Source organism: Streptomyces sp. Y20 (assembly GCF_043195475.1).
GTDB lineage: Bacteria > Actinomycetota > Actinomycetes > Streptomycetales > Streptomycetaceae > Streptomyces.
Map to the genome: position 1 here is coordinate 1 of NZ_JBIDDP010000004.1, position 227,378 is coordinate 227,378.

General features: G+C 71.8%; 203 protein-coding genes and 5 pseudogenes (1 of these 208 running past the window's edge). 96 read left to right on the forward strand and 112 right to left on the reverse strand.

Translation table 11 applies throughout. The annotated features are described in order from the left end of the window. Nucleotides 1–239 precede the first annotated feature (239 nt). The 7 genes from ACGFT1_RS11375 to ACGFT1_RS11405 form a co-directional block, all read right to left on the reverse strand. Complete coding sequence (locus tag ACGFT1_RS11375) at nt 240–1,850, reverse strand: dipeptide ABC transporter ATP-binding protein (RefSeq protein ID WP_373908771.1); 1,611 nt, start codon at nt 1,848–1,850, stop codon at nt 240–242. Beyond that, entirely contained in the window at nt 1,847–2,845 is a 999-nt protein-coding gene (locus ACGFT1_RS11380; RefSeq protein WP_373908772.1) for an ABC transporter permease, read from the reverse strand. Before ACGFT1_RS11380 ends, ACGFT1_RS11375 begins: the two co-directional genes overlap by 4 nt. Beyond that, nucleotides 2,842–3,966 carry an ABC transporter permease gene (locus ACGFT1_RS11385; RefSeq protein ID WP_373908773.1) on the reverse strand — a complete coding sequence of 375 codons (1,125 nt, stop codon included), beginning with the start codon at nt 3,964–3,966 and terminating at the stop codon, nt 2,842–2,844. Before ACGFT1_RS11385 ends, ACGFT1_RS11380 begins: the two co-directional genes overlap by 4 nt. A gap of 4 nt (nt 3,967–3,970) precedes the next feature. Next, entirely contained in the window at nt 3,971–5,689 is a 1,719-nt protein-coding gene (locus tag ACGFT1_RS11390; protein WP_373908774.1) for an ABC transporter substrate-binding protein, read from the reverse strand. Between the two features lie 184 nt (nt 5,690–5,873). Next, nucleotides 5,874–5,969 (reverse strand): Ms4533A family Cys-rich leader peptide, encoded by a 96-nt coding sequence (locus tag ACGFT1_RS11395; protein ID WP_356825865.1) that lies wholly within the window; start codon nt 5,967–5,969, stop codon nt 5,874–5,876. A 56-nt stretch (nt 5,970–6,025) separates the two neighbouring features. Then, nucleotides 6,026–7,252 (reverse strand): DUF3152 domain-containing protein, encoded by a 1,227-nt coding sequence (locus tag ACGFT1_RS11400; protein WP_373908775.1) that lies wholly within the window; start codon nt 7,250–7,252, stop codon nt 6,026–6,028. Nucleotides 7,253–8,052: 800 nt separating this feature from the next. Further along, complete coding sequence (locus ACGFT1_RS11405) at nt 8,053–9,102, reverse strand: alpha/beta fold hydrolase (RefSeq protein ID WP_373908776.1); 1,050 nt, start codon at nt 9,100–9,102, stop codon at nt 8,053–8,055. A 197-nt stretch (nt 9,103–9,299) separates the two neighbouring features. On the opposite strand from ACGFT1_RS11405, the gene ACGFT1_RS11410 reads away from it, so the two are divergent. From ACGFT1_RS11410 to ACGFT1_RS11425, 4 genes are all read left to right on the forward strand, one after another. Next, nucleotides 9,300–9,524 (forward strand): hypothetical protein, encoded by a 225-nt coding sequence (locus ACGFT1_RS11410; RefSeq protein WP_373908777.1) that lies wholly within the window; start codon nt 9,300–9,302, stop codon nt 9,522–9,524. A gap of 156 nt (nt 9,525–9,680) precedes the next feature. Continuing rightward, nucleotides 9,681–10,322, forward strand: a complete 642-nt coding sequence (locus ACGFT1_RS11415) for a TetR/AcrR family transcriptional regulator (protein ID WP_373908778.1) — start codon at nt 9,681–9,683, stop codon at nt 10,320–10,322. A 160-nt stretch (nt 10,323–10,482) separates the two neighbouring features. Then, nucleotides 10,483–10,710, forward strand: coding sequence for a DUF3107 domain-containing protein (locus ACGFT1_RS11420; protein ID WP_373908779.1), 228 nt, complete (start codon nt 10,483–10,485; stop codon nt 10,708–10,710). A gap of 168 nt (nt 10,711–10,878) precedes the next feature. Then, complete coding sequence (locus ACGFT1_RS11425) at nt 10,879–11,148, forward strand: hypothetical protein (RefSeq protein WP_373908780.1); 270 nt, start codon at nt 10,879–10,881, stop codon at nt 11,146–11,148. A 98-nt stretch (nt 11,149–11,246) separates the two neighbouring features. On the opposite strand, the gene ACGFT1_RS11430 is transcribed toward ACGFT1_RS11425, so the two are convergent. Further along, entirely contained in the window at nt 11,247–11,993 is a 747-nt protein-coding gene (locus ACGFT1_RS11430) for a ferritin-like fold-containing protein (protein ID WP_356944756.1), read from the reverse strand. Nucleotides 11,994–12,495: 502 nt separating this feature from the next. Between ACGFT1_RS11430 and ACGFT1_RS11435 the strand changes: the two genes are divergently transcribed. Both ACGFT1_RS11435 and ACGFT1_RS11440 read left to right on the forward strand, forming a co-directional pair. Further along, nucleotides 12,496–15,030 carry a DEAD/DEAH box helicase gene (locus ACGFT1_RS11435; protein WP_373908781.1) on the forward strand — a complete coding sequence of 845 codons (2,535 nt, stop codon included), beginning with the start codon at nt 12,496–12,498 and terminating at the stop codon, nt 15,028–15,030. A 142-nt stretch (nt 15,031–15,172) separates the two neighbouring features. Then, nucleotides 15,173–16,063, forward strand: coding sequence for an alpha/beta fold hydrolase (locus ACGFT1_RS11440; RefSeq protein ID WP_373908782.1), 891 nt, complete (start codon nt 15,173–15,175; stop codon nt 16,061–16,063). Nucleotides 16,064–16,100: 37 nt separating this feature from the next. Here ACGFT1_RS11440 and ACGFT1_RS11445 read toward each other — a convergent pair whose 3' ends face one another. Next, a complete protein-coding gene (locus ACGFT1_RS11445; protein ID WP_373908783.1) occupies nt 16,101–16,997 on the reverse strand; it encodes an NYN domain-containing protein in 897 nt (298 codons plus the stop codon). A 218-nt stretch (nt 16,998–17,215) separates the two neighbouring features. Between ACGFT1_RS11445 and ACGFT1_RS11450 the strand changes: the two genes are divergently transcribed. Then, on the forward strand, nt 17,216–17,368 hold the full coding sequence (locus tag ACGFT1_RS11450; RefSeq protein WP_194294011.1) for a hypothetical protein: 153 nt from the start codon (nt 17,216–17,218) through the stop codon (nt 17,366–17,368). 76 nt (nt 17,369–17,444) lie between these two features. Here ACGFT1_RS11450 and ACGFT1_RS11455 read toward each other — a convergent pair whose 3' ends face one another. The 3 genes from ACGFT1_RS11455 to ACGFT1_RS11465 all read right to left on the reverse strand — a co-directional run bounded on the left by ACGFT1_RS11455 (nt 17,445) and on the right by ACGFT1_RS11465 (nt 19,834). Beyond that, nucleotides 17,445–18,050 (reverse strand): MarC family protein, encoded by a 606-nt coding sequence (locus ACGFT1_RS11455; RefSeq protein ID WP_356825843.1) that lies wholly within the window; start codon nt 18,048–18,050, stop codon nt 17,445–17,447. A gap of 70 nt (nt 18,051–18,120) precedes the next feature. Beyond that, nucleotides 18,121–18,978 (reverse strand): PHP domain-containing protein, encoded by an 858-nt coding sequence (locus ACGFT1_RS11460; RefSeq protein ID WP_373908784.1) that lies wholly within the window; start codon nt 18,976–18,978, stop codon nt 18,121–18,123. Between the two features lie 214 nt (nt 18,979–19,192). Continuing rightward, nucleotides 19,193–19,834 (reverse strand): DUF6758 family protein, encoded by a 642-nt coding sequence (locus ACGFT1_RS11465; RefSeq protein WP_373908785.1) that lies wholly within the window; start codon nt 19,832–19,834, stop codon nt 19,193–19,195. A gap of 155 nt (nt 19,835–19,989) precedes the next feature. On the opposite strand from ACGFT1_RS11465, the pseudogene ACGFT1_RS11470 reads away from it, so the two are divergent. After that, nucleotides 19,990–20,259: pseudogene (locus ACGFT1_RS11470) on the forward strand (LPXTG cell wall anchor domain-containing protein); the annotation flags it as partial. 41 nt (nt 20,260–20,300) lie between these two features. Here the strand turns inward: ACGFT1_RS11470 and ACGFT1_RS11475 are convergent. Then, the gene (locus ACGFT1_RS11475; protein ID WP_373908786.1) at nt 20,301–20,885 is read right to left on the reverse strand and encodes a suppressor of fused domain protein; all 585 of its coding nucleotides are present in this window, start codon (nt 20,883–20,885) and stop codon (nt 20,301–20,303) included. Between the two features lie 490 nt (nt 20,886–21,375). Here ACGFT1_RS11475 and ACGFT1_RS11480 point away from each other — a divergent pair, with 490 nt between their 5' ends. Beyond that, complete coding sequence (locus tag ACGFT1_RS11480; RefSeq protein WP_373908787.1) at nt 21,376–22,500, forward strand: magnesium and cobalt transport protein CorA; 1,125 nt, start codon at nt 21,376–21,378, stop codon at nt 22,498–22,500. A 32-nt stretch (nt 22,501–22,532) separates the two neighbouring features. Next, on the forward strand, nt 22,533–23,048 hold the full coding sequence (locus tag ACGFT1_RS11485; RefSeq protein WP_373908788.1) for a hypothetical protein: 516 nt from the start codon (nt 22,533–22,535) through the stop codon (nt 23,046–23,048). Nucleotides 23,049–23,322: 274 nt separating this feature from the next. Here ACGFT1_RS11485 and ACGFT1_RS11490 read toward each other — a convergent pair whose 3' ends face one another. Next, nucleotides 23,323–24,072 carry a hypothetical protein gene (locus tag ACGFT1_RS11490; RefSeq protein WP_373908789.1) on the reverse strand — a complete coding sequence of 250 codons (750 nt, stop codon included), beginning with the start codon at nt 24,070–24,072 and terminating at the stop codon, nt 23,323–23,325. A 208-nt stretch (nt 24,073–24,280) separates the two neighbouring features. On the opposite strand from ACGFT1_RS11490, the gene ACGFT1_RS11495 reads away from it, so the two are divergent. From ACGFT1_RS11495 to ACGFT1_RS11505, 3 genes are read left to right on the forward strand one after another with little or no spacing between them, the layout of a single operon-like run. Beyond that, on the forward strand, nt 24,281–25,570 hold the full coding sequence (locus tag ACGFT1_RS11495; protein ID WP_373908790.1) for a magnesium transporter MgtE N-terminal domain-containing protein: 1,290 nt from the start codon (nt 24,281–24,283) through the stop codon (nt 25,568–25,570). Beyond that, nucleotides 25,560–26,165 carry a DUF1003 domain-containing protein gene (locus ACGFT1_RS11500; protein ID WP_373908791.1) on the forward strand — a complete coding sequence of 202 codons (606 nt, stop codon included), beginning with the start codon at nt 25,560–25,562 and terminating at the stop codon, nt 26,163–26,165. Before ACGFT1_RS11495 ends, ACGFT1_RS11500 begins: the two co-directional genes overlap by 11 nt. 43 nt (nt 26,166–26,208) lie before the next feature. After that, the gene (locus tag ACGFT1_RS11505) at nt 26,209–27,342 is read left to right on the forward strand and encodes an Mrp/NBP35 family ATP-binding protein (protein ID WP_373908792.1); all 1,134 of its coding nucleotides are present in this window, start codon (nt 26,209–26,211) and stop codon (nt 27,340–27,342) included. Nucleotides 27,343–27,419: 77 nt separating this feature from the next. On the opposite strand, the gene ACGFT1_RS11510 is transcribed toward ACGFT1_RS11505, so the two are convergent. From ACGFT1_RS11510 to sigE, 4 genes are all read right to left on the reverse strand, one after another. Continuing rightward, a complete protein-coding gene (locus ACGFT1_RS11510) occupies nt 27,420–28,085 on the reverse strand; it encodes a hypothetical protein (protein WP_373908793.1) in 666 nt (221 codons plus the stop codon). A 241-nt stretch (nt 28,086–28,326) separates the two neighbouring features. Then, nucleotides 28,327–28,779 carry a sec-independent translocase gene (locus ACGFT1_RS11515; RefSeq protein WP_373908794.1) on the reverse strand — a complete coding sequence of 151 codons (453 nt, stop codon included), beginning with the start codon at nt 28,777–28,779 and terminating at the stop codon, nt 28,327–28,329. A gap of 113 nt (nt 28,780–28,892) precedes the next feature. Beyond that, nucleotides 28,893–29,939, reverse strand: coding sequence for a zf-HC2 domain-containing protein (locus ACGFT1_RS11520; protein WP_373908795.1), 1,047 nt, complete (start codon nt 29,937–29,939; stop codon nt 28,893–28,895). Beyond that, entirely contained in the window at nt 29,936–30,646 is a 711-nt protein-coding gene (gene sigE, locus ACGFT1_RS11525; RefSeq protein WP_361988464.1) for an RNA polymerase sigma factor SigE, read from the reverse strand. The genes ACGFT1_RS11520 and sigE overlap by 4 nt, the downstream gene beginning before the upstream one ends. Nucleotides 30,647–30,881: 235 nt before the next feature. On the opposite strand from sigE, the gene ACGFT1_RS11530 reads away from it, so the two are divergent. Continuing rightward, entirely contained in the window at nt 30,882–31,577 is a 696-nt protein-coding gene (locus ACGFT1_RS11530; protein WP_373909208.1) for an O-methyltransferase, read from the forward strand. Between the two features lie 148 nt (nt 31,578–31,725). Here ACGFT1_RS11530 and ACGFT1_RS11535 read toward each other — a convergent pair whose 3' ends face one another. Further along, complete coding sequence (locus tag ACGFT1_RS11535) at nt 31,726–31,893, reverse strand: DUF3117 domain-containing protein (protein ID WP_018544333.1); 168 nt, start codon at nt 31,891–31,893, stop codon at nt 31,726–31,728. 374 nt (nt 31,894–32,267) lie between these two features. Between ACGFT1_RS11535 and ACGFT1_RS11540 the strand changes: the two genes are divergently transcribed. Further along, nucleotides 32,268–33,071, forward strand: coding sequence for an enoyl-CoA hydratase/isomerase family protein (locus ACGFT1_RS11540; RefSeq protein ID WP_373908796.1), 804 nt, complete (start codon nt 32,268–32,270; stop codon nt 33,069–33,071). 21 nt (nt 33,072–33,092) lie between these two features. Here ACGFT1_RS11540 and ACGFT1_RS11545 read toward each other — a convergent pair whose 3' ends face one another. Then, on the reverse strand, nt 33,093–33,680 hold the full coding sequence (locus tag ACGFT1_RS11545) for a DNA-3-methyladenine glycosylase I (RefSeq protein ID WP_373908797.1): 588 nt from the start codon (nt 33,678–33,680) through the stop codon (nt 33,093–33,095). Beyond that, on the reverse strand, nt 33,677–34,033 hold the full coding sequence (locus tag ACGFT1_RS11550) for a DivIVA domain-containing protein (RefSeq protein WP_373908798.1): 357 nt from the start codon (nt 34,031–34,033) through the stop codon (nt 33,677–33,679). The genes ACGFT1_RS11545 and ACGFT1_RS11550 overlap by 4 nt, the downstream gene beginning before the upstream one ends. 137 nt (nt 34,034–34,170) lie before the next feature. On the opposite strand from ACGFT1_RS11550, the gene folP reads away from it, so the two are divergent. Further along, nucleotides 34,171–35,031: a dihydropteroate synthase gene (gene folP, locus ACGFT1_RS11555; protein WP_373908799.1), complete on the forward strand. Its 861-nt coding sequence runs from the start codon at nt 34,171–34,173 to the stop codon at nt 35,029–35,031. A 77-nt stretch (nt 35,032–35,108) separates the two neighbouring features. On the opposite strand, the gene ACGFT1_RS11560 is transcribed toward folP, so the two are convergent. Both ACGFT1_RS11560 and dapE read right to left on the reverse strand, forming a co-directional pair. Continuing rightward, nucleotides 35,109–35,867 (reverse strand): TIGR00730 family Rossman fold protein, encoded by a 759-nt coding sequence (locus ACGFT1_RS11560; RefSeq protein WP_373908800.1) that lies wholly within the window; start codon nt 35,865–35,867, stop codon nt 35,109–35,111. Between the two features lie 93 nt (nt 35,868–35,960). Beyond that, nucleotides 35,961–37,040 (reverse strand): succinyl-diaminopimelate desuccinylase, encoded by a 1,080-nt coding sequence (gene dapE / locus ACGFT1_RS11565; protein WP_373908801.1) that lies wholly within the window; start codon nt 37,038–37,040, stop codon nt 35,961–35,963. Nucleotides 37,041–37,133: 93 nt separating this feature from the next. Here dapE and ACGFT1_RS11570 point away from each other — a divergent pair, with 93 nt between their 5' ends. Together ACGFT1_RS11570 and ACGFT1_RS11575 are read left to right on the forward strand one after the other, a co-directional pair. Beyond that, nucleotides 37,134–38,123 carry a heavy metal transporter gene (locus ACGFT1_RS11570; protein ID WP_373908802.1) on the forward strand — a complete coding sequence of 330 codons (990 nt, stop codon included), beginning with the start codon at nt 37,134–37,136 and terminating at the stop codon, nt 38,121–38,123. A 287-nt stretch (nt 38,124–38,410) separates the two neighbouring features. Then, nucleotides 38,411–38,920, forward strand: coding sequence for an ATP-binding protein (locus ACGFT1_RS11575; protein ID WP_373908803.1), 510 nt, complete (start codon nt 38,411–38,413; stop codon nt 38,918–38,920). A 93-nt stretch (nt 38,921–39,013) separates the two neighbouring features. Here the strand turns inward: ACGFT1_RS11575 and ACGFT1_RS11580 are convergent, their stop codons facing one another. Both ACGFT1_RS11580 and fdxA read right to left on the reverse strand, forming a co-directional pair. After that, on the reverse strand, nt 39,014–40,111 hold the full coding sequence (locus ACGFT1_RS11580) for a bifunctional succinyldiaminopimelate transaminase/glutamate-prephenate aminotransferase (protein WP_373908804.1): 1,098 nt from the start codon (nt 40,109–40,111) through the stop codon (nt 39,014–39,016). A 68-nt stretch (nt 40,112–40,179) separates the two neighbouring features. Then, on the reverse strand, nt 40,180–40,500 hold the full coding sequence (gene fdxA, locus ACGFT1_RS11585; RefSeq protein WP_121787075.1) for a ferredoxin: 321 nt from the start codon (nt 40,498–40,500) through the stop codon (nt 40,180–40,182). Nucleotides 40,501–40,640: 140 nt separating this feature from the next. Between fdxA and ACGFT1_RS11590 the strand changes: the two genes are divergently transcribed. After that, entirely contained in the window at nt 40,641–41,753 is a 1,113-nt protein-coding gene (locus ACGFT1_RS11590; RefSeq protein WP_373908805.1) for a GNAT family N-acetyltransferase, read from the forward strand. A 54-nt stretch (nt 41,754–41,807) separates the two neighbouring features. Beyond that, the gene (locus tag ACGFT1_RS11595; protein WP_373908806.1) at nt 41,808–42,674 is read left to right on the forward strand and encodes a tetratricopeptide repeat protein; all 867 of its coding nucleotides are present in this window, start codon (nt 41,808–41,810) and stop codon (nt 42,672–42,674) included. A 35-nt stretch (nt 42,675–42,709) separates the two neighbouring features. On the opposite strand, the gene ACGFT1_RS11600 is transcribed toward ACGFT1_RS11595, so the two are convergent. From ACGFT1_RS11600 to ACGFT1_RS11635, 8 genes are all read right to left on the reverse strand, one after another. Then, entirely contained in the window at nt 42,710–43,324 is a 615-nt protein-coding gene (locus tag ACGFT1_RS11600; RefSeq protein WP_373908807.1) for a response regulator, read from the reverse strand. Then, nucleotides 43,321–44,514 (reverse strand): sensor histidine kinase, encoded by a 1,194-nt coding sequence (locus ACGFT1_RS11605; protein ID WP_373908808.1) that lies wholly within the window; start codon nt 44,512–44,514, stop codon nt 43,321–43,323. Before ACGFT1_RS11605 ends, ACGFT1_RS11600 begins: the two co-directional genes overlap by 4 nt. Then, nucleotides 44,511–45,251 (reverse strand): ABC transporter permease, encoded by a 741-nt coding sequence (locus ACGFT1_RS11610; RefSeq protein ID WP_373908809.1) that lies wholly within the window; start codon nt 45,249–45,251, stop codon nt 44,511–44,513. The genes ACGFT1_RS11605 and ACGFT1_RS11610 overlap by 4 nt, the downstream gene beginning before the upstream one ends. Further along, entirely contained in the window at nt 45,248–46,177 is a 930-nt protein-coding gene (locus ACGFT1_RS11615; protein ID WP_373908810.1) for an ABC transporter ATP-binding protein, read from the reverse strand. Before ACGFT1_RS11615 ends, ACGFT1_RS11610 begins: the two co-directional genes overlap by 4 nt. Before the next feature lie 132 nt (nt 46,178–46,309). Then, on the reverse strand, nt 46,310–48,823 hold the full coding sequence (locus ACGFT1_RS11620) for a hypothetical protein (protein ID WP_373908811.1): 2,514 nt from the start codon (nt 48,821–48,823) through the stop codon (nt 46,310–46,312). 198 nt (nt 48,824–49,021) lie between these two features. Next, the gene (locus ACGFT1_RS11625) at nt 49,022–49,438 is read right to left on the reverse strand and encodes a DUF6113 family protein (protein ID WP_373908812.1); all 417 of its coding nucleotides are present in this window, start codon (nt 49,436–49,438) and stop codon (nt 49,022–49,024) included. Beyond that, nucleotides 49,435–50,289 (reverse strand): N-acetyl-1-D-myo-inositol-2-amino-2-deoxy-alpha-D-glucopyranoside deacetylase, encoded by an 855-nt coding sequence (gene mshB / locus ACGFT1_RS11630; protein WP_373908813.1) that lies wholly within the window; start codon nt 50,287–50,289, stop codon nt 49,435–49,437. The genes ACGFT1_RS11625 and mshB overlap by 4 nt, the downstream gene beginning before the upstream one ends. Before the next feature lie 46 nt (nt 50,290–50,335). Beyond that, the gene (locus tag ACGFT1_RS11635) at nt 50,336–50,530 is read right to left on the reverse strand and encodes a hypothetical protein (protein ID WP_361447744.1); all 195 of its coding nucleotides are present in this window, start codon (nt 50,528–50,530) and stop codon (nt 50,336–50,338) included. A gap of 166 nt (nt 50,531–50,696) precedes the next feature. Between ACGFT1_RS11635 and ACGFT1_RS11640 the strand changes: the two genes are divergently transcribed. Next, complete coding sequence (locus ACGFT1_RS11640) at nt 50,697–52,829, forward strand: prolyl oligopeptidase family serine peptidase (protein ID WP_373908814.1); 2,133 nt, start codon at nt 50,697–50,699, stop codon at nt 52,827–52,829. A 110-nt stretch (nt 52,830–52,939) separates the two neighbouring features. Here the strand turns inward: ACGFT1_RS11640 and ACGFT1_RS11645 are convergent, their stop codons facing one another. Genes ACGFT1_RS11645 through ACGFT1_RS11665 form a run of 5 tightly spaced genes read right to left on the reverse strand, consistent with a single transcriptional unit; the run spans nt 52,940 to nt 58,540 of the window. Beyond that, nucleotides 52,940–54,016, reverse strand: coding sequence for an ABC transporter ATP-binding protein (locus ACGFT1_RS11645; protein WP_373908815.1), 1,077 nt, complete (start codon nt 54,014–54,016; stop codon nt 52,940–52,942). Then, on the reverse strand, nt 54,009–54,983 hold the full coding sequence (locus ACGFT1_RS11650) for an ABC transporter ATP-binding protein (RefSeq protein WP_373908816.1): 975 nt from the start codon (nt 54,981–54,983) through the stop codon (nt 54,009–54,011). Before ACGFT1_RS11650 ends, ACGFT1_RS11645 begins: the two co-directional genes overlap by 8 nt. Before the next feature lie 7 nt (nt 54,984–54,990). Next, entirely contained in the window at nt 54,991–55,983 is a 993-nt protein-coding gene (locus ACGFT1_RS11655) for an ABC transporter permease (protein ID WP_373908817.1), read from the reverse strand. After that, nucleotides 55,976–56,902, reverse strand: coding sequence for an ABC transporter permease (locus tag ACGFT1_RS11660; protein WP_373908818.1), 927 nt, complete (start codon nt 56,900–56,902; stop codon nt 55,976–55,978). Before ACGFT1_RS11660 ends, ACGFT1_RS11655 begins: the two co-directional genes overlap by 8 nt. 6 nt (nt 56,903–56,908) lie before the next feature. Beyond that, entirely contained in the window at nt 56,909–58,540 is a 1,632-nt protein-coding gene (locus tag ACGFT1_RS11665) for an ABC transporter substrate-binding protein (protein ID WP_373908819.1), read from the reverse strand. A 512-nt stretch (nt 58,541–59,052) separates the two neighbouring features. Here ACGFT1_RS11665 and ACGFT1_RS11670 point away from each other — a divergent pair. The 7 genes from ACGFT1_RS11670 (at nt 59,053) to ACGFT1_RS11700 (ending at nt 66,777) form a co-directional block, all read left to right on the forward strand. Beyond that, nucleotides 59,053–60,042, forward strand: coding sequence for an ABC transporter permease (locus tag ACGFT1_RS11670; RefSeq protein WP_373908820.1), 990 nt, complete (start codon nt 59,053–59,055; stop codon nt 60,040–60,042). Nucleotides 60,043–60,122: 80 nt separating this feature from the next. Further along, a complete protein-coding gene (locus ACGFT1_RS11675) occupies nt 60,123–61,883 on the forward strand; it encodes an ABC transporter substrate-binding protein (RefSeq protein WP_373908821.1) in 1,761 nt (586 codons plus the stop codon). Between the two features lie 96 nt (nt 61,884–61,979). Continuing rightward, nucleotides 61,980–62,960: an ABC transporter permease gene (locus tag ACGFT1_RS11680; RefSeq protein ID WP_373908822.1), complete on the forward strand. Its 981-nt coding sequence runs from the start codon at nt 61,980–61,982 to the stop codon at nt 62,958–62,960. 69 nt (nt 62,961–63,029) lie between these two features. Beyond that, nucleotides 63,030–64,067 carry an ABC transporter ATP-binding protein gene (locus ACGFT1_RS11685; RefSeq protein ID WP_373908823.1) on the forward strand — a complete coding sequence of 346 codons (1,038 nt, stop codon included), beginning with the start codon at nt 63,030–63,032 and terminating at the stop codon, nt 64,065–64,067. A gap of 26 nt (nt 64,068–64,093) precedes the next feature. Beyond that, nucleotides 64,094–65,137 carry an ABC transporter ATP-binding protein gene (locus ACGFT1_RS11690; RefSeq protein WP_373908824.1) on the forward strand — a complete coding sequence of 348 codons (1,044 nt, stop codon included), beginning with the start codon at nt 64,094–64,096 and terminating at the stop codon, nt 65,135–65,137. Nucleotides 65,138–65,395: 258 nt separating this feature from the next. Next, nucleotides 65,396–65,875 (forward strand): hypothetical protein, encoded by a 480-nt coding sequence (locus tag ACGFT1_RS11695; protein ID WP_361988549.1) that lies wholly within the window; start codon nt 65,396–65,398, stop codon nt 65,873–65,875. Nucleotides 65,876–66,036: 161 nt separating this feature from the next. Then, nucleotides 66,037–66,777, forward strand: a complete 741-nt coding sequence (locus tag ACGFT1_RS11700) for a trans-aconitate 2-methyltransferase (RefSeq protein WP_373908825.1) — start codon at nt 66,037–66,039, stop codon at nt 66,775–66,777. Nucleotides 66,778–66,857: 80 nt separating this feature from the next. On the opposite strand, the gene ACGFT1_RS11705 is transcribed toward ACGFT1_RS11700, so the two are convergent. The 7 genes from ACGFT1_RS11705 to ACGFT1_RS11735 all read right to left on the reverse strand — a co-directional run bounded on the left by ACGFT1_RS11705 (nt 66,858) and on the right by ACGFT1_RS11735 (nt 77,902). Beyond that, entirely contained in the window at nt 66,858–67,985 is a 1,128-nt protein-coding gene (locus ACGFT1_RS11705) for an ABC transporter ATP-binding protein (RefSeq protein ID WP_373908826.1), read from the reverse strand. 29 nt (nt 67,986–68,014) lie between these two features. Next, the gene (locus tag ACGFT1_RS11710) at nt 68,015–69,079 is read right to left on the reverse strand and encodes an ABC transporter ATP-binding protein (protein ID WP_373908827.1); all 1,065 of its coding nucleotides are present in this window, start codon (nt 69,077–69,079) and stop codon (nt 68,015–68,017) included. A gap of 10 nt (nt 69,080–69,089) precedes the next feature. After that, a complete protein-coding gene (locus ACGFT1_RS11715; protein ID WP_373908828.1) occupies nt 69,090–70,070 on the reverse strand; it encodes an ABC transporter permease in 981 nt (326 codons plus the stop codon). An 85-nt stretch (nt 70,071–70,155) separates the two neighbouring features. After that, nucleotides 70,156–71,964: an ABC transporter substrate-binding protein gene (locus tag ACGFT1_RS11720; protein ID WP_373909209.1), complete on the reverse strand. Its 1,809-nt coding sequence runs from the start codon at nt 71,962–71,964 to the stop codon at nt 70,156–70,158. A 75-nt stretch (nt 71,965–72,039) separates the two neighbouring features. After that, on the reverse strand, nt 72,040–73,074 hold the full coding sequence (locus tag ACGFT1_RS11725; protein ID WP_373908829.1) for an ABC transporter permease: 1,035 nt from the start codon (nt 73,072–73,074) through the stop codon (nt 72,040–72,042). A 564-nt stretch (nt 73,075–73,638) separates the two neighbouring features. Continuing rightward, nucleotides 73,639–75,546: a translational GTPase TypA gene (gene typA / locus ACGFT1_RS11730; RefSeq protein WP_373908830.1), complete on the reverse strand. Its 1,908-nt coding sequence runs from the start codon at nt 75,544–75,546 to the stop codon at nt 73,639–73,641. A 193-nt stretch (nt 75,547–75,739) separates the two neighbouring features. Further along, on the reverse strand, nt 75,740–77,902 hold the full coding sequence (locus ACGFT1_RS11735; protein ID WP_373908831.1) for an ABC transporter family substrate-binding protein: 2,163 nt from the start codon (nt 77,900–77,902) through the stop codon (nt 75,740–75,742). Between the two features lie 313 nt (nt 77,903–78,215). Between ACGFT1_RS11735 and ACGFT1_RS11740 the strand changes: the two genes are divergently transcribed. Genes ACGFT1_RS11740 through ACGFT1_RS11755 form a run of 4 tightly spaced genes read left to right on the forward strand, consistent with a single transcriptional unit; the run spans nt 78,216 to nt 82,086 of the window. Beyond that, the gene (locus ACGFT1_RS11740) at nt 78,216–78,506 is read left to right on the forward strand and encodes a hypothetical protein (protein ID WP_356818236.1); all 291 of its coding nucleotides are present in this window, start codon (nt 78,216–78,218) and stop codon (nt 78,504–78,506) included. Between the two features lie 28 nt (nt 78,507–78,534). After that, the gene (locus ACGFT1_RS11745) at nt 78,535–79,362 is read left to right on the forward strand and encodes a hypothetical protein (RefSeq protein ID WP_373908832.1); all 828 of its coding nucleotides are present in this window, start codon (nt 78,535–78,537) and stop codon (nt 79,360–79,362) included. Nucleotides 79,363–79,387: 25 nt separating this feature from the next. Next, nucleotides 79,388–81,319 carry a fumarate reductase/succinate dehydrogenase flavoprotein subunit gene (locus ACGFT1_RS11750; protein ID WP_373908833.1) on the forward strand — a complete coding sequence of 644 codons (1,932 nt, stop codon included), beginning with the start codon at nt 79,388–79,390 and terminating at the stop codon, nt 81,317–81,319. Then, the gene (locus tag ACGFT1_RS11755) at nt 81,316–82,086 is read left to right on the forward strand and encodes a succinate dehydrogenase/fumarate reductase iron-sulfur subunit (RefSeq protein ID WP_373908834.1); all 771 of its coding nucleotides are present in this window, start codon (nt 81,316–81,318) and stop codon (nt 82,084–82,086) included. Before ACGFT1_RS11750 ends, ACGFT1_RS11755 begins: the two co-directional genes overlap by 4 nt. Nucleotides 82,087–82,114: 28 nt before the next feature. Here ACGFT1_RS11755 and ACGFT1_RS11760 read toward each other — a convergent pair whose 3' ends face one another. Then, entirely contained in the window at nt 82,115–83,350 is a 1,236-nt protein-coding gene (locus ACGFT1_RS11760) for a hypothetical protein (protein WP_373908835.1), read from the reverse strand. Nucleotides 83,351–83,430: 80 nt separating this feature from the next. Between ACGFT1_RS11760 and ACGFT1_RS11765 the strand changes: the two genes are divergently transcribed. Next, nucleotides 83,431–85,053, forward strand: a complete 1,623-nt coding sequence (locus ACGFT1_RS11765; protein WP_373908836.1) for a hypothetical protein — start codon at nt 83,431–83,433, stop codon at nt 85,051–85,053. 257 nt (nt 85,054–85,310) lie between these two features. Here ACGFT1_RS11765 and ACGFT1_RS11770 read toward each other — a convergent pair whose 3' ends face one another. The 5 genes and pseudogenes from ACGFT1_RS11770 to ACGFT1_RS11790 all read right to left on the reverse strand — a co-directional run bounded on the left by ACGFT1_RS11770 (nt 85,311) and on the right by ACGFT1_RS11790 (nt 91,059). Then, nucleotides 85,311–87,899, reverse strand: a complete 2,589-nt coding sequence (locus tag ACGFT1_RS11770; RefSeq protein ID WP_373908837.1) for a SpoIIE family protein phosphatase — start codon at nt 87,897–87,899, stop codon at nt 85,311–85,313. A 267-nt stretch (nt 87,900–88,166) separates the two neighbouring features. Next, complete coding sequence (locus ACGFT1_RS11775) at nt 88,167–88,574, reverse strand: ATP-binding protein (protein ID WP_373909210.1); 408 nt, start codon at nt 88,572–88,574, stop codon at nt 88,167–88,169. 594 nt (nt 88,575–89,168) lie between these two features. Further along, nucleotides 89,169–89,603: pseudogene (locus ACGFT1_RS11780) on the reverse strand ((deoxy)nucleoside triphosphate pyrophosphohydrolase); the annotation flags it as partial. 30 nt (nt 89,604–89,633) lie between these two features. Beyond that, nucleotides 89,634–89,825 carry an SPOR domain-containing protein gene (locus ACGFT1_RS11785; protein WP_373908838.1) on the reverse strand — a complete coding sequence of 64 codons (192 nt, stop codon included), beginning with the start codon at nt 89,823–89,825 and terminating at the stop codon, nt 89,634–89,636. Between the two features lie 481 nt (nt 89,826–90,306). Further along, the gene (locus ACGFT1_RS11790; RefSeq protein ID WP_373908839.1) at nt 90,307–91,059 is read right to left on the reverse strand and encodes a GntR family transcriptional regulator; all 753 of its coding nucleotides are present in this window, start codon (nt 91,057–91,059) and stop codon (nt 90,307–90,309) included. Nucleotides 91,060–91,532: 473 nt separating this feature from the next. On the opposite strand from ACGFT1_RS11790, the gene ACGFT1_RS11795 reads away from it, so the two are divergent. Both ACGFT1_RS11795 and ACGFT1_RS11800 read left to right on the forward strand, forming a co-directional pair. After that, nucleotides 91,533–92,783: a serpin family protein gene (locus ACGFT1_RS11795; RefSeq protein WP_373909211.1), complete on the forward strand. Its 1,251-nt coding sequence runs from the start codon at nt 91,533–91,535 to the stop codon at nt 92,781–92,783. Continuing rightward, a pseudogene (locus tag ACGFT1_RS11800) lies at nt 92,756–93,037 on the forward strand (Uma2 family endonuclease); the annotation flags it as partial. The gene ACGFT1_RS11795 and the pseudogene ACGFT1_RS11800, both read left to right, overlap by 28 nt. A gap of 296 nt (nt 93,038–93,333) precedes the next feature. On the opposite strand, the gene ACGFT1_RS11805 reads toward ACGFT1_RS11800, so the two are convergent. Further along, nucleotides 93,334–93,591: a coenzyme F420-0:L-glutamate ligase gene (locus tag ACGFT1_RS11805; protein ID WP_373909212.1), complete on the reverse strand. Its 258-nt coding sequence runs from the start codon at nt 93,589–93,591 to the stop codon at nt 93,334–93,336. 175 nt (nt 93,592–93,766) lie between these two features. On the opposite strand from ACGFT1_RS11805, the gene ACGFT1_RS11810 reads away from it, so the two are divergent. Further along, on the forward strand, nt 93,767–98,254 hold the full coding sequence (locus ACGFT1_RS11810; RefSeq protein WP_373908840.1) for a hypothetical protein: 4,488 nt from the start codon (nt 93,767–93,769) through the stop codon (nt 98,252–98,254). Continuing rightward, nucleotides 98,251–99,117, forward strand: coding sequence for a serine peptidase (locus ACGFT1_RS11815; protein ID WP_373908841.1), 867 nt, complete (start codon nt 98,251–98,253; stop codon nt 99,115–99,117). The genes ACGFT1_RS11810 and ACGFT1_RS11815 overlap by 4 nt, the downstream gene beginning before the upstream one ends. 333 nt (nt 99,118–99,450) lie before the next feature. Here the strand turns inward: ACGFT1_RS11815 and ACGFT1_RS11820 are convergent, their stop codons facing one another. Continuing rightward, nucleotides 99,451–102,819 (reverse strand): NACHT domain-containing protein, encoded by a 3,369-nt coding sequence (locus ACGFT1_RS11820; RefSeq protein ID WP_373908842.1) that lies wholly within the window; start codon nt 102,817–102,819, stop codon nt 99,451–99,453. A gap of 279 nt (nt 102,820–103,098) precedes the next feature. On the opposite strand from ACGFT1_RS11820, the gene ACGFT1_RS11825 reads away from it, so the two are divergent. Next, nucleotides 103,099–103,338 carry a hypothetical protein gene (locus ACGFT1_RS11825; protein WP_373908843.1) on the forward strand — a complete coding sequence of 80 codons (240 nt, stop codon included), beginning with the start codon at nt 103,099–103,101 and terminating at the stop codon, nt 103,336–103,338. Nucleotides 103,339–103,624: 286 nt separating this feature from the next. Here ACGFT1_RS11825 and ychF read toward each other — a convergent pair whose 3' ends face one another. Beyond that, the gene (gene ychF / locus ACGFT1_RS11830; RefSeq protein ID WP_373908844.1) at nt 103,625–104,713 is read right to left on the reverse strand and encodes a redox-regulated ATPase YchF; all 1,089 of its coding nucleotides are present in this window, start codon (nt 104,711–104,713) and stop codon (nt 103,625–103,627) included. 377 nt (nt 104,714–105,090) lie between these two features. On the opposite strand from ychF, the gene ACGFT1_RS11835 reads away from it, so the two are divergent. After that, entirely contained in the window at nt 105,091–105,462 is a 372-nt protein-coding gene (locus ACGFT1_RS11835) for a DUF6542 domain-containing protein (RefSeq protein ID WP_373908845.1), read from the forward strand. Between the two features lie 43 nt (nt 105,463–105,505). Here the strand turns inward: ACGFT1_RS11835 and ppgK are convergent, their stop codons facing one another. Both ppgK and ACGFT1_RS11845 read right to left on the reverse strand, forming a co-directional pair. Then, nucleotides 105,506–106,252 carry a polyphosphate--glucose phosphotransferase gene (ppgK, locus tag ACGFT1_RS11840; RefSeq protein ID WP_373908846.1) on the reverse strand — a complete coding sequence of 249 codons (747 nt, stop codon included), beginning with the start codon at nt 106,250–106,252 and terminating at the stop codon, nt 105,506–105,508. Nucleotides 106,253–106,281: 29 nt separating this feature from the next. After that, nucleotides 106,282–107,298, reverse strand: coding sequence for a 4-hydroxy-3-methylbut-2-enyl diphosphate reductase (locus tag ACGFT1_RS11845; RefSeq protein ID WP_373908847.1), 1,017 nt, complete (start codon nt 107,296–107,298; stop codon nt 106,282–106,284). Between the two features lie 237 nt (nt 107,299–107,535). Between ACGFT1_RS11845 and xseA the strand changes: the two genes are divergently transcribed. From xseA to ACGFT1_RS11860, 3 genes are all read left to right on the forward strand, one after another. Next, nucleotides 107,536–108,744, forward strand: a complete 1,209-nt coding sequence (gene xseA / locus ACGFT1_RS11850; protein ID WP_373908848.1) for an exodeoxyribonuclease VII large subunit — start codon at nt 107,536–107,538, stop codon at nt 108,742–108,744. After that, entirely contained in the window at nt 108,741–108,983 is a 243-nt protein-coding gene (locus tag ACGFT1_RS11855; protein ID WP_373908849.1) for an exodeoxyribonuclease VII small subunit, read from the forward strand. Before xseA ends, ACGFT1_RS11855 begins: the two co-directional genes overlap by 4 nt. Before the next feature lie 231 nt (nt 108,984–109,214). Continuing rightward, the gene (locus tag ACGFT1_RS11860; RefSeq protein ID WP_373908850.1) at nt 109,215–109,805 is read left to right on the forward strand and encodes a malonic semialdehyde reductase; all 591 of its coding nucleotides are present in this window, start codon (nt 109,215–109,217) and stop codon (nt 109,803–109,805) included. Nucleotides 109,806–109,870: 65 nt separating this feature from the next. On the opposite strand, the gene ACGFT1_RS11865 is transcribed toward ACGFT1_RS11860, so the two are convergent. Beyond that, entirely contained in the window at nt 109,871–110,401 is a 531-nt protein-coding gene (locus ACGFT1_RS11865; protein WP_373908851.1) for a DUF4245 domain-containing protein, read from the reverse strand. Between the two features lie 128 nt (nt 110,402–110,529). Here ACGFT1_RS11865 and glpX point away from each other — a divergent pair, with 128 nt between their 5' ends. Then, a complete protein-coding gene (gene glpX, locus ACGFT1_RS11870; protein ID WP_356818298.1) occupies nt 110,530–111,564 on the forward strand; it encodes a class II fructose-bisphosphatase in 1,035 nt (344 codons plus the stop codon). Nucleotides 111,565–112,239: 675 nt separating this feature from the next. Here the strand turns inward: glpX and ACGFT1_RS11875 are convergent. Then, nucleotides 112,240–112,614, reverse strand: coding sequence for a WhiB family transcriptional regulator (locus ACGFT1_RS11875; RefSeq protein WP_356818300.1), 375 nt, complete (start codon nt 112,612–112,614; stop codon nt 112,240–112,242). A gap of 123 nt (nt 112,615–112,737) precedes the next feature. Continuing rightward, nucleotides 112,738–113,436, reverse strand: a complete 699-nt coding sequence (locus ACGFT1_RS11880) for a DUF1707 domain-containing protein (RefSeq protein ID WP_373908852.1) — start codon at nt 113,434–113,436, stop codon at nt 112,738–112,740. Nucleotides 113,437–113,649: 213 nt separating this feature from the next. Here ACGFT1_RS11880 and ACGFT1_RS11885 point away from each other — a divergent pair, with 213 nt between their 5' ends. The 4 genes from ACGFT1_RS11885 to ACGFT1_RS11900 all read left to right on the forward strand — a co-directional run bounded on the left by ACGFT1_RS11885 (nt 113,650) and on the right by ACGFT1_RS11900 (nt 120,056). Then, entirely contained in the window at nt 113,650–115,320 is a 1,671-nt protein-coding gene (locus ACGFT1_RS11885; protein WP_373908853.1) for a fumarate hydratase, read from the forward strand. Nucleotides 115,321–115,483: 163 nt separating this feature from the next. Then, complete coding sequence (locus ACGFT1_RS11890) at nt 115,484–116,881, forward strand: class II fumarate hydratase (protein ID WP_373908854.1); 1,398 nt, start codon at nt 115,484–115,486, stop codon at nt 116,879–116,881. An 84-nt stretch (nt 116,882–116,965) separates the two neighbouring features. Further along, entirely contained in the window at nt 116,966–117,655 is a 690-nt protein-coding gene (locus ACGFT1_RS11895; protein ID WP_373908855.1) for a DUF402 domain-containing protein, read from the forward strand. A gap of 307 nt (nt 117,656–117,962) precedes the next feature. Beyond that, complete coding sequence (locus ACGFT1_RS11900; protein WP_373908856.1) at nt 117,963–120,056, forward strand: SpoIIE family protein phosphatase; 2,094 nt, start codon at nt 117,963–117,965, stop codon at nt 120,054–120,056. Between the two features lie 77 nt (nt 120,057–120,133). On the opposite strand, the gene ACGFT1_RS11905 is transcribed toward ACGFT1_RS11900, so the two are convergent. Next, nucleotides 120,134–122,479, reverse strand: a complete 2,346-nt coding sequence (locus tag ACGFT1_RS11905) for a transglycosylase domain-containing protein (protein ID WP_373908857.1) — start codon at nt 122,477–122,479, stop codon at nt 120,134–120,136. 274 nt (nt 122,480–122,753) lie between these two features. Here ACGFT1_RS11905 and ACGFT1_RS11910 point away from each other — a divergent pair, with 274 nt between their 5' ends. The 5 genes from ACGFT1_RS11910 (at nt 122,754) to ACGFT1_RS11930 (ending at nt 127,545) form a co-directional block, all read left to right on the forward strand. Next, nucleotides 122,754–123,647: an SPFH domain-containing protein gene (locus tag ACGFT1_RS11910; protein WP_373909213.1), complete on the forward strand. Its 894-nt coding sequence runs from the start codon at nt 122,754–122,756 to the stop codon at nt 123,645–123,647. Beyond that, nucleotides 123,644–123,910 (forward strand): hypothetical protein, encoded by a 267-nt coding sequence (locus ACGFT1_RS11915; protein ID WP_373908858.1) that lies wholly within the window; start codon nt 123,644–123,646, stop codon nt 123,908–123,910. Before ACGFT1_RS11910 ends, ACGFT1_RS11915 begins: the two co-directional genes overlap by 4 nt. Nucleotides 123,911–124,004: 94 nt before the next feature. Beyond that, the gene (locus ACGFT1_RS11920; protein ID WP_373908859.1) at nt 124,005–124,529 is read left to right on the forward strand and encodes a PadR family transcriptional regulator; all 525 of its coding nucleotides are present in this window, start codon (nt 124,005–124,007) and stop codon (nt 124,527–124,529) included. Next, nucleotides 124,526–125,215, forward strand: coding sequence for an ABC transporter ATP-binding protein (locus ACGFT1_RS11925; RefSeq protein ID WP_373908860.1), 690 nt, complete (start codon nt 124,526–124,528; stop codon nt 125,213–125,215). The genes ACGFT1_RS11920 and ACGFT1_RS11925 overlap by 4 nt, the downstream gene beginning before the upstream one ends. Continuing rightward, the gene (locus ACGFT1_RS11930) at nt 125,212–127,545 is read left to right on the forward strand and encodes an ABC transporter permease (protein ID WP_373908861.1); all 2,334 of its coding nucleotides are present in this window, start codon (nt 125,212–125,214) and stop codon (nt 127,543–127,545) included. The genes ACGFT1_RS11925 and ACGFT1_RS11930 overlap by 4 nt, the downstream gene beginning before the upstream one ends. A 67-nt stretch (nt 127,546–127,612) precedes the next feature. Here ACGFT1_RS11930 and ACGFT1_RS11935 read toward each other — a convergent pair whose 3' ends face one another. Then, nucleotides 127,613–128,569 (reverse strand): LysR substrate-binding domain-containing protein, encoded by a 957-nt coding sequence (locus ACGFT1_RS11935; RefSeq protein ID WP_373908862.1) that lies wholly within the window; start codon nt 128,567–128,569, stop codon nt 127,613–127,615. A gap of 132 nt (nt 128,570–128,701) precedes the next feature. Here ACGFT1_RS11935 and ACGFT1_RS11940 point away from each other — a divergent pair, with 132 nt between their 5' ends. After that, nucleotides 128,702–129,256 (forward strand): peroxiredoxin, encoded by a 555-nt coding sequence (locus tag ACGFT1_RS11940; protein ID WP_356818320.1) that lies wholly within the window; start codon nt 128,702–128,704, stop codon nt 129,254–129,256. A gap of 3 nt (nt 129,257–129,259) precedes the next feature. Next, nucleotides 129,260–129,793 (forward strand): alkyl hydroperoxide reductase, encoded by a 534-nt coding sequence (locus ACGFT1_RS11945; protein ID WP_356818321.1) that lies wholly within the window; start codon nt 129,260–129,262, stop codon nt 129,791–129,793. Between the two features lie 24 nt (nt 129,794–129,817). On the opposite strand, the gene ACGFT1_RS11950 is transcribed toward ACGFT1_RS11945, so the two are convergent. From ACGFT1_RS11950 to ACGFT1_RS11980, 7 genes are all read right to left on the reverse strand, one after another. Then, complete coding sequence (locus ACGFT1_RS11950; RefSeq protein WP_373908863.1) at nt 129,818–131,194, reverse strand: AI-2E family transporter; 1,377 nt, start codon at nt 131,192–131,194, stop codon at nt 129,818–129,820. Between the two features lie 138 nt (nt 131,195–131,332). After that, complete coding sequence (locus ACGFT1_RS11955; RefSeq protein ID WP_373908864.1) at nt 131,333–132,043, reverse strand: transglycosylase SLT domain-containing protein; 711 nt, start codon at nt 132,041–132,043, stop codon at nt 131,333–131,335. Between the two features lie 396 nt (nt 132,044–132,439). Further along, a complete protein-coding gene (locus tag ACGFT1_RS11960; RefSeq protein WP_373908865.1) occupies nt 132,440–133,765 on the reverse strand; it encodes a PhoH family protein in 1,326 nt (441 codons plus the stop codon). 402 nt (nt 133,766–134,167) lie between these two features. Then, nucleotides 134,168–134,941, reverse strand: coding sequence for an isoprenyl transferase (locus ACGFT1_RS11965; protein WP_361988674.1), 774 nt, complete (start codon nt 134,939–134,941; stop codon nt 134,168–134,170). Nucleotides 134,942–135,502: 561 nt separating this feature from the next. Continuing rightward, nucleotides 135,503–136,291 (reverse strand): methyltransferase domain-containing protein, encoded by a 789-nt coding sequence (locus ACGFT1_RS11970; RefSeq protein WP_373908866.1) that lies wholly within the window; start codon nt 136,289–136,291, stop codon nt 135,503–135,505. 77 nt (nt 136,292–136,368) lie between these two features. Next, nucleotides 136,369–136,848 carry a GNAT family N-acetyltransferase gene (locus ACGFT1_RS11975; RefSeq protein ID WP_373908867.1) on the reverse strand — a complete coding sequence of 160 codons (480 nt, stop codon included), beginning with the start codon at nt 136,846–136,848 and terminating at the stop codon, nt 136,369–136,371. Nucleotides 136,849–136,888: 40 nt separating this feature from the next. Next, on the reverse strand, nt 136,889–137,761 hold the full coding sequence (locus ACGFT1_RS11980; protein ID WP_373908868.1) for an LLM class flavin-dependent oxidoreductase: 873 nt from the start codon (nt 137,759–137,761) through the stop codon (nt 136,889–136,891). Between the two features lie 90 nt (nt 137,762–137,851). Between ACGFT1_RS11980 and ACGFT1_RS11985 the strand changes: the two genes are divergently transcribed. Next, complete coding sequence (locus ACGFT1_RS11985) at nt 137,852–138,325, forward strand: DUF192 domain-containing protein (protein ID WP_373908869.1); 474 nt, start codon at nt 137,852–137,854, stop codon at nt 138,323–138,325. A gap of 13 nt (nt 138,326–138,338) precedes the next feature. Here the strand turns inward: ACGFT1_RS11985 and ACGFT1_RS11990 are convergent, their stop codons facing one another. The 14 genes from ACGFT1_RS11990 to ACGFT1_RS12055 form a co-directional block, all read right to left on the reverse strand. Next, a complete protein-coding gene (locus ACGFT1_RS11990) occupies nt 138,339–138,962 on the reverse strand; it encodes an OmpA family protein (RefSeq protein ID WP_373908870.1) in 624 nt (207 codons plus the stop codon). A gap of 7 nt (nt 138,963–138,969) precedes the next feature. Continuing rightward, entirely contained in the window at nt 138,970–139,551 is a 582-nt protein-coding gene (locus ACGFT1_RS11995; RefSeq protein WP_373908871.1) for a hypothetical protein, read from the reverse strand. A 20-nt stretch (nt 139,552–139,571) separates the two neighbouring features. Beyond that, complete coding sequence (locus tag ACGFT1_RS12000) at nt 139,572–140,177, reverse strand: pilus assembly protein TadG-related protein (protein WP_373909214.1); 606 nt, start codon at nt 140,175–140,177, stop codon at nt 139,572–139,574. Next, entirely contained in the window at nt 140,174–140,371 is a 198-nt protein-coding gene (locus ACGFT1_RS12005; RefSeq protein WP_361988692.1) for a hypothetical protein, read from the reverse strand. Before ACGFT1_RS12005 ends, ACGFT1_RS12000 begins: the two co-directional genes overlap by 4 nt. Before the next feature lie 125 nt (nt 140,372–140,496). Beyond that, a complete protein-coding gene (locus ACGFT1_RS12010; RefSeq protein WP_373908872.1) occupies nt 140,497–141,267 on the reverse strand; it encodes a response regulator in 771 nt (256 codons plus the stop codon). A gap of 11 nt (nt 141,268–141,278) precedes the next feature. Continuing rightward, complete coding sequence (locus ACGFT1_RS12015; protein ID WP_373908873.1) at nt 141,279–142,820, reverse strand: sensor histidine kinase; 1,542 nt, start codon at nt 142,818–142,820, stop codon at nt 141,279–141,281. Nucleotides 142,821–143,143: 323 nt separating this feature from the next. Then, complete coding sequence (locus ACGFT1_RS12020; protein WP_373908874.1) at nt 143,144–144,031, reverse strand: DUF5936 domain-containing protein; 888 nt, start codon at nt 144,029–144,031, stop codon at nt 143,144–143,146. Nucleotides 144,032–144,041: 10 nt separating this feature from the next. Then, the gene (locus ACGFT1_RS12025; protein ID WP_373908875.1) at nt 144,042–144,986 is read right to left on the reverse strand and encodes a type II secretion system F family protein; all 945 of its coding nucleotides are present in this window, start codon (nt 144,984–144,986) and stop codon (nt 144,042–144,044) included. A gap of 5 nt (nt 144,987–144,991) precedes the next feature. Further along, nucleotides 144,992–146,329 (reverse strand): CpaF family protein, encoded by a 1,338-nt coding sequence (locus tag ACGFT1_RS12030; protein WP_373908876.1) that lies wholly within the window; start codon nt 146,327–146,329, stop codon nt 144,992–144,994. Continuing rightward, nucleotides 146,326–146,700, reverse strand: a complete 375-nt coding sequence (locus ACGFT1_RS12035; protein ID WP_373908877.1) for a TadE/TadG family type IV pilus assembly protein — start codon at nt 146,698–146,700, stop codon at nt 146,326–146,328. Before ACGFT1_RS12035 ends, ACGFT1_RS12030 begins: the two co-directional genes overlap by 4 nt. 1 nt (nt 146,701) lies before the next feature. Next, nucleotides 146,702–147,124 (reverse strand): TadE/TadG family type IV pilus assembly protein, encoded by a 423-nt coding sequence (locus tag ACGFT1_RS12040; RefSeq protein ID WP_373908878.1) that lies wholly within the window; start codon nt 147,122–147,124, stop codon nt 146,702–146,704. Nucleotides 147,125–147,131: 7 nt separating this feature from the next. After that, nucleotides 147,132–148,364, reverse strand: coding sequence for a CpaE family protein (locus ACGFT1_RS12045; protein ID WP_373908879.1), 1,233 nt, complete (start codon nt 148,362–148,364; stop codon nt 147,132–147,134). A gap of 9 nt (nt 148,365–148,373) precedes the next feature. Then, nucleotides 148,374–149,078 carry a Flp pilus assembly protein CpaB gene (cpaB, locus tag ACGFT1_RS12050; protein ID WP_373908880.1) on the reverse strand — a complete coding sequence of 235 codons (705 nt, stop codon included), beginning with the start codon at nt 149,076–149,078 and terminating at the stop codon, nt 148,374–148,376. 62 nt (nt 149,079–149,140) lie between these two features. Beyond that, the gene (locus ACGFT1_RS12055; protein WP_373908881.1) at nt 149,141–150,016 is read right to left on the reverse strand and encodes a hypothetical protein; all 876 of its coding nucleotides are present in this window, start codon (nt 150,014–150,016) and stop codon (nt 149,141–149,143) included. Nucleotides 150,017–150,299: 283 nt separating this feature from the next. On the opposite strand from ACGFT1_RS12055, the gene ACGFT1_RS12060 reads away from it, so the two are divergent. The 7 genes from ACGFT1_RS12060 to ACGFT1_RS12090 all read left to right on the forward strand — a co-directional run bounded on the left by ACGFT1_RS12060 (nt 150,300) and on the right by ACGFT1_RS12090 (nt 161,769). Further along, nucleotides 150,300–152,021, forward strand: coding sequence for a chitinase (locus tag ACGFT1_RS12060; RefSeq protein WP_373908882.1), 1,722 nt, complete (start codon nt 150,300–150,302; stop codon nt 152,019–152,021). Between the two features lie 140 nt (nt 152,022–152,161). Further along, nucleotides 152,162–152,677: a hypothetical protein gene (locus tag ACGFT1_RS12065; RefSeq protein WP_373908883.1), complete on the forward strand. Its 516-nt coding sequence runs from the start codon at nt 152,162–152,164 to the stop codon at nt 152,675–152,677. After that, complete coding sequence (locus ACGFT1_RS12070) at nt 152,674–153,333, forward strand: hypothetical protein (protein WP_373908884.1); 660 nt, start codon at nt 152,674–152,676, stop codon at nt 153,331–153,333. Before ACGFT1_RS12065 ends, ACGFT1_RS12070 begins: the two co-directional genes overlap by 4 nt. Then, nucleotides 153,333–158,084, forward strand: a complete 4,752-nt coding sequence (locus tag ACGFT1_RS12075; protein WP_373908885.1) for a putative T7SS-secreted protein — start codon at nt 153,333–153,335, stop codon at nt 158,082–158,084. Before ACGFT1_RS12070 ends, ACGFT1_RS12075 begins: the two co-directional genes overlap by 1 nt. Nucleotides 158,085–158,096: 12 nt before the next feature. Next, the gene (locus ACGFT1_RS12080) at nt 158,097–158,528 is read left to right on the forward strand and encodes a hypothetical protein (protein ID WP_373908886.1); all 432 of its coding nucleotides are present in this window, start codon (nt 158,097–158,099) and stop codon (nt 158,526–158,528) included. A gap of 860 nt (nt 158,529–159,388) precedes the next feature. Next, nucleotides 159,389–159,973: a lamin tail domain-containing protein gene (locus ACGFT1_RS12085; RefSeq protein ID WP_373908887.1), complete on the forward strand. Its 585-nt coding sequence runs from the start codon at nt 159,389–159,391 to the stop codon at nt 159,971–159,973. A gap of 455 nt (nt 159,974–160,428) precedes the next feature. Continuing rightward, entirely contained in the window at nt 160,429–161,769 is a 1,341-nt protein-coding gene (locus ACGFT1_RS12090) for a M14 family metallopeptidase (protein ID WP_373908888.1), read from the forward strand. 3 nt (nt 161,770–161,772) lie between these two features. On the opposite strand, the gene ACGFT1_RS12095 is transcribed toward ACGFT1_RS12090, so the two are convergent. The 5 genes from ACGFT1_RS12095 to ACGFT1_RS12115 all read right to left on the reverse strand — a co-directional run bounded on the left by ACGFT1_RS12095 (nt 161,773) and on the right by ACGFT1_RS12115 (nt 166,170). Next, on the reverse strand, nt 161,773–162,303 hold the full coding sequence (locus ACGFT1_RS12095) for a hypothetical protein (RefSeq protein ID WP_373909215.1): 531 nt from the start codon (nt 162,301–162,303) through the stop codon (nt 161,773–161,775). 85 nt (nt 162,304–162,388) lie between these two features. Then, entirely contained in the window at nt 162,389–163,867 is a 1,479-nt protein-coding gene (locus ACGFT1_RS12100) for a GntP family permease (RefSeq protein WP_373908889.1), read from the reverse strand. 142 nt (nt 163,868–164,009) lie between these two features. Next, on the reverse strand, nt 164,010–164,420 hold the full coding sequence (locus ACGFT1_RS12105; RefSeq protein WP_373908890.1) for a RidA family protein: 411 nt from the start codon (nt 164,418–164,420) through the stop codon (nt 164,010–164,012). Next, nucleotides 164,417–165,181, reverse strand: coding sequence for an IclR family transcriptional regulator (locus ACGFT1_RS12110; protein WP_373908891.1), 765 nt, complete (start codon nt 165,179–165,181; stop codon nt 164,417–164,419). The genes ACGFT1_RS12105 and ACGFT1_RS12110 overlap by 4 nt, the downstream gene beginning before the upstream one ends. After that, nucleotides 165,178–166,170 (reverse strand): sugar kinase, encoded by a 993-nt coding sequence (locus tag ACGFT1_RS12115; protein WP_373908892.1) that lies wholly within the window; start codon nt 166,168–166,170, stop codon nt 165,178–165,180. Before ACGFT1_RS12115 ends, ACGFT1_RS12110 begins: the two co-directional genes overlap by 4 nt. A gap of 188 nt (nt 166,171–166,358) precedes the next feature. Between ACGFT1_RS12115 and ACGFT1_RS12120 the strand changes: the two genes are divergently transcribed. Continuing rightward, nucleotides 166,359–167,654 (forward strand): alanine racemase, encoded by a 1,296-nt coding sequence (locus tag ACGFT1_RS12120; protein WP_373908893.1) that lies wholly within the window; start codon nt 166,359–166,361, stop codon nt 167,652–167,654. A gap of 9 nt (nt 167,655–167,663) precedes the next feature. Then, nucleotides 167,664–169,274 (forward strand): amidohydrolase family protein, encoded by a 1,611-nt coding sequence (locus ACGFT1_RS12125; protein ID WP_373908894.1) that lies wholly within the window; start codon nt 167,664–167,666, stop codon nt 169,272–169,274. Between the two features lie 17 nt (nt 169,275–169,291). Here the strand turns inward: ACGFT1_RS12125 and ACGFT1_RS12130 are convergent, their stop codons facing one another. Continuing rightward, the gene (locus ACGFT1_RS12130) at nt 169,292–170,170 is read right to left on the reverse strand and encodes a serine protease (protein ID WP_373908895.1); all 879 of its coding nucleotides are present in this window, start codon (nt 170,168–170,170) and stop codon (nt 169,292–169,294) included. 222 nt (nt 170,171–170,392) lie between these two features. Further along, on the reverse strand, nt 170,393–171,100 hold the full coding sequence (locus ACGFT1_RS12135; RefSeq protein WP_373908896.1) for a hypothetical protein: 708 nt from the start codon (nt 171,098–171,100) through the stop codon (nt 170,393–170,395). Nucleotides 171,101–171,225: 125 nt separating this feature from the next. On the opposite strand from ACGFT1_RS12135, the gene ACGFT1_RS12140 reads away from it, so the two are divergent. Then, entirely contained in the window at nt 171,226–172,437 is a 1,212-nt protein-coding gene (locus ACGFT1_RS12140; protein ID WP_373908897.1) for a pyridoxal phosphate-dependent aminotransferase, read from the forward strand. Nucleotides 172,438–172,553: 116 nt separating this feature from the next. Continuing rightward, nucleotides 172,554–172,973, forward strand: coding sequence for a hypothetical protein (locus ACGFT1_RS12145; protein ID WP_373908898.1), 420 nt, complete (start codon nt 172,554–172,556; stop codon nt 172,971–172,973). A gap of 232 nt (nt 172,974–173,205) precedes the next feature. Here ACGFT1_RS12145 and ACGFT1_RS12150 read toward each other — a convergent pair whose 3' ends face one another. Next, nucleotides 173,206–175,029: a phosphoenolpyruvate carboxykinase (GTP) gene (locus ACGFT1_RS12150; RefSeq protein ID WP_373908899.1), complete on the reverse strand. Its 1,824-nt coding sequence runs from the start codon at nt 175,027–175,029 to the stop codon at nt 173,206–173,208. Nucleotides 175,030–175,309: 280 nt separating this feature from the next. On the opposite strand from ACGFT1_RS12150, the gene ACGFT1_RS12155 reads away from it, so the two are divergent. From ACGFT1_RS12155 to ACGFT1_RS12165, 3 genes are read left to right on the forward strand one after another with little or no spacing between them, the layout of a single operon-like run. Next, entirely contained in the window at nt 175,310–176,023 is a 714-nt protein-coding gene (locus ACGFT1_RS12155) for a hemolysin III family protein (protein WP_373908900.1), read from the forward strand. A gap of 46 nt (nt 176,024–176,069) precedes the next feature. Next, a complete protein-coding gene (locus ACGFT1_RS12160; RefSeq protein ID WP_373908901.1) occupies nt 176,070–176,714 on the forward strand; it encodes a TetR/AcrR family transcriptional regulator in 645 nt (214 codons plus the stop codon). Between the two features lie 33 nt (nt 176,715–176,747). Beyond that, the gene (locus ACGFT1_RS12165; protein WP_373908902.1) at nt 176,748–177,479 is read left to right on the forward strand and encodes a Mut7-C RNAse domain-containing protein; all 732 of its coding nucleotides are present in this window, start codon (nt 176,748–176,750) and stop codon (nt 177,477–177,479) included. Nucleotides 177,480–177,523: 44 nt separating this feature from the next. Here ACGFT1_RS12165 and ACGFT1_RS12170 read toward each other — a convergent pair whose 3' ends face one another. Next, the gene (locus ACGFT1_RS12170) at nt 177,524–179,557 is read right to left on the reverse strand and encodes a thioredoxin domain-containing protein (protein ID WP_373908903.1); all 2,034 of its coding nucleotides are present in this window, start codon (nt 179,555–179,557) and stop codon (nt 177,524–177,526) included. Between the two features lie 226 nt (nt 179,558–179,783). Here ACGFT1_RS12170 and ACGFT1_RS12175 point away from each other — a divergent pair. Continuing rightward, nucleotides 179,784–180,117: pseudogene (locus ACGFT1_RS12175) on the forward strand (hypothetical protein). A gap of 59 nt (nt 180,118–180,176) precedes the next feature. Here the strand turns inward: ACGFT1_RS12175 and ACGFT1_RS12180 are convergent. The 3 genes and pseudogenes from ACGFT1_RS12180 to mca form a co-directional block, all read right to left on the reverse strand. Next, nucleotides 180,177–180,331: pseudogene (locus ACGFT1_RS12180) on the reverse strand (DUF255 domain-containing protein); the annotation flags it as partial. Nucleotides 180,332–180,478: 147 nt separating this feature from the next. Then, a complete protein-coding gene (locus tag ACGFT1_RS12185) occupies nt 180,479–180,727 on the reverse strand; it encodes a hypothetical protein (protein WP_373908904.1) in 249 nt (82 codons plus the stop codon). Further along, entirely contained in the window at nt 180,720–181,601 is an 882-nt protein-coding gene (gene mca / locus ACGFT1_RS12190) for a mycothiol conjugate amidase Mca (protein WP_373908905.1), read from the reverse strand. Before mca ends, ACGFT1_RS12185 begins: the two co-directional genes overlap by 8 nt. A gap of 101 nt (nt 181,602–181,702) precedes the next feature. Here mca and ACGFT1_RS12195 point away from each other — a divergent pair, with 101 nt between their 5' ends. Next, the gene (locus ACGFT1_RS12195) at nt 181,703–182,101 is read left to right on the forward strand and encodes a DUF4307 domain-containing protein (RefSeq protein WP_373908906.1); all 399 of its coding nucleotides are present in this window, start codon (nt 181,703–181,705) and stop codon (nt 182,099–182,101) included. 188 nt (nt 182,102–182,289) lie between these two features. Then, nucleotides 182,290–182,787 (forward strand): transcription elongation factor GreA, encoded by a 498-nt coding sequence (gene greA / locus ACGFT1_RS12200; protein ID WP_373908907.1) that lies wholly within the window; start codon nt 182,290–182,292, stop codon nt 182,785–182,787. A 113-nt stretch (nt 182,788–182,900) separates the two neighbouring features. Here greA and ilvA read toward each other — a convergent pair whose 3' ends face one another. Further along, the gene (ilvA, locus tag ACGFT1_RS12205; RefSeq protein ID WP_373908908.1) at nt 182,901–184,130 is read right to left on the reverse strand and encodes a threonine ammonia-lyase; all 1,230 of its coding nucleotides are present in this window, start codon (nt 184,128–184,130) and stop codon (nt 182,901–182,903) included. 162 nt (nt 184,131–184,292) lie between these two features. Here ilvA and ACGFT1_RS12210 point away from each other — a divergent pair, with 162 nt between their 5' ends. From ACGFT1_RS12210 to ACGFT1_RS12220, 3 genes are all read left to right on the forward strand, one after another. After that, a complete protein-coding gene (locus tag ACGFT1_RS12210) occupies nt 184,293–184,799 on the forward strand; it encodes a MarR family winged helix-turn-helix transcriptional regulator (protein WP_373909216.1) in 507 nt (168 codons plus the stop codon). A gap of 149 nt (nt 184,800–184,948) precedes the next feature. Beyond that, on the forward strand, nt 184,949–185,449 hold the full coding sequence (locus ACGFT1_RS12215; RefSeq protein ID WP_373908909.1) for a sigma factor-like helix-turn-helix DNA-binding protein: 501 nt from the start codon (nt 184,949–184,951) through the stop codon (nt 185,447–185,449). A gap of 25 nt (nt 185,450–185,474) precedes the next feature. After that, on the forward strand, nt 185,475–185,723 hold the full coding sequence (locus tag ACGFT1_RS12220) for a hypothetical protein (RefSeq protein ID WP_373908910.1): 249 nt from the start codon (nt 185,475–185,477) through the stop codon (nt 185,721–185,723). A gap of 9 nt (nt 185,724–185,732) precedes the next feature. Here the strand turns inward: ACGFT1_RS12220 and ACGFT1_RS12225 are convergent, their stop codons facing one another. Further along, a complete protein-coding gene (locus ACGFT1_RS12225; protein ID WP_373908911.1) occupies nt 185,733–186,887 on the reverse strand; it encodes a cystathionine gamma-synthase in 1,155 nt (384 codons plus the stop codon). A gap of 185 nt (nt 186,888–187,072) precedes the next feature. On the opposite strand from ACGFT1_RS12225, the gene ACGFT1_RS12230 reads away from it, so the two are divergent. After that, the gene (locus ACGFT1_RS12230; RefSeq protein ID WP_373908912.1) at nt 187,073–188,191 is read left to right on the forward strand and encodes a hypothetical protein; all 1,119 of its coding nucleotides are present in this window, start codon (nt 187,073–187,075) and stop codon (nt 188,189–188,191) included. A 92-nt stretch (nt 188,192–188,283) separates the two neighbouring features. Here ACGFT1_RS12230 and msrA read toward each other — a convergent pair whose 3' ends face one another. Continuing rightward, entirely contained in the window at nt 188,284–188,796 is a 513-nt protein-coding gene (gene msrA, locus ACGFT1_RS12235) for a peptide-methionine (S)-S-oxide reductase MsrA (RefSeq protein ID WP_373908913.1), read from the reverse strand. A gap of 355 nt (nt 188,797–189,151) precedes the next feature. Next, nucleotides 189,152–190,192 (reverse strand): NAD(P)-dependent alcohol dehydrogenase, encoded by a 1,041-nt coding sequence (locus ACGFT1_RS12240; RefSeq protein WP_373908914.1) that lies wholly within the window; start codon nt 190,190–190,192, stop codon nt 189,152–189,154. Between the two features lie 169 nt (nt 190,193–190,361). Between ACGFT1_RS12240 and ACGFT1_RS12245 the strand changes: the two genes are divergently transcribed. After that, nucleotides 190,362–191,273 (forward strand): helix-turn-helix domain-containing protein, encoded by a 912-nt coding sequence (locus ACGFT1_RS12245; RefSeq protein ID WP_373908915.1) that lies wholly within the window; start codon nt 190,362–190,364, stop codon nt 191,271–191,273. A gap of 84 nt (nt 191,274–191,357) precedes the next feature. Here ACGFT1_RS12245 and ACGFT1_RS12250 read toward each other — a convergent pair whose 3' ends face one another. The 3 genes from ACGFT1_RS12250 to ACGFT1_RS12260 form a co-directional block, all read right to left on the reverse strand. Further along, complete coding sequence (locus ACGFT1_RS12250) at nt 191,358–194,666, reverse strand: S8 family serine peptidase (RefSeq protein WP_373909217.1); 3,309 nt, start codon at nt 194,664–194,666, stop codon at nt 191,358–191,360. Between the two features lie 329 nt (nt 194,667–194,995). Further along, nucleotides 194,996–196,246, reverse strand: a complete 1,251-nt coding sequence (locus ACGFT1_RS12255; protein WP_373908917.1) for an Ig-like domain-containing protein — start codon at nt 196,244–196,246, stop codon at nt 194,996–194,998. Nucleotides 196,247–196,472: 226 nt separating this feature from the next. Further along, a complete protein-coding gene (locus ACGFT1_RS12260; protein ID WP_356818426.1) occupies nt 196,473–196,817 on the reverse strand; it encodes a hypothetical protein in 345 nt (114 codons plus the stop codon). Nucleotides 196,818–196,926: 109 nt separating this feature from the next. Between ACGFT1_RS12260 and ACGFT1_RS12265 the strand changes: the two genes are divergently transcribed. Next, on the forward strand, nt 196,927–197,286 hold the full coding sequence (locus ACGFT1_RS12265) for an LAETG motif-containing sortase-dependent surface protein (protein ID WP_373908918.1): 360 nt from the start codon (nt 196,927–196,929) through the stop codon (nt 197,284–197,286). Between the two features lie 42 nt (nt 197,287–197,328). Beyond that, a complete protein-coding gene (locus tag ACGFT1_RS12270) occupies nt 197,329–198,120 on the forward strand; it encodes a hypothetical protein (protein ID WP_373908919.1) in 792 nt (263 codons plus the stop codon). Nucleotides 198,121–198,198: 78 nt separating this feature from the next. Here ACGFT1_RS12270 and hutH read toward each other — a convergent pair whose 3' ends face one another. The 3 genes from hutH to ACGFT1_RS12285 form a co-directional block, all read right to left on the reverse strand. After that, nucleotides 198,199–199,737 (reverse strand): histidine ammonia-lyase, encoded by a 1,539-nt coding sequence (gene hutH, locus ACGFT1_RS12275; protein WP_373909218.1) that lies wholly within the window; start codon nt 199,735–199,737, stop codon nt 198,199–198,201. 88 nt (nt 199,738–199,825) lie between these two features. Continuing rightward, nucleotides 199,826–200,968 (reverse strand): diguanylate cyclase domain-containing protein, encoded by a 1,143-nt coding sequence (locus ACGFT1_RS12280; RefSeq protein WP_373908920.1) that lies wholly within the window; start codon nt 200,966–200,968, stop codon nt 199,826–199,828. A gap of 145 nt (nt 200,969–201,113) precedes the next feature. Beyond that, complete coding sequence (locus ACGFT1_RS12285) at nt 201,114–201,908, reverse strand: enoyl-CoA hydratase/isomerase family protein (RefSeq protein WP_373908921.1); 795 nt, start codon at nt 201,906–201,908, stop codon at nt 201,114–201,116. A gap of 191 nt (nt 201,909–202,099) precedes the next feature. On the opposite strand from ACGFT1_RS12285, the gene ACGFT1_RS12290 reads away from it, so the two are divergent. Then, complete coding sequence (locus ACGFT1_RS12290; RefSeq protein ID WP_373908922.1) at nt 202,100–202,801, forward strand: hypothetical protein; 702 nt, start codon at nt 202,100–202,102, stop codon at nt 202,799–202,801. A 28-nt stretch (nt 202,802–202,829) separates the two neighbouring features. On the opposite strand, the gene ACGFT1_RS12295 is transcribed toward ACGFT1_RS12290, so the two are convergent. Both ACGFT1_RS12295 and ACGFT1_RS12300 read right to left on the reverse strand, forming a co-directional pair. Further along, nucleotides 202,830–203,954, reverse strand: a complete 1,125-nt coding sequence (locus ACGFT1_RS12295) for an adenylate/guanylate cyclase domain-containing protein (RefSeq protein ID WP_373908923.1) — start codon at nt 203,952–203,954, stop codon at nt 202,830–202,832. Nucleotides 203,955–204,321: 367 nt separating this feature from the next. Next, the gene (locus ACGFT1_RS12300) at nt 204,322–205,182 is read right to left on the reverse strand and encodes a biotin--[acetyl-CoA-carboxylase] ligase (RefSeq protein WP_373908924.1); all 861 of its coding nucleotides are present in this window, start codon (nt 205,180–205,182) and stop codon (nt 204,322–204,324) included. Nucleotides 205,183–205,292: 110 nt separating this feature from the next. Here ACGFT1_RS12300 and ACGFT1_RS12305 point away from each other — a divergent pair, with 110 nt between their 5' ends. The 4 genes from ACGFT1_RS12305 (at nt 205,293) to ACGFT1_RS12320 (ending at nt 207,991) form a co-directional block, all read left to right on the forward strand. Next, a complete protein-coding gene (locus tag ACGFT1_RS12305; protein ID WP_373908925.1) occupies nt 205,293–206,906 on the forward strand; it encodes an acyl-CoA carboxylase subunit beta in 1,614 nt (537 codons plus the stop codon). 24 nt (nt 206,907–206,930) lie between these two features. Next, complete coding sequence (locus ACGFT1_RS12310) at nt 206,931–207,143, forward strand: acyl-CoA carboxylase epsilon subunit (RefSeq protein WP_356818441.1); 213 nt, start codon at nt 206,931–206,933, stop codon at nt 207,141–207,143. 69 nt (nt 207,144–207,212) lie between these two features. Continuing rightward, a complete protein-coding gene (gene mmpB / locus ACGFT1_RS12315; RefSeq protein WP_356818443.1) occupies nt 207,213–207,341 on the forward strand; it encodes a morphogenic membrane protein MmpB in 129 nt (42 codons plus the stop codon). A gap of 32 nt (nt 207,342–207,373) precedes the next feature. Further along, nucleotides 207,374–207,991, forward strand: a complete 618-nt coding sequence (locus ACGFT1_RS12320) for a nucleoside triphosphate pyrophosphatase (protein ID WP_373908926.1) — start codon at nt 207,374–207,376, stop codon at nt 207,989–207,991. Here ACGFT1_RS12320 and ACGFT1_RS12325 read toward each other — a convergent pair. Further along, nucleotides 207,963–208,550, reverse strand: coding sequence for a hypothetical protein (locus ACGFT1_RS12325; RefSeq protein WP_393733239.1), 588 nt, complete (start codon nt 208,548–208,550; stop codon nt 207,963–207,965). The two genes, ACGFT1_RS12320 and ACGFT1_RS12325, sit on opposite strands and share 29 nt — an antisense overlap. Before the next feature lie 364 nt (nt 208,551–208,914). On the opposite strand from ACGFT1_RS12325, the gene ACGFT1_RS12330 reads away from it, so the two are divergent. Further along, entirely contained in the window at nt 208,915–210,687 is a 1,773-nt protein-coding gene (locus ACGFT1_RS12330) for a biotin carboxylase N-terminal domain-containing protein (RefSeq protein WP_373908928.1), read from the forward strand. Between the two features lie 199 nt (nt 210,688–210,886). Here the strand turns inward: ACGFT1_RS12330 and ACGFT1_RS12335 are convergent, their stop codons facing one another. Continuing rightward, entirely contained in the window at nt 210,887–211,819 is a 933-nt protein-coding gene (locus tag ACGFT1_RS12335) for a DeoR/GlpR family DNA-binding transcription regulator (RefSeq protein ID WP_373908929.1), read from the reverse strand. Between the two features lie 167 nt (nt 211,820–211,986). Next, nucleotides 211,987–213,435 carry an NAD(P)H-quinone dehydrogenase gene (locus ACGFT1_RS12340; protein ID WP_373908930.1) on the reverse strand — a complete coding sequence of 483 codons (1,449 nt, stop codon included), beginning with the start codon at nt 213,433–213,435 and terminating at the stop codon, nt 211,987–211,989. A 96-nt stretch (nt 213,436–213,531) separates the two neighbouring features. Between ACGFT1_RS12340 and ACGFT1_RS12345 the strand changes: the two genes are divergently transcribed. The 3 genes from ACGFT1_RS12345 to ACGFT1_RS12355 all read left to right on the forward strand — a co-directional run bounded on the left by ACGFT1_RS12345 (nt 213,532) and on the right by ACGFT1_RS12355 (nt 216,863). Beyond that, nucleotides 213,532–213,969, forward strand: coding sequence for a gamma-glutamylcyclotransferase (locus ACGFT1_RS12345; RefSeq protein WP_361988859.1), 438 nt, complete (start codon nt 213,532–213,534; stop codon nt 213,967–213,969). Nucleotides 213,970–214,138: 169 nt separating this feature from the next. Further along, nucleotides 214,139–214,963, forward strand: coding sequence for a purine-nucleoside phosphorylase (locus ACGFT1_RS12350; RefSeq protein WP_373908931.1), 825 nt, complete (start codon nt 214,139–214,141; stop codon nt 214,961–214,963). A gap of 253 nt (nt 214,964–215,216) precedes the next feature. Next, entirely contained in the window at nt 215,217–216,863 is a 1,647-nt protein-coding gene (locus ACGFT1_RS12355; RefSeq protein WP_373908932.1) for a phospho-sugar mutase, read from the forward strand. A gap of 489 nt (nt 216,864–217,352) precedes the next feature. Here ACGFT1_RS12355 and ACGFT1_RS12360 read toward each other — a convergent pair whose 3' ends face one another. After that, the gene (locus ACGFT1_RS12360; protein WP_373908933.1) at nt 217,353–218,063 is read right to left on the reverse strand and encodes a PH domain-containing protein; all 711 of its coding nucleotides are present in this window, start codon (nt 218,061–218,063) and stop codon (nt 217,353–217,355) included. Nucleotides 218,064–218,237: 174 nt separating this feature from the next. On the opposite strand from ACGFT1_RS12360, the gene deoC reads away from it, so the two are divergent. The 3 genes from deoC to ACGFT1_RS12375 are packed head-to-tail and all read left to right on the forward strand — an operon-like array spanning nt 218,238 to nt 221,567. After that, nucleotides 218,238–219,227: a deoxyribose-phosphate aldolase gene (gene deoC, locus ACGFT1_RS12365; RefSeq protein WP_373909219.1), complete on the forward strand. Its 990-nt coding sequence runs from the start codon at nt 218,238–218,240 to the stop codon at nt 219,225–219,227. Between the two features lie 5 nt (nt 219,228–219,232). Beyond that, on the forward strand, nt 219,233–220,684 hold the full coding sequence (locus tag ACGFT1_RS12370) for an aldehyde dehydrogenase family protein (protein WP_373908934.1): 1,452 nt from the start codon (nt 219,233–219,235) through the stop codon (nt 220,682–220,684). Then, on the forward strand, nt 220,677–221,567 hold the full coding sequence (locus ACGFT1_RS12375) for an aldehyde dehydrogenase (RefSeq protein WP_373908935.1): 891 nt from the start codon (nt 220,677–220,679) through the stop codon (nt 221,565–221,567). The genes ACGFT1_RS12370 and ACGFT1_RS12375 overlap by 8 nt, the downstream gene beginning before the upstream one ends. Before the next feature lie 127 nt (nt 221,568–221,694). Here the strand turns inward: ACGFT1_RS12375 and ACGFT1_RS12380 are convergent, their stop codons facing one another. Continuing rightward, nucleotides 221,695–222,096, reverse strand: coding sequence for a hypothetical protein (locus tag ACGFT1_RS12380; protein WP_373908936.1), 402 nt, complete (start codon nt 222,094–222,096; stop codon nt 221,695–221,697). Nucleotides 222,097–222,256: 160 nt separating this feature from the next. On the opposite strand from ACGFT1_RS12380, the gene ACGFT1_RS12385 reads away from it, so the two are divergent. Beyond that, nucleotides 222,257–222,859 (forward strand): uridine kinase, encoded by a 603-nt coding sequence (locus tag ACGFT1_RS12385; RefSeq protein WP_373909220.1) that lies wholly within the window; start codon nt 222,257–222,259, stop codon nt 222,857–222,859. Between the two features lie 148 nt (nt 222,860–223,007). Here ACGFT1_RS12385 and ACGFT1_RS12390 read toward each other — a convergent pair whose 3' ends face one another. Beyond that, nucleotides 223,008–223,787 carry a SigE family RNA polymerase sigma factor gene (locus ACGFT1_RS12390; protein WP_373908937.1) on the reverse strand — a complete coding sequence of 260 codons (780 nt, stop codon included), beginning with the start codon at nt 223,785–223,787 and terminating at the stop codon, nt 223,008–223,010. A gap of 241 nt (nt 223,788–224,028) precedes the next feature. On the opposite strand from ACGFT1_RS12390, the gene afsQ1 reads away from it, so the two are divergent. The 4 genes from afsQ1 to ACGFT1_RS12410 all read left to right on the forward strand — a co-directional run. Next, nucleotides 224,029–224,706: a two-component system response regulator AfsQ1 gene (gene afsQ1, locus ACGFT1_RS12395; RefSeq protein ID WP_373908938.1), complete on the forward strand. Its 678-nt coding sequence runs from the start codon at nt 224,029–224,031 to the stop codon at nt 224,704–224,706. Continuing rightward, nucleotides 224,703–226,292 carry an ATP-binding protein gene (locus ACGFT1_RS12400; RefSeq protein ID WP_373908939.1) on the forward strand — a complete coding sequence of 530 codons (1,590 nt, stop codon included), beginning with the start codon at nt 224,703–224,705 and terminating at the stop codon, nt 226,290–226,292. Before afsQ1 ends, ACGFT1_RS12400 begins: the two co-directional genes overlap by 4 nt. Further along, nucleotides 226,289–226,891, forward strand: coding sequence for a hypothetical protein (locus ACGFT1_RS12405; protein ID WP_373908940.1), 603 nt, complete (start codon nt 226,289–226,291; stop codon nt 226,889–226,891). The genes ACGFT1_RS12400 and ACGFT1_RS12405 overlap by 4 nt, the downstream gene beginning before the upstream one ends. 305 nt (nt 226,892–227,196) lie before the next feature. Next, a protein-coding gene (locus ACGFT1_RS12410; RefSeq protein ID WP_373908941.1) for a VanZ family protein crosses the window boundary here: on the forward strand, nt 227,197–227,378 show its start. The gene runs 382 nt beyond the window's last position; 182 of the gene's 564 nt are visible here — the first part of the coding sequence; the start codon lies at nt 227,197–227,199; the stop codon falls past the right edge of the window.

The window sequence follows — 227,378 nt, forward strand, 5'->3', positions numbered from 1 at the left end:
TCCCACCGCTCCTGCCGGGACTCCTGCCCGATCTGGGCATCGAGAGAACGACAACGCCGGCTAGCCGCTCCGCGGCCACGGGGGGGGGGGCGCCCCCCCCCCCCCCCCCCCCCCACCACCAGAAGGGGTGAACGGTCGTGGCTTTCGCGTGCAGGTCGCGTTACGTCGCGCTAAGGAAGCACCATGCGATCACCCGGTGACGCCCGGTGGTCCCCGATGAGCGGCCGAGCGGGCCGGCGCTACGCCACCGCCGGTTCGCGCCGGGCCGCGCGGCGCCGGGCCGCGAGTGCGGGGTCGAGCGCGGGTACGGCGGCCAGGAGCTGCCTGGTGTACGGCTCGCGCGGGGCGTCGTACACCTCGTCGGCGGGCCCGTACTCGATGAGCCGGCCGCGCCGCATCACCGCGACCCGGTCGCTCACCTGGCGGACCACGGCGAGGTCGTGCGCGATGAAGACCAGGGCGAGCCCCAGTTCCCGCTGGAGTTCGCCGAGGAGGGCGACCACCTGGGCCTGCGTGGTGACGTCCAGCGCGGAGACCGGTTCGTCGCAGACGATGACGCGCGGCTCGGCGGCGAGTGCCCGGGCGATACCGATGCGCTGGCGCTGTCCGCCGCTGAACTCGTGCGGGTAGCGGTCGTAGTGCGCCCCTTCGAGGCCCACGCGCTCCAGGAGTTCCGCCACCCGCCCCCGGATGCGGGCCTCGTCCCCCGCCTGTCCCCGGCCGCCCGCCCCGCGCGCCCGAAGCGGATCGGCGATGGACTCGCCCACGCTGCGGCGGGGGTTGAGGGAGGAGACGGGGTCCTGGAAGACCATCTGGACGGACGGGTTCACGCCGGTGTGCGGGCGCCCTTCGTAGCGGATCGTGCCGGCGGTCGGCTCCAGCAGCCCGACGAGCATGCGGCCGAGCGTGGTCTTGCCGCTGCCGCTCTCGCCGACGACGCCGAGGGTCTCCCCGCGGCGCACGGTCAGCGAGACGTCGTCGACGGCCGCGAGCGCGCGCTTGCCGCGCCCGAACTCGCGCCGCACGCCGGTGGCCTCCAGCACGACCTCGTCGGTGGCCGGGGAGCCGGTCCGGCGGGCGTCCACGCGCGGGACGGCGTCGAGCAGCGCGCGGGTGTACGCCTGGGCGGGTGCCGCGAGGACCGCGCCGACGGGTCCGTGCTCGACCGTCCTGCCGTGCCGCATGACGAGGACGTCGTCCACGCTCTCGGCGGCGACGCCGACGTCGTGGGTGACGAGCAGCAGGCCCATGCCGGTCTCCTCGCGCAGCGTGTGCAGCAGGTCGAGGATCTGGGCCTGGACGGTGACGTCGAGGGCGGTGGTCGGCTCGTCGGCGATCAGCAGGCTCGGCTCGCAGGCGAGGGCCATGGCGATGAGGGCGCGCTGGCGCATGCCGCCGCTGAACTCGTGCGGGCGGGACCGGGACCGGCGGGCCGCGTCCGGGATGCCCACCCGGTCCAGTACCTCGACGGCACGCGCGCGTGCGGCGCGGCGCGACACGCGCGCGTGGACGCGGTACACCTCGGCGATCTGGTCGCCGACGGCGTAGTACGGGTCGAGCGAGGACAGCGGGTCCTGGAAGACCATGGCGGCCTTGGCGCCGCGCAGCCGCCGCAGCGCCTCGTCGGAGGTGGCCTGTACGTCGGTGCCGGCCACCCGGATCGAGCCGCCGACGCGCGCCCCGGTGTCCCGGTGCAGGCCCAGCAGGGCGCCCGCGACCGTGGACTTGCCGGAGCCGGACTCGCCGACGAGGGCCAGGGCGGCGCCCTCGGCCAGGCTGAAGGAGAGCCCGTCGACGGCTCGCAGGGAGCCGAAGTCCACGGTCAGGTCCCTGACGTCCACCAGGCTCATGCGAGCACCACCCGTCGGTCGGCCACCGCGTACAGCACGTCCGCGACGGCATTGGCGAGGATCACGAAGAAGCCGGTGACCAGCACCATGCCGACGACCACCGGCAGGTCGACGACCTTCACCGCGTGCACCAGCTCCTGGCCGATACCCGGCAGACCGAAGAGCGTCTCGGTGAGTACCGCGCCGCCGACGGCGGAGCCGAAGGTGACCGCGTTGAGCGCGATGACGGACGCCGTCGCCCCGCGCAGGGCGTGCCGGGTGATCACCGCCCGCTCGCTCACGCCGTAGGCGCGGAACGTGCGGATGTGGTCCTCGGCCAGTGTCTCCAGCATCGACGCCCGGGTCAGCCGGGCGAAGTTGGCGGCTTCGACGAGGGCGAGGGAGAACCAGGGCAGCAGCAGGTTCCAGGCCCACTGTTCGGGGTCGTCGGTGAAGTGCACGTACTGCGGGAAGGGCAGCAGTTGCAGCTCGCCGCAGACGACGATCATCAGGACGAGGCCGATGACGAAGACGGGGGTGGCCGTGCCCGCCAGGGTGAGCGCGGTCAGGACGCGCTCGGAGAGCCGGCCGCGCCGCCAGGCGGACAGCACGCCGGTGCCTACGCCGAGCAGCAGCCAGATCACCATCGCGCCGAGCACGAGCGAGAAGCTCACGGGCAGCTTGGTCAGGATGATGCCGGTGACCTGCTGGCCGGTCTGGTACGACTGGCCGAGGCAGGGCGCCGGGCAGTGCTCCACGGAGGTGCCCGTGGAGAAGTCCTGGCCCGCGAGGAGTCCTTGCAGGAAGTGCCAGTAGCGCACGTACAGCGGATCGTCGAGGTGGAGTTGCTCGGCGACCTGGTGGACCTGGGCCGGGGAGCAGCGCGGGCCGCAGGTGATCTGGGCGACGTTGCCGGGGGTGACGTAGAAGACGATGTAGATGATCACCGAGAGCACGAACAGGGTGACCAGTGCGCCGACGGCCCGGCGCAGGACGAAGCCGGCGAGGCCGTTCACGCGCGCTCCTCCTTCCTCGGTGCGGGACTCGGTGCGGCGTCCGGGGGTGTGCCCGGGGCAGGGACCGCAGCGGCGCCCGGGGCGGGGACCGCAGCGGCGCCCGATACGGCGCCCGGTGCGGTCGTCTGCGCGCGGGCCTCCCGCTTGCGGCCGGTGCCGACGCGCAGGCGCGAGGCCGCGCGCGGGTCGAGGGCCACGCGGACACCGTCGCCGAGGACGGTCATCGCGAACACGGTCACGAACAGGGCGAGGGCCGGCAGCAGCAGGTACTGCGGGGCCGCCTGGTACCAGACGTCGGCGGAGGTGAGCATCTGCCCCCAGGACGGGGTGGGCGGCTTCACGCCGACGCCGAGGAAGGACAGGGCGGCCTCGGCACTGATGTTCTGCGGGATCAGCAGCGCGGCGTACGTGATGACCGGTGCGGCGAGGCCCGGGAGGAGTTCGCGTACGGCGGTCCGCCCGATGCTCCAGCCGCTGAGCCGGGACGCGGCGACGTAGTCGAGGTTCTTCAGGGTGAGCGTCTGCGCGCGCACCATCTTCGCCGTGGTGCTCCAGCCGGAGACCAGGGCGATGATCAACGCGACGAGGACGGGCCGCGGGAAGCCGCTGGGCACGACGGCCAGCAGTGCGAGCGCCATGACCATCAGCGGCAGCGAGACGAAGATGTCGGTGATGCGGCTCAGGACGGCGTCGACCCAGCGGTTGCCGAGCCCGGCGGCCACGCCCATGGCGACGCCGAGGGCCAGCTGCACCGCCGTGGCCCCCAGCGACACGCCGAGCGACACCCGCGCCCCGTACACGAGCCGGGCGAACATGTCGCGCCCGGTCTGCGGTTCGACGCCCAGCCAGTGGCCGGCACCGGCGCCGCCGAAGGAGCCGAGGGGCACGCCTCCGCGCGCGGAGTCGACCAGGGAGGGGTGGTACGTGTCGGGGTCCTGGCCCTCCAGAGCGGTGAGCAGGGGCGCGGCGAGCGCCACCAGGACGAGCAGCGCGACGACGGCCGCGGCGACCAGGGCGGCGCGCTGCGCCCGCAGCCGCCGCCAGAACTGATGGGCCCCCGGGGCCGCCGGGACGGAGGTGTCCGTCCCGGCGGCCGCGACGGCGGCAAGTGCCTCGCTCACGGTGCTACTTCACCGCGACCTGGGAGATGTCCAGGACGCCGGTCCAGTCGCTGATGACGATGTTCTTGACGTCCGAGCCGTACAGACGCTTGTAGACCGGGTGGAACAGCGGCACGACGAGGGCCTTCCCGCCGATCTTCTTGTCGAGAGCGCCCCACCGCGCGGCGGCGGCGGTGAGATCGGTCAGCTTGTTGATCCGGTCGATCTCGGCATTGACCGACTTGTCGTCGAGCAGGCCCGTGTTGAAGTTCGCTCCGTCCTCGACGATCTGCCGGCCGTCGAAGATCGGGGCGAGGAACGGGCCGCCGGAGGGCCAGTCGGCACCCCAGTGGGCGAGGAAGAACCCGGGCTCGGTCTTCACGCTGTGGATCTTGTCCCGGTAGTCGTTGTCCTCCAGGCCCCGCAGCGTGACCGTGATGCCGGCCTTCTTGAGCGCGTCCTGGAGGGCGGTGGCGATCTCCGGGCTGGTCTCGAAGTCCTTGTTGTTGGAGTGGGTGAGGGTGACCGTGAGCCCGTTCTTGTGACCCGCCTGCGCGAGCAGCTGCCTGGCCTTGCCCGGATCGCCGGTCCGGCCGGCCGGGAACGGGTCGTAGGGCGTGTAGCCGAAGGACTTCTGGTTCGGCAGGAAGGTGGTGGCGGGCTCGGCGAGGGCGCTGCCGCCGGCCGCGTTGACCACCGACGACCGGTCGACGGCGTACGAGATCGCCTGGCGCACCTTGGGGTCGTCGAACGGCTTCACCCTCGGGTTGAACGCGATGTAGTCGGTGTAGCCGAAGTGGCCGGTGCCCACGCGCGCGGCCAGCTTCTTGTCACCGGTCACCTTGGCGAGTTCGGCCGGGCCGAGGTTGGTGTCGGTGGTGACGGCGGCGGAGTCCGTCCCCTGGGACGCGGACAGCCGCTGGTTGATCACCGAGGAGTCGAGGCCGGAGCGGACGTCGATCCGGTCCGGGTAGGCCTTGCGCTCGGGGTCCGTCGCCGCCGACCAGTTGGTGTTGCGCGCAAGGACGAGGTGCTCGCCGTCGTTCTCGTTGCGGACCACCTTGTAGGGGCCGGAGGAGACGGGGTGCGACTCGTACTTGGTGCCCGTGTCCTTGCCCTTGGGCACGGGGGTGAACTGCGTCTGCGTGGCGAGGTACGGGAACTCGCCCTCGGGCTTGTTCAGGTGGAAGACGATGGTCCGGGAGTCCGGCGTCCCGATCGCGGACAGGCCCTTCTTGTCCTTGTACGGGCCCTGGTAGTCGGCGGCGCCGACGAGCCAGTCGCGCAGGTAGGGCGCTCCGCCGGAGAGTTCGGGGGCGAAGGAGCGCTCGACGCCGTACTTGATGTCGGCCGAGGTGATCGGCGTGCCGTCCTCGTAGCGCAGGCCCTTCTTCAAGGTGTACGTCCACACGGTCGCGTCCTTGTTGGGGCGCCCGGTGTCGGTGGCGAGGTCCGGGACGACCTTGGCGCCGGCCGCGCCGTTCTCGCGGTTGCGCGTGGTCAGCGTGCGGAAGACGAGCGAGGGGACGTTGCCGCCACCGGAGGTGTACAGGCGCGCGGGGTCGAAGTCGGTCTGCGGCTGGGAGTTCAGCACCGTGAGCGTGCCGCCCTTGTGGGGCGTGGAGTCGCCGCCGGAGCCCTTGGCATCGCTGTCCTTCGGGCCGCAGGCGGCGGCGCCCGCTGCCACGACCAGGCTGACGGATGCCGCTGCCACGCGGCGCGCTATGACGGACGGTTGATGCATCGGAATGACGACCTCTCGGGAACTGATCGAGGATTTCTCGAAGAGTGAGACATACGGACGAGGAATGAGACGGCTGCGGACAGTCGTCAGCCCCGGCGCCGGGTCGTCGAAACGTCCGTGACACGGTCACGGTCACGGACGAAAGGGGAAGAAGAGTCGCGACGCGAGCGCCAGGGAGGCGGCGTCAGCGACAGTCGATGTCGGCCACGCAGAGCGCGGTCACGCCGATCAGCGCCAGCTCGATGGCGGCGCTGTGAGAGACGGCATGACGGGACCACATGGGCAGAAATATGAACGAACTTACGACTCATGTCAATGTGACATAAGTGAGTGGAGTCAACTCCTGGGATAGGGCCACGGGTTGGGCCGGCAGTGGATCCCGTCGTGGTCCAGGAACTTGGTCTGCTGCTGCATGACCGGCGCCAACTCGTTGTTCCTCTGGCAGCTCACGTGCCCGTGGCCGAGCCGGTGGCCGACTTCGTGGTTGATCAGCATCTGCCGGTACGCGTGGATGGCGGAACTGCCGTACGTCCGGCTTCCCTGAGCCCAGCGGTAGGCGTTGATCATCACTCGTTCGGTGGAGGCAGAGTCGCAGGAGACGTTGTCCTCCGTGGTGTCCAGGCCGGACTTGGCGCACCAGGTGGCGGTGGTGCCGGGGCTGGCCAGTGTGATCACGAAGTCGGGCTTGCCCGAGGACACGCGCTCGAAGGTACGGGCACCGCCGTGGGCCCAGCTGCGGTCGTCGTTCAGGGTCTTCTGCACCGCCTCGGCGAACAGCTCGCCGTCCAGCCCCAGTCCCCGCTCCACATCCACTCGGTACCGGTATTTCCGGCCGACACCGGGTGCCTTGGCGGACCCGGGCACGGCGTCGAACTTCCCGGGGCCCTTCAGCTCGGCGCCGAGCGGGTACGTCCGGTTCATCTTCTGGTCGTACGACAGCGCCGTCACGTCCGGCGCGGTGGACGGCGCGGGCTCGCCGGAGGCGTTCGCCCCGGCGGCCCGCCCGGCGGAGGGGGACTTCACGGCGTCGCCGTCCCGGCCCCTGGCGACCTGCCCGGCGACGACGACCGCGAGCACGGTGGTGACGGCCGCCGCCGCGATGCCGGTGAAGGCCCGTCCCCTGCTCCCGCCGCGCTGGACGGGCACCGCGACGCCGTCGCCCGTGGGGGCGACGGCCTGCGCCTCGTCGGCCGGCTGCCGCGGGCCCCAACGGCGGGTCCGTCCCGCGCGCACGGCGGAGCCGTCTTCGCCCTCCGCATCTCCGGTGGCTCCGGTGACTCCGGCCTGTCTCTCGAAGGCCTGGAGGTACTCCTGGCGGGGCCCGGGGCCGCGCCCGGGGCCGTCCGGTCCCGCCTGGCGCTGCCGCGGCAGCACCACGCCGGGCCCGCCGGCACCGGCCGGCCGGCCCCCGAACTCGCCCCAGCCACCCCCGGCTTCCCGCTGCTCGGGATGCCCGCCCCGCGCGGACGCGCCCTCCCGCGACCGGGGCACACCGCGCGCGGGGGTGCCGTCGGGCAGCCGGGGCCCGCCCTGCGCGGCGGCGCCGTCCCGGAGTCGTGGCATCCCCTGCGCCGGGGCGCCGTCGGCGGAGCGCGGCCTGCCGCGCTCCTCACCACCGCCCGCTCGTCCCGGCACGCCCCGCGCGGAAGCGGCGTCCGGGCGCCGGGGCACACCGCGCGCGGGCGTGCCGTCGGGGGGACCCGACGCATCCCGTGCGGGCGCTCCGGCCCGGGGCCGCGGCGCATCGCCCCGGCGGCCGTCCCCGTGTACGTTCCCGCGACCGCCGGCAGGCGCGTCCGGCTGCGTACTCCGCCGGTCGTCGGAGCGTTCGCCCCGGCGGTCGCCGGAGCGCACGTCCCTCCGGTTGTCGGAATGCCCGTCCCGGCGGTCGTCGGAGCGCACGTCCCGGCGGTCGTCGGAGCGCCCGTCCCTCCGGTTGTCGGAGCGCCCGTCCCGCCGGCTGTCGGAATGCCCGTCACGGCGGTCGCCGGAGTTCGCATCCCGCCGGTCGCCGGAGTATCCGTCCCGGCCGCCGTCGGAATGCACGTCCCTCCGGTTGTCGGAATGCCCGTCACGGCGGTCGCCGGAGTTCGCATCCCGCCGGTCGCCGGAGTATCCGTCCCGGCCGCCGTCGGAATGCACGCCCCGCCGGTTGTCGGAATGCCCGTCCCGGCGGTCGCCGGAGCGCGTATCCCGCCGGTCGCCGGCGTCCGGGGCACGCCGGCCGTCGGGACGTGCGTCCCCGCCGTCGTCGGGGTCCCGGTCCAGGCGGTCGTTCTGCCGGGGCTCCGGCCGGGCGGCTATGTCCGCGGACTCGTCCCTCGGGACCGGTCCGCGGCGGCTGTGGCGTCCCACCCTGGCCCTCAGCTCCTCGCGTCCACGGCGGCGGTAGCGCCGCCGTCGGTGTTGCCCGCGTCGCCGGTGCCGCCGCGCGGGGCCGGGCCGGCGGCTCCGGCGGACGCGCCCGTGTCCGCCAGGAGGTCACGGAAGGCGCCGGCGACGATGTCCGGGTACTCCATCATCGCGACATGGCCGGCCTCGGGCAGGGTCAGCAGACGCGAGTCGCGGAAGGCGCGGGCGGCCTTGCGGGCCATGCGGAAGCCGACCAGCTGGTCCCGGGCGCCGTAGACCAGCAGCGTCGGGGCGAGCACCCTCTCGGCCTGCCGCCACAGCCCGTGCTGCCCGCCGAGCGTGTAGGCGTTGACGATCCCGCGCGCGGAACGGGCCATCGCGTCCCAGAAGTACGGCAGCCGCTGCCGCCGCTCCAGCTCCTCGACGGCCAGCTGGAACGCCTCGGGCGCGACCCGCCCGGGGTCGCCGTAGCAGAGGGCCATGACCCCGCGCACCCGCTGCTCGGCCGTCCACTCCTGGGTGAGCCGGGTGAAGAGGGCGGCGACGCCGGGCACGCCGAGGAGCCCCGTCGGCACCGCCGAGCGCTGCACGCGCAGCTCGGGCAGGGCGGGCGAGACGAGGGTGAGCGTGCGGACGAGGTCGGGCCGCACGGCGGCCACGCGCGTGGCGACCGCGCCGCCGAGCGAGTTGCCGAAGAGGTGGACCGGGCCGCGGCCGGCAGCGTCCAGATGGCGGATCACCGCGCGCGCGTGCCCGGTGACGGAGTAGTCGCCGTCGTCCGGGGGCGGGGAGTCGCCGAAGCCCGGCAGGTCCACCGCCTCGCTGTCGACGACACCGTCCAGCTCGGCCATGAGGGACGACCAGTTCTGCGAGGAACCGCCGAGCCCGTGGACGTACAGCGCGGGTGCCAGGCCTTCCCGCGTGGCGGGCCGGGAACGGACCGTCAGAGTGACGCCCGGCAGACACACGGACCGCAGCCGCTCGCCTTCGCCGACCCGGACGGGCGCCACCCTCGGAAGCACACTGGCGGCCGATACGGTCGGCGATTCGGTCGAAGACATGCGGCAATGTTACGAGGTGATCACGCCGGGATCCGTGTGTTCGCCGTCACAGCGTGAACCACGGGCGGCCGGAGAACCGGACAGCGGGCCGGCCTGATGGCATGGCGTCCCCATCAGGTGTCTCCTAGGCTCGTACAGAGGGCACCCTCGTGTGGCCCCTGCATTTTCCAGGGACGTTCGTAGGAAGGGAGCCCACCATGGCCTATGACCCCACCGAACCCGACGCGCTCGAGGACCTGGAAGCCGACGCCGGGCCGGAGATCGATGTCGAGGCGCCCGAAGTGGACGCCGTCGAGCAGCGCGCCCCCGTCAGGCCGGACCGCGACGACCCGCTGACGGCGCTCGACCCGGACCGTGCGAACGAGGCCGATCTGGTCGAACAGGCGCGCGTGGTCACGCTCGACGAGGACGACTACCGCTGACCTGACGGGATCCGCCGGGCCGCTCCGGGGGTGCCGCACGGCTTTCGCCGTCGTCCGGTACGTGAAATTCTGCGCTCGCACCGCGCACACCAGGGTTACCGAAAAGTACGATGGCCGCGCGGCCGACACCGCATGTGGACGACTTTGGGAGGCGGCGTGACAGCCATCGAGCAAACTGAGGCGGTACGCCCGCGTGGCACCCGTCTGCCGCGCCGCGCCCGGCGGAACCAGTTGCTGGGCGCCGCCCAGGAGGTTTTCGTCGCGCAGGGGTACCACGCGGCGGCGATGGACGACATCGCCGAGCGGGCCGGCGTGAGCAAGCCGGTGCTCTACCAGCACTTTCCCGGCAAGCTGGACCTCTACCTCGCCCTGCTGGACCAGCACTGCGAGTCGCTGATCCGGTCCGTGCGCGGCGCGCTGGCGTCGACGAGCGACAACAAGCAGCGCGTCCGGGCGACCATGGACGCCTACTTCGCGTACGTGGAGGACGACGGCGGCGCGTTCCGGCTGGTCTTCGAGTCGGACCTGACGAACGAGCCCGCGGTGCGCGAGCGAGTCGACAAGGTCACCAACGAGTGCGCCGAGGCCATCTGCGACGTCATCGCCGAGGACACGGGCCTCTCGCGCGCGGAGTCGATGCTGCTCGCCTCGGGCCTCGGCGGGCTGGCCCAGGTGGTGGCCCGGTCCTGGCTGCACAGCGACCGCAGCGTCCCGCGCGACCAAGCGGTGCAGCTGCTGGCCTCGCTGGCCTGGCGGGGCATCGCCGGTTTCCCGCTGCACGGTATCGATCACCACTGACACCACTGCCCACCGCTGCCCTGCTGATGCCGGTCTGTTCCCGTTCGGTGTTCGCTCCTGGCGTTCCGGCCCGCAGCGTGTACGTCCCCTCACCGGGCTAATGTGTGCTGGGTACGGCGCGGAAGATCGCGCAATCACTGACCGTCGGAGGGACATAGCCGTGGAGGTCAAGATCGGCGTGCAGCACGCGCCCCGCGAGATCGTTCTGGAGAGCGGTCAGAGCGTCGAGGAGGTCGAGCGTCTCGTGAATGACGCGCTGTCCGGGAAGACGCAGCTGCTGAGCCTCCAGGACGAGAAGGGCCGCAAGGTCCTGGTGCCGACGGAACGCCTGGCGTACGTGGAGATCGGCGAGCCCACCGTGCGCAAGGTGGGGTTCGGCACGCTGTAGGCCGAAGTCGTGAGGAGGGCCCGGCGGCCGTGTGCCGCCGGGCCCTTTTCCTTGCGGTGCGCACAGCGGGGGCACACGTCCGCCACAGGTGATGATTGCCATCCGCAGGTCAGGGGTATGACGGGCTAGGACCGTCGAGCCAGACCGGCCGTGGGAGGGACCCCCGACATGATCCTGGAAGCACTCGGCGCCGCCGCACTCGGTCTGATCCTCGCCTGGGCGGCGGCCCACCGCCTCGCCCACCGGCTGCCGAGCCGCCCGCTGGTGTACTCGACAGGCGTGGCCGGCGCCCTCTTCGGCGACTTCGTCACCCACACCGCCCTGGGCCCGGGCACCGGCCCGCTCAGCCTCCTGGGCGCCGCGATCATCGCGGTGGCGTCGCTGTCCCTGCTGCTGCGCCCCGCGGGCCGTCTCGGCCGGCGCTCGGCACCGGCGTAAGGGAGGTCGCGCGGCCGGGCCGGCAGGGGCGCGGGAGCCGCGCGAGCGACACATCGCACGCGCGGCCACGGGACAGCGGGCACCACGCCCACGCAGTGCTACGCGGCCAGCCCCAGCGCGGCCATCCGCTTCGTGTGCGCCTCCGTGATCCGCGAGAACATCCGCCCGACCTCGGCGAGATCGAACCCGTCGGCCACCCCGCCCACGAGCATCGTGGACAGCGCGTCCCGGTCGGCGACGACCCGCTGGGACTGCGACAGCGCCTCCCCCATCAGCCGCCGCGCCCACAGCGCCAGCCGCCCGCCGACGCGCGGGTCGGCGTCGATGGCGGCGCGCACCTTCTCCACCGCGAACCCGGCGTGCCCCGTGTCGTCGAGGACGGCGAGCACCAGCTCACGGGTGTCGGAGTCGAGCCGGGCCGCGACCTCGCGGTAGAAGTCACTCGCGATCGAGTCGCCGACGTACGCCTTGACCAGGCCTTCCAGCCAGTCCGACGGCGCGGTCTGCCGGTGGAAGCCGTCCAGCGCGGCGACGAACGGGTCCATGGCGGCCGTCGGCTCCTCGCCGACCTCGGTCAGCCGGTTCCGCAGCCGCTCGAAGTGGTGGAACTCGGCCGACGCCATCTTCGCCAGCTCCGCCTTGTCCGCGAGGGTCGGCGCCAGCTTGGCGTCCTCAGCGAGGCGTTCGAACGCCGCCAGCTCCCCGTACGCGAGGGCGCCGAGCAGGTCCACGACCGCGGCGCGGTACTGGGGGTCGGCGGACGCCTGCGCCCAGTCCTGGGCGGCGACACCGGTGGGTCCGGCGGGTGCGGCGGACGCGTTCTCAGGCTTGTCAGAGCTAGTCATGAGGCGCACAATAGCCCGCTCGTCGCGGCCCTCGAGCCCTGGTCGATCACGGTGGCCGCAACTCCGTGACCGAATCGGCCATCGCATGTGCGGCAATCCGGGGTATGGTGGTAATGCGCCTGCTGAGTGCGTCGACGGTGCTCGACGTGTCCCGACAGGCCGCACGCATGAGGATGCCCGGTCGGTGGCCCGATCGGCTCCGACCCGACAGCCCTCCCTGGCCGTACGGCAGTGATCGTACGACGACAGGAGGGACACCCTCAGCGGTACGAGCGCTAGAGCGTCGGCAGAGGTCCCGTGTCTTACGGCTTGCCCGAGTGGTTCGCCCGTACGGCGGCCGACGTCCCCGGCACGGTCAGACATGACTCCCGCGCTCGCCTCGCACCGCGCACACAGAAGAGGCATAACCCTGACTACGACCTTCCGAGATCTCGGAATCCTTCCCGAGACCGCCGAGGCCCTCGAAGCCGTCGGTATCATCACCCCCTTCCCCATCCAGGAGATGACGCTCCCCGTAGCCATGACCGGCACGGACGTCATCGGCCAGGCCAAGACGGGCACCGGCAAGACGCTGGGCTTCGGTCTGCCGCTCCTCGACCGCGTCACCGTCCCCGCCGACGTGGAGGCCGGACGCGCCACCCCCGCCGCCCTCACCGACGCCCCCCAGGCCCTCGTCGTCGTCCCCACGCGCGAGCTGTGCACGCAGGTCACCAACGACCTGCTGACGGCCGGCAAGGTCCGCAACGTGCGCGTCCTGGCGATCTACGGCGGCCGGGCGTACGAGCCCCAGGTGGAGGCCCTGAAGAAGGGCGTCGACGTCATCGTCGGCACCCCGGGCCGGCTGCTGGACCTCGCGGGCCAGAAGAAGCTGGACCTGGGCCACATCAAGAGCCTGGTGCTCGACGAGGCCGACGAGATGCTCGACCTGGGCTTCCTGCCCGACGTCGAGAAGATCATCAAGCTGCTGCCGGCCAAGCGCCAGACCATGCTGTTCTCCGCGACCATGCCCGGCGCGGTCATCGGCCTCGCGCGCCGCTACATGACGCAGCCCACGCACATCCGCGCCACCTCGCCGGACGACGAGGGCGTGACCGTCGCGAACATCAAGCAGTTCGTCTACCGCGCGCACTCCATGGACAAGCCGGAGATGATCGCCCGCATCCTCCAGGCCGATGGCCGCGGGCTGGCGATGATCTTCTGTCGTACGAAGCGCACGGCCGCCGACATCGCCGAGCAGCTCCAGCGCCGCGGGTTCGCCTCCGGCGCGGTCCACGGCGACCTCGGCCAGGGCGCGCGCGAGCAGGCCCTGCGGGCCTTCCGCAACGGCAAGGTCGACGTCCTCGTCTGCACCGACGTCGCCGCGCGCGGCATCGACGTCGAGGGCGTCACCCACGTCATCAACTACCAGTCCCCCGAGGACGAGAAGACGTACCTGCACCGCGTCGGCCGCACGGGCCGCGCGGGCGCCAAGGGTACGGCGATCACGTTCGTCGACTGGGACGACATCCCGCGCTGGCAGCTGATCAACAAGGCGCTGGAGCTGGACTTCAACGACCCGGTGGAGACGTACTCCAGCTCCCCGCACCTGTTCGCGGAGCTCGGTATCCCCGCGGGCACGAAGGGCACCCTCCCGCGCTCGGAGCGGACCCGTGCCGGTCTGGGAGCGGAGGTCCTGGAGGACCTGGGCGAGACCGGCGGGCGGGGCGCGCGCGGCCGTGGCCGTACCGACCGCCCCGACCGCGGCGGCCGTACCGAGTCGGCCCCGGCCGAGCGCGAGCGTCCGGCCCGTACGCCGCGTCGTCGCCGCCGCACCCGCAACGGCGCGCCGCTGGACACCGCCCAGGGCGCCCCGAGCACCCCGGTGACCGAGCCGACGGCCACGCCCGCGGCCGCACCCGCGGCCACGGCCGGGCCCGCGGAGGAGATTCCGGCGGAGGCCCGCACCCCGCGCCGCCGTCGCCGTACCCGCGGCGGAGCGGCGCCGGAGCCGGTGACGTCCGCCGCGGCGTCCGCGTCGCCCGCCGAGGCCGCTGACGTGGCCGGCACCGCCGACGTCGTCGCCGGGACGGTGGCCGTCACGGAGGGCACCGCCGTCCTGGACACCCCGGCGGCCGCGGACAAGCCGCGCCGCCGCCGCACCCGCAAGTCGGCGGCGCCGGAAGCGGTGACGTCCGAGTCGGTGACCGAGCCGGCACCGGCCACCGCCGACGCGGCCGCGCCGGTGACCGAGCCCGTGGTCACCGTCAGCCCGGTGGCGGAGCCGACGCCCGAGGCCGCTCCGGCCGCGGAGACCAAGCCGCGCCGCCGCACCCGCAAGACGGCCGAGCCGGCCGCCGGGACGGAGCCGACGCAGACCACCGCGGAGCCCGTCGAGGCGAAGCCCCGCCGGACCCGCAAGAGCGCGGTGGCCGCCGAAACATCCGCCGACACGGCCGTCGAGACCGCCGAAGCCAAGCCCCGCCGCACCCGCAAGGCCGCGACCGCCGCGGTCGCCGCGGAGACCGTGGCGGACGCGGCCGAGGCCACCGAGGCCAAGCCGCGCCGCCGGACCCGCAAGGCAGCGGAGCCGGTCGTCACGCCGGACGCCCCTGAGGCCGAGGCCGTCGCTCCCAAGGCCCGCCGGACCCGCAAGGCCGCGGTCGCCGCCGAGAGCGCCGTCGACACCGCCGAAGCCACCGAGGCCAAGCCGCGCCGGACCCGCAAGACCGCCGCAGCCGCACCGGAAACGCCTCAGGCCGAAACCGGGGCCGAGCCCAAGCCGCGCCGCACCCGCAAGACGGCAGCCACTGCCGCCGACGCGACCGCCGACACGGCCGAAGCCACCGCCCCGAAGGCCCGCCGCACCCGCAAGGCCGTTGCCGAGGCGGCAGCTCCGGAGATTCCGGCGCAGGCCACCGAGGAGCCGGAGGTCAAGCCGCGCCGGACCCGCAAGACCGCGGCGTCCGCTGCCGAGGCGGCCGGTGAGAGCGTCGGTACGACGCCCAAGCCCCGCCGGACCCGCAAGACCGCGGCGTCCGTGGAGGCCCCCGGGGCCTGACCCGGGTGCCGCGTCCCCAGCGGCAGCGTCAGCCGGTCCGATGGCCGGGTCCACCATGGCGGTGGACCCGGCCATCGGCGTTCCCGCCCGATCGCCCGGGCCCGCCGCCCCACCGCGCCGGCGTTCCGCATAACCTCTCCCCATGAGCAGGCCTCCCTCCTTCGTGCCGCCTGCCGGGGCACGCGCGTACTCGCTTCGCACGGCTCGTGGTGACTTCGCCGTGGTGGACGCGCCCGTGGCCGACGGTGCCGAGCCCAGGGGCGTGGCGCTGCTGCTGCCGGGGTTCACCGGCAGCAAGGAGGACTTCAACCCGCTGCACGTGCCGCTCGCCGCGCGCGGGTACCGGACCGTCGCCGTGGACGGGCGGGGCCAGTTCGAGTCGGACGGCCCCGAGACGGACGAGTCCGCCTACGCGCAGGAGGAGTTGGCGCGGGACGTGCTGGCGCAGGCGGAGGCGATCGGGGGCCCGGTGCATCTGCTGGGGCACTCCCTCGGCGGCCAGATCGCGCGCGCGGCCGTTCTGCTCGACCACACGCCCTTCCTGTCGCTGACCCTGATGGCCTCCGGCCCGGCGCAGATCTCGACCGCCCAGCAGGACCGGGTGAAGCTGCTGCGGGACGCGCTGGCCGTGCTGGGCATGCCGGAGGTGTGGCAGGCGATCCAGGGGATGGAACCGCCGGAGGAGACCGGGACGCCCTCGCTCGACGGCGGGCTGGACGACCGGGACGACCTGCGGCGCCGCTGGCTGGGCACCAAGCCGGCCCAACTGATCGCCACGGGCCGCCAGTTGTGCACGGAGCCGGACCGGGTCGCGGAACTCGCGGCCGTCGGGCTGCCGTTCCACGTCCTGTCGGGTTCGCGGGACGACACCTGGCCGCTGCCGCTCCTCGACGACATGGCGGTGCGGCTGGGGGCCCGCCGCACGGTCGTCGAGGGCGCCGAGCACTCCCCCAACACCGACCGTCCGCGGGAGACGGCCCGCGCGATCGCCGGTTTCTGGGACGGCACCGCGAGCGCGCGCCGGCCGCGGTAGGACCCGCGCGCTCCGGCGGCGGCAGGGCCGCGCGGGGTCAGTACTGTCCCTGGAGGTGGTCCCAGAAGCCGTCCCGCAGGGCGCGGCGGAGATCGGACTGGCCGCGCAGCGAGTACTGGAGCAGCGCCTCGGCCTCGACCAGCAGGTCCTGGTCGACGGAGCCCGGCAGGTAGGGATGGCCGGGGAACAGCTCGACCAGTGCTTCGCGGCCCCGGGAGACGAGCCACTTGGCCGCGATCTGGGCGCCGACGAAGCGGACGTCCTCGCGGGTGGGGCGGGCGCCGGCGGTGGCGTCGTAGGCGGCGGCCGTGCGCCGGGAGACGTACGGCTTGAAGAACTCCAGGTCGAACGTGCGCTGGCTGTCGACCTCCCAGAGCAGCGGCTCGGCCTGGTTGCGTCCTTCGGGGGCCTCGACGCCCCACAGGTGCACGCGGGCGCCGTAGCCCTGGGCCGCCTCGACCGCCGAGACCAGGTCCTCGTCGCCGCCGAGGAGGGCCGCGTCGCTGATCGCGCGGTGCCGGGCCAGTGACTCCAGGTCCGTGCGGATCAGGGAGTCGACGCCCTTCTGCTGGTTGTTGGCGTTGAGGTTGCCGAGCCGGATCTTGACGTCGGGCAGCTCGGCGATGGTCTGCTGCTCGGCGGTGTGGATGCGGCGGCGGGCGCCGTCGTACCAGTACACGCGGAGCAATCGGCTGTCCGCGAAGATCGTGCGGGCCTTGTCGATCAGCGCGTCGATCAGGCCCTGGGCGTCCACGTCGAAGGCCCGGCGGTCCTCGGTGCCGGCGACCAGCCGGCCGGCGGCGGCGTACAGATAGCCGGCGTCCACGAAGATCGCGTGGGTGGAGGGGGTCTTGGCCACTTCGGCGAGCATGCGTTCCAGCAGCTCGTTCGTGCGGTTGATGCGGGCGCCGAGGGCGGCCAGGTCGTCGTTCATCGACACCCATTGTCCCGGTGGTCACGCTGCGGACACAACCGGTCCCGGTCGGTCCCATGTGTGCCGCTTACCGGTCAGTAATTAGTTGTTCGAAAAATTTCTTTAGCGTAGGGAATGTTTGTAACACGCAGCACGTTGACTCCGTACGAGACCGGATACACGTCCGGTGCTCTCAAGTAGTTCTCCGCAGGAGGATGACCAGACGAAGGGAGAAGCCCATGCGCTTCGAAATCATGCGTCTCGACGAGGTCGACGGCACCACCGTGGACAGCACCGTCGTGGACGCCGCCTCCGTCAACCGGATCGTGCAGCAGGCCGCCGCCATCGGGCAGCGCCTGTGGATCCGCCCGGCCGACACCCAGGCCTCGTAGCCCGGGCGCCGGCGTTCGCCAGGATCGGCGGGCGTTCGCCACTCAAGCTTTCCGGGGGAGCCGAGCCGACGACGGCTCAGCTCCCCCGGATCACCTGAGTGACCCCGTTGATGATCTGCTGCACGGCGATCGCGGACAGCATCATGCCGGCGAGGCGCGTCACGAGGACCACACCGCCGTCCTTGATGACCCGGATGATCAGCAGCGAGTAACGCATCACCAGCCACAGCACGACGTGGATCGCGAGGATCGCGGACCACACCGACACCTGCGTGGCCACACTGCCGGCCTTCTGCACGGCCAGGATCACGGACACGATGGCACCTGGCCCCGCCAGCAGCGGCATGCCCAGCGGTACGAGCGCGACGTTCACGTCCTTGGTCTGCTTCGGCTCGTCGGTCTTGCCGGTGAGCAGGTCCAGCGCGATCAGCAGGAGCAGCAGCCCGCCCGCGATCATCAGCGCCGGGACGGAGACGTGCAGGTAGTTCAGGATCTGATGGCCGAGGACGCCGAAGACGGCGATGACCCCGCCCGCCACGCAGACGGCCTGGAAGGCCATCCGCTTCTGCACCTTGGCCGGCCGGCCGGCGGTCAGGGCGAGGAAGATCGGGGTGATCCCAGGGGGATCCATGATGACAAATAGGGTCAGGAACAGGGAGCCGAAGACGGCGATGTCGAACATGGGGGAAGTACAGGCCTTGCGGGAAGAGGAAGTACGGGCGTGAGGTGGTGCGGGCGGCCCCTTCGGGCCGTCAGGCTCCGCCGGTGCCCGGCACCGGGAAGGCGCCCGTCGCCCGCCGGGTGATCTCCCCGTACACCTCGGGGTCGGTCGTGTACGCGCCGAGCGTCACGGTCTTGCGGCTGCCGTGGTAGTCCGAGGAGCCCGTGACCAGCAGTCCCAGATCCTTGGCGAGGTCCCGCAGCCGGGCCCGGGTGTCCGGATCGTGGTCCATGTGGTCGACCTCGAGGCCGTCCAGACCGGCCTCGGCCAGCTCCGCGATGCGGGCCTCCGGCACGGTACGGCCGCGCTTGGCGGCGGCCGGGTGCGCGAACACGCAGACCCCGCCCGCGGCCTTGACGAGCCGGATCGCCTCGAAAGGGTCGGTCTCGTGCTTCGCCACGAACGCCCGCCCGCCGTCGGCCAGCCACTCCTCGGTGAACGCGTCGCTCACCGTCGGCACAACTCCCAGCTCCACCAGCGCGGACGCCACGTGCGGACGGCCCACCGAGCCGCCGGCGGCGATCCGCTCGACGTGTTCCCAGGTGACCGGCACGCCCAGCGCGTTCAGCTTGGCGACCATGCCCTGCGCGCGCGGCACCCGGTCGTCCCGGACCAGCTCGCGCTCGGCGAGCAGGGCGGGCTCGTCGGGGTCGAAGAGGTAGGCCAGCAGGTGCATCGAGACGCCGTCGATCCGGCAGGACAGCTCGGCGCCGGTGACCAGGGTGAGCCCCTCGGGCAGCGCGGCGATCGCCTCGCCGTACCCGCGCGTGGTGTCGTGATCGGTCAGCGCGACGACGTCGAGACCGGCCGCGGCGGCGCCCCGCACCAGCTCGGCCGGCGTGTCCGTGCCGTCGGAGGCCGTGGAGTGACAGTGCAGATCGATGCGCACGGCGACTCCAGGCAGGTGACGGAAGGGAACGGGACGCCTAAGGATAGCCGGGTTTCCGGGCCCGCCTGTCACACCCGCAGGGCCGCAGTGCCCCCTACGGCATCCCCCTCAGGGGCGCCGCACCGACGCACCGAGGGGCGGGAACCCGCGCGACCGGCCCGCCACGGACCGGCAGCCGCCACCGGGCCGGAAACCCGCCCCGGACCGGCGGACGCTACGGCTGGAGCAAGCGCGGCGACAACGCTCCGCACGGCACCAGGTCGATCTCCGCCCCCGCGTCCCGCAGATCGGTCAGCACCAGTTCGTCGTACATGAGCAGGCCCGACTGCTCGGGCCACATCACCGCCCACAGCCACATCCCGAGCGCCTCGCCGGCGAAGACGGCACGGTCGTCCGGGGTGCGGAAGACATGCCAGAGGGGCGTGGGGCGGCCCGCCGCCAGGACCTTGGCCTGGGGCGGCTTCTCCACGTTCATGTACGACCCCGGGTCCGGGCCGTCGATGCCGGCGTAGCGCGCGCCGAGGCCGACGCCGAGCTCCTCGGCGATCAGGATCATCTCGCCCGGGCCGCCGAGCGGGCCGGGTCCCGAGCAGGCCACGGCGGTCGCACGGCCGCCACTGCGGTCGTCCCCGGCATACGTGACGCCGGTGAACAGCCATCCGACCGGCAGCGGCCACGGCATCCAGACCGGCACCTGGGTGCGATGCACCACGACGTCGAGCGCCTCGACGCTGGGCGGGATCACGGGCTGTAGCGGATGGACCGTGCCGTGCACGTCGCACTGCCACGAATCGGCGAAGAGGCCGGGAGCCCTGACCCGGCCACCACACCTCGGGCAACTGGGTTCGCCCCTCATAGGGCTCCACGCTCCTACCCCTGCCCGCCCGCGTCAAGGACGATCACCCGTCCGGACGGAAGTGCCGGCCGCGGCCCGGCCAGGAGGATATAGATGTATCTTACATTAATTAGCCAGCCTAACTTACTGTGTGCATACACCAATCACCTGCGCCCGAACTGGCCCTCGGGGTGCCGGACGCGCCACGCCCGGTGGCGAGCGCGGGCTACAACTTCGTGCGCTGGTTCGCCGCCGCCGCGGCGCCCTATTTCGCGCCGAAGATCGAGGAGTGGAGCGACGTCCGCATGCCGTTCACCGCCGCGGCGGTCACCGCGGTGCTGGGCGCGCTCGTGGTCCTCGTACGGCGCCGGGCCCTCACCCGCGAGGCCGCGGAACTGGTGCCGGAGCACGCCACCGAGGACGGCGTCACCGCCTTCGCCGACTGACCGGATCCGCCCTCGCGCCGGCGGGAGCTGTGCACGCGGCGTCAGTCGAGCGGGACGGACCGGCGGGCGGGGTCCCTCAGGTCCGTCCCGTGCGTGAGCCAGCGCTCCTGGAGAGCCTGGGCGCCGTGCACCCGCTTCCAGGCGGCCTCGTTCGGGGTCATCGGCAGCAGCGGCAGGAACCGGACGGGATCCATCGGGGCATCCAGCTCCAGGTCCTCGACCAGCCCGCCGGACTCGCCCACCAGCACCGAGGTGAAGGGGGCGCCGGGCCACAGCGGCCCGCCCACGTCCAGCGAGGCGCCCGGCGCCACCACCAGGCCCTCCACCTGGGGGGAGGCGGCCAGCACGGCGAGCGGGCGGAGCACCTTGTCGGTGTCGGCACGGCCCGCGCGGACGGACAGGACCAGCTCGGCGCGGGGCCCCGCGACCGGGTCGGCGAGCATCACCGTGGGATCCGTCATGGGGTGCGCGGACATGCCACAGGTGGCGTACCGGACGACGTCCCCCTCGTGGAAGCGGAGCACCTCGATGCGGTCCGTGCCGAGGAAGGTGACCGCGGCGCGGGCGTCCGGCTCGCCCAGCGCGCTGCTCAACCGGGCCTCGACCAGAGGAAGAACGTCAGCCATGTGCCGAGCATAGAACTCGTCAGCTGCGGGCAAAGCGGCGCCTTGACAGTACGGGCGGCTGGTACTCTGAGCCGGTGGTTCGGGGCAGCACGCCGTCAGGAGTGCCCCAAGCCCTCCAGGCGCCGGCGGACTCGCTGTCGAGTCCCGGCGCCGTTGAGACTCCCTTACGAGGGACCGGCCGGAGGAGGTGGGGCTGTCATGGATCGAAGTCGACCGTGCAGTACCACTCGCTCTTCCGGCTGCTGATCTGATTACCGGCTGGCCGTCGCCTTCCCTTTCGCGTCGTCGTTCGGAAGAGCACTTCGTCTCGCTTTGCCTGATCTGTCTGACCTGAAATCAGTTCTGCATCAGTAGCGAAGCCGCCACCGCGACGGTGCGGTGCTCCCCGCTTTGTGGACGTGCCAAACATCCGCAGTCAGGACGTCCCCATTCCGGGTAGTTCCACCCGTCGCCGCGCGCTTTCGCTGCCCGCCTGCGAAGGAGCCCGCCCATGTCGATGATCCGCGACCTGCGCGCCGTGGTCCGCCCGTCGTCCCGTGTCTCGCTGCGCAAGGACGCGGGCACCTCGTACGACACGACGCGCGACCCGGGCACGCCCTCGGCCGTGGTCGACTGCGCGGTCTACCGCGACGGCGCCCGCGTGCCGACCCCCGCGCCGCTGACCCCGCACGAGGCGATGCGGCTGGTGCGGCGTGACGGCGGCTTCGTCTGGATCGGCCTGCACGAGCCGACCGAGGCCGAATTCGCGGGTATCGCGGGCGAGTTCGGGCTGCACCCGCTGGCCGTCGAGGACGCCGTGCAGGCCCACCAGCGGCCCAAGCTGGAGCGCTACGACGACTCGCTGTTCACCGTCTTCAAGACCATCCACTACGTCGAGCACGACCGGCTCACCGCCAACAGCGAGGTCGTCGAGACCGGCGAGGTCATGTGCTTCACCGGCCGGGACTTCTTCATCACCGTCCGGCACGGCGGCCAGGGCTCCCTGCGGGCCCTGCGGCACCGGCTCCAGGACGACCCCGAACTGCTCGCCAAAGGCCCGTCGGCCGTGCTGCACGCCATCGCCGACCATGTCGTGGACGGTTACATCGCCGTCGCCGACGCGGTGCAGGACGACATCGACGAGGTCGAGACCGAGGTCTTCTCACCGGGCCGCAAGGGCGGGGTCTCGCGCGGTGTGGACTCGGCGCGGATCTACCAACTCAAGCGCGAGGTGCTGGAGTTCAAGCGCGCGGTGGCGCCGCTGCTGCGGCCGATGCAGCTGCTGAGCGAGCGGCCCATGCGGCTGATCGACCCGGACATCCAGAAGTACTTCCGGGACGTCGCCGACCACCTGGCCCGGGTCCAGGAGCAGGTCGTGGGCTTCGACGAACTCCTCAACTCCATCCTCCAGGCCAACCTCGCCCAGGCGTCCGTCGCGCAGAACGAGGACATGCGCAAGATCACCGCGTGGGCGGCCATCATCGCCGTGCCGACGATGGTGTGCGGGGTCTACGGCATGAACTTCGACCACATGCCCGAGCTGCACTGGAAGTACGGCTACCCGGTGATCATGGGCGTCACGGTCGTCCTGTGTCTGGGCATCCACCGCACCCTGAAGCGCAACGGCTGGCTGTGAGCGGGTCCGGGCGGCCTGGATAGGCTGGGCGCATGACTAGTGAGCTGCTCGACCGGGCCCTCATCGAGGAGGCCGTGAAGAAGTCCGGCCTCGTCTGGGTCAGGGGCGCCGGTGCGCCGGCCGCGCGAGCGCTGTGGCATGTGTGGCACGAGGGCGCCGTGTGCCTGGTCGGCGACGGGCCCGGTGAGCAGCCGCTGGAGGCGCTGGCCGACGGCGGCTCCGCCGAGGTGACCGTACGCAGCAAGGACAAGGGCGGCCGGCTCGTGACGTTCCCGGCGGCCGTGGCCGAACTGGCGTCCGGGTCCCCGGAGTGGGAGGCGGCCGTCACCGAGCTGAAGGGCAAGCGGCTGAACGCCGCCGACGGTGAGCGGATGCCGGCCCGCTGGGCCCGCGAATGCCGGGTGCTGCGCCTGGTGCCGGCGGGGGCCGGGGAGCCGTTGCCCTCCGGCAGTCTGGCGGAGCGTCCGGTCCCGAGCCCGGCGACGACCCGCAGACCGGTCCCGGCGGGCCTGCCGAAGCTGCTGCTCAAGCGACGGAAGAGGAAATGAGGCGCGGGCTGCGGCCCGTGCCCGCCGCGAGCCCGGGCGGGTCCGGCACCGCGGGTACGTGCGGCCGGTGCCACGCCGGGGGCCGTTCTCGCGGACCGGGCCGGATCCGGTCGGCCGCGCCAGGGGGCCCGGCAGGCTCCGGGCAACGGGTCCCAGGTGCGCCGCTGCTCGGCCCGGGCCCGCCCGGGCGGGGCGGCCGGGAACCGCGGGGCGTCGGTGGCCGCCGGTGCCGCGGGGCCTCGCCCGGCCGGGGCACGGGACCGGGGCCGCTCGTTCAGGACGCCGGCAGCTGCTTGCCGTAGTCCACCGTGTCCGACGTGGCCGGCTCGGTGAGGGCGAAGTTCCTGCCCCAGTCGGAGAAGCGGAGCGTGCCCGCGCCGCCGGCCCGGACCAGGCGCAGCGGGTACGGCGTGCCCTGGAGGGACACGTCGAGCGTGCCGCCGGAGCCCTTGTCGCCGGTGACGCGGATCGTGGGGACGCCCGCCTGGTCGTGGTGGCCCTCCGTCGCCAGCTTGCCGTGCAGCGTCAGCAGACCGTCGAGGAGGACGTCCTTGTCCGTGAAGCCGCTGAACTTCCTGTACGCGGGGTCCGCCCGCGGCACCTTCACGTACTTGCCGTCGAGCTTGCCGACCGCGCCGGCGCCGCCGTTGCCGTCGGCGTGGTCCCAGAAGTCCGCGCCGGCCTTCAGATACAGCTCCTGCCCGATCCGCAGCAGCCGGAAGGCCACCCCCTGCGAGGTCACCGACCCGGTTCCGCCGTCGGCCTTGAGCCGCATGTCCAGCCGGTACGTACGGCCGCTGGTCACCACGGTCCCCGACAGCCGTACCGCCGCCGCCCCGTCCGCCGCGGCCCGCGTCCTGGACTCGATCCGGCCGGCGGGCAGCTTGCCCACCCCGTTGGTCCCCGCGTCCGGATCGTCAGCGCCACCGCATCCCGTCAGCGCCACCGCCCCGGTCACGGCCAGGGCACAGGTCGCGGTCACCAGCGCGGTGCGGCGGGTACGGCCCCGGGGAATCGCAGTCACAGGTGGAGCTGCCTTTCTGACGGTTCCTGAGCGGCGTACGGCAGCGTACCGGTGCCCCGTCCACCCCACGGAGCCGGACCGTCCGGACCGCCCACCAGGGCGTATCCAACCGGTAGGAGCTAGCCTGAAGCGCACCCGAGCGGGTGGATCCGAGCAGATCACACCCCCAGCAGTCCCCCCGCGACTCCCAGGCAAAGGAAGCAGAGCCATGGCAGCCGGCGCCCCCCGGATCTTCGTCTCGCACATCGCCGGGGTCCCCGTCTTCGATCCGGCCGGCGACCAGGTGGGCCGCGTCCGCGACCTGGTCGTCATGCTGCGCGTCGGCAGACGGCCCCCGCGCGTCCTCGGGCTGGTCGTCGAGCTGTCCACCCGGCGCCGCATCTTCCTGCCCATGACCCGGATCACCGGCGTCGAGTCCGGTCAGGTCATCACCACCGGCGTGCTCAACGTCCGCCGCTTCGAGCAGCGGCCCACCGAGCGGCTGGTCTTCGGCGAGCTGCTGGACCGGCGCGTGACCCTGGTGGAGACCGGTGAGGAGGTCACCGTCCTGGACGTGTCCGTGCAGCAGCTGCCCGCCCGCCGGGACTGGGAGGTCGACCGGGTCTTCGTGCGCAAGGGACGCAAGGCCGGGGCGTTCCGGCGGGCCAAGGGCGAGACGCTGACCGCCGAGTGGTCGGCCGTCACCGGGTTCTCCCTGGAGGAGCACGGGCAGGGCGCCGAGAGCCTGCTCGCCACCTTCGAGCAGTTGCGCCCCGCCGACCTCGCCAACGTCCTGCACCACCTGTCCTCGAAGCGGCGCGCCGAGGTCGCGGCCGCCCTGGACGACGACCGGCTCGCCGACGTCCTGGAGGAGCTGCCCGAGGACGACCAGATCGAGATCCTCGGCAAGCTGAAGGAGGAGCGCGCGGCGGACGTGCTGGAGGCGATGGACCCCGACGACGCGGCCGACCTGCTCTCGGAACTGCCCGAGGAGGACAAGGAACGGCTGCTGAGCCTGATGAAGCCCGCCGACGCGGCCGACGTGCGGCGCCTGATGTCGTACGAGGAGCACACGGCCGGTGGTCTGATGACCACCGAACCGATCGTGCTGCGCCCGGACGCCACCGTCGCCGACGCGCTCGCCCGGGTCCGCAACCCGGACCTCTCCCCCGCCCTCGCCGCCCAGGTCTACGTCTGCCGCCCGCCGGACGAGACCCCGACCGGCAAGTACCTGGGTACGGTGCACTTCCAGCGGCTGCTGCGCGACCCCCCGTACACGCTGGTCAGCTCGCTGGTCGACGACGACCTCCAGCCGCTGGCCCCGGGGGCCGCGCTGCCGGTCATCGCCGGGTTCTTCGCCACGTACGACATGGTGGCCGCGCCCGTCGTGGACGAGTCCGGCTCGCTGCTCGGCGCGGTGACCGTCGACGACGTACTGGACCACATGCTGCCCGACGACTGGCGGGAGACGGAGTTCCACCTGGACGAGGGAGAGGAGGCGCCCACGCATGGCTCCTGAGCGCGAGACCGGGACCCGCGAGCGTCATCCGGCGGGCGCCACGGCCGCCGGCCGGCCCCGCGGTGCCCGGCTGGACCAGCCGCGCACGCCGCGCCACCGGATGCTGCCCGAGTGGGACCCGGAGGCCTTCGGCCGGCTGTCGGAGCGGATCGCCCGGTTCCTGGGCACGGGACGCTTCATCGTCTGGATGACGATCGTCATCATCGCGTGGGTCGTGTGGAACATCTCCGCGCCCGCCCATCTGCGTTTCGACAACTACCCGTTCATCTTCCTGACGCTGATGCTGTCGCTCCAGGCGTCGTACGCGGCCCCGCTGATCCTGCTGGCGCAGAACAGGCAGGACGACCGCGACCGGGTCAACCTGGAGCAGGACCGCAAGCAGAACGAGCGGTCCATCGCCGACACCGAGTACCTGACCCGGGAGGTGGCCGCGCTGCGCATGGGACTCGGCGAGGTCGCCACCCGGGACTGGATCCGCTCGGAGCTCCAGGACCTGGTGAAGGAGCTGGAGGAGCGCAGACGCCACGACAGTCATGTCGTATTCCCGGCAGAGCGGGCGGAACGGTCGCCGGGACGTGACGCAGACGACCGCTGAGGGGCTACCCGCTGGCCCCTCGGCGCGCCGTACCATCGTCCTTATGGCTACGGAAGACGCGGTGCGCGAGGCACTGGCGACGGTGAACGACCCCGAGATCAACCGCCCGATCACCGAACTGGGGATGGTCAAGTCGGTGGAGATCGGCGCGGACGGAGCGGTCGCGGTCACCGTGTACCTGACCGTGTCCGGCTGCCCGATGCGCGAGACCATCACGCAGCGCGTCACCGAGGCGGTCTCCCGGGTCGAAGGGGTCACGCGCGTCGGCGTCACCCTCGACGTGATGAGCGACGAGCAGCGCAAGGAGCTGGCGAACGCCCTGCGCGGCGGCCAGACCGAGCGGGAGGTGCCCTTCGCCAAGCCGGGCAGCCTCACCCGGGTCTACGCGGTCGCCTCCGGCAAGGGCGGCGTCGGCAAGTCCTCCGTGACGGTCAACCTGGCGGCGGCGATGGCGGCCGACGGCCTCAAGGTGGGTGTGGTCGACGCCGACATCTACGGCCACAGCGTGCCGCGCATGCTGGGCGCCGACGGCCGTCCCACCCAGGTCGAGAACATGATCATGCCGCCGTCGGCGAACGGCGTGAAGGTCATCTCGATCGGCATGTTCACCCCGGGCAACGCCCCCGTCGTCTGGCGCGGCCCGATGCTGCACCGCGCGCTCCAGCAGTTCCTCGCGGACGTCTACTGGGGCGACCTCGACGTGCTCCTGCTCGACCTCCCGCCGGGCACCGGTGACATCGCGATCTCCGTTGCGCAGCTGGTCCCCAATGCCGAGATCCTGGTGGTGACGACCCCGCAGCAGGCGGCGGCCGAGGTGGCCGAGCGCGCGGGCTCCATCGCCGTGCAGACCCACCAGAAGATCGTCGGCGTGGTCGAGAACATGTCCGGCCTGCCCTGCCCGCACTGCGGCGAGATGGTCGACGTCTTCGGCACGGGCGGCGGCCAGCGGGTCGCCGACGGCCTCACCCGGACGACGGGCACGGCCGTGCCCGTCCTCGGCAGCATCCCGATCGACGTCCGCCTCCGCGAGGGCGGCGACGAGGGCAAGCCGGTGGTCCTGACCGACCCCGCCTCGCCGGCGGGCAGCGCGCTGCGGGCCATCGCCGGGAAGCTGGGCGGCAGGCAGCGCGGGTTGTCGGGCCTCTCCCTGGGCATCACGCCGAAGAACAAGTTCTGACGGCTCCCGCCGGCGGACGGCGGGCTTCCATGTGCTCCACGGCGTGAGGGGCGCCGGTTCCGGCCGGCGCCCCTTCGTCATGCGTAGGCGCCGATGTCCTTCACCGCCGCGAAGCCGAGTCCGTACGCGCTCATCCCCCGCCCGTACGCGCCCAGATGGACGCCCGCGCCGGTCGTGCCGGCCAGCACCCAGCCGAACTCCGACTCCCGGTAGCAGAACGAGGCCGCGACCCCGTCCACCGGCAGGGAGAGTCTGGACCACTCCGGTCCGTCGATGTCGTCTGCCAGAGCCCACGCGGTCTCGGTCTGCTGGTCCAGCCAGTCGTCCCGCAGGGTGTGGTCCATCTGCCCGGGCCAGGTGAAGGACAGCAGCCCCACCCCGGCCAGCCACGCCGCCGAGGACACCGACGTGGCCTCCAGCAGCCCCGTGCCGTCGGCGCTGCGCCGGGAGGGCTGCGCGGCGACGGTCACCACGACCGCGAACTTCTCCCGCATGTCACCGGCTGAACCGGAATCACCGCGCACGGACGGCTCGTCGCCGTGCCCGATCGAACCGTGCTCGACGGCGCCGTCGGCCGCCGTGCCGACCTGCATCAGCCAGCGCGGTCCCGTGAACGCCTCGTCGAGGCCGTACCACGGGAAGGGCGCCCGCAGGTAGCCGTCGACCGTACGCCAGGCGGAGGGGAGCTGCTGTCCGCCCTCCGCGGCCGGCGGCTGCGCGCCCACCCGACTCGTCATCTCCATCTGCCCGGACGCCTCCTCGCTCTCGTCGGACCGGGGTCGCCCGCCCCCCTTCGGGCGTACGCGTCCGGTCCGCACAACAACTCGGCAGCATATCCACACCGCTGACGGCGACAGGGCAGGCGCCGGTCGCGTGGGTCGCGTGGACGGCCTGTTCAGGCCGTGTGCGACGGGTGTGCTTTATGAAACGCGTCACGTGCGCGGGATGCCTCCGCATGCGCGTGTCGGCGCGGGGAGGCGGTCGTCAGGTGGCGTCCGCGTCGAAGACCGGGCGTTCGTCCGCGCCGGCCACCTCGGGCTTCTTGGTCATGTCGATGCGCCCACCGGACGACCCGGAGGAGGACGACGGGGACGGCGTGGTGGACGAGCTGCTGTCGTGGCCGTTCACCGCGTCCGTGACCTCGGCCATCTCCTTCTTCAGGTCGAAGCCGTTGCGGATCTCCTTCAGCCCCAGGTCCTCGTTGTCCAGCTGCTTGCGGAGGTAGGTCTTGGGGTTGAGGTCCTCGAACTCGAAGTCCTTGAACTCGGGGCCCAGTTCCTGTCGGATGTCGTGCTTGGCACTCTCCGAGAACTCGCGGATCTTCCGGATCGTGCGCGTCACGTCCTGGATGACCTTGGGGAGCTTGTCCGGACCGAAGACGAGCACGGCGAGCACGATGATCGTGACCAGCTCGAGTGGTCCTATGTCATTGAACACCTGACGCTCCTTGCGATGTCCTCGGTCGCTCAACGGTACCCGGCGTTCCTGCCGGACCGGTACCGCTGCGAGGTGAGACTTCGGTCAGTTCCGTGCCGGGGCACGAGGACCGGTCAGGGCGAGGGGCGGGGCCCGACGGGGAAGGCGGACGGCGTGGCGGGAGTCGCGGAAGCGGTGTCGGGAGCGTCGGCGTCGGCGGTGGACAGCGGGCCGGAGCCCGTGGCCCCGAGCGGAGCCGACCGGTCGACGAGCGGGAGGCCGGGAAAGCCCGTGGTCCGGTCCAGCGGGCGTATCAGCGGGGACACGGCGGCCGCGCCGGCCAGCACCGGCGCCGTCAGATTCCCCGCCGTACCGGTCCTGGCCCGCGCCGGACCGGGGGTCGGCAGTCCGGGCAGCAGCGGCGCGGACAGGGAGGTCGGGGCCGCCGGGGCCGGTGCGAGCAGGGCACCGCTCTGGGCGAAGAGCGGTCCCAGCGGGCGGCGGCGCTGGCTGTCCGGCGTGGCCGCGCCCGCACCCGCACCGGTGCCCGCCGAGCGGGCCGGGGTCACGCTGCCGGTGCCGGGGCCGCCGCGGGCGTCCGTGGTCAGGTCGCCGGGGACGGCGGTGGTCACGCCACCGAGGGCGACGGCGGCGAGCGACACCGCGCCGGCGGCGGCGAACGCGAACCGCAGCCCGCGCGAGGCCGGGCGGCCGTCGTCGGGGCGGCCGACGGGATGGACGCGGAAGCCGCGGTCCACGGGGGCGGCGACGCGGTCCTCGGGGGCGGGCGGCCGGCCGTGGGGGCGGGCGGGGGCGTACCCGAACGGGAGGTGCTCGCCGCGCCTCACACCGAAGGCTCCGGCGCCGGGGCCCGCTCCGTGGCGTCCGCCCCCGGGGGACGGCATGCCGCCGCCGTCCCCGTCACCTCCCCCGGGGAGGCCCTGGAGCCGGGCCAGGAAGCTCGCCGAGGGCGGGGGCGGGGCCGCCTGCGCGAACACGTTCTTCAGGGCGCGCTGGGCGTCCGCCTCCGCCTTGCACCGGGCGCAGGTGGCCAGGTGGGCGAGGACCCGCTCACGCGTCTCATGACCCAGCTCGCCGTCCACCAGGGCGGAGAGCCGGTCTCCCAAATGCTGCTCTGCGAGGTGCGGCTCCCCGACAGGCTTCGGCCGAGATCCACTCACGCGGTCGCGCCCCCTCCTCCCAGAGCGGGGACCCGGGCCCGGAACGAGCGCCGCTCGGCCGCGCGGGCCTCCGGGGAGCGGTGCGCGAGGGCCTTGCGGAGCTGGGACCGGCCGCGGTGGATACGGGAGCGGACCGTGCCGAGCTTGACGCCCAGGGTGGCGGCGATCTCCTCGTAGGACAGCCCCTCGATGTCGCACAGGACGACGGCGGCCCGGAACTCGGGTGCGAGGGTGTCCAGGGCCTGCTGGACGTCGGCGTCGAAGTGGGCGTCGTTGAAGAGCTGCTGCGGGTTGGGCTCGCGGCTGGCCAGGCGCTCGGCCGCGTCCTCGCCGAGGGCGTCGAAGCGGATGCGCTGCTTGCGCCGCACCATGTCCAGGAAGAGGTTGGTGGTGATGCGGTGCAGCCAGCCCTCGAAGGTGCCCGGCGAGTACGTCGACAGGGAGCGGAAGACGCGGACGAAGACCTCCTGGGTGAGGTCCTCGGCGTCGTGCTGATTACCCGTCAGGCGGTAGGCCAGCCGGTAGACGCGGCCGCTGTGCGTGCTGACGATCTCGTCCCACGTGGGCGGGGTCCACGCCTGCCCGTCCGCGTCGGTGGCGAAGGTGGCGGTCTGGGTCCTGCCCGCGGCGGGACCGGAGGCGTGGCTGTCAGCGGTGTCGGTCACGGATTTCGGCCTGCCCGCCGACCCTAGGAAGCGCCGCAGCACTCCGGCCCGGTCCCCGGGTGCGGCCGCACCTCCCCTGTCGGCTCTGGTGGTGTCCAGTGGAGCCCCTACCATAGCCACCTCGCCCGTTAGCTCCGGATAAGCGGTTTTACGAGAATTTGATACACGCTGATACGGCTCATACTGCTGCGTCAGCAGTTGCTCGGCCTCCTGCGCCATCTCTGCCCCCCGTCACATCCCCGGCCACCGTCTCCTCCCTGTAAACGCCCGGTCCCATCTGCGGGTTCCCGACGCCAACGGATACAGTCACGCCCAGGCAACCAGGGGACAGGAGAGGGTCATTACCGGCAACCGGCAGACGAGCTGGGCGTTCGCCGACGCCTTTGTCGCCGAGGACGAAGCGCTGCGCTGGGCCCGTGACCGGGCCCGCGAGGCAGGGCTGCGCTCGGTGTCGCCGGCCACGGGCGCCGCGCTCGGACTGCTCGCCGCCTCGGTGGACGCGAAGGCGGTCGCGGAGATCGGCACGGGCTGCGGAGTGTCCGGACTGCACCTGCTGCACGGGATGCGGCCGGACGGGGTGCTCACGACGGTGGATCCGGAGCCGGAGCACCAGCAGTTCGCGCGGCAGGCCTTCCGCATCTGCGGTTTCGCCAGCAACCGGGCCCGCTTCATCCCCGGGCCCGCCCTGGACGTCCTGCCGCGCCTCGCGGACGCCGGCTACGACCTGGTCTTCTGCGACGGGGACCGGCTGGAGTATCTGGACTATCTCGCTGAATCGTTGCGTCTGCTGCGCCCCGGCGGCCTGGTGGTCTTCGAGGGCGTCTTCGCCAACGGCCGCACCGTCGACTCGGGGCCGCAGCCGACCGAGGTGCTGCGGCTGCGGGAACTGCTGCGCGCGGTGCGGGAGAGCACGGAGCTGATCCCCTCGCTGCTGCCGGTGGGCGACGGACTGCTCTGCGCGGTCAAGCGGTGAGCGGCACGGCCCGGCTCCTGAGCCCTCCCCGCGTAAGGCGCCGCCGCGGCCGCCCCGGGCGGTGGACCGCAGGTGGAAGCCCCGGAACGCGGCTGCCCCGACACCGCGTACGATGCCGGGGCAGCCGGAAGGACTGATCGCTGGGACCTCAGACGACGACCTTCTTGAGGGCGTCTCCGAGCGCCTCGGCTTCGTCAGGGGTCAGCTCGACGACGAGTCGACCGCCGCCTTCGAGCGGAACGCGCATGACGATGCCCCGCCCCTCCTTGGTCACCTCGAGCGGGCCATCACCCGTCCGCGGCTTCATGGCCGCCATGCTCGTTCCCCTTCCTGAAACCAGCTCATCGTCTGCCGGTGCCTCCCGGAGGGAGGCACCCGCCGTCCGGAACGGACACGCGACACCGGCATCGAACACATTGCTTCCAGGCCATTATCCCGCATGGCAGGACCCGATGACCAACATCGGTCGGCATCGCTTGGGCAACGCGCGCGAGCAAAACCACTCAATTCGGCGATGTGACTGCGATACTGCGCCATCGCACGGACCTCCGCCGGCCGGCTCCGCCCTGTTTTTCTTTGACGCAGGTCACACGTCCGGTCCGGCGCCCGGGCGGCGATCTCCGTCATGCTGTCCTCATACGCGGGCGTACTGAGCGGTACGTCACCAGCCGCGACACCGGAGGGGACCCCATGGCCGACACCGTGCTCTACGAGGTGAGCGACGGACTCGCGACGATCACGCTGAACCGCCCGGAGGCGATGAACGCGCTGAACATCGCGACGAAGACCGCCCTCAGGGAGGCGGCGGAATCCGCGGCCTCGGACACGGCCGTACGGGCGATCCTGCTGACCGCCGCCGGGGATCGGGCGTTCTGCGTGGGCCAGGACCTCAAGGAGCACATCGGGCTGCTGGCCAGTGACCGGGAGACCGGGGCGGGGCAGACGATGAGCACGGTCAGGGAGCACTACAACCCGATCGTGCGGGCCCTGACCGGGGCACCGAAGCCGGTGGTCGCGGCGGTGAACGGCGTCGCGGCCGGCGCCGGGTTCGGTTTCGCGCTCGCCGCGGACCACCGGGTGGTGGCCGACACGGCCGCGTTCAACACGTCGTTCGCCGGCGTGGCGCTGACCGCCGACTCCGGGATCTCCTGGACGCTGCCCCGGGTGATCGGCCCGAGCCGCGCCGCCGACCTGCTGCTCTTCCCGCGCAGCATCAGCGCCCAGGAGGCGCTGGAGCTGGGCATCGCCAACCGGGTCGTCCCCGCCGCCGAGCTGCGCGCCGAGGCGGAGCGGACGGCGCGGGCGCTGGCCGGGGGGCCGACGGTGGCGTACGCGGCGATCAAGGAGGCGGTGGCGTACGGGCTGACGCATTCGCTGGCCGAGACGCTGGAGAAGGAGGACGAGCTCCAGACCCGGGCCGGCCGCTCCGAGGACCACGCCATCGCCGTACAGGCCTTCGTGAACAAGGAGCGCCCGAAGTACCTCGGCCGGTAGCCGGCGGCGGTCCCGCGCCCCTCAGCGGGCGCCCCTGGCCACGCACGTCTCCAGGTGGTCGTCGACCAGGCCGCACGCCTGCATCAGGGCGTACGCCGTCGTCGGGCCGACGAACCTGAGGCCGCGCTTCTTCAGCGCCTTGGACAGGGCCGTGGACTCCGGGGTGATCGCGGGGACGTCGGCGAGGGTCCTGGGGGCCGGGCGGTCGGCCGGGTCGGGGGCGTGGGACCACACGAGGTCGTCCAGCTCGCCCTCCGGCCAGTCGGCGAGGACGCGCGCGTTGGCGAGGGTCGCGTCGACCTTGGCACGGTTGCGGATGATGCCGGGGTCGGCCAGCAGCCGCGCGCGGTCCTCGTCGGTGAAGGCGGCGACCTTCTCGATGCCGAAGTCGGCGAAGGCCGCGCGGAACCCCGGGCGGCGGCGCAGGATCGTGATCCAGGACAGGCCCGACTGGAAGGCCTCCAGGCTGATCCGCTCGAAGAGGGCGTCGTCGCCGTGGACCGGGCGGCCCCACTCCTCGTCGTGGTAGGAGACGTAGTCCTCGGTGGACAGGGCCCACGGGCAGCGCAGCGCGCCGTCCGGCCCGGCCAGGGCGGCTCCGGCGGTCATCGCTGCTCCTCCCCCTCGCCGTTGCTGTCGGTGCGGGCGTGCGCGGCGGCGGCTCTCGCGCCGGCCAGCGCGGACTCCAGGTCGGCGATACGGGCGTCCCGCTCGGCCAGTTCGGCGGCGAGGCGGCCGAGCGCGTCGTCGACGTCCGCCATGCGGTAGCCGCGCGGGGTGACCGGGAAGCGCAGGGTCTCCACGTCCGCGCGGCCCACCGGGCGGTCCGCGGGCAGCGGGTCGCACAGCCGCTCCGGCGCCGCCTCGGGCAGCGGGCCGCTCTCTCCGCCGCCCACCACGGCCAGGGACACCGCGGCGACCACGACGGCCAGCGCGACGACCAGGAACAAGAACATCACCATCGCGAGGGGTCCCCACGCTCGTTACCGGACGCTGTGCCGGAAGCTGAATGTGTCAGGGTCCGATCGTGCCATGCGCGCCCGGCGGTTAGGGTCGCAGGCGGCCGTACTGCGGGACGTACTAGGAGAGGGCACAGCGGATGCTCAGGCTGGGCAGGCGGGAATTCGGACCGCACGAGCCGGTGATCATGGCGATCGTGAACCGGACACCGGATTCCTTCTACGACCGCGGAGCCACCTTCCGCGACGAACCGGCCCTCGCGCGCGTGGAGCAGGCGGTGGCCGAGGGCGCCGCGATCATCGACATCGGCGGGGTCAAGGCGGGGCCCGGCGAGGAGGTCACGGCCGAGGAGGAGGCGCGGCGCACGGTCGGTTTCGTGGCGGAGGTACGGCGCCGCTTCCCGGACGTGGTCATCAGCGTCGACACCTGGCGGGCCGAGGTCGGCGAGGCGGTGTGCGAGGCGGGCGCCGATCTGCTCAACGACGCGTGGGGCGGGGTCGACCCGGGGCTCGCGGAGGTGGCGGCGCGCTACGGGGCCGGGCTGGTGTGCACGCACGCGGGCGGGGCGGAGCCGCGCACGCGTCCGCACCGGGTGACCTACGACGACGTCGTGGCCGACATCCTGGCGGTGACGCTGGGGCTGGCCGAGCGGGCGGTGGCGCTGGGGGTGCCGCGGGAGTCGGTGCTGATCGATCCCGGGCACGACTTCGGCAAGAACACGCGGCACAGTCTGGAGGCGACGCGGCGGCTGGACGAGATGGTCGCCACGGGGTGGCCGGTGCTGGTGTCGCTGTCCAACAAGGACTTCGTCGGCGAGTCGCTGGACCGGCCGGTGAAGGAGCGGCTGATCGGCACGCTGGCGACGACCGCGGTGTCCGCGTGGCTCGGGGCGCAGGTGTACCGGGTCCACGAGGTCGCCGAGACGCGTCAGGTACTGGACATGGTGGCATCCATCGCCGGCCACCGGCCACCGGCGGTGGCCCGCCGGGGCCTGGCGTAGCCCCACGGGCACCGCCCCGCCCCCGGGCCCGCCCGGAAGAGCGGGCCCGGAGCGGGGCGCCGGCCGGGGGGCCGCCCTCAGCGACCCGCCTCCTTCGAGACGAGGCCCACCGCCTCCTCCACGTCGTCCGTCACGTGGAACAGCATCAGGTCCTTCTCCGCGGCCTTCCCCTGGGCGACCAGGGTGTTGTTCAGCCAGTCGAGCAGGCCGCCCCAGTACGCGCTGCCGAAGAGGACGATCGGGAAGCGGGTGACCTTCTGGGTCTGGACCAGGGTGAGGGCCTCGAAGAGTTCGTCGAGGGTGCCCAGGCCGCCGGGGAGGACCACGAAGCCCTGCGCGTACTTCACGAACATCATCTTGCGGACGAAGAAGTAGCGGAAGTTCAGGCCGATGTCGACATAGGGGTTCAGCCCCTGCTCGAAGGGGAGTTCGATGCCGAGGCCGACCGAGACGCCGCCCGCCTCGCACGCGCCCTTGTTGGCCGCCTCCATAGCGCCCGGGCCGCCGCCGGTGATGACCGCCCAGCCGGCCTCCACCAGCCCTCGGCCGAGCCGGACGCCCGCCTCGTACTCCGGCGAGTCCACCGCCGTCCGCGCCGAGCCGAACACGCTGATGGCGGGCGGGAGTTCGGCGAGGGTACCGAAGCCCTCGATGAACTCCGACTGGATGCGCAGCACGCGCCAGGGGTCGGTGTGCACCCAGTCCGTCGGAGCGCGCTCGTCCAGCAGGCGCTGGTCGGTCGTGCTGGCCGTCACCTGTCCGCGCCGGCGGAGGACCGGTCCGAGCCGCTGCTCGTCCGGCGGCACCTTCTTCCCCTCGGGGTTACCGGTAGGCATGTGGGCTCCCTCCGCTTGCGGGTAGTTCGGTCCCAGCGTAGATCCACACCGGTTACGACGGGGGGACATGCGCATGTCCGGCACGCGTGCCTGCTACGCGGTGAGCCAGTTCCGCAGCCGTTCCTCACCCGCGAGGATCTTGGCCGTCTCGACCCGCTCGTCCCGCTTGTGCGCCAAGTGGGGGTTCCCGGGGCCGTAGTTGACCGCGGGGATGCCGAGCGCGGAGAAGCGGGACACGTCCGTCCAGCCGTACTTGGGCCGCGGGAGGCCGCCCACCGCCTCGATGAAGGCCGCCGCGGCCGGGTGGGACAGGCCGGGCAGCGCGCCGCCGCTGTGGTCGTCCACCACGAACTCCGCGACCCCGCAGTCCGCGAACACCTCGTGGACGTGCGCGATCGCCTCCTCCTCGGTGCGGTCGGGGGCGTAGCGGAAGTTGACGGTGACCACGCACTCGTCGGGGATGACGTTGCCGGCCACTCCCCCGCTGATCCCCACCGCGTTCAGTCCCTCGCGGTACTCCAGGCCGTCGATCACCGGCCGGCGGGGCTCGTAGGACGCCAGCCGGGCCAGGACGGGGGCCGCCGCGTGGACGGCGTTGGAGCCCATCCAGCCGCGCGCCGAGTGCGCCCGCTCGCCCGTGGTCCTCAGCAGCATCCGCAGTGTGCCCTGGCAGCCGCCCTCGACCTCCCCGTCGGAGGGCTCCAGCAGGACCGCGAAGTCGCCCTGGAGCCACTCGGGACGGGCCTCGGCGACGTGCTTGAGGCCGTTGAGGTCGGCGGCGACCTCCTCGTTGTCGTAGAAGACGAAGGTCAGGTCGCGGTTGGGGGCGGGGACCGTGGCCGCGATGCGCAGCTGGACCGCCACGCCCGACTTCATGTCGCAGGTGCCGCAGCCCCACAGCACGCCGTCCTCGTCGAGCCGCGAGGGCACGTTGCCGGCGATCGGGACGGTGTCGATGTGGCCGGCCAGGATGACACGCTCGGCCCGGCCCAGGTCCGTACGGGCGATCACGTTGTTGCCGTGGCGGTCGACCGTCAGGTGCGGCAGCGCGCGCAGGGCGGCCTCGATCGCGTCCGCGAGCGGCTTCTCGGTGCCGCTCTCCGAGGGGAGGTCCACGAGCCGCGCGGTGAGCGCGGCGGCGTCCAGCGTGAGGTCAAGTGAGGTGTCGGCCATGGCCACGACCCTAGCGCGCCGGTCGCCCGGCCGGCCGGAGGCGTGGAGCCGACCACTGATCAGGCCGGTGGCGGGCTCCAGTACCTTGTACGCGTGCCAGAGCCGTCCCCCACCCGTCCGCAGCGTCGCGGCCGCCTCCTGCGTCTCGCGGCGGCCCTGTTGGTCCTGTGCGGCGTCGCCGCGTACCTCGTCGTGCAGTACGTCACCGGCGGCGGGGCGCGCGGCTGCGAGGTGGTCCGGGCCGGGGGTGACGGGGCGTCGTACCAGTTCACTCCGGAGCAGGCGGTGAACGCGGCGACGATCGCCGCCGTCGGCACCGGGCGCGGGATGCCCGAGCGGGCCGTGACGATCGCGCTGGCGACCGCCCTCCAGGAGTCGGGGCTGCGCAACATCGGGCACGGCGACCGGGATTCGCTGGGCCTGTTCCAGCAGCGGCCCTCGCAGGGCTGGGGGACCGAGCGGCAGATCATGGACCCCGCGTACGCGGCGGGCATCTTCTACGCGCACCTGGCGAAGGTGCCGGACTACACCGGCCTGCCGCTGACGGTGGCCGCACAGCGGGTGCAGCGCAGCGGCTACCCGGAGGCGTACGCCAAGCACGAGTCGGACGCCGCGCTGCTGGCGGCGGCCCTGACCGGCCGGGCGGCGGCCACGCTGACCTGTGACGGGCGCCCGGAGCGCACGGCGTCGGCGACCGGACCGGACGCGGTGCGGGCGGCGCTGGTACGGGACTTCGGGCGCGACGCGCTCCAGGAGACCGGGGCGGAGGTGGGCGGGACGCCGGTGCCGCCGCCGTCCCCCTCGCCGAGCGTGACGGCGAGCGCGCACGGCCGGACGGTGACCGTCCCGGTGCCGCGGGGCGCGAAGCGGGACGCGAACGGGCGCGGTGAGCTGGCGCGGGGCTGGCAGCTGGCGCAATGGGCGGTCGCCAACTCCTCGGCGCTGCACATCCGGCGGGTGTCCTACGCGGGGCGGGTGTGGACCGCGGGGAGCGGCGGCGACGCGTGGGGCGGGGCCCGCTCCGGCGGGGCCGGCGGCGCGGAGCGGTCCGTGGGGGCTGTGCGGATCGAGACCGCACAGTAGTACGGCGGGTCACCCCGGCGGGTTGTGCGGTGCCGGGCCGCCCGATGGGCCGACCAGGGGGTGCACGGGGCGAGCGAACCCTTGGGACGCAAGGGGCGGAAGGATTCTGCGCGCCATGCGACCCACACTGTTTGCCCGTTTTTATCCACACCTGATAATGCGATGCGTTATCCATTCTTTACCCGGGCCGTCCGCAACCTTCGCGGCCCTCGAGCGGTAGTCACGGCGTCCGGACCCGGGCACATCCGTCCCGGACACACCGTTTTCCTCCCGTCGAATGGAGCATCATGTCCCTCCCCCTGACCCGCCGGATCGCCCGTGTCGCGCTGCTCGTCGCAGCGGGAGCGGCTGCCGGGGTCGGTGCGGCCGGCTCCGCCGGTGCGGCCACGGACCTGCCGGCCACCCCGAACCTGGGCGGCCTGACCGCCGTGGACGGGGCGCACGCCGGCAAGACCGTCGACGGTGCCGCACAGGGCGCCACCTCGCTCGTGAGCGAGTCCGGCGCCAGGACCGTCGAGCAGGCGATGCCGGGCGCGGGCCGGACCGGCGGCGGTCCCCTGAAGGAGGCGGCGCCCGCGGTGCAGCAGGCCGCGGGGGGCGTGACCGGGAGCGCGGGCGGTGTCCTCGGGAACGCCTCGTCCGGCGCGACGAAGGGCGGACTGCCGACCGGGTCCCTCGCCACGGGCGGAGCGCCGACCTCGTCCCTGCCGATGTCTTCCCTGCCGATGTCGTCCCTGCCGACCAAGGGCGGACTGCCGACCTCGTCCCTGCCGGCCAAGGGCCTGCCGCTCGGCTGAGCGTCCGGCTCGGCGCCGAAGGGGTCCAGGGTCCCTCCTGGGCCCCTTCGGCCTGTGCGGCGGCTGTGGCGGCGGCTGTGGCGGCTGTGGCGGTTACGCCGTCAGGCGGGTCGCCGCCGCCTGGACGCGTTCGTCCGTCGCCGTCAGGGCCACGCGGACGAAGTTCCCGCCCGCCGCGCCGTAGAAGTCGCCCGGGGCCACCAGGATGCCGAGGTCGGCCAGACGGGACACGGTGGCCCAGCAGGACTCGTCCCGGGTGGCCCAGAGGTAGAGGCTCGCCTCGCTGTGTTCGATGCGGAAGCCGTGGGACAGCAGGGCCGCCCGGAGAACCTCGCGGCGGGCAGCGTAGCGGGCGCGCTGCTCCTGGACGTGGGTGTCGTCCCCGAGGGCGGCCACGACCGCCGCCTGCGTCGGCGCGGAGGTCATCATGCCGCCGTGCTTGCGGATCTCCAGCAGCGGGCCGAGCACGGCCGGGTCGCCGGCGACGAACGCCGCGCGGTAGCCCGCCAGGTTGGAGCGCTTGGACAGGGAGTGGACGGCGAGGATCCCGTCGTAGGAGCCGCCGTTGACGTCGGGGTGCAGCACCGAGACCGGGTCGGCCTCCCAGCCCAGTTCCAGGTAGCACTCGTCCGCGACCAGCAGGACCCCGTGCTCGCGGGCCCAGGCGACGATCCGGGCCAGCTCCTGGCGGGGGATGACCTTGCCGGTGGGGTTGGACGGGGAATTGAGCCACAGCAGCCGCAACCGCGACGGGTCCAGCTCGGTCGGGTCGTCGTAGACCTCGTGGTCCGCGCGGGCCAGGCGGGCACCGACCTCGTAGGTCGGGTAGGCCAGGCGCGGGTGACCGACCGTGTCGCCGGGGCCCAGACCGAGCTGGGTGGGCAGCCAGGCGACCAGTTCCTTGGAGCCGACGACCGGCAGCACATGGCGGTGGGTGATGCCGCGGGCGCCCAGGCGGCGCTCCAGCCAGCCGGTGATCGCGTCCCGCAGCGCGGGGGTGCCCCAGACCGTCGGATAGCCCGGGGAGTCGGCCGCGTCGACGAGGGCCTTCTGGATCAGCTCGGGGACCGGGTCGACGGGGGTGCCGACGGAGAGGTCGACGATGCCGTCCGGGTGGGCCGCGGCCGTCTGCTTGTACGGGGCCAGCCGGTCCCACGGGAAGTCGGGGAGGCGGTCGGTGACTGCGGACACGATGGGTGGCTCACTTTCGTCGGGGCGGCGCCACGGGGTCCCCCGATGGCCGCCAGGCGCTCAGACGGTCACTCGCCCTGCGGCGGCAGCGCGGCGACGAAGGGGTGGTCGCGCTCGATCAGCCCCAGCTTGCTGGCACCACCGGGCGAGCCCAGGTCGTCGAAGAACTCGACGTTCGCCTTGTAGTAGTCCTTCCACTCCTCCGGAGTGTCGTCCTCGTAGAAGATCGCCTCGACCGGGCAGACCGGCTCACAGGCACCACAGTCGACGCATTCGTCCGGGTGGATGTACAAGGACCGTTGGCCCTCGTAGATGCAGTCGACCGGGCACTCCTCGATGCACGCCTTGTCCTTGACGTCGACACAAGGCTGCGCGATGACGTAGGTCACGCTGTCGTTCCTCCTCGATAGGGCGCCGGCGGGCCTCCTCAGGCTCCGCCGCCTGGCGCGCGGGAGCGCGGCGTCGTCGATGCCCGCCCCTAGTATCTCCGTTCCGGAGCATGATCCGAACAGGAGGGGTGAACTGACCAGTGGAAATCTCGGCGAGTGGACGCCTCGAAGTCCGTATCACCCCAGCTGACGTGGGAAAACGAGTCTCCGTCAGGCGCCTGGGCGAGCCCGGTGCGGCGCCCGAGAAGTTCACCGACACGGTCGGTGTTCTCACATCATGGGACGATGGCGTGCTCATGATCACACGGCGGGACGGGGAACGGGTCAGAATCCCGCAATCCGCGCTGGTGGCGGGGAAGGTCGTCCCGGCCGCGCCGGCGCGCCGCCGGGGACCCGCCGCCTCTTACCCGGAGCTGGCACACGTCGCCGCGCGCGCGTGGCGGCCGGTGGAGAGCGAGCGGCTCGGCGAGTGGGAGCTGCGGGCGGCGGCGGACGACGTGCCGGGCGGCCCGGGCCCGGCGCCCGGGCCGCGGACGGGCTTCACCCGGCGGGCCAACAGCGTGCTGCCGCTCGGTGATCCCGGCCTCCCGCTCGACGACGCCCTGGACGCCGTACGACGCTGGTACGGCGAGCGCGGCCTGCCCGCCTACGTGCAGACCGCGACCGGCGCCGAGGGCACGCAGGAGCTGCTGAGCGCCGAGCTGGAGCGGCGCGGCTGGACCCGGGAGGTGACCGCCGAGCTGTGGACCGCCGCCCTGGCTCCCGTCGCGGACCGGGCCGAGGGGGCGGGTGTGGTGCTGTCCCGGACGGCGGACGAGGCGTGGCTCGCGCGGTACGGGCGCGCGGGGGCGGGCGAGGTGGCCCTGCGGGTGCTGGGGTCGGGGTCCCCACGCGCGGGCGGAACCGAGCGTGGAGGAGAGCCGTCGGTGTGGTTCGCCTCCGTCCCCGGCACAGCGGCCGGTGAGCCCCCGGCGGCGATCGGGCGGTGTGCCGTGGACGGGCGGTGGGCCGGGTTCGCCGCGGTCGAGGTGGCCCCCGGCCGGCGGCGGCAGGGGCTGGCCACCGAGGTGATGGCCGCGCTGGCCCGGCGCGCGCTGGACGAGGGCGCGTCGGCGGCCTGGCTCCAGGTCGAGACGGACAACGAGGGCGCGCGGGCGCTGTACGCCGCGCTCGGTTTCACACCGCACCACGCGTACCACCACTACCGGGCGCCGTCGGAGCCCCGGTCGCCCTCCGGTCCCGGGCGGCCCTGAAACCGCCGTGCGAAAACGCTCGTAGAACCACCGTGGGAAGGGCATGAGCCTGCCATGCATCACCCGTACCTGCCGCCCCCGTACCCACCGCCACCGGAACGCTCCGCCGAACTGCGGCAGCGGTTCACCGAGGAGGCCCGGTCCGAGCGGCCGGACCTGTCCGCCCTGTGCCTGCTGATCGGCGCGGAGGCGGACGGCTCCCTGGACGAGGCCGGCATCGACGCCGCGCAGGCGGAGCTGGACCGGCTGGCGGGCGAGCTGCCGTACCGGCCGGGCGGCCCGCGCGCGTGGGCTCAGGCCGTGCAACGGCTGCTCGGTGCCCGCCACGGGTTCCACGGGACGCCCGGCGACTACCAGCGCCTGGAGTCCTCACTGCTGCACGAGGTGCTGCGGCGGCGGCGCGGCCTGCCCATCCTGCTGTCGGTGGTGTGGCTGGAGGTCGCGCGCCGGGCCGGGGCCCCGGTGTACGGCGTCGCGCTGCCGGGGCATTTCGTGGTCGGCTTCGGGGCGGCGGGAGAGCAGGTGCTGGCCGATCCGTTCGACGAGGGCCGGGTGCTGACCGGGGCGGACGCGGAGCTGCTGGTGGCGGGCGCCACGGGGGCGTCGCTGCAGCCGTCCGCGCTGGAGCCGGCGGCGCCCCTGGAGGTCGTGCAGCGCGTCCTGAACAACATCAGGGCGTGGGCCGCGGCCCGGCCGGAACGCTCGGACGTCGCCCTGCGGGCCGTGGAACTGGGGCTGCTCATCCCCGCGCATCCGGCGCGACTGCGCTACGAACGCGGACAACTGCTGGTGCAGCGCGGCCAGTTCACGGCGGGCGCCGACGAACTGGACACCTACGCCGATCTGATCGAGGTGGTCGACGAGCCGGCCGCCGAGAAGGTACGGCAGGAGGCGCGCATCGCGCGGTCCAAGCTCAACTGAGGCCGGCCCGTACGGCCGTCACCCGGAGGGGGCCCTCACAGCCAGCCCTTCTCCCGGGCGATGCGCACGGCCTCCGCGCGGTTGCGCACCGCCAGCTTCTGTATGGCGGTGGAGAGGTAGTTGCGGACCGTGCCCTGGGACAGGTGCAGGGCGCGCGCCAGTTCGGCGTTGGTGGAGCCGTCGGCCGCCGCGCGGAGCACCTCGCGTTCCCGCTCGGTGAGCGGGTTGGCGCCGTCGGCGAGCGCGGCGGCGGCCAGCGTCGGGTCGATCACCCGTTCCCCGGCCAGCACCCGGCGGACCGCCTCGGCGAGCTGGGCGGCCGGGGCGTCCTTGACGAGGAAGGCGTCGGCGCCCGCCTCCATGGCGCTGCGCAGATAGCCGGGCCGGCCGAAGGTGGTCAGGACGACCAGCTTCACCCGCGGATACGCGCGGCGGACCTGGGCGGCGGCCTCGATGCCGGTGCAGCCGGGCATCTCGATGTCGAGCAGGGCGACGTCCACGCCGTGCGCGCCGACGGCCGCGAGCACCTCGTCGCCGCGCGCGGCCTGGGCGACGACCTCGATGTCGTCCTCCAGGCCGAGCAGTGCCGCCAGCGCCTCGCGGACCATCGACTGGTCCTCCGCCAGCAGGACTCTGATCTTGCTCGTCATGCCCCGGATCCTACGTCCGCCGCGGCGGCCGTGGGCACGCGGGCGACGAGCCGGAACCCGTGCCGGACCCGGCCCGCCTCCAGGCTGCCGCCGGCCTTCTCCAGACGCTCGGTCAGGCCGGCCAGGCCGTTGCCGGGGCCCGCGCCGGAACCACCCGTCCCGTTGTCCTCGACGGAGAGTTCGAGCACCGCCCCGTCCAGGGTCTCGCGGCGCAGCAGCCGGACGGCGCAGCGGTCGGCACCGCTGTGCCGGACCACGTTGGTGACCGCTTCGCGCAGCGCCCAGGCCAGCGCGGACTCGGCCTCCTCGGCAACCGCGGTGAGGTCGGGTTCGGCGGGCAGGTCGGCGGTGACTCCGGCGGCGGTCAGCGCGACCTGGACCCCGGCGAGTTCGGCGGCGAGCCGGGGCCGCCGGTAGCCGGTGACGGCCTCACGGACGTCGGCCAGGGCCTGCCGGCTGACCTGTTCGATGTCGGCGACCTGCTGGGCCGCCTGATCGGGCCGGCCGGGCAGCATCCGGCCGGCCAGCTCGCTCTTCAGCGTGATCAGCGACAGCGAGTGGCCGAGCAGGTCGTGCAGATCGCGGGCGAGGCGCAGGCGCTCCTCGTTCGCGGCCAGCTGGGCGACGGTCGCCCGGGCCTTGCGCAACTCGACGGTGGTGCGCACCAGCTGGCTGACGCCGGTCATCGCGAACCCGATGAGCAGCACCAGCAGGAGCAGCCCCCGCGCCTCCTTCTCGTCGGAGCGCACGCCGATCAGGTACATCACCAGCGCGGAGGCCGGGATGGCCCAGTAGGCCGCCCGCAGCGGCAGGGTGGCCCCCCAGGCGACCGACAGGTAGACGAACAGCCCCAGCCAGGCCCCGCCCAGGGTGAGGGCCAGCACGGGGGCGAGGACACCGAGGATGCCGCCCAGCGTGAGCACGACGCGCGGGGTGAACGGGCGGCCGATGTTGCGGAAGACCAGCGCCAGGTAGATCCCGACGAACGCGGTGAGGCCCAGGGAGCCGGCCACCCTGGCGCCGGTGGTGTGGCCGCCGTGGACCAGGTCGCCGACCGGGGAGCTGAGGAAGACCAGCCAGACGCCGATCCAGAGCGTCTTGACCATCAACTCCCGCCGGTTGCGGGGCGGCCAGCCCACGGGGGCGGGCCGCGCGGTTCCTGCCTGCCGGTCTTCCGTCATGGTGCTCACGCCTTCAGCGTGTCCTTCCGGTACAGCCAGGCCGCGCCGCCCGCGAAGACCGCGAAGGAGACGGCGAGGACGGCGATGTCGCGGGCGTGCGGGGCCTGGCTCTGTTCGATCGCCCGCCCGAGGGAAGCGTACGCGTGCGTGGGCAGCCACTCGGCGATGTCCTGGAGCCACTGCGGGAAGGTGGTCGTCGGCATCCAGAGACCGCCCAGCATGGACAGCCCGAAGTAGGTGATCATGGTGATCGGGCGGACCGCGTCCCCGCTGGCGAGGTAGCCGATGGCGACGCCGAGCGCGGCGAAGACCAGGCTGCCGGCCCAGATGGCGCCGCTCAGCGCCAGCCACTGCCAGGCGTCGAGGCGTACGTCCTTCACCGCCGCGGCGACCACGAACACGATCACGATGGACGGCAGGCTGACCACGGCCGCGCCGGCGGTCTTGGCGAGGACGTACCCCCGCCCGGGCAGGGTGGTCAGCCGCAGCTGCCGCACCCACCCGTTCTCGCGTTCCTTGGCGATGCGCTCGCTGTTGCCCATCAGGACGGCCGTCAGCGCGCCGAAGGAGGCCATCGAGACCATCATGTACGTCGGCAGGGTCAGGCCCGTGCCGTCGATCTTGGTGTGGCTGTCGGCGTTGCCCGCGATGAGCAGGAACAGACCCGAGGGGTAGATCACGGAGAAGAACAGGAACTTGCGGTTGCGCAGGGCGCGGGTGAGTTCCAGTCTGATCAGGCTGTTCACGACTGCTTCGCCTCCTCGGCGGCGGTGATGGCGACGAAGGCCTGCTCCAGGCCGAGCCCGGCGACTTCGAGGTTGCGGGGGTACAGGCCGAGGCCGTACAGGGCGTGGACGGTCGCGTCGGCGTCGGCGGACTGGATGCGGACGGTCTGCCCCGACACGTCCAGGGACGTCAGGTGCGGCAGGGCACGCAGGGCGCTTGCGTCGATGTCTCCCGTCAGGTCGAAGGAGACACGGCGGGCACCGGCCCTGGCCTTGATCTCGGCGGCGGTCCCGTCGGCGAGGAGCCGGCCCCGGTGCAGCACCAGCACCCGGTCGGCGATGGCGTCGGCCTCTTCGAGGTAGTGGGTGGCGAAGAGGACCGTACGGCCCTGGTCGGCCTGCTCGCGCATGGTGGCCCAGAACGCCTGCCGGGCGGAGACGTCCATGCCGGTGGTCGGCTCGTCCAGCACGATCAGGTCGCTGTCGCCGGCGGTGGCGAGGGCGAACCGGACGCGCTGGGCCTGGCCGCCGGAGAGCTTGTCGACCTTGCGGCCGGCGATCTGCGTGACGCCCGCCCGGGCGAGCACGTCGGCCACCGGGTACGGCCTCGGGTGCAGGGAGCAGGCCAGCTTCACCAGCTCGGCGACGGTGACCTCGTCCATCAGCCCGCCGCTCTGGAGCATGGCCCCCACCCGTCCCGCGACGATCGCCTCGCGCGGGCTCGTGCCGAACAGGCGCACCGCGCCGGTGTCGGCCTGCTTGAGGCCCAGGAGGAGGTCCAGGGTGGTGGACTTGCCGGCCCCGTTCGGGCCGAGGAGGGCGACGGTCTCGCCCGGGTACAGCCGCAGCGAGAGGCCGTCGACGGCCCGCACGCTCCCGTAAGTCTTGGTCACCTGGTCGAACCCGACCACCGGGGTGGTGGTGGCCGGCGCCGCTGTCGTCGTCATGCCGTCCATGCTGGCGGAGAGGGCACCGGGCCCGGCAGTGCCGCGGGTCCTGTGTGCCGGATGACAGATGTCATGCGGCCCGGATGACACGGCCCCGGGGCGCCCCGGCAGGGCGCCCCGGGGTGACGGCGGCTAGCTCGGGTTGGTGTCGATCACCGCGACCCGGTTGGTCCTGCTCGTGAGGGCCTGGCGCAGGGCGGCGTAGACGTCCTCGGGGGTGACGGGCGTCTTCTTGCCGTTGCCGCGGGTGATGAGCACCCCGTCGAAGGCCTGCCCGTACAGCTGCTTGAGCGCGGCCAGGTCGGGCTTGTCGACCAGCTTGCCGTCGACGGCGGTGACCCTGAGGAACTTCCACAGCGAGTTCTGCGGGCTCATCGGGACCACGTGCGCCGCGTCCGTCTGGACGGTCACGTTCCCGGACATCGCCGGCTTCGCGAAGTCCTTCATCATCCGGTCGACCTCGGCGTTCGGGACCGTCGGCTCCTTGGTGGTCGTCGGCACGCCGACCGACGACGCGGTGCCCGTCTCCACCAGGGTGCGGTACGCCTGTTCGACCGCCTGGGTCGACCGGGCGGCGTCGATGGCCTTGCCCGGCCTGCCGTAGACGGCGACCGCCCGGCCGTGGTCGAACCTGATGGTGCCGTCGGTGACCGAGCCGGAGCCGCCGCCGGCCTGCTGGAGGGCGGCCTGGAGCTTCTCCTCGTCCACCGGCATCGCCGGCTGGACCACGCGCTTCTGCCCGAACAGGGAACCGACCACGTGGACCGGGTTGTAGTCGCTCTTGGCGGCCTCGCTCACCGTGGCCTGGTAGTCGAACTGCAGTCCGGCGTTCTCGGGGGTGAGGGCGACCGTCCGGCCGCCGACGGCCAGCTTCAGCGGCTTGTTCACCCGGCTGCCGAAGGCGTCGTCCAGCTTCTTGACGGCCTCGTCGCGCGTGCCGCCACCGATGTCGACACCGAGCACGGTGGTGCCCTTGGGCACGTCGGTGTGGTTCATCAGCAGTCCGGCGCCGTAGGCACCGCCCGCGACGACGATCACGCCGACCGCGAGCAGCACCAGCTTGCTGCGGCCCTTCTTCTTCGGCTTGGCCGCCGCCTTGGGCGCGGGGGCCGGCGCCGGCCGGGGCGCGGCGGGCGCCGCGGGGCCGCCGTCGCCGTGGCTGCCGAACGGGGACTTCCCGGCGCTGGGGACGACCGGGATGCCGCTGGTGACGGTGTGTCCGGAGACGTTGTCGGCGGCCGGGGAACGGTAGCCGGGCGTGCCCGGTTCCGGGGCCGGCTTCTGCGGGGTGAGGATCGCGGTGTCGTCGCTGAGCCCGCCGGGTCCGCGCCCCGCGGGACCACCGGGGGTGGCCCGCGGGCCACCGGGACCGCCCGGGCCGGTGGGCCCGTCGAGGCCGGCGAGGGCGCTGCGGGCGGGCGGGGCGCCCTGGCCGCCCGGGGTGCCGTAACCACCCGCGCCGGCGGGACCGGCTGGACCTGACGGACCGTCGAAGGGTTCGCCGGCCCGCGGGACGAGGGTGCCGTCACCGGTGGCCGGGCCGCTGGTGGGGCCGGCCGGGCTCTGCGGGCCGCCGGGACCGCCGTGTCCGCCCGGACCGCTGAAGCCGCTGGGGCCGCCGGGACCGCCGTGTCCGTTGGCACCGCCCGCGCCCGGGGCGCCGCCGAAACCGTCGCGGCCGCCCGCGCCCGCCGCACCGGCACCGAACCCGTCCCGGCCGCCCGCGCCGCTCGCACCCGCGGCGCCGCCGAGGCCGTCCTGACCGCCCGTGCCCGCCGCAGCGGCGCCACCGTAACCGTCGCGGCCGCTCGCGCCGCCCGGGCCCGCGGCGCCGCCGTAGCCGTCCTGGGTGCCGTTCTCCGCGAAGTACGGCAGGTCGTCGCGGCGCGGCTCGCCGGAGCCGGACGGACCGGGGCGGGAGCCGCCGCTCGCCTGATGCGCGGTCAGCGCCTCGGTGACGTCGAAGGAGCCGGTGCCGCCGCCGTGGCCGGGAGCGACGGGGCCACCCGTGGCCCCGGGCAGGCCCTTGCCGTTGGTGCCGCCGGAACGGGCACCCGGCACGCTCATGGACCCGACCACACTGCCGGGACGGCCGCCGCCGGGACGTGCGCCGGTGGTACCGGCCGCGCCGGGAGCGCCCGGACCACCCGTACGGGCACCCGGCACGCCGGGGGCCGCGGGGGCGGCGGTGGGCGCGGCGGAACCGCCGGGCATCCCGGCGCCGTTCGTGCCGCCGCCGCCCGGAGCGCCCTTGCCGGGCGCGGACTTGCGGGGCGCGAACCAGTCGCTGGTCTTCTCGTCCCCCGGGGCCGCGGGCTCCGCCGGGGTCTCGTCGGGACCGGCGGGGGTCCGCTCGGCCGCGGGAACCGGCTCGGCGGCGGGCTGCTCCTCGCCGGCGCTCTCGCCGTCCCCGACGGGCTTGCGCATGACGACCGGCGGGATGGGCCGCGATCCGGGGATGTTGATCCGGATCCGGGTCGTCAGTGTGGTCTCGGTCTTCTTCTCCTCCGGCCGCGTGCCCGAACGGCCCGCGCCCGTGGCGTCGTCGGAAGCCAAGGGGGTCCCGTACGGCGGCGTGCCGGAGGGGTATGCGGCTCCGCCGCGCCCGCTGGGCCCGGAGGACGGAGTGTCAGTTTCACGACTCAAGGCAGGTTCTCCCGGTTGGCTCCGCCGCCCGTTACGACCTCACTGCGCGGTGAGGGTCCCCCGGCACGAGCGAAGTCGAGCGCTTGGGGGAGGCTCGGCGGCGCGCACCACCATACTGGCCACTTCTGGCGCGTATCCCATGACCGCTGACTAAACCCCCACCGGACCCGCACCCGCGGCCCACGGCGAAGTGGTACGTCACTTGCCAAGTCGGGCGGAGCCGCGACCGGGTTGCCGTCCCAAGCCGACGGTGGCGCAGATCACAGCGAGTGCCATGCCGCCGAGCAGGAAGAGATACGAGCCGACGCCGGCGCCGAACAGGAAGTCGCCCTCGGGGCGCGAGGTGGTGAGCAGGATGACGGCCACGATCCAGCCGGCCGCCGGCGCGACCGCTCCGCCCCGGCCGCCGGTGGCGTGTGCCCCGCCGAGGAACAGTCCGCCGGCGCCCGCGAGGGCGAGCAACAGCCCACCGGGGAACCAGCCGGCCTGGACCAGCGCCCCGGCGAGCCCCACGACCGCGCCGAGCAGGAAGAGGCCGGCGTGGGCGGCGGCCCGCCCGGGGGACGGCGGGCGCAGCGGCTGGGCGAGCGGGGAGCCCGGTCGGGGGTCACTCATGCCGTCTCCTCGACGCCGGCGAACAGGTCGCTCTCGCCGCGCTCCCCGCTCCCGCGGACCAACTCGTAGTACTCCGTGGTGAACAGCGGCTGGGTGAGTGCGTTGGAGAGCGCGAAGTACGGCTCGGCCACCTCGATCTGGGTGGCGTGGGCGCGCATCGCGGCGGCCTTCGCGGCGGCGTACGCGGTGCCGTCGACCGCGGTGGTGATCCGCTCGTCGTCCACGACGCCGGGTACGTCCTCCACGGAGGCGGCCTGGTCGAACGGGAGGACGGGCAGTTCCTCGTGGAGGCGGGCGAAGGCGGCCTCCACGACGGAACGGGGGACGCGGTTCCAGTACACCTTGGCGACCCGGTGCCCCCGCGCGTCCGCCAGGTCGACGGCGCGCATGGCGACGCGGTGGGCCTGGATGTGGTCCGGGTGCCCGTAGCCGCCGTTGTCGTCGTAGGTGACGAGGACCTGTGGACGGACCTCCAGGATCACCTCGGCGAGGTGACCGGCGGCCTCGTCGACGTCGGCCTGCCAGAAGCAGCCGGGGTCGTCGTTGCCGGCGAGGCCCATCATCCCGGAGTCGCCGTAGCGCCCGGCGCCGCCGAGCAGCCGGGCGTCCGTGACTCCGAGCGCGCCCAGGGCGGCGGCCAGCTCGCCGCGCCGGTGCGTGCCCAGCGCGGGACCGGTCAGCTGCCGCAGCTCCGGCGGGATGACCTCCCCGCGCTCCCCGAGGGTGCAGGTGACCAGGGTCACGTGGGCACCCTCGGCGGCGTACCGGGCCATGGTCGCGCCGTTGTTGATCGACTCGTCGTCCGGGTGCGCGTGCACCAGCAGCAGACGCCGCGCTGGCAGTTCCGTCATGGGACCACCCTACGAGGCTCCGCGCCGGTGCCCGCGACAGCCGCCGTCAGAACTTGATGCTGCCGATCATGCTGGCGACGTTGGTGGTCAGCTCGCTGATCGTCGGCGCGACGGTCGAGGAGGCGAGATAGAAGCCGAGCAGGACGCAGACGACCGCGTGGCCGCCCTTCAGCCCTGACTTCTTGACCAGCAGGAAAACGATGATCGCCAGCAGCACCACCGCCGAAATCGAGAGTGCCACGGCGGCTCACCTCCAAAGATCCCAGGGACGCGGCGGGTGTAGAGCAACTCCATGCGGACGCCAGCAGGTTCATACCCACACAGCGGTAGTGATCATAACTATCCGTACTCGCGCATCGCTCGGCGCACGGCCGCACAAGGGGGCGCATGGCCAATATGGTCGGGGTATGACGACCGAGGCTGACTCCTTCCCCCGTCGGCACGCCAGGACCCAGCGGTTCACGCTCGGCGCGCCGCGTGCCTTCAGCGTGGCGCCCGACGGTTCACGTGTCGCGTTCCTGCGTTCCGGCTCCGGCACCGACCGGGCCAACTCCCTGTGGGTCCTGGATCTGCCGGGGGGCGCCGAGCGCCTCGCGGCCGACCCGTACGCGCTCCTGCGGGGCGCCTCCGAAGAGCTGTCGGCCGAGGAGCGGGCCCGCCGGGAGCGCAGCCGGGAGGGCGGCGCCGGCATCGTCGGCTATGCCACCGACGGCGCCCTGGAGGTGGCGTCTTTCGCCTTGTCAGGGCGGCTTTTCACGGCTGGGCTGCGGACCGGCGGGGCACGTGAACTGGTTGTTCCGGGACCGGTGATCGACCCCCGGCCCTCGCCCGACGGACGGCACATCGCGTACGTCGCCCGGGGGGCGCTGCGGGTGGTGGACGCCCAGGGCGACGGCGACCGGGCACTGGCCGAGCCGGAGTCGGCGGAGGTCTCCTACGGCCTCGCGGAGTTCGTCGCGGCCGAGGAGATGACCCGCTCCCGGGGCTTCTGGTGGGCGCCGGGGTCGGACCGGCTGCTCGTGGCCCGGGTGGACGACACGCCGGTGCGGCGGTGGTGGATCGCGGACCCGGCCCACCCGGAGCGCGAGCCGCTCCCTGTCAGATATCCGGCGGCGGGCACGGCGAACGCCGACGTACGCCTGTTCGTGTACGGGCTGGACGGAGCGCGCACGGAGGTCTCCTGGGATCGGTCGCGCTATCCGTATCTGGCGCGAGTGCACTGGTCAGAGGCGGGTGCGCCGCTGCTGCTGGTCCAGGCGCGGGACCAGCGCAGCCAGCTCTTCCTGGCGGTGGACCCGGACACGGGCGCCACGCGGATGGTGCACGCCGATGAAGATCCAAGTTGGCTGGAACTCTTCGCCGGAGTGCCCTGCTGGAGCCCGTCCGGGCATCTCGTCCGGATCGCCGACGAGGGCGGCGCGCGGGTCCTGACGGTCGGCGAACGTCCGCTGACCAGCGGTCAGTTGCACATCCGGGCCGTACTGGACGTGGGTGCGGACGACGTACTGGTTTCCGCCTCTTCCGGTCCGGAGGCCCAGTCGCCGGAGATTGGCGAAGTCCATGTGTACCGGGTGAACGAACTGGGCCTGGAACGGCTGTCCCAGGAGCCCGGCGTGCACGGGGCGGTGCGCTCCGGGGGCGTGACCGTTCTGGTGTCCGCCGCGCTGGACCGGCCGGGCACCCGGGTCCAGGTGCTGGCTGACGGAGAACCGGCGCTGACTGTCCGCTCGTACGCCGAACATCCCGGTCTGTCCCCGCGGGTGTCCCTCACCGAGGGGGGCGCACGCCGAATCCCGTGCGCCGTGCTTATGCCACGGGACTACCACGGTGACACTCCCCTGCCGGTGCTCATGGACCCCTACGGCGGCCCGCACGGCCAGCGGGTCGTCGCCGCGCACAACGCCCATCTGACCTCCCAGTGGTTCGCCGACCAGGGTTTCGCGGTGGTCGTCGCCGACGGCCGGGGCACCCCGGGCCGCTCGCCGGCCTGGGAGAAGGCGGTCCGCGACGACCTGGCGGAGGTGGTGCTCCAGGACCAGGTGGACGCGCTGCACGGCCTCGCCGAGCGGTACCCGCTGGACCTGGGCCGGGTGGCGGTCCGCGGCTGGTCCTTCGGCGGCTATCTGGCGGCCCTCGCGGTGCTGCGCCGCCCGGACGTGTTCCACGCGGCCGTGGTCGGTGCCCCCGTCACCGACCTGCGGCTGTACGACACCCACTACCAGGAGCGCTATCTCGGCCACCCGGACGAGCAGCCGGAGGTCTACCGCCGCAACTCGCTGATCGACGACGCGGGTCTGGTCGCCCCGGCCGAACCGCACCGCCCGATGATGATCATCCACGGGCTGGCGGACGACAACGTGGTCGTCGCCCACTCCCTGCGCCTGTCCTCCGCCCTCCTGGCGGCGGGCCGCCCGCACGAGGTGCTCCCCCTGTCCGGCGTGACCCACATGACCCCGCAGGAGACGGTCGCGGAGAACCTGCTCCGGCTCCAGCTGGACTTCCTCCGGCGCTCCCTGCCGCACCCGGGCCGGACCTCGTGAACGGGGTTAACACGCAGGCAACTTGACGGAAGCGGCACCGATATACGGACACGGGAGGCTGAACAGCGTACGGCCGTGCGGGTGCCGTGGACGGGCCGGGGTGCGCGATGTCACCCCGGCCCGTCGCCGTTCGCCGCCGGCCCCACCGGCTCCCCCGGCACCGCCCGCTCCCCCGGCACCGCCTCCGCCGCGAAGTGACACGCCGAGGCGTGGGCTGCGGGACCGGAGGTGTCCCGGAAGACGGCGGGGACCGCCAGGGCCGGGACCTCCTTGGCGCAGCGGTCCCGGGCCTTCCAGCAGCGGGTGCGGAAGCGGCAGCCGGAGGGGATGTCCGTCGGCGAGGGCACGTCACCGGTGAGGATGATCCGCGCCCGGTGCGCGCGGGCCTCGGGGTCGGGCACAGGGACGGCGGACAGCAGGGCCTGGGTGTAGGGGTGGGTGGGATGGCCGTAGATCTCCGTGTCCCGGCCGGTCTCCACGATCCGGCCCAGGTACATGACCGCGACCCGGTCCGAGATGTGCCGGACGACCGACAGGTCGTGCGCGATGAAGACGTAGCTGAGGTCGAACTCCGACTGGAGCCGGTCCAGGAGGTTGATCACCTGGGCCTGCACCGAGACGTCCAGCGCGGACACCGGTTCGTCGGCGACGATCACCTCGGGACGCAGCGCCAGTCCGCGCGCGATGCCGATGCGCTGGCGCTGGCCGCCGGAGAACTGGTGCGGATAGCGGTCGGCGTAGTCCGGGTCGAGGCCGACCACGTCCAGCAGTTCCCGCACCCGGCGGCGCCGGTCGCCCCTGGGGGCGGCCTCCGGGTGGATGTCGTAGGGCTCCCCGATGATGTCGCCCACCGTCATCCGGGGGTTGAGGGAGGTGTAGGGGTCCTGGAAGACCATCTGGATGTTGCGGCGGACCGCCTTCAGGGCCCGGCCGGACAGCCGGGTGATGTCCTCGCCCTTGAACCGGATCGAGCCGGCCGTCGGCCGTTCGAGGTTGCAGAGCAGCTTCGCCACCGTCGACTTGCCGCAGCCCGACTCCCCGACGATGCCCAGGGTCTCGCCCCTGCCGAGGGTGAAGTCGACGCCGTCGACGGCCTTCACCGCGCCGACCTGCTTCTGGAACAGGACGCCCCGCGTGAGCGGGTAGTGCTTGACGAGGCCGCCGACCTCCAGGATCGGCTCAGCCATGCAGGCACTCCCGCCAGAAGTGGCAGGCGCTGCCCCGCTCCTCGGACACCTCGTACAGCGGCGGCACCTCGGTGCGGCACACGTCCCGGGCCATCGGGCAGCGCGGATGGAACGAGCAGCCCGGCGGGACGCGCGTCAGGTTCGGCGGGAGGCCCTTGATGGCGTACAGCTCCCGGCCCTTGTGGTCCAGGCGGGGCACGGAGTCCAGCAGACCGCGGGTGTAGGGGTGGGCGGGGGCCTTGTAGAGGTCGCGCACGGGCGCCGACTCCACGATCCGCCCCGCGTACATCACCGCGATCCGGTCGGCGGCGTCCGCGACCACGCCCAGGTCGTGCGTGATCAGGATCAGCGCCATGCGGTACTCGCGCCGCAGCTCGGCCAGCAGGTCCATGATCTGGGCCTGGACGGTGACGTCCAGCGCGGTGGTCGGCTCGTCGGCGATGACGAGCGCCGGCTCCAGGGCCAGCGCCATGGCGATCATGATGCGCTGGCGCATGCCGCCGGAGAACTGGTGGGGGTGGTCCCGCGCGCGCTGGGCGGCGGCCGGGATGCGCACCCGGTCCATCAGCCCGACCGCCCTCGCCCGGGCGTCCTTCCTCGACATCCCGCGGTGGACGGTGAACATCTCCGCCAGCTGGTCCCCCACCGTCATCACCGGGTTGAGGGCGGACAGCGCGTCCTGGAAGATCATCGCCATCGCGCTGCCCCGGACCCTGCGCCGCTCCTCCTCCTTCAGCGTCAGCAGGTCCCGCCCCTGGAAGAGGATCCGCCCGCCGGTGATCCGCGCCGGCGGCGTGTCCAGGATGCCCATCACGGCCTGCGCGGTGACGGACTTGCCCGACCCGGACTCGCCGAGCACCGCGAGCGTCTCACCGGCGTCCACGCGGTAACCGACGCCGTTGACGGCGCGCGCGATCCCGTCCCGGGTCCGGAACTCCACGTGCAGGTCCGTTACTTCGAGCAGCACGACGGCGTCACCTCAGTTTCGGGTCGAGGGCGTCGCGGACCGCGTCGCCGAGCATGATGAAGGCCAGGACCGTGACGGCGAGGGCGCCCGAGGGCCACAGCAGGGCGTGCGGGGCGTTGCGGATGTAGGGGGAAGCGGCGGAGATGTCGATGCCCCAGGAGACGCTGGGCGGTTTGAGGCCGACGCCGAGGTAGGACAGGGTCGCCTCCAGGGCGATGTAGGTGCCGAGCGCGATGGTCGCGACGACGATGACCGGCGCCACCGCGTTGGGCGCGATGTGCCGCAGCAGGATGCGCGAGTCGGAGGCACCGAGGGCGCGGGCGGCCTGGACGTAGTCGTGGTGCCGGGCGGTGATGACCGAACCGCGCGCGATGCGGGAGATCTGCGGCCAGCCGAGCAGCACCATGAACCCGATGACCGGCCAGACCGTATTGCTGGTCACCACGGAGAGGAGGACGAGACCGCCGAGGACGACCGGGATGGCGAAGAAGACGTCGGTGATCCGGGACAGCACCGCGTCCCATCTGCCGCCGAAGTAGCCCGCGAGTCCGCCGAGCACCGACCCGAACAGGGAGACGCCGAGCGTGGCGCACACGCCGACCGTGACGGACGTACGGGCGCCGTAGACGGTGCGCGTGTAGACGTCACAGCCCTGGCCGTCGTAGCCGAAGGGATGGCCGGGCCGGGCGCCCTCCTGGGCCTTGGCGAGGTCGCACGTCAGGGGGTTGCCGGAGGTGATCGCCGAGGGCCACACGGAGATGACGACCAGGAAGACGATGACCAGGGTGGAGAGCAGGAAGACGGGGTTGCGGCGCAGGTCGCGCCAGGCGTCGGACCACAGCGAGCGCGGCCGGCCGACCGGCCCGGTGCCGTCCGGGCCGCCGCCCGGGCCGTTCGGCATCCGTTCCAGCGTGACGGCCTCGCTCGCGCCCAGGTCCATCGCGCCGCCCATGCCGGTGCCGGCGATGGCGCGCTCGGGCTCGTACGGCTGCTCAGGCATAGCGGATCCTCGGGTCGAGTACGGCGTAGAGCAGGTCGACGAGGAGGTTGGCCACCAGGAAGACGAGGACGAGCACGGTCACGAAGCCGACGACCGTCTGGGTGTTCTGCCGCAGGATGCCCTGGTAGAGCTGGTAGCCGACACCGTGGATGTTGAAGATGCGCTCGGTGACGATCGCACCGCCCATCAGCGCGCCGATGTCGAAGCCGATGAAGGTGACCACCGGGATCAGCGAGTTGCGCAGCAGGTGCCGGGTGATGACCCGGTGCCGGGGCAGCCCCTTGGCGACGGCGGTGCGGACGTAGTCGGAGCGCTTGTTCTCGGCGATGGAGGTGCGGGTCAGCCGGGCGACGTAGGCGAGCGAGACGGAGGCGAGGACCAGGCCCGGCACGAACAGCTCGCCGAAGCCGGCGTCCGGGGAGACGGAGGGTCTGATCCAGCCCCACTTGACGCCGAGGAGCAGCTGGAGCACCAGGCCGGTGACGAAGGTGGGGACGGAGATCACCACCAGCGTCAGCAGCAGCACGCCGGTGTCGACGGGCCGGCCGCGCCGCAGGCCGCTGAGGACGCCGAGGGTGATGCCGACGACGACCTCGAGGAGGATCGCCACGACGGTGAGACGGATGGTGACGGGGAACGCCGTCGCCATCAGCTCGGTGACCTTCTGCCCGTTGAACGCGGTACCGAAGTCGCCGGTGAAGACCCTCCCCATGTAGGCGAGGTACTGCTGCGGGAAGACCGGCTGGTCGAGGCCCAACTCCTGCTTCAGCTGGGCGGCCGTCGCCGGATCGCACTGCCGTTCGCCGCACAGGCCCGCGACGGGATCGCCCATCACGTTCACCATGAGGAAGATCAGCAGGGTGGAGCCGATGAACACCGGGATCATCTGGAGCAGTCGCCGGACGACGTAGCGCCCCATGGCGGCTCAGCTGACCTTGATCTCGTTGTACACGGGGACGCTGAAGGGGTTCAGCGCCACGCCGGACAGCCGCTGGGAGTAGCCGGCGTTGCCGTTCTGGTACCAGAGCGGGATGGCGGCCATGTGGTCCCGGACGACCTCCTCGGCCCGCTGGAACAGCCGGACGGACCGGGTCTGGTCCGTCTCGGCGTTGGCCCGGTCGACGAGCTTGTCGAAGTCCGGGTCGGACCACTTGCCGTCGTTGGAGGACGCGTCGGTGTAGTACAGCGGCTGGAGGAAGTCCTGGATCAGCGGGTAGTCCATCTGCCAGCCCGCGCGGAACGGCCCGGTCATCCGGTGCCGGCCGATCCGGTTGCGGAAGTCGGCGAAGGTGCCCACCGGGTTGCCGACGCAGGCCTTGCCGTTGCCCAGGGCGTTGTTGATGGAGTTGCACACCGCGTCCACCCACTGCCTGTGCGAGCCCGTGTCCGCGTTGTAGGTGATCCTGACCTGCCCGCCGGGGATGCCGCCGCCCTCCTTGACCAGCTTCCTCGCCTCGTCCGGGTGGTACTCGCAGGCCCTGCCGCACAGCCCGGCCTTGTAGCCGCCGGCCGGGCCGAGCACCGGGGAGGTCCAGTCGGTGGCCGGGGTGCGGGTCCGGTTGAAGATCGTCTCGGTGATCTGCCGGCGGTCGATCGCCATGGACAGGCCCGTGCGGACCTTCTCCGAGCCCGGCCGGTTCCATGCCTTGTCGTAGTAGGGGAAGGACAGGGTCTGGATGATGCCGGCGGGGGTGTTGAGGTAGCGGTCGCCCAGGTCGCTGCCGACGTTCTTCAGCTGGGCGGCCGGCACGTCGTCCACGAGGTCGAGGTTGCCGGCCATCAGGTCGGTGTAGGCGGTGTTGTTGTCCGTGTACACCTTCAGGGTCACCCCGCCGTTGAGCGCCTTGTCGGCTCCGGGGTAGCCGTCCCACTTCCGCAGGAACATCTGCGAGCCCTTCGTGTAGGACTCGACGGCGTAGGGGCCGTTGCCGACCGGCTTGGCCAGCCAGGCCGCGTGGTGGGTGAAGAAGGCGCGGGGCAGCGGGGCGAAGGCCGGGTAGCCGAAGGTGTCGGGGAAGGCGGAGAACTTCTGGTTGAGCCGGACGGTGAAGGTGCGCCCGTCCACGACCTTCAGGCCGGCCAGGGTGTCGGCACTCTGCTTGCCGTGGGCGGGGTGGACCTTGTCGTACCCGTCGATGTAGGCGAAGAAGAAGGCGTTCTTCTGGCTGTTGCGCAGGCTCGCCCCGTAGTTCCAGGCGTCCACGAAGGAGCGGGCGGTCACCTTCTCGCCGTCGGAGAAGGTCCAGCCGTCCTTCACCGTGATCGTGAAGGTGCGCGAGTCGCCGGTGCGGATGGACTCGGCGAGCATGTCGGTGGCCCTGCCGGTCCTCGGGTCGTACTTCTTCAGGCCCCGGAAGATCATGTCGAGCACCTTGCCGCCCTGCACCTCGTTGGTGTTGGCCGGCTCCAGCGGGTTCTGCGGGTCTCCCCAGGAGGAGCTGAGCACGGCGCCGCCGGTGCCGCCGGCCGAGGGGCCGCCCCCGCAGCCCGCGGCGGCGAGCGCCACCACCACCGCCACCGCGCAGGCGGCCCCTCGGGTACGGGTGGTTCCCCGCATGGGCGTGCCTCCTCCGTGAACACCGATCCAGTAAATGCAAATATCAGGTGATATGACCGACCTTGCACACCCTCATTCCGATTGAGGGCCCTTTGGCCGTACGAGTCATCCAAATGCAGGCACGCCCCGTCCGTCGCCTTGATGATCTTGCGGGTGGAGTGCAACGGATCTCTGCGCAACGATGCGGAAACGTTGGATTCGCACGCGGCGATGTACGCATTTCGACACTCCACCGTCCGCATATCGAACGCATTGACCGTTTAGCCCGATTGGTCCGATGTGAAGCACGGATTGATTACGGCGTGCTACCCGCGTAGCTACGGAACGGCCAAGTTGAAGTAAAGAAAGTAAAGAGAAACCCAAGCCGACCGAGAATTTATTGACCTTGAATGAATTGCGTTGAAAAAGTCCGGCGTAGCCCGTAGGGGAGCGCCCTGCGGAGTCATCAGACCCTCGCTTGGGCCAGGAGCACCATGACCCCCCCAACTCCATCCGCGGCTGCCCCGCTTGAGGTGACCGACGAGACCGTCACGAAGTCGACCACTTCGGACGTCTCGAAGGGCAGCGAGGGCCGCTCTCCGGGACGGCTTGCCTGGAAGCGCTTCAAGCGTGACAAGACGGGCGTCATATCCGCTTACGTCGTGATCTTCTTCTTCGTGATCGGCATCGCGGCCCCGCTGATCGCCAAGCTGTACGGTAAGGATCCGTACACCACATATGTGACCAAGCAGCCCGATCTGTTCAATGCCTTCTCGTACCCTGCGGGCCCCAACGGCGGGATGAGCTCGGACTTCTGGTTCGGCGTCGAGCCGCAGCTGGGCCGGGACGTCTTCACCTTCCTGCTGTACTCCATCCGCAACTCGCTGGGCATCGCCCTGGCGACCACCCTGCTCACCGTGTTCTTCGGCGTCGTGATCGGCATCACCGCGGGCTACCTCGGCGGCAAGGTGGACTACTTCGTCGGCCGGGTCATCGACATCCTGCTGTCGTTCCCCTCCACGCTGTTCTTCATCGCCTTCATGCCCGTCGTCTTCGGCCTCTTCGTCGCCGCCGACGAGGACATCCCGACCTCGCTGCGCGCGACCGCCCTGATCGTGGTGCTGACCTTCTTCGGCTGGGCCTCCATCGCACGTCTGCTGCGCGGTCAGGTACTCGGCCTGCGCGAGCGGGAGTTCGTGGAGGCGGCGAAGGTCACGGGCGCGTCCCCCATGCGGATCGTCTTCAAGGAACTGCTGCCCAACCTGTGGACTCCGATCCTCATCCAGTCCACCCTGCTGCTCCCGGCCCTCGTGACCACGGAGGCGGGCCTCGCGTTCCTCGGTGTCGGCATGATCGACCCGACCCCGGACTGGGGCGTCATGATCGCCCGCGGCGCCCAGTTCTACTCCGAGGACATCACCTTCATGCTCTTCCCGGGTCTGGCGATGATCATCTTCGTCCTCGCCTTCAACTTGCTCGGGGACTCCGTACGCGACGCCCTCGACCCCAAGTCGAGGCGGTAGCGCCCCGTTCCACCCGGCCCGGTTCGATGATGTCCGGCTGGCTCCGACCGTCCGAATTGACCCGTATAGGCAGGCTCAGCATGTCTTTTTCGCGTAGAAACTTCCTGATCGCCACCGGTGTGGCCGCGGCCTCCACCTCCGTGCTGAGCGCCTGCAGCAGTGGCGGCGACAGCAACGGCAAGGGGGACAAGGTCCCCTCGGTCAGCGGCAGCAAGACGACCCAGATCGCGGTCGGCACCAAGGCCGACTCGACCGGTCCGGCGCCCGAGGTCACGGGTGCGGTCAAGGGTGGCACCATCTACTCCCTCGACCAGTTCGACATGGACCACCTGGACCCGGCCCAGATCTACTCCTCCACCGAGGCGGCGATCACGGTCCCGATCCTGCGCGGTCTGACCGGCTACAAGATCGACGACAAGGGCGGCGCCGTCCTCGTCGGCGACCTCGCCACCGACGCCGGCACCATGAAGAACGGCGGCAAGACCTGGTCCTTCACGCTGAAGGACGGCCTGAAGTGGGAGGACGGCTCGGACGTCTCCATGGACGACGTCCGCCACACCTTCGAGCGCATCTTCGCCGACTTCATCACCGAGGGTCCGCGCTACGTCCAGAACTGGCTGGAGGGCGCCAAGGGCTACAAGGGCCCCTACGGCGGCAAGCACCTGGACTCCGTCGAGATCTCCGGCAAGACCGTCACCTTCCACCTCAACGAGGCGCGCGGTGACTTCAACTTCACCCTGGCCATGCGCGGCTACGCCTTGGTGTCGAAGAAGCACGACACCAAGGAGAAGTACGACAAGCGCCCCTTGTCCTGCGGCCCGTACAAGATCGCCGATCGTCAGATCGGCAAGTCGATGACGTTCGAGCGCAACGCGCACTGGGACCCGAAGGCCGACTCGATCCGCAACGCCTACCCGGACAAGTTCGTCTTCCAGTTCGGCTTCCAGAACCTGGCGTCTACCGACCGCTACATCTCGGACCGCGGCAACGACCAGTACACGATGTCGATCTTCAACGAGATCGCTCCGGAGCGCGTCGCCCAGGTCCTGACCAACGCGAAGTACAAGAGCCGCATCCTCACCGCGATCGACACGGCCACCTACTACTGGCCGATCAACGCCAAGCGCATCACGGACGTCAAGGTCCGCCAGGCCATCAACTACGCCTGGCCGCTCCAGCAGCTCCAGACGATCCGCGGCGGTGCGTCCGTCACCGAGATGGCGACCACGGTCTTCAGCCCGGTGACCCCCGGCTACCACAAGTTCGACCTGTACGGCAAGGCGCAGAAGCCGGGCGGCGACCCGGTGAAGGCCAAGGCCCTGCTGAAGGAGGCCGGCAAGGTCGGCCAGAAGCTGGTCATCGCCTACCAGCAGTCGGACAACTCGGTGAAGCAGGCCATCGCGATCAAGAACGCGCTGGAGGCGGCCGGCTTCCAGGTGGTCAACAAGCAGGTCGACAAGTCGACCTTCTACACCCAGATCAGCAAGCTCGACAACGGCTACGACATGTTCGCCGCCGGCTGGAGCCCGGACTGGCCCGCCGGTTACTCGGAGTTCTACCCGACCTGGGACGGCAGCCAGATCCACGACGGCGGCCAGAACTGGTCGCAGTTCGACAACACGAGCGTCAACAAGGCGATCGAGGCCGCGTCGAAGATCACCGACCCCGCCAAGGCCAACGCCGCCTGGGGCGCCATCGACCGCCAGATCATGGAGCTCGCGGGCTGCGTGCCGGACTACCACCCCATCCGCCACTGGATGTACGGGTCGAAGGTCGGCCACGTCGTCTACGACAGCGCCAACACCTGCGTCGCGCTCTGCAAGCTCTACGCCAAGAAGTAGTCACGCCCGACCCATGGGGGGCGGCCACCACCCGGCCGCCCCCTACGGCCCACCCCTCACACCGGCGACGGCGCCCCGTCCGGAAAGTCACGCCCCATGTTCCGCTTCCTTGTCCGCCGAACCTTCGGCGCGCTGGTCATCCTCCTGATCATCAGCGCCGTCACCTTCTGGCTCTTCTACGCCATCCCGCGTGACCCCGCCATGATGTCCTGCGGCAAGAACTGCACCAAGCCGATTCTGGAGCAGGTGCGGCACAACATGGGCATCGACCATCCGGTACCGGTGCAGTACTGGTACTGGCTGAAGGGCATCTTCGTCGGCCGGGACTACGGCAGCTTCGGGCACTGCAACGCGCCCTGCCTCGGCTACTCCTTCGCCAACCGCGAGCCCGTCCTCGGCACCATCCTCGATCGGCTTCCGCTGACCCTCTCGCTCGCCTTCGGCTCCGCCGTCGTCTTCCTGGTCTTCGGTGTCGGCGCCGGCATGGCCGCTGCCGTCAAGCAGGGCAAGTGGCAGGACAAGGCCGCCAGCTCCGCTTCGCTGGTCGCGTCGTCGATGCAGATCTACTTCGTCGGATACATCGCGATGTACTTCCTCGTCGGGAAGCTCGACATCCTCGACAACCCCTCCTACACGCCCCTCACCGAGAACCCGGGTGCCTGGGTCTCCGGCCTGCTGCTGCCCTGGCTGGTGCTGGCCCTGATCTGGACCGCCAACTACACCCGAATGACGCGCTCCCAGCTGGTCGAGACGCTCAGCGAGGACTACGTCCGTACCGCCCGGGCCAAGGGCCTGTCCCGCCGCAACGTCTTCTTCCGGTTCGCCTGGCGCGGCGCCATGGGCCCGATCGTCACCATCTTCGGCATCGACCTCGCCACCCTCATCGGCGGCGCGATCATCACCGAGCAGGTCTTCAGCCTCCAGGGTGTCGGCCAGCTCGCACTGCGGTCGGTGGAACAGAGCGACCTGCCCATGGTGCTCGGCGTCACCTTGCTGGCCGCCGGCGCCATCGTCTTCTTCAACATCATCGTGGACGCCGTCTACGCCCTGATCGACCCGCGGATCCGGCTCGCCTGACCTCCGCCCCGCCGTCCCTTCCCACCCGCCCCACCCGGCGACCTCGCATCACCCTTCAGGAGCGTCCCCGTGACGAGCACCGATCAGCAGCCGTTCCTCTCCATCAGGGACCTCAAGGTCCACTTCTCCACCGAGGACGGCATCGTCAAGGCCGTCGACGGACTCAGCTTCGACCTCGCCAAGGGCCAGACCCTCGGCATCGTCGGTGAGTCGGGCTCCGGCAAGTCCGTCACCAACCTGACGATCCTGGGCCTTCACGACCGCGAGCGCACCGCGATCGAGGGCGAGATCGTGCTGGACGGCAAGGAGCTGCTCACCGCCTCCGAGCGGGAGCTGGAGCGGCTGCGCGGCAACAAGATGTCCATGATCTTCCAGGACGCGCTGGCCTCGCTCTCGCCGTACCACACCGTCGGTGGGCAGATCAGCGAGACGTACCGCAAGCACACCGGCGCCTCCAAGTCCGAGGCCCGCAAGCGCGCGGTGGAGATGCTGCGCCGGGTGGGCATCCCGCAGCCGGACATGCGGGTGGACGACTACCCGCACCAGTTCTCCGGCGGTATGCGCCAGCGCGCGATGATCGCCATGGCGCTGGTCTGCGACCCCGAGCTGCTGGTCGCCGACGAGCCGACCACCGCGCTCGACGTGACGGTCCAGGCCCAGATCATGGACCTGCTGAAGGACCTCCAGCAGGAGTTCGGCACGGCCATCATCTTCATCACCCACGACCTCGGTGTCATCGCCGACATCGCGGACGACGTGCTGGTGATGTACGGCGGCCGGTGCGTGGAGCGGGGCACCAAGGCGGAGGTGCTGCGCGACCCGCAGCACCCCTACACCGTGGGCCTGCTCAACTCGATGCCGAGCCTGACCGGACCGGTCGACGTGCCGCTGACGCCGATCCCCGGTTCGCCGCCCTCGCTGCTCAACCCGCCGTCGGGCTGCCGCTTCCACCCGCGGTGCGCGTTCACCGACAAGGTCGCCGGCGAGCGGTGCTCGGGTGAACGCCCGCTGCTGGAAGTGGTCGACGGCCGGGGTTCGGCCTGCCACCTCACCACGGAGCAGAAGCGGGAACTCTTCCCCGACTACGCCGCGACCCGGCACAACTGACGGACACGAGAGCGGACTTCACGAACATGAGCGACACGAACCCCCTCCTGGACGTCTCGGGGCTGACGAAGCACTTCCCGATCAAGGGCGGTTTCCCGATCCGGCGCACGGTCGGTGCGGTGCAGGCCGTCGACGGGCTGGACTTCCAGGTCGCCGAGGGCGAGAGCCTGGGCCTGGTCGGCGAGTCGGGCTGCGGCAAGTCGACCACCGGCCGGCTGATCACCCGCCTGCTGGAGCCGACCAGCGGCAAGATCACCTACCGGGGCCAGGACATCACGCACGCGGGTCGCAGGGGCCTGGCCCCGATCCGCTCCGAGATCCAGATGATCTTCCAGGACCCCTACGCCTCGCTGAACCCGCGGCAGACGGTCGGCAAGATCATCTCGGGTCCGATGGAGATCAACGGCATCGACCCCGCCGGCGGCCGCGAGAACCGCGTCCGTGAGCTGCTGGAGACGGTCGGCCTCAACCCGGAGCACTACAACCGCTTCCCGCACGAGTTCTCCGGCGGCCAGCGCCAGCGCATCGGTGTCGCCCGCGCGCTCGCCCTGGAGCCGAAGCTGATCGTCGCCGACGAGCCGGTCTCCGCCCTCGACGTCTCCATCCAGGCGCAGGTGGTCAACCTGCTCCAGAAGGTGCAGCGCGAACTGGGCATCGCGTTCGTCTTCATCGCCCACGACCTCGCGATCGTGCGGCACTTCTCGCAGCGCGTCGCGGTCATGTACCTCGGCAAGATCGTCGAGATCGCGGACCGCGAGGACCTGTACGACAACCCGCGCCACCCCTACACGCGGGCCCTGCTCTCCGCCGTCCCCGAGGCGACGGTGGACGAGGAGCCGCGCGAGCGCATCCGCCTGGTCGGAGACGTGCCGTCCCCGATCAACCCGCCCTCCGGCTGCCGCTTCCGCACCCGGTGCTGGAAGGCGACCGAGAAGTGCGCGACGGAGGCACCGCCGCTGGTGCAGGTGGAGGGCAACAAGCCGGGCCACCTGACGGCGTGCCACTACCCGGAGACGGTGGACGCCGTCCCCGCCCCGCGCCTCACCAAGGACCCCGAGGCGGCGGTCTGACACACCCCTTTCCGTCAGCCGCCCCCTTGCGGAACGGACTTTCACCGGCCCATTGACCCGAGCCCTGAACGTCCGCTCCAGGGGACAAGGCCCGCACCTTCCCAGGTGCGGGCCTTTTCTTGTCCCCGACGCAAGCCACCGGCGCAGTGCGATCATCCGGCTCAACTTTCGCTCAAATTTGTGTACATGCCTATGGCGTCAAGGAATACTTGTTCGCACAGCGACTGACCGGACGCTGTGAGTTGGGGGTATTCTTAAATGAAGCACATGCAGAAATCGGGGCTCATCGCGGCCATTCTGGCGCTTGCCTTCTCGTTCCTCGGTGCAGCCTCGCCGGCCCAGGCCGCACCACAACACACCTTCTACATCGTGAACAAGGACACCGGCAAGTGCCTGGAATGGAACGGCTACAACAAGAAGATCACCCAGGAGAAGTGCAAGAGGACGCAGTGGCAGTGGTGGAACAACAAGTCCGCGAAGCTGTGTAACTACGTCTCCCCCGGTGGCGATTTCTGCCTGGGTGACGCGGGCCGCGAGAAGCCTGTTTACGGCCGACACTACAGCGACGCCCCTCAGCTCTTCTTCTCCAGCCTGAACCCCAACGCGCAAACCACCATCGGGGCACTGCAGTGCGGCTACTTCAAGGTCGTCAGCGGCAAGGTCTCGTGCGGGAAGCGCATTTTGATCGACCACGGGCACAAGTACTCGCCGAAGATGATGTGGATCATCAAGTACTGAGCCTTCGCATTCTCACCTAGAGGCATGAAGACCCCGCCCCTCGCACGGGCGGGGTCTCGCGCGTCCTCCCGCGGGCAGCACCAGGGTGATCCGGAGGCGGAAGTCCGCGAAGTGAGGCAAAAACTGACGCGCCGTTCAGCATCGTGTGGCACACTGCCGCGGTGGTGGATCACGTCTTTGCCGATCTCTCGCTCGCCGCGCTGTACGACAGCCTCAACCCCTGGGGACCGGGTGACGACTTCTACCTCGGCCTGGTGCGGGAGGCCGGGTCCGTGCTGGACATCGGCTGCGGCACCGGGCAGTTACTGCGGCGGGCCCGGGAAGAGGGGCACCGGGGCCGGCTGATGGGGCTCGATCCGGCCGCCGCCATGCTCGTCCAGGCGCGGCGGGCCCGGCCCGACGTCGAGTGGGTGCTCGGCGATGTGCGGGTGCGGCAGTGGCAGGCGGAGTTCGACCTCGTCGTCATGACCGGCCACGCCTTCCAGGAGCTCGTGACCGACGAGCAGATCCGGCACTGCCTGCGGGCCGTGCGCGCGGCCCTGCGGGACGGGGGCCGGTTCGTCTTCGAGACCCGCAACCCGGGCGCCCGGGCCTGGGAGCGCTGGACCCCGGACCGGGTCCACGAGATCACCGCCGCCGACGGGACGCCCGTACGCGTGTGGCACGAGGTCCAGGATGCCGGGTTCCGGCGGGACCGGGTGCACGTCACCGAGACCTACGCCGGCCCCCACTGGCCCGAGCCCCGGGCCCACCACAGCGTCCTGCGCTTCCTGGACACCGCGGCCCTGGACGGCTTCCTCGCCGAGGCGGGCCTGACGGTGGCCGAGCGGTACGGCGACTGGCAGCGGGGACCGCTCACCCCGACCGCCCCGGAGATCATCACCGTGGCCCGCCACGCCTAGGGTCCCGGATCCGCGGCACAGCGGGGCCGGCGGGACCCGCCCGGGTTCCGCCGGTGCGCACGGACGTCCGGGCGGTCGCGCTACGGCTGTCCGGGCTTGCCCTCCTCCAACGCCGCCAGCGCCGGGTCAAGGATGATGGCCTCGTCCCGGGCCTCGATGGTCGGGTCCTCCGGGAAGTGGCAGGCCGTCAGGTGGCCGTCGTGGTTGCCGGGGATCTGGACGAGCGGGGGTTCCTCGGTGGCGCACTTGTCCTGCGCCTTCCAGCACCGGGTGCGGAAGCGGCAGCCGGAGGGCGGGGAGATGGGGGACGGCACGTCGCCGGCGAGGCGGATGCGCTCACGCGGGGGTGCCCCTCCCTCCGTGAGGCTGACCTCGGGGACGGCGGACAGCAGGGCGTGTGTGTAGGGGTGGCGCGGGCGGGCGTAGATGGAGTCGCGGTCGCCCACCTCGATGATCTTGCCGAGGTACATGACAGCGACACGCTGCGAGAAGTGGCGTACCACGGCCAGGTCGTGGGCGATGAAGACGAACGCGATGCCCAGTTCACGCTGCACCTTCTGGAGCAGGTTGACGACCTGGGCCTGGATGGAGACGTCCAGGGCGGAGACCGGCTCGTCGGCGACGATCAGTTTCGGTTCCAGGGCGAGCGCGCGGGCGACGCCGATGCGCTGGCGCTGGCCGCCGGAGAACTCGTGCGGGAAGCGGTTGTAGTGCTCCGGGTTGAGACCGACGATCTCCAGCAGCTCACGGACCCGCGCCTCCCGGCCGCCTTCCGGGGCGATGCCGTTGATCTCCATCGGGCCCGAGATGATCTTGCCGACCGTCTGCCGCGGGTTCAGCGACGAGTACGGGTCCTGGAAGATCATCTGTATCTCGGAGCGGATCGGCGCCAGTTGCCTGCGCGTCGCACGGCTGATGTCCCGGCCGCGGTAGGTGATCGTGCCGCTCGTCGGCTCCATCAGGCGGGTGATCAGCCGGCCCGTGGTCGACTTGCCGCAGCCCGACTCACCCACCAGGCCGAAGCTCTCGCCCTCGTACACGGTCAGGTCGACGCCGTCGACGGCCTGCACCGCACCGATGGTGCGCCGGATCGGGAAGCCGCCCTTGACGGGGAAGTGTTTGGCCAGCCCCGAGACCCGGAGCAGCGGCTCCCCCTCCGGGCCGGCGCTCCGCTCGGCGGGAGCCGGGAGGACCAGGTCCTCTTTCATGACGGTGTCCTCCTAGGACGACTGACGACCTAGCCCAGTCGGGGCTTGATCTCCTCGATGAAGATGGTCCGCTTCTGGTCGGTGGTGAGGTGGCAGGCCGACGCCCGGCCGGGGCTCGTCGCCGGGCGCTCGTTCACGCAGCGGCCCGTGCCCTCCACCCGGTCCTGGAAGGTGCAGCGGGGGTGGAAGCGGCAGCCGGACGGCGGGGTGAGCAGCGAGGGCGGGGCGCCCGGGATCGGCGACAGCTGGGCGCCGAGGTCGGAGTCGAGCCGCGGCATCGAGTTCAGCAGGCCCCAGGTGTAGGGGTGCTGGGGTGCGCGCAGCACCTCCTCGGTGGTCCCGCGCTCCACCGCGCCGCCCGCGTACATCACCATGATGTCGTCGGCCATGTCGGCGATCACCCCGAGGTCGTGGGTGATGAAGACGATGCCCGAGCCGAACTCCTGCTGGAGGTTCTTCAGCAGGTCGAGGATCTGGGCCTGGACCGTCACGTCCAGGGCGGTGGTCGGCTCGTCGGCGATGAGCAGGTCGGGGTCGCAGATCAGCGCCATGGCGATCATCGCGCGCTGGCGCATCCCGCCGGAGAACTGGTGCGGGTAGTCCTTCGCCCGCTCCCGGGGGTGGGGGATGCCGACCTTCCCGAGCATCTCCACGGCCCGTTCCCACGCCGCCTTCTTGGAGGCACCGGTGTGCTTCCGGTACGGCTCGGCGATCTGCCGGCCGACGGTGTAGTACGGGGACAGGGCGGTGAGCGGATCCTGGAAGATCATGGCGACCTTGTTGCCGCGCAGCTTCTCCAGCTCCGACTCCCGGGCGGAGGTCAACTCGCGTCCGTCGAGCAGGATCTCGCCCTCGACCGTGGTGAACATCGGGTTGTGCAGGCCGAGGATGGTCAGGTTCGTCACCGACTTGCCCGAGCCGGACTCCCCCACGATGCCGAGCGTCCTGCCGCGCTCCACGTCGAAGGAGAGCCCGTCCACGGCCCGTACGACGCCGTCCTCGGTCTTGAAGCTGACGTGCAGGTCCCGCACCGAGAGCAGGGGACCGGCACCGGCCGGGTTCGGGGCGCCGGCTTCCTTGGTCACAGTGGTCACGACAGTGCTCCTAGGACAGCCGCACGCGCGGGTCGATGAAGGCGTACGCGGCGTCGACGACGATGTTGAAGAGCAGGATCATGCTGGCGGAGAAGAGCATCACGCCGAGCAGGAGCGGCAGATCACTGAAGCTGACGGCCTGCACGGCGAGTTGTCCGAGCCCCGGCAGGGAGAAGGTGAACTCGGTGATGATGGCGCCACCGAGCAGCGAGCCGAGGTCGATGCCGAAGATGGTGACGATCGGGATCAGCGAGCCGCGCCAGGCGTAGCGGAAGAAGACGTACCGCCGGGACATGCCCTTGGCGCGGGCGGTGCGGACGTGTTCCTCCTGCAACTGTTCGATCATCGAGGACCGCGACATACGGGTGTACTGCGCCGCGAAGATCGTGGAGAGGACCACCCAGGGGATGATCAGGCCCGTGAACCAGGTGCCCGGATCGTGGGTGAACTCGTTGTAGGCCGGTTTGTCGAACCAGTGCGTCTGGTAGACGAGGATCGCCAGGGCCAGCGGGCCCAGGAAGTAGATCTGCAGCGAACTGACGATCATGGCGCCCCCGGTGGCCGCCTTGTCGATCAGCGTGCCCCGCCGCCAGGCGGCGAGGAGTCCCGTGCCGAGGCCGACGATCAGGAAGCACACGGCCGCGCCGAGGGTGAGCGAGACGGTGGTGGGCAGGCGGTCCATCAGGGTGGCCCAGACCTGCTCGTTGGTGTGGTACGAGTAACCGAAGCAGGGGGCCGGACAGGGGCCCTGGGCGAACCGGTCGCTGCCCATCAGGAGGTTGTGCAGGAAGATCCAGTACTGCTCGGGGATGGACTTGTCCAGGCCGAGCACGTGGTGGATGTTCGCGATGCTGTCCGGGTTGCAGGTCTTGCCGCACATCAGCAGCGCCGGGTCCCGGGGCACCCCGAAGAACAGCAGGAACGCGACGATGCTCAGCAGGAAGAGGATGACGACGGCACCGAGGGTCCGGCGCATGAGGAAGCGCAGCATGGCAGGGGCAGCTCTCTGACGTCGGCGGTCCGGGCGGTACCCGGCGCTCCGCTGCTGCGGCGCGCCGGGTACCGGGCAGGGACGGTTACTTGATGTAGAGGCGACGCGGGTCGATGCCGCCCAGCACGTCGTCGTAGACGAGGCCGCCGACCTTGGAACCGGCGATCTGGGTCTGCTTGTAGTACCCGGTGGGGACGACGTTGACGACGTCCTTGACGAGGTACTGGTCCAGCTTCTCCCACGCGGCGGCGGACTTGACCGGGTCGGTGATCTTGTTGATCCGGTCGATCTCGCTGTTGACCTTCGGGTCGTTGACCTGCGAGTAGTTCTGCGCGCCCTCGGCGATCAGGCGGCCGTCGTACAGCGGCGGGATCACGGTCGAGGCGGACGGCCAGTCGGCGCCCCAGGCGGTGTGGAAGATGTCGTAGTTGTTGTCCAGCTTGGAGACCTGGTCGTAGTAGGTCTCGGCCGGGATCTCCTGGCGCTGGACGTTGAAGCCGGCCTTCTCCAGGCCCGCCGCCATGGCGGTGGAGTACTGCTGGCCCTCGGGCGTGTTGATGTAGCCGAAGGTCAGTTTCAGGTTGAGCTTGCCGGCCTTCTTCAGCAGTTCCCTGGCCTTGCCGGGGTCACCGGAGGGCTTCTTCTTCTTGCCGTGCGGGTCGAAGGCGGCGTCGTAGCCGGAGACGGTCGGGGAGATCGCGCCGCCCGCGACCTCCATGGCGTCGTTGCCGCCGTAGGCGCGCACGAACGGGGTGATCGGCAGGGCGTAGGCGATGGCCTCGCGGACCGTCTTGTCCTTCAGCGCCGGGTGGCTCATGTTGATGTTCATCTGGCCCACGTACGGCTGGTAGCCGGAGACCGTGCGGGACTTGAGCTTCGGGTCCTTCAGGACCTTGGACAGGTTGCCCGCGTCGACCTGGTTGTTGAGGCTGACGCCGGTCCGGTCCGCGCCGCTGTCGGCGAGCAGGGCCTTGGTGGAGGTCTCGTACTGCTGGTTGAACGTGATGGTGAACCGGTCCACGTACTGGTGGCGGATCGGGTCCGTCTTCGGGTCCCAGTTGGTGTTCTTGACCAGCACCATGGACTTGCCGGACTTGAACGACTGGATCTTGTACGGGCCGGTCACCACGGGCGCCTTGTCGTAGCGCTGCTTGGTGTCGCCCTTCTCGGAGACCACCGCGTAGCCGGACATCGCCAGCGCGTAGGGCAGGTCGGGGTGCGGGGTCTTGAAGTGGAAGACGACGGTCTTCGGGTCCGGCGTCTGCAGGACGGAGTCGGGCAGGTGCTTGCCCGTGTAGGGGCCGCCCTTGAGCAGGTTGCGGTAGGCGGTGCCCGGCTGGTCGGCCAGCCACTGCTGGAGGTAGGTGGGCCCCTGGTTGATGAACGGCGCGAAGAGCCGCTCGATGCTGTGCCGGACGTCCTTCGAAGTGATCGGGGAACCGTCCTGGAACTTGATGCCCTCCTTGAGGGTGTACTTCCAGGTCTTGCCGCCGTCGGTGGTGGTGCCCGAGTCGGTGGCGAGGTCGCCGACCACTTCGTGCTTGCTGCCGTCGTTGCTGGTGGCCTTGTAACCCGTCAGGCCCCGGTGGATCAGCGAGGCGAGGGAACCCTCGTTGGAGACGTATATCTGCCCCGGGTCGAGGTGGGCGTAACTGTCGCGCTGGAGTACCTCCATGGTGCCGCCGGGCTTGGCGCCGGGCACGTCCGCCGCGGGGCCCGTGGAGGCCGCCGCGTCGCCGAACTCGATGGACGCCTGCTGGCGTTTGGCGTTCTCCTGCTGCTTCTTGTCGTCCCCGCCGCCGTCGCTGCCGCCCTTGCTGCAACCGGTGAGCACAAGAGCCCCGGCCGCGAGCACGGAGAGTGCGCCGTAGGCGTGGCGTCCGCCCCTACTCATCACGAAGATTCCCACCCATCTGTGTGTCACCAGTGCGATCTGTGTGTCACCAGTGCGAAAGAGAGCCTGCTTAGGTCAGCGCGCGGTCTTGGGATCGAAGGCGTCTCTGACCGAGTCCCCGAGCAGGTTGAACGCGACGACGAAGATGATCATCGAAATGCCGGGGAAGAACATGTAGGTGATGTCGTTCTGCATCACCAGTTCGGTGGACGCCTTGGAGAACATCTGCCCCCAGTCCGGCGTCGGTTCGACGATGCCCACGCCGAGGAAGGACAGTCCGGCCTCGGCGGTCACGAACCCGGGCAGCAGATACGTCGACTGCACCAGCAGCGGGGTGACGATGTTCGGCAGGATCTCCTTGCGGATGATCCGCCACGGCGAGGCCCCGCTGACCCTGGCCGCCTCGATGAACTCCCTTTCCCGCAGGGAGAGTGCGGTGCCGCGCAGGATGCGGCCGAGGCCCATCCAGCCCAGCAGCCACTGGACGAGGATCAGCGCCACCACGCGGACGTACGTGGGTGTCTCGTCACGCGGGCTGACGAACAGGGAGACCACGACCGGCATGCTCGCGATGAAGAACAGCTGGGCCGGGAAGGCGAGCAGGAAGTCGGTGATCCGGCCGATGGCGTAGTCGGCCTTGCCGCCGAGGTAGCCGGCGCTGACACCGAGCAGGATGCCGGTCACGACGACCGCGACGGTGACGGCTACCGAGATCATCAGCGAGGTGCGGATGCCGTAGAGCAGCTTGGTGAACACGTCGTAGCCGTTGCCGGGTTCGAGACCGAACCAGAACTCGCCGCTGATGCCGCCGTTCGGCTGCACCGGTACGCCGGCGCTGTCGAAGAGTTCGGGGCGCTCGTCCGCGTACACGGTGTACGGGTCCTTGCCGTACACCTTCGAGATCAGCGGGGCGAGCAGGCCGATCAGGAAGAAGAAGCCCACGACGTAGGCCGAGATGATTCCCGTGCGGTCGCGCTTGAAGCGCGTCCACATCAGCTGGCCGGGGGACCGGCCTTCGAGCCGGACGGGTTCGTTCCTCGCCGGCGGCCCTGGTTCGCCGCCGACGACGACCGAAGCCCCGCCGTCCTCGATGTCGATAGGACTTGTCACGGTTCGTCCGTTTCACAGGTATGAGTGTGAGAGGTGCCCGGGTACTCCGAGGACGCGCGTGACAGCAGTCGGACGCGCGTAGTTCTACAGCCGAATCACACCGCTGGAAGCGACGAACTGACCCACTTGGTGTTCGTGACACCGCGCATGGGGGTTCCTCCTCATGACTCCACGTGTTCACCAACAGGAGAGGGCTTCCGTCTTCCCTCCGACACCCCTGACGGAGGGTCAGACACCCCCTGGTGCTCGCGAGTCGGCGCTGTCCCCACAGCGCGTGACCCATTGACCCGAGCGCTACGCGGCTAACTATCTGCCATGAGGCAGGTGGCGACCACCGTCTTTAAATCTCAATTCAGTCACAGCTGACGTGAAGAACTTCCAATAACTGGACAAACTGTTCGCCGGGAGAAGGCCGCGAAACGGACGTGTTACATGGGTATCGGTCCGAGATCTCCGCAATCCGGACACCGCGGGCTCGTGACCGCCCGCCGGCCCCCGAAAAACGGGTTGCAAAAAGCCCGGGCACCCCCATCATGGGGGTGCCCGGGCTCAACTGTCCTGCGATCAGCCGTGCTTGGCGCGGCTCGCGGCGCGGGCGCGCTCCCGCTGGTCGAGCTTGACCTTGCGGATGCGAACAGCCTCCGGGGTCACCTCGACGCACTCGTCGTCGCGGCAGAACTCCAGCGACTGCTCCAGCGACAGCTTGCGCGGCGGGACGATCGCCTCGAACGAGTCGGCCGACGACGACCGCATGTTCGTGAGCTTCTTCTCCTTGGTGATGTTGACGTCCATGTCGTCGGCGCGGGAGTTCTCGCCGACGATCATGCCCTCGTACACCTCGGTGCCCGGGTCCACGAAGAGCACGCCGCGCTCCTGAAGGTTCGTCATCGCGAACGCGGTGACGGCACCGGCGCGGTCGGCGACCAGCGAACCGTTGTTACGGGTCGTCAGGGTGCCGAACCAGGGCTCGAAGCCCTCGTGGATGGAGTGGCCGATGCCCGTGCCCCGGGTCTGGGTCAGGAACTCGGTACGGAAGCCGATGAGGCCGCGCGAGGGCACGACGAACTCCATGCGGACCCAGCCGGAACCGTGGTTCGACATGTTGTCCATGCGGCCCTTGCGGACGCCCATGAGCTGCGTGACGGCGCCCATGTGCTCCTCGGGCACGTCGATCGTCATGCGCTCGACCGGCTCGTAGACCTTGCCGTCGACGTCCTTGGTGACCACCTGCGGCTTGCCGACGGTCAGCTCGTAGCCCTCGCGGCGCATCTGCTCGACCAGGATGGCCAGCGCCAGCTCACCTCGGCCCTGCACCTCCCAGGCGTCCGGACGCTCGGTGTCGAGGACGCGCAGGGAGACGTTGCCGATCAGCTCGCGGTCCAGCCGGTCCTTGACCTGGCGGGCGGTGACCTTGCGGTCCTTCACGGCGGCCTTGGCGTCGGCGCCCTTGCCCGTGCCGCCGCGGCCGACCAGCGGCGAGGTGTTCGTGCCGATCGTCATCGAGATCGCGGGCTCGTCGACCGTGATCAGCGGCAGCGGGATCGGGTTCTCGGTGTCGGCGAGGGTCTCACCGATCATGATGTCGGGGATACCGGCGACCGCGCAGATGTCACCCGGGCCGGCCTTCTCGGCGGGCTTGCGGGTGAGCGCCTCGGTCATCATCAGCTCGGAGATGCGGACGTTGCTGATCGAACCGTCACGCTTGATCCAGGCGACCGTCTGGCCCTTGCGCAGCTCGCCCTGCTCGACGCGGAGCAGCGCGATGCGGCCGAGGAAGTTGTCGGCGTCGAGGTTGGTGACGTGGGCCTGGAGCGGCGCGTCCTCCTCGTACGTCGGGGCCGGGATGTGGTCCAGGATCGTGGAGAAGAACGGCTCCAGGCTGTCGCTGTCGGCCGGGACCGTGCCGTTGTCCGGCTTGGTCAGCGAGGCGATGCCGTCACGGCCGCAGGCGTAGACGATCGGGAACTCGATCTGCTCCTCGTCGGCGTCCAGGTCGAGGAAGAGGTCGTAGGTCTCGTTGACGACCTCGTCGATCCGGGCGTCGGGGCGGTCCGTCTTGTTGATGCACAGGATGACGGGCAGCCGGGCCTGGAGGGCCTTGCGCAGCACGAAGCGGGTCTGCGGCAGCGGACCCTCGGAGGCGTCCACCAGCAGCACGACACCGTCCACCATCGACAGACCACGCTCGACCTCGCCACCGAAGTCGGCGTGGCCGGGGGTGTCGATGATGTTGATGGTGATCGGGTCCCCGCCGGACTTCGGGTGGTACTTCACCGCCGTGTTCTTGGCGAGGATCGTGATGCCCTTCTCACGCTCCAGGTCGTTCGAATCCATCATGCGGTCGTCGACGCCCTCGAGCTGGTGGGCGGCGAACGCGCCGGCCTGCTTCAGCATGCCGTCGACGATGGTGGTCTTGCCGTGGTCGACGTGGGCGACGATAGCGACGTTGCGGATGTCGTGGCGCGTGGCCATATTGCGGCGTACTCCCGGAGTGGTGAGAAGGCCCTGCTCTGACGTCCGTGTGACGCGGGCCTGCCGGGCTTGACACGCCACGGCCTCACCCCATGGTACGTGTCCTTCGCGGCGGGGGCGCGCCGGGCCGACGTAAGGGGTGCGGGACGGCGTCGCCCCCCTCACGTCCGCGGGCTGTCACCTGCCTCCGCCGTCACTTGCCCGGGCTGCCGCTAGCGGGGCTCGCGGAGACCTTCACGCCCTTCTTCAGGAAGCCCATGTCCTCGTACACCGGCGTCTGGAAACCGAACGCGCCCGCGTTGACGAGGTTCTTGCGCACCCCCACCAGTTGCGGCCGCTGGTAGAGCGGGATCGAGCCGGCGGCGGCCCAGATGCGGGCGTCGGCCTTCCTGATCAGGTCCCGCTCCTCGTCCTCGTCCAGGGTGGTCGCGGCCTGGTCGAAGAGCTGGTCGACCTGGTCGGTGCCCACCCGGGTGAAGTTCTGCTCGACGTTCACCGAGCCGTCGGCCGCCGGGACCGGTTTGGCGTAGACCGGCCGGGCGTCGGTGGCGGGGAAGGCCGAGGAGGGCCAGGAGTACAGCGCGAGGTCGTAGTCGCCGGAGGCGATGTGGTCCTTGAAGTAGCTCTGGTCCGAGACCTTGGTGATCGTCGTGCGGATGCCGACCTGCTCCAGCATCGCGGAGATCCGCGCGGCGACCGAGCCGAGGGTGTCCGAGCCGGGCCCGGAGGGCAGGACGAAGCGGAGCGCGAGCGCCTTGCCGTCCTTGGCGAGCGGTCCGGCCGGCGCGGCGGCCGGGGCCGCCGTGCCCCGGGGGGCGTACGCGCCGGGCGCGCCGCCGTGCCTGCTCTCCTGCGCGAGGCCCTTGTCACCGTGCTCGCGCTTGTCGTCGCCGGACGGGCGCCGCTGCCCCTTGTCGTCCTCGCCGACGATGTACTGGCCGTCCTGGCCGCCGTCCGATTCGTCCTGGGAGGGCTTCTGGGGACCGGCCGCCTTCTCTGTCTTCTTCTCCGCCCTGACCGGGCCGCCGGCCACCCACCCGGCGTCGGCGAGCAGCGCCTGCGCCTCCTTGGTGTCCTGGTCGCCGATCGCGCCGCTGCTGTCGGCGTAGGCGGCCTGCCCGGACAGGGCGAGGTGGCTGCCGACCGGTACGGCGGGCAGGCCCAGCGGGGTGAGGACCAGCCGGGCCAGTTCGGCCCGGTCCAGGGCGCGGGCGACGGCCCGGCGGACCCGTTCGTCGGCCAGGGGGCCCGAGGAACCGTTGAGGGCGAGCTGCGTGTAGGCGGGTTCCAGGGACTTGCGGACGTCGAAGTCCCGCAGTTCCTGCTGCTGCTCCAGGTACCGCTTGATGACCTTGCGCAGCTTCTTCCGCCCCCTGGGCACCTTGTCGGAGTCGAAGCCGTGCGCGAGCGCCCAGGCGCGCAGCTTCTTCACGGACGTCTTCCCGGAGCCCTGGAGCGGGGTACCGGTGCCCTTCTGCCGGTTGGCGAGGCCGATCCGCTGGGCATCGCCGGAGTCGACGTCGGCGAGGTCGACGCTGCCGTCGGCGAGCGCGGCGGCCCGCTTGTCGCGGGACACGGCGTGCAGCACGATCTGGTTCAGCTTGGCCGGCTTGCCCCACCAGCGCGGGTTGCGGGCGAGGACGACGTCCTTCCCGGCGGTGTCGACCTTCTCCACCCGGAACGGCCCGGCGGTGACCTTCAGCTTGCGGCGGGCGCCGTCGTTGAAGGCGTCGGGGGTGCCCATGACGTCCTTCGGGTAGAGCGGGGAGAACAGCGACTTCCAGTCGGCGTAGGGGCGGGAGAAGGTGACCCGGACCTGGAGGTCGCTGGCGCCGCGCTCGATCTTGGCGATGCGGTCGTAGCCGGCGTTGCGGGCGGTCCAGTAGGCGCTGTCCTTGCCGGACAGGGCGCGCCACTGGGCGGCGAAGTCGGCCGCGCCGATCTCCCGGCCGTCGCTCCAGACGGCCTGCTGGTTCAGCTTGTACAGCACGACCTGGCGCGGCTCGGTCTCGATGACCTTGGCCGACTCCAGATAGGCCGGATCGGCCACCGGGCGGCCGTTCGCGTCGAGCCGGAACATCGACGGCAGCACGGCCTGGGCGATGCGGCTGGTGCCGGCGTCGGCGTCGGCCTGGAAGGTGTTCAGGGTCTCCGGGACGGCGTCCACGGCCCATTTCAGGGTCCCCCCGTCGGCGACCTGGGCGCGGGCGACGGGGACGATGTCCTGCCCGGCGAGGGGACCGGCGGGTTCGTCGTCGGAGCCGCAGCCGGCCAGGAGCGGCACCGCGAGCGCGCCCGCGGTGAGGAAGGCGACCGAGCGCATGACCGCGCGCGGGCCGACGCCGTGGTGGGACATCTCTGCTACCTCCGGGAAGCCGCGGGGCTTATGCTCACTTTTGTAGCTATATGGAACTGATCACTTTCGGCGGTATATGGAGCTGATCAGATCTATGCGGCCACTGAAGAGGAAAGGTTCCGGCCACAGGGGGCGACACGGCGACGACGGGCGGTAACCCCACCCGTGCGGCGCAACACCCCCGGAGATGCATCCGTGCGCCTGCGTCAATCGCTGCACACGCCTTCACACCGGCACTGTGACGCGCGAGACTCCAAGGCGCATGAACGGTGCCGCCCAGGGCCCACGGGCCCGTCACAGTGAGGGGCAAGTCATGACCGTGCACGACGACATCACCTCGGCCCAGCGCTCCCTCGACGACCTGCACCGGTCGCTGGGACGCCTGGAGCACCACCTCGACCGCGGGAGCCTCGAGATGCGCCGGGTCCGGCTGGACGCCGATCATCTACGGGAGAGCCTGGCGCTGCTGCGGGCGGCGGCCGCGGCCCCCGACGCGGCCCGCAGGCCGGACCTCGTGACCATCTCCGACACGCCCTACGACATCAGCCTGTGGACGGACTCGGACGACGAGGGCCTGGGCGCCCGCGACCGCCGCGCCCCCTGACGAACCCCTACCGAACCGGAGTCCTGACTTGGCCACTGGTACGGAACCCCGACCGGACGAAGGCAGCGGCGGCGTGCGGACCCGTCCGCGCGCCGCGATCGCCGCCCCGCACCTGCGGACCGACCGCTGGTGGCTGGCGCCCGCCGTCACCGCGGCCGGCCTGTTCGCCTTCGTCGTCTACTCCACCTGGCGCGCCTTCTCGAACGCCCACTACTACGCGGCGCCCTACGTCTCGCCGTTCTACTCGCCGTGTCTGGCGGAGAACTGCCGCACCATGCACGCCGGGCCGAACGCCGGCCTCCTCGGCGGCTGGTGGGGCCTGTCCCCCGCGCTCATCATCCTGGTCTTCCCGCTCGGCTTCCGCCTGACCTGCTACTACTACCGCAAGGCGTACTACCGCGCGTTCTGGGCCTCCCCGCCCGCCTGCGCGGTGGCGGAGCCGCACCGCACGTACACCGGCGAGACCCGCTTCCCGCTGGTCCTCCAGAACATCCACCGGTACTTCTTCTACGCCGCCCTGCTGGTCGCCGGGGTACTGACCTACGACACCGCGCTGGCCTTCCGCGACCCGCACTACCGCTGGGGCCACATGGGCCTGGGCACCCTGGTCTTCCTGGCCAACATCGTGCTGATCTGGGCGTACACCCTCTCCTGCCACTCGTGCCGGCACATCGTCGGCGGCAAGCTCAAGCACTTCTCCCGGCACCCCGCGCGCTACCGGGCGTGGCAGTTCGTCGGGCGGCTCAACGCCCGCCACATGCAGCTGGCCTGGGCGTCGCTGCTCAGCGTGGCGCTCGCCGACTTCTACGTCTATCTCGTCGCGTCCGGCGTCTTCGACGACCCGCGCTTCTTCTAGAGACTCCAGTGAGGGAACTGAACTGATGTCCGTGGTGGACCGGCAGGAGTGGGACGTCGTCGTGGTCGGTGCCGGCGGCGCGGGACTGCGGGCCGCGATCGAGGCACGCGAGCGGGGCGCCCGTACGGCCGTGATCTGCAAATCCCTGTTCGGCAAGGCGCACACGGTGATGGCCGAGGGCGGTATCGCGGCGGCGATGGCCAACGCCAACGAGCACGACACCTGGCAGGTCCACTTCCGCGACACCATGCGCGGCGGCAAGTTCCTCAACCAGTGGCGGATGGCCGAGCTGCACGCGCAGGAGGCCCCGGACCGGGTGTGGGAGCTGGAGACCTGGGGCGCGCTGTTCGACCGGACGAAGGACGGCCGCATCTCGCAGCGCAACTTCGGCGGGCACGAGTACCCGCGGCTGGCCCACGTCGGCGACCGCACCGGCCTGGAGCTGATCCGCACCCTCCAGCAGAAGACCGTCGCGCTGCAGCAGGAGGACTTCGCCGCCACCGGGGACCACGAGTCCCGGCTGAAGGTCTTCCAGGAGTGCACGGTCACCCGCGTCCTCAAGGACGGCAACCGGGTCTCGGGAGTCTTCGCGTACGAGCGGGAGACCGGCCGCTTCCTCGTCCTCAGGGCGCCCGCCGTGGTCCTCGCGACCGGCGGCATCGGCAAGTCGTTCAAGGTCACGTCGAACTCCTGGGAGTACACCGGCGACGGGCACGCGCTGGCGCTCCTGGCGGGCGCGCCCCTGCTGAACATGGAGTTCGTGCAGTTCCACCCGACGGGTATGGTCTGGCCGCCGTCGGTGAAGGGCATCCTCGTCACCGAGTCCGTGCGCGGGGACGGCGGGGTGCTCAGGAACTCCGACGGCAGACGGTTCATGTTCGACTACGTCCCGGACGTCTTCAAGGACAAGTACGCCGAGGCGGAGGACGAGGCCGACCGGTGGTACGAGAACCCGGACGACAACCGCCGGCCCCCCGAACTGCTCCCCCGCGACGAGGTGGCCCGGGCGATCAACGCCGAGGTGAAGGCGGGCCGGGGCTCCCCGCACGGCGGGGTGTTCCTGGACGTGTCGACGCGGATGCCCGCCGAGGTGATCCGGCGCCGGCTGCCGTCGATGTACCACCAGTTCAAGGAGCTGGCCGACGTCGACATCACGGCCGAGGCGATGGAGGTCGGGCCGACCTGCCACTACGTGATGGGCGGCATCGCCGTCGACTCCGACACGGCGGCGGCCCGCGGGGTGCCGGGGCTGTACGCGGCCGGTGAGGTGGCCGGCGGCATGCACGGCTCCAACCGGCTCGGCGGCAACTCCCTCTCCGACCTGCTGGTGTTCGGCCGCCGGGCCGGCCGGTACGCGGCGGAGTACGCGCAGGGGCTGGCCGACCGGCGTCCGCCCGTGGACGACGCCCAGGTCGACACGGCCGCGGCGGAGGCCCTGCGCCCCTTCTCCGCGGAGACCCAGAGCGGCACGGACGCGCCGGAGAACCCCTACGCCTTGCACCAGGAACTCCAGCAGACCATGAACGACCTGGTCGGCATCATCCGCCGCGAGGGCGAGATGGAACAGGCCCTGCACCGGCTGGCCGAACTGCGGGCCCGGGCCCGCAGGGCCGGCGTCGAGGGCCACCGCCAGTTCAACCCCGGCTGGCACCTCGCCCTGGACCTCAGGAACATGCTGCTGGTCAGCGAGTGCGTGGCCCGGTCCGCGCTGGAACGCACCGAGTCGCGCGGCGGGCACACCCGGGAGGACCATCCGGCGATGGACCGCGCCTGGCGCAACGTGAACCTGTTGTGCGCCCTCGCCGACCCCACCGGCGGCCTCGCGGCGGCCGACCCCGCCCGGGGACAGATCCGGCTGACCCGCGAGAGAACCGAACCCATCCGCCCGGACCTGCTCGCCCTCTTCGAGAAGGAGGAGCTGGTCAAGTACCTCGCCGAGGAGGAGCTGTACGAGTGAGCAGCTACGAGGCCCGCTTCAGGGTGTGGCGGGGCGACGAACGGGGCGGCGGCCTGACGGACTACACGGTCGAGGTGAACGACGGCGAGGTGGTCCTGGACATCGTCCACCGGCTCCAGGCCACCCAGGCACCCGACCTGGCCGTGCGCTGGAACTGCAAGGCGGGCAAGTGCGGTTCGTGCTCGGCGGAGATCAACGGCCGGCCGCGGCTGCTGTGCATGACCCGCATGTCGGTCTTCGACCGCTCGGAGACGATCACGGTGACCCCCCTCCGCGCGTTCCCGGTGATCCGGGACCTGGTGACCGACGTCGGCTTCAACTACCAGAAGGCGCGGGAGGTCCCGGCGTTCGTCCCGCCCGCCGGGGTGGGGCCCGGCGAGTACCGCATGATGCAGGAGGACGTGGACCGCTCGCAGGAGTTCCGCAAGTGCATCGAGTGCTTCCTGTGCCAGAACACCTGCCACGTCGTGCGCGACCACGAGGAGAACAAGACGGCGTTCGCCGGCCCGCGCTTCCTGATGCGCGTCGCCGAACTCGACATGCATCCCCTGGACGCGGCGGCCGACACCGGCCTGGACCGCGCGCGCACGGCCCAGGACGACCACGGCCTCGGGTACTGCAACATCACCAAGTGCTGCACAGAGGTCTGCCCCGAGGGCATCCGGATCACGGACAACGCACTGATCCCGCTGAAGGAACGGGCCGCCGACCGCAAGTACGACCCACTGGTGTGGCTGGGCTCGAAGATCCGCAGGCGGTCCCCCTGAAGCCGTGAGCGTTCCGGCGAGCCCCGGATCAGCCGGCCCATTCCTCCTGGTAGGCCCGCCAGTCCGCCTCCGTCGCCGCGAAGTCGACGTACAGGGCGACGCCGAAACGGACGCGGCCGGCGTCGGTGCGGGACAGTCCGAGCCGGACGCCCCGTACGGCGGCCGGGACCGTCTCCGCGCGGGCCCGGTGGCCGAAGCGGTTGTCGTGGAAGAAGGGCAGGCCCATCAGGAGGTCGGTGGTCCTCGGGGTGACCTCCAGGGCGAGAGCCGTCTGCTGGGCCACATAGCCGCCGTACAGGCTCGCCATCGGCTGCATGGTGTCGTACGACATCACGGCGATCTGGTCCACCCGGCGTGCCACCTGCCCGAAGTACGACTGCGACCACCACTTGGGGTGGCCGGTCGTCGCACCCCAGAAGGAGTGGAAGGCGGGCAGCGGGTCGATCTGGTGGGCGGCGACGGAGAGCAGCGCGTGCCGGGAGCGGGTCAGGACCCGCAGGTCGTCGAGGAGGCGCAGATAGTCACGGTCGCCCGAGTGGAGGGGCTCCAGGTCGAAGTGGGCGCCCTCGAAGCCGGCGTCGAGGATCCGGCGGGTGGAGGCGGCGATCGCGGCCCGCGTCGCCGGCCGCTCCAGCCGCAGCCCGTCCGGGCTCTCACTGGCCAGCGTGTCGCCGAGCCAGGCCTGGACCCGGACGCCGGGCAGTTCCCGGTGCAGGGCCCCGATCAGCCACCGGGCCTTCCGGTAGGCCGCCGGGGGCAACGTGCCGTCGTGCTCCAGCGGTCCCGAGTGCACGTACAGATCCCGGATCCCGCCGCTCCGCAGCCGCGCGGCCAGCGCCGTGACGTCCTTCCCGCTCTTCCGCCCGTCCACCCAGGCGTGTCCCAGCCACAGGGCGTCGTGGTGCCGGGTGCGGGTGCCGGGGGCCGGGTCGCCGGTGTAGTTGAGCCGAAGGGCCGTCTCGGCGGTGAGGACCGGGAGCAGGAGGAGGACGAGGGCGGCGCAGACACGGCGGACCACCCGGCGCCGCCACGAACGGGACGGGCTCCGCGGGGCCGCCGGGGGGTGCGCGGGGTCGGGGGCGTCGGGGGTGGTGTCGAGGGCCCCGGGGGTGTCGGGAGTCTTGGTTTCGCCGGCCCGGGGTTCGTCCGCCCGGCGCGGGCGGGCCTGAGGGGCCGCGTCCTGGCCGGCGTCGGCCCGGGAGTCCCCGTCCATGGCGTGATCACGCCGGTCCTCGCCGCCCTGACCGTCCCGGTGTCCGTCCATCGCGTCCCCCTGTCCGCCTGGTCCCCCACCCGCCCCCGTACCGGTCGCGGAGCCACCGACCTGCCCATACGCTCCGAAAGGTGACGTCCTCCCTGATGCGGCGCCGACCCCGGCGTGCCACGGCGCGCACCAGGGTGCGGGTGGCGCATGCGGTGCTGGGCGGCCTGGCCGGGGCCGCGTGGCTCGTGTCGCCGGTGATGACGACGGAGGCGCACGATCCGGTTCCCGCGGCCGCGGCCGGCCCGGTGGCCGGTGCCGCCGCACGGCAGGACGAGACGTCCTCGGCCGACCTCGTGCTGCCGCTCGTCGCCGGGGTCACGGCCGTGTCCCTGGCCGGCTACAGCTACCTGCGCCGCACCCGGCGCGCCCGCACCCGGACGACCCCCGGAACGGTCTCCCCGCGACCGCCCGCGCCCACCCGCGACGACTCCGAACGGCAGGCCCGGGCGGCACTGCTCCTGGCCGACGAGTGCGTGCGGACCAGCCGGGAGGAACTGTCCTTCGTCGCAGACCTGTTCGGGGAGGACCGGACGGAACCGTTCACGCGCGCGCTGCGGGCCGCCGAGACCGAGCTGTCGGCCGCGTTCGCGATCTGGCGGCGCTACGAGGAGGGCGTCCCGGAGGACGCGGGCTCCCGGCGGCAGGCCCTGGTGGGCGTGATCGGCCGCTGCGCGGAGGCCGGCCGCCGCCTGGACGCGGAGGCGGAGGCGCTGGACGGGCTGCGCGGACTCGGCGGGCCGGGGACGGATCCTCCTGCGGTGGTGCGTGGGGCGGAGGCGGTCGGGCCGGGGGCCGCTGGACGCGGGGGCGCCGGTGCGGCGCTGGAGGTGGCCGAGGGACGGTTCCGGGAAGCGGCGGCCCGGACGGTGACCGCGCAGGAGACCCTGACCGCGCTCCGGGAGCGCTACGCGTCCACCGCCTCGGCACCCGCCGCCGGGTACGTCGAACAGGCCAAGGACCGGCTGGTGTTCGCCACGGCCCGGCTCAACGAGGCCCGCCGGGCCGCGGACCTGGACGACGGGGAACGGACCGCCCGGCACCTGCGTGCCGGGGAGGGCGCGGTGGCCCAGGCGGAGATCCTGGTGGGCGCGGTGGAGCGGCTCGCGGCGCAGCTGCGGGAGGCGGCCGGACTGGTGCCGGCCGAGCTGACCGGCGCGGAGGCGGAGCTGGCGGCGGTCCGGGGCGGTGAGCCGGCCTCGCCGGCCCGGGACGAGCCGCGCGCCCGCCTCGCCCACGCGGACGGCGTGCTGGCGGCGGTCCGCGAGGAATTGACCGGTGGACCGTACGACCCGCTGGACGCCCTGCGCCGGATCGGCCGGACGGTGGAGCGGCTGGGCGGGGCGCGGTCCGGTGCGCTGGGCGGCGCGACGCTGCTCGTGGCGCGGTGTTCCGTCGCCGGGGCGGAGGAGTTCGTGGCGGCGCACCGGGGAGCGGTGGGCGCGCGGGCCCGGGCCCGGCTGGCGGAGGCGGTGCGGGAGCTGGGCGCGGGCCGTGCCTCCCGGGCCGACTCGGTGGCCCGGGCGGCACGGGAGCTGGGCGAGCGGGATGTCCGGGCGTACGGCAGCCCGTACGCCGGTGCCGAAGGGGAGGCGGCCGGTCTCGCCGGTGCCGTGCTGGGCGGCATCCTGCTGGCCGAGGACGCGGACGGCGGACCCCCGGCCGGCTACGGCGGCCCCCTCACCCGCTCCCGCCACCATCTGTGACCCACCCGGCGCCGCGCCGGTTCCGGTCCGCCTGGGCGGACCCGCCGAAGAGGTCCGCATACCGGCACGGTGCCGGTTCGCGCCTTGGATGCCGTGGCCCGGTCCCGCCCGGTCGCGCACCCGCTGCCTCCCGACGGGTCCCGACCGCCGCGCGAGAACGCGGCTCCGCCGCCTCGCGCCCGTCCCCGGCCGGCCCGCACAGCCCCAGTGATGTCCGAGTGGATCGATGCCGGACCGGTAGGCCGGCCGGGGTGTCGTCAGAAGAGGCTCAGCAGAGCCTCCGCCGGGTCCGTGAGGGTCCCCTCGCCGCCCGGCAGGGGCAGCTCGAACCACACCGTCTTGCCGCGCGGTGTCCGGCGGGAGCCCCAGGCGGCGCTGAGCAGCCCGACGAGTTGCAGTCCCCGTCCGCCCTCGTCGGTGTCCCGGGCCCGTCGTCTGCGTGGCTGGACCAGCCCGGAGTCCCAGACCTCGCAGACCAGCGTGCGGTCCAGCAGCAGCCGCAGCCTGATGTCCCCCTCGCCGTACCGCAGCGCGTTCGTCACCAGCTCGCTCACCAGGAGCTCCGTCGTGTCGATCAGCGGCTCCAGGCCCCAGTCGGCGAGCTTGCCGCGGGCGTACTCCCGGGCCCGCCCGACACTGCGCGGCTCGCGCGGCAGCGTCCAGTCGCCGACGGACTCCTCGGGCAGTCCCTGCACGCGGGCCATCAGCAGCGCGATGTCGTCCTCGCCGTGATGGGTGTCGAGCGTGCTCAGGACGTGGTCGCAGACGTCCTCCAGGGGGCGGGAAGGGTCGGTGAGCGCGCCGACGAAAGCCTGGAGGCCCTCGTCCAGCGGGTGGTGGCGGGACTCGACGAGGCCGTCGGTGTACAGCGCGAGGAGCGCGCCCTCGGGGAGTTCGACCTCGACCTCCTCGAAGGGCTCGCCGCCCACACCGAGCGGCATCCCCGGCGGCACGTCCAGCATCAGGGCCGTCTCGCCGGGCTCGACCAGGACCGGCGGCAGATGGCCGGCGTTGGCGAACGTGCAGCGCCTGGTCACGGAGTCGTAGACGGCGTACACGCAGGTCGCGAGGTACACCTCGGAGAGGTCGGCGTCCCGGGGCTGGCGGGCGGTGCGGGTGGCCTGCTGGACCCCGCCCGGCGTGCCGAGCCCCCGCGCGATCTCGTCCAACGCCGAGAGGACCTCGGCCGGTTCCAGGTCCAGCAGGGCCAGAGTGCGTACGGCCGTACGGAGTTCGCCCATCGCCACGGCCGCGCGCAGCCCCCGCCCCATCACGTCCCCCACGACCAACGCCGTGCGGTGACCCGGCAGTTCGATGACGTCGAACCAGTCCCCGCCCACCTCGGTGGCCGCGTTGCCGGGCAGATAGCGGCAGGCGATGTCCAGACCGGACGCCTCGGGGTCGCCGGGCGGGAGCAGCGACCGTTGCAGTATCAGCGCCCTTTCGTGCTCCCGCCGGTACAGGCGCGCGTTGTCGATGCAGACCGCGGCCCGTGCGGCCAGCTCCACCGCCAGGTCCCGGTCCCGGTCGCCGAACGGCTCGCTGCCCTTGGTCCGGGCGAACTGGGCGATGCCGACGACCGTGTCGTGGGCGACCATCGGCACGGCCAGCGTGGACTGCACGAGTCCGCCCTCCTCCGCGGGCACGCGCTGGGGGCGGGCGGTGCGCAGGGCGTCCGCGCAGGGCGAGCTGAAGGGGAAGTGGTGGACCGCGCCGACCTCGACGGGTTGCCCCGAGCTGGTGAAGGGGGCGCCGGAGACGGCACTGGCGAAGGCGACTCGCCGCATCTCGGCGCTGCCGTCGGCGAGGCCGGGCGGGGCCTCGTCCCCGGTCAGCAGACCCTGGTAGAGGTCGACGGTGGCGAGGTCGCAGAAGCCGGGAACGACGACGTCGAGGAGTTCACGGGCCGTCGTCTCCAGGTCGAGGGAGTTGCCTATGCGCGCGCCGGCGTCGTTGAGCAGGGCGAGATTGCGCCGGGCGGCGGCGGCCTCACGGGCGGCCTCACGGCGGGCGGTGATGTCGGTGCCGAGCCAGGCGATACCGATGGGCCGGCCGCTGCCGCTGTGCACGCGGTAGAGGTTGATGGACCAGTGCCGGCGTTCCTCGGAGCCCGGGACGAACCCGGTGACGTGCATGTCGGTGATCGACTCGCCGGTCTCCAGGACCCGCCGCAGGGTGGCCGAGACCCGCTCGGCCTCGGCGCGCGGCAGATAGTCGTGGACCACCCTGCCCCGGTGGTCGTCCGGGGTCCCGCCGAAGATGGAGGCGAAACGGTGGTTGGCCCGACGGACCCTCAGGTCGTCGTCGATCAGCAGGAAACCGAACGGAGACTGACCGAATATCGCCTGCGAGGCGGCGAGATCGGTCTCGATGCTGCGGAGCGTGCGGACGTCCACGACGATGCAGACGGCGGCCTTGTCGCCCTCGGCGGTACGGGTGGGCATCACGTAGACCTCGGCCAGCCCCTCCTCGCCGCGCGTCCCGTCCGGCAGGTCCGGCATCCGGAAGGGCACCACACCGGTCCACTCGCGCCCGTCGAGAATTTCGGCCATCTTCCGCTGGCCGCGGTCGCGCAGGTCGGGGTCGATGAACGCCTCGATGGGGTCCATGCCGACGGCGCGTGCGGCGGGGATGCCGAAGAGCTGCTCGGCGCGCAGGCTCCACTGTTCGACCAGCCCGCCGGGACTGATGGAGAAGGACGCGACCTTGATGTAGTCGTAGATCGAACCGGGCGGACTGCTCTGCCACATGGCGTCGCCGGGTGCCGCGGCCGCCTCCGCGGCCTGGTTCCTCGCGCCGTCCGACGGGTCCTCGGACTCCGTGGCCTTCGCTGGTATCTCGCTCACGCGAACCGTCCCCTCCAGCTCACCGCACCCGGCACCGGTCACCAGGGGCGGCTGCCCGCAGTATCCAGCACTACGGCGCCGCACGACACGGTGTTCACGATCACAGCACGGTCCAGGTGTTTTTCGGACCGGTCCGTGACAACACTTCCACTCTTCTAACCAGGGAACACGCCGCCGAATCACCCACCCGGGACCGGGCGCGTGCCCGGCGCGCACCTGGACGTCGCACCGGCGGCTGTACACCCCCGTGCGCCCACGGCCGCCGCCTCACCCGGGCACCGCCAGTTCGAACCAGACGGTCTTTCCGCCGACGCCGGGCCGGGTGCCCCAGCGGCGTGAGGATCCGGCGACGAGTTGCAGGCCGCGCCCGCTCTCGTCCTCCGGCCGGGCGATGCGCTCCCGCGGCGGGTCGGGGAGCGGGTCGGAGACCTCCACCCGCAGCGTGTCGCCCAGTGCGGCGGGACGGACCAGCCGCACCCCGATGGGGCCGGTGGCATGCCGCAGGGAGTTGGTGACCAGCTCACTGACCAGCAGCGCCGCGAGGTCGGCCAGACAGTCGAGGTCCCAGCCGCGCAGCTGGCCCCGGACGGCCGCGCGGGCATTGCGCACGGCGCCCGGTTCCGCGGGGAAGGACCACTCGGCGCGGTCACCGTCGGTGTCGATCACGCCGATCACTTCCCCGGCCAACAGAGCCCGCCCATGTCCGTTTTCATGGGGTTAATGGGCACATACCCGATATCCGGCGGGCAGTACCGCGCGTGAGGGCGCACTGTGGCACGAACGGCGTATGCGGCGCTCCGCGGGACCGGCGCGAGCGCCGCGTGCTTCGAGGGCGGCGGCATCCGGCACTCCGCGCGGGCACTACGCCCCCTGCGGTCCCGGCCCGGCCGGACCCACCGGCGGACCGGGCGCGCGACGACGCGGGCCCGCCGACGGACCCGCCGAGGGGGAGAAGGACCAGTCGACGGACCCGCCCGACGGGAAGACGGACCCGTCGACGGACCCACCTGACGGAAAGACGGACCCGTCGGCAGACTCGACCGGCCCGAATGAGGAGCGGTCGGGCCAGGACGGCCCGTCGGTGGACCCGTCCGGCGAGGAGGCTTCCCCATGGGCGGAGTCCGTCGGCCGGGAGGCGGCCGCATCCGTGGGCTCGGCCGACCCGGAGGTGGCCGCGTCGACAGGCCCCGTCGACCCGGAGGCAGCCGTACCGGCGGAGCCAGCCGGCCCCGAGACGGCGACATCCGCGGACTCGGCCGGCCCGGACGCGGCCGCACCGGCGGGCTCGGGCGGTGCGAGTCCTGCGGTCTCCCGGACCGCCGGGACGTCCTGGTCCAGCCAGGGGACGTCCCAGAGCTGGGCCGGGGTCAGCCAGCGCAGCTCGTCATGGTCCTGGAGGGGACGGGGCCCGGGCGAGCCGGGGCGCAGGCGGGCGGTCCACACCCACAGGACGTACGGCTCGCGCAGCGTCCACTCCCCCGGCACCCGCCGGACGGTCTCGGCGTCGATGCCCAGTTCCTCGCGCAGTTCGCGCACCAGGGCGTCCTCGGGCCGCTCACCCGGCTCCACCTTGCCGCCGGGCAGCTCCCAGCGCCCGGCCAGATCGGCGGGCGCACTGCGGCGCGCGGCGAGCAGCCGGCCGCCGTCGAACAGGGCGGCTCCCACCACGACGATCCGTTCCGTCCCGGGCGGCGTGCGCGTCATGGAGGGGAGCCTACGTCAGCGCGCGGACGGTCAGTTGTGCGCGCCGTCGCCGTTCTGGCCGATGCGCTCGACCCAGTACAGCTGCTTGTGCCCCCGGTCGCCGAAGCTGTCGGCGATCTTCTGCGCTTCCGCGCGGGTCGCGTACCGGCCGACGCGGTAGCGGTTGCCGTTGTCGTCCTGCCGTATCACGATCCAGGGCAGTGAGACCGTGCCCTCACTCATGGCCCCCTCCGCCCGCGTTCCTTCTCGCACCGCCCCGCCCTCCCCCACGTTCGGCTGCGCTCTCGGGCCCCCGTCGCGCACCGCCTAAGGAAACCGCAATCCGCATATGCCCGAGCGTACGCCCTACCTTCACGCTGCGCATACGACTTTTCACAAAGAGGTACGCAACCAGCCAGAACCGCCGGGGGCGCACGGGGGCGAACGCGCCGTCGCGAACACCGCCGCCCAGGGGTGGGGCCGTGTCGGCGGCCCCGGGCCACCTGCGAGGACGGCCGGATCCCTGCGGACTCACGGCCGCCGGTGACGGCAGGGGAGGGCGCGGCATCCACCCGCCGGCGCGCCGGAGTGTGCGCTACCTCACCCGGCGGCGCACACGCCGTACGCCCGGCGGCCCGTCACCACTGCGACCGGTCACCACGGCGGCCGGTCACGCGGCCCGTCACCATGACGGCCCGCCGCGGGAACGGCCCTACCCCGCTGGTCACTTCACGGGCAGGTGGTACGCGACCCGGTAGCGGTCGGCCGGGATCACCACGTCGGCGGTCTCGACCGGGCGGCCCGAGGCGTAGTACGTGCGCTGGACGACCAGGACGACATGCCCGGGTACCCCGCCGAGCAGGTGCAGCTCCTCGGCGAGGCCGGGCCGGGCGCCGACCTCCTCCGTGACGTTGTCCACGATGACGTCGATGGCCCGCATGCGCTCGACCACGCCCATCCCGCCCAGGGGCCCCTCCTCGGGGAGCATCACCGGCGTGCGGCCGGTGACCGCGAGAGGCTCCCAGGAGGTGGAGAGCATCATCGGCTCGCCGGCCTGCCGGAAGAGGTACTTGGTACGCATGACCCCGTCTCCGGGCTGGATCGCGAGCCGGTCGGCGAGCGCCGCGCCGGCCTCGGCCTGTTCGCTGCTGGACTCCCAGGTGCCTCGCACGGCGGCGTCGGCCTGCTCCTGCCGGAAGGCCGTGGCGCCGCCGGCCGGACGGAATCCGGAACGGGCCACCTGCCGGGGCACGGGCCGCTCACGCACGTACGTCCCCGAACCCGAGCGGCCCTCGACCAGCCCCTCGGCCATCAGCACCTTGCGTGCCTCCAGCGCGACCGTGTCCGAGACGCCGTACTCCTCGCGGATGCGGGCCTGGGAGGGGAGCCGGGTATGGGGCGGGAGTGAACCGTCGACGATCTTCTTGCGGAGATCACCCGCGACACGCAGGTACGCCGGCTGTTCACCGAAAGTCACTGGCCGCTCCCATCAGGTTGTACAGACAGCAAGAGCCTGGCAACCCGCGGTTCCGCCGTGCAAGCGAAGGCCAGAGAATCACTCGATGTGATGACAAACGGCTGGGGAGCGCTTTACCCAGGCACTTCCTCCCCCGGACGGGCGGGCTCACACCAGGAGACCGGCCCGCACGACGATCACCGAGGACGGCACGACGAGGCGGGAGCCGGTGACGCAGCGCCCTCCATGCGCGGCCGGCAACCATCAACTACGGTGCGGTGCCAGCCAGTTGCGAGTGTCAGCGCGCCTTCCACCAAGACGTGCGGCCCCGCTCGCGCGGACGGTGTGACCGGCGGAGGCCGGGAGGTGCGGACAGGGACACCGGTACCGTGCTCCAGGGGCGGGGCGGTGACAGCGCACCCCGGTGGCAGGCCGGTGGCCGGACCGGCGCGATGAGCCGGACGCATGATGAGCGGGACACGAACGGGGGCGCGATGGGGGCGGGGACCAGGCCGGACGGCCGGGTGGGTGAGAAGGTCGTCCGTGCGGTGAACGGGCTCACGGCCCGATGGGCGGCGACCGCGCACGACGGCGCGGTCTTCTCCGCGACCGGGGTCTGGCCCCTGCTGGCCTTCCTCGCCGACGGCGCGGCCGGCCCGGCGCGGGCGGAACTGGCCGGCGCGCTGGGCGTCCCCGCCGAGCAGGCGGCCGGCGCGGCACGGGAGTTGCTGGCAGGGCTCGCGTCGGTGTCCGGTCTGGAGGCGGCGCTCGGCCTGTGGGCGCACCACGCCCTGCCCCTGCGCGAGGAGTGGCGGGCCGGGCTGCCCGCCGGCACCCACGGCGTCTTCGGGGACGACCTGGTCACCGCGCGGGAGCGGCTGGACGGCTGGGCGGCCGAGCGGACCGGCGGGCTGGTCGAGCGCATGCCGGTGACGCTGACCCGGGAGGCGCGGATGGTGCTGGCCACCGCGCTCACGCTGCGCACGAACTGGCGCCAGCCCTTCACGGAACTGCCGCTGCGGCCCGCCGCCGGGCCCTGGCAGGGCCGTACCCTGCGCGGACTGCGCCGGCGCAGCGTCCGGCCGGACCGCGTCGGGGTGGCGGGCACCCCGGACGGCTTCGTCACCGCACTGACGGTGCCCGGGGACCACGGCATCGACGTCCACCTGGTGCTCGGCGAGGAGCGGATGACACCGGGTCAGGTGCTGGCGGCCGGCGTGGGCGTGGTGGAACGCGGCCTGCCGCTCACCGGGGGTGGCGGGCTGCCGCACGGGCACGTGGGCCCGGGCCTGCACGTGGAGCAGCAGCCGGCAGCCGAGCCGGAACCGAGGACGCTGGACGTGACGACCGTGTCGTACGAGGTACGGGCCGACCACGACCTGCTCGCCAGGCCCGCCCTGTTCGGCCTCGCGACGGCGACGGACACCCGGGCCGGCCATTTCCCGGGGGTGAGCCCCCACCCGCTGGCCGTCGGAGAGGCACGCCAGTCGGCGGTGGCCCAGTTCGGCGCGCTCGGTTTCCGGGCGGCGGCGGTCACGGCGGCCATGCCGGCACCGGCCGGCGGGGTCCCGTCGTACCGCTACGAGACGACGGTCGTCAGGGTCGCCTTCGATCGCCCCTTCGGTTTCCTCGCCACCGACCGCGAGTCCCGGCTGGTCCTGGTGGCGGGCTGGGTGACGGAACCGGCACCGTATCCGGCTCCGGGCTACGGACCGGCCGCACCTGCTACGCCCCGGAGGACGTGAAGCTCGTCGTGGGAGCCGTCCCCTGCGAATCCGCCCATCGCGATCGCACAGCAGGACTCCGCACGTACGCAGATGCCGGCGTCCCGCACTGCTGCTGCATCGAGGACGAGGACGGCGCACCCGTCGTCCACGACTACGAGCTCGACGAACCGACTGGCGCCTACGCGCCCGCCGGTGTCTTCCGAGGCATCCTGCAGCGCCCGCTGCCTTCTTCGATCAGCCTGGACCTCAACAGGCTCACACCGCCTCGCCATAGCCGAAAAGTCAGCACGACAACGCAGAAGGGGTCGGACTCACCCAAGTCCCACCCCTTCTGACCTGCCCGTTGGGCGAAGCTATCTCACCTGCGGTACCGAGACGGCTACACGTTGAAGCGGAACGTCGGACACAGCGCTGTGACCTGTGTAAACACCTCTCTCGGGCCGGTCATCCCAGCACCATCCCAGCACGGGAGCCGTAAGCCAGCACCATGCGGCGTCTCGGCTGTTGTGTGCATGACGAGCAGAGGGCTGGAGTACGGCGGCTCTGGCGAGCGTCATGGTTACGAGCTTCACGGCCGGTGATGGAGCATCGCGGCCACGCCCTCGTCACTGGTCTCGTACGCGCTGCCGCGCAGGACCGCGACCGGGGCGCCACGGCCGCGCTGGCCGAGGATGATCCCGGCTGCCGCGGCGATGAGGTCGGTGAAGGTCTCCTCCTGCCGTTTGCCGCCGTGCTCCGTCACCCGGAGGGGCGCCACGCCTGCCGCGTCGACGGAGATGACGGTGGCGCCGCGGCGGTCAGCGCGGCCGCCGGAGTCGGCGATGATCGCGGCGACAGCGGCGCCGGAGTGATGTTCAGGGCGTCGCGCAGGGAGCGGGCCGCCGCGTCAGGGTTTGCGGGCAGCAGCCAGCCTCGATCCCGATAGCCTGGAGACCGGAGCATACGGGCACGGGGGAATGATGGTTCGAGCACTTCTGCTCGGGGCTGGGACCTTTGAGAGCGTGGTCGACGACGAGTGGAGCCCCACGTCGGACGGGTTGCTTCCGCTGCCGTCCGTTGCACCGCAGGTGCATGAACTCGCTGAGGTGCTCTCGCGCTTCGACGGGCTGAACGTCAGTGAACCGCTGATCGACGCGGACTGGGTCAGCGTTAAGGAGAACTGGCGGCAGCTGCGACATGATTCGGTGGGCCGACCGCGCATCGTTCACTTTGCCGGTCACGGGGTCTCTCGTGGCCGGATATTGTACCTGCCCGTGCGGGACAGCCGTCCGACCGACCTCCCTGAATCGGCGATCGATGTCGGCAGATGGCTGAACGAGGTCGAGCACAGCGCCGACCAATCTCCAGTCCTATTCTTGCTCGACGTTTGCGGTGCAGGGGCCGCGACGGACTACCAGCTGTTCCAGGACGTTCCCGAGGGCGACCGAAAGACCTGGGTGATTGCGGCCTGCACGGCGGACGAGAGCGCCTTCGACGCACGGTTCACCAAGGCCACAGCCCAGGCACTGGAGCGGCTCCGCTTGGGGCACTGGGATATCTCTCCGACTCTGTCCCACGTGCCGGTGGAGGCTGTCGCCGACGAGATCGCGCGGGAGCTGGTCCGCCTCGGCGAGGGGTATCCGCAGACCGTGGTGCACTCTCCGCGCCGAGCCGCCTCGTTGCCGGTACCGGAGTTCTTCGCCAACCCGGCGTTTAGCACTGACGGCTGGCAGCGTCTTCGGAGCCGACTCCGGTTTGCAATTCGGGAATTGGCAGCGGAGTTCGACCCCGGCCTGGACCCAGTGCACTTCCTCACTCGGGCATCCGGCCGCCTGGACGACGCCGTTGCGATGACGGGCTGCCTCTTCACTGGGCGGACAAGTGAGCTGACTCAGATTCGCTCCTGGCTGGCGAGCGACGAACCCCTGTTGCTAGTGACTGGAAGCCCTGGGGCCGGAAAATCAGCGCTGCTGGGGGTGACGGTCTTCCTGTCGCACAACCAGCTCGCTGAGCTGAGCGCAGGGCTGGTCGGCCGCATTCCTGCTCAGTACCGCCCGGAACGACGGTGCCCGACTCTTGTCGCGGTCCATGCCCGGCACCGGACCACGGACGAGGTGATGGCCTCGATCATGGTTCAACTGTCTCCCGAGGGCGTGGAGCCGGCCGCCGCTAGCAGTGAGCAAGCTCTGAAGGAGCTCAAACGCATCGCCCAGGCCCTGCCGGAACCGGTGATACTCATCCTCGATGCTACTGACGAAGCCCTGGAGAGCGGCCGTATCACCCGCTATCTGCTCCCCGAGCTCTTGCGCACGCTCCGCTCTGACGGCCGCCCCGCCTTCCGGGCGCTTGTGGGGATGCGCCCACCGCAGACGGACAGCCACCGGTGCTGCGAGGTACCCGGTGCCCACGCGATGGTGCTCGATCTGGACACTTCCTCAAATGTCGAGGATCTCGCGGACGACCTCACGACCTACATCGCCGACATCTTGTACAGTGCGCCCGGTTACACCGACCAGGACCTTCGTGAGTCCGTAGCCCGTGCGGTCGCCACCGAGATCGCTTATAGCCCCGATCGCAGCACCTTCCTCGTCGCAGCACTTTTCGCCGACTTCCTGCGAACCGGTGCACCCTTGAGTCCTGCGGAGGCGGTCGGCCAATTGCCGCAGAACCTGCCGCAACTGCTCGAACTGCACTTGCGGACCACGCTGGACGGTGATCCGTGGATGCGGCACTTGATGGTGGGGCTGGCACAAGCACGGGGGCAGGGTATGCCGCTTGAGCTTGTGGCCGCAGCGGCCACGGCTGCCGCCATGGCCGCAGGTCAGGAGCTCCGCCCACTGACCCCGGGCGAAGCCCGCGAGAAGCTGGCTACCGCCCGCTTCTATCTACGGACGAACATCGACTCGGACGGACGTCAGCTCTACCGGTTCTTCCACGAGACGATCACCGAGCATTTCCGTGACGCCGGGGCCAAACTTGACGGGCTCGCCGACTCCCTTTTTCACGAGCTATTGTCGGCCGTCCCCGGGCGGTGGGCCGCTGAAGGGCCTCGGTGGGACCTCGCCGCACCGTATCTGCTGCGACATCTCATGGAGCATGCCGTCGCTGTTCCGGGCGGATCCGCGGTCGACCAACTGTTCCTGAACCCGGAGTACCTAGTCCGCGCCGACCACGCCGGCATCTGGGAGGCCGTCCATAGGACGAAGACCCCCACGGCGCGACGGGCCGGAGTCGCGTACCGGAAAGCATTCGGCCCCGTCGACCTCGGCAGCCTCTTCGGCGAGCACATACCGCTGGAGACGCGACGGGCCAGGCTTCAGCAGAGCCTCGTGACCTACCAGGCGGCCGGGCTCGCACGCCGTCTCCACGACGAACGGACCCCGCTCCGCACGCACTGGAGCACGGGCTTGCCTGAGGAGTCCCTGCTGTATGTCATCAGCGAAGATGAATTGGGCGCCACCGTATCAGCCCTCGCCCTGGGAACCGTCGATCAACGGCTCCTCGCAGTGTTCGGCGGCACCGATGGCTCCCTCCAAGCGTGGGACATCACACCGAGTCCTGACAGCGCGGTCCAGTACTTCTCAGCTCCGAGGACAGACAAGGGCGTCATCACCCAAATGGCGATCGCGGATCTGGATGAGCGGTCAGTCATCGCCGCGGTGACTGACCAAAACGCTCTCCTGCTGTACGACCTCGTCACGGGTGCGATCGTCGCCGACACACGCCTCGATGGCGCGAGCGTCTCATCCCTGACGGTCGTCGGCACCGGTGACGAGACGGCTCTTGCAGTCGGTCGGGTCAGTGGCGAGATCAGCCTGGTCGGTCTGCTAGGCGAGTCGTTCGGCAGGATCCTCGACACCGTCGCAGCCGGAGACGCCGCCATCGGTTCGTTGCTCGGCGTGGAGACCGCAGACGGCTCCCTTGCCTTTCACTGCGTTTCCGCCGAGCCTCCAGGAGATGGGCCGAGAGTGCTGCGGAATCTAGGCGATCGGCCCGTCATCATCTCCTCGGAGGGGCCCCTTCGGGAGGTACGGATCCAGCCCACCAACGCGCGCACCCCGCTGTTCTCCCTCATCGCCTACGACCCCGTCATGTATGCGGTAAGGGGGAACGGTGAGACTGTCTACGCCGTCACGGGGGCCAAAGACCGCAGACTGACACTCGCAGATATCCGACATGTAGACCGCTTTCAGCTCGCGCTGACCGCTCATCGCGACGGCAACATGCGGGTATGGGACCTCGACGTTTGCCCGCAGTTCGGTCACGGCCAAAACCTCCGGCACCCTGCCACAATCCTCGGCACCATCCGGCTCGGCGGCTCAGAACTCGTCCTCAGCGCCGAACTCACATCTGGCGAGATCAAGGCTTGGGACCTGGGGACTGGCGCCGAGGATCACGAACTGACCGACCTGGGCGAGCTCAGCCATGCCGCCACGGTGACGGTCGGCAATGCGTCCTACGTCGTCACAGTGACCACGGAGAATGAGCTCGACACCTGGAACGTCCGTGAGGACGCCCTGGAATCGACGGTCCGTCTTCCCGCGCTGGCCACCGCGCTGGCCGCTGTGCCGCACGGCGATTTGGTGTGGGCCATAGTCGGCGGTGCCGACGGTGATATCCACGTGTGGGACCCGAGCAAGGAGTCGCTTTCCCACGTCCTCACTGGCCAGGACGGACCGGTCACAAAGCTGGTCACGGGCGACCTTGGCGACGAGTCTCTCCTGATCAGCGTCCATGACGAACGAAAGGTCTGTCTCTGGTCCCTGGCTGACGGCACCCTGCGGCAATCGCTCACGCTGGACCGGATCGGAGCGATCACGATGCAAGGAGAGCGCCTGTTCGCTGCCGAGCAATCGTCAGACGACGACCAGGTGCGGATCTGGGACCTTGTGACCGCCTCGCTCGTGGGCTCTGTCTCTGTTGCCAGCCCACAGGTGCTGGCTATCAGCCAAGTCAACGGCAGGACGGTACTCGTGGCCGCTCTCAACGAGGCGGAGATCCAGGCATGGGATGCCAAATCCGGTGATCCGCTCGGATACCCGGCTCCAGTGCCGGATCGAGTGCACACGATCGCCCCCTACGAGAGCGGCGTGTTAGTAGGCAGCAAGGCCGGCCATGTCACGGCCCTCAGTTGGGGCTGCTCCGAAGCGGCGTCGGCACTCCGCTCAGCGAGGCCGACCGTCGACGTCACTCACGTCTTGGCTTGGTTGCCGGGCGAACTGCTGTGCGGTGATGCCCGCGCAGACGGATGGGAGCTGTACACCGTCGACGAATGGGAGAGAGGACTGCCGCCTTCCTTAGGCCTGGTCTACGCCCGCCCCATCACTGCGACGATGACTGAACTCCACGATGCGCTCGTCGACGTACTGGCATCTGACGGATTTGAGGTCGTGCGGCTGGAGGCACACTGGTACCAGATCAACAAGGTCGACGGCGTGACCAACGGCGGCCCGTGGCGATTCCCTGCGTACTCCATTCATTGTCACTCAGAGGAAGGACCAGAGCAGTGACGATCGTCGCAGTGCACGGCATCGGCAACCACCTGAGCGGCCGCTCGCCAGAAGAGGCGGCCACCGAACTAGCAGGGCAATGGCGGCTCAAACTTCAGCATGGGTTCGCTGCCGCCGGACTGGGCACCCACCGACTCCCTGCCCTGCACGTCGCGTACTACGCTCACCACACCCACGCTGCGGAGCAGCAGGCCGCCGTACCGGATTTAATCTCTATGGACGAACAAGAACAGTCCGTCGTCATGGCCTGGGCGCTGGCCCTAGGTTCACCCACCCTCCAGGAACGGCAGGGACTGATTACTGCACCACTGCGGCAGGTCCTGTCCTGGGTTTCCCGACGCCGCAACGTCCCCATTGGGACGGTCATTCGGCTCGCCGTCCAGCTGGCCGGTGAGGTCCGCCGCTACTTCCACGTTCCGCAGATACGGGCAGCCGCCCGATCCACCGTGGCCGAGTCGATCCGACGGACGCGCCCCCACGTCGTGCTAGCGCACTCACTCGGCTCCGTCATTGCGTACGAGGCGCTCCATGCCCACCCGGAACTAACCGTGGACTGCTTCGTAACCCTGGGCTCCCCTCTTGGCTTGCCAGGCGGGATTTTCGACCATCTGGCGCCCGCACCCATCGCCGATCAAGGTGCCCGGCCTGCCGGGGTCCGCTACTGGGTGAATCTCGCCGACACAGGTGACCTGGTAGCGATTCCTCGTCGGCTCGGCGACCGATTTCCCGTTGATCAGCATGTCGACACCCCGATTGGCCGTATCGACTTCCACACCTTCGGAGCGTACTTGTCCTCCCCGCTCACCGCTGCAGCGATTACTCCCTTTGTCCTCAACCCGACAGCCCCGGACCAGATCGCCTGAGGCTTTCGGCGATCGACGCCTTAAAACGATCCAGCATCGCGGGTAACGCCCCTGCACACAGGAGCGTACTCACCTCACACGACTGGGCGCGCTGTCGAGACTTGATTGCATGCCAGAGGACAACCGTCGTCCGTGAAGAGCAAAGTCACGGAGCTGCGACGGCCGCTCGATCCGGCCCCGGGCTCTGCAGCAGACAGCCACAGGGGTTCGAGCCGCACCGTGCATGCCGCCAAGGATTGATCGCCGTGTGACGGCGATTCGGCTCTTGATGCTCTTGGTCAGCCCATCGGGATGTTGAACTTCGAGATGAGCTGGGAAGGGCGGCATGCGCCATCAGCCACGCGATGGCGCACTCGACCACCCGGCGGTGCCCTCCCATGCCTGATCCGCAGGCGGTCGTACCCAGGCCAGCAGGCGACGCAGCAGCATAGCCTCGTCCGCGTCACGCGGGGCCGTCAGTGCGGTGCGCAGGGCCTGTTCGGCGTGAGCGGCGCCGCCGGAAGCGAGCAGCTCTTGCGCAGCCTGCCAACGGGTCTTGATGCCGGCTTCGGGAGCCGTGACCACTTGACACCACAGGATGGTTGCTGCGTCCTGGTGCCCTTCCGCAGTCAGCAGCTCGGCCAAGGGCACACTCTGGTCGGCCGTCAGGCGCACCGCGGCCCGGATCCGGTCCACGATGCTGGCCGCCGCCTCCCGGCCTTCCACCGCCAGCCATGCCTTGACCACGGCCTCCAGTTCGCGGCCGACCAGACCAGGATCCGCCAGAAGCTCCTGGCCCAGCACCCGTACGGCCGCCGCCTCACCGTACTCGGCGAGCAGGGGCAGCAACTCCGCCCGCAGAGCAGAGCCGCCGTACGGGCGGTCGCGCAGGGCGGCGAGCACCTCCGCGCAAGCGTCCTCCGCGGCGATCCGGAACAGGACACGGGCGGCCGAGACAAAGCCGCCGTGTCCACTGCCCGGATGACGGAGCAGACGTCGCGCCAGCGACAGCAGGCCGCCCGCGTCAGCGCCGGCCTCCGCCAGGTCCCGCAGCGCGGTGGCGAAGGAGTCCGCATCCGCCCGGCGCCGGTCCAGCCAACTGAGGACCTCGTCGGCGCCCGACGGGCCGAGGGACCGGATGAGCGCCATGGCCTCCAGCGCGAGGTTGTGCCGATGGTCGGGGTCCGGGTCGTCGAGGCAGAACCGAACCACTTCTGCGGCCTGGCGCGGATACCCTGCCCCTGCCAGGTCAATAGCGATGCTCGGGCGTTCGTCCGAGTTCCACACCTCGTATCCACGCAGCAACTCGACCAGGCCGTCGGCGGCCTTCGCCCCCTCCTGGTCGAGCCAGCTGTGCACCACGTCGTCGATCGATTCGCTGTCCGTGCTGTTCTCGATGGTGTACGCCAGGAGCGGGAGCGCATCTTCGACCAGCCCGAAGAGGAACAGCACCTGCGCCAGGGCGGCCTTGGCCCACTCCCGGGTACGGGTGCGACCTGCCACCGCCGCCTTGACGCGCGGCGCGGCCGACGGCCCCTCCAACTGGTACCAGAACTGCCCAGCCCGCCACAGGGTTCCGCCGTTTTCCTCATTGCCGGCCAGGACGGAGCACGCGAACTCGGCCAGTCCATCGGTACGCCCCAGTGCGGCGAGTTCCTCCGCGGCCGTCAGGCGAAGCCAGGTGGAAGCCGTCGGCGAAGCGAGTACGTCCGACAGCAGCCCGGCCCGGAGATCCGTATCGGCGGGGTCGAGCGCGGCCAGTTCCCGGCAGCACTCCAGGGCGCCGTCCCCTGGGAGTCGCCGGCCGAGTTCCTCGAGCAGGGCGACCCCCTTGGGAAGCGAGGCGACCTCTGCGTACGCCGCGGCCGCGCCGACGCGCAAGGAGACGTCGAGTCCGTCGGTCTCCGCGATCCTCCGCAGCCTGGCTGCGAGGCGACGGTTGCCCCGCAGCTGGGACAGCTCCCGTAACACCTGGCGGCCACGGCCGCGGTACCGGTCAAGGCCCTCGTAGTCGTGACCGAGGTCCGCCACCCGGTCGATGACCGCCTCCTCCAGCGCCTCCCCCAGCCGCACACCGGAGGTGATCAGCCGCAGCGCCATGATCCGGTGGTCGAGATCGCCGGCCAGTAGATGCCGTACGAGCAGGGTCACGTCGTGCCCCGGGCGCCGGGCCCACAGGGCGAAGGTGAACAGCGCCCGGTTCCGGGAGGACGGGCTGCGGATATCACCGGCCCAGTCGTTGAGGTCCGGGAAGTCCGCCGGGATACGGGCGGCCTCCTCCCTCGCAGCAAGGAACTCCGCGAACGACAGATGCAGGAACGACAGCTCACCGTGGTCGTGAACGAGAGCCCCGCTCTGCCCGAGGAACTGCCCCAGTTCATCGCGGGCCCTGGCCGGCCAGGCCAGTTCCCCTGGCAACTCCGTGTCCAGCCACCGCACAGCGGCGTCCAGCAGAGAAGTGGAGGCGCTCGCGGTGCGGACCCCCGCCAGATGAGCCACCAGGTGATCCCGGTGGTCCAGCAGCCACTCGGCCAGCCTTCCCTGGCCACGTCGCTCCCAGCGGGCCCGGAACCCCTTGTCCACCTCGTCCGCGCTCTCCCGAGCAGTGGCGACATCGGCGAGAAACTGCTCGTACAGTGCGACGCGTCCGCGCGGCAGCGGCGCGCCGGGATTCCGGCTGCGGTGCGCGGCGGCGATGGTCGTCAGCAATGGCACCTGCAGCACCTCACCGAGACCGGCGTGCCCGACCTCCTCTAGGAAAGCACGGGCTTCGGCGGCCGGATCGTCGGTTCCCTGGGCGGCGAACCAGCGCCGGGCGAAAGCCAACTGCTGCTCGGAGTCGAAACCGGTGAGTGTGTAGAAGCCCATGGACGGCAGGTCCCGCAGGGGCGTCAGCTCGTCCTGTGGAAGCGGCCGGGAAGTGATCAGCAGCCGGAAGACACCGTGCGGCCGGATCTCCCGGGCAAGGTTCTTGAGGATCAACTGCCGGTCGTCCGGCGAAGCGACCTCGTCAAGGCCATCGACGATCACCAGCCAGCGCGCCCCGTGCGGCCTTACAGCGAATCGATCGGATGGAACGGCGCTGCGCAGCGTTCCGGCGCGGTCAGCGGCATCACTGAGCTGTTGGTGGAAAGCACGGCGGGTCCGCAGGTCGGTCGCCGTGACCCGTAGTGGGACTACCGCCTCCTGACACCAGGGATCCTCCGCCCTCTCCTCGCGCAGCCAGTAGCGGGCGAGCTGCCGGACCAAATGGCGGCCGAGAGTGGTCTTGCCCGCGCCCGGACCACCGGTGACGAACAGGTGGTCGTGGGCGGACAAGGCGGCGGCCAGGGTCGGTGCGGGGCCCGTGGTGCGCGGCGCGTGCCGTGCGGCATTCTCGGAGAGCGGCTGGAGGTCCTGCTCGATGTGGATGTGGGACAACGGGGGCTTGCGTACGCCCAGCAGGTCGTACGGGAACTGCTCAGCGGCCTCCGCCTGGCTGCCGAGCAGGTCTTCGAGCCAGGCATCGGGCAGCGGAATTTCGGACCACGCAGCGGGAACAGGGCCAGGCTCGGCCCGCCGGGCGGCCAGCTTCCGACGCTCCAGCGCGAACCGTGCCCGGCTCCAGACGTCGGTGACCGCCTGCCGTGGCAGCCCCAAAGCCTCGCCGAACTGCTCGGTGGTGGACAGCTCGTGAAGCCGACGAGCACCGATGATCTCGTAGACCGTGTTCTTGTGAGGCACCCGATGGTCCGAACCGCGCGCGGAGAGGAAGGCATTGGGGCTCTCGTACCCCGCGGACCGCAGGGCCTCACGGAACCGCGCTGCCAATTCGCCAAGTTCGGGTTGCGCTTCGCCACCGGTGGTGACGGGTCTTCCGCCGCCCATGTCCTCCCCCTCACCCAGTGATCGGTTTCCCCTCGGTTTCCCCACGCTAGACGGAAAATCGGGCCGCCGCGGAGAGTTGGCGTCACCGGTTCAACTGCCGGAAATCAACTCGATGACAGAAGGAGAAAGGTCCCCATGGTCGGTGCGGTGAACGCGGCTGCGGCCTCGACGGGTGGGTACGAGTGGCTGCTCATGGTCCTCGTGGTGCTCGCCGGGTCGGCACGGTGGTGGGTGCGCCACCGGACGGAGGAGCGCCGGGAACGAGAGCGTGAGCGGCAGTACACCCGGCGAATCGAAGCGGCCGTGTCCGGCACGGAGTCCCGTCACCGCGCAAAGGTTGTAGCCGCCTGCGCCGGACTGAAGCGCCAGTTGTGATCACAGTGACGACGAGCGTGGTTAAGGTCCCAGTGAGCTGTGAGCTGTGGGCTGATCACGGGCAACACCCCCCGTCTGCCCTGGAGGCGCCACATTCCTCTTCCTCACCGAGCGGAGGTTCATGCCCTACCGCGTACCTCCGAGCCTCAGCCGTGATCCAGTCCGGGACCTCACCGGCATCCCAGCACGATCCCAGCACGGGAAAAACCAGGGGTCCAACCCCGGAGGATCGGACCCCACCTGACCTGCATATTGCCAGGTCAGCGATGGAATGGTATGTCACCCGCTACACATTGAACCGGAACTCCACCACGTCCCCGTCCTGCATGACGTAGTCCTTGCCCTCCATGCGGGCCTTGCCCTTGGCGCGGGCCTCGGTGACCGAGCCGGTTTCGACCAGGTCGTCGAAGGAGATCACCTCGGCCTTGATGAAGCCCTTCTGGAAGTCGGTGTGGATCACGCCGGCGGCCTCTGGGGCGGTGGCGCCCTTCTTGATCGTCCAGGCGCGGGACTCCTTGGGGCCGGCCGTCAGGTAGGTCTGGAGGCCGAGGGTGGCGAAGCCGACGCGTGCGAGGGTGGCGAGGCCGGGCTCTTCCTGGCCGACGGACTGGAGGAGTTCGAGGGCCTCGTCCTCGTCCAGCTCGGCGAGGTCGGCCTCCAGCTTGGCGTTCAGGAAGATCGCCTCGGCCGGGGCGACCAGGGCGCGCTGGTCGTTCTTGAACTCCTCGTCGACCAGTTCGTCCTCGTCGACGTTGAAGACGTAGAGGAACGGCTTAGCGGTGAGCAGGTGCAGGTCGTGGAGGAGTTCCGCGCGCTCGCTGCCCTGGACGATGCCGTGCGCGAAGAGCGTGTCGCCCTTCTCCAGGATCTCCTTGGCCTCCTCGACCGCCTTGACCTTGGGCCCGATGTCCTTCTTGATCCGCGACTCCTTCTGGAGGCGGGGCAGGACCTTCTCGATGGTCTGGAGGTCGGCGAGGATCAGCTCGGTGTTGATCGTCTCGATGTCGTCCTTCGGCGAGACCTTGCCGTCGACGTGGACGACGTTCTCGTCCTTGAAGGCCCGGATGACCTGGCAGACCGCGTCCGACTCGCGGATGTTCGCGAGGAACTTGTTGCCGAGGCCCTCGCCCTCGGAGGCACCGCGCACGATGCCGGCGATGTCGACGAAGTCGACCGTGGCCGGAAGGATGCGCTCCGACTTGAAGATCGAGGCCAGCCGCGCGAGGCGGGCGTCGGGCACGCCGACGACGCCGACGTTCGGCTCGATCGTGGCGAACGGGTAGTTGGCCGCGAGCACGTCGTTCTTGGTCAGGGCGTTGAACAGGGTCGACTTGCCGACGTTGGGCAGGCCGACGATTCCGATCGTGAGCGACACGTTGCGACTTCCCGTTGATGAGTGGGCCAGGGGCTGCCAGGCCAGAGACCGACACTGGCCGATCCACCAGTTTACGGCGTCCGGGACACCCGGCTCGCGGGAGCGTGGGACGGCCGGCCGAGCATTCCCCGTCGGCGTGTCTGAGGGCTGATTGGGCACATAAACAGACCTAAGTTGGTCCAATGGAGCAACGCAGGACGCGACATCCGAACAACGGACCGCGACGTGGCGCACAGCCGCCCGCCCCGCTGCCACCGCAGGCCCGGCGCGGGCCGGCCGGTGAGCGCGGACCCACGCCGGGGGCCGCCCGCGCGGCGCGGACACGCCGTACGACGCGGCCCGCCCGGCCGGCGGGCACGGGCGGCCGGCCGGCCGACATGAAGCTCACCGGGCTCGGCAGCGGGCTGTTCTGCATCGTGGCGATGTTCCTGCTCGGCTATCTGGACCAGCTGCTCTTCGGGGCCTCCGGCACGGTGTACGGGCTGCTGTTCCTGCCGGTGTGCCTGCTCACGGCCCTGTGGGTGCGCGACGGGGACGTGCTGACCGCCCCGGTGGTCGCGCCGATCGCGTTCACGGTGGGGCTGCTGCCCGTCACCGACGGCACCGGAGGGCTCGCCGGCCGGCTGATGGGGCTGTTCACCGGGCTGGCCACGCAGGCGGGCTGGCTGTACGCGGGGACGCTCGCCGCCGGCGTGACCGTGGTCGTACGCCGGATGCGGTGGGCCGGACAGCGCCGGCGACAGAGTTGAGCGGCCGGGCCGCCCGGGAGCGGATTCCGGGCGGCCCGAACGGCTACGCCTGCTGAGCCGCTCTCATCGCCGCTCCCACGATCCCCGCGTTGTTCTGGAGCTGCGCGGGGACGATCTCCGCCTTGACGCCCTCGATCAGGTGCAGGAACTTGTGCGCCTTGCGGCTGACCCCGCCGCCGATGACGAACAGCTCCGGCGAGAACAGCATCTCCACGTGCGCCAGGTACTGCTGCACGCGCTGCGCCCACTGCTCCCAGCTGAGGTCGTGGTCCTCCTTGGCCTTGCTGGAGGCCCGCTTCTCGGCGTCGTGGCCGTGCAGCTCCAGGTGGCCCAGCTCCGTGTTCGGGACGAGGACGCCGTCCACGAAGAGGGCGCTGCCGATGCCGGTGCCGAAGGTGAGCAGGATGACCGTGCCCCGGCGGCCCTGCCCGGCGCCGAACTGCATCTCGGCGACGCCCGCCGCGTCCGCGTCGTTGACCACGGTCACCGGGAGGCCGCCGAGTCTGCCGCCGAACAAGGCGCGCGCGTCCGTGTCGATCCAGCCCTTGTCGACGTTCGCCGCCGTACGGACCGTGGCGCCGCCGGTGACGACCCCGGGAAAGGTCAGGCCGACCGGGCCGGTCCAACCGAAGTGGTCGATGACCTGCTTGACCCCGTCGGCCACGCCGTCGGGTGTCGCCGGATGCGGGGTGAGCACCTTGCAGCGCTCCTGGACCAGGTCGCCCCGGTCCAGATCCACAGGGGCACCCTTGATGCCGGATCCGCCGATGTCCACGCCGAAGATCTGCATGGCTCCACGTTACGACGGACGACTGACAGTCATACCCCGGGTGTACCGGTTCCGCCGCGCTCGGCGGCCAGCGTGGCCGCCTCCTCGCGCAGGTCGCGCCGGAGTTCCTTGGGCAGGGAGAAGGTGATCGACTCCTCGGCGGCCTTGACGATCTCCACGTCGGCGTAGCCGCGCCCGGCGAGCCACTCCAGGACCTGCTCGACGAGCACCTCCGGGACGGAGGCGCCGGACGTGACACCGACCGTGCGGACGCCCTCCAGCCAGGCCTCGTCGATCTCGCTGGCGAAGTCCACCAGGTACGCCTCGCGGGCACCGGCCAGCTTGGCGACCTCGACCAGCCGCTTGGAGTTGGAGGAGTTGCGCGAGCCGACGACGATGACGAGCTCGGCCTCGGCGCCCATCTGCTTCACGGCGAGCTGACGGTTCTGCGTGGCGTAGCAGATATCGTCGCTGGGCGGGGAGACCAGACCCGGGAACTTCGCCGTCAGGGCGTCGACGGTCTCCATCGTCTCGTCGACGGAGAGGGTGGTCTGGGAGAGCCAGACGACCTTCGAGGGGTCGCGGACCTCGACCTTGGCGACGTCCTCGGGACCGTCGACCAGCTGGATGTGGTCGGGGGCCTCGCCGGAGGTGCCGATGACCTCCTCGTGGCCCTCGTGCCCGATCAGGAGGATGTCGTAGTCGTCGTTGGCGTAGCGGACGGCTTCCTTGTGGACCTTGGTGACCAGGGGGCAGGTGGCGTCGATCGTGGCGAGCCGGCCCTGCCGGGCCTCGTCGTGCACGGCCGGGGCGACTCCGTGCGCCGAGAACATCACGATGTTGCCCGGCGGAACCTCGTCCGTGCGCTCGACGAAGACGGCGCCCTTCCTCTCCAGGGTCTGCACGACGTACTTGTTGTGGACGATCTCGTGCCGGACGTAGATCGGGGCCCCGTACTGCTCCAGGGCCTTCTCGACGGCGATCACGGCGCGGTCCACGCCGGCGCAGTAGCCCCGGGGGGCGGCGAGCAGGACACGGCGGCCAGGCGAAGCGGTCATGCGACCCATCGTAAGGCCGCGTCCGGCGGCCCGGAGATCACGTCCCCGGGCCGCACGGGGAGAACCGGCGGCCGGGCACCGGCCAGGGGGCGGGGAGCCGCCGCCGGCCGGCGTCGGCGGCGTGGTCGCCTTCGCGGGCGTCGGCGGGGTCGGCACCGCGTCAGGGCCGTCGGGGTCCTCGGCGTCGTCTTCCGGAAGCTTGCCGGCTCGCCGGGGTTGTCGGTACCGACCGTTACCCTCGGGCGCATGGCTGTGAACACGTCCCCCGAGGCCCCGCTCCCCGTCGGTGCGGTGTCCCGCATGATCGGGGGCTGGATCGACCGGCTGGGCGCCGTGTGGGTCGAGGGACAGATCACCCAGCTGTCGCGCCGCCCGGGCGCCGGCGTCGTGTTCCTCACCCTGCGCGACCCCTCGCACGACATCTCCGTCGGCGTGACCTGCTACCGCCAGGTGTTCGACGCGGTCGCGGACGTCGTCGGCGAGGGGGCCCGGGTCGTCGTACTGGCGAAACCCGAGTGGTACGCCCCCCGGGGCCAGCTGTCCCTGCGCGCCGCCGAGATAAGACCCGTGGGCGTCGGTGAGCTGCTGGCCCGGCTGGAGCAGCTGAAGAAGGCGCTCGCGGCCGAGGGCCTGTTCGCGCCGGAGCGGAAGAAGCCGCTGCCTTTCCTGCCGCAGCTGATCGGACTGGTGTGCGGGCGGGCCTCCGCCGCGGAGCGGGACGTGCTGGAGAACGCCCGGCACCGCTGGCCGGCGGTCCGCTTCGAGGTGCGCAACGTCCCCGTGCAGGGGGTGCACGCCGTCCCGCAGGTCGTCCAGGCCGTCAAGGAACTGGACGCGGTCGACGAGGTGGACGTCATCATCGTCGCCCGGGGCGGGGGCAGCGTGGAGGACCTGCTGCCGTTCTCCGACGAGCAGCTCGTGCGGGCCGTGGCCGGGTGCCGGACGCCGGTCGTGTCCGCGATCGGGCACGAGCCGGACAACCCGCTCCTCGACCATGTCGCCGACCTGCGTGCCTCGACACCGACGGACGCGGCCAAGAAGGTCGTACCGGACGTGGGCGAGGAGCTGGAGCGGGTGCGGATGCTGCGGGACCGGGCGCGGCGCTGCGTGAACGCGTCCGTGGAGCGGGAGGAGCGGGGGCTGGCGCACGCGCTGGCGCGGCCTTCGATGGAGGATCCGCACCGGATGATCGACGAGCGCGCGGACCAGGTCGGCTCGCTGGTCGACCGCAGCCGGCGGACGGTAGGGCACCTGCTGGACCGCGCGGACTCGGAACTGGCGCACACGCACGCACGCGTGGTGGCCCTCTCCCCCGCGGCGACGCTCCAGCGCGGTTACGCGGTGCTCCAGCGGGCCGACGGGCACGTGGTGCGGGACGCGGAAGAAGTGGCGGAGGGCGAGACGCTGCGCGCTCGCGTCGCCGACGGTGAATTCACGGTGAAGGTGGGCGAATGACGGGCAAGGTGGACGAGGCGCTCTCGTACGAGCAGGCGCGCGACGAGCTGGTCGAGGTCGTACGGCGGCTGGAGGCGGGCGGTACGACGCTGGAGGAGTCCCTGGCGCTGTGGGAGCGCGGCGAGGAGCTGGCCAGGGTGTGCCGGCGCTGGCTGGAGGGGGCCCGGGCCCGGCTGGACGCGGCGCTGGCCGAGGAGGACGCGGAGGGGGCCGCGGAGGGCGGGGAGCGGGCCGGATAGACGCCGGAGGCGGGAGCCGGACCGGTACGCGGGCGAGCGGAGGCGGACCGGGCACGCGGGCGGGGACGGACCGGGCGAGCGGAGGGCCGGGAGCAGGCCAGGTGACCCCACGGGGCTGTGAGGCGGGTCACCACGCCCCGGTTTTTGTTGAAGATTAAACCTCAGCTGTCGTAGGGTCGTGAGGTCAGCCGGTCCGGACCCCGGACCGCCGCGCACCCGAGGAAGGCACGCATGTCTCTCGTTCTTGACCCCGCCGCCCAGGACCTGCTGTTCCGCGAGGCCCGTACCGCGAACACCTTCACCGACGAGCCGGTGACCGACGAGCAGGTCCAGGCGATCTACGACCTGGTCAAGTACGGCCCCACCGCCTTCAACCAGACCCCGCTGCGCATCACCCTGGTCCGCTCCGCCGAGGCCCGCGAGCGCCTGCTGCCGCACATGGCCGAGGGCAACCGGGCCAAGACCGCCGCCGCCCCGCTGGTCGCGATCCTCTCCGCGGACAACGAGTTCCACGAGGAGCTGCCGGCCCTCTTCCCCGCCTTCCCGCAGGCCAAGGACCTCTTCTACGCCGAGCGTCCGGCCCGCGAGAGCGCCGCCGCGTTCAACGCCGCGCTGCAGGCCGCCTACTTCGTCGTCGGTGTCCGCGCCGCCGGCCTTGCCGCCGGCCCGATGACCGGCTTCGACTTCGAGGGCGTCCGCAAGGAGTTCCTGGACGACGACCACACCCCGCTGATGATCGTCAACATCGGCCGGCCCGGCCCGGACGCCTGGTACCCGCGCTCGCCGCGCCTGGCGTACGAGGACGTCGTCACGACCGTCTGAGCGCACCCACCCGCGCGAAAGGGGCCCCCGGCATCGCCGGGGGCCCCTTTCACACGGGGTCATGGTCACTTCATGCGCAGCGCCGCCGCCATCGCCGTCAGCTCCTTGAACGAGGCGGTACCGGACACCACCGTCGTGGAGCCGGGGGTGCCCTGGAGCACGAGGGCGTCGTAGCGGCCGCCGGTGTAACGGGTCCAGGTACGGCCACCGGCCGTCTCGGTCCGCCGCGTCGCCGACGCGCCCTGGCTGGCCTGCTCGATGAACTCGGCGGGCTTCTGCGCGGACGACTGCTCGACCTGCGCGTACTGGCCGTCCGGGGTCTGGAAGCCGAGGTGCCAGTGGTCGGAGTTCTGGCCCTGGAAGCGCACGGAGGTCGCCTTCCAGGTGTCCGGCAGGCCCTCGGGGGCGGCCACCGGATAGCTCACCGCGCGCCGGGCCGTGATCAGCTCGACCCGGTAGTCGACCCGCTTGAGGTCGGGAGAGTGATCGTTGTGCGGGATGGCGAGGAAGTAGACGACCGCCGCCGCGATACCGATCAGGGCCAGGGAGATGATCATGTCCCGGGCCGTCTTCTGCTTGCCGTTCGAACCTGCCACGCCCACTATCGTCGCAGGTGCCCCAAGCGCTCATCCGTGGGGTCCCCTGCTCATTTTGTCTGGTCAGCGATAGAGTCAGTGTCCAATACCCTCATCCGGCCGTCGTCGTATCAGAAAGGTGCGCTCCGATGACCGAAAATCATCAATTGCCGTCCGAACTCGATGTTCCCTCGGAGGCTCCCGACCGCAACCTCGCCCTGGAACTCGTCAGGGTGACCGAAGCCGCCGCGATGGCGGCGGGCCGCTGGGTGGGGCGCGGTGACAAGAACGGCGCCGACGGTGCCGCGGTGCGCGCCATGCGGACCCTCGTCTCCACCGTGTCGATGAACGGCGTCGTCGTCATCGGCGAGGGTGAGAAGGACGAGGCCCCGATGCTCTTCAACGGGGAGCACGTGGGTGACGGCACCGGCCCCGAGGTCGACATCGCCGTCGACCCGATCGACGGCACCACGCTGACGGCCAAGGGCATGCCGAACGCGATCGCCGTCCTCGCCGCCGCCGAGCGCGGCGCCATGTTCGACCCGTCCGCCGTGTTCTACATGGACAAGCTCGTCACCGGCCCCGAGGCGGCGGACTTCGTCGACATCGACGCGCCCGTGGGCGTGAACATCCGGCGGATCGCCAAGGCCAAGCGGTCCGCGCCGGAGGACGTCACCGTCGTCATCCTGGACCGGCCGCGGCACGAGGGCCTGATCCGGGAGGTCCGCGAGGCCGGCGCCCGTATCAAACTCATCTCCGACGGCGATGTCGCCGGCTCGGTGTACGCGCTGCGCGAGGGCACCGGCGTCGACCTGCTGCTCGGCATCGGCGGCACCCCCGAGGGCATCATCTCGGCCTGCGCCGTGAAGTGCCTGGGCGGGACGATCCAGGGCAAGCTGTGGCCCAAGGACGACGAGGAGCGGCAGCGGGCCATCGACGCCGGGCACGACCTCGACCGGGTGCTCACGACCGACGACCTGGTCTCCGGGGAGAACGTCTTCTTCGTGGCGACCGGTATCACCGACGGTGAGCTGCTGCGGGGCGTGCGGTACCGGTCGGAGACCGCGCTGACCGAGTCGATCGTCATGCGGTCGAAGTCCGGGACGGTGCGCAGGATCGACTCCGAGCACCGGCTGCGCAAGCTGCGGGCCTACAGCGCGATCGACTTCGACCGGGCGAAGTAGGGTCCGGGCCGGACAGCCCCCGGCCGGGAGCAGCCGTGCCCGTCAGGCGGGGCCGCGAGTCAGCCGGCAGTCCCGCACCCCGGCCGGACCAGCCACGCCCCGGCCGGATCGACCGCGCCGGGTCGGATCGACCAGGCCGGGTCGGATCGACCAGGCCGGTTCGAAGTGGCCGCGCCGCGCTGGAGTGGCCGCGTGCCGACCGGCGGGCGCGTGAGGTGCGGGCGCGGGTGCGGGCCAGGCAGTCGCACCCCGGCCGGCGCGTGCGGGCGCCGGTCGGCGGGTGCGGGCGTCGGCCGGCGGGTGCGGTCCCGCGGCGCCGCCCGCCCCCCGCCTGACCGCGGCCGGGCCCCGGCCGCGCACCGGCGCAGCCTCGGAGTGGCCACGCCCGACCGGAGGTGCCGCGCGACGGCCGGAGCGGCCGCGCGCCAGCAGCAACGGCGACGTACACACCCCGCCCCGCCGCCTGCCGGGACAGCACAAGCCGGCCCCATGCCCCCAGCGCGACGCACACCGCCGCACCGCCTGGCAGCACGGCCCGGCCCCCTTACCCGGCGGGACGCACCGCCCGCGTCGCCCAGCCACCCACAGCACCTGCTCCGCACCGAAGCCGGAGCCGTCGCATGCGGCAACGACAAGGCGCCCCCTGGCTGAAGGGGGCGCCCCTGAGGGTGGCGGTCAGCCTGCTATGCGGTTGGGGGCGGGGCGGGCCGTCTTCTTGAGGTCCATCTCGCGGCGCCGGCGCCGGGCGAGAACCACGCGGCGTTCGGCCGCCGTGAGGCCGCCCCAGACGCCGTAGGGCTCAGGCTGGAGGAGTGCGTGTTCGCGGCACTCGACCATGACCGGGCAGCGGGAGCAGACGCGCTTGGCCGCGTCCTCGCGGGAGAGCCGGGCGGCGGTCGGCTCCTTCGACGGGGCGAAGAACAGGCCGGCCTCGTCGCGCCGGCACACCGCCTCGGTGTGCCAGGCGGCGTCTTGGTCCCTGTCCCGCGCCGGCAGCCGCTGCGCCGGGACGGCAGCTACTTGCAGAGACGAATGCGGCGGTTGCAGCACGGTCTACTCCTGACGACGGCTTCGCGAGCGAGAGACGATGCAGCAAGGCCTACCCGCTGTGCGCGCGCCTATGCACAGAGTTCCCAACCGCGGGCGCGTGGCGTCTCCTTCGCGCCCCCCGGGTCAATGCCCCAGGTGTCTGCGGAGCTTGCGGTCGACCTTGTCCTGGACGCGCTCCAGGATGTCCGCGACCCGCCTGCCCCGCCGGGGCCGCGCCTCCACGTTGCCGAGGACGGCCCAGCCGTCGACGTAGACCACCGGCGCCCGGGAGTCGGCCGAGTCGAGCGGGCTCACCTCGAAGTTGCCGAGGACGCCACCCCCGGTGCCGCGCAGCGAGACGTTCTCCGGGACGCGGATCTGGACGTCGCCGAAGACGGAGACCGCCTTGATCACCACCTGCTGGTACTCGAAGATCGCCTCGCTGAGATCGATCTCGACGCTGCCGAAGACCGCGTACGCGTGCAGCCGGCGCCCCGCACGCCAGCGGCCCCGGCGCATGGCGCTGCTGAACACCGCCACCACGCTGGCGTCGGCCTCCTCCGGTACCGCGCCCGGCACGGGGCGGGGCACGGGGGCGTAGGCGGGGGCGGCGAGCCGCTCGTGGGCGGCGGGCAGGTCCCGGACGAAGACCTCCAGCTCACCCACCGTCTTGGCGTGCAGCACGCCGTCCACGCGCTCGGCGTGCTCGTCGGCGGTCAGCCGGCCCTCCGCGAGGCCCTCGCGGAGAATGTCGGCGGTGCGGTCACGGTCGGCGTCCGAGGCGCGCAGCTCGGCCACGCGCGGCGCGGCGTCCCGGGACTGAGCCTGCTTCTGAAGGTCCACGGCAGCAGCGTACCGAAACGCGATAGATCGCGACCAGGGGTGTGGGCAACTCCGGGTGTGTCGCGACTGCGCCGTACGTGACCGCGGCTGAGCGTTACGTCACAGCGGCTGAGCCTCACCTCACAGGTTCCGTGCCGACGGCAGGTCCTAGGCTGGTGAGGCCCGCCAGCGTCGGCGGGCGGCCGTCCGTCAGAGTGAGGAATGGGCTGAGAGATGCCTGAGTTCGCGTACACCGATCTGCTCCCGCAAGGAGAGGACACCACTCCGTACCGGCTGGTGACGTCCGAGGGCGTCTCCACGGTGGAGGGGCCCGACGGGCGGACGTTCCTCAAGGTGGAGCCGCAGGCGCTGCGCAAGCTGGCCGAGGAGGCGATCCACGACATCCAGCACTACCTGCGCCCGGCCCACCTCGCGCAGCTGCGCCGCATCATCGACGACCCCGAGGCGTCGGGCAACGACAAGTTCGTGGCGCTGGACCTGCTGAAGAACGCGAACATCGCGGCGGCCGGCGTGCTGCCGATGTGCCAGGACACCGGCACGGCGATCGTCATGGGCAAGCGCGGGCAGAACGTCCTCACCAGCGGCGAGGACGAGAAGCACCTCTCGCACGGCATCTACGACGCCTACACGAAGCTGAACCTGCGCTACTCGCAGATGGCTCCGCTCACCATGTGGGAGGAGAAGAACACCGGCTCCAACCTGCCCGCCCAGATCGAGCTGTACGCGACGGACGGCGGCGCCTACAAGTTCCTGTTCATGGCGAAGGGCGGCGGCTCGGCCAACAAGTCCTTCCTGTACCAGGAGACGAAGGCCGTCCTGAACGAGGCCTCCATGATGAAGTTCCTGGAGGAGAAGATCCGTTCGCTCGGTACGGCCGCCTGTCCGCCGTACCACCTGGCGATCGTCGTCGGCGGTACCAGCGCCGAGTACGCGCTGAAGACCGCGAAGTACGCCTCCGCGCACTACCTGGACAACGCGCCCACCGAGGGCTCGCCGCTCGGCCACGGCTTCCGGGACAAGGAGCTGGAGGAGAAGGTCTTCGAGCTGACCCAGCGGATCGGCATCGGCGCGCAGTTCGGCGGCAAGTACTTCTGCCACGACGTGCGGGTGGTCCGCCTGCCCCGGCACGGCGCGTCCTGCCCGGTCGCGATCGCCGTCTCCTGCTCGGCCGACCGCCAGGCCGTCGCGAAGATCACCGCCGAGGGCGTCTTCCTGGAGCAGCTGGAGACCGACCCGGCGCGCTTCCTGCCGGAGACGACGGACGAGCACCTCGACGAGGCCGGTGACGTCGTGCGGATCGACCTGAACCAGCCGATGGACACGGTCCTCGCCGAACTGTCGAAGTACCCGGTGAAGACCCGGCTGTCCCTGACCGGCCCGCTGGTCGTGGCCCGCGACATCGCGCACGCCAAGATCAAGGAGCGGCTGGACGCGGGCGAGGAGATGCCGCAGTACCTGAAGGACCACCCGGTGTACTACGCGGGCCCGGCGAAGACCCCCGAGGGCTACGCCTCCGGTTCCTTCGGCCCGACGACGGCCGGCCGCATGGACTCCTACGTCGAGCAGTTCCAGGCGGCGGGCGGCTCGAAGGTGATGCTCGCCAAGGGCAACCGCAGCAAGCAGGTCACCGACGCCTGCCACACGCACGGCGGCTTCTACCTCGGCTCCATCGGCGGCCCCGCCGCCCGCCTCGCCCAGGACTGCATCAAGAAGGTCGAGGTCCTGGAGTACGAGGAGCTGGGCATGGAGGCCGTCTGGAGGATCGAGGTCGAGGACTTCCCGGCGTTCGTCGTGGTGGACGACAAGGGCAACGACTTCTTCCAGGACCCGGCGCCGCAGCCGACCTTCACGTCCATCCCGGTGCGCGGGCCCGGCCTCGGCTGACCCGGTACCGCGTCGTGCGAGGAGCCTCCGGCCGCCGGCCGGGGGCTTCCCGCGTTTCGCACGGCGTCCCACGGGAGGGGTCGCCGCCGGCGGGGTGTACTCGTGTGGGGCGACGGGGAATACGGGTTCCGCGTCAGCTGCTCACGTGTGCGGAGGTAGGACGATGACGAGCGAAGAGCCGCAGTATCGGACCGAGCACGACTCGATGGGTGAGGTCCGGGTCCCGGCCCATGCCAAGTGGCGGGCGCAGACCCAGCGTGCCGTCGAGAATTTCCCGGTCTCCGGGCAGCGCATCGAGCGGGCGCACATCGAGGCGCTGGCCCGCATCAAGGCGGCGGCGGCGAAGGTGAACGCCGAGCTGGGTGTGCTGGACAAGGAGGTCGCGGAGGCGATCCAGGAGGCGGCCGGGGAGGTCGCCGACGGCCGGTGGGACGAGCACTTCCCGGTGGACGTCTTCCAGACGGGCTCGGGGACCTCGTCCAACATGAACACCAACGAGGTCGTCGCGACGCTGGCGAGCGAGCGGCTCGGGCGGGACGTGCACCCCAACGACCACGTCAACGCCTCGCAGTCGTCCAACGATGTCTTCCCGTCCTCCCTGCACATCGCGGCGACCTCGGCCGTCACCCATGACCTGATCCCGGCCCTGGAGCACCTCGCCGCGTCCCTGGAGCGCAAGTCCGGGGAGTTCGCGGACGTGGTGAAGTCGGGCCGCACCCACCTCATGGACGCGACGCCGGTGACGCTCGGTCAGGAGTTCGGCGGCTACGCGGCCCAGGTGCGGTACGGCGTCGAGCGGCTGCGGGCCTCGCTGCCCCGGCTGGCGGAACTGCCGCTGGGCGGCACGGCGGTCGGCACCGGCATCAACACCCCGCCCGGCTTCTCCGCCGCGGTCATCGAGGAGGTCGCCCGGGTCACCGGGCTGCCGCTGACCGAGGCCCGTGACCACTTCGAGGCGCAGGGCGCCCGGGACGGGGTCGTGGAGACCAGCGGGCAGCTGCGGACGATCGCGGTCGGCCTGACGAAGATCGCCAACGATCTGCGCTGGATGGCGTCCGGGCCGCGCACCGGTCTCGCCGAGATCCGGCTGCCCGACCTCCAGCCCGGTTCCTCGATCATGCCGGGGAAGGTCAACCCGGTCGTCCCCGAGGCCGTGCTGATGGTGGCCGCGCAGGTCATCGGCAACGACGTCACCATCACCACCGCCGGGGCCGCCGGGAACTTCGAGCTGAACGTGATGCTCCCTGTCATCGCCAAGAACGTCCTGGAGTCGATCCGGCTGCTCGCCAACGCCTCGCGGCTGCTGGCCGACCGGACGGTCGACGGCATCACCGCGGACCGCGAACGCACCCGTGAGTACGCCGAGTCCTCGCCGTCCGTGGTGACCCCGCTGAACAAGTACATCGGCTACGAGGAGGCCGCGAAGGTCGCCAAGAAGTCCCTCGCCGAACGCAGGACGATCCGCGAAGTCGTCCTGGAGGGCGGGTACGTGGAGCGCGGCGACCTGACCCTGGAGCAGCTCGACGAGGCGCTGGACGTCCTGCGGATGACACGCCCGTGACCGCGGGCGCGCCTTTCCGGCCACGGCCGTACCACCGTGACGTGCGCCGCAGCGTCACATGAGCACGGCACCTAATATCTGTCCATGGCGGACGACGGAGCGATGACACGAGCGGCGGCGGGACCTGCGACGTACTGGGCGCCCGGGACGCAGATCCTGTGGCGGTACCGGGAGAACGCCGGGGAGCACGTCCACATCGCCCGGCCCGTCACCGTCGTACGGGACGACGTGGAACTCCTCGCGGTGTGGCTGGCCCCCGGCACCGAGTGCGTGAAGCCGGTTCTGGCGGACGGTACGCCCGTGCACCTGGAGCCGCTGGAGTCCCGCTACACCAAGCCGCGTACGGTCCAGCGGGACCGCTGGTTCGGCACGGGCGTGCTCAAGCTGGCCCAGCCCGGCCGGCCGTGGTCGGTGTGGCTGTTCTGGGATCCGGGCTGGCGGTTCAAGAACTGGTACGTGAACCTGGAGCAGCCGCTGGCCCGCTGGGCGCGCGGGGTGGACTCCGAGGACCACTTCCTGGACATCTCCGTGCATCCGGACCGCCGTTGGCATTGGCGGGACGAGGACGAGTTCGCGCAGGCCCAGCGCGACGGGCTGATGGACGCGGAGACCGCCGAGCGGGTGCGGGCGGCCGGCCGGCAGGCGGTCGAGGTGATCCGCGCCTGGGGGGCGCCGTTCTCGGACGGCTGGGAGCACTGGCGCCCGGACCCGTCCTGGACGGTACCTTCTCTGCCCGAGGACTGGGACCGTACGCCCGCGCACGTGTCCTCATGAGACCCTTGATGCGCCCCCCGGCAAGAAACGTAGGATCGTCCTCCGCAAGGGCGCACCACAGTAACTCCCGGATCGATCGCCGGGCTTGACCGAACGTCATCGAGGGGCGGCAGGACGTGAGCGAGGGGCACCACGGCACCACCGCGAGGACCTGCGGCGACACCGCCGCGGGCCGCGCAGACCTCGCCGCCGGCACAGGTACCACCCCCGACCACGCGGGAATTCCGTTCCTGGGGCACGTATTGCGGGTATCGGAATTTCGGCGGGTCCAACTGCCCTTGGCCCCGGACGGATGGATGCGACACGCGTGACGGAGCAGCCCACCTCCTTCGAACGCCCCCAGCCGGGCGTCGACCCCGCGGAGCGCCGCGGGGCACTCCTGCGTTCCCCGGAGCCCCTCGGCGCCCCGGCGTTACCGGTGCAGACCCGGGCCGACGGATCGCCGCCCGCCGCGGGCACGGCCACGCCCTGCGGCAAGGGACAGGACGGCAAGGGGAAGGAGCCCCCAGTCAACGGCCCCGAGCACTCCCAGCCCGCCACCGCCGAGCCCGGCGCCCATCGCCCGCGGCCCGCGCCGGAGGCCATCCCGGCGCAGCCCGGCGCCGAGCAGGAGCGGACGCCGGGCGGTGAGGAGCGCCGTACCGGACGGGGGCTGCCGCCGGGGCGGCCGATGCCGATGCGGCGGGACGGGGACCGGCTGCGGTTCGTGGGCGCCGCCACCCGGCGGATCGCCCGCGGACTCGACCTGGACGAGATCGTGATGGGTCTGTGCCGGGCCACCGTGCCGACGTTCTCCGACGCCATCCTGGTCTATCTGCGCGACCCGCTGCCGGTGGGTGACGAGCGGCCCACGGGCCCGGTGGTGCTGCGGCTGCGCCGCACCGACCGGATCCCGGAGGAGCGGGACACCGAGGGGGCGCTGCTGCCGCCCGCGTTCGATCCGGAGCCGGAGCCGACCGCGCTGGCGGAGCTGTCGTCGCTGACCACCGAGCTGTGCGAGGTGCGGCCGGGCGGCGCGCTGAACGAGGTGCTGCGCGGCGTGCGCCCGGTGTTCGCGGACGCCCCCGCGGCCCGGGCCGCGCTGCCGGAACTGCTCGGTGAGGGCGGTGAGGCGGTCGTGCCGGGCGGGCAGCGCGCGATCCTCGCGCCGCTGCGCGGCCGGCGCCGGGTGATCGGGGCGGCCCTGTTCCTGCGCCGCCCGGACCGGTTCGCGTTCGAGACGGACGACCTGCTGGTGGCCGCGCAGCTGGCCACCCACAGCGCCCTCGGCATCGACAAGGCGGTGCTGTACGGCCGTGAGGCCTACATCGCCGACGAGCTCCAGCGCACCATGCTGCCCGAGACGCTGCCCCGCCCGACCGGTGTCCGGCTGGCCTCCCGGTATCTGCCGGCGGCGGAGACCGCGCGGGTCGGTGGCGACTGGTACGACGCGATCCCGCTGCCCGGCAGCCGGGTCGCGCTGGTCGTCGGTGACGTGATGGGGCATTCCATGACCTCGGCGGCCATCATGGGCCAGCTGCGGACGACCGCGCAGACGCTGGCCGGGCTGGACCTGCCCCCGCAGGAGGTGCTGCACCACCTGGACGAGCAGGCGCAGCGGCTGGGCACCGACCGCATGGCGACCTGCCTGTACGCGGTCTACGACCCGGTCACGCACCGCATCACCATCGCCAACGCCGGTCATCCGCCGCCCGTGCTGCTGCACCTGGGCGGGCGCGCCGAGGTGCTGCGGGTGCCGCCGGGCGCGCCGATCGGTGTCGGCGGGGTGGACTTCGAGGCGGTCGAGCTGGACGCGCCGGCGGGCGCGACCCTGCTGCTGTACACCGACGGGCTGGTGGAGTCCCGGCTGCGGGACGTGTGGACCGGCATAGAGCAGTTGCGGGAGAAGCTGGCCGCGACCGCGCAGCTGACCGGCCCGGACCATCCGCCGCCGCTGGAAGCGCTCTGCGACGAGGTGCTGGACATGCTCGGCCCGGGCGACCGGGACGACGACATCGCGCTGCTCGCCGCCCGTTTCGACGGGATCGCGCCGAGCGACGTCGCGTACTGGACGCTGCAGCCGGAGGACTCCGCCCCCGGGCAGGCCCGGCGGCTGGCCCGGCGCGCGCTGTCGCGCTGGGACCTGGAGGACCTGACGGACTCGGTGGAGTTGCTGGTCAGCGAGGTCGTGACGAACGCCGTACGGTACGCGTCCCGGCCCGTGACCCTGCGGCTGCTGCGCACGGACGTGCTGCGCTGCGAGGTCGGCGACGACGTGCCGCAGCTGCCGCGGCTGAGGCAGGCGCGGGCCACGGACGAGGACGGGCGCGGCCTGTACCTGGTCAACAGGCTGGCCCGGCGCTGGGGTGCGACCCGGCTGAGCACCGGCAAGGTGGTGTGGTTCGAGCTGAACCGGGGCTGAGGCCCCGCGGTTGCCGCTGACGGCGAAGGGCGCCCGGAGGATTCCGGGCGCCCTTCGCCGTCGTGCGTCCCGCGCCGCTACCGGCCGAGGCCGGCGTCGGGGACGGGGTCGAGCGGGTCCTGAGTGGCGGGGGTGGTCGGCGGCCGGCTCGTCGGCGTCTGGCTCGGGGTCTCGGACGGCGTCTGCGACGGGGTCTGGGACGGCGTCTGCGACGGGCTGTGCGACGGTGACGGGGACGTCGGGGGCGCGCTGCTCGGCGTCCGCGACGGCGTCCGGGTCGGGGTGGTGGGCGTCCACGTCGGCGCCGTGGGGGTCGGCTCGACGGCCGCGCCCTGGGTGGTCTCCAGGTCGAACGTGGCCCGGTCCGTCACGCCGAAGGTGTAGGCGGCCCAGATCTGCGCCGGGTAGCCGCCGCCGTTGATCCGGCCGGGCGCCGGGAGCAGGCCGGTCGCACCCGTCATCGACACGTGGGCCCGCGTCCTGGGGTCCTCGCCGAACAGGCCGACCGAGGTGACGAGGTCCGGGGTGTAGCCGGTGAACCAGGCCGACTTGTTCTCGTCGGAGGTGCCGGTCTTGCCCGCCACCTGCTGGCCGTCGCGCAGCGGGTTGTCCGCCACGGACCGCTTGGCCGTGCCGTCGTCCACCACGCCGGTGAGCACCGAGGTGACCGTGTCGGCGGCCGTACGGCTGATCACCGGGCCACCGAGCGGGTCCGGCACCCGGACCGGACGGCCCCTGTTCTCGGCCGCCTTGATGATCGTCGGAGTCACCTTGTGGCCGTGGTTGGCGAAGGTGGCGTAGATGCCGGCCATCTCCACCGGACTGGCGCCCATCGAGCCCAGCGTCTGCGCGGGCACCGCCTGCATGCCCTTGGTGTCCATGCCGAGCCTGCCGGCCGTACTCATGACCTTGTCCATGCCCACGTCCACGCCCATCTGCGCGAAGACGGAGTTGACGGACTTGTTCATGGCCTGCTGGACGGTGATCTTGCCGTAGCTGACGTCGTCCTCGTTGGGCGGGGCGAAGCCGACGCGGGAGCCGTGGTCCACGACCGGGCGGCGGCTGGTGCCGTCGTAGAGGGTGTCGGCGTTGATCCGCGTGCCGTCCTGCGTGGTGGCGGCGCCGTCCAGGGCCGCGGCGAGGATGACCGGCTTGAACGTCGAGGCGGGCTGGTAGTCGCGTCGGGTGGCGTTGTCGAAGTAGTGGTCGTAGTAGTTCTTGCCGCCGTACAGCGCGACGATCCTGCCCGTCGCGGGGTCGACGGAGACGGCGCCGGCCTGGATGGCGCCGTCGACCTTGCGCTTCTTCTTGTCGAGCTTGCCGGTCAGCTGGGTCTTGACGGCCCTCTCCAGCGCGGCCTGCTTCTTGCGGTCGACGTTGAGGGTGATGGTCCAGCCCTTGTGGACGACCGCGTTCTCCGCCTGGGACTGGGTGAGTCCCTGCTGCGTCATGAGCTGCTGCTCCAGCTGCTGGTTGGCCAGCTCGACGAGGTAGCCCTTCTGCCCGCCGAGGCCCGGGGCGCCCTTGGGCTCCTTCGGCACGGGGAAGTGCATGGCGGCGCGCTTGGCCTTGGGCAGCCAGCCCTCCTCGACCATGTTGTCCAGGACGTAGTTCCAGCGCGCGGTGACCAGCCGCTTGCCGGTGGGTGTGGCGACCGCCCAGTCGTACTGGCTCGGTGCCTGGAGCAGTGCGGCGAGGTAGGCGCCCTGCTCGACGGTGAGGTCCTGGGCGTCGACGCGGTAGTAGGCCTGGGCGGCGGCCTGGATGCCGTAGGCGTTGCGGCCGTAGTAGCTGGTGTTGATGTAGCCGGCGAGGATGTCGTCCTTGGACTTCTCGCGGTCCACCTTCAGCGCGATGACCAGTTCCTTCAGCTTGCGCGTGGCGGTCTGGTCCTGGTTGAGGTAGTAGTTCTTGACGTACTGCTGGGTGATCGTGGAACCACCCTGTTTGCCCTTGCCCGAGAGCGTGTTGACCAGGGCGCGGGCGGTGCCTCGGAAGTCGACGCCGGAGTCGTGGTAGAAGCTCTTGTTCTCGGCGGCGACGAAGGTGAGCTGGACCTTGCGGGGCACCTTGGCGAGGCTGACGATCTCGCGGTTGACGTGTCCGTCGCGGGCGAGGATCGTGCCGTCACTGAACTTGTAGACGTTGCTCTGCTGCTGGGCGGCGGCGTTGCCGGCCGGGATGTCCACGTACAGGTAGAGCCCGATGAAGGCCGCGATCACCAGCAGGCACATGCCGAAGAAGGTCCCGAGGATCTTCTTCCAGGTGAATATCCGGCGTATGAGGCCCCGGGCGGGCTTGCCGCCGGGGGCGGGCCCTATGCGGGTCGAGTCGGTGGGCGCGGGGTCGGGCGTGGGGCGGCGGCGCCGGGGCGCCGCGCGGTGGCCGCCCTGACGCGCTCGTCTCTCTTCCGCTCGTCCCATGGGTCCCTACGCTCGCTTCCGTCTCGGGGTCAGCTCCGAAAGCTAACACCCCTCTATATGACAAAGGGCGTCTGATCCGTTCTTTTACGGACGTGACAATCAGCACCCGCCCCCAAGGAACCGACGACGGATCGATGGCGGAGGGTTGCCTGGCGGCAAAAAGTGATATCACTTAGATAGAGCAGAGCCGGGCGCACACGCTGCCCGGCCCCACCACAACCGGGGGTCCCCTGTGTCCATATCCGAGCCGGCCGCCGCCGCCGACATCCCCGAGATGCCCGCCCCGAAGGTGCGGGAGTTCGCTGCCCACAGCATCGGCGGCGGGCTCGCCCTGCTGCTGGGGCTGCTCGGCCTCGGCGCCGCGGCCGCCCTGTTCGCCGTCTCCGGAGCGACCTCCTCCCCCGGCGCCCGCGGCGGTCTGATCACCGCCGGCGCCCTCGTCCTCCTGGCGGCCCTCGTGGCGATGCGCGGCCTGAACACGGTGGCGCCGGGCCAGGCCCGGGTGGTCCAGCTCTTCGGGCGCTACCGGGGCACGATCCGGCAGGACGGCCTGCGCTGGGTGAACCCCTTCACCTCCCGGACCCGGATCTCCACCCGGGTGCGCAATCACGAGACGGCCGTCCTGAAGGTCAACGACGCCTACGGCAACCCGATCGAGCTGGCCGCGGTCGTGGTCTGGAAGGTCCAGGACACCGCGCAGGCCACCTTCGAGGTGGACGACTTCGCCGAGTTCGTCGCCACGCAGACCGAGACGGCCGTGCGGCACATCGCGATCGAGTACCCCTACGACGCCCACGAGGAGGACGGCCTGTCGCTGCGCGGCAACGCCGAGGAGATCACCGAGAAGCTGGCCGTCGAACTCCAGGCACGGGTGGAAGCGGCCGGGGTGAGGGTCATCGAGTCGCGCTTCACGCATCTCGCGTACGCCCCCGAGATCGCCTCGGCGATGCTCCAGCGGCAGCAGGCGGGAGCGGTCGTCGCGGCCCGGCGGCAGATCGTCGACGGCGCGGTGGGCATGGTCGAGGCGGCACTGGCCCGGATCGCGGAGGCGGACATCGTGGAGCTGGACGACGAGCGGAAGGCCGCGATGGTGTCGAACCTGATGGTGGTGCTGTGCGGCGACCGCGCCCCGCAGCCCGTCCTCAACACCGGAACGCTCTACCAGTGACGGACCCGACGGCCCCGGACCCCCCGGAGACCCCCGGGACCCCCGGGCCCCCCGAGCGCCGGCCGCGGCAGCGCAAGCAGGTGCTGCTGCGGCTGGACCCCTCGGTGTACGAGGCACTGGCCCGGTGGGCCGGGGACGAACTGCGGTCGGCCAACGCGCAGATCGAGTTCCTGCTGCGCCAGGCGCTGGCCGACGCCGGACGGCTGCCCAAGGACACCGGGCCGCTGCCCCGCCGGGGCCGACCGCCTGTGTCAGAACCGTGACAATCGGCTCCCACCTGCGGCGCCGTACCACCTGCCACGACGTGTCCACACGGTGTATACATCCCGCGTATACACCGTGTGTAGAGTGCTGGACATGTCCATCGGTCACACCCTCCTAGGACTCCTGGAGTCCGGCCCGCGCCATGGTTACGACCTCAAGCGGGCCTTCGACGAGAAGTTCGGTCACGACCGGCCGCTGCACTACGGCCAGGTCTACTCCACGATGTCGCGACTGCTGAAGCACGGCCTCGTGGAAGTCGACGGGATCGAGGCGGGCGGCGGGCCCGAGCGCAAGCGGTACGCCGTCACCGACGCCGGCGTCACCGACGTGGAGCACTGGCTCGCCACCCCGGAGAAGCCGGAGGAGTACCTCCAGTCGACCCTCTACACCAAGGTCGTCCTCGCCCTCCTCACCCACCGGGACGCCTCCACCATCCTCGACACCCAGCGTGCCGAGCACCTGCGCAGCATGCGGATCCTGACCGACCGCAAGCGCCGGGGCGACCTCGCCGACCAGCTGATCTGCGACCACGCCCTGTTCCACCTGGAGGCCGACCTGCGCTGGCTGGAGCTGACCGCGGCCCGCCTGGACAAGCTCCGTGAGGAAGTGGCCCGATGACCCCTCCGCCCGGCTCCCTGCTCGCCGCCGACAACCTGCGCAAGTCCTACGGCCCCACGGTCGCGCTCGACGGCGCCGAATTCTCCATCCACCCCGGCGAGGTCGTCGCGGTGATGGGCCCGTCCGGGTCCGGCAAGTCGACGCTGCTGCACTGCCTCGCCGGCATCGTGCCGCCCGACTCCGGATCCATCACCTACGACGGCCGCGAACTGGCCGGCCTGAGCGACGCCCGGCGCAGCGCGCTGCGCCGCAGCGAGTTCGGCTTCGTCTTCCAGTTCGGCCAGCTCGTGCCCGAACTGACCTGCGTGGAGAACGTGGCACTGCCGCTGCGCCTGAACGGCACCTCCCGCAAGGCCGCCGAGCGGGCCGCGCTGACCTGGATGGAACGCCTGGAGGTCGACGAGCTCGCGGGCAAGCGGCCCGGCGAGGTCTCCGGCGGCCAGGGCCAGCGCGTCGCGGTCGCGCGGGCGCTGGTCACCCAGCCGCGGGTGCTGTTCGCCGACGAACCGACCGGCGCGCTGGACTCCCTCAACGGCGAGCGCGTCATGGAACTGCTGACCGACGCCGCCCGCTCCACCAACGCGGCCGTCGTGCTGGTCACGCACGAGGCCCGGGTGGCCGCCTACTCCGACCGGGAGATCGTCGTACGCGACGGGAAGTCACGCGACATGGAGCGCGCCGTATGAACGTGCGGCAGTGGTCCCGGGACCTCGGCATGGGTGTCAGGTTCGCCTGCACCGGCGGACGCGAGGGATGGGTCCGGATGGTTCTGACGGCGGTCGGCGTCGGCCTGGGCGTGGCCCTGCTGCTGCTGACGACCGCGCTGCCGAACGTGCTGACCGTGCGTCACCAGCGCGAGGAGGCCCGCCAGGACCTCACGTTCAACGCGGCCGTCCCGCCCAGGAGCGATCACACCGTCCTGGTGGCCACCACCGACACCAGGTGGCGCACGAAGGACATCCGGGGCCGGCTGCTGGAGGCCGAGGGGCCGCGGGCGCCGCTGCCGCCGGGGGTGGACCGCTTCCCGGCGAAGGGTGAGATGGCCGCCTCCCCCGCGCTGAAGGAGCTGCTCGCCTCGGACGGGGCGAAGCTGCTGCGGGAGCGGATCCCGTACCGGATCACCGGCACGATCAGCGAGCCCGGGCTGATCGGGTCGCGCGAACTGGCCTACTACGCCGGCGCCGAGGGCCTGGCGGTGAAACCGGACAGCTCGCAGGTGCAGCGGCTGACCGCGTTCGGGGATCCTCACCCGACGACCGAGCGGGCCGATCCGGTGCTCATCCTGCTGATGCTGGTCGTGTTCGTGGTGCTGCTGATGCCGGTCGCCGTGTTCATCGCCGCGGCCGTACGGTTCGGCGGCGAACGGCGCGACCGCCGGCTGGCCGCGCTGCGTCTGGTGGGCTCCGACAGCCGGATGACCCGCCGGATCGCGGCCGGCGAGGCGCTGGCCGGAGCACTGCTCGGACTGGTCGTGGGTACGGTCTTCTTCCTGATCGGACGTCAGGTGGCCGGCTCCCTCGAGGTGCTGGGCGAGAGCTTCTTCCCGAGCTACCTGAATCCCTCGCCCGCGCTGGTCGTAGTGGTGGCGGTCGCGGTCCCGGCCGCCGCCGTGCTCGTGACCCTGCTGGCGATGCGCGGGGTGGTCGTCGAACCGCTCGGCGTGGTGCGGGCGGCCAGGCCGGCCCGGCGGCGCCTGTGGTGGCGGCTGCTGCTGCCGCTGGCGGGCCTGGCGATGCTGTACCCGATGATCGGCAACGGCCGCTCCCACGGCGACTTCAACCAGTACCTCGTCATCGGCGGGGTGATGCTGCTGCTCGTCGGCGTGACCGCGCTGCTGCCGTGGCTGGTGGAGGCGGTCGTGGCCCGGCTCGGCCCGGGCTCGGTGTCCTGGCAGCTGGCCGTGCGGCGGCTCCAGGTGAGCAGCGGCTCGGCGGCCCGGATGGTCAACGGCATCGCCGTGGCGGTGGCCGGGGCGATCGCGCTCCAGATGCTGTTCGCGGGCGTGGAGGGCCAGTACACGCAGCAGACCGGCCGCGACCCCGGGCGGGTGCAGATGGAGGTCGACCTCTCCGGCCGGACCCCGGCGCGGGCCGCCGGGCGGGAGTTCGCGCACACCAAGGGCGTCAGGGCGGCGATGGCGATCTCCACCGGCGGGCTCGGCGATCGGCGCCGCGATCCCCAGGACACCACGTCCGTCACCGTCGGCGACTGCGCGGCGCTGCGCGAGCTGGCCCACCTGCCGTCCTGCCGGGACGGCGACGTGTTCAGCGTGCAAGGCGGCCACGGCGACGAGGGCCTGCGCGCCCTGCGCCGGTCGGGCGGGCGCGGCTTCCTCGACCCCACCTTCTCGGACGCCGACCGGGGACGCGAGATCCCCTGGACGGTGCCGGCCGGACTGCCGCGGGTCACCGTCCGCAAGGACGCGCTGAACACCGGCGTCGGCGGCCTGCTGGCCACCCCCTCCGCCCTGCCCGCCGCGGCCACCCCGACGCTGTACAGCGAGGTCTACATCCGCACCGACCCCTCGGTGCCGGACGCGGAGGAGTACGTGCGGAACACGGCCGCGCGGGTGGACCCCCTTGCCAACGCCTGGGAGTGGTCCTCGACCCAGGAGTCCCGGAAGTACACCTCGCTGCGCACCGGCCTGTTCATCGGCGCGGCCGCGGTGCTGGCGCTGATCGGGGCCAGCCTGCTGGTCTCCCAGCTGGAGCAGTTGCGCGAGCGGCGCAAGCTGCTGTCGTCGCTGGTCGCCTTCGGCACCCGGCGCCGCACGCTGGGCCTGTCGGTGCTGTGGCAGACGGCGGTGCCCATCACGCTGGGCCTCCTGCTGGCCTCGGGGGTGGGTCTGGGTCTCGGCGCGGTGCTGCTGAGGATGACGGACACGCCGGTGTCGGTCGACTGGGCGAGCGTGCTGTCGATGACCGGTGTCGGCGCGGCCGTGGTCCTCACGGTCACCCTGCTGAGCCTGCCGCCGCTGGCACGGCTGATGCGGCCGGAGGGGCTGCGGACGGAGTAGGCGGCCGGAACACGTCAGGGCTCCTTCCCCGGGGGATCGTTCCCCGGGGAAGGAGCCCTTGCGTGTCTCAGGCGTCGTCGTCCACGACCCGCACCGGCAGGGCGCGCAGCGCCTCGCGCAGGGCCGCCGCCAGCTCCTCGTACTCGGCGGCGCGGGCCGCGCCGGCCCGCATCGCGAAGGCGACGCGGCGGCTGGGGGCGGGCTCGGCGAAGTAGCCGGTCAGCAGCTGGCTGCTGCGGGTGGTCTCCAGCTTCTGCGCGGTGCGCGGCAGCAGCGTGCAGCCCAGGCCGCCCGCCACCAGCTGCACCAGCGTGGACAGTCCGGCGGCCGTGGTGGTGACCGGCGCGTCCGCGCGCCCGGCCTCCCGGCAGATGTCCAGGGCCTGGTCGCGCAGGCAGTGGCCCTCGTCCAGCAGCAGCAGGTTCAGCTCCCTCAGCGCCTCGCGCGGAATGCCCTCCCGGCCGCCGAGCGCATGGTCGAGCGGGGTGACGAGCACGAAGTCCTCGTCGAAGAGGGGCAGTTCGACGACTCCGGGGACGCCGAGCGGCACGGCGAGCAGCAGCAGGTCGAGCCGGCCGGAGTGCAGGCCGTCGACCAGGCTGGCGGTCTGCTCCTCGTGCACCTGGAGGTCGAGGTGCGGGTAGCGTTCGTGGACGAGCCGCAGCACGGCCGGCAGCAGGTACGGCGCGACCGTGGGGATCACGCCGAGCCGCAGCGCGCCCGTGAAGGGCGCCCGGACCGTCTCGGCCTCCTCCAGCAGCGCCCCGACCGCGTCCAGCACCGCTCTGGCCCGTACGGCCAGCCGCTCCCCCGCGGGCGAGAGCAGTACCTTGCGGGTCGTACGCTCGAGGAGGGTCACACCGAGGGTCTCCTCCAGCGCCGAGACCGCGCCGGACAGCGCGGGCTGGCTCATTCCGATGGCCGCCGCGGCGTCCCGGAAGTGCAGGTGCTCCGCCACGGCGGCGAAGGCCCGCAGCTGCGCCAGGCTGGGCTGCCGCCGCTTGGTTCCGTTACTGATGGTCACTGATAGCCGCCTCCGATCAACACGACCGAGTGTAGCTATTTCCCTAATCAATGCACCCTGTGCCAACATCAATAACGTCCAACCCATGGGAAACGCCCCAAAAGGGAAGTTTCTTCGCTGCAAGGAGAGCGTGTGCTCACTGTCGGTGACAAGTTCCCCGAGTTCGAACTGACCTCCTGCGTCTCGCTGGAGAAGGGTCAGGAGTTCGAGCAGATCCACCACAAGTCCTACGAGGGCAAGTGGCTGGTCGTCTTCGCGTGGCCCAAGGACTTCACGTTCGTGTGCCCCACCGAGATCGCCGCGTTCGGGAAGCTGAACGACGAGTTCGCCGACCGCGACGCTCAGATCCTCGGCTTCTCCGGTGACTCCGAGTTCGTCCACCACGCGTGGCGCAAGGACCACCCGGACCTGACCGACCTGCCGTTCCCGATGATGGCCGACTCCAAGCACGAGCTGATGCGCGCGCTGGGCATCGAGGGCGAGGACGGCTTCGCGCAGCGTGCCGTCTTCATCGTCGACCCCAACCACGAGATCCAGTTCACGATGGTCACCGCCGGCTCCGTGGGGCGCAACCCCAAGGAGGTCCTGCGGGTCCTGGACGCCCTCCAGACCGACGAGCTGTGCCCGTGCAACTGGAGCAAGGGCGAGGAGACCCTTGACCCGGTCGCGCTGCTGGCTGGTGAGTGACCCATGTCGCTCGACTCCCTGAAGTCCCGGGTACCGGACTACGCCAAGGACCTGAAGCTCAACCTGGGCTCGGTCATCGGCAATTCCGAGCTGCCCGCGCAGCAGCTGTGGGGCACGGTGCTGGCCACCGCCATCGCCTCCCGCTCCCCGATCGTGCTGCGTGAGCTGGAGCCCGAGGCGAAGGCCAACCTGTCGCCCGAGGCGTACACGGCCGCCAAGGCCGCCGCCGCGGTGATGGCGATGAACAACGTCTTCTACCGCACCCGGCACCTGCTGTCCGACCACGAGTACGGCACCCTGCGCGCGGGCCTGCGGATGAACGTCATCGGCAACCCGGGCGTGGAGAAGGTCGACTTCGAGCTGTGGTCCTTCGCGGTCTCCGCGATCAACGGCTGCGGCATGTGCCTGGACTCGCACGAGCAGGTGCTGCGCAAGGCCGGCGTGGAGCGCGAGACCGTCCAGGAGGCGTTCAAGATCGCCTCCGTGGTGCAGGCCGTCGGCGTCACCCTCGACGCGGAAGCGGTGCTGTCCGAGTAGGACAGCCGCTCACCGGAACCCCGCTCACCCTTGGTGGGCGGGGTTCTCCGCGTCTTCGAGGGGGACGTCCTCGCAGGAGACCTCGGCAGCCCCGTCGCCGGCCTCCCCGCCGGGCTCGACGGACCGGGCCGGCCGTTCCTCGGGTGCCGGACCGTCCTGGACCTCCTGGGCGTAGGTCCGCAGGTATCCGACCACCGTGTTCGTCACCGCCACCAGCGGTACGGCCACCACGGCGCCGCCGATGCCGGCCACCATGCCGCCGGCCGCCACGGTCAGCACGACCGCCAGCGGATGGACGCGGACCGCGCGGCCGAGGATGAACGGCTGGAGGACGTGTCCCTCGATCTGCTGGACCGCGAGGACCACGGCGAGGGTCATGACGGCGGCGAAGACACCCTGTGTCACCAGCGCCACGATCACCGCGAGCGCGCCGGAGGCCACCGCACCCACCAGCGGGATGAAGGAGAACAGGAAGATGAAGACGGCCAGCGGAACGGCCATCGGCACGTCGAGGAAGTAGATGCCGATGCCGATGAAGATGGCGTCGATGAGGGCGACCAGGACCGTGCCGCGGACGTAGGCGGTCAGGGTGCGCCAGGCGCGCGGACCGGCGCCGGCCACACCCGGACGGGCGGCGGAGGGCACCAGCTTCAGGAACCACTGCCAGATGCGCTCGCCGTCGTAGAGCAGGAACAGCGTCGAGAAGAACACCAGCAGTATGCCGGTGAGGGCCTCCACGACGACCTGGACGCCCTCCAGGCCCGCGGACGTGATCTGGTCGGCGTTGGCGCCGATCGCCTCACGGAGGTTCTTGGCGATCTGGTTGATCTGCTTGTCGGTGACGTGGAACGGGCTCTTCAGCAGCCAGTTGCGCAGGTCGTCGATGCCGCTCTGTATCTGGGTGGAGAGCGTGTCGATGTTCTCCATGACCTGCCAGGTCACGAACCAGCCCATCAGGCCGATCACGACGAAGCCGGCGACGGCGGTCATCGCGGTGGCCGGGCCGCGCGGCACACCGCGGCGTCTGAGCCGGGCGACCGTGGGCTGGAGCAACGCGGTGACGAGCAGGGCGATGACGAAGGCGAACACCACAAGCTGGATGGCGCTGATGACCCGCATCAGCACCCACAGGGTGCCGGCCAGCACCAGCAGCCGCCAGCCGGCCTCGGCGGCGACCCGCACACCCCAGGGCACGGCCTGCGCCGGGTCGGGGCGCGGGCCCGACGGAGCCACAGGCCGGCGCGGGGGCGGGACCGGCTCCTCGACGGGTGCCTCGGCCCGCCTGCGCCGGGCGGACCCGGTGCCGTCCTTCTCCACCTCCGCGCGGCGTTCGTCGAGGCGCTCGCTCATCTCGGTGAGGCCGGCTCCGAGCCGGCCCAGCCACCCTGGTACTCGCGACATGTCCGTCCTCTTCCCCCGCGTCCCCGGGTGCTAGCCACCACTCCCCCCTGGAGTCGTTCCGAGTACGACCGTACAGGGCGAAAGCCCCTCCCCCGAGGACGGGGAGGGGCTGCGCTGGGAAGAACCGTGCCGGCGGGCCTAGTACCAGTGGTTGGCCTGCCAGAACGACCAGGCCTGGCAGGGGCTGTGGTAGCGCTCGTTCATGTAGTTGAGGCCCCACTTGATCTGGGTGGCCGGGTTGGTGCGCCAGTCGGCGCCGGCGGAGGCGTACTTGCCTGCGGGCAGGGCCTGGAAGAGACCGTAGGCACCGGAGGAGGCGTTCACCGCCTGGTAGTTCCAGCTGGACTCGTGGTCCACGATGTTGCTGAAGCACTGGAACTGGTCGCCGGCCACCATCTGACGCGCCATCGCCTGGATCTGCGCCGCGTTGTAGCTGGACTGGGTGGGGAAGGAGGAGGAGTCGCGGACGTCGTCGCGGCTGGCCGCCGCCGCCTTCGTCTCGACGCGCTCCTTGGCCTGCTTCTCAGCGGCCTTGGCCGCCTGCTCGGCGGCCTCCTTCTTCGCGATCGCGGTCTCGGCGGCGGCCTTGCGGGCCGCTTCCTCCGCGTCCTTCTTGGCGCTCGTGTCCGCGGCGATGGCCTGTGCGTCGGCCTGCTGCGTGAGGGACGCGGTCTGCACCTGCGCCTGCTGAGACGCGGGGATGTCCGCGAGGAGCGTCGCGTCGGCTGCCGTCGCCTCGGCGTCGTTGGTCTGCGCGGTGCTGCCCGAGGCAACACCGACGACGCTTCCGACAGCGGTGACCGCGGTGGCCGAGGCCACTGCGAATCCCCGGACCGAAATCCGGCTCACACGGTTTCCTTCCAGCACCGTCCGCTTCGGTGACCCTGGCGGACGCGATCGTGCCCCTGACACTGGCCTCCCAACTGCGGGGTCACGGGAGGCGCGGACCCGGTGGGCAACTCCCGCGAAGGGAGCGCCGCGTGATGCTCGGGCGGCATACGGCGTCGTTATGGAGTTGAAGATGCTGCTGTTATGCCATACCGCTGGGGGTACACGTGTGCCGTATGCGGGGCCTGACAGGACTGAGACTTTGCCGTAACCCGAGGGCGGGTGGCAATTCTGTGCTGCGTGTGAAAGCTCACATCCCGTTTGGGCCCGGTGATTTCAGGAAACCGCCACACATGAAGGCGCCGCCCGGCTAGGCTTCTGTGCTTTGCCGGACGGCGCCAAGTATGCGTTACCGGATCAGATGTGACCGTCCTCCAGCATTTCGGTCACGAGTGCCGCGATCTGGGACCTCTCGCTGCGTGTGAGGGTGACGTGCGCGAAGAGGGGGTGCCCCTTCAGCTTCTCGACGACGGCGACCACACCGTCATAGCGGCCGACGCGCAGGTTGTCCCGCTGTGCCACGTCGTGGGTCAGTACCACCCGCGAGTTGGCGCCGATCCGCGACAGGACGGTCAGCAGCACGTTGCGTTCGAGCGACTGCGCCTCGTCCACGATCACGAACGCGTCGTGCAGCGAGCGTCCGCGGATGTGGGTGAGCGGGAGGACCTCGAGCATCCCGCGCGCGGTGACCTCCTCGATGACCTCGCGGCTGGTGACCGCGGAGAGGGTGTCGAAGACGGCCTGCGCCCAGGGGCTCATCTTCTCGGCCTCGGAGCCCGGCAGATAGCCCAGCTCCTGACCGCCGACCGCGTACAGCGGGCGGAAGACCATCACCTTCTGGTGCTGGCGGCGCTCCAGGACCGCCTCCAGGCCGGCGCACAGCGCCAGCGCCGACTTGCCGGTGCCGGCCCGGCCGCCCATCGAGACGATGCCGACGTCCGGGTCGAGCAGCAGGTCGAGCGCGATGCGCTGCTCGGCGCTGCGGCCCTTGATGCCGAACGCCTCCCGGTCCCCGCGCACCAGGCGGACGCTGCCGTCGGCGGTGACCCGGCCGAGCGCCTTGCCGCGCTCGGACTGGATGGTCAGCCCGGTGTGCACGGGGAGGTCGGTCGCCTCCGGGACGTACACCCGCCCTTCCTCGAAGAGGGTGTCCACCTGCTCACCGGGGAGGGTGAGTTCGGACATCCCGGTCCAGCCGGAGTTCTCCGTGATGGCGAGTTCGGCCCGGTACTCCTCGGCGAGGAGGCCGACCGAGGACGCCTTGATCCTGAGCGGCAGGTCCTTCGACACGACCGTGACGTCGTACCCCTCGGCCTGGAGGTTGCGGGCGACCGCGAGGATGCGCGAGTCGTTGTCCCCCAGGCGGTAGCCGCTGGGCAGCACGCTGGGGTCCGAGTGGTTCAGCTCGACACGGACCGTCCCGCCGAGCTCCCCGATCGGGATGGGGGCGTCGAGGCGGCCGTGCTTCACCCGGTAGTCGTCCAGCAGGCGCAGCGCCTGGCGGGCGAAGTAGCCGAGTTCGGGATGGTGCCGCTTGGCCTCCAGTTCCGTGACCACCACGATGGGGAGCACGACCTCGTGCTCGTCGAAGCGGGTCAGAGCGTTCGGGTCGGCCAGCAGGACGCTGGTGTCGAGGACATAGGTGCGCCGGTCTGGCTTGTGGCGCTTTGTGCTGGTCACCACGGAAGGACGTACCCCCTCGGATGAGGTCGGGGAGCGACGGAGTGGGAGCAGTGCCGGGAGGGCGGGGAAGGTAGGGAGATACGGCCCGGCAGGGCGAAAGGATCCATGCCGGTCCACGGCCGCCCCGCGTGGGGCCGGCGACCGGCCCTCCGCCTCTTCGTCCGTGCCGTGATCGCACGATCGGGCTGGTGCAAGGGGCCTCCCGGGCGGACGGCCCCGAGCCGCCCGCTGAGATCCGACACCCGTGGTTCGGGTGTCGACCTGACTGGACTATGCCCTCGAACACGCGCCGCCATGCAAATGCGGCCAACAGCGCGACGGTGAACATCTTCCTGCGTCCGCCCCGACCGGGACACACGGCGACGCCCCGTCACCTCGGGCGACGGGGCGTCGGGCGGCGGGTCAGCCGCCGTAGCGGCGGTGACGTGCGGCGTAGTCGCGCAGGGCGCGCAGGAAGTCGACCTTGCGGAAGGCCGGCCAGAAGACCTCGCAGAAGTAGTACTCGGAGTGCGCGGTCTGCCAGAGCATGAATCCGGACAGCCGCTGCTCGCCGCTGGTGCGGATCACCAGGTCGGGATCGGGCTGGGCGCCGGTGTACAGGTGCCGGCCGATCATGTCGACGTCGACGGAGTCGGCGAGTTCCGCCAGCGGCACGCCCTTGTCCTGGGCGTCGAGCAGCATGGAGCGCACGGCGTCGGCGATCTCCTGCCGGCCGCCGTAGCCGATGGCCACGTTGACGACTATGCCGTCGATGTGGGCGGTGGCCTCCTGGGCCTCCTTCAGGGTGCGCTGCATGCCCGCGGGCAGCAGGTCCAGGGTGCCCACGTGGTGGACGCGCCAGCGGCCGTCGGCGGCGAGGGTGCGCACGACGTCCTCGATGATGCCGAGCAGGGGGACCAGCTCGTCCCGCGGCCGGTCGAAGTTGTCGGTGGACAGCAGCCACAGGGTGACGACCTCGACGTCGGTCTCGGAGCACCAGCCGAGGAACTCCTCGATCTTCTCGGCACCGGCCCGGTGCCCGTGGACGGTGCTGGAGCCGCTCGCCTTCGCCCAGCGGCGGTTGCCGTCCATGATGACGCCGATGTGCTTGGGCACCTGAGCGTGGTCCAGGTGGCCTTCCACCCGGCGTGCGTAGAGCCTGACGAGCAGGCCGCGCAGCTTGTCGCGCAGGTTCACGTGACCCTCCGGGGGTTGGGCGCGGAGCAGGGGTGCCGGAGCCGTTGAGCCTACCTCTGCCGAAGGCCTGGTTCCGGCCCGGGGCTTGGGGGACGGGGTTCCTTCGCGCGGCCTCACGGCCGGGCGCGCCCGCCGGACCGGCCGCTGCCGCGCGGCGCGGTCCCCACCGGTGAGGACGCCGGACCCACGCCGTGAGGTTCCGGTGCGGTGGGGTTCCGGCGCGGGGAAGAAAAAACGGGCCGGTCCGTGGGGGGGAGACGGACCGGCCCGAGGGGGGGTTTCCACCATAACCCTTCGTAAGTGATGGTGGGTGCATCGACGCGGAACAACTACTCTCCGGAATCATGCAGCAACGCCCCGGTGGCTGCGGAATGCTGGCTTCAGGGGTGTCGCCTGGCCGATTCACAGCGGATTCCCAGGGAAATCCAGCCGGATGCACGTGCATTCGTAAGGATTGAGCCATTGTGGGGTGTGTCGGCGCGTTGCCCGGGGATCCCCCCGTCGGGCGATGCCGTCAGCCAGCGGTGACTTGACGGCTCCGCTGCCGGCCCATGTGCGCTCTCACCGGCGGACCGGCTTGCGCAGGTCGAAGAGGTGCCGGGTGCTGTGCGCGACGAACGGACCCTGCCTCCGGATGCGCGTGTGCAGCTCCCGCAGACGGGGCTCGTACGCCTCGACGGTGAAACCGGGGACCATCCAGACCACCTTGCGCAGGAAGTGGACGACGGCGCCGACGTCATGGAACTCCATCCGCAGCCGCTCCGCCCGCAGCCCCACCACCTCCAGGCCCGCCGCCTCGGCACCGGCCCGCTCCCGCTCCGGGTCCCGCCCGGACCGCACCCGGGCCGGCTGCGGTCCGAGGAAGTACTCGACCAGCTCGAAGACGCTCGCCGGACCCACGTGCTGGGCGAGGTACGTCCCGCCGGGCCGCAGCACCCGGGCGATCTGCTCCCAGTCCGGGCGCACCGGGTGCCGGCTGAGCACCAGGTCGAACGCCTCGTCGGCGAAGGGCAGCGGCGCGTCGTCCGGCGCGGCGACCACCACGACACCGCGTGGCCGCAGCAGCGCCGTCGCCTTCGCCACGTTCGGCGGCCAGCCCTCCGTCGCCGCGACCAGCACCGGCCGGGCCGGTTCCGCCCGGCTCAGCGCGAAGTCCAGCACTTCCCCGCCGCCGGTCTGGATGTCCAGCGCGGCCTCGGCGCCGGCCAGCCGCTCCGCCGCGGACCGGGCGTACCCCCACGAGGGCCGCGCCTCACTGGCCCGCCCCTCGAACCAGGAGAAGTCCCACCCCTCGGTGGGCACGGCGGCCCCTTCGGCCACGAGGTCCTCGAACGAGCGGTTCGCTGTCATGCCGCCATGATCCCAGCCCACGGCGGGCGGAACCGGCCGCCCGCCGGCCGGGTGGGCGGGCGTGCGGGCGGCGTTCCTCAGGTCGCCGGGGCGGGTTCCCCGAGGACCAGCAGTACGTGCTCCCGCTCCCCGTGCCGGACCGTGCCGACCCGCTCGAAGCCGTGTCCCTCCAGCAGCCGGACGGAGGCGGTGTTGCCGGAGAACGGGTCGGCGTACAGCGGACGTACGGGCTCCAGCTGCAGGAAGAGGCGGAGCGCGCGGGTGCCGATACCGCGGCCCCAGTAGGGCCGCCCGAGCCAGTACCCGACGAACCGGCGCCCGTCGACGGTCCACGACACGACGCTCCCGGCCACCTCCCCGCCGACCGTGACCGTCCGCACCAGGCAGTCGGGGTCGGGGAGCACCCGCTCCCGCCAGTGCCGGAAGAAGGCCTCCCGTTGCCGGGGGACGAACGTCGAGCGCCGGACTGCTTCCGGGTCGTGCTCGTAGGCGAACAGGACCTCCAGGTCCTCGTCCAGGACGTCGCGCAGGGCCACCGTGTCGTGTACGTCGGTCATGCGGCGCAGTGTGGCAGCCGTCACTGACAACGGCCCCCGGTCAAGGCACCAGGGGCCGGACCTCCTCGGCGGCGAACCGCACGAAGCCCTCCGGGTCGGGCTCGTCCGCGGTCGGCTGGAGGACGACGGTGTCCGCTCCGGCCTCCGCGAGCCGCCGCACGGCCGCGGCCACCGCGGCGGCGTCCCCCGCCACCCCCACGTCCGGCACCGACGCCACCCCCTCGGCGGCGAGTTCGGCACGCAGCCGGGCGTCGGCGCCCGCCCCCGTGGCGGCCAGGAGGTAGACGACGACCCGGTGGTGACCGCCGCGGCCGGCCGCCCGCCGCCCTTCTTCGGCGAGCCGCCGGGCCCGCCGTACCCCGTCCACGGAGGTGGCGGCCGTGAGGAGGGTGCCGTCGGCCTTCTCCCCGCAGAGCCGGAGCGTGCGGGGGCCGGTACCGCCGGCGAGTACGTCGACCGGGCGCCCCGGAGGCCAGTCCAGGGCGACGTCGTCCAGCCGGACGTACCGGCCGCGCGCACTGACCCGTTCCCCGCGCAGCAGCGCACGCAGGGCGTCCAGATGCTCACCGAGCAGACCGAGCGGCGAGTCGGCCCGGGCCCCGACCTGTCCCATCCAGTCCTGCACCCCGTGACCCACGGTCAGGACGGCGCGGCCGGGGAACAGTCGCTCCAGGGTGGCGGCCTCCATGGCGGTGACGGCCACGTTCCTGAGCGGCACGGGCAACAGGCCGATCCCGATCCGCACCCGCTCGGTCCAGGCGAGCGCGGCGGCGGCCGTGGACACCCCGCCCTCCAGGAAGCAGTCCTCCCACAGCCACAGCTCCTCGAGCCCCACCTCGTCCGCGAGGCGGGCGACGGCCCGCAGCCGTTCGGGCGGGAGCTGGGGGCGGAACACGACACCGAGTGCAGTCATGGGCCCCTTCCTAGCGGGGAGGACGGGAAAGGACAACACGATTACGTACCGGGAGAGTTGCCGCTCCCCGCGGAGGGGGAAGGACGGGGCATGAACACGGACACGGGCAGGGGCGGGGACGGGGACGCGCGGGGGAGTGGGAGCTCGGACGGGGCCGGGAACAGGGCGCGGGGAAGGTGGCGGCGGGACGGGCGCGGGCGGCTGGTCCCGCGGTCGGGGACCGGGGAGGCGCTCGGCGCGCCCGTCCCCCTGGAGATCGCCGCCTCCTACCGGGCGCGGACGCGGGGACTCCTGGGCCGGGACTCGGTCGACGGGGCGCTGCTGCTGTCACCGGCGAGCGGGGTGCACACGTTCGGGATGCGCATCCCGATCGACGTCGCCTATCTGGACCGCCGCCTGACCGTCCTGGCCGTCCGCACGATGCCCCCGGGCCGCCTGGGCCTGCCCCGCCTGCGGGCACGGCACGTACTGGAGGCGGAGGCCGGGGCCATGGCGGGGTGGGGGCTGCGGGCCGGGGTGCGGGTGGACGTGGAGAGGGACAGGGGGCCGGAGGAGACGCGCTGAGGGACGCACGGGCTCACTGCCGGGTGCGCGGGAAGGACACCTCCACCCGGCGGTTCTTCTTCCGGCCGGCCTCGGTGGAGTTGTCGGCGATGGGGTACTGCTCGCCGTAGCCGCGGACGTCGAAGGTGACGGCCGGGTCGTTCAGGTCCTGGTCGAGGACGGCCTGTACGGCGTCGGCGCGCTTCCTGGAGAGGATGTCGCCGTGGGCGGAGGAGCCGAGGTCGTCGGTGAAGCCGAAGACGCGGACGCGGGTCGCGTGCTGCTTCCTGATCTCCTCGACGATGACGGAGACGCGGGCCTTCGCCTCATCGCCGAGTTCGGCGCTGTCCTTGCCGAACAGCACCTCGGCCTGGAGTGCGAAGGTCACGTCGGCGTTGGTGTCCTCCCGCCGCTCGTCCCCGCTCTGGTCCTCCACGACCGATTTGATGTCCAGCACCTTGGCCCCCGCCAGCGTGGCCCCCTCCGGGAGCTTCAGATCCGGATCGGTGGGGTCGACCTCGACGGGGGCGGCGGCGGAGGGGGCGGCACCGGGAGGGGTGCTGGGACCGGCGTCGTCGGCGACCGCGGTGGCGCCGTGCGCGTACACCGTGAGCAGGAGGGCAGCGGCCGTCAGCGCGAGCCGGGGTGTGGTGGTCACTGCTGCCTCACCCGGAGATCTTGATGGTGGCGGAGGAGAAGGTCGGCAGCTGGAAGTCCACCTCGGTCGCGTTCGCGGGGGGCGCCGGGAACTGCATGAAGACCGCCAGGCTCTCGCCCGCCCTGAGTGTGGAGAAGCCCGTGGTCGTCAGCGGACGGCCCTCGGTGTCCCGCAGGACGTAGTACCGCTTCTTGCCCTGGGGATCGATGAGCGTGGCGCCGCCCAGAGATCTGCCGTTCCTGAGGATCTCGGTCTCGTTGCCGCTCAGGGCGGAGGGGACCACGACGCTGCCGGCGCCGTCGTTCTTCAGGGTGCCGTTGACGGTGACGAAGCCCCCCGAGTCCCGCTGCGCCGAGGTGACGCGCAGGAGGAGACCGTCCGAGCCCTTCAGTTCGGCCAGCGGCTCGTCGGACTGCCCCTCCTGGGCGCTCGGACCGGAACCGGTCGTCTCGGAGGCGGACGCCGACCTGTGCGGCTTGTCGTCATGACCGCCGCTCCCCCCGCAGCCGGCCACACCGACGGCCAGGCCGGCCGCGACCGACCATGCGACCATCCCCCTGCGGACCTTCGCAGTCAACCGAATGCTCATCGCTCCGCTTCCTTCGTCACTCATCGTTCGCTTGTCAGCCGCCCCAGATGGACGTCGAAGAGGTCTTCGGGCTTCGGGAGCCCCGATGGGTCGTCCGGGTCCGGATCCCAGGTGGTGCCGTCGCAGTCGAGGCGGGGCGGCGCGTCGCCCTTGGCCCCCTCGACGGGGAGGTCGACGGTACAGAGCGGGTCCACCACGGCGGTGGCGGACGCCGTGGACCTGAAGTCCTCCGTCCCGGGTACGACGGAACGGCCGACGGACTTGTTGGTCTCCACGTCGACCTGGTAGGTCAGCGACTCCGGGGACCGGCAGCCACTCAGACGGGCGTCGTTCTGCGCGGCGAGCTGGCCGGCCCGCCAGCACGGGTCGTCTATCGCGGCCCTGCCGTCGAAGACGTCCTGCCACTTCTCCGGGTCGGACAGCACCCGCACCCAGTCGTCGGTGAGCTGGGCACGGGCGTTCTGGGCCGCCGCGAGCGCGGCCGCGTCGGCAGCCGTCTGGGCGCCGCTGCGGTTCACGGCGCCCTGACCGACCGCGAGGTACGCCAGAGCAAGAAAGAGCAGGCCTGCCACCACCGTGAGGTAGATGGGGAAGGCCTGCCCCGAGTCGTGTCGTGAAGGAGTCAGCCGCCCGTGACCTGGGCGATCTTCTGGGTGATCGCGTCGTAGATCGACTGACCGATGCTCGTACCCGTGATCGCCAGCACGATCGCCACCACCACGGCGATGATGCCGAGGTACTCCACCGCGGTCTGGCCCCGGTCGTCGCGGGCCGTACGAGACCGCAGGTACGCGACGGTGGTGTTGAACCATCTGCTCACGGTTTTCCCCTCCAGCCGGGCCTCGAATGGCGGCAGCGTACGGCGCCTCCTCCGGCCGGCCGCAGGGTCCCAGGGCCCAGGGGTGGGCCCAATTGTCGTGGGGGGTGTTCGGCCGGTGGGTCATGTCAGGACACCCCCAGCCACTTCGCCGTCGCCTGGGAGCGGGTGGTGCTGTGCAGCTTGGCGAAGATGTGGTTGATGTGGTTCTTGACCGTCTTCTCGCTGATGAAGCAGGCGGCGGCGATCTGCTGGTTGGTCATCCCGGACGCGATGAGGTCCATGATCTCCGCCTCCCTCGTACTCAGCCGGAACCGTCGCCGGAACGACTGTCCCACAGGGCGTTGCAACTGCGAAAGCGATTCGGCCGAGAAATCCGTTGATTCCAGGAAGGATTGATCGGTGGTGTGTGCTGGTGCATCTTCGCCGAGGCCGAGGCCGAGAAGGAGTGCGCGTGCCGCCCCCGGCGTGACGTGCGGCCGTCCCTCCCGTACGTCCCGTACCGCCGCCACCAGCTGCTCCGTCGTGAACTCGCCGTGCACCAGGTATCCCCCCGCCCCCAGCCGCAGTGCCTCTCGTACGGTCTCCGCCTCGTGGCTGTAGGTGAGCATCATGACGGGGGCCAGCCGTACCAGGTGGGGCAACGCCGAGATTCCATCTACTCCGGGCATCCGGACGTCGAGGAGGATGACGTCCGGCCGGTGCCGCAGCGCCGCCTCGTACGCCTCGCGGCCGTCCGTGGCCTCCGCGACCACCGTGGTGTCCGGGCGGTCCGACAGCAGGGCCGTCAGTCCCGCGCGGACCACGGGGTTGTCGTCGGCGACCAGCAGCCGCAGCGGCGGTGGAGCCGGCGCCGGCGGCGGGAAGTCCGGCCGGGGTTCGCTGTGCGAGGCCCGCATGGTGGCTCCTCTCAGGCTTCCTGGGAAACGGGGTCGGCTGCCGGCAGGCGGAGGTCCAGGCGTACCTCCGTGCCGCGTTCGTGGCCGCCCCGCCCGATCCGGATGCGGGCGCCCGCCTGCGCGGCCCGTTCGACCATGCCGAGCAGGCCGAAGTGGCCGCGGTCCCGGAGCCGTTCCAGGGTGGTGCCGGGCGGGAGGCCGGTGCCGTCGTCGTGGACGGTGAGGCGGAGCAGGCCGTCGTGGACCGTGGCGCGGATGTCCACCCGGGTCGCGCAGGCGTGGCGGTGGGCGTTCTCCAAGGCTTCCGTGGCGATGGAGAGGACGGGCCGGGCGACGGCGGCGGGCAGGGACGGGAGGGCGGCGGCGTCCTCGGGCCAGTGGCATGTCACCGGCAGGCCGGTACGGGTGGTGAAGGCCCGCGCGTGGCCGGACAGGGCGTGCCACAGGGGGACGGGTGCCGTCGGGTCCGGCTGGTGCCGCCGTAGGTCCGACAGCAGTTCCCGGGATTCCGCCGCCGCCCTGCGCGCCGAGCGGGACACCAGGGCGGCCTGTTCCCGGACGCGGACCGGGTCGGGTGTCGCCGCCGCGGCCGTGACCGCCAGGCCGTCCGCCGCGAGGGCCACGCCGTACAGGGTCTTGGCGACGGAGTCGTGCATCTCGCGGGCCAGCCGGGCGCGTTCCGCGTCCACCGCCTCCGTCGCCGCGAGCCGGGCCTGGACCGTCGTCAGGGCCTGGGTCGCGGCGCCGAAGCGGAGCATCAGGCCGCGCAGGGTGGAGCCCATCGCGCCGGTGATGACGCACAGGCCGGGCAGGAGGAGGGCCTCGGCGACGGGGGCGTACCGGTCGGCCTTCAGCGTGGTGTGGACCAGGAGCAGGATCAGGGCTTCCAGCGAGGCGAAGCCGGCCGCGCCGCGCCAGCCGTAGACCAGGCCGGCCAGGAGCGGGGTGCAGACGCTGACGTAGGCGAGGGTGGTGTCCGGGCCCGCCGAGACGAGGAGGAAGGCGCCGCAGAGGGTGTCGGCGGCGAGGAGGCTGGGGTGGCGCAGGAGGAGGGGGCCGAAGCGTTCCCAGTCGCGGAAGAGGACGTAGGACACCATGAAGGTGACCACGACGGCCGCGCCGACCAGTCGGGCGCCCAGGCCGGGGGCGGCGTTGAGGAGGGCGGCGGGGGCCGACAGGACGGTCATCGCCAGCCGGAAGCCGAAGACCTGCCGGCACAGCGCCTGCAGGGCACGGATCTGCAGCTTCTCGGACGGCTCGGCGGGTACGACCGCCTGCCCCGACGAGGCCCCGGCGGCAGCTCCGGACGCCTCGGCCGGCGGCGTCTCGTCCCCGGAGACCTCGGCCCACGGCGCCGCACCCCCGGACACCTCGGCCAGTGGCGTCCGGTCCCCGCTCCCCTCGGCCCACGGCTCGGCCCACGGCGCCGTGCCGCCGGCCTCCTCGGCCGGCGGCGTCTCGTCCCCGCTCCCCTCGGCCCACGGCGCCGCGCCGCCGAACGCCTCGGTCTGCGAGGCAGCGCCGTCGACCGCCCGAGCCGCCTGCGACCCCACCGCCTCGCCTCCGGCGGTCTCAGCTCCGCCGGCCCCGGCCCCCGCACCTCGGGCAGCTCCACCGCGAGCGGCTCCGGCGCCCGCACCTGCGGCAGCTGCGCCCCCGGCAGCTCCACCGCCAACGGCCCCAGCCCCGCCGGCCCCGCCCCCGTACGCCTCACCCCCGCTGGCTGTGCCCCCGGACGGATCCGCGTCCCCCACCAGCTCACCCCCGGAACCCGTACCCCCGGTCGTGTTCCTGGCGCGGTGGGTGAAGCGGCGCCAGGTCGCGGTGGGGCCGGTGCGGCTGGTGTGGCCGGGCAGTGCCACCGTCATCGCCGTCCTCACTTCCCCGTGAGTGAGCCGAAGTCCACCCCGGAACCCAGCAGCAGGCCCGCGCCCAGCAGGAGCATCGTGGCCGGCACCATGAACGTGGTGATCATCAGCGTGGCCTTGGGCACCGCGCGCGCGGCCTTGCGGCGGGCGTTCTGGGCGTCGGTGCGGCGCATGTCCTTGGCCAGGGAGACCAGGGTGTCCACGATCGGGGCGCCCAGTTCCTCGCCCTGCTGGAGCGCGGTGACGAACATGGCCACCTGTTCGGAGTCGTTCCTGCGCCGCAGTTCCGCGAAGGCCTGGCGGCGGCTCATGCCGAGGTCCATCTGGCGCAGGGTGATGCGCAGTTCGTCGGCCCACGGGCCCTCGTAGCGGGTGGCGACCCGTTCCAGGGCCTGGCGGAAGCCGAGCCCCGCGCTGACCACCACCGCCAGGACGTCCAGGAAGTCGGGCAGCGTGCGCTCGATGACGTCCCGGCGGACCCGGATCGCCGACCAGATGCCGACCTCCGTCCAGAAGGCGCCGAAGGCCAGCAGGAGCAGGGCCACGAACCACTGGCCGCGCAGCAGGAAGACCAGGAAGCCCACGCCGCCCAGCGCGCCGTAGACCGCGCGGCGGGCGGCGTAGCGGTCGATGGTCAGGCCGCCGGGGTTGCCCGCCAGGTCGATCCTGCGGCGGTATCTGGCCACGCGTCGCGGGCCCATGAGCCGCAGGACGGCGGGGGCGTAGCGCATGCCCATCCGGTCGACGGCCGAGCCCACCGCGCCGGTGCGGGTGGCGCCGACCTCCAGGGCGACGGCGAGGTCGGCGGGCAGGCGGGCGTCCGCGCGGTACATGCGCAGGCCCGCGAAGGCGCCCCAGACGCCGAGGCCCGTCAGCAGGGCGAGCAGGAGTGCCATGGTGCCTTCCTCAGACGTCGATCCGGCTCATGCGCCGGATGAGGACGAAACCGACGGCGTACAGGGCGAACGCGATGATCACGCTCGCCTGGCCGGCCGGTGAGCCGGTCATGCGGTCCAGGGCGCCGTCCTTGACGCCGTTCATCAGGAACAGCGCGCCGATCCCGAGGGCGGGGACGGCGTACGAGGTCATGGTCACCTGGGAGAGCTGGGTGCGGATCTCGCGCCGGGTCTCCTTGCGTTCCTCCAGGGTGTCGGTGAGGTTGCGCAGGGCGGAGACCACTTGGCCGCCCGCCCGGTTGGACAGGACGAGGGTGGTGACCAGGACCACCAGTTCGCGGGAGGGCAGCCGGTCGGCGAGTTCGCCGAGGGCGTCGTCGAGCGAGTGGCCGAGGGCGAGCTGGTCGGCGACCTTGCCGAGTTCCTCTCCCGCCGGGGCCTCCAGTTCCTCGGCCGCCATGCCGATCGCGGTGCGCAGGGCGAGGCCGGCCTGGGTGGCGTTGGCCAGGATGCGGGCGAGTTCGGGGAGTTGGCCGATGAAGCGCTCGATGCGTTTGCGGCGCTGCCAGTTGAGGAACTGGACGGCCGCCCAGATGCCGACGAGTCCGGCGAGGGGGCCGAAGAAGGGGGCCAGCATGGCCTGGCCGACCAGCCAGAGCGCGGCGACCGTGAAGAGGACACCGGCGAAGAACTCGCCCGGTGTGACGTCGAGGCCGGTCGCCGCGAGGCGCAGTTCGAGCCGGCGGCCCGGGCGGGTGCGGCGCAGTCGCCGGTCCAGGTCGCGGAAGTGGCGCCGGCGGCCGGTCGCCGGCGGCGCGCCGGTGTGGACGAGGCGGTCGACGAGGGCGGCGCGCCGGGCGCGGCCCGAGGCGTAGGCGTGGCTGCCGGCCACCGCCAGGACGCAGCTCAGCAGCGTCACACCGATGGTGAGCCGGACGAGGGCGTGCAGTTCCATGGGTCCTACCTGGCTTCTCGGGTCGCGAGCTGGTGCGCGGAGTGGGCGACGCCGAAGGCCTGGGGGACGGGCTGGCTCGCCATGTAGAGGCGGTCGGCGGCGCGGCGGGGCAGGGGGAAGTACTGGAAGGTGCCGTGGACGCGGCCGTCGGGCGTCATGGGCCGGGCGTCGAACCGGGCGGCGGTGGCCAGCCGGTACGGCTCCCCGCCGTGGCTGTCGAGCAGCGCGATCTCGGTGATGCGGCGGGCGCCGTCGGCGAACCGGGTGAGCTGGACGATGACGTCGACGGCGCTGTTGATCTGGTCGTGCAGGGCGACGAAGGGGACCTCGACGTCGGACATGGAGGCCAGGGTCTGGAGCCGGGTGAGGGCGTCCTCGGCGCTGTTGGCGTGCACGGTGGCCAGGGAGCCGTCGTGGCCCGTGGACATCGCCTGGAGCATGTCCAGGGACTCGCCGCCGCGGACCTCGCCGACCACGATGCGGTCGGGGCGCATGCGCAGGGAGTTGCGGACCAGGTCGCGGATGGTGATCTGCCCCTTGCCCTCCACGTTCGGCGGGCGCGACTCCAGGCGGACCACGTGGGTCTGCTGGAGCTGGAGTTCGGCGGAGTCCTCGATGGTGATGATGCGCTCGTGCGGGGGGATCAGCCCGGACAGGGAGTTCAGCAGGGTCGTCTTCCCGGTGCCGGTCGCGCCGGAGACGATGATGTTGAACTTGGCCTGCACCAGCCCGGCCAGCAGGTACACCATGTGCTCGTCGAGCGAGCCGAAGCCGATCAGCTCCTGGAGGGTGAAGGAGCGCGGGAAGCGGCGGATGGTGAGGATGGGCCCGGTCAGGGACAGCGGCGGGATGATGACGTTGACCCGTTCGCCGGAGGGCAGGCGGGCGTCCACCATCGGGTTGGACTCGTCCACGCGGCGGTTGACCGTCGACACGATCCGTTCGATGGTCTGCATCAGCTGGTCGGTGGAGACGAAGCGGAGCGGCAGCTGTTCGACCCGGCCGCCGCGTTCCACGAAGATCGCGTCGGGGCCGTTGACCATGATCTCGGTGACCGACGCGTCCTCCAGGAGCGGTTCGAGGATGCCGAGGCCGAGTGCCTCGTCCACGACCCGGCGGATCAGCTGGGCTCGTTCGGCGGTGGACAGGACCGGACCCTCGCGGCTGATGATGTGCCCGAGGACGCGTTCCAGCCGGGCCCGGCGTTCCGCGGCGGCCAGGGAACTCATCTCGGCGAGGTCGATCTCCTCGAGGAGTTTGGCCCGGTAGGAGGCGACCAGGTGCCCGTCCCCGCCCCGGTTTCCGTGGTCCTCTGGGGTGCTGATGCGTGCCCGCAGGCTCATGGGGTGCTGCTCCTCGCCTGGTGGTCGAGCGGCATGGTGGCGGATTTCCGGGCGGGGTCGAAGTGCCAGCCGGGGACGATCTGCGGGATGGACACGGTGGCGGTGACGGTCACCGAGCCGGCGCCACCGCCGTCCGGGCCGCACGACACCGAGAGCGCGCCGCTGACCGCCTGCGCGCACGCCTGCTGCGCGTCCTGCCCCAGGGACGCCGCCCGCGCCCCGGCCCGGGCCGCCGTACCGGCCTGCTCGGCGGCGTAGGCGACGGCTCCGATCTGGATGCCCGCCATGGCCACGATGAGCAGGACGGGGACGAACCCGAGGTACTCGATGGCGACTTGGCCCACGTCGCGCCGTCCGCGCCGGTACGGCATCTCAGTGCTTCACCTCCTCGACGGCCCCGGCGTGGCCCCTGACCTCGACGGGGAAGTCGATCAGGCCGGGGAAGAGGACGGGTACGTGCAGCGTGACCTCGGCGGTCACATAGCCGCTCGCGTTGCAGTCCACTGCGGCACTCCCCTTCCATGCCGCCGACAGGTGCTCCAGCCCCGCCGCCGAGCAGGCCGCTTGCCGTGCTCCGCCCCGCGGTGCCGCCGTTCCCGCCCGCACCGCCTCGTCCGCAGCATTCCCGGCGAGCGTGAAGGTGTACCCCACGAGTACGGCCTGCCACACGAGCACCAGCGTCAATACGATCAGCGGCGCCATCCCCAGGAACTCGACGCTGACCTGTCCGCGGTCCCCGCGCTGTGCGCACTCCGTGCGGCCCACGCGCGCTCCGCGGTCCCCATCCCGTCTCATGGGCCGCTCACTCCTTCCTCCGTCGCAGTCCGACGGCTCCGCGGCCCGTGCCGCGGTGGGCGCCCTCGCCCGCCTTCACCAGCCCCAGCTCCCCCGCGAGCGCCCACAGCGCCTGCTTCACCGTGCTTCTGCCGTCCAGCTCGTGGACCCGCCCGGCGTCCACGACCCCTTGCAGTTCACGGAAGTTGGCGGGGACGGCGGTGCGGGCGAGCGCCGTGCCGGTGATGCGCTGGATCAGGGCGGGCTGGATCTCCGTGTTGCGCGCCTGCCGGTTGACGACCACCGTCGTCTCCTCGGCCTTGCGGATCTGGAGCCGGTCCCACATCCGTACGGTCCGTTTGGCGGCGCGTACGGCGATGGCGTCCGGGGTGGTCACCAGCAGCGCGGTGTCGGCCATCTCGACGGCCACCGCGCCCGCGCCGCTGAGCTGGGAGCCGCAGTCGACGACGACGATCTCGTAGCGGGCGCGCAGGGCGCTGACGATCTGGCGGGTGGCCCGGTCGGTGACCTCCTCGCCGCGTTCGCCCTCGCCGGGGGCGAGGAGCAGGGCGAGTCCGGTGTCGTGGCGGAAGACGGCGTCGGCGAGGACGCGCGGCGAGATGTCGGTGATGGCGGCCAGGTCGACCACCGAGCGGCGGAACTGGATGTCCAGGTAGGAGGCGATGTCGCCGGTCTGGAGGTCGAGGTCGAGGAGCGCGGTGGCGCGACCGGAGGCCTGGGCGGCGAGGGCGAGCTGGACGGCGGTGAGGGTGGCGCCGGTGCCGCCCTTGGCGCCGCTGACCGTGACGACCGTGCCGCCGGCCCCGCCCGTCACGTCGGCGCCGTGGCCGAGGTGGCGGCGTACGCCCGTCGACCACTGGGCGACGGCCTGGACGCGGCCGGCCAGTTCCTCGTACGACAGCGGGAGCGCGACCAGGCCGCGGGCGCCGGCGTCCATGGCGGCGGCGAACAGGCCGGGGCTCGCGTCGGTGGTGACGAGGACGACGCCGACGGCCGGGAAGCGCAGGGCGATCTCCCGGATCAGCTCCAGGGCCGGGACGGGGCCGATGCGTTCGTGGACGACGACGACTTCCGGGAGTTCCTCGACCGATTCGGCGGCGAGCCGGGCCAGGGTGTCGACCAGCTGGGTGGAGTCACCTGCCGGGGGCTGTGGTTCGGCGTCGGGGAGCTGGCTGAGCAGGGTGATGAGGGAGCGGACGGCGTCCGGGTCCGCGCCGGCCGGGAGGATCCTGGTGGGCATGGCCGCCTCTCACTTGTCCGTCGCGAGTTCGTAGGTGCGGTCCTTGTCGGGGACGCTGGTCTCGCTGCCGGGGGCCACGAGCGCGAGCCGGACGCGCTGGGCGAAGGACTCGGCGTAGGTGATGCGCTGGGCGTCGACGGTGGACAGCGCGAAGGTGATGGGGACGGCTTCGGTGGGCTGCTGGGTCTTGTCGCGGTCGGGGTTCAGGGCGGTGATCCGGCCGACGTCGAGGACCCGTGCGTTCGTGACGATGATCTTCGACTGGTCGGGGTCGCTGTCCTTCTTCCCCTCGAAGGTGGCGTACACGTTGACGCGCGCCCCGGCGGTGATCTTGCCGGCGACGCCGGTCGCCGCGTCGATCATGATGGCGACCTCCTGCTGGCCGGGCCGGAGGGCGGGCCGGTCCACGATCATGTCGGTCTGGAGCAGCGAGCCGGGGTGCAGCGTGGTCACGGCGATCTTGCCGTGGAGCTGGCGGAGGTCGGTGACGGCGTGGTCGGACAGCCACCGCCTGGGCATCCGGATCCGCTGGAACTGGCCCGCGTCCAGCGTGGTGTACGGCTGCACCTCGGACCTGACCCGGTAGGCGGTGACCTCGGGCCCGACCTTGGAGTTCGCGTCGTGGACGACGGAGAGCACGCCGGCGAACGCGCCGAGAGCGCACAGGACCGACAGGATCAGGAGTATCACGCCGCGGCGCTGACGGGAGTTCATGAACCGTGCAACCTCATTGGGGGAATCGGTCGAGCGGGATGTGAGGGCGGTGTCCGGGCAGGTCAGGCGGGCGTCCGCCGGTCCGGTGCGCGGGGCGGCTCGTGGGCGGGCGGGGTGGCGGAGCAGAAGACGCAGCGGTCGCCGATGACGTCCATGCCGCACCAGTGGCAGCTGGTGCGGCGCACGGAGGTGACCAGTTGGTAGAGGACGGAGAGGTCGGCGAGGTAGCTGCAGAACTCGACCAGGCGGCCGGTCCCCCACCACACCGGGGACTCGGCGGGCAGCGGGGTCTCGCGCAGGCCGTGCACGTTCCACGCCGTACCGAGCCCGGCCGCCCAGTCGCTCTGCAACTGCCCTTTGGCGACGAGCATCCAGGTGCCGAACTCGGGCCCGTCCAGGGTGGCGTCGGGGGCGACCCTGACGAGCTGGGGCTCGGGGTGGGCGAGGACCGCGAACTGGCTGCCGGGCACCCAGGACCGGGCGTGCGCCTTGAGTCCGACCGGCACCCGGTCCAGCCTGGCGACGGAGCCGAGGACGGCGCCGGCGTGGAGGTAGTGGGTGAGCAGCCGGCCGGCGGAGGCGAGCACGCCCGGGCTCAGGTCGCAGGAGGCGAGCTGGCGCAGCTGCCGGGCCAGGACGGCGACGGCGAGGGGCGGCAGCCCGGGCCGGAACAGGGCGATACGGTCGCTTTCCAGCAGGGAGCGCAGGGTGTACAGCCGCCGTACGACCGGTTCCGGGGTGGCCTGTGAGCAGACGACGACGACATGGCCGTACTGCTCGGTGAGGGTGTGCAGTTCGGTGAGCGCGTGGTCCAGCGGTCTGTCGTCGAGGCCGCTGAGCACGGCGGCGGGCATGGTTCGTTCGTCCTGTGCCGGCAGTGCCATGTCGGCACTGGTCACGGCAATGGCAGTTGGCACGCGCAGCTCCCCGCTCTTCACACCTTCCGGCCCACCGGTGTGACTCCCGTGCGCCGGGCGACTTCATTGCGTGACTACCTGAGCACTGTATCCACGGGCGTATGGCCGGAGAACAGCGTTTGTGGAGCCGGTGCGGAAGTCTCCCGGCGCAAGTCCCGTCAAACCGGGACAGGTTGATCCTCCATCCGGAAACGTGTTTGGTCTGGACCTCTTGACACCTCGATTGGTCTGGACCAACTTGGAGGCGAGCGGTGGCCGCCGTGCTCTCCCCCTCTCCCCGCCAACTCCCCACCGGAGGCTCCCTGTGGACCGCGCACCAGGCATACCCAGACCCCGCGGACGGCGGCTCGCGACGTGGTCCGCCGCCACCGCCCTCGCCCTCTCGGTCGCGGGCCTCGCCGCGGCCACCCCGGCCTCCGCGGCGGACGTCAACAACGTGAAGAACGCCGGCTTCGAGTCGGGCCTGGCCAACTGGACCTGTACGGCGGGCAGCGGTACGACCGTCTCCTCCCCCGCGCACGGCGGCTCCGCCGCCCTCAAGGCGACCCCGGCCGGCCAGGACAGCGCCCAGTGCACCCAGCCGGTGGCGGTCAAGCCCAACTCGACGTACACGCTGAGCGCATGGGTGCAGGGCGGCTACTCCTACCTCGGCGTGACGGGCACGGGCACCACGGACGTCTCCACCTGGACCCCCGACTCCTCCTCCTGGAAGCAGCTGTCGACGACGTTCACGACCGGCGCGTCGACGACGTCCGTGACCGTCTACACCCACGGCTGGTACGGCCAGGCGGCCTACTACGCCGACGACGTCTCGGTCTACGGCCCCGACGGCGGCGGTGGCGGCGGCAGCGACCCCGCCCCGACGGTCCCGGCGGCGCCGGGCGGCCTGTCCGTGACCGGCACGACGTCCTCCTCGGTGTCGCTGGCCTGGTCCGCGGTGTCCGGTGCGACGGGCTACAACGTCTACCGCAACGGCACCAAGGTGACGGCGGTGACCGGCACGTCCGCGGCGGTCACCGGCCTGTCCGCCTCGACTGCGTACACCTTCCAGGTCACGGCGACCAACGCGGCCGGCGAGTCGGCCAAGTCGGCGTCCGTGACCGGCACCACGTCCGCCGGCACCGGTGGCGGAGGCGGCACCCTCCCCAAGCACGCGGTCACCGGCTACTGGCAGAACTTCGACAACGGCGCGACCGTCCAGAAGCTGTCCGACGTCCCCTCCGCCTACGACATCATCGCCGTGGCCTTCGCGGACGCGACCTCCACCCCGGGAGCCGTGTCCTTCAACCTGGACTCGGCCGGCCTCGGCGGCTACACGGCCGACCAGTTCAAGGCCGACATCAAGGCCAAGCAGGCGGCCGGCAAGAAGGTCGTCATCTCGATCGGCGGCGAGAAGGGCTCCGTGTCGGTGAGCGACGCGGCCTCGGCGACGAACTTCGCCAACTCCGTCTACTCGCTGATGCAGACGTACGGTTTCGACGGCGTCGACATCGACCTGGAGAACGGCCTCAACGCGACCTACATGACGCAGGCGCTGCGCGCGCTGTCGGCGAAGGCGGGCTCGTCGCTGATCCTCACCATGGCCCCGCAGACGATCGACATGCAGTCGACGTCCGCGGCCTACTTCCAGACGGCCCTGAACGTGAAGGACATCCTCACGGTCGTCAACATGCAGTACTACAACAGCGGTTCCATGCTGGGTTGCGACGGCAAGGTCTACAGCCAGGGCACGGTCGACTTCCTCACCGCGCTGGCCTGCATCCAGCTGGAAGGCGGCCTCGCCCCGTCCCAGGTGGGCCTCGGCCTGCCGGCGTCACCGAGCGGCGCGGGCAGCGGCTACGTCTCCCCGACGGTGGTCGACAACGCCCTGGACTGCCTGGCCAAGGGCACGGGCTGCGGCACCTTCAAGCCCGCCAGGACCTACCCCGACCTGCGCGGCGCGATGACCTGGTCCACCAACTGGGACGCGGCGTCCGGCAACGCCTGGTCCAACTCGGTGGGCGCCCACGTGCACGCCCTGCCGTGACCTGACCCGCCCGGCGACACCGGCGCCCGGACCCCCCGCGGTCCGGGCGCTGTCGCGTACGGGGGCCTGCTGGCCGGACCCGGCCGGTCGGACCGGTACCGCGTTGCGGCGGCCATGGTCCCGATGTGATGATCCCGGGCATGGCTGAGCACGGGGGAGACGCCCACGCGGCGGCACATGCCCGCAGGTCACGGCTGTACGACTACGCGGAACCGGCTGTGTCCGAGCGGGAGGAGAGCGCGGCCGCGGAGGCATCGGGCAACCCCGCCGCCGACGCCGTCGAGCGCGGGCGCCGCGCGTTCGCCGTCCTGCTGGGCGAGTTCCGGCGCACGGCCGTACTGGTCCCCCTCGACGCCGAGAACGGCAGCCCGCTGACCGCGGACTTCGGCGGCGTCCGCTGGTTCTACGCCTTCTCGGACGAGCCGGCCCTGGCCCGGTTCGCGCTGGCGCGGGGCGAGGGCGGCCGGGAGTGGCCGTACCAGCGATGGCTGGGAGCACGTCTGCTGGACGCGGCCGTGCCGGCGACGGGGATTCCGTGCGGGGTGGCGCTGGACAGTGCGGACGGTGGGGCCGCGACGGTGCTTCCTCCGGTGCGCGGGGTCGTGCCGGACGCGGTGGCGGTGGACGTCGGCGGTGAGGCGGGGGACGAGCGATGACCGACAGCGGCAAGGACCTGAGGACCGAGGGCCTGAACCTCATCGCCAAGGGTCTGACCGACGCCCTGGGCGAGCTCGGGGAACTGGGCATGGTCGGGGATGCCGGGGCCGGGCGCGGCTTCGGGAAGATCGCCCTGTCCGGGCTGGAACTGGGCCACGAGGGGCTGACGGGGGATTTCAAGTCGTTCTGCGAACGCTGGGAGTGGGGCGTGCGCTCGCTGATCGACGAGGGGAACGGCTTCGCGATGAAGACGGGTCTGGCGGCGGGCACCTACTACGAGAACGACCGGTACGTCGAGGGCACCTTCAAGGTGGTCACCAACGCGGCCGTCGGCAATCCGTACGCCTCCGAGGAGGACGTGCAGAAGATGGGCTGGGGCGACATCGCCACGTCGGGTGCGTTCGGCGGTGACGTCGACTACAGCAAGGAGTCCTTCGCGCAGGCGCGGGACAACAGCGTGCAGGGCTGGAAGGACGCCGGACGCGACGTGATGACCTCGCACACCGTCGCCCCGCCGGGCCTGAACCCCGTCGACCTGCACGAGACGTTCGGCATCTCGGACGACCGGTACGACCAGCTGCTGGACGACACCCTCGGCCCCTCCCCCGAGGCCCGCGCCGAGGCCGCCGCCGAGCGGCAGGACGGTGCCGGCTGATGGGCATCGGAGACATCACCGATTCGCTGCTCAGCGGCGGCGAGGATCTCGTCGACGACGGCAAGAAGCTCCTCGGCAAGGGCATCGACCACACCACCGACAAGATCGGTCAGACCCTGGACCACTTCGGGGCCCACAAGTGGGCCGACGTGGTGGAGGACTGGGGCGACGGCATCGCCTCCGACCTGGGCGCCACCCCGGGTGAGCGGCAGCTCGGCGAGAGCGGCGAGGCGAACGAACTCGTCCACGGCAACCCGGCGAAGATCCGGGAGAGCGCCAAGCACCTGCGGGACTTCCACGGCGCGTTCGACAAGGTCGGCCAAGGGCTGAGGAAGGTCGACTCCTCCGGCTGGCAGGGCTCGGGCGGTGACGCCTTCCGCGAGAAGTTCGGCGTCCACCCCGCCAAGTGGGCCCGGGCCGCCGAGGCGTGCGGGACGGCGGCCGGGGCGCTGGAGTCGTACGCCGACACCGTCAAGTGGGCGCAGGGACAGGCACGGGAGGCCGTAGCGCTCTACAACAAGGGTGCGAAGGCGTCCGAGGCGGCGTTCGAGACGTACAAGCGGCAGACCCGGTCGTACAAGGCCAAGGCCGAGGCGGGCGAGGACCCCGGCCCCGAACCCGGCACGTTCCAGGATCCGGGCAAGGCCGTCGTCCAGGCCGCGCGGCACAAGCTCGCCGAGGCCCGCAAGCAGCGCAACACCGCCGCCTTTGAAGCCCAGGGCAAGGTCAGGGCGGCCCTGGCCCACGCCCCCGCCGAACCACCGCCCCTGCAACGCGTCGAGCACGACCTCACCGACGGTCTCCAGTCCACCGCCACCGAACTCACCCACGTCACGGGCGGCGCCCTCAAGGGCACGGCCGGCCTGGTCGACTTCGTCCGCGGCCTGGACCCCGCCGACCCCTACAACATCACCCACCCGGCCGCCTACCTCCAGAACGTCAGCATGACGCTCTCCGGCCTGGTCTCCAGCGGCGCGCACCCCGAGCGGACCGCGAAGACCATGTACGACGAGTTCCGCAAGGACCCGTCGGAGTTCGGCGGCCGCATGATCCCCCAGTTCTTCGGCACCGACGGCATCGGCATGGAGGCGGGCCTGGCGAAGGACGCGGCGGAGGCGGGCCTCACGCGCCGGGCGGCGGAAGCGGCGGCGGCCCGGGAGGCACGGGCGCAAGCGGAGGGCGCGGCCGGGAAGACGGCCCGGGACACGGTCGACCACGACCCTCCGCGGCACTCGCACGACGAGAACAGCGCCAAGGGCTGCGGCGACCCGGTCAACGTGGCCACCGGCGCGATGTACCTGCCGCAGACGGACGTCACCCTCCCCGGCGTGCTGCCGCTCCTCCTCACCCGGCGGGTCGAGTCCGGCTACCGCCAGGGCCGGTGGTTCGGCCCCTCCTGGTCCTCCACGCTGGACCAGCGCCTGGAGATCGACGCGGAGGGGGTCGTCCTCGTCACGGAGGACGGCCGGCTCCTGTCGTACCCCCATCCGGCACCGGGCCTGCCCACCCTGGCCAGCCACGGCCCCCGCCTCCCCCTGGACCGGGTGGAGGACGGCTACACGATCACGGACCCCGGCACCCACCGCACCTGGCACTTCGCCGACCGCGGCCCCGGCCTCGCGGTCCTGGAACAGGTGGACGACCGCAACGGCAACTGGATCACCTTCGAGTACGACGCCGGGGGCACGCCTCTGGGCGTCTTCACGAGCGCCGGACAGGGCGTCCGCATCACCACGGACGCGGGCCGCGTCACGGCGTACCACCTGACCGCCACCGGCGAGGAACTGAAGCGCTTCGGCTACACGGACGGCAACCTCACCGAGGTCGTCAACTCCTCGGGCCGCCCGCTGCGCTTCACGTACGACGAGCGGGGCCGCGTCACGTCCTGGACGGACACGAACGACCGCGGCTACGCGTACGAGTACGACGAGCAGGACCGCTGCACCGCCCAGAGCGGCGCGGCGGGCCACATGGCCGTGCGCCTGACGTACGGGGACCCGGACCCGGCGACGGGCCTGCGCACGACGACGGCGACGACGGCCCGGGGCCACACGCACCGCTACCTGATCAACGAGACCTGGCAGGTGGTGGCGGAGACCGACCCGCTGGGCGCGACGGTCCGCCACGTCCGCGACCGCCACCACCAGCTGCGCTCCACGACGGACGCGCTGGGCCGCACGACGACGTTCGAGTACGACGGGACCGGCAACCTCACGCGCGTCGTCCGCCCGGACGGCCGTGAGGCAAGGGCGGAGTACAACGGGCTGGGCCTGCCGGTGAAGGTCGTGAGTCCGGCCGGCACGGTGATCCACCAGACGTACGACGAGCGGGGCAACCGCACCTCGGTGACGGATGCGGCGGGCCGGACGACCCGCTTCACGTACACGGAGGCCGGCCACCTGGCCTCGGTGACGGATCCTGCGGGGAGCACGACGACGGTCGTCCGCGACCGCGCGGGCCTCCCCGTGCAGGTGACGGATCCGCTGGGCGCGACCGTGCGCTACGAACGGAACGCGCTGGGCCTGCCGACCGCGATCACGGACGCCACCGGCGCCGTGACCCGTCTCGCCTGGTCGGTCGAGGGCCATCTGACCCGCCGTACGGCCCCCGACGGCACGACGGAGACGTGGACGTACGACGGCGAGGGCAACTGCACGGCCCACACGGACCCGCTCGGCGGCGTCTCGCGTTTCGAGTACACCCACTTCGACCTGCTGACCGCCCGCACCGGCCCCGACGGCATCCGCTACGAATTCGACCACGACAGCGAACTGCGTCTGACCCGGGTCACGAACCCGCAGGGCCTGACCTGGACGTACGAGTACGACGCCGCCGGCCGCCTGCGCGCGGAGACCGACTTCGACGACCGTGCGCTGACGTACACCTACGACCCGGCGGGACGCCTGGCCTCGCGCCGCAACGCGCTCGGCGAGGAGGTGACGTTCGAACGCAACGAACTCGGCCAGGTCCTCCGCAAGAACGCGGGCGGCCAGGTCACCGCGTACGCCTACGACCTGACCGACCGGCTAGCGGGCGCGACGGGCCCGGACGGCACGACCCTGACGCTGCTGCGCGACCGCCACGGCCGGCTGCGCTCCGAGACGGTCGACGGCCGGACACTGACGTACACCTACGACGCCCTGGGCCGCCGCACGGGCCGCACGACCCCGGCCGGCGCCGTCTCCACCTGGTCCTACGACGCGGCGGGCCGCCGCACGGACATGGTGGCGTCGGGACGTGCCATCGACTTCACGTACGACGAGGCGGGCCGCGAACTGACCCGCCAGGTCGGCCGGGCGATCACGCTGGAGCACACCTTCGACGCGCTGGGCCGCCTGACGTCCCAGTCGGTGACCGGCGCACACGGCCGCACGGTGCAGCACCGGGCGTACACCTACCGCGCCGACGGCAACCTGACCGGCATCGAGGACCGGCTCTGCGGCTCCCGCCACTTCGACCTGGACGCGACGGGCCGGGTGACGGCGGTCCACGCGGCGGGGTGGACGGAGCGGTACGCCTACGACGAGGCGGGCAACCAGACCCGGGCGTCCTGGCCACCGGACCATCCGGGCGCGGAAGCGGCCGGCTCGCGCTCGTACGCGGGCACCCGCATCACCCGGGCCGGCAACGTCCGCTACGAACACGACGCGCTGGGCCGCATCACCCTGCGCCGGAAGACCCGCCTGTCCCGCAAGCCGGACACCTGGCGCTACGAGTGGGACCCTGAGGACCGCCTCACCTCGGTGGTGACCCCCGACGGCACCCGCTGGCGCTACACCTACGACCCCCTCGGCCGCCGCACGGCGAAACTCCGCCTGGCCGACGACGGCGAGACGGTGCTGGAACGGGTGACCTTCACCTGGGACGGCACCACCCTCTGCGAACAGACGACCACCTCCGCCGGCCTCCTCCACCCGGTCACCCTCACCTGGGACCACGACGGCCTGCGCCCGCTGTCCCAGACGGAACGCATCACCTCGGCCGACGCGCCGCAACAGGAGATCGACTCCCGCTTCTTCGCGATCGTCACCGACCTGGTCGGCACGCCCAGTGAACTGATCGGCGAACAGGGCGACATCGCCTGGCACACCCGCGCCACCCTGTGGGGCACAACGGCATGGTCGACAAACAGCACGACCTACACCCCCCTGCGCTTCCCAGGCCAGTACTACGACCCGGAAACGGGCCTGCACTACAACTACTTCCGCCATTACGACCCGGAAACGGCACGGTATCTGACGCCGGATCCTCTGGGTCTGGCACCCGCGCCGAACCCAGCCATATACGTCAACAACCCACTCACGTGGACCGACGCTCTTGGGCTGGCACCAGACTGTCCCCCAAAGGGCGAAAGGGGAAATCCCTTTGGTAGGCGAGAAGACGCCGAACGCGCAGCGTTCGAAACAGCAGGCGTGCCCTACGGCACGACGCCTGACGCGGAGTGGATCGTCATGGGAGACAAGACGCTCAAACACAGCCCGGGATTGACTTACGCCCCCGATCCGACCCACTGGGGACGTTTCCGGCAGTTCGAAACCGAGAACGGTTCACGCGTCATCGTCGAACATACACATGACCCGGCCGGGCCACATTTCCACGCCGGCACACCGAAAGGCTTTAGCTCCGCAGATCACGCTAGAGGCGCAGTCAATTTCGGTTGGGACAATTCTGCGGAAGGATATGCAACAAGAGAGCGATACCGTGCATTGAACAAGCCCGGCGGGGACCATCATTTCTTTTACGAAAAGTAGGCGAGTATAAAGATGAGCGATGAAATCAAGCGCCGCTTCGAGAGCGTAGGTCTTGCGGTGATCGGGACATTCTCGGGGACCGGTCCGACCGTTACCGAAGCTTTCCACCGAGTGGTGAACGTAGAGGCTCAGCCCGTCGAAACCATTCCCGGTGACACACCCGACCTCGCCGTACGAGTCAATGAGGCATGGACCAGGCACGCGCGCGAAACAGGAGTATTGAACGAGGACGATTCTTTCCTCGCCGCCGGCAGCCTGGAACATGGATGGTTCCACGTTAGACTGACCCGCGCAACCAACCTCTATTCTTTGCAGGACCTGGAGGGTGACCTTCTCTTCGTCGCGCGGGATTTGAGTGGCCAGCAGGTATGTGCGGTGAGCAGAGAAGGAGCCGAATACTGGATCCTCGAGGAGGAGTTTCACTCGGGCGATACAGCATCATGACAGACGAACGGGAAAATAGTGCACCGCGTTCGCGTTATTCTGTGCTGACGCGTACGGCGCTTTCAGTCGTGGTCTGCATGTCGCCGACCGGCGGGCCCGAGGTATGTTCACCAGAGGCAATGAATATTCGGCCGGAGTCGATGAACGGGGAGAGACGCACAAGCATGATTGCTTGATGCGCGGTAAGGCTTCAAGTCCACTGCGTGGGGGAGAAGGCCACAAGGGGCGCCGTGTGCATCGTTCGATGCGCAAAAGGCGTCGCACACCGGTCAAGGATACTGATCAACATCGACCCTGGATCGAAGTGCCACCCAGTCGGTCATGATGCTCGCGTATACCGGTCGCCGCGACGGCCCAGCCGGGCCTTCCACGCCGCTCATCCCGCCGCGTCTTGCCCGGTGGCTCCAGAAGCTGACCGGGTGCTCTTGCCCGGGGCGGACCTTCTTCAGTCAAGGCCCGCGCGTCGTCGGCGGATGGTGTGCGTCGTGTACATCCGAGGGTGTACCGCCCGCGTCGGTTCATCATCGGGAGCGCCTCCTGAGGAACGGCCTCTGCGGCTGCGCGCGACGCCACATCACCGGCCCCCGCTGTTACCCACTTTCGGGTGAGGGGTATCGGGTCGTGTTCGCGAGTCGGGCGCTCAGCGGCAATGCGGTTCATACATGGACATTGCAGCCGCCAGTCACAGATATATGCGCGAATCGTAACGGTGCCCGGTGTCTCCGTGATCTCTCCCGTGCGCCGCCGCATGGTGTGGATGTGCGGCCGACCGGCCGCCACCCGTACACCGCACTTCGCTGCACCGGTCCGTCCGGGCCGTCGGCAGGGGGGTGTGTACCGCCCTTGCGAAGGGGGACTTCGTGTCCGTTTCCGTATCCGTCACCGCCCGCCGTGCCGCTGCCGCCGCCGTGGCCGCCGCCGCCGTCGTGGGTGCCGTGGCGCTGCCGGCCTCGGCCGTCGACCGCGACCACCACCGCTCGCACCGCGCCGACGTGGTCATCAGCGGCGTGCAGCACTCCTCGCCGGTCCGTCACGACCGCTTCGAGCGCCCCCTCAACCGGGAGTGGGTGGAACTCACCAACGAGAGCCGCCGAGCCGTGAACCTCGACGGGTGGACGCTGTCCGACGAGGACGGCCACACCTACACCTTCCGGCACTACCGGCTGGCGGGAGACGCGACCGTCCGCGTGCACACCGGCTTCGGCCGGGACAACCGGAACGACCTCTACCAGGACCGCCGCCAGTCCGTGTGGGGCGACGACCACGACACCGCGACCCTCCGCAACGACCGCGGCCGCTTCGTCGACTCCGTGTCCTGGGGCGACGACGACGACCGTGACCACCGCGAACACCGGGGTGGCGACCGTGACCACCGTGACCACCGCGGTGACGACCGCGATCACGGCGATCACCGCGACGGCGGACGGCACGGCTGGCGCCACTGATCCCCGCCCGTCCGTGCGGCGGTGAGGACTGACCTCGCCCACCGGCAGCGCGCCCTTTCCCCCGGGGGAACGGCGCGCTGTCCGCTTGCCCGTCGCGCGCGCCCGCACCTCACGGGGCGGGGCGCACGCGTGCGTAGCGACGCGGCCCACTCGTCCGCGTCCACGGTGTGCCCGTCGATGACGAAGCACTCCGGCTCGCCGGCGAAGCCCGGCAGGAGGCGTGCCCGGCCCAACCGGGTCGGCTGGTTCCTGGTGTTGCCCGGCCCCGCACCCCTTACGTGTACTTGACCCAAGCATGCCAACCCCTCACCATGAGCGCCAACCCGCACAGCGGACTCACAGCAACGCCTCACGGCGGGTCCGCATCAGCACGTCGCACTGACGCACCCCCAGCTCCCCAGCTCCACCCCCCACTTCCGGCGATCCCGGAATCCCTGGAGACCCAAGGAGAGTTCATGCGACTTCGTATCCGCGGCTCCGGCGCGCCCGGCGGCAGGCGCACCGCCGCCCTCGGCGCCCTGCTCGCCCTCGCCCTCGCCGCGCCCGTGTCGGCCACCGCCGGTCAGGCCAGTGCCGACAGTGCCCGCCGGACCGCTCCCTCCGGTGACGACATCCGGCAGTACGAGATCCATCAGAGCACGACTCCCGTGACCCGTACGGCCATTCAGGCGACCGGGGTCACCGTCGACGAGGCCGACGAGGAGACCGTCGTCGTCTCTGGGCGGGCGGAGCAGATCCGGCGGCTGCGCCGGCTGGGGTACGACGTCCAGCCCCTGGGCGCCGCGCCGCAGCGGGCCGGAGCCCGGCTGTACGACTTCCCGAGCGCCGACTCGAAGTACCACAACTACGCCGAGATGAACGCCGAGATCGACCAGCGGCTCGCCGCCTACCCGGGCATCATGAGCCGGCGGGTGATCGGGAAGTCGTACCAGGGGCGGGACATCGTCGCCATCAAGGTCAGTGACAACGTCGGCACCGACGAGGACGAGCCCGAGGTGCTGTTCACCGCCCACCAGCACGCGCGCGAGCACCTGACCGTGGAGATGGCGCTGTACCTGCTGCGGGAGCTGGGCGCGGGGTACGGGACCGACTCCCGGATCACGAACCTCGTCAACAGCAGGGAGATCTGGATCGTCCCGGACCTGAACCCGGACGGGGGCGAGTACGACATCGCCAGCGGGTCCTACCGGTCCTGGCGGAAGAACCGGCAGCCGAACCCCGGTTCGTCGTACGTCGGTACGGACCTCAACCGGAACTGGGACTACAAGTGGGGCTGCTGCGGCGGTTCCTCCGGGTCGACGTCCTCGGAGACCTACCGCGGGTCCGCCGCCGAGTCCGCGCCCGAGGTGCGGGTCGTCGCCGACTTCGTGCGCAGCCGGGTCGTCGGCGGACGGCAGCAGATCAAGGCCGGGATCGACTTCCACACCTACAGCGAACTGGTGCTCTGGCCGTTCGGGTACACGTACGCGGACACGGCGTCCGGGATGACCGCGGACGACGCCGCCGCGTACAAGGCCGTGGGGCAGAAGATGGCGGCGAGCAACGGGTACACGCCGGAGCAGTCCAGTGACCTGTACATCACCGACGGGTCCATCGACGACTATCTGTGGGGCACACAGAAGATCTTCGACTACACCTTCGAGATGTATCCGGCGTCCGGAGGCGGCGGGTTCTACCCGCCCGACGAGGTGATCGAGCGGGAGACCTCCCGGAACAAGGACGCCGTGTTGCAGCTTCTGGAGAACGCGGACTGCATGTACCGGGCCATCGGCAAGGCCGCCCAGTACTGCGGCTGACGGCTAGGCATCCTCGAAGTAGGCGTCGAGTACCGCGTCCAGTGCCGACTCCCACTCCGCGAAGCGCGCCCTGGCCGCCGCCTCGATCTCGATCGGGTACCAGCGGCGGTCCGGGGTGTGCACGGTGACCGTGAAGCGCTTGCCGAAGCGGGGCGACTCCGTCTCCACCGCGGCGATCTCGTCCCAGCCGAACTCGCAGTCCTCCTCGTCGAGGCGGAGGCGGACCCCCCGGTGGTCGGCGACGATCCGGGCCCGGCGGTCGGACGCCTCGAAGACCGGCCCCTCGACGGGCGGTTCGCCGTCCGCCGCGTCGGCCGCCGTCCCGGCGGCCACCGGATCGTCCGAAACCGGATCGTCCGAAACCGGATCGTCCGACACGGGGTCCTCGGCGTCCGGCCTGCCGGCCGCCGAGTCCTTCGCCACCGGACCCTTGGGTGACGGGCCCGTGATGCCCGGGATGAAGGCCGGATCGAAACCGGCGCCCGTCACGGGCTCGGCCTTCACCGGCTTGGCCTTCAACGGCTCGGCGTTCAACGGCTCGCCCTCCGACGGCTTGCTGCTCGCTCCTATGCGCTGCTCCACGGCGGCAGTATGGACGACTTACCTGTGCCGGAACCAGTCAGGCCACGAACACGCTGACCACACCGGCCACCGCGAACCCCGCCAGAGACAGCACCGACTCCAGAACCGTCCATGTCCGCAGGGTGTCGCGTTCGCTGATGCCGAAGTACTTCGCCACCATCCAGAAGCCGCCGTCGTTGACGTGCGAGGCGAAGATGGAACCCGCGGAGATCGCCATGATGACGAGGGCGGTGAAGGCCTGGGAGTGGTGGTCCGCCGCCAGCAGGGGCGCCACGATGCCCGCCGTCGTCACGATGGCCACGGTCGCCGAGCCCTGGGCGACCCGCAGTACGAGCGAGATCAGGTAGGCGAGGGCGATCACCGGCAGTCCCACGCCGTGGAAGGTGTCCGACAGGGCCTGGGCGACCCCGCTGGCCTTCAGTACGGCGCCGAAGACCCCGCCCGCGCCGACCACGAGAAGGATGTTGCCGACGGGCTTCAGGGACGCCGTCGACACCCTCTCCAGGGAGGTGCGGGACCAGCCGCGCCGGATGCCGAGGAGGTAGCAGGCCAGGAGCAGGGCGGCGGTCAGGGCGACGAAGGGGTTGCCGGCGAACTCCAGCACCGAGCGGCCGGGGGACGGGTCCAGGGCGATGGAGGAGAAGGTCGCGGCGAGGATGAGCAGCAGGGGCGTGCCGATGATGGCGAGGACCGTGCCGAGCGGCACCGGCCGCTCCTGCCGCGCCACGCCCTGCGCGCGTCGTTCGGCGAGGACGGTCCGCTTCGCCTCCTCCGCGGCCTCGGCCATGTCCTGCGGTACGGCGACGAAGATCCGCTGTCCGATCCAGGCGGCGTACGCCCAGGCGGCCAGGACGGCGGGGAGGCCGCAGACGGCGCCCATGAGGATGATCCAGCCGAGCTGGACGTGCAGCAGTCCGGCGGCGGCGACCGGGCCGGGGTGCGGTGGCAGGAACGCGTGGGTCATGGACAGGCCGGCGAGGAGCGGCAGGCAGTAGAGCAGGATCGACCGGCCGGAGCGTCTGGCGGCGGCGTAGACGATCGGGGCCAGGACGAAGATGCCGACGTCGAAGAAGACGGGGATGCCGAAGAGCAGGCCGGTCAGGCCCATGGCGAGGGGGGCGCGGCGTTCGCCGAACAGGTTCAGCAGGCGGCCGGCCAGCACTTCCGCGCCGCCGCTGACTTCGAGGATCGCGCCGAGCATCGTGCCGAGTCCGATGATGATCGCGACGTGGCCGAGGATGCCGCCCATGCCGGACTCGATGGTCGAGACGGCGTCGGAGCGCTGGACGGTGCCGAAGAGTTCGGTGACCGAGAGGCCGGCCAGCAGGCCGACGGTTATGGAGACGGCGAGGAGGGCGACGAACGGCTGGATTCTGACCTTGATGATCAGCAGGAGGAGCAGGGCGATGCCGAGGGCGGCGACCGTGAGCAGGCCGGGAGTGCCGTCGACGAGGAGGAGCAGGCCCCCGGTGTGGGGTGGTGCGGCGGGGGCCGGTGCGGCGAGCTGAACGGGCATACGGGGGTCCTCTTCGTAAATGCATGCTGCTTTCGGGCAGGGGGGATCGCGGCACGGCGCCCCGGAGGGTGCCGTGCCGTGCGGGACGTGCGGGAGGGGAGGGACGCGCGGGAGGAGAGGGAGACGCGGGAGCGTCAGGGGCTCAGCCGAGGACGGCGAGCGCGTCGATCTCGATGAGCAGGCCGGGGGGCAGGCCGACGTAGACCGTGGTGCGGGCGGCGGGCGGCTGGGTGAGGCCCTGCTCCGCGAAGTAGGCGTTGTAGATGTCGTTCATCTCGGCGAAGTGGCCGACATCGGTGAGGTAGACGCGGATCATCATGACGTCGTCCCAGCTCGCACCGCCCTCCTGGAGGATCGCCCGTACGTTGGCGAGGGTCTGGAGGGTCTGCTCGCGCAGGGTGGGGCCGGCCGGCGTCGGGGGCCGGCCCTCCTCGGCGGGCAGGAAGCCGACCTGGCCGGCGACCTGGAGGATGTTGCCCTTCCGGACGCCGTGCGAGAACGCGGCGGGCGGGGCGGTGTGGGTCTTCGGGGTGAGCGCGGTCTTCTCGGTCATGCGGGGGTGCCCTTCACTGGCGTTCTTCCGGAGTACTCGCCGCTGATCGCGTCGGCGGTGCGGCGCACCTGCGGGAGCAGGCTGAGGAGTTCGTCGGCGGTGACGACGACGTTGGGCGCGGAGACCGACATGGCCGCGACGACGCGTCCGTCGGCGCCTCGGACCGGTGCGGCCACGCAGTTGATGGACTCCTCGTGGCCGCCGAGGTCGGTGGCCCAGCCCTGTTCGCGTACCTGCTCCAGCTCCCGCAGGAACGCGGCGGCGTTGGGGGTGGAGCGGGAGGTGTACAGCGGGTAGTCGAGCTTGTCCGCGAGGGCGCGTCGCTCGGGTCCGGGGAGGTCGGCGAGGAGCAGCTTGGCCACGGCGGCGACGGTGATGGCGACGGGTTTGCCGATCCGCGAGTACATGCGGACCGGATAGCGGCTCTCGACCTTGTCGATGTAGAGGACCTCGTTCTCCTCGTACACGGCGAGGTGGACGGTGTGCCCGCAGCTCTCGTTCAGGCGCGCCAGGTGGGGGTGGGCGATCTCGCGGATGTCGAGGTTCTCCATCGCCTCCTGGGCGAGGGCGAAGAGGCGGGCGCCGAGGCGGTAGCGCTGGTCGGACTGGCGGTAGACCAGGCCGTGTTCGTGCAGGGTGCGCAGGAGGCGCAGGGCCGTGGACTTGTGGACGCCCAGGCGGTCGGCGACCTGCCCGAGGTCTGCGGGGCCCTCGGCGAGCAGCGGCAGGATGCTCAGGGCGCGGTCGACGGTCTGGCTCATGGGGTGTTCGCCTCCTGTGGGGCCCGGTCGGCCCGTGTCCAGCCGGGGCCGAGTCGAAGTCTCCCCCATGCGTCGTCGTCCAGGGCGGCGAGACGGTCGGCGCGGTCGCGGGCGGGGGGTGCGGCGAGGTCGCCGCGGGTGGTGAGGGTGGCGGCTGCCATCAGGTGGCCGTGGCGGAGGCGGTCGCGTACGGGGAGTCCGCGCAGGGTGGCGGAGAGGAAGCCGGCGGCGAAGGCGTCCCCCGCGCCGGTGGGCGCGACGACGCTGGTGTGCGGGGCGGGTTCGAAGGCGGGCACGCCGTCGAACGCCGTCGCTCCCCCCGCCCCCTGCTTGACTACCAGCACCGCCGGCTCGGGCAGTGCCGCGCGGATCGCCGCCGGTCCCCCGGTGACGCCCCACGCCTGCTCCGCCTCGTCCTCCCCCACGAAGACGAGGTCCGCCCCGCGGGCCAGCTCCAGGAGGGCCGGCGGGTCGGTCCCGGGCAGGCCGGGGCGGTGGTTGACGTCGAAGGAGAGCAGGGGGCGGCCGGCGCCGGGGGCCGTCAGCACGCGCATCAGCGCCAGGCAGTCGCCGGACAGTGCGGCCGTGATGCCCGACAGGTGCAGCACGCGTCCCGCGCGTACGGCCGCCAGGTCCACGTTCCCGGTGCTCATCGCGGACGCGGCCGAGCCCTCCCGGTAGTACGCCACCTCGTGGGCGCCCGTCCCGCGGTCCCCGGCGGTGCGGAAGTACACGCCGGTGGGACGGCCGGGGTCCCGGCGTACGGCGGAGACGTCGACCCCGTAGCCGGCGATCCGCTCCACCAGGTGGTCGCCGAAGCCGTCGGCGCCGACCCGGCCGACCCAGCGTGCCGTGTGTCCGAACGCCGCCAGCGCGCAGGCCACGTTGGATTCGGCGCCGCCGATGGCCCGGTCGAAGGAGGGCACGTCGGCGAGGCGGCCGGGCCGGCTGGGCAGGAAGGTGACCATGGACTCGCCGAGCGTCACCACGTCGACGACGTCCCACGGGTGCGCAACGACCGAGGCGTAAGCAGCGTCGTCGATGATGGCTCCTGTCGATTGCCGGGTGACGCTTCTCCGTTGACCCGGTGTTCGGCGAGATGCTAGACACCAGTCAGCACCGCATGCAATGGCCGTTGCACATACCGCAATGATGCACGGACCGAGAGAGGGGCCTCATGAGCACCGAAGCGCTCGCCCGCCTGGCCGGGGAACGGCTCGCCGGCCTGGCCGGAGAACGTGTCGACCACCGCTTCAAGGGCCTCCCGCCGGACGCCGACGGCCTGACCGTCGGCGAGCTGACGGCCCAGCGCCGCAACCTGTTCCGGGCGGACGACGGCTTCACCACCCCCGTGCTCACGCTGTCCGCCGAGCGCCTCGCGCACAACCTCGCGCTGATGGAGACGTACACCGCCCGGCACGGCCTGGCCTTCGCCCCGCACGGCAAGACGTCCATGGCCCCGCAGCTCTTCCACCGCCAGCTCGCCCACGGCGCCTGGGGGATCACGCTGGCCGTGCCCCACCAGGTGCGGGTCGCCCGCGCGTTCGGCGTCCGGCGGGTCTTCCTCGCCAACGAGCTGGTGGACGCCTCCGCGCTGCGCTGGATCGCCGCCGAGCTGGCCGCCGACCCGGAGTTCCGGTTCGTCTGTTACGTCGACTCCGTGCGGGGGGTCGAGCTGATGGACGCGGCGCTGCGGGGCGCGGTCCGTCCGGTGGACGTGGTGGTGGAGCTGGGCGCGGGCGAGGGCGCGCGGACCGGCGTGCGGACCGGGGCGGAGGCCGCCGCGGTCGCCGACGCGGTCGCGGGCACCGGCACACTGCGGCTCGTCGGCGTCGCGGGGTACGAGGCCCAGGTGCCGGACGCCTCCCCGGAGCGGGTGCGGCAGTGGCTGGAGCGGCTGGTCGGCCTCGCGGTGGAGTTCGACGGGGCCGGGCGCTTCGCCGGGGCGGACACCATTGTGGTGAGCGCCGGCGGCAGCGAGTGGTTCGACGCGGTCGCCGACGTCTTCGCCGGCGTCCCCCGGCTCTCCCTGCCGGTGCTGCGGCTGCTCCGCTCCGGCGCCTACGTCTCGCACGACGACGTGCACTACAGCAGGCTGTCGCCGTTCAACCGGGTGCCCGAGGAGGGCGGGCTGGAGCCCGCGTTCCGGCTGTGGGCGCAGGTGGTGTCGCGGCCGTCGCCCACACAGGCGTTCGTCAACGCGGGCAAGCGCGACGCCGCCTACGACCTCGACCTCCCGGTGGCCCACGTGGTACGCCGGGACGGTACGGAGCGTCCGGCGGCCGGCATCGAGGTGAGCGCCCTGTCCGACCAGCACCTGTGGCTGCGCACCGCACCCGGCGCGGACGTGGAGGCCGGTGACTGGATCGGCTTCGGCCTGTCCCACCCGTGCACGGTCTTCGACAAGTGGCAGCTGATCCCGGTGGCCGAGGCGGACGGCACGGTCGTCGACTACGTCCGCACGTTCTTCTAGGAGGCCCGCGTGGCGGATCTGGTCATCCGGGACGCCGACGTCGTCGACGGCAGCGGCGCGGACTCCTACCGCGCCGACGTCGTGGTCCGCGGCGGCCGGATCGTCTCGATCGTGAAGGAGGCCGCGGCCGCGGGCTGCCAGCGGCCGGGGGCCGTGCGGGAGCTGGACGCCGAGGGCCTGGTCCTCTCCCCCGGCTTCATCGACATGCACGCCCACTCCGACCTGGCCCTGCTGCGCGACCCCGACCACAGCGCGAAGGCCGCGCAGGGGGTCACGCTGGAGGTGCTCGGCCAGGACGGGCTGTCGTACGCGCCGGTGGACGACCGCACGCTGGCGGAGGTGCGCCGGGCGATCACCGGCTGGAACGGGTACGGCGACGACATCGACTTCGACTGGCGGTCGGTGGGCGAGTACCTCGACCGGCTGGACCGCGGCATCGCCGTGAACGCGGCCTACCTCGTCCCGCAGGGCACGGTCCGGGCCCTCGTCGTCGGCTGGGAGGACCGCGAGGCCACCGCCGGGGAACTGGACCGGATGCGGCGGCTGGTGGCCGAGGGGCTGGAACAGGGCGCGGTCGGGCTGTCCTCCGGCCTGACGTACACGCCCGGCATGTACGCCCGGGACGGCGAACTGGCCGAGCTGTGCCGGGTGGTGGCGTCGTACGGCGGCTACTACTGTCCCCACCACCGCTCCTACGGCGCCGGCGCCCTGGCGGCCTACGCCGAGATGGTCGCCCTGACGCGGGAGGCCGGCTGCCCGCTGCACCTGGCCCACGCCACGATGAACTTCGGTGTGAACCGGGGCCGGGCGCCCGAGCTGCTGGCCCTGCTCGACCGGGCGCTGGACGAGGGCGCCGACATCACGCTGGACACCTACCCCTACACGCCCGGCTGCACCACCCTGGCCGCGCTGCTGCCGGGCTGGGCGAGCGAGGGCGGCCCGGAGGAGGTCCTGGCCCGGCTCGCCGATCCGGCGACGGCCGAGCGCGTCCGGTACGACCTGGAGGTCACCGGCTCCGACGGCTGCCACGGCGTGCCCGTGGACTGGGAGACGGTCGAGATCTCCGGGGTCACCGACCCGGCGCTGGGCGCTCTCGTGGGCCGTACCGTGCGGCAGGCGGCGGACCTGCGCGGCGAGACGCCCTGGGACACGGCGCGCGAGCTGCTGCTGCGGGACCGGCTGGGGACCACGGTCCTCCAGCACGTGGGTCACGAGGAGAACGTCCGCGCGATCATGCGGCACCGGGCGCACACCGGCGGTTCCGACGGCATCCTGCGGGGCAGCAAGCCGCACCCGCGCGCCTACGGCACCTTCCCGCGCTATCTGGGGCACTACGTGCGGGAGTTGGGCGTGCTGACGCTGGAGGAGTGCGTCGCCCGGCTCACCGGGCGGCCCGCGGCCCGGCTGCGGCTGCCGGACCGGGGGCTGGTGCGCGAGGGGTACCGGGCCGATCTGGTGCTGTTCGACCCGGCGGCGGTCGCGCCGGGCGCCACCTTCGCGGAGCCGCGCCGACTGCCGGAAGGCATCCCGTACGTCCTGGTGGACGGCCGGTTCGTCATCGAGGACGGCAGGCGGACGGACGTGCTGGCGGGGCGGGCGGTCCGCCGCACTCCGGTGTGACCGCCCGCCGCCGGTGGTTACGGCTTGGGCAGCGTGCAGCCGGACGCGCTCAGGTTGAGCCTGTTGCCGGTGGTGAAGCAGGCCGGGATGTTGTAGATCTCCTCGGCGTAGTTGATGCCCTGACGGACGGTGACGTTGCCGTTCGCGTCGACCTCGCACGGGTTGTTCTCCGTGCAGCGCTCACCGTCCTCGTTGCCGGTGTTGTTCACGGCGACGACCTTGCCGGTGGTGGTGTCGATGACCGGGGAGCCGGAGGTGCCGCCGATGGTGTCGCAGGCCGAGGTGTAGCGGACCGAGTCCTTCCAGGTCCAGTCGCCCTCCTTGAGGCGGTACACGAACCCGTCGATGTTGCAGCTGTAGATGCGCTTCCAGTAGCCGGAGACCACATTGATGGCGGTGCCGGCGACCGGGTGTGTGTCCTGCACGGTGAGCGGGCTGATGCCGTAGGAGCTCCTGATCGCCGCGTACGTGGTGGTGGTGCGGTAGATCGTGACGTCGGTGTCCGTCATGGTCGAGTAGACGACCTGGTTGGCGCGGAGGGTGGCGACCTTGGTGCCGGCGGAGTTCAGCAGCCCGAAGCTGCGGCTGGAGGACTGGCCGGTGATGACCTCGCCCGGCGCCGGGAAGCCGGTCTCCAGGCAGTGGCCGTTGGTCAGCACGAGCGCCGGGTCGGTGTCGGCGGAGTTGGGGAAGCGGATGACGGAGCCGGAGCAGTTGCTCAGCGAGACGGTGCCGGCGAAGTTGACGGTCACCGCGGCGGCCTTGGCGGAGTGCGGGGCGGCGGCATGCGGGGCCGTGCGGTGCGGCGCCGCGGCGTGCGGCGCGGCGACCGCCGGTGTCGCGCCCAGACCGGCTATCGCCAGGGAGGAGAGCGCGGCAAGGAGAGGCTTGTTCATGTGGGGGTCCCCTCTTACGACTTGGGCGACCGGAGGTCCTCCGGTCGCCCACTCGATTGTCATGCGCATTCTCATGGGCCGGAGGGCTCGGGGACAAGAAGCCGCGTCAGGTCATAGGGGTTTCCCTGTGCGCCCGACCAACTCTCGCACGGGGACCGGCTCCACGGCACCCGTCGTTCCCAACCACTGCTTTTAGAAGGGATGTTGAGGCACCCGCAAGGGTCAGCGCGGCCGCTTCGGCCATCTGTGGCCGTGACCCCGGACGTACGGACTGCTGGAAGCGGACACCGTCGGGCCGGCGGTCGGGGCCGTGGACGCGGGGGCGGCCGAGGCCGTCGCGGGGACCGTGGTCGTGGCGGGCGGGCTGCCGCCCGGCCCACCCGGAGCGGTGCTCGGGGCCGTACCGCCGGAGGGGCGGGCGGCGGCCGTGCGGGAGGGCGAGGCCACGGCGGAAGCCGCGGCGGTGACCGGCGCCGTGGTGGCCGGGGCCGCCGTCGCCGGGGTGGGCGTGTCCGTGCCGCCGCCGGTGGCGGGCGTGCCACCGGCGACCCGTCCGCCGTCCACGGGACGGGATCCGGCCGGGGTGTGCGCACCGGACAGGGCGGCGATCACCGCTACGGTTCCGGCCACCCCGAGGGCGCCCGCGACCACCGCCACCCGGCGGCGGTCACTCCCGCGCCGCCGCGCCCGCCGGCGCCCGGCCCGGCCCGTGCCGGGTCCGCCCGGCGCGGGTTCCGCGGGCACCGGGGGCAGCTCGCGCGTGGCGTCGTACGCGTCGTGCCAGCCGTGCGCCGCGGCCGGGTCGGCGTACTCCTCGTAGGCCGGGGCCGGGGCCGGCCGCGGGTGGTAGACGTTCGGCCGGACTCCCGGCGCGCCGCCCGCTCCCCCGGGGCCGTGCGCTCCCGCCTCATGCTGCCGTTCCGTGGACATGTCAGCGGATTCTAGAGACGCAAGTGACTCCTGAGACAGTCAACGGCGATATCCGGGCAAACCTCTGCGGCTCGCGTGGTGGAAAACACGACCCACGAGGCGTTACCGCGCCGTAAGCTCGCGACATGCAGGTGATCCAGTCGACGAAGCTCGCCAACGTCTGTTACGAGATCCGGGGCCCGGTTCTCGAGGAGGCCATGCGGCTGGAGGCGGCGGGCCACCGCATCCTCAAGCTCAACACCGGCAACCCGGCGGCGTTCGGCTTCGAGTGCCCCCCGGAGATCCTCGAGGACATCCTCCGCAACGTCTCCACGGCGCACGGCTACGGCGACGCCAAGGGCCTGCTCGCCGCCCGCCGCGCGGTCGTCATGCACAACCAGACCATCGGCATCGAGACGGACGTCGAGCACGTCTTCGTCGGCAACGGCGTCTCCGAGCTGATCGTGATGGCGATGCAGGGCCTGCTGGACGACGGCGACGAGGTCCTCGTGCCCGCCCCGGACTACCCCCTGTGGACGGCGGCCGTCTCCCTCTCCGGCGGCACGGCCGTGCACTACCGCTGCGACGAGCAGGCGGACTGGATGCCCGACCTCGCCGACATCGAGCGCAAGGTCACCGACCGCACCAAGGCGCTCGTCATCATCAACCCGAACAACCCCACGGGCGCGGTCTACGGCGAGGCGATGCTCAAGGGCCTGACGGACATCGCCCGCCGGCACAACCTGCTGGTCTGCTCGGACGAGATCTACGACCGGATCCTCTACGACGGCGCCACGCACACCCCGACCGCGAAGGTCGCCCCCGACCTGCTCACCCTCACCTTCAACGGCATGTCGAAGGCCTACCGGGTGGCGGGCTACCGCGTCGGCTGGATGTCCATCTCCGGCCCGCGCGCGCACGCGGACTCCTACATCGAGGGTCTGACGATCCTGGCGAACATGCGGCTGTGCGCCAACATGCCGGGCCAGCACGGAGTGGTGGCCGCGCTCGGCGGACGCCAGACGATCAACGACCTGGTGCTGCCGGGCGGGCGGCTGAAGGAGCAGATGGACACCGCCTACGAACTGCTGACGCAGATCCCGGGCGTGAGCTGCGTACGGCCCAGGGGTGCGCTGTACCTGTTCCCGCGCCTGGACCCGAAGGTCTTCAAGGTCAGGGACGACCGGCAGCTGGTCCTGGACCTGCTGCGGCAGGAGAAGATCATGGTCGTGCAGGGCTCGGGCTTCAACTGGCCCGAACCGGACCACTTCCGGGTCGTGACCCTGCCGACGGTCGCCGACCTGCGGGACGCCGTGACCAGGATCGGCACCTTCCTGGACGGGTACGGCCAGCCGTAGCCGGGCCGCCTCCGCGGACGGAGGGGCAGCGGGAGACCGCGTTCCGTGACCCGGCTCAACTTTAGACGAAATCCAAGCTAGGATGGCTTCCTGTCAGAGCACAGGAGGCCATCCCCATGTACGAACCGATCCGCTCCAAGTCGGTCCACACCACGATGGCCGGCACCGCCTCCGGCTTCCCGCACCGCTCGCGCGAGGAGGAGCTGGACATCCAGCTCGCCGGCCACCTCTCGGCGCTGCTCGTCGTCACCGACGAACTGCGCGCACTGGCCCCCTCCGAGGACCTGGACACGGCCGCGGAGCGCCTCGCGGCACAGGTGGCCCGGCTGCGGGGAGGGCGTACGCCCCTGCGGGCGGCGCCGGCCGCGGCGGGCGACCCGCAGGCGCTGCACCGGCACGCCCACACGCTCGCCGCCCGCGCGCTCCTCGTCTCCGCCTCGCGCGCGGACACGGCCGCGGCGATCCTCACGGCGGAGCGGATGGACGCGCACGTCGCCGCGCTGTCGGGGCCGAAGGAACTCAGCACCGCCGGCTGACCTCCTGCCCGGCTCCCCCCGATCGGCCCCGGTCCGCGTGCACCCGCAGAGACGCGCGGACCGGGCGCCACACACCCCGCGGATCACTACCGCCGGGAACAGGACCGCACGGACGACGGAAGGGGCCCCGCACGCCGTCGTGCGGAGCCCCTCGCGGTCAGGTGGGTCCCACGGCCGGCCGTGACGATCGCTGGTCAGGGCACGCGACCGGCCGTGGAGTCGTCGGGGGCGGTCAGCCCAGGCGCTCCACCAGCGCGCGGTACTGGTCCCACAGCTCCTTCGGCGTGTGGTCGCCGAAGGTCTCGAGGTGACCGGGGACCAGGGCGGCCTCCTCACGCCACACGTCCTTGTCGACGGTGAGCAGGAAGTCCAGGTCGGACTCGGACAGGTCGAGACCGGCGGTGTCCAGGGCACCCCTGGCCGGCAGGACGCCGATCGGCGTCTCGACGCCCTCGGCCGTGCCCTCCAGGCGCTCCACGATCCACTTCAGGACCCGGGAGTTCTCGCCGAAGCCGGGCCAGACGAACGCACCCTCGTCGTTCTTGCGGAACCAGTTGACGTAGTAGATCTTGGGCAGCTTGGACTGGTCCTTGCCCTTGGCCACGTCGACCCAGTGGGCCATGTAGTCGCCCATGTTGTAGCCGCAGAACGGCAGCATCGCGAACGGGTCGCGGCGCAGCTCGCCGACCTTGCCCTCGGCCGCCGCGGTCTTCTCCGAGGCCACGTTGGCGCCGAGGAAGACGCCGTGGTTCCAGTCGAAGGACTCCGTCACCAGCGGCACCGCGCTGGCGCGCCGGCCGCCGAAGAGGATCGCCGAGATCGGCACGCCCTTGGGGTCCTCCCACTCGGGCGCGATGATCGGGCACTGCGAGGCCGGCACGGTGAAGCGGGCGTTGGGGTGGGCGGCCGGAGTGCCGGAGGCCGGCGTCCAGTCGTTGCCCTTCCAGTCGGTCAGGTGGGCCGGGGGCTCCTCGGTCATGCCCTCCCACCACACGTCGCCGTCGTCGGTGAGCGCGACGTTGGTGAAGACGGCGTTGCCCCACAGGGTCTTCATGGCGTTGGCGTTGGTGTGCTCACCGGTACCGGGCGCGACGCCGAAGAAGCCGGCCTCGGGGTTGATGGCGTAGAGGCGGCCGTCCTCGCCGAACCGCATCCAGGCGATGTCGTCGCCGATCGTCTCCACCGTCCAGCCGGAGATCGTGGGCTCCAGCATGGCGAGGTTGGTCTTGCCGCAGGCGCTCGGGAAGGCGGCGGCGACGTACTTGGACTCGCCCCGCGGCGGGGTCAGCTTGAGGATCAGCATGTGCTCGGCCAGCCAGCCCTCGTCGCGGGCCATGACGGAGGCGATGCGCAGGGCGTAGCACTTCTTGCCGAGCAGGGCGTTGCCGCCGTAGCCGGAGCCGTAGGACCAGATCTCGCGCGACTCGGGGAAGTGCGAGATGTACTTGGTGGAGTTGCACGGCCACGGCACGTCCTCCTGGCCCTCGGCCAGGGGCGCGCCGAGGGTGTGGACGGCGCGCACGAAGAAGCCTTCCTCGCCCAGCTCGTCCAGGACGGCCTGGCCCATGCGGGTCATCGTGCGCATGGAGGCGGCGACGTAGGCGGAGTCGGTGATCTCCACGCCGATCGCGGACAGCGGGGAGCCGAGGGGGCCCATGCAGAAGGGCACGACGTACATGGTGCGGCCGCGCATGGAGCCGCGGAACAGGCCCTGCTCGCCGGCGAAGATCTCCCGCATCTCGGCGGGGGCCTTCCAGTGGTTGGTCGGGCCCGCGTCCTCCTCCTTCTCGGAGCAGATGAAGGTGCGGTCCTCGACGCGCGCGACGTCGGTCGGGTCGGAGGCGGCGTAGTAGGAGTGGGGGCGCTTGACCGCGTCCAGCTTCCGGAACGTGCCCTTGGCGACCAGTTCCTCGCACAGCCGCTCGTACTCGGCCTCGGAGCCGTCACACCAGACCACGCTGTCCGGCTGCGTCAGTTCGGCGATCTCGTTGACCCACGAGATCAGTTCCTGGTGGTGGGTGGGGACGACGGTGGGAGCCGCGATGTCGCGCGCCACGATTGCTCCTAAATGAGGGATTTTTGGGTTGTTCGCCCCGTGGGGGCCGCGACCCGGATGCTTCGTAGCCCGCTCATCCGGTGCCGACCGCACTCATTTGATCATCCGAGTTTAGTGCCCATCTGTCCAGAGGGCATCACAGGTGAGCAGCGTGAGGAATCCCACGATTTCCGCGGTTCTTTGCGTCCACGTTGGGTTCGACTGAAGGACTTTTTGCCACGGCGCCTTCGAAGAGCGGCACCGAGGAGCGATTTTCGGTGGCCTGGGTACCATGCGGTCCATGACTGCGTCCGTCCCCGACACGCCTACGGACACGCCGGCCGCCGGCCGCGGTCCCGTCGAGATCTCCCTGCCGCACCCGGTCAAGCCCCGGCTACGCGGCTGGCTGCACCTGGGCATGTTCCCGGCCGTACTCATCGCGGGACTGGTGCTCACCGCCGGCGCCCACTCCTCCAGGGGGCGCGCCGCCTGCGGGATCTACGTCCTCACGGCCTGCCTGCTCTTCGGCGTCAGCGCGCTGTACCACCGGGGCGACTGGAGCCCCCGGATGGACCGGGTCCTGCGCCGCCTCGACCACGCCAACATCTTCCTGATCATCGCGGGCACCTACACCCCGCTGACCCTGCTGCTCCTGCCCGGCTCCAAGGGCCGCTGGCTGCTCTGGGGGATCTGGGGCGCCGCCGCCGCCGGCATCGCCTTCCGCGTCTTCTGGGTCGGCGCCCCGCGCTGGCTCTACACGCCCTGCTACATCGCCATGGGCTGGGCGGCCGTCTTCTTCCTGCCCGACTTCGCGCGCACCGGCGGCATCGCCGTCCTGGTCCTGGTCGTCGTCGGCGGCCTGCTCTACAGCGCCGGCGGAATCGTGTACGGCATCAAGCGGCCGAACCCGTCACCGCGCTGGTTCGGCTTCCACGAGGTCTTCCACTCCCTGACCCTCGCCGCGTTCGTCGTGCACTACGTCGGCATCTCGCTGGTGGCCTACCGGCACGCCTGATCCCGCCCGCCCCGGCCGTGGCCGCCGCCACGGCGGATGGCCGACAATGACCGGCATGACGGCCGCACCCCCGCCCACCGCCTCCGCCCCCGACGGGCGCCGCCCCGGCCTGCGCGAACGCAAGAAGACCAAGACCCGGGAGGCGATCCGCGCGGCCACGTACGCGCTGATCGAGGAACAGGGCTGGGAGGCCACCACGATCGACCGCATCGCCACCCGGGCCGAGGTGTCGCCGTCGACCGTCCTCAGGTACTTCCCGGCCAAGGAGGACATCGTCGTCACCGACGAGTACGGCGCGCTCCTCCTGGCGGAGATCCGGCGGCGGCCCCCGGAGGAACCGTGGCCGGACACCGTCCGCCACGTCCTGCGGCAGGCCGTCCGGCGGGGCGTCGAGGAGGACGCGCGCACCTCCCGGCTGCGGACCCGGCTGATGGTCCAGGTCCCCGCGGTGCGCGCCCGCATGCGGGAGCGGCTGTCGGTCACCGGCCGCGTGCTCTGCCAGGCCATCGGCGAGCGCACCGGCCTCGACCCGGACGGCCTGGAGGTGCGGGTCCACGCCGAGTCCCTGGCCGGCGGCCTGATGGAGACCTCCCTGTACTGGGCGGAGAAGGACCACCAGGACGACCTCGCGTCCCTGGTCGACCGCGCCCTGGACGTCCTGGCGCACGGCCTGGCAGGGGAGGACACCTGAGGCGCGGACGGCGGCCCGTGCGATCCTGACGGGGTGAACGGACCCGAGATCCACGTCGAAGTCGCCCCCGGACTGCAGCTGTTCGTGGCGCCCGCCCGGCGCACCGGCGCCACGGCCGTGACCACGGACGGCGTCTCGACCCTCGGCCACGTCGTGGAGTCCCTCGGGGTGCCGCTGACCGAGGTCGGCGCGCTGGTCGTGGACGGCCGGGAGGTCGCCGTGTCCCACGTCCCCGCGGCGGGCGAGAGCGTGCGGGTCCGGGAGGTGACACGCCCCCAGCGGGTCCCCGGCGCGCCCCTGCGCTTCCTCCTCGACGTCCATCTCGGCACCCTGGCCCGCCGGCTGCGGCTGCTCGGCGTGGACACCGCGTACGAGTCGACGGACATCGGCGATCCGGCGCTCGCCGCCCGCTCGGCGGCCGAGAAACGGGTCCTGCTGAGCCGCGACCGGGGCCTGCTGCGCCGCCGGGAACTGTGGGCCGGCGCCTTCGTCCACAGCACCCGGCCCGACGACCAGCTGCACGACGTCCTGGACCGCTTCGCCCCCGACCTGGCCCCCTGGACCCGCTGCACCGCCTGCAACGGCCTGCTGAGGGAGGCCACCCGGGAGGAGGTCGCCGACCAGCTCAAGGGCGGCACCCAGCGGTCGTACGACGTCTTCGCCCGGTGCACGGCCTGCGGCCGGGCCTACTGGAAGGGCGCCCACCACGAACAGCTGGAGGCGGTCGTGGAGCGGGCGCTGAGCATGCGTGCCCAGGACGGCTGAGCACGCCGGCCGGTGCCTCGCCTTCCGGTGGGGCACCCGGCGGTTCAGGGGGCGGTCAGCCGGGCCTCCAGGGCCGCGGGGTCCGTCACCGGGAGGTCGCAGACGAAACCCCGGCAGACGTAGGCGGTGGGCGCGCCGCCGATGAGGACGCGGTCGGCGAGGAGCGGGAAGTCGTCGCCGTCCGGGACGCCGCGGGCGACCACGGCGCCAGGAGCGGGCGCCAGCAGCGCCGTACGGTGCAGGGCGGTCGTGCGCTCGTCGTCCCGGGCCGGTCCGACGACGGCCACCTCGCGCGGCCCGTCGAGCAGCGCCTCGGCGACGGCGAGCCCCCACCCGATGAACCGGGGCACCCTCGGCCCGAGCGTCTTCACGACCCCCAGCGCCCGTTCGGCACCTGTGCGGTGGGCCTCGGAGCCGGTGTGGGCGGCGTACCCGAGCAGCGCGCCGGCCGCGGCGGTCCAGCCGGAGGGGGTGGCGTTGTCGGTGGGGTCCTGGGGCCGGCGGATGAGCTGCTCGGCGTCGGCGGCGGTGTCGAACAGGGCGCCGGTCTCCGGGTCGGTGAACCGGGTCAGCACCTGGTCGAGGAGGAGCCCGGCGAAGTCCAGCCAGACGCCCTCGCCGGTGACGGAGGCGAGCGTGAGGAAGCCCTCGGCGACGTCGGCGTAGTCCTCCAGCACGCCCGCGTTCGGGCCGACGCGGCCGTCCTTGCTGGTGCGGGCCAGCTGGGCGTGTTCGTCCAGGTGCACGCGGACGAGCAGGTCGGCGGCGCCGAGGGCGGCCTCGGTGAGGTCGGGCCGGTCGAAGTAGGCGCCGGTCTCGGCGAGGGCGGCGACGGCGAGCCCGTTCCAGGCGGCGACGACCTTGTCGTCCCGGCCGGGGGCGGGGCGCAGCGCGCGCTCGGCGAGCAGCCGGCTCCGCACGGACGCGATCCGCCCGGCGTCGGCGACGGCCTCCGTCCGCGGGAGCTGGAACACGGACTGGCCGTGCTCGAACGTGCCCTCCTCGGTCACGCCGAAGTACTTCACGGCGAGGTCGGCGTCGTCGTCACCGAGCACCCGGCGCAGCTGCTCGGGCCGCCAGACGTAGTACGCGCCCTCCACGTGCCGCCCGGTGCCGTCGTCGCTGTCGGCGTCGAGGGCGGAGGCGAACCCGCCCTCGCTCGTGCGCAGCTCGCGGACCATGAAGTCGGCGGTCTCCAGCGCGACCCGCCGGGCCAGGTCCGACCCGGTGGCCCGCCACAGATGGGCGTAGACCCGGCAGAGCAGGGCGTTGTCGTACAGCATCTTCTCGAAGTGCGGCACGACCCAGTCGCGGTCGACGGAGTAGCGGGCGAAGCCGCCGCCGAGCTGGTCGTAGATGCCGCCGCGCGCCATCCGCTCGCACGTGTCCCGCGCCATCTGGAGGGCGCCCTCGGCGCCGGTCCGCGCGTGGTGGCGCAGCAGGAACTCCAGCACCATGGACGGCGGGAACTTGGGCGCGCCGCCGAATCCGCCGCGCTGCGGGTCGTACTCGCGGGTGAGCCCGAGGAGGGCCTGCGCCTGCTCCTGCTCGCCGGGCGCGCGGTCCCCCTGGTGGCTGATCTCCCGCTGGGCGAGGTCGCGGACGATCTTCCCGGCGACGTCGGTGACCTCGTCGCGGCGGGTGGTCCAGGCCTGCTGGACGCCCTCCAGGACCTGCCGGAAGGAGGGCAGGCCGTGCCGGGGGGCGGGCGGGAAGTAGGTGCCGAAGTAGAAGGGCTCGGCGTCCGGGGTGAGGAACACGGTCATGGGCCAGCCGCCTTGCCCGGTGGCCGCCTGGACGGCCTCCATGTAGACGGCGTCCACGTCGGGGCGTTCCTCGCGGTCGACCTTGACGCTGACGAAGTGCTCGTTGAGGTAGTCGGCGGTGGCCCGGTCCTCGAAGGACTCGTGGGCCATGACGTGACACCAATGACACGCGGAGTATCCGACCGACAACAGGACGGGCACGACACGCCGTTTCGCTTCCTCGAACGCCTCGGGTCCCCACGGCCACCAGTCGACCGGATTGTCAGCGTGCTGAAGCAGATAAGGCGAGGTCAAACCAGCCAACCGGTTCATACGTCCCAGCCTCTCACAACGCCTGGCACGACCGGCGAAGCCCTGACGGACCCGCCCCGCTCGGCCGAATTGCACTCATGAGCCATCAGGTGGCGGGCGGCTCCCCCTCGGGGTCGGTGCCGAACCTTACCCGGCGTCCGTCCGAGTCGAGCGGTCCGACACCTCGCAACAGCAGGCTGGGCGCGGCAGCGCTGGACCTGCCGAGTCTCCTCGAAGGAGGTACACCATGACCGCCGAGATGGTGGCGCCCGCGTGGATGCATTCGCAGATCAGCGCGGAACAGTACGACTCCTGGTCCGAGGAGCAGTGCGCCGGCATCTGACCGGATCGTGAAGGTGGACCAGTACGCCAAGGCCGGCATCCCCTTCTACCGGCGAGTCGAGCAGGCCGCCACCGGGGTCCCGATCATCCATACCTACGTTCTTGATCCCGCCACGAAGGTCTACAGGGACGGTGAGATGTTCACCGGCGCTGTGAAGGCCACCGCGCCCTTCTCCGTCGCGGTCGATCTTGGGGTCATGCAGGGAGCGACTGAGCGGCGGCTACCACCTTCTGAGTAGTCGCCCCGTGTTCCAGACGGACGCAGGAGCCGAGGTCTACTCGGTTGACACGTTCACCGGCACCAGTGGCAGCTGGAGTACCCGACGCTCAGCAGGACGGGTCTGCCGGCCTTGCGGGCGGCGTCGAAGGCCTCGGCCGACCGGGGCCACCAGTCGACGGGTTGTCGGCGTGCTGGAGCAGATACGGGGACGTCTCATGGGCCGGTCGGTTCACCGTTCCGCCCCGTACCGGACCGCGAGGACGGCGTGCCCAGCTGGCCGGGGCGGCACCGGCCGCGGTCCGGGGGCGCGCATGACGCCGTGCCGCCACACCCCGCGCGGTGAGAGGGGTGGCGGCACCGGCGGGGCGGTGGCCCCGGGGTCAGCCCTGCGGGGCCGGGGAGTCGGCCTGCCGTCCGGCCTTGTCCGCGCCGGCGTCCGGGGACTCCTGGAAGTCGACCTTCCGCATGTGCTTGCTCATCGACTTCATCAGACCCCACACGGCCAGGGCCATCACCGCGAAGACGATGAAGCCGAGGACACCGGGGGTGACCTTGTTCTCGTCCACCTCCTTGGCGAGGGGGACGAGGTGCGTCACTGCCAGGCTCACGCTTGCGCTCATGTCAGGCATTGTTCCGGACGCCCGCGAAGAGGTCGTCCTCGGGGAGGGAAGTGTCGACGAGGGACTTCGCCAGTTCGTACTCCTCGGTCGGCCAGACCTCCTTCTGGAGGTCCAGCGGCACCTTGAACCAGCCGCCGTCCGGGTCGATCTGCGTGGCGTGGGCGATCAGCGCCTTGTCCCGGATCTCGAAGAAGTCCCCGCACGGGACGTGGGTGGTCAGCGTGCGCTCGGTGCGCATCGTCTCGTTCCACCGCTTCAGCCAGTCCCCGTACGGCGACTCCAGGCCGCGGTCGAGCATCGCCCGGTGCAGCGCCTCGGTGCGGGGGCGGTTGAAGCCCTGGTTGTAATAGAGCTTCAGCGGCTGGTAGGCGGGGCCGAACTCGGCCTCGGGGTACTTCTCGCGGTCCGCCGCGCCCTCGAACGCCACCATCGAGATCTTGTGGGTCATGATGTGGTCGGGGTGCGGGTAACCGCCGTTCTCGTCGTAGGTGGTGATCACCTGCGGGCGGAAGGAACGGATGCTGCGCACCAGTTCCCCGGCGGCCTTGTCGACGTCCTCCAGGGCGAAGCAGCCGTCGGGCAGCGGCGGCAGCGGGTCGCCCTCGGGCAGGCCGGAGTCGACGAAGCCGAGCCACTCCTGCCGGACGCCCAGGATCTCGCGGGCCTCGTCCATCTCCTTGCGGCGGACCTCGTGGATGTTCTCCTCGATGTACCGGTCACCCTGGAGCTTGGGATTGAGGATGGACCCGCGCTCCCCGCCGGTGCAGGTCACCACCAGCACGTCCACCCCCTCGGACACGTACTTCGCCATGGTGGCCGCGCCCTTGCTCGACTCGTCGTCGGGGTGCGCGTGAACGGCCATCAGTCGCAGCTGGTCAGTCAAGACTCAATCCTCGGTCAGTCGGCGCCCCGTGTCTTCGGCGCGATCGGCGGCTTCTATAGTGACGGAATCGGGGGGCGATTAATTCCGCGGAGAGGACGATCATGAGTACGGCGAGCGCGCGGCTGCCCGAGGGCCGCTACGGCCGTTCCTCGGACGAGCGTGCCGACCGCAAGCTCAGGATCGCCGCGACGGTGCTGGGCGCTGCCCTGCTCGCCCTGGTCGGCTACTTCGCCTACCACTACGTCGCACAGAACGAGATCAGCGGCCAGGTGATCACCTTCAAGGCGTCCGACGAGGCGGTGCGGTTGCATCTGGAGGTGCACAAGGACGCCGGCGCCTCGGGCTACTGCACCGTGCGGTCCCAGTCGGCAGACGGTGCCGAGGTCGGCCGGGCCGACTTCCGCTTCTCCGGGTCCGCCACCCGGATCGACAAGGTCGTCACGCTGCGTACGACGGCCCGCGGGACGACGGCCGAGCTGCTGGGCTGCCACGCCGGCTGAGGACGGGCGGACACTCCCCGGACCACCCGAATGCGCGGGCCCTGACCTGGGTCGATGCGATTCTGATGGCTTATGTCCTCCCCCTTTCGCCCGTGAATTGTTAGGCTCGTGGTTTCGCCCATCCAAGAGGGAACATTCTTCTGGGTAGGGCGATGCTTTGTATTCCCTGTACCGACGAGGAGCACCCTGTGACCCAGACCAGCGAGAACGTCACCTGGCTGACCCAGGAGGCGTACAACAAGCTCAGGGACGAGCTTGAGTACCTTACTGGTCCTGCGCGCACGGAGATCGCCGCCAAGATCGCGGCCGCGCGCGAGGAGGGCGACCTGCGCGAGAACGGCGGGTACCACGCCGCCAAGGAGGAGCAGGGCAAGCAGGAACTGCGGGTGCGCCAGCTGACCCAGCTCCTGGAGAACGCCAAGGTCGGCGAGGCACCGGCCGCGGACGGCGTCGTCGCGCCGGGCATGGTCGTCACGATCGCCTTCGACGGCGACGAGGACGACACGCTGACGTTCCTGCTCGCCTCCCGCGAGTACGCCAGCTCGGACATCGAGACCTACTCCCCGCAGTCCCCGCTGGGTTCCGGCGTCACCGGCCACTCGGTCGGTGAGGACGCGCAGTACGAGCTGCCGAACGGCAAGAAGGCCTCGGTGCGCATCCTGAAGGCCGAGCCGTACACGAGCTGATCCCTCCCCCGGCCCCCTTCGAGCCCCCGGCGCCCCCAGCAGGAGCGCCGGGGGCTTAGCCGTACCCCTTTTCGGCCGGACGCGCCGCCGGGCGGCGACCGCGCGGCCGGTGGTCAGCCGATGACCGGGTAGCCCGCGTTCCGCAGCGCCTGGCCGACCTCGGCGCAGTGCGCCGGCCCCTTCGTCTCCAGGTGCAGCTCGACCTCCACCTCCGCGAGCCCGAGCCGGGGATCGGTGCGGACGTGGCTCACGTCGAGGACGTTGGCGTCGGCCGCCGACAGCACCCCGAGGAGCGTGGCGAGGGCGCCCGGCCGGTCCGTCAGCCGCAGCCGCACGGCCAGGTACCGGCCCTGGGCGGCCATGCCGTGCCGCAGCACCCGCTGCATCAGCACCGGGTCCACGTTCCCGCCGGAGAGCACCGCCACGACCGGCCCCTCGAAGGCGTGCGGCGCGGAAAGCAGCGCGGCGACCGGGCTGGCTCCGGCAGGCTCCACGACCAGCTTGGCCCGCTCCAGGCACAGCAGCAGCGCGGCCGACAACTGGTCCTCGCTGACCGTGCGCACGTCGTCGACCAGGTCCTCGACGATGCCGAACGGCACCGCGCCCGGCCGGCCCACCCTGATGCCGTCGGCCATCGTCAGCGGGTTCCGCACCGACACCGGGCGGCCCGCGGCGAGCGAGGGCGGGTAGGCCGCCGCGCCCTCCGCCTGCACGCCCACGATCCGGACCTCCGGCCGCAGCGCCTTCACCGCCACCGCGATCCCGGCCGCCAGCCCCCCGCCGCCGACACCGACGACGATCGTGCGCACCTCGGGGCACTGCTCCAGGATCTCCAGGCCGACCGTGCCCTGCCCGGCGATCACGTCAGGGTGGTCGAAGGGGTGGATGAACACCGCGCCCGTCCCGGCCGCGTACTCCTGGGCGGCGGCCAGCGTCTCGTCGACCACCTGGCCGTGCAGGCGCACCTCGGCGCCGTACTCCCGGGTCGCGCTGATCTTCGGCAGCGGCGCGCCCTGCGGCATGAACACCGTAGCGGGCACACCCAGCAGCGCGGAGGCCAGCGCCACGCCCTGCGCGTGGTTGCCCGCGCTCGCCGCCACCACGCCGGCCGCCCGTTCCTCGGGCAGCAGCCCGGCGATGCGCACATAGGCGCCACGCAGCTTGAACGAGCCGGTGCGCTGGAGGTTCTCGCACTTGAGGTGGACCGGCGCGCCGACCAGCTGGGACAGGTGGCGGCTGCCCTCCATCGCCGTCACGCGCGCCACGCCCGAGAGCATCTTCTGGGCACCGCGTACGTCGTCCAGGGTGACGGAACGCAAGGTGCCGGCCGTGCCGTAGCTCATGACTCCAGCATCGCAGTTCACGTCCGCGCACGACGGGTGTGACCAAGCCGCGAGACCGGGTTCGCGCAGCGCCGGTACGGCCCGGCGCCGGGCCGCGTACCCTGTCCCCCAACCCAGCAGCCATCACGAAGCGAGCCTCCGGCCATGCCCACAACACCTGAAATGTCGATGGACATGACGACCGTCGGTGACACCGGTCTCCTCGACACCCTCCAGCACGAGGTGGCGCTGTTCGCGCGCCGTGCCGAACAGACCCGGCTCGGCGGCATCGGCCAGGTGCGCAACTCCATGGACCGCGCCGCGTACCTGCTGCTCAACCGGCTCGACCGCGAAGGCCCGATGGGCGTCAAGGCGCTCGCGGCGAGCATGGGCATCGACTCCTCCACGGTCACCCGGCAGGTGGCGCCCCTGGTCGACACCGGGCTCGTCAAGCGCACCTCCCACCCGGAGGACGGGCGCGCGGTGGTGCTCCAGCTGTCGCCGCGCGGGGCCACCCGGCTGGAGGAGGTGCGCTCGTCCAGACGTCAGCTCATGGCCGAGCTGACACACGACTGGGCGCCCGAGGAGCGCGAGCAGTTCTGCACGCTCCTCTCCCGCTTCAACGGCGCGCTCTCCGCGCGGATGGCGGCACCGGGCGGTCCGGCGCCGGACCAGCCGCCGACGGCCTGAGCACTCCCCGCACGCCCGCACCGGCCGGCCGACCCACTCCCGACCCCTTGACCCCGGGCCGCCGCCGGTCTCAGATGAGACCCGGGTCCTGCGTGGTACACGGTTCACCTGTCCCGTACCGGAGGAGGGCCCCTCGAGGGGGAGGCCCGGTGCGTGATCGGCAGGTGGCCCGCGAAGCCCGCCGGGCCGGGGAGTTCCATGCGTTCGCCGCCGGCGCCGCCGGACGCCTGCTGCGCGCCGCCACGCTGCTCACCGCGGAGGCACCGGACGCCAACCCGCGCGCGCGGCGCCTGCTGACGCACGCCCTCGCGCACACGTACGCCCGCTGGGACCGACTGCGCGGCGAGGACCCGTACGACTGCGCCCGCCAGTACCTCGCCACGCGCTTCGCGCGCACGCTCTGGCACCGGTACCGCGTCCCCGGCCGCGCCCGGCCCGATCCGGGCGGCCCGCTCGCCCGCCTGACCCCACGGGAACGGCTGATCCTCGTCCTGCGGCTCCACGAGGGGGTCGCCGAGGAACAGACGGCGGCCCTGCTCGGGCTGCCCGCGGAACACGTGCACACGGTCTGCGACCGCGCGGCGGCCACCCTGCTGCACCCCGCCCGGCCGGCCGGCCCGCACCCGGCGGGCCCGGAGGTGGCGTCATGAGGGACGGACGCGGCGGGAGAACGCGGTGAACCGGGCCGAGCGGGAGGCCGCCGTACGGCGGATCATGGAGCGGACGCCGGCACCCGTACCGCCGGAGCTGTACGCGGAGGCGGTACGGCGCGGTGAGCGCCGGCTGCGGCGGCGCCGCCTCGCCCGCCGGGTGCTGTGGCTGCTGGCGTGCGCCGCGGCCGTCGCGTTCACCGTGTGGGCGGCCGAGGCGCACCCGTGGGCGGAGCCGCCCTCGCAGACGACTCCACCGGTCACCGACTGGTGACCCCGGCTGCTAGCCGAGAGCCTGCTTCAGGTCCGCCAGCAGGTCGTCGACGTTCTCGATGCCGACGGACAGGCGCACCAGGTCGCCCGGGACCTCTAGGGCGGAGCCGGCCGCGGAGGCGTGGGTCATCCGGCCGGGGTGCTCGATGAGGGACTCGACGCCGCCGAGCGACTCGCCGAGGGTGAACACCTGGGCCCGGTTGCACACCTCGACGGCCGCCGCCTCGCCGCCCTCCACCCGGAACGACACCATGCCGCCGAACGCCTTCATCTGCTTGGCGGCGACCTCGTGGCCGGGGTGCTCGGGCAGGCCCGGGTAGAGCACGCTCGTCACGCGCGCGTGCCGGGTCAGCATGTCGGCGATCCGGGTGGCGTTCTCGCTGTGCCGGTCCATCCGCACCGCGAGGGTCTTGGTGCCGCGCAGTACGAGCCAGGAGTCGAAGGGGCCGGCGACGGCGCCCATCGCGTTCTGGTGGTAGGCCAGCTCCTCGCCCAGCGCCGGGTCCGAGACGATCAGCGCACCGCCGACCACGTCGGAGTGGCCGCCCATGTACTTGGTCAGGGAGTGCACGACGACGTCGGCGCCGAGCGACAGCGGCTGCTGGAGGTAGGGCGTCGCGAAGGTGTTGTCGACGACGAGCCGCGCGCCCGCGTCGTGGGCGACCTGGGCGACGGCGGCGATGTCGGTGATGCCGAGCAGCGGGTTGGAGGGGGTCTCCACCCAGACGGCCTTGGTCTTCGGGGTGATCGCGGCGCGCACGGCGGCCGGGTCGCTGGTGTCGGCGACGGACCACTCCACCCCCCAGCGGGTGGCGACCTTGGCGAACAGCCGGAAGGTGCCGCCGTAGGCGTCGTTCGGGATCACCACGTGGTCGCCGGGGACGAGCAGCGTACGCAGCAGCGTGTCCTCGGCCGCCAGGCCGGACGCGAAGGCGAGACCGTGGCGGCCCCCCTCCAGCGCGGCGAGGTTCTCCTGAAGTGCCGTCCGGGTCGGGTTGGCGCTGCGGCTGTACTCGTAGCCGCCGCGCAGCCCGCCCACGCCGTCCTGCTTGTAGGTGGATACCTGGTAGATCGGCGGGACGACCGCGCCGGTCGCGGGATCCGCGGTGTTGCCCGCGTGGATCGCGAGGGTCTCGAAGTGCTGACTGATGTGCCTGTCGCTCATGCCCACCGAGCGTAGTGCGCCCGGCCGGATACCGGGTCCCGCCCGGCTCCGGGGGCACCGGCGCGAGGGATATCCCTGTGCGGACGGCCCGCGCCCGCGCGCCGCTGTCATGCTCCGGTCCAGGGTTTTCCACAGGTACGCGGCGGGGTTCGCCAATTGCCGGCGGCGTCTGGTTCGCTTGGGGCATGGCGACTCTCTGGCTGCTGATGGCGCTGCTCATGCTGGGCTTCGTCCTGCTCCCGGTCATGCGGCGCAGGCGCGGGATGATCGAGCAGGTTCCCCCGGGACACCCGGACGCCGCCGACCCGGAGGACTACGGCTTCGTGCGCCAGGAGGAGCTGGACGTGCGCATGCCCGGCCCGGACCAGGACCTGCTGGACGTCCTGGAGCTGGTGCAGCGCACGCAGGATCACCGGGCCGCCGCCCAGCTGCTGGCCGGCACCGAGACCGGGGGCGAGCTGCGCTGGCAGCGGGTGCAGGCCTTCGCGGGGGCCGCCGCGCTGGAGCTCCAGCAGCGCCCCGGCGGGATACACGCGACGCCGGGCGGACAGTGGCTCAGGGTGTGGCGGGCCGAGCAGCCCAAGGACGCGGGGGGCGCCGCCGTCCACGCGGAGTTCCTGGTGCAGCAGGCCTGGCGGACGTCGACACGGGGCACGGACGACTTCCGGATCATCATGGAGGAGGCCCGGACCGCCAGCGCCCAGGCGGCCCTGCTGGCCCCCGGCGATCCGGTGCCGTACCTCTGCGAGCTGTCCATCGCACGCGGACTGGCCTATTCCCCGGCCCAGTTCGAGCAGCTGTGGCTGAAGATCCTGGACCGCTCCCCGCATCACATGGGCGCGCATCTGGCCGCGCTGCACTACTGGTGCGAGAAGTGGCACGGCTCGCGCGAGCAGGCGTACGCCTTCGCCGAGGCCGCCGCCGCCCGCGCCCCGCGGGGCTCACTGCTCGCCGCCCTGCCGCTGTTCGCGGTGTTCGAGCACCTCCCGGAGGTGAACCTGGTCGCGGGCTTCTACCAGAGCGAGGTCGTCACCCGGGCGATCCACGGCGCCCTGCACGCGGTGCACGCGGCCCGCCCCGACGACCCGACGCTGCCGCACGTCCGGCATCTGCTGGTCTTCTTCCTGGTGCGCGCCGAGCGCTGGGCGGAGGCCATGCACCAGCTGGTGCACGTCGACGGTCACGTCGGCGCCCTGCCCTGGACCCTGAGCGCCGACCCGGCCGCGGAGTTTGCCGTCTACCGCGCCTTGGCGGTGGCCGGCTACGAGGCCAACGGCGGCAACCCGGCCACCCTCCCCGGCTGACCCCGGCCCCGGCCCCGCAGTGCCCTGCTCACCTGCGGCAGGGCATGTCCCGCGGCCCGCCGGCCTCCGCGTGGCGCCGGGACGCCCAGCGGTCAGCCCTCGGCTCGGGCGGGCAGCCGCCACCCCGGGCGCGGGAAGTGGCAGGTGTAGCCGTCCGGGTAGCGCTGCAGGTAGTCCTGATGCTCGGGCTCGGCCTCCCAGAAGGGGCCGACGGGCTCCACCTCGGTGACGACCTTGCCCGGCCACAGTCCGGAGGCCTCCACATCCGCGATCGTGTCCTCGGCGACCCGCTTCTGCTCGTCGTCCACGTAGTAGATCGCCGAGCGGTAACTGAGGCCGATGTCGTTGCCCTGGCGGTTCCTGGTGGTCGGGTCGTGGATCTGGAAGAAGAACTCCAGGATCGCGCGGTAGTCGGTGGTCGCGGGGTCGAAGAGGATCTCGATGGCCTCCGCGTGCGTGCCGTGATCACGGTACGTCGCGTTCGGCACGTCACCCCCGGTGTACCCGACCCGGGTCGCCGTCACGCCCGGCAGCCGGCGGATCAGCTCCTCCATGCCCCAGAAGCATCCCCCAGCCAGCACGGCCCTCTGCGTGTGCGCAGCCATTGCGGCTCCTCCCATATCTGTCAGTTCGGTGTCCGGTGCACCGCTCCCTCAACGCGCGAGGGCCCCGCGCGATTCCGCGGGGCCGGTCCGGCGGGGGCGGGGCGACCCGGGTGCGGGTCGGCGCGCCTGTTCCACTCCTCCGGGACCCCCGGCGACTGACGACCCCGCGCGAACTCGAAGACGCGGAGCTGCTCCGACCACCTCGGACCGCACGCCTGAGAACGCCGAGGAGATGGACGGGACCGGGCGCCACCTCGGCGACTCCCCGCAGGCGTGCACCCGCCTGGGCCTCGTCAGCGCGGCCCTCTCCCTCGACGAGGCGCTCGCCCGGAACCCGCGATGAGCGTCCCGCCGGTCAGATGGTCGCCGCGTCGATGACGAAGCGGTAGCGGACGTCGCTGGCCTGCACCCGCTCGTACGCCTCGTTGACCTCGGCGGCGCTGATCAGCTCTATCTCGGCGCCGATGCCGTGCTCGGCGCAGAAGTCCAGCATCTCCTGGGTCTCCTGGATGCCGCCGATCATGGAGCCCGCCAGGGTCTTGCGGCCGCCGATCACCGAGAACAGGTTGAGGGCGACCGGCTCCTCGGGCGCGCCGACGTTCACCAGGGCGCCGTCCACCTTCAGCAACGACAGGAGCGCGCCGAAGTCCATCGGGGCCGACACCGTCGAGACGATCAGGTCCAGGCTGCCGGCCAGCTCCTCGAAGGTCTTCGGGTCGCTGGTGGCGTGGTAGTGGTCGGCACCGAGCTTGAGGCCGTCGTCCTTCTTGCGCAGCGACTGGGAGAGGACCGTGACCTCGGCGCCCATGGCGTGCGCGATCTTGACGGCCATGTGGCCGAGACCGCCGAGGCCGACGACCGCGACCTTCTTGCCGGGGCCGGCGTTCCAGTGGCGCAACGGGGAGTAGGTGGTGATGCCCGCGCACAGCAGCGGCGCGGCCACGTCCAGGGACAGGCCGTCGGGGATGCGGACGACGTAGTTCTCGTCGACGACGATCTTCTCGGAGTAGCCGCCGTAGGTGGGCTCGCCGTCCTTGCCGACGGCGTTGTACGTGCCGACCATGCCCTTGAGGCAGTACTGCTCCAGGCCCTTGAGGCAGTTCTCGCACTCGCGGCAGGAGTCGACCATGCAGCCGACACCCACCCGGTCACCGGCCCGGAACCTGGTCACGCCGGATCCGACCTCGGCGACGACACCCGCGATCTCGTGGCCGGGGACCATGGGGAAGATCGCCTCGCCCCAGCCCTCGTGGACCTGGTGGATGTCGGAGTGGCAGATGCCGGCGAACTTGATGTCGATCAGGACGTCGTACTCGCCGACGGCGCGGCGCTCGATGGTCGTCCGCTCCAGCGGGGCCTTCGCGGCGGGCGCGGCGTACGCGGCAACAGTGGTCATACCGGGGGTCTCCTAGCTGTCTTGCGTGCCCGGCCGCCTAGTGGCCGGGCGCGGTGTCCAGCGTGCCCCGTGGGCGGCCCCTCACCCAGACCACGGCTTTGCGTACGACTGCCGTGCCTACCACCGGCGGGGACAGGCTCCTGTGCGTACGACCAGGAATACTGGACGCATGGACAGCAGGGACGAACAGCCGGAGGCGGCGGCCGGCACCGGCCGGACGCTGGACCGCCGGGCGGAGCTGAGCGAGTTCCTGCGCAGCCGGCGCGCCCGGCTGAAGCCGGAGGACGTGGGCCTGCCCGACTTCGGGCGGCACCGCCGGGTGCCCGGACTGCGCCGCGAGGAGCTGGCGCAGCTGGCCGGGGTGTCGGTGGCGTACTACACCCGGCTGGAGCAGGGCAACGGGAAGAACGTCTCGGCGGAGGTGCTGGGCTCGATCGCCCGCGCCCTGCGGCTGACGGACGCGGAGCACGCGCATCTGACCCATCTGGCGAAGCCGAAGGCGCACAAGAAGAAGCCGGCGGCCCGGCAGCAGCAGGTGCGGCCGGCGCTGCGGCAGCTGCTGGACACGATGGACGGGGTACCGGCGTACGTCGTGGGCCGGCGCGCGGAGATCCTCGCCTGGAACCGGATGGCGGCGGCGCTCTTCGGTGACTGGGCGCAGCTGCCGCCGGGCGAACGCAACTGGGCCCGGCTGGTCTTCCTGTGCCCCGACTACCGGGACCTGTTCGTCGACTGGGAGCAGAAGGCGATCGACATCGTCTGTGCCCTGCGCATGGACGCGGGCTGCTATCCGGACGATCCGCGGCTCTCGGCGCTGGTGGGGGAGCTGTCCGTCAAGAGCGAGGAGTTCCGCCGGCTGTGGGCCACGCACGACGTCAAGGAGAAGAGTCACGGCGTCAAGCACCTGCACCACCCGCTGGTGGGAGCGCTGGCGCTGAACTTCGAGAGCTTCCGGCTGACGGACGGCTCGGACCAGTCCCTGATCACCTACCACGCCGAACCGGCCTCCCCCTCCGCCGACTCCCTGCGCCTGCTGTCCAGCTGGGGCACGGACGCGGCCCGCGCGGTGCAGTCGGTGTAGCGCGGCGCCGGACGGCGGACGGCCCGCGGGAGGCGTGTGCTTCCCGCGGGCCGTTCGTCATCGGGTCGTCCGGCTAGTGAGGACTCACTTGCCGTAGTACGCGTTGTAGATCGTGATCTCCGACGTGTTGCCCTTCTTGTCGGTGATCTTGGCGCGGAACGAGACGGCCTTGTTCTTCGCCGGGTTGCGGACCGTGATCCGGCCGCTCCGGACGTCGGTCCTCTTGAAGTTCTTGCCGTCGTAGGAGACGTAGACGGCGAGGGACTTCAGGTTGCCGCCGGCGGCCGAGCCCTCCACGGTGACCGGGAAGGTGGCCTTCTTGCCGGCCGTGACCCGGCTGTCCAGGCCGGTCGTGGCCCCGAAGTGCAGGGCGGAGGCGGGCAGCTGGGTGAAGCCGTCGGACGGCTTCTTGGAGCGGAAGGTCCAGGCCGCGTCGATCCGCGTGGAGGCCTCCGACACCTTCGGGGAGCGCTTGACCGAGGTGGTCAGCCGGTAGGCCGCGTCACCGGCCGGGACCTTGAAGGTCTTCTCACCGAACAGCGGGTCGTCGTTGGACCCGACCTTGGCGCCGTTGCGGTACAGGGTGGTGTTCACCGAGGTGAAGTCCGAGTACCCGTTGTGCCTGCCGGAGTCGGCGACCAGCGACAGCGAACCGGCGATCTCGTTGCCGTTGCGGAAGAGGCCGGAGTCCTTGCCGAGGTGCGGGCCGAACACCGCGGTGTTGACCGTCTTGGTGTAGGTCCGGCCGGCCTCGAAGGCGAACTGGCCCAGCTCGTAGCCGGTGTCGGTGACCGGGAAGCCGTCCTGGTCCTTCCCGCCGTCCTGCTCGAACTCCAGCCCCCACATGACGCCGCCCTTGGCGGACAGGTGCAGGGTGCGGGTGCCGGGCAGGGGCTGCGGAATGGTGACCGAGGAGGCGCCGGAGCTGCCGGGCAGCCAGCCGACCGCGTCGATGGAACCCGTCTTGCCCTTGGCCGGCGCACCCAGGCGTGCCTTCACCGTGGCGAGGTCGCCCGCCTTGTAGTGCTTGGTGTAGCCGGTGGCGAGCTGCTTGACCGGGCCGCCGGAGGTGACGTCGTACTCCTCGTGGGTGCCCTTGGTCCAATGGGCGTCCCACTGCTGGAAGAGCGAGCCGGCGGGCAGCTGCGGGCCGAGGTGGGCGGTGCGGAAGTTCTTGTACGTGTCCAGGAACCAGCCGTAGCCGTACTGGCCGTCACCGATCGTGACGTCGTACTCCGGCGAGGCGAACTGGGACTTCAGGCCGGTGGCGGGGACGGTGACGTCCACCGGCCTGGCCTTGCGCGCGTCGATCGTGATCGTCTGCTTCTTGCCGACGGTCAGCTTGGGCTGCGCGATCCAGTCGATGCCCTTGGAGGCGTCCTGCGGGTCGCCGTACACCGACGTGTTGAGGATGTACGTGCCCTTGGGCGCGCGCACCTTCACCGTGCCGGACTTGTCGTACGGGCTCAGCGAGGTGCCCTTGGCGAGACCGGCGACGCCATTGAGGTCGGCACCGTAGTACGGGGCCGGCTTGCCGTCGCGGCCGATGAACTTCAGGGTGACGTCGTACGACTCCACCTCCCGCTGCACCGCCGCCGCCGTGCGGACCGTCTGGCCGCCGCCCGTCGCCGTCACGTACGCGGAGTAGGCGCCGTCGTCGGTGCCGCCCAGCCTGGTGTCGACGGTGAGGCCGACCGAGGCCTTGCCGTGCGCCGGGACGGTGATCTTCGTCGCGGCGAGCTTGAAGAAGCCCGACGGGGCCGCCGCGCCCTTGGGGCCGGTGGCGCTGCTGGTGAGGTCGAGGGTGATGTCCTTGGCGCCGAGGTTGCGGTAGGTCAGCGCCTTGGTCGCCGGTTTGTCGTCGGTGTGCGGCCACTGCTGCACTCCGAAGGTCACCGACACGGGCTCGGCGACGATCGACTGCTTGATGGCCTTGTCGACCTGGATGCGGCCCGTGCCCTGCTGGAACGGGGTGTACTTGCCGTCCTTGGCGGAGCCGGTCAGGGCGCCCTTCAGTTCGGCGTAGCCCCAGTCGGGGTGCTCCTGCTTCAGGATGGCCGCGGCGCCCGCGACGTGCGGGGTGGCCATCGAGGTGCCGGAGATGGTCAGGTAGCCCTCGGGCTTCTCGCCGACCTCCTTGTCGATGACGCTGCCCTTGGCCGCGGCGGCGGTGATGTCCACACCGGGCGCGGTGACGTCCGGCTTGATGGCGCCGTCGCCGATGCGCGGGCCGGTGGAGGAGAAGTCGGCGAGCTTGTCCTTCTTGTCGACGGCGCCGACGGTGAGCGCGGCGTCCGCGCTGCCCGGCGAACCGATCGACTGGGGGCCGTCGTTGCCCGCGGCGATCGCGAACAGGATGCCCTTCTCGGCGGAGAGTTTGTTGACCTCGGCCTCTAGGGGGTCGATCTCGGGGGTGTCGTAACCGCCGAGGCTCAGGTTGATGACGGAGGCGCCCTGGGAGGCGGCCCACTCCATGCCGGCGAGGATGCCGGAGTCGTCACCGGAGCCGGTGTCGTCCAGCACCTTGCCGTTCAGGATCTTGGCGTCGGGGGCGACCCCCTTGTACTTGCCGCCCGACTTGGCGCCGGTGCCCGCGACGATGGACGCGACGTGCGTGCCGTGCCCGAAGTGGTCGGTGGCGTCGGCGGCGGCGGTGAAGTTCCGGGCCTCGATCACCTGGTTCTTCAGGTCGGGGTGGGTGGCGTCCACACCGGTGTCCAGGACGGCGACCTTGACGCCCTTGCCGGTGTAGCCGGCCTTCCAGGCGGTGGGGGCGCCGATCTGCGGCACGGACTTGTCGAGGCTGGCCCGGCGGACGCCGTCGAGCCAGACGTGCGCGATACCGGAGGCGGACCGGCCGCCGTCGGTGACCGCGTGCCACAGGTCGGTGATGCCCTTGACCGGGGTCTGCACCGCGTCCGCGTTGAGCGCCTTCAGGCTGTGGCGCAGGGTGCCCGCCTCACGCACGCCGGCCTTGGCGCCGGCGGCGGTGCCGCGGTAGCCGACGATGACCTTCAGGCCGTTCTTCTGGGCCTTGCGGGTGGCGGCCTTGTTCAGCTCGGTGATGTCGAACAGGCGCTGGTCCAGCGTGCCGGAGGCGACCAGGCGGGCCGCGTCGGCGGGGACGACGAGCGTGTGTCCGGCGGTCCGGCGGATCTGGAAGGGTATGTGCTCGCGTCCCTGGGCCCGCTCCAGGCCGACGACGCGGCCCTTGGCGTCGACGGCGACGCGGTCACCGGTGATGAGGGTGACGTGGTGCTTGGCGCTGGACGTCGGGGCGGCGGTGCCGGTCGCCCGGGCCCCGGTGGGCTTCGCCGACGCCGGGCTGGTCATGCCCGCCGCGAGGGCGACTGCTGCGGCCGTTGCCACGGTGGCCGCAGCCGCTCTTTTCACTTGTCTGCGCAAGATCTCCCCCTGGAGATGGTGTACCGGGTGAATTCCCCGTTCGCCCGGCCGGGGGAAGCCTCGTACGTCTGCACGTCAGCCCCCCGGGTCCCGAAGTATGCCGGGGGGTGATCAGACGGCTCAAGAGAGGGGAAGAGGGCGGGGAAGCGCCTGAGGGAAACTGTTACCCGGCAGCCGGAACACCGTTACACAACCGCGAAGTCCCTTTCCCCACAACGGTGTTATGCGGCGTCAGGAGCATGGCAAGTCACGGCCGGACCCCGTGGAACACCGGTGCCGCCCCTGGGGGCGGCACCGGGAAAGCTGTGGACGGGGCGTCAGGCAGCCGAACCGGCCTTCCACTGCGACCAGTCCATGTTCCAGCCGTTGAGGCCGTTGTCCGGGGCGACCGTCTTGTCGCCGGTGTTCTGGACGACCACGACGTCACCGATCAGCGAGTGGTTGTAGAACCACGCGGCCGGCGTGCTCGGGTCGCCGGCGCCCTTCTTGTCCTGGAGGCCGACGCAGCCGTGGCTGGTGTTGAGGTTGCCGAACACCGAGGGCGCGCCCCAGTAGTTGCCGTGCACGAAGGTGCCGGAGGTGGTCAGGCGCATGGCGTGCGGCACGTCCTTGATGTCGTACTCGCCCTTGCCGTCGTCGTCGGTGAAGCCGACCGTCGCGCCGTTCATCCGGGTCTCCTTGAACTTCTCGGAGATCACCATCTGGCCCTCGTACGTCTTGTTGTCGGGCGAACCGGCGGAGATCGGTATGGTCTTGACGACCTTTCCGTCCTGCGTGATCTTCATCTGCTTGGTCTTCGCGTCCACGTACGTGACCTGGTTTCGGCCGATGTGGAAGGTGACCGTCTTCTGCTGGACGCCGTAGACGCCGTCCGCGCCCTGGACGCCGTCGAGCGCCAGCTTCAGGGTGACGGTGGAGCCGCCCTTCCAGTACTCCTCGGGGCGGCAGTCCATGCGGTTGGCGTTGAACCAGTGGCAGACGACCTCCTGGCCGCTGCTGGAGCTGACCGTGATGCCCTTCTGGACAGCCGCCTTGTTCGTGATCGCCTTGTCGAAGTTGATCGACACCGGCATGCCGACCCCGACCGTGGAGCCGTTGTCCGGGGTGAAGGAGCCGATGAAGCTGTTGGCCGGGGAGACGGTGGTGAAGGACGCGTTCTCGTGGGCTATGCGGCCCTCGGAGTCCTTGGCCTCCGCGGCGAGCCGGTAGGTGGTGGAGCGCTCCAGCTGGACGCCCGGCTTCCAGCTCTTCCTGTCGGCGGAGAGCTGACCGGCGACGGTCTTGCCGTCCTGCGTGGTCATCGTGACGGCGGTGAGCGTGCCCTTGGTCACCCTGACGGCCGCGGAGTTGTTGATCGAGGCGTTGTTGGAGCCGTCCTTCGGCGTGATCGTGATCTGCGCCTCCGAGGACTTCTTCGCCGCCGCCGCGTCGGCCTGGGCCTGCGAGGAGTCGCCGCTGCCGCTGCCGGAGGCCTTGTCGTCACCGCCGGAACATCCCGTGAGCACCAGCACACCGCCGAGCAGAGCGGACGCGGCCATCAGGCCCCTGCGCCGCGTACTGTCCGTCATCACAAGCTTCTCCATCGTTGCCGAGTCGCGAAAAACCCCGGGTGTCCCCGTAAGAACCTTCAACGCTACGGCCGCTCAGTCCCGTTCCACATCCGGTGGATCTGTGGGGCACACCACGTCCGCGGAAGGAGTCCGCGGACGGTGCGGGATTCGGTCCGTGCGTCCCCTGGGACGACGAAACCCCGGACGGCGGTTGCCGTCCGGGGTCATGAGTGCCCCGGGACGCTCAGCCGATGCCGCCCTCTTCCTCGTCGTCCGCCCCATCATCCTCGTCCAGATCCCACTCGGGCGAGTCGGGGTCGTAGTCGACCCGCTCACTGGACCACGACGCCTGCTGGAGCTCCACCCCGGGCACCTCGCTGACCAGGTCGAACGGGTCCACGAGATACGCCAGGGCCTCCGCGGTGTCCTCGGTCACAGCGCTCTCGGCCTGGGCCCGCTCCGACTCCGGCAGCTCGGGATCCGCGGCGAGGCGGCGCAGGGCGGCCTTGGTCACCTCGTCCTCGTCCTGCACCTCCAGGACCAGCTCCACTCGAAGCCGTACAAAACGTGATGTCTCTTCAGTGCTCATGGCGTGAGCGTACGGCCGAAACCTCCCGTGACTTTCCTGTGACCCGCGCCTTTCACTAACATCGCCCCACACGGCCAATTCACCAGCGTCACAAGGGGATCGATATTCCGTGTCATCCGTTCGCCGTCCGCTGCTGACCGCCACCGCCGCGGGCACCCTGCTGTGCGCCCTGTGGTTCGTCCCGTCCGCGAACGCCTCGCAGACCGCTCCGGAGGGCAAGGCGGCGGGCACGTCCGCACCGGCACGGGCCCCGCAGGCGAGAGCGGTGACCGCGGCCACCACCGACACCAACGCAACCACCGGGAGCACCGGGACGGCGGTCACCGCGCGGGCGGCGGAGGCCGGCACCGAACTGGCCGACACGGGAGGCCCCGACACGACCCCGTACGTCGTCGGCGGAAGTCTCTTCCTGTCCGTGGGCGCCGGTTTCGTCGTGTACTCGGTGCGCCGCGAACGCCTGGGATTTTAATCGTCCTTGACGCATCTTTGACGGCTCGCACATAGTTCGCACATGAAGAGATCATCGGGCGTGCGGCTGTGCGCCACCGCGGCTGTGAGCGTGCTGTCACTCGCCCTCGTCACGGGCTGTGGCGAGGAGTCGAAGGACTCCGGGGACGGCAAGGGCAAGGACGCGGCGAACCCGGCCGCGAAGGCGCTGAGCGCCGCAGAGCTGAAGAAACTGATCATCGCCAAGGGCGACGTGCCCGGGTTCAAGGTCGGCGCCGTCAGGGGCGGCCTGCCCACCAAGGACAAGGTCACGGCGGACGACGCCAAGTGCGAGCCGCTGCTGCGCGCGCTCACCGGCATCGCGCCCGGCGACCCGGCGGCGGACACCAGCCGCATGGCCACGCAGGACAAGAAGGCCCCCACGGGCGGCACCACGTCCGGGGACGACCTGGCCGACGGCAAGTTCGAGGACGCGATCGGCAAGTCCATGGACCTGGACGTCACCGTCGTCACCCTCGCCTCGTACGACGGCGACGGCGCGCGGCGGGCCCTGGCGTCGGTCTCCGACGCGGTCACGGCCTGCGCGGGCGGTTTCTCCGGCCGGCAGGCCGGCGAGAAGGGCACGTTCACCAAGGTGGCCGAGGAGAAGTCCGCCGGCACGGGTGACGCCTCGGTGGCCTTCACCGCGACCAACGACGCGGGCAAGGACGGCGCCCTGCCGCTGCACGCCGAGGTCGTGCGGCACGGCTCCACCCTCGCCACCTACACCACCATCAATATCGGCGCGATGATGGGCAAGAAGCCCTACACGGTGTCCGCCCCGGTCGTGAAGGCCCAGGCCGCCAAGCTGAAGTGACGCCGCGTCCGGCGCGCGGGACGCGACGCGAGGGGGACCCGGCCGCCGGGACCGAGGAACGGCCGGGGCCCGTCGCGTTCACCGGAGCGGGCCGGTGACCTTCTCCGCGGCCGTCACGAGGTCACCGCTGCGCACGAACGCGTCGGCGGCGGCCAGGTCGGGCGCCAGGAACCGGTCCGGACCGGGTCCCTGCACACCGGCGGCCCGCACGGCCTCGATGACCGCTCGCGAGGCGGGTGCCGGGGTCAGGCCCGCGCGCAGCTCGACGGCCCGCGTGGCCGCGTACAGTTCGACGGCGATGATCCGGGTGAGGTTGTCCACGGCGGTGCGCAGCTTGCGCGCGGCCGACCAGCCCATGGACACGTGGTCCTCCTGCATGGCGGAGGACGGGATGGAGTCCGCGGAGGCCGGTACGGCGAGCCGCTTCATCTCGCTGACCAGCGCGGCCTGCGTGTACTGGGCGATCATCAGGCCGGAGTCGACGCCGGCGTCGTCGGCCAGGAACGGCGGCAAGCCGTGGCTGCGGTTCTTGTCCAGCAGCCGGTCGGTGCGGCGCTCGGCGATGGAGCCCAGGTCGGCGGCGGCGACGGCGAGGAAGTCCAGGACGTAGGCCACGGGGGCGCCGTGGAAGTTGCCGTTGGACTCGACGCGGCCGTCGGGCAGCACCACGGGGTTGTCGACGGCGGAGGCGAGTTCCCGCTCGGCGACCAGGCGGGCGTGCGCCATCGTGTCGCGTCCCGCGCCGGCGACCTGCGGGGCGCAGCGCACCGAGTAGGCGTCCTGGACGCGCGGCGCGTCGTCCTGGTGGTGCCCGGTGAGCTGCGAACCCTCCAGCACGGCCAGCATGTTGGCGGCGCTGTCGCCCTGGCCCGGGTGGGGCCGGATGGCGTGCAGCTCGGGCGCGAGCACCTTGTCCGTGCCGAGCAGCGCCTCCAGGCTGAGGGCGGCGGTGATGTCGGCGGACTTGTAGAGGGTGTCCAGGTCGGCGAGCGCCATGATCAGCATGCCGAGCATGCCGTCGGTGCCGTTGAGGAGGGCCAGGCCCTCCTTCTCGCGCAGCTCGACGGGCCGGATGCCGTGCTCGGCGAGCAGCTCGCCCGCGGGGCGGACGGTGCCGTCGGGGCCCTCCGCGTCGCCCTCGCCCATCAGCGTGAGGGCGCAGTGGGAGAGCGGGGCGAGGTCGCCGGAGCAGCCGAGGGAGCCGTACTCGTGCACGACCGGGGTGATCCCGGCGTTCAACACGTCGGCCATGGTCTGCGCGACCTCGGGCCGGACGCCGGTGCGCCCGGAGCAGACGGTCTTCAGCCGCAGGAACATCAGGGCCCGTACGACCTCGCGCTCCACCCGCGGCCCCATGCCGGCGGCGTGCGAGCGGACGATGTTGCGCTGTAGCTGGGCACGCAGTTCCGGGCTGATGTGCCGGGTCGCCAGCGCGCCGAAGCCGGTGGAGACGCCGTAGACCGGCTCCGGCTTGGCCGCCAGCGCGTCCACGATCTCGCGGGCCGCCGCCAGGGCCGCCACCGCCTGTGCCGACAGTTCGATGCGGGCACCGCCGCGCGCCACGGCGAGAACGTCGGACGCCGTGACACCGGACGTCCCCACCACCACAGTGTGCATATCCATATTCAGGAGCGTACGCATTGAAAGTGGCGATGTCACTAGTGGAGTGCCGCTGCGACCCTTACCGCGACGTGTGGGCTTCGCCTCACGGTTGGCGCCCGCGGAACCGGCGCCGTTCACCACGCGCGGGCGGCGGCTCGTCCGCCAACCGTACGACCGGATCGTCCGGCCCCTCCCGGCCCGCCACCACCGGCCGGTTCACGCGCAGGGCCTTGGCCCGGTACTGGGCGGCGTCGGCGAGCCGGAACAGCCGGCGGGCGTCCCGCACCTCCCCGATCGGGTCCTCGGTCGAGGCCACCCCGCACGCCACCCCCTCCCCCAGCTCCAACTCGGCCGCCCTCCGGCACAGTTCTTGCGCGGCCTTCGCGACGTCGTCGGCCGGCTGCCCGACCACCAGCAGACAGAACTCGTCCCCGCCCAGCCGCGCCGCCAGTGCGCCGGGCACCATCGCCCCGCACAGCGACAGCACCGAGCCGAAGCGTTCGAGGAGGCGGTCGCCGACGGCGTGACCGAGGGTGTCGTTGACCCGCTTGAGCCCGTTGAGGTCGCACACGACAAGACTGACCGCCACGCCCTCCCTGCGATGCCGCTCGACGGCCTCCTCCAGGCGTACGTCCACGGCACGGCGGTTGGCGAGACCGGTCAGCGCGTCGGTGAACGCCAGCCGGCGAGCCTCCTCCAGCCGCTCGGTCTGCGCGATCCCGGCGGCGACCACCGCGGCCAGCACGGTGGCGAAGTCGGCGTCCGGCCCGCCGAACAGCGGCTCGCCGAGCGCGCGGGCCACGTACAGCTCGCCCCACGCCCTGCCGTGCAGGACGACGGGGGCGACGACGCAGCAGCCGCGGCCGCGGCGACGCAGGGCCGCGACCCGCTGGTGCAGGTAACCGGGGGTGCCGGCGGCGGCTCCCTCGGCCGTCTCCACCCACGCGTTCGGACCGCCGCCGCCCGCCCAGCGTTCGTGCAGGAACTCGGTGATCTCCGGAAACTGGTGCACCGGGTACGTCTCGGACTCCGGGAACTGCTCCTCGTCCGCGGCGCGGTCCCCCACGTTCACCAGGACCCGCAGGCGGCCCAGGCCCCGCTCCCACACCGACAGCGCGGCGAAGCTGCCGTCCAGCGCGCGGCAGGCGCCGACGGCGGCGGCCTGCCAGCAGTCCCGCGGGGTGTGCGCCGCCGCCATGCCCTGCGCCAGCGCCACGACGGCGACGAGCCGCTTGTCCTCACCCATCCATCCAGGTTAGGGATGAATCGGGTGATTCGCGCTGCCGCGGAGGGGGCGTCGTGAGGTGGGCCGGGGACCGGCGTCGGGTGCGGGTCGGCTGTGGCCGGTCACGCGGTTCCCCGCGCCCCTTCCAGGGCGCTGGACGGCGGGGTCACTCACCCGGCCATCGGGGGGCGCGCTTTTCGTTGAAGGCCGATACCCCTTCCGCCCGGTCGGCCGAGAACGCCACCGAGCGCCAGGCCGCGTCCTCGACCTCGAGGCCGGCCCGCAGGTCCAGCCCGTGTCCCAGCCGCAGGGCCCGCTTCGCCGCGCGCAGGCCCACCGGTGAGTTCCCGGCGATCCGCTCCCCCAGGGCCAGCGCCTCCTCGCGGTCGCGGCCCTCGTCGACCAGCCGGTCCACCAGGCCCAGCCCGGCCGCCTCGGCCGCCTCCACCCGGCGCGCGGAGAAGATCAGCTCGGCGGCGCGCGCCGCCCCGACCCGCCGCGGCAGCAGCTGCGTGCCGCCGCCGCCCGGGATCACGCCCACGGACACCTCGGGCAGCCCCACCACGGCCGTACGGTCGGCCACGATCAGGTCGCAGGACAGCGCCAGCTCGAATCCGCCGCCCAGCGCGAAGCCGTGCACGGCGGCGACCGTCGGCATCGGCAGCTCCAGCACCCCGGTGTACGCCGCCCGCGCCACCGGCCGCTGCCGTACGAGATCCGCGTCGGTGAAGGAGTTCCGCTCCTTCAGGTCCGCGCCGACGCAGAACGCCCGTTCGTGCGACGAGGTCAGGACGACCACCCGCGCGTCCCGGTCGGCCGCGAGCGCGGTGCACGCGCCCGCGAGGGAGCGGGCCATCTCCGTCGAGACGGCGTTCATGGCCTTGGGCCGGTCCAGCACCAGCTCCGCGACGTGGCCGTGCCGCCGCACCAGCACGAACTCCCCGAACCGCTCCTCGCTCATGGCACCCCTCCGGTTAACGCGGGTTAACTGACCGTCCGCTCGATCATCGCAGCCCCATCCGCTCCCGTGAAGTCCAGGGGGCTACGCCCGTTCGAGTGACATCCCGGTTGTCCCCGTCCGTATCGCCCACGGGAGCGCATAGCGTGCGCTCCGCCATGGCGCGCCCCGGGCGCGCGGCGGGGAGGGGACCCATGACACCGATACCTGCGCGGGCCGCGGGGGGCCGGGAACGTACGCCGGGGAAGCCGACGGGAGTACGGCGCGGGCGGCACCGCAGGCCGCGGCCCCGCGGGGTGCTGCTCGCCGTCGGCGCCCTGGCGCTGGCCGCGGGAGTGCTCAGCCTGGTGCGGGTCGCCCCCGACCCGGGGGCCGGGGCCACGGGGACGGCGGAGGCCGAGTCCCGGCCGGCCCCGGGCGGCGGGGTCCCGGGCCACTCGGCGGGGGCCGCCGCCGGCGCCGCCGAGGGCGGCGCCGCCACGCCCACCGCGCTCCCCTCGGCCGTCTCCCCGATGGGCGGCAGCGGTCCCGGTGGAACGCCGGCGGCCGGCGGATCCGGCTCGCCGGTTCCCGCCGCTCCGGGCAAGGCCACCGCACCGGCCGGCGGCGGCACCGCCGTACCGACCGCTGTCCCGAGCGGCGGACCGAGCGGCGGACCGGCCAGAACCCCCACCGGCGGCCCGACCGGCGTCCCCGGCTCGCACAGCGGTACCCCACGCCCCTCGCCGACGGCATCCGCCCCGGTGTCACCGGCACCTGGTCCGCCGCCGCCCGGCCATCGCCCGCCGCAGCGCGGTCCGGGCGAGATCTGCCTGCCGGTGATCCGCCTGTGCCTGGACGCGAGCGGCCAGGGACGCTCGTTCGGAGCCCGGCAGGAGCCGAAAGAGAGGTCCTAGCGGGGTGGGCGGCCCGGGCGGGCCGTGGTCAGGGGGTGTCGTCACGGCGCGTGAGCAGCCATGGTTCGACCACGCCGAGTCCGCGCACCGGGCGCTGCCACATCGGCTGGAGCGCGAAGCGGTACACCGGCGGGTCCTCGCCCTCCTTCTCCGCGGCGGCCGCGGCCTCGGCCGCCTCCGCCTCCGAGGCGGGCGCCTCACCGGTGCGGATCAGCTCCTCGGCGAAGGCGCTGTCGACGAGGACGGCGTCGCGCGGGGCTATCGAGGTCAGCCGGGACGCCAGATTCACCGTCGTACCGAACACGTCGCCCATCCGGGTGGTCACCGTGCCGAACGCCATGCCCACCCGGAGTTCCGGCATCGTCTCGTCGTTGGACAGCGTCTCCACCAGCCGCAGCGCGATGTCGGCGGCCGTACCCGCGTCGTCCGCCGCGTAGAGCACCTCGTCGCCGAGGGTCTTGATGAGCCGGCCGCCGCGTGCCGCCACGAGGTCCGCGGCGGTGGTCTCGAAGGCCTCGACCAGCTCGCCCAGCTCCTCCTCCTCCATCCGGCGGGTGAGCCGGGTGAACCCCACGAGGTCGGCGAAGGCGACGGCGAGCCGGCGGTCGACCATCTCCTCGTCGTCGGCGGTCTGCACGACACGGCCGGCCGAGGCGGCGAGCTGGCGGCGCCAGACGTAGACCAGGAACTCCTCCAGTTCGGGCAGGAGCAGCTCGACGATCGGGTACGTCACCTCGGTGCGCGTCATGCCCGGCTCGGGGGGCTCGGTCAGGCCCTCCAGGAAGGAGTCGATCTGCCACTCGGCCAACCGGGCGGTGGTCTGCCCGGTGGACCGGGCCACCTGCACCGCCATGGCCTCGCTCAGCAGGCCCGCCTCCACCAGGCCGGCGAGGCGGCGCAGGGCCAGGACGTCGGCCTCGGTGAGGGCCTTGGCCTGGCCGATGTCCGCGAAGCCCATGGCCCGCCAGAAACGCGAGGCCAGTTCCATGGAGACGCCGGCGCTGCGCGCGGCCTGGAAAGGGGTGTAGCGGCGCTCGGCGCCCAGGATGAGCTGTTCGAGCCGCAGGGCCAGCGGGTCCTCGCCGGTCTCGGGGGCGTGGGGGTCCAACCGGCCGTCCCCGCCCGCGCCGGAGCCCGTGTCGTCGACGGTCACGCCTGCTGCCCTTCCGATCTGCCGCGGTCAGGTATCGACCGCGCTCAACTCTACGGCAGGTGTGCGCCAGCTCACTCCGTCGGGTCGGACCGGCGGTACGCCTGTCGTTCGGGGGTGGAACGGTGCCCGGAGCTGCGGCGGGCGCTCCCCGCGGGCCTCGCGGTCCCGGGGCCCCGGCGTCCGGCCGGGGGGCGGCGTGGCACCGCCGCCGGCCGCCCGTCCATCGTGGCCGATCGCGCGGTTCCGCGCCCCCGGACATCCGCGTCACCGCACCCGCGGGGGATCCGCGTGCACCGCTCCCGCAGGGGATCCGCCTTCCGGCCGGACGCGGACGGTCAGGGCCGTCGCCCGCCCGCCCCGAGCGCCGTCACGCGGGCCGCAGGTGGACGATGTCCCCCGCCCCCACCGGTTCCTGCACGCCCGCCTCCGTGGCGATGACCAGCCGCCCGTCGCCGTCCAGCGCCACGGCCTCCCCCACCAGCGACCGGTCGCCCGGCAGCTCCGCGCGCACCGTCCGGCCGAGGGTCGCGCAGCCCGCCGTGTACGCCTCCTGGAGGCCGCTCGCCGCCGGATCGCCGCCGGCGGCACGCCAGCGGCGGTACCAGTCCTCCAGTGACCGCAGCACCGCACGCAGCAGCGGATCGCGGTCCGTGGTGAGGGCGTCGGCGAGGACCAGGGAGCCCGCCTGCGGGACCGGGAGTTCGTCCGCCCGCAGGGTGACGTTGATGCCGACGCCGATGACGACGCCGTCCGTGCCGGCCCGCTCCGCGAGGATGCCGCCGGCCTTGCGTTCCTCGCCGCCCACGGTCAGCAGCAGGTCGTTCGGCCATTTGAGTGCCGTGTCGACGCTTGCCGCCCGGGACAGGCCGGTCGCGACGGCGACCCCGGTCAGCAGCGGGAGCCAGCCCCAGCGGGCCACGGGCACCTCGGCGGGCTTGAGCAGGACGGAGAAGAAGAGGCCGGAGCGCGGCGGCGCCGTCCACTGCCGGTCCAGCCGGCCCCGGCCGGCCGTCTGCTCCTCCGCCACGAGGACCGCGCCCTCGTCGGCGGTGCCGGCGGCGGCCGACGCGGCGAGGTCGGAGTTGGTGGAACCGGTCCGCTGCACGACCTCGACGGCGCGGTACAGGCTGCCCTCCCGGATCAGCCCCCGCCGCAGTGCCGTGGCGTTCAGAGGCGGGCGGTCCAGGTCGGACCAGCGGCTGTCGTCTGATGGATTGTGCGGCGTCATGCAAGCCACCCTAGGTGTGGTAAACGACGCAGTGCTGATCGGTAGGCACGCCACTACGCTACGGATGAGTAACCGTCCCCCCTTTTGAGCAGGCAGGGAGCCGCATCCCGATGTCCGAGCCGGAAGAGCGTCACGAGATCGAAAAGATCGACATCCACACGACCGCGGGCAAGCTCGCGGATCTCCAGCGGCGCATCCACGAGGCGACGCACGCCGGCTCCGCGCGCGCCGTCGAGAAGCAGCACGCCAAGGGCAAGCTGACGGCCCGTGAGCGGATCGAGCTGCTCCTCGACGAGGGCTCCTTCATCGAGCTGGACGAGTTCGCCCGGCACCGGTCGACCAACTTCGGACTGGAGGACAACCGCCCGTACGGGGACGGTGTCGTCACCGGGTACGGCACGGTGGACGGCCGGCCGGTCGCCGTGTTCTCGCAGGACTTCACCGTCTTCGGCGGGGCGCTCGGCGAGGTCTACGGCCAGAAGATCGTGAAGGTCATGGACTTCGCGCTGAAGACCGGCTGCCCGGTCATCGGCATCAACGACTCCGGCGGCGCCCGGATCCAGGAGGGGGTCGCCTCCCTCGGCGCGTACGGCGAGATCTTCCGCCGCAACACGCACGCCTCCGGGGTCATCCCGCAGATCAGCCTGGTCGTCGGCCCCTGCGCCGGCGGTGCCGTCTACTCGCCGGCCATCACCGACTTCACGGTCATGGTCGACCAGACCTCGCACATGTTCATCACCGGACCGGACGTCATCAAGACCGTCACCGGCGAGGACGTCGGCTTCGAGGAGCTGGGCGGGGCCAGGACCCACAACACCGCCTCGGGCGTCGCCCACCACATGGCCGGGGACGAGAAGGACGCCATCGAGTACGTCAAGCAACTGCTGTCGTACCTGCCGTCCAACAACCTCTCCGAGCCGCCGCTCTTCCCCGAGGAGGCGGACCTCACCGTCGGCGACGAGGACCGCGAGCTGGACGCCGCCGTACCGGACAGCGCGAACCAGCCGTACGACATGCGCACGGTGATCGAGCACGTCCTGGACGACGCCGAGTTCTTCGAGACGCAGGCGTTGTTCGCGCCGAACATCCTCACCGGTTTCGGCCGGGTCGAGGGCCGTCCCGTCGGCATCGTCGCCAACCAGCCGATGCAGTTCGCCGGCTGCCTGGACATCACCGCCAGCGAGAAGGCGGCGCGGTTCGTGCGGACCTGCGACGCCTTCAACCTCCCGGTGCTGACCTTCGTGGACGTCCCCGGTTTCCTGCCGGGCGTCGGCCAGGAGCACGACGGCATCATCCGGCGCGGCGCCAAGCTCATCTACGCCTACGCCGAGGCCACCGTCCCGCTGATCACCGTCATCACCCGCAAGGCCTTCGGCGGTGCCTACGACGTCATGGGCTCCAAGCACCTCGGTGCCGACCTCAACCTCGCCTGGCCCACCGCCCAGATCGCCGTCATGGGCGCCCAGGGCGCGGTCAACATCCTGCACCGGCGCACCATCGCCGAGGCGGAGGCGAGCGGCGAGGACGCCGAGGTGGTGCGGGCCCGGCTGATCCAGGAGTACGAGGACACCCTCCTCAACCCCTACGTCGCGGCCGAGCGCGGCTACATCGACGCGGTGATCATGCCGTCGGACACCCGCGCCCACATCGTCCGGGGGCTGCGTCAACTGCGCACCAAGCGGGAATCCCTGCCTCCGAAGAAGCACGGCAACATCCCCCTCTAGGCCCCGCCGACCCTGGGAGCGGTCATGAACATCAAGGTCGTACGAGGCAACCCGACCCCGGAGGAGCTGGCCGCCGCCCTGGCGGTGGTCCGCGTCCGCGCCGCCGCGGCGGCGGCCGCGGTGCCGTCCGGGGCCGAGGGACCGAAGGACGCGTGGGCCGACCCGGCGCGGATCGCGGCCGCCCGGGTGCCCGCGCCGGGCCCGGCATCCTGGACCCGCACCTACTGGCCGAGCTGAGGGGCGGCCCGGCGCAACTTGAGTACGGGTACTCAGGCACCGCCGCCACCGGCGTCGCACGCTGGGAGGATGCTGTGGTCAGACCCCGAGGACGAGCCGCCACAAGAGCTGCGCGACGCGCAGGACATGCTGCGGCGGCTCGGCCTCTTCCTGGCCTCGGCCATGATCCTGATCATGGTTGTGATCGGTCTGCGGTGAGCCCGCCGGCCGGCGCTGACTAACCTGGCGGCATGACTGCCACGCACCGCAGGCGACTCGTGCTCGCCTCCCAGTCCCCCGCCCGGCTCGGCCTGCTCCGGCAGGCCGGCCTCGCCCCCGAGGTGATCGTGAGCGGCGTCGACGAGGACGCCGTCACCGCCCCCACCCCGGCGGAGCTGGCGCTCGCGCTGGCCGAGGCGAAGGCCTCGGTCGTCGCGGCGAAGCCGGAGGTGCGGGGCGCCCTGGTGATCGGCTGCGACTCGGTGCTGGAGCTGGACGGCAGGGCGCTCGGCAAGCCCGCCGACGCCGAGGAGGCCACCGCCCGCTGGCAGGCGATGCGCGGGCGCGCCGGCGTGCTCCAGACCGGCCACTGCGTGTGGGACACCGAGGCCGGGCGCTACGTGTCGGCGACCGCCTCCACCGTCGTCCGCTTCGGCAACCCGAGCGACGAGGAGGTCGCCGCCTACGTGGCCTCCGGCGAGCCCCTCCACGTCGCCGGGGCGTTCACCCTGGACGGCCGTTCGGCGCCGTTCATCGAGGGCATCGAGGGCGACCACGGCAACGTGATCGGCATCAGCCTGCCCCTGCTCCGCAGGCTCCTCGCCCGGCTGGGCGTGGGCATCACGGAGTTGTGGGCGCCGGGCGGGTGACCTGGGCGGGGGGGACGGAGTCCTGCGGCTCGTCGCCCCCGTCCCACGGCTGGTCCGTACGGTCCGCCGACGCGCCCGCGCCGACGGGGGCCGCACCCGGCTCGGCCCGCGTGGCCGGCCCGTCGCCCGCGCCGGGCGCCGGGCCCGGGGCGGCGCTCTGCGGCCCGCCCGCGCGGTCGTACGTCATCAGGAGCAGGACGATCAGCCCGAGGACGACGACCATGAAGAGGAACGCCGTCCAGCCGACCAGCCCCCAGGCGAACGCGCCGAGCAGGCCGTGCACCACGGCGGCGCTGATCAGCAGGACCCGGCCGAAGCCGGCCGGGGCGCGGTCGCGGACCGCCACGAGCAGGGACACCAGGGCGCACAGCGCGAAGTAGGCGCCGAAGACGATGCCGCCGATCTTCGAGGACGTCGCCATCACGGACGGGTCGAGTCCGGCCAGGGACATGTGCTGCCGGTCCACGACCGTTCCCAGCACCCAGTTGAGCGCCGCGACGCCGACCGCCTCCGCGAGCAGGACGACCGTCACGAGCCACGCCACCGGTCTGCGCACCACCGGCCCCCACCCACTCTCACACCAGCAGCCTGTTACCTCAGGTACGTTCGGGACAGCTCGAACGCTACTAACGGGTAAACCCGGGGACAAGGGTTCGGGTGGCAGCAAAGAATCATTGGGCCATTCGTAGGGACTCGACAAAGATTCGGAGTGGGCCGCAGCACGCTCTCACAGAGACCTTGACCACACGGCGGAGCTAGGGTTTTCCGCAGGAGTCCTGCGTACGGCGGTGCGACAAGGGCTTTCGCGGGTAGGGCGAGCCCCGCATCACGCTCCGTGTGGGCAAGCTCACCAGTGGGGACGGGTCGAAGTGCCGTGTCGGCAGTCCCTAAACTCGGCTTGTTTCAAGGAGGGAGCCTCAATCGTGCGCAAGGTGCTCATCGCCAACCGTGGCGAAATCGCTGTCCGCGTGGCCCGGGCCTGCCGGGACGCCGGGATCGCGAGCGTGGCCGTCTACGCCGACCCGGACCGGGACGCTCTGCATGTCCGCGCCGCGGATGAGGCGTTCGCCCTGGGCGGTGACACCCCGGCCACCAGCTATCTGGACATCGACAAGGTCCTGGGTGCCGCCCGGGAGTCCGGTGCGGACGCCGTCCACCCCGGATACGGCTTCCTCTCGGAGAACGCCGAGTTCGCCCAGGCCGTGCTCGACGCCGGTCTGATCTGGATCGGCCCGCCCCCGCAGGCCATCCGCGACCTCGGCGACAAGGTCGCCGCCCGCCACATCGCCCAGCGCGCCGGTGCCCCCCTGGTCGCGGGCACCCCGGACCCCGTCAGCGGCGCCGACGAGGTCGTCGACTTCGCCCGGGAGAACGGCCTGCCCATCGCCATCAAGGCCGCCTTCGGCGGCGGTGGCCGCGGCCTGAAGGTCGCCCGGACGCTGGAGGAGGTCCCGGAGCTGTACGACTCGGCGGTCCGTGAGGCCGTCGCCGCGTTCGGCCGCGGCGAGTGCTTCGTCGAGCGCTACCTCGACCGGCCCCGCCACGTGGAGACCCAGTGCCTGGCCGACAAGCACGGCAACGTCGTCGTCGTGTCCACCCGTGACTGCTCCCTCCAGCGCCGCCACCAGAAGCTGGTCGAGGAGGCCCCCGCGCCCTTCCTGTCCGAGGCGCAGGTCGCGGAGCTGTACCGGGCGTCGAAGGCGATCCTGCGCGAGGCCCGCTACGAGGGCGCCGGCACCTGCGAGTTCCTCGTCGGCCAGGACGGCACCATCTCCTTCCTGGAGGTCAACACCCGCCTCCAGGTCGAGCACCCGGTGACCGAGGAGGTCGCCGGCATCGACCTGGTGCGCGAGATGTTCCGCATCGCCGACGGCGAGGAACTCGGCTACGACGATCCCGCCCTGCGCGGGCACTCCTTCGAGTTCCGCATCAACGGCGAGGACCCCGGCCGCAACTTCCTGCCCGCCCCCGGCACGGTCACCGAGTTCGCGGCGCCGTCCGGTCCCGGTGTCCGGCTGGACGCGGGCGTGGAGTCCGGCAGCGTCATCGGCCCGGCCTGGGACTCCCTGCTGGCCAAGCTGATCGTGACCGGCCGCACCCGCGCGGAGGCTCTCCAGCGGGCCGCCCGCGCCCTGGAGGAGTTCCAGGTCGAGGGCATGGCCACCGCGATCCCCTTCCACCGCAAGGTGGTCACCGACCCCGCGTTCGCCCCCGAGCTGACCGGTTCCACGGACCCCTTCACGGTTCACACCCGGTGGATCGAGACCGAGTTCGTCAACGACATCAAGCCCTTCACCGCCCCCGCCGGCGCCGAGGCGGAGGAGGAGCTGGGCCGGGAGACGGTCGTCGTCGAGGTCGGCGGCAAGCGCCTGGAGGTGTCCCTGCCGTCCTCGCTCGGCATGAGCCTGGCCCGCACGGGTCTGGCGGCCGGTGCGAAGCCCAAGCGGCGGGCGGCGAAGAAGTCCGGGCCCGTCGCCTCGGGTGACACCCTCGCCTCGCCGATGCAGGGCACGATCGTCAAGATCGCGGTCGAGGAGGGCCAGGAGGTGCAGGAGGGCGACCTGGTCGTCGTCCTGGAGGCCATGAAGATGGAGCAGCCCCTGAACGCCCACAAGGCGGGCACCGTCAAGGGCCTGAGCGCCGAGGTCGGCGCGTCCGTCACGTCGGGCGCGGCGATCTGCGAGATCAAGGACTGACCCGCAGGGCACGCGAGACGCCCGGTGGACCGTGACGTCGGTCCACCGGGCGTTCCCGTACGCCCGCGCCCGCGGTACGCCGGTTCCCGTACGCCCGTACGCCCGTACGCCCGTACGGGCGGTAGGCCGGTTCCCGTACGCCCGTGCGCGCGGTACCCCGGTCCCCGTGCGCCCGTCACGCGTGCGGGCCGTACGGCGGCTACCGGCGGCGCAGGTCGGCCACCCGGCCCCGGTCGGACCCGGCCGGTTGCTCCCCCAGCCCCGCGGAGCGGAGCGGCACGTGCCCTCTTCTGGGCCCCGGCAGGGGAGCGCGCCGCACCGCGGGCCCTTGTTCACCCCCCGGGTTCCCGTTCGCCCCGGTCACGGCGATCTGCACCCCCTGGTCGGCGAGCGCCTGCAACTCCGTGCCGGCGCGGTCGTCGTGCGGTGGCGGCTCGTCGGTGACCAGGCGGGTGATGAGGTCCGTCGGCACGGTCTGGAACATGGTGTCCGTGCCGAGCTTGGTGTGGTCGGCGAGGACCACGACCTCCGCGGCGGCCTGGACGAGCGCGCGGTCGACGGAGGCCGAGAGCATGTTGGACGTGGACAGCCCGCGCTCGGCGGTGAGCCCGCTCCCCGACAGGAAGGCCCTGGACACGCGCAGCCCCTGGAGGGACTGCTCGGCGCCGGAGCCGACGAGGGCGTAGTTGGAGCCGCGCAGGGTGCCGCCGGTCATCACGACCTCCACCCGGTTGGCGTGGGCGAGGGCCTGCGCCACCAGCAGGGAGTTGGTGACGACGGTCAGTCCGGGCACCCGCGCGAGCCGGCGGGCCAGCTCCTGCGTGGTGGTACCCGCGCCGACCACGATGGCCTCGCCCTCTTCGACGAGACCCGCGGCGAGGTCGGCGATGGCCGTCTTCTCGGCGGTCGCGAGATGGGATTTCTGCGGGAAGCCGGACTCTCGCGTGAACCCACCCGGCAGTACCGCACCGCCGTGCCGGCGGTCGAGGAGTCCTTCTGCCTCCAGTGCGCGCACGTCCCGCCGTACGGTCACTTCGGAGGTCTGGACGACGCGGGCGAGTTCACGGAGCGACACGGCACCGTTCGCTCGCACCATTTCGAGGATCAATTGGCGACGTTCAGCAGCGAACACGAAACTGACAGTAACCCCAGCGACCGTCTGGTTTCAGCAGTATGCGCCGAATAACAGAAGTTGTTCGCATGGTGGGAGCGGAGATGGTATAGGGCCTATCCGTCCCGACTATGCCGTTCGCACACGCCACGACTCTCGGTGACCGGCGGAACGCCGGATCCGGCCGGTCAGGCCTCGGCGCCCGCCTTGCGGGTGTGCAGCTGCCGGGCGACCTCCGCGATCGACCCCGAAAGGGAGGGGTACACCGTGAAGGCCTTCGCGATCTGCTCGACGGTCAGATTGTTGTCGACGGCGATCGAGATGGGGTGGATGAGTTCCGATGCGCGCGGCGCCACGACCACACCACCGACGACGATGCCCGTGCCCGGCCGGCAGAAGATCTTCACGAAGCCGTCCCGGATGCCCTGCATCTTCGCGCGCGGGTTGCGCAGCAGGGGCAGCTTCACGACCCGGGCGTCGATCTTGCCCGCGTCGACGTCCGCCTGCGTGTAGCCGACGGTGGCGATCTCGGGGTCGGTGAAGACGTTGGAGGACACCGTCTTCAGGTTCAGCGGGGTCACCGCGTCGCCGAGGAAGTGGTACATGGCGATGCGTCCCTGCATGGCGGCGACGGACGCGAGGGCGAACACACCCGTCACGTCACCGGCCGCGTAGACGCCGGGAGCGGTCGTCCTGGACACCTTGTCGGTCCAGATGTGCCCGGACTCGCGCAGCTTGACGCCGGCCTCCTCCAGGCCCAGCCCCGCGCTGTTCGGGATGGCGCCGACGGCCATCAGGCAGTGCGAGCCGGTGATGACCCGGCCGTCGGCCAGCGTCACCTCGACCTGGTCGCCGACGCGCTTGGCGGACTGCGCGCGGGAGCGGGCCATGACGTTCATGCCGCGGCGCCGGAAGACGTCCTCGAGGACGGCGGCGGCGTCCGGGTCCTCGCCGGGCAGCACCCGGTCGCGCGAGGAGACCAGGGTCACCCTGGACCCGAGGGCCTGGTAGGCGCCCGCGAACTCGGCACCGGTCACACCGGAGCCGACCACGATCAGCTCTTCCGGCAGCTCGGTGAGGTCGTAGACCTGGGTCCAGTTCAGGATGCGCTCGCCGTCGGGCTGGGCGTCGGGCAGTTCGCGCGGGTGGCCGCCGGTGGCGATGAGGACGGCGTCGGCGTCGAGGGTCTCCTCGGTGCCGTCGGCGGTGCTGACGACGACCTTGCGGGACCCGTCGAGGGCCTGCATGCCGTCCAGCCGGCCGCGTCCGCGCATGACGCGGGCGCCGGCGCGGGTGACGGAGGCGGTGATGTCGTGGGACTGGGCGAGCGCGAGGCGTTTCACCCGGCGGTTGACCTTGCCCAGGTCCACGCCGACCACCCGGGCCGCCTGCTCCAGGGGCGGGGTGTCGTCGGCGACGATGATGCCCAGCTCCTCGTAGGAGGAGTCGAAGGTGGTCATCACCTCGGCCGTCGCGATTAGGGTCTTCGACGGCACGCAGTCGGTCAGCACCGACGCTCCGCCCAGACCGTCGCAGTCGACGACGGTCACCTCCGCGCCGAGCTGGGCGGCCACCAGGGCCGCCTCGTATCCGCCGGGTCCGCCACCGATGATCACGATCCGAGTCACGTACCCCATTGTCCCGCACGCTCCAAGGTGCCACTGCCCGGGGGCGCCACGGGCGCACTCCCGGGGCGCGGGAGGCTCGCGGTGCGGCTGCCGTACCCTCTGTCCATGGCGCTCTATGCCGCGTACGCCGGCAACCTCGACGCGCGGCTGATGTCCCGCCGCGCCCCGCACTCCCCGCTGCGCGCCACCGGCTGGCTGAACGGCTGGCGGCTGACCTTCGGCGGCGAGCAGCTGGGCTGGGAGGGCGCGCTCGCGACGATCGTCGAGGACCCGCTGGCGCAGGTCTTCGTCGGCCTGTACGACCTCGCCCCCATGGACGAGGAGTCGCTCGACCGGTGGGAGGGCGTCGGCCTCGGGATCTACCGGCGGGTACGCGTGCGCGTGCACACCCTGGACGGCGAGGAGCCGTCGTGGGCGTACGTCCTGGACGGCTACGAGGGCGGCCTGCCCTCCGCCCGCTACCTCGGCGAGATCGCCGACGCCGCGGAGTCGGCGGGGGCCCCGCACGACTATGTGATGGAACTCCGCAAGCGCCCCTGCTGAGCCGTCCCTCCCGGGACCGCCCTACCCATTGCCCTGCGGTTTTCGCGCCGTTCTTCCCTGCCTTCCACCGATTCGTCCCCTCCCTCGTGGAAAACGACAAGGCAACGAACCGATTCCCGTGGGGTCTGTCATCTACGCGCGTAGGCGAAGACCGGTTACTCTCGACGGCGTGAACGCATCTCTCCTTCCGGACGACATCCAGAGCGATCCCCACGCCGCCGCCGGCGCCGCCGCCGCGCGCCTGCGCGCGCTGACCGGTGCCGAGACCCACGACGTCGCCCTCGTGATGGGCTCCGGCTGGGCTCCGGCCGTCGACGCCCTGGGCGCACCCGACGCCGAGTTCCAGGTCACCGAGCTGCCCGGCTTCCCGCCGCCGGCCGTCGAGGGACACGGCGGCAAGGTCCGCTCGTACTCCTTCGGCGACAAGCGGGCCCTGGTCTTCCTGGGCCGCACCCACTACTACGAGGGCCGTGGCGTCGCCGCCGTCGCCCACGGGGTGCGCACCGCCGTCGCCGCCGGCTGCAAGACCATCGTGCTCACCAACGGCTGCGGTGGTCTGCGCGAGGGCATGCGCCCCGGCCAGCCCGTGCTGATCAGCGACCACATCAACCTGACGGCGACCTCCCCGATCGTCGGCGCGAACTTCGTCGACCTGACGGACCTCTACTCGCCCCGCCTGCGCGCCCTGTGCAAGGAGATCGACCCCTCGCTGGAGGAGGGCGTCTACGCCCAGTTCCCCGGCCCGCACTACGAGACCCCGGCCGAGATCCGTATGGCCCGCGTCATCGGCGCGGACCTGGTCGGCATGTCCACGGTCCTGGAGGCCATCGCCGCCCGTGAGGCCGGCGCCGAGGTCCTGGGCATCTCCCTGGTCACCAACCTCGCCGCGGGCATGACGGGCGAGCCCCTCAACCACGAGGAGGTCCTCCAGGCCGGCCGCGACTCGGCCGCCCGGATGGGCCAGCTGCTCGGCCAGGTGCTGGGCCGCATCTGAGCCGCGGGCGCGGTGCTCGCGCCGCGCCCAGGAGACACGGTGGCCGCGTCCGGCGTCGAGCGGGGCGCGGCAGGCCCCGAGCGGGTGGGTGGCCGCGTCCGGCGTCGAGCGGGGCGTGGATACCGCCGCCGGTGGCCGGGGGCCGCCGGGCCGCTCTCCGGCCGGCCGAGTCGGGGGGCGGGGGGGCAAGGACGGGGGTCCGGGGGCGAGCCCCCGGCGGACCAGGCAAATCACAGGAGAGGTTGATCCCAAGGTGCACGACGATCTCATCGCCCGGGCCAAGGCATGGCTGGCCGAGGACCCCGACGCGGAGACCCGTGAGGAACTCGCCCGGCTGATCGACGCCGGCGAGACGGACGAACTGGCGGCCCGCTTCAGCGGCACCCTCCAGTTCGGCACCGCCGGCCTGCGCGGCGAACTGGGCGCCGGTCCGATGCGCATGAACCGCGGCGTCGTCATCCGTGCCGCCGCCGGCCTCGCCGCGTACCTGAAGAAGAACGGCACCCCCCACGGGGGCGACGGCGCCGGGCTCGTCGTCATCGGCTACGACGCCCGCCACAAGTCCGCCGACTTCGCCCGCGACACGGCCGCCGTGATGACCGGCGCCGGCCTGCGCGCGGCCGTGCTCCCGCGTCCCCTGCCCACGCCCGTGCTGGCGTTCGCCATACGGCACCTCGGCGCGGTCGCGGGCGTGGAGGTCACCGCCAGCCACAACCCGCCCCGGGACAACGGCTACAAGGTGTACCTCGGCGACGGCTCGCAGATCGTCCCGCCCGCCGACGCGGAGATCGCCGCCGAGATCGACGCGATCGCCTCCCTGGACGACGTACCGCGCCCGGAGTCCGGCTGGGAGACCCTGGACGACGCGGTCCTGGACGCCTACCTGGCCCGTACGGACGCCGTCCTGGGCGCCGGCTCGCCCCGCACCGCCCGCACCGTGTACACGGCGATGCACGGCGTCGGCAGGGACGTCCTGCTCGCCGCCTTCGCCCGCGCCGGGTTCCCCGAGCCGGTGCTGGTCGCCGAGCAGGCCGACCCGGACCCGGACTTCCCGACCGTCGCCTTCCCCAACCCGGAGGAGCCGGGGGCCATGGACCTGGCGTTCGCCCGGGCCCGCGCCACCGACCCGGACCTGGTCATCGCCAACGACCCGGACGCGGACCGCTGCGCGGTGGCCGTGAGGGACGGCGGCGACTGGCGGATGCTGCGCGGTGACGAGGTCGGCGCCCTGCTCGCCGCCCACCTGGTCCGGCGCGGCGCGCGGGGAACCTTCGCCGAGTCGATCGTCTCCTCCTCCCTCCTCGGCCGGATCGCCGGGAAGGCGGGGCTGCCGTACGAGGAGACACTGACCGGCTTCAAGTGGATCGCCCGCGTCGACGGCCTGCGCTACGGCTACGAGGAGGCCCTCGGCTACTGCGTGGACCCCGAGGGCGTGCGCGACAAGGACGGCATCACCGCCGCGCTGCTGATCACCGAGCTGGCGTCGGTGCTCAAGGAGGAGGGCCGCACCCTGCTCGACCTCCTGGACGACCTGGCCGTCGAACACGGCCTGCACGCCACCGACCAGCTGTCGGTCCGCGTACAGGATCTCTCCCTCATCGCCGACGCGATGCGCCGCCTGCGCGAGCAGCCGCCGGCGGAGCTGGCCGGTCTGCCGGTCACCCGGGCCGAGGACCTCAGCCTGGGCACGGACCGGCTGCCGCCCACCGACGGCCTGCGCTACACCCTCACGGGTGCCCGGGTCATCGTCCGGCCCAGCGGCACGGAGCCGAAACTGAAGTGCTACCTGGAGGTCGTCGTACCGGTCGCGGACCACGCCGGGCTGCCGGCCGCCCGCGCCCGTGCGGCCGAGCTGCTGAACGCCGTCAGGCGGGACCTGTCGGCGGCCGCCGGCATCTGACCCGGGTTCGCCCGCCGGTACCCCGAGGGTTCCCGGCGGGCGGTCGCGGGTTCTGGTCACGTTCCTCGACGGCCCCCAAGGCCGCCCGGCGCCACGGCGTCGGGCCGGGAGCAGGACAGCCGCCGTCCGGGCGGCCACGGCCGGGCGCGGCCCGGGGGTGCGCCGCAGGGCGGTGATCTCGCCGGGGGTCCGCCCGAAGGGGGGCGGGTGACCCGGCTCGCGCTCCAGCCAGGGCCGGCGGGCGCCGTCCAGCCTCAGCCCGTTTCCGCGCACGGCGGACGTCACGTACCCCCGGGCCAGGTGCCGGGGCCACGCGGCGCCGACCCGCGCAGCTCCACCTACGCCGCCCGGCGCCGTCGTACGGCACGCCTGCGGCACGGCCCTCGGGAGCGGTCCCGGCACCTGCCGGTTCCTCCACGCTCAGGAACTCGCCGCCAGCTGCCCGCCGTCCGGGCGGCCGGCCGCCCGGCCCACCCCCCGTGGGGAACCTCAGCCCACGACCAGCAGGATCGCCAGCAGCACGGCTCCCGCCACCGCGGGCGCGGCGACCTCGTACGCCCAGCGGACCGTCGGCTCGCCCTGGGCCTCGCCGGCCTCGCAGCGCCGGTCCCGGATCTCGTTCAGCTGGTCGATGATCTGGTCGCTCTCCGCCCGGGCCGGGCCGGTGTCGCCGCCGCGCAGGCTGAATCCGCCGAAGCCGAAGCCGCTCGGCGCGAGCCCCCCTCCCTGGGAACCGGCGCCGCCCGGTGTGACACCGCGCGCCGCGTCGGCCGCCGCCCGCTGCTGGCGGCGGGCCGCCTTCTTGCGGGCCCGCAGGGAGACGGGGACGGCCCACAGCTGGTACTTGGCGCCGGACCTGGCGACGACCTCGTTGGTGAAGCCCGAGCGCAGACCGGCGACCTCGCCCCAGGGCAAGGTGATCACACGGAAGGGGTTGCGGATGCGCAGCCGGTCCTCGTTGGCGAAGACCGCCGGGCGGAGCGTGTAGGCGATCAGCAGCGGCAGGACCAGGATCATGGCGGCGAGCGCCAGCCAGGGGGTCCGGCCGTGGCCCTTGAACAGCGCGTCGAAGCCCAGCCAGAGCACGACCACGAGCAGCAGCGCACCGCCCGTGAGGCCGAGGGGCGAGCGGTAGACCCGGTCCTTGACGGCGGGTGCCGGCGGCTGGGACGCGGGTGACGGGTGGTCGGGGGTGGTCATGGTCCCGATTCTGCCCGACGGCTCCGGCGGCGCGGCCACGTGCCCGGCAACCGGCGCCCATCCGTGATCTGCGCGAGGGCGGCGGGACGGCGGTGCGGGCCGAGCCGGACGGCGCCCGGACGAGAGCCGGGGGTGTACAGCCGCTACGCGCGTAGATATGCTCGTCTGGTGACCATGCCCCGTACTGCACCCACAGCACAGTCGCCCACTGCCGAGCGCGCGGGCGGTAGCTCCTTCGCCGACGTCACCGCGTCCGACAGCACGCTGCGCCGCTTCCTGCACGGGCTGCCCGGCGTGGACGCGGTCGGCCTGGAGGCACGCGCCGCGTCTCTCGGCACCCGTTCGATCAAGGCCGCCGCGAAGGCGTACGCCATCGACCTCGCCATCTCGATGGTCGACCTGACGACGCTGGAAGGCGCGGACACCCCGGGCAAGGTCCGGGCGCTCGGCGCCAAGGCGGTCCACCCCGACCCCACCGACCGGACGGCCCCCACCACGGCCGCGGTCTGCGTCTATCCCGACATGGTGGCCACCGCCAAGGAGGCCGTCGCCGGTTCCGGCGTGAAGGTCGCCTCGGTGGCCACCGCCTTTCCGGCCGGCCGCGCCGCGCTCGACGTGAAGCTGGCCGACGTGCGGGACGCCGTCGCCGCCGGTGCCGACGAGATCGACATGGTCATCGACCGGGGCGCGTTCCTCGCGGGCCGGTATCTGAAGGTGTACGACGAGATCGTCGCCGTGCGGGAGGCCTGCGGTACGGACGCCCGGCTGAAGGTGATCTTCGAGACCGGTGAGCTGTCCACGTACGACAACATCCGCCGCGCCTCCTGGCTCGGCATGATCGCGGGCGCGGACTTCATCAAGACCTCCACGGGCAAGGTCGCGGTCAACGCCACGCCCGCCAACACGCTGCTGATGCTGGAGGCCGTACGGGACTTCCGCGCCCAGACCGGCGTCCAGGTCGGCGTGAAGCCGGCCGGCGGCATCCGTACCTCCAAGGACGCCGTCAAGTTCCTCGTCCTCGTCAAGGAGACGGCCGGCGAGGACTGGCTGGACAACCACTGGTTCCGCTTCGGCGCCTCCTCCCTCCTGAACGATCTGCTGATGCAGCGGCAGAAGCTGGCCACCGGCCGTTACTCCGGCCCCGACTACGTAACGGTGGACTGATCACCATGACCATCGAGAAGCGGTCCTCCGCATTCGAGTACGCACCGGCGCCCGAGTCCCGCTCCGTCGTCGACATCGCCCCCTCCTACGGCCTCTTCATCGACGGCGAGTTCACGGAGGCGGCCGACGGCAGGGTGTTCAAGAGCATCTCGCCGGCCACCGAGGAAGTGCTGTCCGAGGTCGCCCGAGCCGGTGCCGAGGACGTCGACCGTGCCGTCCGGGCCGCCCGCGCCGCGTTCGGGAAGTGGTCGGCGCTGCCGGGCTCCGAGCGCGCCAAGTACCTGTTCCGCATCGCCCGCATCATCCAGGAGCGCAGCCGTGAGCTGGCGGTCCTGGAGACGCTGGACAACGGCAAGCCGATCCGGGAGACCCGCGACGCGGACCTCCCGCTGGTCGCCGCGCACTTCTTCTACTACGCGGGCTGGGCGGACAAGCTGGAGCACGCCGGTTTCGGCGCCGCCCCGCGGCCGCTGGGCGTGGCCGGCCAGGTCATCCCGTGGAACTTCCCGCTGCTGATGCTGGCGTGGAAGATCGCCCCGGCGCTGGCGACCGGCAACACGGTCGTCCTGAAGCCGGCGGAGACCACCCCGCTCTCCGCGCTCTTCTTCGCGGACATCTGCCGCCAGGCGGGTCTGCCCAAGGGTGTCGTGAACATCCTTCCGGGCCACGGCGACGCGGGCGCCGCGCTCGTCGCGCACCCGGACGTGAACAAGGTCGCCTTCACCGGTTCGACCGCGGTCGGCAAGGAGATCGCGCGGACCGTCGCCGGCACGCGGAAGAAGCTGACCCTCGAACTGGGCGGCAAGGGCGCCAACATCGTCTTCGACGACGCCCCGCTCGACCAGGCCGTCGAGGGCATCGTGAACGGCATCTTCTTCAACCAGGGCCAGGTCTGCTGCGCGGGCTCGCGCCTGCTCGTCCAGGAGTCCGTGCAGGACGAGCTGCTGGACTCCCTCAAGCGGCGGCTGTCCACGCTCCGCCTCGGCGACCCGCTGGACAAGAACACCGACATCGGCGCGATCAACTCCGCCGAGCAGCTGGCCCGGATCACCACCCTGACCGAGCAGGGCGAGGCGGAGGGCGCCGAGCGCTGGTCTCCGTCCTGCGAACTGCCGTCGTCCGGTTACTGGTTCGCGCCGACGCTCTTCACGAACGTCACCCAGGCGCACACCGTCGCGCGCGACGAGATCTTCGGCCCGGTGCTGTCGGTCCTCACCTTCCGCACGCCCGACGAGGCGGTCGCCAAGGCGAACAACACGCAGTACGGCCTGTCGGCAGGCATCTGGTCCGAGAAGGGCTCGCGGATCCTGGCCGTCGCCGGCAAGCTGCGCGCCGGTGTCGTCTGGTCCAACACGTTCAACAAGTTCGACCCTGCCTCGCCGTTCGGCGGCTACAAGGAGTCGGGCTTCGGCCGCGAGGGCGGCCGTCACGGCCTGGAGGCGTACCTCGATGTCTGACCACAACCGTCTGAGCGTCTTCAAGACCTACAAGCTGTACGTCGGCGGGAAGTTCCCGCGTTCCGAGAGCGGCCGGGTGTACGAGGTGACGGACTCCAAGGGCAAGTGGCTGGCGAACGCTCCCCAGTCCTCCCGCAAGGACGCCCGTGACGCGGTCGTGGCCGCGCGCAAGGCGTTCGGCGGCTGGTCCGGCGCGACCGCCTACAACCGCGGCCAGGTCCTGTACCGCGTGGCGGAGATGCTGGAGGGCCGCAGGGCGCAGTTCGTCCGCGAGGTCGCCGACGCGGAGGGCCTGTCGAAGTCCGGGGCCGCCGAGCAGGTGGAGGCCACCATCGACCGCTGGGTCTGGTACGCCGGCTGGACCGACAAGATCGCCCAGGTGCTCGGCGGCGCCAACCCGGTCGCGGGCCCGTACTTCAACCTCTCCTCCCCCGAGCCGACGGGCGTGGTCGCCGTCGTGGCCCCGCAGGAGTCGTCGTTCCTCGGTCTGGTGTCGGTGCTGGCGCCGGTGATCGCGACCGGCAACACGGCGGTCGTGGTGGCCTCCGAGAACGCCCCGCTGCCCGCGCTGTCCCTGGCCGAGGTGCTGGCCACCTCCGACGTCCCGGGCGGTGTGGTCAACATCCTGTCCGGCCGTACGGCGGAGATCGCCGCGCCCCTGGCCGCACACCAGGACGTCAACGCGATCGACCTCGCGGGTGCCGACGAGGTGCTGGCCAAGGAGCTGGAGATCGCGGCGGCGGACAACCTCAAGCGGGTTCTGCGTCCACAGCCTGTGGACTACTCGCGGACGCCGGGGACCGACCGCATGGCCGCGTTCCTGGAGACCAAGACCGTCTGGCACCCGACGGGGTCGCTGGGCGCCTCCGGTTCGTCGTACTGACGTACGCGGGGTGACTCGGGCGACGCGCGGCGACGGGACGCGGCGGGCAACCGCGGGCGTCCCTGCCGGCCGGCCGCGGACCGGCCCCGGCGGGCCGTACGGTCGCGCGCCGCTCCCGAGATCGCCGTCAGCGGCCCGGGGTGCCCAGCGCCCCGCCCACCACCGGCGCGCTGCCGATCGACGGGGCCTCGGCCAGCGGGCCCGTCAAGTCCCTGGACCTGACGGGCCGGAAGTCCGCGAGCTGGGTCTCCACGCCGTTGTCCAGCGGGTCCACACCGGTGCCCGCGAGCGGGTTGGGCTTGAGGCCGGCGACCGGGCCGGTGACGTAGCCGAGGATGCCGGTCGCGGTGCTCGTGGCCGCCTGCGGGTCGACGTTGCCGAGATCCACGGAGCGGTGGGTCAGGCCCGCGGCCGGGATCGAGCCGGCGGACGCCGTCGCCGCCCCCGCGCCCAGGATCGCTCCGGCGGACGCCAGGGCGATCAGGGCGCGCTGCGCGGCGGGGTGCTGGTGGGAGGTGTGTCGGGCCATCGCTGGTGCCACCTTCTGGAGCGCAGGGTGAGGCTGTCGACACGCAGGGTAGTTGAGGTGTGTCTCACGCTCAAAAGCCGACCCGCGGGGTCGGCAGAGCGCTCCCCATGCGTCAAACTGGTGTTCCGTGAGCATTCATCCTCCGGCCCCCGCCCGTGTCGTGCTGCTGTGCGGCCCCTCGGGCTCGGGCAAGTCACTCGTCGCCGCCCGTTCCGGGCTTCCCGTCCTGCGCCTGGACGACTTCTACAAGGAGGGTGACGACCCGACTCTGCCGCTGGTGCCGGGGAGTTCCGACATCGACTGGGACCACCCGGGCTCCTGGGACGCGGACGTCGCCGTCGAGGCCATCGCCCGGCTGTGCGCCGCACGTTCGACGCCGGTTCCGGTGTACGACATCGCGCTGAGCGCCCGTACCGGCGAGGAGACCCTGCGCATCGGGGGCTCCCCGCTGTTCATCGCGGAGGGCGTCTTCGCCGCGGAGATCGTCGGACGCTGCCGGGAACGGGGCCTGCTCGCGGACGCCCTGTGCCTGACCCGGGGCCCGTTCACCACCTTCCGCCGCCGCTTCCTGCGCGACCTCAGGGAGGGCCGCAAGTCGGTGGCGTTCCTGCTGCGCCGCGGCTGGCGGCTGATGCGCGCGGAACGCTCGATCGTCACCCGCCAGGTGTCCCTGGGCGCGCACCCCTGCGACCGGGACGAGGCACTCGGCCGGCTGGCGGCAGCGGCTGCGGGCCGGCAGGCGCGGCAGCAGACGGCGGCGTGACGCCCGCCCGCCCCTGACGCACGCAGGAGCGGGACCGGCCGGACCCCCCTGGCCCACCGGTCCCGCTCCTGTTCCTCCCCCGTGTCACCCCGTGGTCCCACCCCCCAGTGGTCCCCGGTTCTCCCCCGTCGCCCCGTCGCCGCCGTGCTCAGGCGACCAGTTCGCCGAAGGCGCTCTCCTCGTCACGGCCGAAGCTGAGCACCTCGTCGTCGCGCAGCCGGCGCAGCGACCGCCAGATGCTGGACTTGACCGTGCCGACGCTGATGCCGAGTATCTCCGCGATCTCCGGGTCGGTGCGGCCCTCGTAGTAGCGCAGGACCAGCATGGTGCGCTGGAGTTCGGGCAGCCGGGCCAGCGCCTGCCAGAGGACCGCGCGCAGCTCGGTGCCGCGCATGGCGTCCGTCTCGCCGGGCGTCTCCGGCAGTTCCTCGGTCGGGTACTCGTTGAGCTTGCGGCGCCGCCAGGCGCTGATGTGCAGGTTGGTCATGGTGCGGCGGAGGTATCCGCCGACCGCCGCCTTGTCGCTGATCCGTTCCCACGCCCGGTACGTCGAGAACAGCGCGCTCTGGAGCAGGTCCTCGGCCTCGAAGCGGTCCCCGGTCAGGTGGTAGGCGGTGGCGTACAGGGAGGCGCGGCGCTCCTGGACGTAGGCGGTGAACTCCGCCTCGGACAGCGAGCGACGCTCCCCCGGTTCCTCCCCGTACGCGGCTCCCCCGTGCGTCTCCCCCGTGTGCGCGTCAACCACCGTCATGAGCCCGGTGTGCTGACGCCCCGTGCCGGCGCGGGCGCATCCCCGCCCTCCCCCGAGCTCGCGATTGCGCTCGAGCAGGGAGGTGCCCGTGCCGGCACCGGCTTTCTCCGGTCCCCGGTGCACGTCGTGCAGACGCGTGACCACTGCGCTCGTGCTCATGCCGTGCAGCGTGTTCATCTCGCGCTCCCCGTGGTGGACTTCCGGTGACTCGGTCGTACCGGGCCGGTTGCGGCCGGTGGCCCCTGCCCGTGACCAAAAGACTGCCGGGGGACCTTCATCGCCGTGTCCGCCGACTGTCACAGACCTGTCACAGGGGCCCCTCCCGAAGTGGTGACCGCGTGCGCACAGGCGGTCGCGCCGGTGAGGAAGGGGTGCCGACGGGTCGTACGACACCCCGTCCATGGGCCAGAATGAGCCCGTGCCTTCCCTGTTGCTGATCGAGGACGACGACGCCATCCGTACGGCCCTGGAGCTGTCCCTGACGCGCCAGGGACACCGGGTGGCCACCGCTGCCAGCGGCGAGGACGGTCTGAAGCTGCTGCGTGAGCAGCGCCCGGACCTGATCGTGCTGGACGTGATGCTGCCCGGCATCGACGGGTTCGAGGTGTGCCGGCGCATCCGGCGCACCGACCAGCTGCCGATCATCCTGCTCACGGCGCGCAGCGACGACATCGACGTGGTGGTCGGGCTGGAGTCCGGCGCCGACGACTATGTCGTCAAGCCGGTGCAGGGACGCGTGCTCGATGCCCGGATCCGTGCCGTGCTGCGCCGCGGCGAACGCGAGTCAAACGACTCGGCGACGTTCGGCAGCCTCGTCATCGACCGGTCGGCCATGACCGTCACGAAGAACGGCGAGGACCTCCAGCTGACCCCGACCGAGCTGCGGCTGCTGCTGGAGCTGAGCCGGCGGCCCGGTCAGGCGCTGTCCCGGCAGCAACTGCTGCGGCTGGTGTGGGAGCACGACTACCTGGGCGACTCGCGCCTGGTGGACGCGTGCGTACAGCGGCTACGGGCCAAGGTCGAGGACGTGCCGTCGTCCCCGACGCTGATCCGCACCGTCCGCGGTGTCGGCTACCGCCTGGACGCGCCTCAGTGACCGACACGCACGGGGGGCTGCGCGGCTGGGCCGCGGGGCGCAGGGGGAATCCGACCCGGCTGAGGTTCACCAGCCTCAGGCTGCGGCTGGTGCTGGTCTTCGGCCTCGTCGCGCTCACCGCCGCCGTGTCGGCGTCGGGCATCGCCTACTGGCTCAACCGGGAGGCCGTTCTCACCCGCGCCCAGGACGCGGTGCTGCGCGACTTCCGGCAGGAGATGCAGAACCGGGCCGGCGCGCTGCCCGTGCACCCGACGCAGGACCAGCTGCAACGCGCCGCGGGCCAGATGGGGGCCAGCAGCCAGCGCTTCAGCGTGCTCCTGGTCGCCGGGGACGCCGGCGGCAAGAAGGTGTACGGCACCTCCGGCGGCATCAACGGCTTCGCGCTGGAGGACGTACCCGCCTCGCTGCGCGCGGCCGTGACCAGGCGCCAGCCGGTGACCGACACCAACAAGGAGCCGTACCACCTCTACTGGCAGCGGGTCGTGGACCACGGCACGCCCTATCTGGTGGCCGGTACGCGCGTCATCGGTGGCGGCACCACCGGCTACATGGCGAAGTCCCTGGAGCCCGAGGCCAAGGACCTCAACTCGCTGGCCTGGTCGCTGGGCATCGCCACCGGACTCGCGCTGATCGGTGCCGCGCTGCTCGCGCAGGCAGCCGCGACGACCGTGCTCAAGCCGGTGCACCGGCTCGGCGTGGCCGCGGGACGACTCGGGGAGGGCAGGCTGGACACGCGGCTGCAGGTATCCGGCACCGACGAACTCGCCGACCTGTCACGGACGTTCAACAAGGCCGCCGAGGCGCTGGAGAAACGGGTCGCGGAGATGGCCGCGCGGGACGACGCCTCCCGGCGGTTCGTCGCCGACATGAGCCACGAACTGCGGACCCCGCTCACCGCCATCACCGCCGTCACGGAGGTGCTGGAGGAGGAGCTGGAGTCGGAGGCCGGGGGCATAGACCCGATGGTCGAACCCGCCGTCCGGCTGGTGGTCAGCGAGACCCGGCGGCTGAACGACCTGGTGGAGAACCTGATGGAGGTCACCCGCTTCGACGCGGGCACCGCCCGGCTGGTCCTGGACGACGTCGACCTCGCCGACCAGATCACCGCCTGCATCGACGCCCGCGCCTGGCTCGACGCGGTCGAACTGGACGCCGAGCGCGGCCTGCACGCCCGCATCGACCCGCGCCGCCTGGACGTCATCCTCGCCAACCTGATCGGCAACGCCCTCAAACACGGCGGCTCGCCGGTGCGGGTGTCGGTGCGGAAGGCGGACGACGCGGTCGAGATCCAGGTCCGCGACCACGGGCCCGGCATCCCCGAGGACGTCCTGCCGCACGTCTTCGACCGCTTCTACAAGGCGAGCGCCTCCCGGCCGCGCTCCGAGGGCAGCGGACTGGGCCTGTCCATCGCCCTGGAGAACGCCCACATCCACGGCGGCGGGATCACCGCGGCCAACTCCCCGGAGGGCGGCGCCGTGTTCACGCTGTGGCTGCCGCAGGACTCCGCCCGGCTGTCCGAGGAGGACGGCGAGGGCGCCGAGGACACCGGGACCGGCGCGGACCACCTGGGAAAGGAGGGGTCATGACCGTACGGCGCCTGCTGGCGCTGCCCCTCCTGGGCGCGCTGCTCACCGGCTGCGGCATCCGGGCCACGGAGGTGCCGACCGACTTCGGGGCGGCACCGTCCGGGGTGCAGTGCTCGCTGGCCGGGCCCGACCTGTCCACGCAGTCCTCGCACGGGGTGCCGGTGCAGGTCTTCCTGCTGTGCGGGGCGTCCCTGGTGGCCGTCGACCGGACCGTACGGGTACCCGACGGAACCCCGGACGCCCGGCGCCGGGTGATGGTCGCACAGGGACTGCTGGACCAGCTGGCCGCGTCACCGTCGGCCGCGGAGCGCTCCGCCGGCTACACGACGCGGGTACCGGGCGGCCTCGGCGTCAGCGGGCCCGGCCCGAAGGACCCCGACGACACGCTCCGCCTGAGCACGGCACCGTCGCGTCTCACCTCGTACGCCGTGGCGCAGCTGGTGTGCACCCTGTCCGACTCGGCGGCGACGGAGGGCGACGGCTCGGTCATCCTGGGCGGCCCCGACGGGGGCCCGCTCCGCCGCTACGAGTGCACGGACGACGCCCGCGAACACCCGGGCACGTCCCGGCCCCCGTCCACCCCGATCACCGACCACTGACGACCCGCGAACGCCCTCCGGCCAGCGGGGGCGGAGCCGGGCGCCGGTCCGGGGCGGCCCGCCCGGGGGCCCGGTGTCGGTCCGTGGTGGGCTCGGCGTCCACCGGGTGCCGTCGGCCGGCCGGGCGCGGGGCATGGGTCCGTGGCGGGTCGACCCGGGCACCGAAGCCGGGCCGTGGTCGGCGCGGTGCGCACCCGATACCCGGGACCGGCCGGGCGCGCGCGTCGGTCCGGGGCGGGCGGTGCGTTCGCGTCGGGATGTTTCGTTGCGGAACCAAGCGCACCCGGCCCGGCGTCTACGGGGGCGTGCAGCGTCAAGGCTCCATCGGCGGCAGCGCCGCGATCCGCATCCGTGTGACGGGAGGTGTCCTCCTCGTCGCACACCTCGCCCTCGTCGCCTGGCTGATGCTGCGCCCCCTGGACGTTCCCTGGGTGATGCCCCCGAACCTGCGCCCGCTGGCCGGCATCCGTGCCGACCTCGCGCTGGG

Coding starts and splice junctions, on each gene's coding strand:
- ACGFT1_RS11375 (WP_373908771.1), bottom strand. CDS start 1,850: ATGAGCCTGGTGGACGTCAGGGACCTGACCGTGGACTTCGGCTCCCTG.
- ACGFT1_RS11390 (WP_373908774.1), bottom strand. CDS start 5,689: ATGCATCAACCGTCCGTCATAGCGCGCCGCGTGGCAGCGGCATCCGTC.
- ACGFT1_RS11395 (WP_356825865.1), bottom strand. CDS start 5,969: ATGTGGTCCCGTCATGCCGTCTCTCACAGCGCCGCCATCGAGCTGGCG.
- ACGFT1_RS11400 (WP_373908775.1), bottom strand. CDS start 7,252: ATGCCACGACTCCGGGACGGCGCCGCCGCGCAGGGCGGGCCCCGGCTG.
- ACGFT1_RS11405 (WP_373908776.1), bottom strand. CDS start 9,102: ATGTCTTCGACCGAATCGCCGACCGTATCGGCCGCCAGTGTGCTTCCG.
- ACGFT1_RS11410 (WP_373908777.1), top strand. CDS start 9,300: ATGGCCTATGACCCCACCGAACCCGACGCGCTCGAGGACCTGGAAGCC.
- ACGFT1_RS11425 (WP_373908780.1), top strand. CDS start 10,879: ATGATCCTGGAAGCACTCGGCGCCGCCGCACTCGGTCTGATCCTCGCC.
- ACGFT1_RS11430 (WP_356944756.1), bottom strand. CDS start 11,993: ATGACTAGCTCTGACAAGCCTGAGAACGCGTCCGCCGCACCCGCCGGA.
- ACGFT1_RS11435 (WP_373908781.1), top strand. CDS start 12,496: ATGACGCTCCCCGTAGCCATGACCGGCACGGACGTCATCGGCCAGGCC.
- ACGFT1_RS11440 (WP_373908782.1), top strand. CDS start 15,173: ATGAGCAGGCCTCCCTCCTTCGTGCCGCCTGCCGGGGCACGCGCGTAC.
- ACGFT1_RS11445 (WP_373908783.1), bottom strand. CDS start 16,997: ATGAACGACGACCTGGCCGCCCTCGGCGCCCGCATCAACCGCACGAAC.
- ACGFT1_RS11450 (WP_194294011.1), top strand. CDS start 17,216: ATGCGCTTCGAAATCATGCGTCTCGACGAGGTCGACGGCACCACCGTG.
- ACGFT1_RS11455 (WP_356825843.1), bottom strand. CDS start 18,050: ATGTTCGACATCGCCGTCTTCGGCTCCCTGTTCCTGACCCTATTTGTC.
- ACGFT1_RS11465 (WP_373908785.1), bottom strand. CDS start 19,834: ATGAGGGGCGAACCCAGTTGCCCGAGGTGTGGTGGCCGGGTCAGGGCT.
- ACGFT1_RS11475 (WP_373908786.1), bottom strand. CDS start 20,885: ATGGCTGACGTTCTTCCTCTGGTCGAGGCCCGGTTGAGCAGCGCGCTG.
- ACGFT1_RS11480 (WP_373908787.1), top strand. CDS start 21,376: ATGTCGATGATCCGCGACCTGCGCGCCGTGGTCCGCCCGTCGTCCCGT.
- ACGFT1_RS11485 (WP_373908788.1), top strand. CDS start 22,533: ATGACTAGTGAGCTGCTCGACCGGGCCCTCATCGAGGAGGCCGTGAAG.
- ACGFT1_RS11495 (WP_373908790.1), top strand. CDS start 24,281: ATGGCAGCCGGCGCCCCCCGGATCTTCGTCTCGCACATCGCCGGGGTC.
- ACGFT1_RS11500 (WP_373908791.1), top strand. CDS start 25,560: ATGGCTCCTGAGCGCGAGACCGGGACCCGCGAGCGTCATCCGGCGGGC.
- ACGFT1_RS11505 (WP_373908792.1), top strand. CDS start 26,209: ATGGCTACGGAAGACGCGGTGCGCGAGGCACTGGCGACGGTGAACGAC.
- ACGFT1_RS11510 (WP_373908793.1), bottom strand. CDS start 28,085: ATGGAGATGACGAGTCGGGTGGGCGCGCAGCCGCCGGCCGCGGAGGGC.
- ACGFT1_RS11535 (WP_018544333.1), bottom strand. CDS start 31,893: ATGGCGGCCATGAAGCCGCGGACGGGTGATGGCCCGCTCGAGGTGACC.
- ACGFT1_RS11540 (WP_373908796.1), top strand. CDS start 32,268: ATGGCCGACACCGTGCTCTACGAGGTGAGCGACGGACTCGCGACGATC.
- ACGFT1_RS11545 (WP_373908797.1), bottom strand. CDS start 33,680: ATGACCGCCGGAGCCGCCCTGGCCGGGCCGGACGGCGCGCTGCGCTGC.
- ACGFT1_RS11550 (WP_373908798.1), bottom strand. CDS start 34,033: ATGGTGATGTTCTTGTTCCTGGTCGTCGCGCTGGCCGTCGTGGTCGCC.
- folP (WP_373908799.1), top strand. CDS start 34,171: ATGCTCAGGCTGGGCAGGCGGGAATTCGGACCGCACGAGCCGGTGATC.
- ACGFT1_RS11560 (WP_373908800.1), bottom strand. CDS start 35,867: ATGCCTACCGGTAACCCCGAGGGGAAGAAGGTGCCGCCGGACGAGCAG.
- dapE (WP_373908801.1), bottom strand. CDS start 37,040: ATGGCCGACACCTCACTTGACCTCACGCTGGACGCCGCCGCGCTCACC.
- ACGFT1_RS11575 (WP_373908803.1), top strand. CDS start 38,411: ATGTCCCTCCCCCTGACCCGCCGGATCGCCCGTGTCGCGCTGCTCGTC.
- ACGFT1_RS11595 (WP_373908806.1), top strand. CDS start 41,808: ATGCATCACCCGTACCTGCCGCCCCCGTACCCACCGCCACCGGAACGC.
- ACGFT1_RS11600 (WP_373908807.1), bottom strand. CDS start 43,324: ATGACGAGCAAGATCAGAGTCCTGCTGGCGGAGGACCAGTCGATGGTC.
- ACGFT1_RS11615 (WP_373908810.1), bottom strand. CDS start 46,177: ATGACGACGACAGCGGCGCCGGCCACCACCACCCCGGTGGTCGGGTTC.
- ACGFT1_RS11625 (WP_373908812.1), bottom strand. CDS start 49,438: ATGAGTGACCCCCGACCGGGCTCCCCGCTCGCCCAGCCGCTGCGCCCG.
- mshB (WP_373908813.1), bottom strand. CDS start 50,289: ATGACGGAACTGCCAGCGCGGCGTCTGCTGCTGGTGCACGCGCACCCG.
- ACGFT1_RS11640 (WP_373908814.1), top strand. CDS start 50,697: ATGACGACCGAGGCTGACTCCTTCCCCCGTCGGCACGCCAGGACCCAG.
- ACGFT1_RS11645 (WP_373908815.1), bottom strand. CDS start 54,016: ATGGCTGAGCCGATCCTGGAGGTCGGCGGCCTCGTCAAGCACTACCCG.
- ACGFT1_RS11655 (WP_373908817.1), bottom strand. CDS start 55,983: ATGCCTGAGCAGCCGTACGAGCCCGAGCGCGCCATCGCCGGCACCGGC.
- ACGFT1_RS11660 (WP_373908818.1), bottom strand. CDS start 56,902: ATGGGGCGCTACGTCGTCCGGCGACTGCTCCAGATGATCCCGGTGTTC.
- ACGFT1_RS11665 (WP_373908819.1), bottom strand. CDS start 58,540: ATGCGGGGAACCACCCGTACCCGAGGGGCCGCCTGCGCGGTGGCGGTG.
- ACGFT1_RS11675 (WP_373908821.1), top strand. CDS start 60,123: ATGTCTTTTTCGCGTAGAAACTTCCTGATCGCCACCGGTGTGGCCGCG.
- ACGFT1_RS11680 (WP_373908822.1), top strand. CDS start 61,980: ATGTTCCGCTTCCTTGTCCGCCGAACCTTCGGCGCGCTGGTCATCCTC.
- ACGFT1_RS11690 (WP_373908824.1), top strand. CDS start 64,094: ATGAGCGACACGAACCCCCTCCTGGACGTCTCGGGGCTGACGAAGCAC.
- ACGFT1_RS11695 (WP_361988549.1), top strand. CDS start 65,396: ATGAAGCACATGCAGAAATCGGGGCTCATCGCGGCCATTCTGGCGCTT.
- ACGFT1_RS11705 (WP_373908826.1), bottom strand. CDS start 67,985: ATGAAAGAGGACCTGGTCCTCCCGGCTCCCGCCGAGCGGAGCGCCGGC.
- ACGFT1_RS11715 (WP_373908828.1), bottom strand. CDS start 70,070: ATGCTGCGCTTCCTCATGCGCCGGACCCTCGGTGCCGTCGTCATCCTC.
- ACGFT1_RS11720 (WP_373909209.1), bottom strand. CDS start 71,964: ATGAGTAGGGGCGGACGCCACGCCTACGGCGCACTCTCCGTGCTCGCG.
- typA (WP_373908830.1), bottom strand. CDS start 75,546: ATGGCCACGCGCCACGACATCCGCAACGTCGCTATCGTCGCCCACGTC.
- ACGFT1_RS11735 (WP_373908831.1), bottom strand. CDS start 77,902: ATGTCCCACCACGGCGTCGGCCCGCGCGCGGTCATGCGCTCGGTCGCC.
- ACGFT1_RS11740 (WP_356818236.1), top strand. CDS start 78,216: ATGACCGTGCACGACGACATCACCTCGGCCCAGCGCTCCCTCGACGAC.
- ACGFT1_RS11750 (WP_373908833.1), top strand. CDS start 79,388: ATGTCCGTGGTGGACCGGCAGGAGTGGGACGTCGTCGTGGTCGGTGCC.
- ACGFT1_RS11760 (WP_373908835.1), bottom strand. CDS start 83,350: ATGGACGGACACCGGGACGGTCAGGGCGGCGAGGACCGGCGTGATCAC.
- ACGFT1_RS11785 (WP_373908838.1), bottom strand. CDS start 89,825: ATGAGTGAGGGCACGGTCTCACTGCCCTGGATCGTGATACGGCAGGAC.
- ACGFT1_RS11795 (WP_373909211.1), top strand. CDS start 91,533: ATGGGGGCGGGGACCAGGCCGGACGGCCGGGTGGGTGAGAAGGTCGTC.
- ACGFT1_RS11825 (WP_373908843.1), top strand. CDS start 103,099: ATGGTCGGTGCGGTGAACGCGGCTGCGGCCTCGACGGGTGGGTACGAG.
- ACGFT1_RS11835 (WP_373908845.1), top strand. CDS start 105,091: ATGAAGCTCACCGGGCTCGGCAGCGGGCTGTTCTGCATCGTGGCGATG.
- ppgK (WP_373908846.1), bottom strand. CDS start 106,252: ATGCAGATCTTCGGCGTGGACATCGGCGGATCCGGCATCAAGGGTGCC.
- ACGFT1_RS11845 (WP_373908847.1), bottom strand. CDS start 107,298: ATGGGTCGCATGACCGCTTCGCCTGGCCGCCGTGTCCTGCTCGCCGCC.
- xseA (WP_373908848.1), top strand. CDS start 107,536: ATGGCTGTGAACACGTCCCCCGAGGCCCCGCTCCCCGTCGGTGCGGTG.
- ACGFT1_RS11855 (WP_373908849.1), top strand. CDS start 108,741: ATGACGGGCAAGGTGGACGAGGCGCTCTCGTACGAGCAGGCGCGCGAC.
- ACGFT1_RS11860 (WP_373908850.1), top strand. CDS start 109,215: ATGTCTCTCGTTCTTGACCCCGCCGCCCAGGACCTGCTGTTCCGCGAG.
- glpX (WP_356818298.1), top strand. CDS start 110,530: ATGACCGAAAATCATCAATTGCCGTCCGAACTCGATGTTCCCTCGGAG.
- ACGFT1_RS11885 (WP_373908853.1), top strand. CDS start 113,650: ATGCCTGAGTTCGCGTACACCGATCTGCTCCCGCAAGGAGAGGACACC.
- ACGFT1_RS11890 (WP_373908854.1), top strand. CDS start 115,484: ATGACGAGCGAAGAGCCGCAGTATCGGACCGAGCACGACTCGATGGGT.
- ACGFT1_RS11895 (WP_373908855.1), top strand. CDS start 116,966: ATGGCGGACGACGGAGCGATGACACGAGCGGCGGCGGGACCTGCGACG.
- ACGFT1_RS11905 (WP_373908857.1), bottom strand. CDS start 122,479: ATGGGACGAGCGGAAGAGAGACGAGCGCGTCAGGGCGGCCACCGCGCG.
- ACGFT1_RS11910 (WP_373909213.1), top strand. CDS start 122,754: ATGCCCGCCCCGAAGGTGCGGGAGTTCGCTGCCCACAGCATCGGCGGC.
- ACGFT1_RS11920 (WP_373908859.1), top strand. CDS start 124,005: ATGTCCATCGGTCACACCCTCCTAGGACTCCTGGAGTCCGGCCCGCGC.
- ACGFT1_RS11925 (WP_373908860.1), top strand. CDS start 124,526: ATGACCCCTCCGCCCGGCTCCCTGCTCGCCGCCGACAACCTGCGCAAG.
- ACGFT1_RS11930 (WP_373908861.1), top strand. CDS start 125,212: ATGAACGTGCGGCAGTGGTCCCGGGACCTCGGCATGGGTGTCAGGTTC.
- ACGFT1_RS11945 (WP_356818321.1), top strand. CDS start 129,260: ATGTCGCTCGACTCCCTGAAGTCCCGGGTACCGGACTACGCCAAGGAC.
- ACGFT1_RS11950 (WP_373908863.1), bottom strand. CDS start 131,194: ATGTCGCGAGTACCAGGGTGGCTGGGCCGGCTCGGAGCCGGCCTCACC.
- ACGFT1_RS11970 (WP_373908866.1), bottom strand. CDS start 136,291: ATGACAGCGAACCGCTCGTTCGAGGACCTCGTGGCCGAAGGGGCCGCC.
- ACGFT1_RS11975 (WP_373908867.1), bottom strand. CDS start 136,848: ATGACCGACGTACACGACACGGTGGCCCTGCGCGACGTCCTGGACGAG.
- ACGFT1_RS11980 (WP_373908868.1), bottom strand. CDS start 137,761: ATGACTGCACTCGGTGTCGTGTTCCGCCCCCAGCTCCCGCCCGAACGG.
- ACGFT1_RS11985 (WP_373908869.1), top strand. CDS start 137,852: ATGAACACGGACACGGGCAGGGGCGGGGACGGGGACGCGCGGGGGAGT.
- ACGFT1_RS11995 (WP_373908871.1), bottom strand. CDS start 139,551: ATGAGCATTCGGTTGACTGCGAAGGTCCGCAGGGGGATGGTCGCATGG.
- ACGFT1_RS12010 (WP_373908872.1), bottom strand. CDS start 141,267: ATGCGGGCCTCGCACAGCGAACCCCGGCCGGACTTCCCGCCGCCGGCG.
- ACGFT1_RS12020 (WP_373908874.1), bottom strand. CDS start 144,031: ATGGCACTCCTGCTCGCCCTGCTGACGGGCCTCGGCGTCTGGGGCGCC.
- ACGFT1_RS12025 (WP_373908875.1), bottom strand. CDS start 144,986: ATGGAACTGCACGCCCTCGTCCGGCTCACCATCGGTGTGACGCTGCTG.
- ACGFT1_RS12030 (WP_373908876.1), bottom strand. CDS start 146,329: ATGAGCCTGCGGGCACGCATCAGCACCCCAGAGGACCACGGAAACCGG.
- ACGFT1_RS12035 (WP_373908877.1), bottom strand. CDS start 146,700: ATGCCGTACCGGCGCGGACGGCGCGACGTGGGCCAAGTCGCCATCGAG.
- ACGFT1_RS12040 (WP_373908878.1), bottom strand. CDS start 147,124: ATGAGACGGGATGGGGACCGCGGAGCGCGCGTGGGCCGCACGGAGTGC.
- ACGFT1_RS12045 (WP_373908879.1), bottom strand. CDS start 148,364: ATGCCCACCAGGATCCTCCCGGCCGGCGCGGACCCGGACGCCGTCCGC.
- cpaB (WP_373908880.1), bottom strand. CDS start 149,078: ATGAACTCCCGTCAGCGCCGCGGCGTGATACTCCTGATCCTGTCGGTC.
- ACGFT1_RS12065 (WP_373908883.1), top strand. CDS start 152,162: ATGGCTGAGCACGGGGGAGACGCCCACGCGGCGGCACATGCCCGCAGG.
- ACGFT1_RS12070 (WP_373908884.1), top strand. CDS start 152,674: ATGACCGACAGCGGCAAGGACCTGAGGACCGAGGGCCTGAACCTCATC.
- ACGFT1_RS12075 (WP_373908885.1), top strand. CDS start 153,333: ATGGGCATCGGAGACATCACCGATTCGCTGCTCAGCGGCGGCGAGGAT.
- ACGFT1_RS12080 (WP_373908886.1), top strand. CDS start 158,097: ATGAGCGATGAAATCAAGCGCCGCTTCGAGAGCGTAGGTCTTGCGGTG.
- ACGFT1_RS12090 (WP_373908888.1), top strand. CDS start 160,429: ATGCGACTTCGTATCCGCGGCTCCGGCGCGCCCGGCGGCAGGCGCACC.
- ACGFT1_RS12100 (WP_373908889.1), bottom strand. CDS start 163,867: ATGCCCGTTCAGCTCGCCGCACCGGCCCCCGCCGCACCACCCCACACC.
- ACGFT1_RS12105 (WP_373908890.1), bottom strand. CDS start 164,420: ATGACCGAGAAGACCGCGCTCACCCCGAAGACCCACACCGCCCCGCCC.
- ACGFT1_RS12110 (WP_373908891.1), bottom strand. CDS start 165,181: ATGAGCCAGACCGTCGACCGCGCCCTGAGCATCCTGCCGCTGCTCGCC.
- ACGFT1_RS12120 (WP_373908893.1), top strand. CDS start 166,359: ATGAGCACCGAAGCGCTCGCCCGCCTGGCCGGGGAACGGCTCGCCGGC.
- ACGFT1_RS12130 (WP_373908895.1), bottom strand. CDS start 170,170: ATGAACAAGCCTCTCCTTGCCGCGCTCTCCTCCCTGGCGATAGCCGGT.
- ACGFT1_RS12135 (WP_373908896.1), bottom strand. CDS start 171,100: ATGTCCACGGAACGGCAGCATGAGGCGGGAGCGCACGGCCCCGGGGGA.
- ACGFT1_RS12140 (WP_373908897.1), top strand. CDS start 171,226: ATGCAGGTGATCCAGTCGACGAAGCTCGCCAACGTCTGTTACGAGATC.
- ACGFT1_RS12145 (WP_373908898.1), top strand. CDS start 172,554: ATGTACGAACCGATCCGCTCCAAGTCGGTCCACACCACGATGGCCGGC.
- ACGFT1_RS12155 (WP_373908900.1), top strand. CDS start 175,310: ATGACTGCGTCCGTCCCCGACACGCCTACGGACACGCCGGCCGCCGGC.
- ACGFT1_RS12160 (WP_373908901.1), top strand. CDS start 176,070: ATGACCGGCATGACGGCCGCACCCCCGCCCACCGCCTCCGCCCCCGAC.
- ACGFT1_RS12170 (WP_373908903.1), bottom strand. CDS start 179,557: ATGAACCGGTTGGCTGGTTTGACCTCGCCTTATCTGCTTCAGCACGCT.
- ACGFT1_RS12185 (WP_373908904.1), bottom strand. CDS start 180,727: ATGCCTGACATGAGCGCAAGCGTGAGCCTGGCAGTGACGCACCTCGTC.
- ACGFT1_RS12195 (WP_373908906.1), top strand. CDS start 181,703: ATGAGTACGGCGAGCGCGCGGCTGCCCGAGGGCCGCTACGGCCGTTCC.
- ilvA (WP_373908908.1), bottom strand. CDS start 184,130: ATGAGCTACGGCACGGCCGGCACCTTGCGTTCCGTCACCCTGGACGAC.
- ACGFT1_RS12210 (WP_373909216.1), top strand. CDS start 184,293: ATGTCGATGGACATGACGACCGTCGGTGACACCGGTCTCCTCGACACC.
- ACGFT1_RS12225 (WP_373908911.1), bottom strand. CDS start 186,887: ATGAGCGACAGGCACATCAGTCAGCACTTCGAGACCCTCGCGATCCAC.
- ACGFT1_RS12230 (WP_373908912.1), top strand. CDS start 187,073: ATGGCGACTCTCTGGCTGCTGATGGCGCTGCTCATGCTGGGCTTCGTC.
- msrA (WP_373908913.1), bottom strand. CDS start 188,796: ATGGCTGCGCACACGCAGAGGGCCGTGCTGGCTGGGGGATGCTTCTGG.
- ACGFT1_RS12240 (WP_373908914.1), bottom strand. CDS start 190,192: ATGACCACTGTTGCCGCGTACGCCGCGCCCGCCGCGAAGGCCCCGCTG.
- ACGFT1_RS12245 (WP_373908915.1), top strand. CDS start 190,362: ATGGACAGCAGGGACGAACAGCCGGAGGCGGCGGCCGGCACCGGCCGG.
- ACGFT1_RS12255 (WP_373908917.1), bottom strand. CDS start 196,246: ATGACGGACAGTACGCGGCGCAGGGGCCTGATGGCCGCGTCCGCTCTG.
- ACGFT1_RS12260 (WP_356818426.1), bottom strand. CDS start 196,817: ATGAGCACTGAAGAGACATCACGTTTTGTACGGCTTCGAGTGGAGCTG.
- ACGFT1_RS12270 (WP_373908919.1), top strand. CDS start 197,329: ATGAAGAGATCATCGGGCGTGCGGCTGTGCGCCACCGCGGCTGTGAGC.
- hutH (WP_373909218.1), bottom strand. CDS start 199,737: ATGCACACTGTGGTGGTGGGGACGTCCGGTGTCACGGCGTCCGACGTT.
- ACGFT1_RS12280 (WP_373908920.1), bottom strand. CDS start 200,968: ATGGGTGAGGACAAGCGGCTCGTCGCCGTCGTGGCGCTGGCGCAGGGC.
- ACGFT1_RS12285 (WP_373908921.1), bottom strand. CDS start 201,908: ATGAGCGAGGAGCGGTTCGGGGAGTTCGTGCTGGTGCGGCGGCACGGC.
- ACGFT1_RS12290 (WP_373908922.1), top strand. CDS start 202,100: ATGACACCGATACCTGCGCGGGCCGCGGGGGGCCGGGAACGTACGCCG.
- ACGFT1_RS12300 (WP_373908924.1), bottom strand. CDS start 205,182: ATGACGCCGCACAATCCATCAGACGACAGCCGCTGGTCCGACCTGGAC.
- ACGFT1_RS12305 (WP_373908925.1), top strand. CDS start 205,293: ATGTCCGAGCCGGAAGAGCGTCACGAGATCGAAAAGATCGACATCCAC.
- ACGFT1_RS12310 (WP_356818441.1), top strand. CDS start 206,931: ATGAACATCAAGGTCGTACGAGGCAACCCGACCCCGGAGGAGCTGGCC.
- mmpB (WP_356818443.1), top strand. CDS start 207,213: ATGCTGTGGTCAGACCCCGAGGACGAGCCGCCACAAGAGCTGCGCGAC.
- ACGFT1_RS12320 (WP_373908926.1), top strand. CDS start 207,374: ATGACTGCCACGCACCGCAGGCGACTCGTGCTCGCCTCCCAGTCCCCC.
- ACGFT1_RS12340 (WP_373908930.1), bottom strand. CDS start 213,435: ATGGGGTACGTGACTCGGATCGTGATCATCGGTGGCGGACCCGGCGGA.
- ACGFT1_RS12345 (WP_361988859.1), top strand. CDS start 213,532: ATGGCGCTCTATGCCGCGTACGCCGGCAACCTCGACGCGCGGCTGATG.
- ACGFT1_RS12360 (WP_373908933.1), bottom strand. CDS start 218,063: ATGACCACCCCCGACCACCCGTCACCCGCGTCCCAGCCGCCGGCACCC.
- deoC (WP_373909219.1), top strand. CDS start 218,238: ATGCCCCGTACTGCACCCACAGCACAGTCGCCCACTGCCGAGCGCGCG.
- ACGFT1_RS12370 (WP_373908934.1), top strand. CDS start 219,233: ATGACCATCGAGAAGCGGTCCTCCGCATTCGAGTACGCACCGGCGCCC.
- ACGFT1_RS12375 (WP_373908935.1), top strand. CDS start 220,677: ATGTCTGACCACAACCGTCTGAGCGTCTTCAAGACCTACAAGCTGTAC.
- ACGFT1_RS12380 (WP_373908936.1), bottom strand. CDS start 222,096: ATGGCCCGACACACCTCCCACCAGCACCCCGCCGCGCAGCGCGCCCTG.
- ACGFT1_RS12390 (WP_373908937.1), bottom strand. CDS start 223,787: ATGAACACGCTGCACGGCATGAGCACGAGCGCAGTGGTCACGCGTCTG.
- ACGFT1_RS12405 (WP_373908940.1), top strand. CDS start 226,289: ATGACCGTACGGCGCCTGCTGGCGCTGCCCCTCCTGGGCGCGCTGCTC.